This is a genomic window from Bradyrhizobium paxllaeri (genome assembly GCF_001693515.2).
In the GTDB taxonomy this organism is placed as follows: Bacteria; Pseudomonadota; Alphaproteobacteria; order Rhizobiales; family Xanthobacteraceae; genus Bradyrhizobium; species Bradyrhizobium paxllaeri.
Genome location: NZ_CP042968.1, coordinates 4,532,052 through 4,758,585, shown reverse-complemented (window position 1 = coordinate 4,758,585; position 226,534 = coordinate 4,532,052). Strand labels below are relative to the sequence as shown.

Annotated in this window: 207 protein-coding genes, 3 tRNA genes and 3 pseudogenes (2 of these 213 only partly in view); 133 read left to right on the top strand and 80 right to left on the bottom strand. The window is 63.4% G+C overall.

The window, feature by feature from the left end; translation table 11 throughout:
* Positions 1-345 carry the start of an FAD-dependent oxidoreductase gene (locus LMTR21_RS22720; RefSeq protein WP_065750721.1) on the bottom strand. 864 nt of this gene lie to the left of the window's left edge, so the window shows 345 of its 1,209 coding nt (coding positions 1-345); its start codon is at positions 343-345; the stop codon falls past the left edge of the window.
* 124 nt (positions 346-469) lie between these two features.
* On the opposite strand from LMTR21_RS22720, the gene LMTR21_RS22715 reads away from it, so the two are divergent.
* Positions 470-952, top strand: coding sequence for a MarR family winged helix-turn-helix transcriptional regulator (locus tag LMTR21_RS22715; protein WP_141688082.1), 483 nt, complete (start codon positions 470-472; stop codon positions 950-952).
* On the opposite strand, the gene LMTR21_RS22710 is transcribed toward LMTR21_RS22715, so the two are convergent.
* The 3 genes from LMTR21_RS22710 to LMTR21_RS22700 all read right to left on the bottom strand — a co-directional run bounded on the left by LMTR21_RS22710 (position 949) and on the right by LMTR21_RS22700 (position 5,137).
* Positions 949-2,217 (bottom strand): O-antigen ligase family protein, encoded by a 1,269-nt coding sequence (locus LMTR21_RS22710; protein ID WP_065750610.1) that lies wholly within the window; start codon positions 2,215-2,217, stop codon positions 949-951. The two genes, LMTR21_RS22715 and LMTR21_RS22710, sit on opposite strands and share 4 nt — an antisense overlap.
* Positions 2,218-2,349: 132 nt before the next feature.
* On the bottom strand, positions 2,350-3,864 hold the full coding sequence (locus tag LMTR21_RS22705) for an undecaprenyl-phosphate glucose phosphotransferase (protein WP_065750722.1): 1,515 nt from the start codon (positions 3,862-3,864) through the stop codon (positions 2,350-2,352).
* 139 nt (positions 3,865-4,003) lie between these two features.
* Entirely contained in the window at positions 4,004-5,137 is a 1,134-nt protein-coding gene (locus LMTR21_RS22700) for a glycosyltransferase family 4 protein (RefSeq protein ID WP_065750723.1), read from the bottom strand.
* 286 nt (positions 5,138-5,423) lie between these two features.
* Here LMTR21_RS22700 and LMTR21_RS22695 point away from each other — a divergent pair, with 286 nt between their 5' ends.
* Positions 5,424-7,688 carry a GumC family protein gene (locus tag LMTR21_RS22695; protein WP_065750611.1) on the top strand — a complete coding sequence of 755 codons (2,265 nt, stop codon included), beginning with the start codon at positions 5,424-5,426 and terminating at the stop codon, positions 7,686-7,688.
* A gap of 115 nt (positions 7,689-7,803) precedes the next feature.
* Here the strand turns inward: LMTR21_RS22695 and LMTR21_RS22690 are convergent, their stop codons facing one another.
* Positions 7,804-8,994 (bottom strand): GNAT family N-acetyltransferase, encoded by a 1,191-nt coding sequence (locus LMTR21_RS22690; protein ID WP_065750612.1) that lies wholly within the window; start codon positions 8,992-8,994, stop codon positions 7,804-7,806.
* Between the two features lie 129 nt (positions 8,995-9,123).
* Between LMTR21_RS22690 and LMTR21_RS22685 the strand changes: the two genes are divergently transcribed.
* Positions 9,124-10,176 (top strand): polysaccharide deacetylase family protein, encoded by a 1,053-nt coding sequence (locus tag LMTR21_RS22685; protein WP_187399406.1) that lies wholly within the window; start codon positions 9,124-9,126, stop codon positions 10,174-10,176.
* A gap of 101 nt (positions 10,177-10,277) precedes the next feature.
* Here the strand turns inward: LMTR21_RS22685 and LMTR21_RS22680 are convergent, their stop codons facing one another.
* Positions 10,278-10,490, bottom strand: coding sequence for a DUF2842 domain-containing protein (locus LMTR21_RS22680; RefSeq protein WP_065750614.1), 213 nt, complete (start codon positions 10,488-10,490; stop codon positions 10,278-10,280).
* A 117-nt stretch (positions 10,491-10,607) separates the two neighbouring features.
* Here LMTR21_RS22680 and LMTR21_RS22675 point away from each other — a divergent pair, with 117 nt between their 5' ends.
* On the top strand, positions 10,608-11,699 hold the full coding sequence (locus LMTR21_RS22675) for a COX15/CtaA family protein (RefSeq protein WP_065750724.1): 1,092 nt from the start codon (positions 10,608-10,610) through the stop codon (positions 11,697-11,699).
* A gap of 144 nt (positions 11,700-11,843) precedes the next feature.
* Positions 11,844-12,656, top strand: a complete 813-nt coding sequence (locus LMTR21_RS22670; protein ID WP_065750615.1) for an FTR1 family iron permease — start codon at positions 11,844-11,846, stop codon at positions 12,654-12,656.
* Positions 12,657-12,666: 10 nt separating this feature from the next.
* Here the strand turns inward: LMTR21_RS22670 and nadC are convergent, their stop codons facing one another.
* From nadC to LMTR21_RS22625, 8 genes are all read right to left on the bottom strand, one after another.
* On the bottom strand, positions 12,667-13,536 hold the full coding sequence (gene nadC, locus LMTR21_RS22665) for a carboxylating nicotinate-nucleotide diphosphorylase (RefSeq protein WP_065750616.1): 870 nt from the start codon (positions 13,534-13,536) through the stop codon (positions 12,667-12,669).
* Complete coding sequence (locus tag LMTR21_RS22660) at positions 13,533-15,086, bottom strand: L-aspartate oxidase (RefSeq protein WP_065750617.1); 1,554 nt, start codon at positions 15,084-15,086, stop codon at positions 13,533-13,535. The genes nadC and LMTR21_RS22660 overlap by 4 nt, the downstream gene beginning before the upstream one ends.
* Complete coding sequence (gene nadA / locus LMTR21_RS22655; RefSeq protein WP_065750618.1) at positions 15,083-16,069, bottom strand: quinolinate synthase NadA; 987 nt, start codon at positions 16,067-16,069, stop codon at positions 15,083-15,085. Before nadA ends, LMTR21_RS22660 begins: the two co-directional genes overlap by 4 nt.
* Positions 16,070-16,123: 54 nt before the next feature.
* Positions 16,124-17,080: an NUDIX hydrolase gene (locus LMTR21_RS22650; protein ID WP_065750619.1), complete on the bottom strand. Its 957-nt coding sequence runs from the start codon at positions 17,078-17,080 to the stop codon at positions 16,124-16,126.
* 37 nt (positions 17,081-17,117) lie between these two features.
* Complete coding sequence (locus LMTR21_RS41480; RefSeq protein WP_065750620.1) at positions 17,118-17,705, bottom strand: hypothetical protein; 588 nt, start codon at positions 17,703-17,705, stop codon at positions 17,118-17,120.
* Between the two features lie 214 nt (positions 17,706-17,919).
* Positions 17,920-19,200, bottom strand: coding sequence for an O-acetylhomoserine aminocarboxypropyltransferase (locus LMTR21_RS22635; protein ID WP_065750621.1), 1,281 nt, complete (start codon positions 19,198-19,200; stop codon positions 17,920-17,922).
* Positions 19,201-19,352: 152 nt separating this feature from the next.
* Positions 19,353-19,937: a CoA-binding protein gene (locus tag LMTR21_RS22630; protein ID WP_065750622.1), complete on the bottom strand. Its 585-nt coding sequence runs from the start codon at positions 19,935-19,937 to the stop codon at positions 19,353-19,355.
* 109 nt (positions 19,938-20,046) lie between these two features.
* Positions 20,047-20,871 (bottom strand): enoyl-CoA hydratase, encoded by an 825-nt coding sequence (locus LMTR21_RS22625; protein ID WP_065750623.1) that lies wholly within the window; start codon positions 20,869-20,871, stop codon positions 20,047-20,049.
* An 87-nt stretch (positions 20,872-20,958) separates the two neighbouring features.
* Here LMTR21_RS22625 and LMTR21_RS22620 point away from each other — a divergent pair, with 87 nt between their 5' ends.
* The 4 genes from LMTR21_RS22620 (at position 20,959) to LMTR21_RS22605 (ending at position 23,937) form a co-directional block, all read left to right on the top strand.
* Positions 20,959-21,387 carry a PaaI family thioesterase gene (locus LMTR21_RS22620; RefSeq protein ID WP_065750624.1) on the top strand — a complete coding sequence of 143 codons (429 nt, stop codon included), beginning with the start codon at positions 20,959-20,961 and terminating at the stop codon, positions 21,385-21,387.
* 155 nt (positions 21,388-21,542) lie between these two features.
* The gene (gene rplM, locus LMTR21_RS22615; protein WP_057839142.1) at positions 21,543-22,007 is read left to right on the top strand and encodes a 50S ribosomal protein L13; all 465 of its coding nucleotides are present in this window, start codon (positions 21,543-21,545) and stop codon (positions 22,005-22,007) included.
* A 1-nt stretch (position 22,008) separates the two neighbouring features.
* Entirely contained in the window at positions 22,009-22,485 is a 477-nt protein-coding gene (gene rpsI / locus LMTR21_RS22610; protein ID WP_065750625.1) for a 30S ribosomal protein S9, read from the top strand.
* Between the two features lie 234 nt (positions 22,486-22,719).
* Positions 22,720-23,937: a GGDEF domain-containing protein gene (locus LMTR21_RS22605; RefSeq protein ID WP_065750626.1), complete on the top strand. Its 1,218-nt coding sequence runs from the start codon at positions 22,720-22,722 to the stop codon at positions 23,935-23,937.
* A gap of 18 nt (positions 23,938-23,955) precedes the next feature.
* On the opposite strand, the gene LMTR21_RS22600 is transcribed toward LMTR21_RS22605, so the two are convergent.
* Positions 23,956-24,777 carry an IclR family transcriptional regulator gene (locus tag LMTR21_RS22600; RefSeq protein WP_065750627.1) on the bottom strand — a complete coding sequence of 274 codons (822 nt, stop codon included), beginning with the start codon at positions 24,775-24,777 and terminating at the stop codon, positions 23,956-23,958.
* A 135-nt stretch (positions 24,778-24,912) separates the two neighbouring features.
* Here LMTR21_RS22600 and LMTR21_RS22595 point away from each other — a divergent pair, with 135 nt between their 5' ends.
* The 7 genes from LMTR21_RS22595 to LMTR21_RS22565 all read left to right on the top strand — a co-directional run bounded on the left by LMTR21_RS22595 (position 24,913) and on the right by LMTR21_RS22565 (position 32,005).
* A complete protein-coding gene (locus LMTR21_RS22595; RefSeq protein ID WP_065750725.1) occupies positions 24,913-25,836 on the top strand; it encodes a dihydrodipicolinate synthase family protein in 924 nt (307 codons plus the stop codon).
* A gap of 26 nt (positions 25,837-25,862) precedes the next feature.
* Positions 25,863-27,311: an FAD-binding oxidoreductase gene (locus tag LMTR21_RS22590; RefSeq protein WP_065750628.1), complete on the top strand. Its 1,449-nt coding sequence runs from the start codon at positions 25,863-25,865 to the stop codon at positions 27,309-27,311.
* A 2-nt stretch (positions 27,312-27,313) separates the two neighbouring features.
* Positions 27,314-28,426, top strand: coding sequence for a four-carbon acid sugar kinase family protein (locus LMTR21_RS22585; protein ID WP_065750726.1), 1,113 nt, complete (start codon positions 27,314-27,316; stop codon positions 28,424-28,426).
* Positions 28,423-29,463 (top strand): 4-hydroxythreonine-4-phosphate dehydrogenase PdxA, encoded by a 1,041-nt coding sequence (pdxA, locus tag LMTR21_RS22580; protein WP_065750629.1) that lies wholly within the window; start codon positions 28,423-28,425, stop codon positions 29,461-29,463. Before LMTR21_RS22585 ends, pdxA begins: the two co-directional genes overlap by 4 nt.
* A gap of 11 nt (positions 29,464-29,474) precedes the next feature.
* Positions 29,475-30,605, top strand: coding sequence for an iron-containing alcohol dehydrogenase (locus tag LMTR21_RS22575; protein ID WP_065750630.1), 1,131 nt, complete (start codon positions 29,475-29,477; stop codon positions 30,603-30,605).
* Positions 30,606-30,660: 55 nt separating this feature from the next.
* Complete coding sequence (locus LMTR21_RS22570) at positions 30,661-31,629, top strand: Bug family tripartite tricarboxylate transporter substrate binding protein (protein WP_065750631.1); 969 nt, start codon at positions 30,661-30,663, stop codon at positions 31,627-31,629.
* Positions 31,630-31,768: 139 nt separating this feature from the next.
* The gene (locus LMTR21_RS22565; protein ID WP_065750632.1) at positions 31,769-32,005 is read left to right on the top strand and encodes a hypothetical protein; all 237 of its coding nucleotides are present in this window, start codon (positions 31,769-31,771) and stop codon (positions 32,003-32,005) included.
* A 6-nt stretch (positions 32,006-32,011) separates the two neighbouring features.
* Here the strand turns inward: LMTR21_RS22565 and LMTR21_RS22560 are convergent, their stop codons facing one another.
* On the bottom strand, positions 32,012-34,159 hold the full coding sequence (locus tag LMTR21_RS22560; protein ID WP_065750633.1) for a carboxypeptidase-like regulatory domain-containing protein: 2,148 nt from the start codon (positions 34,157-34,159) through the stop codon (positions 32,012-32,014).
* A 202-nt stretch (positions 34,160-34,361) separates the two neighbouring features.
* Here LMTR21_RS22560 and LMTR21_RS22555 point away from each other — a divergent pair, with 202 nt between their 5' ends.
* Positions 34,362-34,664: an antibiotic biosynthesis monooxygenase family protein gene (locus LMTR21_RS22555; RefSeq protein WP_065750634.1), complete on the top strand. Its 303-nt coding sequence runs from the start codon at positions 34,362-34,364 to the stop codon at positions 34,662-34,664.
* Positions 34,665-34,669: 5 nt separating this feature from the next.
* Here the strand turns inward: LMTR21_RS22555 and LMTR21_RS22550 are convergent, their stop codons facing one another.
* Positions 34,670-35,797: an AI-2E family transporter gene (locus tag LMTR21_RS22550; protein ID WP_065750635.1), complete on the bottom strand. Its 1,128-nt coding sequence runs from the start codon at positions 35,795-35,797 to the stop codon at positions 34,670-34,672.
* A gap of 146 nt (positions 35,798-35,943) precedes the next feature.
* On the opposite strand from LMTR21_RS22550, the gene LMTR21_RS22545 reads away from it, so the two are divergent.
* From LMTR21_RS22545 to LMTR21_RS22530, 4 genes are all read left to right on the top strand, one after another.
* The gene (locus LMTR21_RS22545; RefSeq protein WP_065750636.1) at positions 35,944-36,639 is read left to right on the top strand and encodes a hypothetical protein; all 696 of its coding nucleotides are present in this window, start codon (positions 35,944-35,946) and stop codon (positions 36,637-36,639) included.
* A gap of 123 nt (positions 36,640-36,762) precedes the next feature.
* Positions 36,763-37,530 (top strand): gamma-glutamyl-gamma-aminobutyrate hydrolase family protein, encoded by a 768-nt coding sequence (locus LMTR21_RS22540; protein WP_065750727.1) that lies wholly within the window; start codon positions 36,763-36,765, stop codon positions 37,528-37,530.
* A 111-nt stretch (positions 37,531-37,641) separates the two neighbouring features.
* The gene (locus LMTR21_RS22535; RefSeq protein WP_065750637.1) at positions 37,642-39,537 is read left to right on the top strand and encodes a hybrid sensor histidine kinase/response regulator; all 1,896 of its coding nucleotides are present in this window, start codon (positions 37,642-37,644) and stop codon (positions 39,535-39,537) included.
* Positions 39,538-40,614: 1,077 nt separating this feature from the next.
* The gene (locus tag LMTR21_RS22530; protein ID WP_065750638.1) at positions 40,615-41,544 is read left to right on the top strand and encodes a TAXI family TRAP transporter solute-binding subunit; all 930 of its coding nucleotides are present in this window, start codon (positions 40,615-40,617) and stop codon (positions 41,542-41,544) included.
* Between the two features lie 286 nt (positions 41,545-41,830).
* On the opposite strand, the gene LMTR21_RS22525 is transcribed toward LMTR21_RS22530, so the two are convergent.
* A complete protein-coding gene (locus LMTR21_RS22525) occupies positions 41,831-42,109 on the bottom strand; it encodes a hypothetical protein (RefSeq protein WP_065750639.1) in 279 nt (92 codons plus the stop codon).
* Between the two features lie 255 nt (positions 42,110-42,364).
* Here LMTR21_RS22525 and LMTR21_RS41590 point away from each other — a divergent pair.
* A pseudogene (locus tag LMTR21_RS41590) lies at positions 42,365-42,676 on the top strand (transposase family protein); the annotation flags it as partial.
* Positions 42,677-43,035: 359 nt separating this feature from the next.
* Here the strand turns inward: LMTR21_RS41590 and LMTR21_RS22515 are convergent.
* From LMTR21_RS22515 to LMTR21_RS22500, 4 genes are all read right to left on the bottom strand, one after another.
* The gene (locus tag LMTR21_RS22515; RefSeq protein ID WP_246173978.1) at positions 43,036-43,287 is read right to left on the bottom strand and encodes a hypothetical protein; all 252 of its coding nucleotides are present in this window, start codon (positions 43,285-43,287) and stop codon (positions 43,036-43,038) included.
* A gap of 102 nt (positions 43,288-43,389) precedes the next feature.
* On the bottom strand, positions 43,390-43,632 hold the full coding sequence (locus LMTR21_RS22510; protein WP_065750728.1) for a hypothetical protein: 243 nt from the start codon (positions 43,630-43,632) through the stop codon (positions 43,390-43,392).
* A gap of 53 nt (positions 43,633-43,685) precedes the next feature.
* Complete coding sequence (locus LMTR21_RS22505; protein WP_065750641.1) at positions 43,686-45,002, bottom strand: hypothetical protein; 1,317 nt, start codon at positions 45,000-45,002, stop codon at positions 43,686-43,688.
* Between the two features lie 300 nt (positions 45,003-45,302).
* On the bottom strand, positions 45,303-45,743 hold the full coding sequence (locus LMTR21_RS22500; protein ID WP_246173975.1) for a DUF992 domain-containing protein: 441 nt from the start codon (positions 45,741-45,743) through the stop codon (positions 45,303-45,305).
* Between the two features lie 245 nt (positions 45,744-45,988).
* Between LMTR21_RS22500 and LMTR21_RS22495 the strand changes: the two genes are divergently transcribed.
* Both LMTR21_RS22495 and LMTR21_RS22490 read left to right on the top strand, forming a co-directional pair.
* Positions 45,989-46,780: a C13 family peptidase gene (locus LMTR21_RS22495; RefSeq protein ID WP_246173967.1), complete on the top strand. Its 792-nt coding sequence runs from the start codon at positions 45,989-45,991 to the stop codon at positions 46,778-46,780.
* A 155-nt stretch (positions 46,781-46,935) separates the two neighbouring features.
* On the top strand, positions 46,936-48,054 hold the full coding sequence (locus tag LMTR21_RS22490) for a TRAP transporter substrate-binding protein (RefSeq protein ID WP_084030394.1): 1,119 nt from the start codon (positions 46,936-46,938) through the stop codon (positions 48,052-48,054).
* Between the two features lie 41 nt (positions 48,055-48,095).
* Here the strand turns inward: LMTR21_RS22490 and LMTR21_RS22485 are convergent, their stop codons facing one another.
* Together LMTR21_RS22485 and LMTR21_RS22480 are read right to left on the bottom strand one after the other, a co-directional pair.
* Complete coding sequence (locus LMTR21_RS22485) at positions 48,096-49,634, bottom strand: TRAP transporter large permease (protein ID WP_065750643.1); 1,539 nt, start codon at positions 49,632-49,634, stop codon at positions 48,096-48,098.
* Between the two features lie 2 nt (positions 49,635-49,636).
* Entirely contained in the window at positions 49,637-50,224 is a 588-nt protein-coding gene (locus LMTR21_RS22480; protein WP_084030395.1) for a TRAP transporter small permease subunit, read from the bottom strand.
* 527 nt (positions 50,225-50,751) lie between these two features.
* On the opposite strand from LMTR21_RS22480, the gene LMTR21_RS22475 reads away from it, so the two are divergent.
* Positions 50,752-52,836 (top strand): NHL repeat-containing protein, encoded by a 2,085-nt coding sequence (locus tag LMTR21_RS22475; protein WP_065750645.1) that lies wholly within the window; start codon positions 50,752-50,754, stop codon positions 52,834-52,836.
* Between the two features lie 245 nt (positions 52,837-53,081).
* Here LMTR21_RS22475 and glnA (LMTR21_RS22470) read toward each other — a convergent pair whose 3' ends face one another.
* Both glnA (LMTR21_RS22470) and LMTR21_RS22465 read right to left on the bottom strand, forming a co-directional pair.
* A complete protein-coding gene (gene glnA, locus LMTR21_RS22470; RefSeq protein WP_065750731.1) occupies positions 53,082-54,491 on the bottom strand; it encodes a type I glutamate--ammonia ligase in 1,410 nt (469 codons plus the stop codon).
* A 150-nt stretch (positions 54,492-54,641) separates the two neighbouring features.
* Positions 54,642-54,980 carry a P-II family nitrogen regulator gene (locus LMTR21_RS22465; protein ID WP_027537227.1) on the bottom strand — a complete coding sequence of 113 codons (339 nt, stop codon included), beginning with the start codon at positions 54,978-54,980 and terminating at the stop codon, positions 54,642-54,644.
* A 367-nt stretch (positions 54,981-55,347) separates the two neighbouring features.
* Between LMTR21_RS22465 and LMTR21_RS22460 the strand changes: the two genes are divergently transcribed.
* Positions 55,348-56,847 carry a bifunctional ADP-dependent NAD(P)H-hydrate dehydratase/NAD(P)H-hydrate epimerase gene (locus LMTR21_RS22460; protein WP_065750646.1) on the top strand — a complete coding sequence of 500 codons (1,500 nt, stop codon included), beginning with the start codon at positions 55,348-55,350 and terminating at the stop codon, positions 56,845-56,847.
* A 508-nt stretch (positions 56,848-57,355) separates the two neighbouring features.
* Here the strand turns inward: LMTR21_RS22460 and LMTR21_RS22455 are convergent.
* Together LMTR21_RS22455 and LMTR21_RS22450 are read right to left on the bottom strand one after the other, a co-directional pair.
* Complete coding sequence (locus tag LMTR21_RS22455) at positions 57,356-58,441, bottom strand: enolase C-terminal domain-like protein (RefSeq protein ID WP_065750647.1); 1,086 nt, start codon at positions 58,439-58,441, stop codon at positions 57,356-57,358.
* A 10-nt stretch (positions 58,442-58,451) separates the two neighbouring features.
* Positions 58,452-59,771: a multicopper oxidase family protein gene (locus LMTR21_RS22450; protein WP_246173963.1), complete on the bottom strand. Its 1,320-nt coding sequence runs from the start codon at positions 59,769-59,771 to the stop codon at positions 58,452-58,454.
* 136 nt (positions 59,772-59,907) lie between these two features.
* On the opposite strand from LMTR21_RS22450, the gene LMTR21_RS22445 reads away from it, so the two are divergent.
* From LMTR21_RS22445 to LMTR21_RS22420, 6 genes are all read left to right on the top strand, one after another.
* A tRNA-Leu gene (locus LMTR21_RS22445) sits at positions 59,908-59,992 on the top strand.
* A gap of 159 nt (positions 59,993-60,151) precedes the next feature.
* Positions 60,152-61,510 carry a trigger factor gene (tig, locus tag LMTR21_RS22440; protein WP_065750648.1) on the top strand — a complete coding sequence of 453 codons (1,359 nt, stop codon included), beginning with the start codon at positions 60,152-60,154 and terminating at the stop codon, positions 61,508-61,510.
* Between the two features lie 297 nt (positions 61,511-61,807).
* Positions 61,808-62,443 (top strand): ATP-dependent Clp protease proteolytic subunit, encoded by a 636-nt coding sequence (locus tag LMTR21_RS22435; RefSeq protein WP_065750649.1) that lies wholly within the window; start codon positions 61,808-61,810, stop codon positions 62,441-62,443.
* A 446-nt stretch (positions 62,444-62,889) separates the two neighbouring features.
* On the top strand, positions 62,890-64,164 hold the full coding sequence (clpX, locus tag LMTR21_RS22430; RefSeq protein WP_057840487.1) for an ATP-dependent Clp protease ATP-binding subunit ClpX: 1,275 nt from the start codon (positions 62,890-62,892) through the stop codon (positions 64,162-64,164).
* A 311-nt stretch (positions 64,165-64,475) separates the two neighbouring features.
* On the top strand, positions 64,476-66,902 hold the full coding sequence (gene lon / locus LMTR21_RS22425) for an endopeptidase La (RefSeq protein ID WP_065750650.1): 2,427 nt from the start codon (positions 64,476-64,478) through the stop codon (positions 66,900-66,902).
* 88 nt (positions 66,903-66,990) lie between these two features.
* Positions 66,991-67,392 carry a GFA family protein gene (locus LMTR21_RS22420; RefSeq protein ID WP_065750651.1) on the top strand — a complete coding sequence of 134 codons (402 nt, stop codon included), beginning with the start codon at positions 66,991-66,993 and terminating at the stop codon, positions 67,390-67,392.
* 2 nt (positions 67,393-67,394) lie between these two features.
* Here LMTR21_RS22420 and LMTR21_RS22415 read toward each other — a convergent pair whose 3' ends face one another.
* On the bottom strand, positions 67,395-67,949 hold the full coding sequence (locus LMTR21_RS22415) for a hypothetical protein (RefSeq protein WP_141688076.1): 555 nt from the start codon (positions 67,947-67,949) through the stop codon (positions 67,395-67,397).
* A gap of 61 nt (positions 67,950-68,010) precedes the next feature.
* Between LMTR21_RS22415 and LMTR21_RS22410 the strand changes: the two genes are divergently transcribed.
* Positions 68,011-68,087 (top strand) — tRNA-Val (locus LMTR21_RS22410).
* A 303-nt stretch (positions 68,088-68,390) separates the two neighbouring features.
* Here the strand turns inward: LMTR21_RS22410 and LMTR21_RS22405 are convergent.
* Positions 68,391-69,068: a hypothetical protein gene (locus tag LMTR21_RS22405; RefSeq protein WP_084030396.1), complete on the bottom strand. Its 678-nt coding sequence runs from the start codon at positions 69,066-69,068 to the stop codon at positions 68,391-68,393.
* A gap of 243 nt (positions 69,069-69,311) precedes the next feature.
* Here LMTR21_RS22405 and LMTR21_RS22400 point away from each other — a divergent pair, with 243 nt between their 5' ends.
* Entirely contained in the window at positions 69,312-70,172 is an 861-nt protein-coding gene (locus LMTR21_RS22400) for a class I SAM-dependent methyltransferase (RefSeq protein ID WP_065750653.1), read from the top strand.
* Positions 70,173-70,307: 135 nt separating this feature from the next.
* On the opposite strand, the gene pepT is transcribed toward LMTR21_RS22400, so the two are convergent.
* Both pepT and LMTR21_RS22390 read right to left on the bottom strand, forming a co-directional pair.
* Positions 70,308-71,567, bottom strand: a complete 1,260-nt coding sequence (pepT, locus tag LMTR21_RS22395; RefSeq protein WP_065750654.1) for a peptidase T — start codon at positions 71,565-71,567, stop codon at positions 70,308-70,310.
* Positions 71,568-71,672: 105 nt separating this feature from the next.
* The gene (locus LMTR21_RS22390) at positions 71,673-71,972 is read right to left on the bottom strand and encodes an HU family DNA-binding protein (protein WP_057840491.1); all 300 of its coding nucleotides are present in this window, start codon (positions 71,970-71,972) and stop codon (positions 71,673-71,675) included.
* Between the two features lie 322 nt (positions 71,973-72,294).
* On the opposite strand from LMTR21_RS22390, the gene LMTR21_RS22385 reads away from it, so the two are divergent.
* Positions 72,295-72,371, top strand: a tRNA-Asp gene (locus tag LMTR21_RS22385).
* A gap of 94 nt (positions 72,372-72,465) precedes the next feature.
* Here LMTR21_RS22385 and LMTR21_RS22380 read toward each other — a convergent pair.
* The 3 genes from LMTR21_RS22380 to LMTR21_RS22370 all read right to left on the bottom strand — a co-directional run bounded on the left by LMTR21_RS22380 (position 72,466) and on the right by LMTR21_RS22370 (position 75,431).
* On the bottom strand, positions 72,466-72,660 hold the full coding sequence (locus LMTR21_RS22380; RefSeq protein WP_057840492.1) for a hypothetical protein: 195 nt from the start codon (positions 72,658-72,660) through the stop codon (positions 72,466-72,468).
* A 247-nt stretch (positions 72,661-72,907) separates the two neighbouring features.
* A complete protein-coding gene (locus LMTR21_RS22375; protein ID WP_065750655.1) occupies positions 72,908-74,200 on the bottom strand; it encodes a spinster family MFS transporter in 1,293 nt (430 codons plus the stop codon).
* A gap of 40 nt (positions 74,201-74,240) precedes the next feature.
* On the bottom strand, positions 74,241-75,431 hold the full coding sequence (locus LMTR21_RS22370) for an aromatic ring-hydroxylating dioxygenase subunit alpha (protein ID WP_065750656.1): 1,191 nt from the start codon (positions 75,429-75,431) through the stop codon (positions 74,241-74,243).
* 200 nt (positions 75,432-75,631) lie between these two features.
* Between LMTR21_RS22370 and LMTR21_RS22365 the strand changes: the two genes are divergently transcribed.
* The 22 genes from LMTR21_RS22365 (at position 75,632) to LMTR21_RS22260 (ending at position 95,795) form a co-directional block, all read left to right on the top strand.
* Positions 75,632-76,147, top strand: coding sequence for a MarR family winged helix-turn-helix transcriptional regulator (locus LMTR21_RS22365; protein WP_065750657.1), 516 nt, complete (start codon positions 75,632-75,634; stop codon positions 76,145-76,147).
* Between the two features lie 202 nt (positions 76,148-76,349).
* Positions 76,350-76,715, top strand: a complete 366-nt coding sequence (locus LMTR21_RS22360; protein ID WP_065750658.1) for an NADH-quinone oxidoreductase subunit A — start codon at positions 76,350-76,352, stop codon at positions 76,713-76,715.
* Positions 76,706-77,299: a NuoB/complex I 20 kDa subunit family protein gene (locus LMTR21_RS22355; protein ID WP_065750659.1), complete on the top strand. Its 594-nt coding sequence runs from the start codon at positions 76,706-76,708 to the stop codon at positions 77,297-77,299. Before LMTR21_RS22360 ends, LMTR21_RS22355 begins: the two co-directional genes overlap by 10 nt.
* A gap of 11 nt (positions 77,300-77,310) precedes the next feature.
* Entirely contained in the window at positions 77,311-77,922 is a 612-nt protein-coding gene (locus LMTR21_RS22350; RefSeq protein ID WP_065750660.1) for an NADH-quinone oxidoreductase subunit C, read from the top strand.
* A 2-nt stretch (positions 77,923-77,924) separates the two neighbouring features.
* Positions 77,925-79,115 carry an NADH-quinone oxidoreductase subunit D gene (locus LMTR21_RS22345; protein WP_065750661.1) on the top strand — a complete coding sequence of 397 codons (1,191 nt, stop codon included), beginning with the start codon at positions 77,925-77,927 and terminating at the stop codon, positions 79,113-79,115.
* Positions 79,115-80,071: an FkbM family methyltransferase gene (locus tag LMTR21_RS22340; RefSeq protein ID WP_065750662.1), complete on the top strand. Its 957-nt coding sequence runs from the start codon at positions 79,115-79,117 to the stop codon at positions 80,069-80,071. The genes LMTR21_RS22345 and LMTR21_RS22340 overlap by 1 nt, the downstream gene beginning before the upstream one ends.
* Positions 80,072-80,082: 11 nt before the next feature.
* Positions 80,083-80,694 (top strand): NADH-quinone oxidoreductase subunit NuoE, encoded by a 612-nt coding sequence (nuoE, locus tag LMTR21_RS22335; RefSeq protein ID WP_065750663.1) that lies wholly within the window; start codon positions 80,083-80,085, stop codon positions 80,692-80,694.
* Positions 80,694-80,906, top strand: a complete 213-nt coding sequence (locus LMTR21_RS22330; protein WP_065750664.1) for a hypothetical protein — start codon at positions 80,694-80,696, stop codon at positions 80,904-80,906. The genes nuoE and LMTR21_RS22330 overlap by 1 nt, the downstream gene beginning before the upstream one ends.
* Positions 80,907-80,927: 21 nt before the next feature.
* A complete protein-coding gene (gene nuoF / locus LMTR21_RS22325) occupies positions 80,928-82,253 on the top strand; it encodes an NADH-quinone oxidoreductase subunit NuoF (protein WP_065750665.1) in 1,326 nt (441 codons plus the stop codon).
* A 5-nt stretch (positions 82,254-82,258) separates the two neighbouring features.
* Positions 82,259-82,747 carry a hypothetical protein gene (locus LMTR21_RS22320; protein WP_141688079.1) on the top strand — a complete coding sequence of 163 codons (489 nt, stop codon included), beginning with the start codon at positions 82,259-82,261 and terminating at the stop codon, positions 82,745-82,747.
* A gap of 7 nt (positions 82,748-82,754) precedes the next feature.
* On the top strand, positions 82,755-84,830 hold the full coding sequence (gene nuoG / locus LMTR21_RS22315; RefSeq protein WP_065750667.1) for an NADH-quinone oxidoreductase subunit NuoG: 2,076 nt from the start codon (positions 82,755-82,757) through the stop codon (positions 84,828-84,830).
* A gap of 10 nt (positions 84,831-84,840) precedes the next feature.
* A complete protein-coding gene (gene nuoH, locus LMTR21_RS22310) occupies positions 84,841-85,911 on the top strand; it encodes an NADH-quinone oxidoreductase subunit NuoH (RefSeq protein WP_065750668.1) in 1,071 nt (356 codons plus the stop codon).
* A 7-nt stretch (positions 85,912-85,918) separates the two neighbouring features.
* The gene (gene nuoI, locus LMTR21_RS22305) at positions 85,919-86,413 is read left to right on the top strand and encodes an NADH-quinone oxidoreductase subunit NuoI (protein WP_065750669.1); all 495 of its coding nucleotides are present in this window, start codon (positions 85,919-85,921) and stop codon (positions 86,411-86,413) included.
* A 119-nt stretch (positions 86,414-86,532) separates the two neighbouring features.
* Positions 86,533-87,171: an NADH-quinone oxidoreductase subunit J gene (locus LMTR21_RS22300; RefSeq protein ID WP_065750670.1), complete on the top strand. Its 639-nt coding sequence runs from the start codon at positions 86,533-86,535 to the stop codon at positions 87,169-87,171.
* Positions 87,168-87,476, top strand: a complete 309-nt coding sequence (gene nuoK, locus LMTR21_RS22295) for an NADH-quinone oxidoreductase subunit NuoK (RefSeq protein WP_057840508.1) — start codon at positions 87,168-87,170, stop codon at positions 87,474-87,476. Before LMTR21_RS22300 ends, nuoK begins: the two co-directional genes overlap by 4 nt.
* A 7-nt stretch (positions 87,477-87,483) precedes the next feature.
* Positions 87,484-89,556, top strand: coding sequence for an NADH-quinone oxidoreductase subunit L (gene nuoL, locus LMTR21_RS22290; protein WP_065750671.1), 2,073 nt, complete (start codon positions 87,484-87,486; stop codon positions 89,554-89,556).
* Positions 89,556-91,064, top strand: coding sequence for an NADH-quinone oxidoreductase subunit M (locus LMTR21_RS22285; RefSeq protein WP_065750672.1), 1,509 nt, complete (start codon positions 89,556-89,558; stop codon positions 91,062-91,064). Before nuoL ends, LMTR21_RS22285 begins: the two co-directional genes overlap by 1 nt.
* A 67-nt stretch (positions 91,065-91,131) precedes the next feature.
* Positions 91,132-92,568, top strand: a complete 1,437-nt coding sequence (gene nuoN / locus LMTR21_RS22280) for an NADH-quinone oxidoreductase subunit NuoN (protein ID WP_065750673.1) — start codon at positions 91,132-91,134, stop codon at positions 92,566-92,568.
* Between the two features lies 1 nt (position 92,569).
* On the top strand, positions 92,570-93,376 hold the full coding sequence (locus tag LMTR21_RS22275) for a biotin--[acetyl-CoA-carboxylase] ligase (RefSeq protein WP_065750674.1): 807 nt from the start codon (positions 92,570-92,572) through the stop codon (positions 93,374-93,376).
* Positions 93,376-95,046 carry a ribonuclease J gene (locus LMTR21_RS22270; RefSeq protein WP_065750675.1) on the top strand — a complete coding sequence of 557 codons (1,671 nt, stop codon included), beginning with the start codon at positions 93,376-93,378 and terminating at the stop codon, positions 95,044-95,046. The genes LMTR21_RS22275 and LMTR21_RS22270 overlap by 1 nt, the downstream gene beginning before the upstream one ends.
* 62 nt (positions 95,047-95,108) lie before the next feature.
* Positions 95,109-95,513: a methylmalonyl-CoA epimerase gene (gene mce / locus LMTR21_RS22265; protein WP_065750676.1), complete on the top strand. Its 405-nt coding sequence runs from the start codon at positions 95,109-95,111 to the stop codon at positions 95,511-95,513.
* Positions 95,514-95,519: 6 nt separating this feature from the next.
* Complete coding sequence (locus LMTR21_RS22260; protein WP_065750677.1) at positions 95,520-95,795, top strand: DUF1467 family protein; 276 nt, start codon at positions 95,520-95,522, stop codon at positions 95,793-95,795.
* Positions 95,796-95,841: 46 nt separating this feature from the next.
* On the opposite strand, the gene LMTR21_RS22255 is transcribed toward LMTR21_RS22260, so the two are convergent.
* Complete coding sequence (locus tag LMTR21_RS22255; RefSeq protein ID WP_065750734.1) at positions 95,842-96,081, bottom strand: PilZ domain-containing protein; 240 nt, start codon at positions 96,079-96,081, stop codon at positions 95,842-95,844.
* A gap of 526 nt (positions 96,082-96,607) precedes the next feature.
* Here LMTR21_RS22255 and LMTR21_RS22250 point away from each other — a divergent pair.
* The 3 genes from LMTR21_RS22250 to mtnK all read left to right on the top strand — a co-directional run bounded on the left by LMTR21_RS22250 (position 96,608) and on the right by mtnK (position 99,047).
* Positions 96,608-96,961, top strand: coding sequence for a hypothetical protein (locus tag LMTR21_RS22250; RefSeq protein ID WP_065750678.1), 354 nt, complete (start codon positions 96,608-96,610; stop codon positions 96,959-96,961).
* A gap of 27 nt (positions 96,962-96,988) precedes the next feature.
* Positions 96,989-97,594, top strand: coding sequence for a class I SAM-dependent methyltransferase (locus LMTR21_RS22245; RefSeq protein WP_065750679.1), 606 nt, complete (start codon positions 96,989-96,991; stop codon positions 97,592-97,594).
* A gap of 142 nt (positions 97,595-97,736) precedes the next feature.
* On the top strand, positions 97,737-99,047 hold the full coding sequence (gene mtnK, locus LMTR21_RS22240; protein WP_065750680.1) for an S-methyl-5-thioribose kinase: 1,311 nt from the start codon (positions 97,737-97,739) through the stop codon (positions 99,045-99,047).
* 12 nt (positions 99,048-99,059) lie between these two features.
* Here the strand turns inward: mtnK and LMTR21_RS22235 are convergent, their stop codons facing one another.
* Positions 99,060-99,608: a GrpB family protein gene (locus LMTR21_RS22235; protein WP_065750681.1), complete on the bottom strand. Its 549-nt coding sequence runs from the start codon at positions 99,606-99,608 to the stop codon at positions 99,060-99,062.
* Positions 99,609-99,900: 292 nt separating this feature from the next.
* On the opposite strand from LMTR21_RS22235, the gene LMTR21_RS22230 reads away from it, so the two are divergent.
* Positions 99,901-100,380, top strand: a complete 480-nt coding sequence (locus LMTR21_RS22230) for a hypothetical protein (RefSeq protein ID WP_246173959.1) — start codon at positions 99,901-99,903, stop codon at positions 100,378-100,380.
* Between the two features lie 398 nt (positions 100,381-100,778).
* Here the strand turns inward: LMTR21_RS22230 and LMTR21_RS22225 are convergent, their stop codons facing one another.
* The 4 genes from LMTR21_RS22225 to LMTR21_RS22210 form a co-directional block, all read right to left on the bottom strand.
* Positions 100,779-101,816 carry an ABC transporter permease gene (locus tag LMTR21_RS22225; protein ID WP_065750682.1) on the bottom strand — a complete coding sequence of 346 codons (1,038 nt, stop codon included), beginning with the start codon at positions 101,814-101,816 and terminating at the stop codon, positions 100,779-100,781.
* A gap of 10 nt (positions 101,817-101,826) precedes the next feature.
* Positions 101,827-103,320: a sugar ABC transporter ATP-binding protein gene (locus LMTR21_RS22220; protein WP_065750683.1), complete on the bottom strand. Its 1,494-nt coding sequence runs from the start codon at positions 103,318-103,320 to the stop codon at positions 101,827-101,829.
* Positions 103,321-103,330: 10 nt separating this feature from the next.
* Complete coding sequence (locus LMTR21_RS22215) at positions 103,331-104,350, bottom strand: sugar ABC transporter substrate-binding protein (RefSeq protein WP_065750736.1); 1,020 nt, start codon at positions 104,348-104,350, stop codon at positions 103,331-103,333.
* Positions 104,351-104,503: 153 nt separating this feature from the next.
* Entirely contained in the window at positions 104,504-104,905 is a 402-nt protein-coding gene (locus LMTR21_RS22210; protein WP_065750684.1) for a globin, read from the bottom strand.
* On the opposite strand from LMTR21_RS22210, the gene LMTR21_RS22205 reads away from it, so the two are divergent.
* The 9 genes from LMTR21_RS22205 (at position 104,896) to LMTR21_RS22165 (ending at position 114,223) form a co-directional block, all read left to right on the top strand.
* On the top strand, positions 104,896-105,102 hold the full coding sequence (locus LMTR21_RS22205; RefSeq protein ID WP_065750685.1) for a hypothetical protein: 207 nt from the start codon (positions 104,896-104,898) through the stop codon (positions 105,100-105,102). The two genes, LMTR21_RS22210 and LMTR21_RS22205, sit on opposite strands and share 10 nt — an antisense overlap.
* 266 nt (positions 105,103-105,368) lie before the next feature.
* Positions 105,369-105,743 (top strand): DUF2946 domain-containing protein, encoded by a 375-nt coding sequence (locus LMTR21_RS22200; protein ID WP_065750687.1) that lies wholly within the window; start codon positions 105,369-105,371, stop codon positions 105,741-105,743.
* Between the two features lie 92 nt (positions 105,744-105,835).
* On the top strand, positions 105,836-108,229 hold the full coding sequence (locus LMTR21_RS22195) for a TonB-dependent receptor family protein (protein WP_065750688.1): 2,394 nt from the start codon (positions 105,836-105,838) through the stop codon (positions 108,227-108,229).
* 14 nt (positions 108,230-108,243) lie between these two features.
* Positions 108,244-109,458, top strand: a complete 1,215-nt coding sequence (locus LMTR21_RS22190) for a sialidase family protein (RefSeq protein ID WP_065750689.1) — start codon at positions 108,244-108,246, stop codon at positions 109,456-109,458.
* The gene (locus LMTR21_RS22185; protein WP_065750690.1) at positions 109,455-109,955 is read left to right on the top strand and encodes a TlpA family protein disulfide reductase; all 501 of its coding nucleotides are present in this window, start codon (positions 109,455-109,457) and stop codon (positions 109,953-109,955) included. The genes LMTR21_RS22190 and LMTR21_RS22185 overlap by 4 nt, the downstream gene beginning before the upstream one ends.
* A 109-nt stretch (positions 109,956-110,064) precedes the next feature.
* Positions 110,065-110,571 (top strand): copper chaperone PCu(A)C, encoded by a 507-nt coding sequence (locus tag LMTR21_RS22180; RefSeq protein ID WP_065750691.1) that lies wholly within the window; start codon positions 110,065-110,067, stop codon positions 110,569-110,571.
* Between the two features lie 276 nt (positions 110,572-110,847).
* Positions 110,848-112,167 carry a proline--tRNA ligase gene (gene proS, locus LMTR21_RS22175; protein WP_065750692.1) on the top strand — a complete coding sequence of 440 codons (1,320 nt, stop codon included), beginning with the start codon at positions 110,848-110,850 and terminating at the stop codon, positions 112,165-112,167.
* A 69-nt stretch (positions 112,168-112,236) separates the two neighbouring features.
* On the top strand, positions 112,237-113,517 hold the full coding sequence (locus LMTR21_RS22170; protein ID WP_065750693.1) for a lipoprotein-releasing ABC transporter permease subunit: 1,281 nt from the start codon (positions 112,237-112,239) through the stop codon (positions 113,515-113,517).
* A gap of 7 nt (positions 113,518-113,524) precedes the next feature.
* Positions 113,525-114,223, top strand: a complete 699-nt coding sequence (locus tag LMTR21_RS22165; RefSeq protein ID WP_065750737.1) for an ABC transporter ATP-binding protein — start codon at positions 113,525-113,527, stop codon at positions 114,221-114,223.
* Between the two features lie 6 nt (positions 114,224-114,229).
* Here LMTR21_RS22165 and LMTR21_RS22160 read toward each other — a convergent pair whose 3' ends face one another.
* Together LMTR21_RS22160 and LMTR21_RS22155 are read right to left on the bottom strand one after the other, a co-directional pair.
* Positions 114,230-114,496 (bottom strand): DUF3551 domain-containing protein, encoded by a 267-nt coding sequence (locus LMTR21_RS22160; RefSeq protein ID WP_065750738.1) that lies wholly within the window; start codon positions 114,494-114,496, stop codon positions 114,230-114,232.
* A 150-nt stretch (positions 114,497-114,646) separates the two neighbouring features.
* Positions 114,647-114,937, bottom strand: a complete 291-nt coding sequence (locus LMTR21_RS22155; protein WP_065750694.1) for a DUF3551 domain-containing protein — start codon at positions 114,935-114,937, stop codon at positions 114,647-114,649.
* Positions 114,938-115,235: 298 nt separating this feature from the next.
* Here LMTR21_RS22155 and LMTR21_RS22150 point away from each other — a divergent pair, with 298 nt between their 5' ends.
* From LMTR21_RS22150 to LMTR21_RS22135, 4 genes are all read left to right on the top strand, one after another.
* Complete coding sequence (locus LMTR21_RS22150) at positions 115,236-115,982, top strand: outer membrane protein (protein ID WP_065750695.1); 747 nt, start codon at positions 115,236-115,238, stop codon at positions 115,980-115,982.
* A gap of 175 nt (positions 115,983-116,157) precedes the next feature.
* The gene (locus LMTR21_RS22145; RefSeq protein ID WP_057856040.1) at positions 116,158-116,409 is read left to right on the top strand and encodes a hypothetical protein; all 252 of its coding nucleotides are present in this window, start codon (positions 116,158-116,160) and stop codon (positions 116,407-116,409) included.
* 525 nt (positions 116,410-116,934) lie between these two features.
* A complete protein-coding gene (gene dnaE / locus LMTR21_RS22140; protein ID WP_065750696.1) occupies positions 116,935-120,444 on the top strand; it encodes a DNA polymerase III subunit alpha in 3,510 nt (1,169 codons plus the stop codon).
* A 204-nt stretch (positions 120,445-120,648) separates the two neighbouring features.
* Positions 120,649-121,386: a carbonic anhydrase gene (locus LMTR21_RS22135; RefSeq protein WP_065750697.1), complete on the top strand. Its 738-nt coding sequence runs from the start codon at positions 120,649-120,651 to the stop codon at positions 121,384-121,386.
* 254 nt (positions 121,387-121,640) lie between these two features.
* Here the strand turns inward: LMTR21_RS22135 and LMTR21_RS22130 are convergent, their stop codons facing one another.
* Positions 121,641-122,213 (bottom strand): sugar O-acetyltransferase, encoded by a 573-nt coding sequence (locus LMTR21_RS22130; RefSeq protein WP_065750698.1) that lies wholly within the window; start codon positions 122,211-122,213, stop codon positions 121,641-121,643.
* 267 nt (positions 122,214-122,480) lie between these two features.
* Here LMTR21_RS22130 and LMTR21_RS22125 point away from each other — a divergent pair, with 267 nt between their 5' ends.
* From LMTR21_RS22125 to LMTR21_RS22115, 3 genes are all read left to right on the top strand, one after another.
* Positions 122,481-123,446, top strand: coding sequence for a helix-turn-helix domain-containing protein (locus LMTR21_RS22125; protein WP_430642462.1), 966 nt, complete (start codon positions 122,481-122,483; stop codon positions 123,444-123,446).
* 137 nt (positions 123,447-123,583) lie between these two features.
* Complete coding sequence (gene adh / locus LMTR21_RS22120; RefSeq protein WP_065750700.1) at positions 123,584-125,101, top strand: aldehyde dehydrogenase; 1,518 nt, start codon at positions 123,584-123,586, stop codon at positions 125,099-125,101.
* Between the two features lie 194 nt (positions 125,102-125,295).
* The gene (locus LMTR21_RS22115) at positions 125,296-125,715 is read left to right on the top strand and encodes a CBS domain-containing protein (RefSeq protein ID WP_065750701.1); all 420 of its coding nucleotides are present in this window, start codon (positions 125,296-125,298) and stop codon (positions 125,713-125,715) included.
* A 79-nt stretch (positions 125,716-125,794) separates the two neighbouring features.
* Here LMTR21_RS22115 and LMTR21_RS22110 read toward each other — a convergent pair whose 3' ends face one another.
* Positions 125,795-126,262 carry an aminoacyl-tRNA deacylase gene (locus LMTR21_RS22110; protein WP_065750702.1) on the bottom strand — a complete coding sequence of 156 codons (468 nt, stop codon included), beginning with the start codon at positions 126,260-126,262 and terminating at the stop codon, positions 125,795-125,797.
* Positions 126,263-126,526: 264 nt separating this feature from the next.
* Here LMTR21_RS22110 and LMTR21_RS22105 point away from each other — a divergent pair, with 264 nt between their 5' ends.
* The 18 genes from LMTR21_RS22105 to LMTR21_RS22020 all read left to right on the top strand — a co-directional run bounded on the left by LMTR21_RS22105 (position 126,527) and on the right by LMTR21_RS22020 (position 146,361).
* Entirely contained in the window at positions 126,527-128,866 is a 2,340-nt protein-coding gene (locus LMTR21_RS22105; RefSeq protein ID WP_065750739.1) for a caspase family protein, read from the top strand.
* A 225-nt stretch (positions 128,867-129,091) separates the two neighbouring features.
* The gene (locus tag LMTR21_RS22100) at positions 129,092-130,090 is read left to right on the top strand and encodes a 30S ribosomal protein S2 (RefSeq protein WP_057843031.1); all 999 of its coding nucleotides are present in this window, start codon (positions 129,092-129,094) and stop codon (positions 130,088-130,090) included.
* 132 nt (positions 130,091-130,222) lie between these two features.
* On the top strand, positions 130,223-131,146 hold the full coding sequence (gene tsf / locus LMTR21_RS22095; protein WP_065750703.1) for a translation elongation factor Ts: 924 nt from the start codon (positions 130,223-130,225) through the stop codon (positions 131,144-131,146).
* A gap of 71 nt (positions 131,147-131,217) precedes the next feature.
* Positions 131,218-131,934: a UMP kinase gene (gene pyrH, locus LMTR21_RS22090; RefSeq protein ID WP_065750704.1), complete on the top strand. Its 717-nt coding sequence runs from the start codon at positions 131,218-131,220 to the stop codon at positions 131,932-131,934.
* A gap of 69 nt (positions 131,935-132,003) precedes the next feature.
* Complete coding sequence (gene frr / locus LMTR21_RS22085) at positions 132,004-132,567, top strand: ribosome recycling factor (protein WP_065750705.1); 564 nt, start codon at positions 132,004-132,006, stop codon at positions 132,565-132,567.
* Positions 132,568-132,609: 42 nt separating this feature from the next.
* Entirely contained in the window at positions 132,610-133,365 is a 756-nt protein-coding gene (locus LMTR21_RS22080; RefSeq protein WP_065750740.1) for an isoprenyl transferase, read from the top strand.
* Positions 133,362-134,210, top strand: a complete 849-nt coding sequence (locus LMTR21_RS22075) for a phosphatidate cytidylyltransferase (RefSeq protein WP_065750706.1) — start codon at positions 133,362-133,364, stop codon at positions 134,208-134,210. The genes LMTR21_RS22080 and LMTR21_RS22075 overlap by 4 nt, the downstream gene beginning before the upstream one ends.
* A gap of 4 nt (positions 134,211-134,214) precedes the next feature.
* The gene (gene dxr / locus LMTR21_RS22070; RefSeq protein WP_065750707.1) at positions 134,215-135,438 is read left to right on the top strand and encodes a 1-deoxy-D-xylulose-5-phosphate reductoisomerase; all 1,224 of its coding nucleotides are present in this window, start codon (positions 134,215-134,217) and stop codon (positions 135,436-135,438) included.
* Between the two features lie 43 nt (positions 135,439-135,481).
* Positions 135,482-136,657 (top strand): RIP metalloprotease RseP, encoded by a 1,176-nt coding sequence (gene rseP, locus LMTR21_RS22065; RefSeq protein WP_065750708.1) that lies wholly within the window; start codon positions 135,482-135,484, stop codon positions 136,655-136,657.
* Between the two features lie 172 nt (positions 136,658-136,829).
* Complete coding sequence (gene bamA / locus LMTR21_RS22060) at positions 136,830-139,373, top strand: outer membrane protein assembly factor BamA (RefSeq protein WP_065750709.1); 2,544 nt, start codon at positions 136,830-136,832, stop codon at positions 139,371-139,373.
* 130 nt (positions 139,374-139,503) lie between these two features.
* The gene (gene lpxD, locus LMTR21_RS22055) at positions 139,504-140,574 is read left to right on the top strand and encodes a UDP-3-O-(3-hydroxymyristoyl)glucosamine N-acyltransferase (protein WP_065750710.1); all 1,071 of its coding nucleotides are present in this window, start codon (positions 139,504-139,506) and stop codon (positions 140,572-140,574) included.
* Positions 140,574-141,032 (top strand): 3-hydroxyacyl-ACP dehydratase FabZ, encoded by a 459-nt coding sequence (fabZ, locus tag LMTR21_RS22050; protein ID WP_065750711.1) that lies wholly within the window; start codon positions 140,574-140,576, stop codon positions 141,030-141,032. The genes lpxD and fabZ overlap by 1 nt, the downstream gene beginning before the upstream one ends.
* 97 nt (positions 141,033-141,129) lie before the next feature.
* Positions 141,130-141,543, top strand: coding sequence for a histidine phosphatase family protein (locus LMTR21_RS22045; RefSeq protein ID WP_084030398.1), 414 nt, complete (start codon positions 141,130-141,132; stop codon positions 141,541-141,543).
* Between the two features lie 180 nt (positions 141,544-141,723).
* The gene (locus LMTR21_RS22040) at positions 141,724-142,077 is read left to right on the top strand and encodes a hypothetical protein (protein ID WP_065750713.1); all 354 of its coding nucleotides are present in this window, start codon (positions 141,724-141,726) and stop codon (positions 142,075-142,077) included.
* Positions 142,078-142,245: 168 nt separating this feature from the next.
* On the top strand, positions 142,246-143,049 hold the full coding sequence (gene lpxA / locus LMTR21_RS22035) for an acyl-ACP--UDP-N-acetylglucosamine O-acyltransferase (RefSeq protein ID WP_065750714.1): 804 nt from the start codon (positions 142,246-142,248) through the stop codon (positions 143,047-143,049).
* Positions 143,050-143,068: 19 nt separating this feature from the next.
* Entirely contained in the window at positions 143,069-143,926 is an 858-nt protein-coding gene (locus LMTR21_RS22030; RefSeq protein WP_065750715.1) for an LpxI family protein, read from the top strand.
* A 23-nt stretch (positions 143,927-143,949) separates the two neighbouring features.
* The gene (gene lpxB / locus LMTR21_RS22025; RefSeq protein ID WP_065750716.1) at positions 143,950-145,119 is read left to right on the top strand and encodes a lipid-A-disaccharide synthase; all 1,170 of its coding nucleotides are present in this window, start codon (positions 143,950-143,952) and stop codon (positions 145,117-145,119) included.
* An 81-nt stretch (positions 145,120-145,200) separates the two neighbouring features.
* Positions 145,201-146,361 (top strand): IS110 family RNA-guided transposase, encoded by a 1,161-nt coding sequence (locus LMTR21_RS22020; RefSeq protein WP_148635996.1) that lies wholly within the window; start codon positions 145,201-145,203, stop codon positions 146,359-146,361.
* Positions 146,362-146,850: 489 nt separating this feature from the next.
* On the opposite strand, the gene gltA is transcribed toward LMTR21_RS22020, so the two are convergent.
* Positions 146,851-148,155: a citrate synthase gene (gltA, locus tag LMTR21_RS22015; RefSeq protein ID WP_065756791.1), complete on the bottom strand. Its 1,305-nt coding sequence runs from the start codon at positions 148,153-148,155 to the stop codon at positions 146,851-146,853.
* A 159-nt stretch (positions 148,156-148,314) separates the two neighbouring features.
* A complete protein-coding gene (gene gltX / locus LMTR21_RS22010; RefSeq protein WP_065756792.1) occupies positions 148,315-149,739 on the bottom strand; it encodes a glutamate--tRNA ligase in 1,425 nt (474 codons plus the stop codon).
* Positions 149,740-149,883: 144 nt separating this feature from the next.
* Here gltX and LMTR21_RS22005 point away from each other — a divergent pair, with 144 nt between their 5' ends.
* Positions 149,884-151,566, top strand: coding sequence for a glutamine--tRNA ligase/YqeY domain fusion protein (locus LMTR21_RS22005; RefSeq protein ID WP_065756793.1), 1,683 nt, complete (start codon positions 149,884-149,886; stop codon positions 151,564-151,566).
* Between the two features lie 436 nt (positions 151,567-152,002).
* Here the strand turns inward: LMTR21_RS22005 and LMTR21_RS22000 are convergent, their stop codons facing one another.
* Positions 152,003-153,163 (bottom strand): IS110 family RNA-guided transposase, encoded by a 1,161-nt coding sequence (locus LMTR21_RS22000; protein ID WP_148635995.1) that lies wholly within the window; start codon positions 153,161-153,163, stop codon positions 152,003-152,005.
* A 94-nt stretch (positions 153,164-153,257) separates the two neighbouring features.
* On the opposite strand from LMTR21_RS22000, the gene LMTR21_RS21995 reads away from it, so the two are divergent.
* A complete protein-coding gene (locus LMTR21_RS21995) occupies positions 153,258-153,665 on the top strand; it encodes a YybH family protein (protein WP_065754717.1) in 408 nt (135 codons plus the stop codon).
* Positions 153,666-153,731: 66 nt separating this feature from the next.
* On the opposite strand, the gene LMTR21_RS21990 is transcribed toward LMTR21_RS21995, so the two are convergent.
* The 4 genes from LMTR21_RS21990 to LMTR21_RS21975 all read right to left on the bottom strand — a co-directional run bounded on the left by LMTR21_RS21990 (position 153,732) and on the right by LMTR21_RS21975 (position 156,753).
* Positions 153,732-154,085 carry a hypothetical protein gene (locus LMTR21_RS21990; RefSeq protein WP_065754718.1) on the bottom strand — a complete coding sequence of 118 codons (354 nt, stop codon included), beginning with the start codon at positions 154,083-154,085 and terminating at the stop codon, positions 153,732-153,734.
* Between the two features lie 286 nt (positions 154,086-154,371).
* Entirely contained in the window at positions 154,372-154,695 is a 324-nt protein-coding gene (locus LMTR21_RS21985; protein WP_246173950.1) for a hypothetical protein, read from the bottom strand.
* 334 nt (positions 154,696-155,029) lie between these two features.
* Complete coding sequence (glnA, locus tag LMTR21_RS21980) at positions 155,030-156,460, bottom strand: type I glutamate--ammonia ligase (protein WP_065754719.1); 1,431 nt, start codon at positions 156,458-156,460, stop codon at positions 155,030-155,032.
* A gap of 110 nt (positions 156,461-156,570) precedes the next feature.
* Positions 156,571-156,753, bottom strand: a complete 183-nt coding sequence (locus tag LMTR21_RS21975) for a hypothetical protein (RefSeq protein WP_065754720.1) — start codon at positions 156,751-156,753, stop codon at positions 156,571-156,573.
* Positions 156,754-157,295: 542 nt separating this feature from the next.
* Here LMTR21_RS21975 and LMTR21_RS21970 point away from each other — a divergent pair.
* The gene (locus tag LMTR21_RS21970) at positions 157,296-159,590 is read left to right on the top strand and encodes a ComEC/Rec2 family competence protein (RefSeq protein ID WP_065754721.1); all 2,295 of its coding nucleotides are present in this window, start codon (positions 157,296-157,298) and stop codon (positions 159,588-159,590) included.
* A 6-nt stretch (positions 159,591-159,596) separates the two neighbouring features.
* Here LMTR21_RS21970 and LMTR21_RS21965 read toward each other — a convergent pair whose 3' ends face one another.
* From LMTR21_RS21965 to LMTR21_RS21945, 5 genes are all read right to left on the bottom strand, one after another.
* Positions 159,597-159,776 carry a hypothetical protein gene (locus LMTR21_RS21965; protein ID WP_430642590.1) on the bottom strand — a complete coding sequence of 60 codons (180 nt, stop codon included), beginning with the start codon at positions 159,774-159,776 and terminating at the stop codon, positions 159,597-159,599.
* Between the two features lie 141 nt (positions 159,777-159,917).
* The gene (locus tag LMTR21_RS21960; RefSeq protein ID WP_057838114.1) at positions 159,918-160,340 is read right to left on the bottom strand and encodes a hypothetical protein; all 423 of its coding nucleotides are present in this window, start codon (positions 160,338-160,340) and stop codon (positions 159,918-159,920) included.
* Positions 160,341-160,571: 231 nt separating this feature from the next.
* Positions 160,572-161,273, bottom strand: coding sequence for a transcriptional repressor LexA (gene lexA / locus LMTR21_RS21955; RefSeq protein WP_065754723.1), 702 nt, complete (start codon positions 161,271-161,273; stop codon positions 160,572-160,574).
* 196 nt (positions 161,274-161,469) lie between these two features.
* Positions 161,470-162,681 (bottom strand): molybdopterin molybdotransferase MoeA, encoded by a 1,212-nt coding sequence (locus LMTR21_RS21950; protein ID WP_065754724.1) that lies wholly within the window; start codon positions 162,679-162,681, stop codon positions 161,470-161,472.
* Between the two features lie 26 nt (positions 162,682-162,707).
* Positions 162,708-163,334 carry an HAD family hydrolase gene (locus tag LMTR21_RS21945; protein ID WP_065754725.1) on the bottom strand — a complete coding sequence of 209 codons (627 nt, stop codon included), beginning with the start codon at positions 163,332-163,334 and terminating at the stop codon, positions 162,708-162,710.
* A gap of 125 nt (positions 163,335-163,459) precedes the next feature.
* Between LMTR21_RS21945 and LMTR21_RS21940 the strand changes: the two genes are divergently transcribed.
* From LMTR21_RS21940 to LMTR21_RS21915, 5 genes are all read left to right on the top strand, one after another.
* Entirely contained in the window at positions 163,460-163,771 is a 312-nt protein-coding gene (locus LMTR21_RS21940) for a hypothetical protein (protein WP_065754726.1), read from the top strand.
* A 54-nt stretch (positions 163,772-163,825) separates the two neighbouring features.
* Complete coding sequence (locus LMTR21_RS21935) at positions 163,826-165,007, top strand: NADH:flavin oxidoreductase/NADH oxidase (protein WP_065754727.1); 1,182 nt, start codon at positions 163,826-163,828, stop codon at positions 165,005-165,007.
* 178 nt (positions 165,008-165,185) lie between these two features.
* Positions 165,186-166,520, top strand: a complete 1,335-nt coding sequence (locus tag LMTR21_RS21930; protein ID WP_065754728.1) for a S41 family peptidase — start codon at positions 165,186-165,188, stop codon at positions 166,518-166,520.
* A gap of 253 nt (positions 166,521-166,773) precedes the next feature.
* A complete protein-coding gene (locus tag LMTR21_RS40945; RefSeq protein WP_065754729.1) occupies positions 166,774-167,961 on the top strand; it encodes a hypothetical protein in 1,188 nt (395 codons plus the stop codon).
* Positions 167,962-168,193: 232 nt separating this feature from the next.
* Positions 168,194-169,282: a mandelate racemase/muconate lactonizing enzyme family protein gene (locus tag LMTR21_RS21915; RefSeq protein WP_065754730.1), complete on the top strand. Its 1,089-nt coding sequence runs from the start codon at positions 168,194-168,196 to the stop codon at positions 169,280-169,282.
* A 956-nt stretch (positions 169,283-170,238) separates the two neighbouring features.
* Here LMTR21_RS21915 and LMTR21_RS21910 read toward each other — a convergent pair.
* The 6 genes from LMTR21_RS21910 to LMTR21_RS21885 form a co-directional block, all read right to left on the bottom strand.
* The gene (locus LMTR21_RS21910) at positions 170,239-172,971 is read right to left on the bottom strand and encodes a bifunctional diguanylate cyclase/phosphodiesterase (protein WP_065754731.1); all 2,733 of its coding nucleotides are present in this window, start codon (positions 172,969-172,971) and stop codon (positions 170,239-170,241) included.
* A 258-nt stretch (positions 172,972-173,229) separates the two neighbouring features.
* The gene (locus tag LMTR21_RS21905; RefSeq protein WP_141688454.1) at positions 173,230-173,496 is read right to left on the bottom strand and encodes a hypothetical protein; all 267 of its coding nucleotides are present in this window, start codon (positions 173,494-173,496) and stop codon (positions 173,230-173,232) included.
* 107 nt (positions 173,497-173,603) lie between these two features.
* Positions 173,604-174,104: a cyclic pyranopterin monophosphate synthase MoaC gene (gene moaC / locus LMTR21_RS21900; RefSeq protein WP_065754733.1), complete on the bottom strand. Its 501-nt coding sequence runs from the start codon at positions 174,102-174,104 to the stop codon at positions 173,604-173,606.
* 3 nt (positions 174,105-174,107) lie between these two features.
* A complete protein-coding gene (trpC, locus tag LMTR21_RS21895; RefSeq protein WP_065754734.1) occupies positions 174,108-174,929 on the bottom strand; it encodes an indole-3-glycerol phosphate synthase TrpC in 822 nt (273 codons plus the stop codon).
* Positions 174,930-174,946: 17 nt separating this feature from the next.
* Positions 174,947-175,960, bottom strand: coding sequence for an anthranilate phosphoribosyltransferase (gene trpD / locus LMTR21_RS21890; protein ID WP_065754735.1), 1,014 nt, complete (start codon positions 175,958-175,960; stop codon positions 174,947-174,949).
* Between the two features lie 63 nt (positions 175,961-176,023).
* Complete coding sequence (locus LMTR21_RS21885; RefSeq protein WP_065754736.1) at positions 176,024-177,925, bottom strand: peptidylprolyl isomerase; 1,902 nt, start codon at positions 177,923-177,925, stop codon at positions 176,024-176,026.
* A 260-nt stretch (positions 177,926-178,185) separates the two neighbouring features.
* Here LMTR21_RS21885 and tpiA point away from each other — a divergent pair, with 260 nt between their 5' ends.
* Positions 178,186-178,938, top strand: a complete 753-nt coding sequence (tpiA, locus tag LMTR21_RS21880; RefSeq protein ID WP_065754737.1) for a triose-phosphate isomerase — start codon at positions 178,186-178,188, stop codon at positions 178,936-178,938.
* Positions 178,939-178,942: 4 nt separating this feature from the next.
* Here the strand turns inward: tpiA and LMTR21_RS21875 are convergent, their stop codons facing one another.
* Genes LMTR21_RS21875 through LMTR21_RS21865 form a run of 3 tightly spaced genes read right to left on the bottom strand, consistent with a single transcriptional unit; the run spans position 178,943 to position 180,407 of the window.
* Positions 178,943-179,476, bottom strand: coding sequence for a GNAT family N-acetyltransferase (locus LMTR21_RS21875; RefSeq protein WP_065754738.1), 534 nt, complete (start codon positions 179,474-179,476; stop codon positions 178,943-178,945).
* Between the two features lie 21 nt (positions 179,477-179,497).
* On the bottom strand, positions 179,498-179,833 hold the full coding sequence (locus tag LMTR21_RS21870) for a hypothetical protein (RefSeq protein WP_065754739.1): 336 nt from the start codon (positions 179,831-179,833) through the stop codon (positions 179,498-179,500).
* Between the two features lie 7 nt (positions 179,834-179,840).
* The gene (locus LMTR21_RS21865) at positions 179,841-180,407 is read right to left on the bottom strand and encodes a helix-turn-helix domain-containing protein (protein ID WP_065754740.1); all 567 of its coding nucleotides are present in this window, start codon (positions 180,405-180,407) and stop codon (positions 179,841-179,843) included.
* Positions 180,408-180,632: 225 nt separating this feature from the next.
* Here LMTR21_RS21865 and secG point away from each other — a divergent pair, with 225 nt between their 5' ends.
* The 6 genes from secG (at position 180,633) to LMTR21_RS21835 (ending at position 186,415) form a co-directional block, all read left to right on the top strand.
* Positions 180,633-181,013, top strand: a complete 381-nt coding sequence (secG, locus tag LMTR21_RS21860) for a preprotein translocase subunit SecG (RefSeq protein ID WP_065754741.1) — start codon at positions 180,633-180,635, stop codon at positions 181,011-181,013.
* A 166-nt stretch (positions 181,014-181,179) separates the two neighbouring features.
* The gene (gene pyrG / locus LMTR21_RS21855) at positions 181,180-182,811 is read left to right on the top strand and encodes a CTP synthase (RefSeq protein ID WP_065754742.1); all 1,632 of its coding nucleotides are present in this window, start codon (positions 181,180-181,182) and stop codon (positions 182,809-182,811) included.
* 242 nt (positions 182,812-183,053) lie between these two features.
* Positions 183,054-183,380, top strand: coding sequence for an NIPSNAP family protein (locus tag LMTR21_RS21850; protein WP_057834587.1), 327 nt, complete (start codon positions 183,054-183,056; stop codon positions 183,378-183,380).
* Between the two features lie 93 nt (positions 183,381-183,473).
* On the top strand, positions 183,474-184,325 hold the full coding sequence (gene kdsA / locus LMTR21_RS21845) for a 3-deoxy-8-phosphooctulonate synthase (protein ID WP_065754743.1): 852 nt from the start codon (positions 183,474-183,476) through the stop codon (positions 184,323-184,325).
* A 14-nt stretch (positions 184,326-184,339) separates the two neighbouring features.
* Positions 184,340-185,515, top strand: a complete 1,176-nt coding sequence (locus tag LMTR21_RS21840) for an MFS transporter (protein WP_065754760.1) — start codon at positions 184,340-184,342, stop codon at positions 185,513-185,515.
* 222 nt (positions 185,516-185,737) lie between these two features.
* Positions 185,738-186,415 carry an HAD family hydrolase gene (locus LMTR21_RS21835; RefSeq protein WP_084030808.1) on the top strand — a complete coding sequence of 226 codons (678 nt, stop codon included), beginning with the start codon at positions 185,738-185,740 and terminating at the stop codon, positions 186,413-186,415.
* Between the two features lie 31 nt (positions 186,416-186,446).
* Here the strand turns inward: LMTR21_RS21835 and queF are convergent, their stop codons facing one another.
* Genes queF through LMTR21_RS21820 form a run of 3 tightly spaced genes read right to left on the bottom strand, consistent with a single transcriptional unit; the run spans position 186,447 to position 188,340 of the window.
* Positions 186,447-186,923, bottom strand: a complete 477-nt coding sequence (gene queF / locus LMTR21_RS21830) for a preQ(1) synthase (RefSeq protein ID WP_065754745.1) — start codon at positions 186,921-186,923, stop codon at positions 186,447-186,449.
* 56 nt (positions 186,924-186,979) lie between these two features.
* Positions 186,980-187,351 (bottom strand): c-type cytochrome, encoded by a 372-nt coding sequence (locus LMTR21_RS21825; RefSeq protein WP_065754746.1) that lies wholly within the window; start codon positions 187,349-187,351, stop codon positions 186,980-186,982.
* On the bottom strand, positions 187,348-188,340 hold the full coding sequence (locus LMTR21_RS21820) for a Vgb family protein (protein ID WP_065754747.1): 993 nt from the start codon (positions 188,338-188,340) through the stop codon (positions 187,348-187,350). Before LMTR21_RS21820 ends, LMTR21_RS21825 begins: the two co-directional genes overlap by 4 nt.
* A 177-nt stretch (positions 188,341-188,517) precedes the next feature.
* On the opposite strand from LMTR21_RS21820, the gene eno reads away from it, so the two are divergent.
* The 12 genes from eno to LMTR21_RS40170 all read left to right on the top strand — a co-directional run bounded on the left by eno (position 188,518) and on the right by LMTR21_RS40170 (position 201,095).
* Complete coding sequence (gene eno, locus LMTR21_RS21815) at positions 188,518-189,801, top strand: phosphopyruvate hydratase (RefSeq protein WP_065754748.1); 1,284 nt, start codon at positions 188,518-188,520, stop codon at positions 189,799-189,801.
* A 46-nt stretch (positions 189,802-189,847) separates the two neighbouring features.
* Positions 189,848-190,984 (top strand): zinc-binding dehydrogenase, encoded by a 1,137-nt coding sequence (locus LMTR21_RS21810; protein WP_065754749.1) that lies wholly within the window; start codon positions 189,848-189,850, stop codon positions 190,982-190,984.
* Positions 190,985-191,523: 539 nt separating this feature from the next.
* The gene (locus LMTR21_RS21805; RefSeq protein WP_065754750.1) at positions 191,524-192,078 is read left to right on the top strand and encodes an NADPH-dependent FMN reductase; all 555 of its coding nucleotides are present in this window, start codon (positions 191,524-191,526) and stop codon (positions 192,076-192,078) included.
* Positions 192,079-192,268: 190 nt separating this feature from the next.
* A complete protein-coding gene (locus LMTR21_RS21800; protein WP_065754751.1) occupies positions 192,269-192,586 on the top strand; it encodes an FtsB family cell division protein in 318 nt (105 codons plus the stop codon).
* Positions 192,587-192,802: 216 nt separating this feature from the next.
* The gene (pdhA, locus tag LMTR21_RS21795; protein WP_065754752.1) at positions 192,803-193,828 is read left to right on the top strand and encodes a pyruvate dehydrogenase (acetyl-transferring) E1 component subunit alpha; all 1,026 of its coding nucleotides are present in this window, start codon (positions 192,803-192,805) and stop codon (positions 193,826-193,828) included.
* 30 nt (positions 193,829-193,858) lie between these two features.
* Positions 193,859-195,250: a pyruvate dehydrogenase complex E1 component subunit beta gene (locus LMTR21_RS21790; protein WP_065754753.1), complete on the top strand. Its 1,392-nt coding sequence runs from the start codon at positions 193,859-193,861 to the stop codon at positions 195,248-195,250.
* A 6-nt stretch (positions 195,251-195,256) separates the two neighbouring features.
* A complete protein-coding gene (locus LMTR21_RS21785) occupies positions 195,257-195,562 on the top strand; it encodes a DUF5076 domain-containing protein (RefSeq protein ID WP_065754754.1) in 306 nt (101 codons plus the stop codon).
* Between the two features lie 2 nt (positions 195,563-195,564).
* Positions 195,565-196,905 carry a pyruvate dehydrogenase complex dihydrolipoamide acetyltransferase gene (locus LMTR21_RS21780; RefSeq protein ID WP_065754755.1) on the top strand — a complete coding sequence of 447 codons (1,341 nt, stop codon included), beginning with the start codon at positions 195,565-195,567 and terminating at the stop codon, positions 196,903-196,905.
* Positions 196,906-197,051: 146 nt separating this feature from the next.
* On the top strand, positions 197,052-198,470 hold the full coding sequence (lpdA, locus tag LMTR21_RS21775; RefSeq protein ID WP_065754756.1) for a dihydrolipoyl dehydrogenase: 1,419 nt from the start codon (positions 197,052-197,054) through the stop codon (positions 198,468-198,470).
* A 120-nt stretch (positions 198,471-198,590) separates the two neighbouring features.
* A complete protein-coding gene (locus LMTR21_RS21770) occupies positions 198,591-199,832 on the top strand; it encodes a threonine synthase (RefSeq protein WP_065754757.1) in 1,242 nt (413 codons plus the stop codon).
* Between the two features lie 33 nt (positions 199,833-199,865).
* Entirely contained in the window at positions 199,866-200,834 is a 969-nt protein-coding gene (locus tag LMTR21_RS21765; RefSeq protein ID WP_065754758.1) for a tripartite tricarboxylate transporter substrate binding protein BugD, read from the top strand.
* A 96-nt stretch (positions 200,835-200,930) separates the two neighbouring features.
* Positions 200,931-201,095: a hypothetical protein gene (locus tag LMTR21_RS40170; RefSeq protein WP_187399161.1), complete on the top strand. Its 165-nt coding sequence runs from the start codon at positions 200,931-200,933 to the stop codon at positions 201,093-201,095.
* A gap of 128 nt (positions 201,096-201,223) precedes the next feature.
* On the opposite strand, the gene LMTR21_RS21760 is transcribed toward LMTR21_RS40170, so the two are convergent.
* Together LMTR21_RS21760 and LMTR21_RS21755 are read right to left on the bottom strand one after the other, a co-directional pair.
* Positions 201,224-202,120: an SDR family NAD(P)-dependent oxidoreductase gene (locus LMTR21_RS21760; protein ID WP_210250528.1), complete on the bottom strand. Its 897-nt coding sequence runs from the start codon at positions 202,118-202,120 to the stop codon at positions 201,224-201,226.
* Positions 202,121-202,146: 26 nt separating this feature from the next.
* Positions 202,147-202,237 (bottom strand): annotated as a pseudogene (locus tag LMTR21_RS21755) (ISAzo13-like element transposase-related protein); the annotation flags it as partial.
* A gap of 53 nt (positions 202,238-202,290) precedes the next feature.
* Between LMTR21_RS21755 and LMTR21_RS41855 the strand changes: the two are divergent.
* Positions 202,291-202,403 (top strand): annotated as a pseudogene (locus tag LMTR21_RS41855) (ISAzo13-like element transposase-related protein); the annotation flags it as partial.
* Here LMTR21_RS41855 and LMTR21_RS21750 read toward each other — a convergent pair.
* The gene (locus LMTR21_RS21750) at positions 202,402-204,615 is read right to left on the bottom strand and encodes a transglycosylase SLT domain-containing protein (protein WP_065756461.1); all 2,214 of its coding nucleotides are present in this window, start codon (positions 204,613-204,615) and stop codon (positions 202,402-202,404) included. The pseudogene LMTR21_RS41855 and the gene LMTR21_RS21750 sit on opposite strands and share 2 nt — an antisense overlap.
* A 416-nt stretch (positions 204,616-205,031) precedes the next feature.
* Positions 205,032-205,991 carry a calcium-binding protein gene (locus tag LMTR21_RS21745; protein WP_065756462.1) on the bottom strand — a complete coding sequence of 320 codons (960 nt, stop codon included), beginning with the start codon at positions 205,989-205,991 and terminating at the stop codon, positions 205,032-205,034.
* An 871-nt stretch (positions 205,992-206,862) separates the two neighbouring features.
* Here LMTR21_RS21745 and ilvD point away from each other — a divergent pair.
* Together ilvD and LMTR21_RS21735 are read left to right on the top strand one after the other, a co-directional pair.
* Positions 206,863-208,587, top strand: a complete 1,725-nt coding sequence (gene ilvD / locus LMTR21_RS21740) for a dihydroxy-acid dehydratase (protein ID WP_065756463.1) — start codon at positions 206,863-206,865, stop codon at positions 208,585-208,587.
* The gene (locus LMTR21_RS21735; protein WP_065756464.1) at positions 208,574-209,419 is read left to right on the top strand and encodes a tetratricopeptide repeat protein; all 846 of its coding nucleotides are present in this window, start codon (positions 208,574-208,576) and stop codon (positions 209,417-209,419) included. The genes ilvD and LMTR21_RS21735 overlap by 14 nt, the downstream gene beginning before the upstream one ends.
* Before the next feature lie 105 nt (positions 209,420-209,524).
* On the opposite strand, the gene LMTR21_RS21730 is transcribed toward LMTR21_RS21735, so the two are convergent.
* Entirely contained in the window at positions 209,525-210,025 is a 501-nt protein-coding gene (locus tag LMTR21_RS21730) for a GNAT family N-acetyltransferase (RefSeq protein WP_347339116.1), read from the bottom strand.
* Positions 210,022-210,813: an exodeoxyribonuclease III gene (gene xth, locus LMTR21_RS21725; RefSeq protein WP_065756465.1), complete on the bottom strand. Its 792-nt coding sequence runs from the start codon at positions 210,811-210,813 to the stop codon at positions 210,022-210,024. Before xth ends, LMTR21_RS21730 begins: the two co-directional genes overlap by 4 nt.
* Positions 210,814-210,976: 163 nt before the next feature.
* On the opposite strand from xth, the gene LMTR21_RS21720 reads away from it, so the two are divergent.
* The 4 genes from LMTR21_RS21720 to LMTR21_RS21705 all read left to right on the top strand — a co-directional run bounded on the left by LMTR21_RS21720 (position 210,977) and on the right by LMTR21_RS21705 (position 216,797).
* The gene (locus LMTR21_RS21720; protein WP_065756466.1) at positions 210,977-212,107 is read left to right on the top strand and encodes an efflux RND transporter periplasmic adaptor subunit; all 1,131 of its coding nucleotides are present in this window, start codon (positions 210,977-210,979) and stop codon (positions 212,105-212,107) included.
* A gap of 3 nt (positions 212,108-212,110) precedes the next feature.
* Positions 212,111-215,236, top strand: a complete 3,126-nt coding sequence (locus tag LMTR21_RS21715; RefSeq protein ID WP_065756467.1) for an efflux RND transporter permease subunit — start codon at positions 212,111-212,113, stop codon at positions 215,234-215,236.
* A 71-nt stretch (positions 215,237-215,307) separates the two neighbouring features.
* Entirely contained in the window at positions 215,308-216,096 is a 789-nt protein-coding gene (locus LMTR21_RS21710; protein WP_141688647.1) for an amidohydrolase family protein, read from the top strand.
* Between the two features lie 146 nt (positions 216,097-216,242).
* Positions 216,243-216,797: a hypothetical protein gene (locus LMTR21_RS21705; protein WP_246173948.1), complete on the top strand. Its 555-nt coding sequence runs from the start codon at positions 216,243-216,245 to the stop codon at positions 216,795-216,797.
* A 166-nt stretch (positions 216,798-216,963) separates the two neighbouring features.
* On the opposite strand, the gene LMTR21_RS21700 is transcribed toward LMTR21_RS21705, so the two are convergent.
* The 3 genes from LMTR21_RS21700 to LMTR21_RS21690 form a co-directional block, all read right to left on the bottom strand.
* Entirely contained in the window at positions 216,964-217,179 is a 216-nt protein-coding gene (locus LMTR21_RS21700) for a hypothetical protein (protein ID WP_065756469.1), read from the bottom strand.
* 181 nt (positions 217,180-217,360) lie between these two features.
* Complete coding sequence (locus LMTR21_RS21695; protein WP_430642458.1) at positions 217,361-218,335, bottom strand: tripartite tricarboxylate transporter substrate-binding protein; 975 nt, start codon at positions 218,333-218,335, stop codon at positions 217,361-217,363.
* An 83-nt stretch (positions 218,336-218,418) separates the two neighbouring features.
* Entirely contained in the window at positions 218,419-219,492 is a 1,074-nt protein-coding gene (locus LMTR21_RS21690) for a tartrate dehydrogenase (RefSeq protein WP_065756474.1), read from the bottom strand.
* A gap of 122 nt (positions 219,493-219,614) precedes the next feature.
* On the opposite strand from LMTR21_RS21690, the gene LMTR21_RS21685 reads away from it, so the two are divergent.
* Positions 219,615-220,520, top strand: coding sequence for a LysR family transcriptional regulator (locus tag LMTR21_RS21685; protein WP_065756471.1), 906 nt, complete (start codon positions 219,615-219,617; stop codon positions 220,518-220,520).
* A gap of 475 nt (positions 220,521-220,995) precedes the next feature.
* On the opposite strand, the gene LMTR21_RS21680 is transcribed toward LMTR21_RS21685, so the two are convergent.
* On the bottom strand, positions 220,996-222,156 hold the full coding sequence (locus LMTR21_RS21680; RefSeq protein WP_148635994.1) for an IS110 family RNA-guided transposase: 1,161 nt from the start codon (positions 222,154-222,156) through the stop codon (positions 220,996-220,998).
* Positions 222,157-222,593: 437 nt separating this feature from the next.
* Between LMTR21_RS21680 and LMTR21_RS21675 the strand changes: the two genes are divergently transcribed.
* Positions 222,594-223,229 carry a response regulator transcription factor gene (locus tag LMTR21_RS21675; protein ID WP_065756504.1) on the top strand — a complete coding sequence of 212 codons (636 nt, stop codon included), beginning with the start codon at positions 222,594-222,596 and terminating at the stop codon, positions 223,227-223,229.
* A 111-nt stretch (positions 223,230-223,340) separates the two neighbouring features.
* On the opposite strand, the gene erpA is transcribed toward LMTR21_RS21675, so the two are convergent.
* Positions 223,341-223,670 (bottom strand): iron-sulfur cluster insertion protein ErpA, encoded by a 330-nt coding sequence (erpA, locus tag LMTR21_RS21670; RefSeq protein WP_065756491.1) that lies wholly within the window; start codon positions 223,668-223,670, stop codon positions 223,341-223,343.
* A gap of 104 nt (positions 223,671-223,774) precedes the next feature.
* On the opposite strand from erpA, the gene LMTR21_RS21665 reads away from it, so the two are divergent.
* Together LMTR21_RS21665 and argS are read left to right on the top strand one after the other, a co-directional pair.
* On the top strand, positions 223,775-224,971 hold the full coding sequence (locus LMTR21_RS21665) for a deoxyguanosinetriphosphate triphosphohydrolase (protein WP_065756492.1): 1,197 nt from the start codon (positions 223,775-223,777) through the stop codon (positions 224,969-224,971).
* A gap of 9 nt (positions 224,972-224,980) precedes the next feature.
* A protein-coding gene (gene argS / locus LMTR21_RS21660; RefSeq protein WP_065756493.1) for an arginine--tRNA ligase crosses the window boundary here: on the top strand, positions 224,981-226,534 show its 5' portion. The gene runs 240 nt beyond the window's last position; only the first 1,554 of its 1,794 coding nucleotides appear in the window; its start codon is at positions 224,981-224,983; its stop codon lies off the right edge, out of view.

Here is a 226,534-nt window from a genome sequence, read left to right as displayed (position 1 = left end):
CATTTCGTTCAGCGTGGCGCGGCACATGTTCACTGCCGGCTGGCCGAAGCGCTGCCGCATGTTCTGGTTGACCGAACAGAGGCGGGCGCCGGATTGGGAATGGAAATCGAAGGATTCCGCGATCGATCCGCGACGGATCATCTCATCGGCCAAGCCGATCTCGGCCAGCACATGCATGCCGTTCGGCGCGATCTGCAGGCCACCTCCGATGCCGGTCGAATAGGGCCACGCCTCGAACAGCTCGGCGCCGATGCCGGCCTTCTTCAGGAAGATCGCCGTCACTGGCCCTGCGATGCCGCCGCCGATGACTAGCGCCTTGGGTCGTCCTGTGGGGCGTCCGCTCATGCCTTGCTCCATGCGTGCGTGAAGTGATAGGAACGTACAGTCGCTAATTATCTTAGTTACTAAGATACATATCGACTAAGAGAGAGGGTTGGCTTTGTCAAGGGCGAAGGCGCGGGCTGCGCTGATGCAGGAACTCGAACACGCGCTGCGGCGCTCGTCGGCGCAGGGCGTCATTTTCGGGCAAACGGTGGCCAATACGGTCGGAATTTCAGGCTCCGACCTCGAATGTCTCGACTTCCTCAACCTGGAAGGCCGGGTGACGGCCGGGCGGCTCGCCGAGGTGACCGGGTTGACCACCGGCGCCATTACCGGCGTCGTCGACCGGCTGGAGAAAGCGGGCCTTGTCCGCCGCGAGCGTGATCCTGCCGATCGCCGCAAGGTGTTCATCGCCATCGTGCCGGAGAACCTCGCCAGGATCGGGCGGTTCTACGAACACATGCATCGCGGCATGGTCAAACTCTGGGAGTCCTATTCGGACGCCGAGTTGAAATTGCTGCTGGAGTTCGCGACCAGGGGCTATGAGACGATGCTTGCGGCGACCGAAGAACTGAAGTCGATGGTCGAGGCGCCGAAGCCAAAGCCCGCAAAGAAGGGCAAGCGGTCCTAGGACGGTTTCGCGGCCGCCATGAGTACCGGATCGTTGTCGGCATTCCAGCGTTCGGCCGCGACGAACATGCCCCACATCGTGCCCAGCATCAGCCAGAAATGCCGCCAGTGGTCGGTATCGATGATGAAGCTCTCGCCGACCGTGCCGAGGAAGGCCGCGAAGATGGCCAGATAGATCGGCTGCCAGGGCACGCGGACGAAGACGTAGCGGAAGCTCGTCAGCACCGTGACGAAGACCAGCGCCGGATAGCAGACGCCGGAGAGCCAGCCGCCCGACATGAACGCGTTCAGGTAGGAATTGTGGGTGTCTTCGGGAAAGAAGCGGTTGAACTGCAGCGGGCCGATGCCGAATGGCAGCCCAAGCGCCATCTCGGCGCCGAGGACATGCCGGCCGAAACGGCCGAAGCGGCCTCCGTCGTAGCTCTGATCGAAGCTGGCGCGCTGCTTGAATAGCTGCGCGACCGAATCGAGCGATAGCAGCACTGCGACCAGCGCCGCCGCGATGACGGCGGCGACGAGCGCGATTACGATGATCCGGGAGCGCTGCGCCTGCGAACGGCTGGTCAGCACCATCAGCGCGAGCATAACGGCGGCCGTAACAATCAGTTGGCCCCAGGCGGCGCGCGAAAACGAAAGCAGGATAGCCAGCGATATGATGCCGAACGCCATCGCGCTGCGGAGCGCCTTACCGATCTTGTCCGTGACGACGCTTTGCAGCGCGAGCAGCGCCGGCAGGATCAGGAACGCGCCGTACACGTTGGGATCCTTGAACGTGCCGCGGGCGCGGTCATACAGCGTCAGCAGGTCGCGCCCGCCGGGGACGAGATTGAAGTAGCCGGCGATGCCCGCGAGCGACGCAATCACAGCGCCGACGACCAGGCCGCGACGGAGCATGTCGAGCCGCACTGTCGTGTCCTCCGAGATGACCATCGCGAAGAGGATGACCGTGATCGCCATGTACCAGGAGGTCGCGATCCAGTTTGGGACATTGGGACGGTCCATGACGGCGACCGCGCTGATGCTGTAGCCGATATTGACCAGGAACAGGAGCAGCAGCAGCGGCACGAACACCAGCCGCATCCGCAAGCCGGTTGCGAAGAAGACCACGGTGGCGGCAAGCGTCGCCAGCTCATAGGGCGAAGGTTCAATGAAGACGATGGCGCCGGATGCCCCGACCAGCCACACCAGCGCGCGCTGCAGCGCCAGCACGCCGGGCGCGGCCGTCGTCGATGATAGGGAATCCCCGGCTGTCGCCGCATACGCCATTACGCACTCACGCAACTCAACTAACTACAGCGTCACCACCGCGCGTCATTGCGAGGAGCGAAGCGACGAAGCAATCCATCTATCCCGGTGCCGCGCGATGGATTGCTTCGCTGCGCTCGCAATGACGCGGGCTCAATACGCGTTCTCGCTCTTGGTCATCAGCGCGATCGGCGTCTTCAAGAGAATGTAGAGATCGAACAGCACCGACCAGTTCTCGATGTAATAGAGATCGAACTCGACGCGCTTCTGGATCTTCTCGTCGGTGTCGACCTCGCCGCGCCAGCCGTTGATCTGCGCCCAGCCGGTGATGCCCGGCTTGACGCGGTGGCGGGCGAAATAGCCGTCGACGGCCTCGTCGAACAGTCGGCTCTGCAGCTTGCCCTGCACGGCGTGCGGCCGGGGGCCGACCAGCGACAAATTGCTCTTGAACACGACGTTGAAGAGCTGCGGCAGCTCGTCGAGGCTGGTCTTGCGGATGAATCGCCCGACGCGGGTGACGCGCGGATCGTTCTTGGTCACGACCTTCGAAGCGGTTGGGTCGGCCTGATGGTGATACATCGAACGGAACTTGAAGACGTCGATGCGCTCATTGTTGAAACCGAACCGCTTCTGGCGGAACAGCACCGGGCCGGGGCTGTCGAGCTTGACGGCGAGCGCGACCAGGCCCATCACCGGCAGCGCCAGCACCAGGATGACGAAGCCAACGACGTGGTCGAACAGCCACTTCATCACCAGATCCCAGTCGGTGATCGGCGCCTCGAACACGTCCAGCGTCGGCACCTCGCCGAGATAGGAATAGGAGCGGGGACGGAAGCGCAGCTTGTTGGTATGCGCTGAAAGGCGGATATCCACCGGCAGCACCCAGAGCTTCTTCAGCATGTCGAGAATGCGCGTCTCGGCCGAGATCGGCAGCGCGAACAGCACGAGATCGATCCGGGTGCGACGGGCGAATTCGACGATGTCGTCGACTTTGCCGAGCTTCGGACTGCCGGCGCAGGTGTCCATCGCGCGGTCGTCGTTGCGGTCGTCGAACACGCCGAGCACTTCGATATCGGAATCGTCCTGGGTCTTGAGCGCCTGGACAAGCTCTTCGCCGTTCTGGTCCGCGCCCACGATGATGGTGCGGCGATCGAGCCGGCCCTGACGCGCCCAGCTGCGCACCAGCGAGCGCAGGACCAGGCGCTGGGCCAGCAGCGCGGTGAGACCTGTGAGGAAAAACGCCGTGAGCCAGAGCCGCGAAATCTCGCTGCCGAGCTTGACGATGAAGGAGGCGCCGATGAACAGCAGGAACACGAACGCCCAGGATGAAATCATCCGGGTCATCTGGCGAAGGTGGCCGCGGAATAGCTGCACCTGGTAGATGTCGGCGGCCTGGAAGCAGATCACCGCCGTTGCCGCCACGCCGAAGATCGCCGCGAGAAACTCCCAGTAGAAACCGCTGAGCGGGACGGCATATCCGAAATAGAGCGCGATGCCGATCGCGCCGAGCATCGCGAAGTCGATGGCGCGAACCACGCCTGCGATCACGATCGGCGAATAGGCGCGGCCGACTTTCTGATTGGCGACGGCGAGCGCCGCCGGCGACAACCTCCGGCGCCGTTCGACCGGCGGCCGATCGGCGCTGGCGGTCGCCGCGGCATCGAGCATCGAGCGTGCGTTGATCGGTTCCACTGTCCTCATCCCGTTCTTGAGCAGGCACATAAGAACGTGCCCGCCGGTGCGGAATTCCCCCACACCACGGCTTACGGGACAAATCGGAAGAAACAGTTACGTTGGTAAAAAACGGTTAACGATTGGCAAACGCGTCACGGTAGCCGGCAAAAACTCCCTCGACCATCGCCTTCTGCGAAAAATGCATGAAGATTCGTTCGCGCAGCGATTGGGCCCGCGCCTCGGTCGCAGACGGATCCTCCAGCGCGGCTTTAATGGCATCGGCCATCGCCGCAGCGTTGCTGGGCGCGAACAGGGCGTCGCCATGCTCGCCGAAAATCTCGGGAATGCCGCCGATCTTGGCGGCGACCATCGGAATGCCGGCAGCCGCCGCCTCGATCACGACATAGGGCATCGAATCGCCGCGGGAGGGAACCACCAGCAGCGAGCCCTTGGAGAATCCGTAGCGCGCCTTGACGTGGCCGATGAACCGCACGGCGTCGCCGAGGCCGAGTTCCTGCACCCGGGCTTTCAGGCTTTCGCTTTCCTCGCCGTCACCGGCGAGCGTGAGCGTCACCTGCCGACCGCCGGCGCGCAGCCGCGCCACCGCGTCGATCAGGAGGTCGGCGCCCTTGATGTGCCGGAACTCGCCGACATAGATCAGGTCGGTGGCGTCCTCGGCTTTGGTGACGGGATCGAATTCACTGGCAGTGACGCCGTTGAACACGCATCGCACCAGTCCCTTCGGTGTGCCGATGGTGCGTTGATAGGTGTTCCGCGCGAACGCGCTTTCGAACAGGAACAGGTCGGTATCGTTCATCAGCGCGCGCTCGACGCGGGCGTAGATGTTGCCCTTCAGCGTCGACAGCGGATAGTGCAGCGAACCGCCATGCGGGGTGTAGACCCGGATCCTGTCGCGGGACGCGGTCCTCAAGCGCATGAAGGTCCCCGCCTTGGCGCCGTGACCATGCAGCACGTCCGGTTTCAGTTCGCGGATCATGCGCTGGAACCGGGCCCATACCACAACATCGGTCGGAAGCGGTTCGCGGCGAATGGCGGTGCGGTGAACGCCGAGCTTGAGACGCGGGGCGATTTCCGCCAGCGCCTGTTCGGCGCGTTCGCCGCCGGTGAGGCTGTCGGCGATGATGCCGACGTGATGACCGCGGTCCGCCTGGCCGTTGGCGAGGTCGAGGATGTGGCGAAAAATGCCGCCAACCGGCGCACGCGTGGCGTGCAGAATACGAAGCGGCTGACCGTCAACGACAGGCATCGAGACCGCCTTCAGATGCGACCGATACCTGCGTGGTCCGAGCGATGCAGCCCGCATACGCCAGCGAAGCAACCAGACATGGCATTGGGGCGAGCACGCCTCGCATTACGGGAATCCTGGAAAACTATTCCGCGATTAAGGGTGTGGATGGTTAACAAAAAATGACCTGATGCGCGAGGGGCGGCGTTTGGGCGCGCGTGCAGGGCGAATTAACCCAGCGGCAACCATAATGAAGTGTAATCGCGCCGGTCGAGCGGACCGATCGTTGTGTCCGCGGGAGTGTGCGATGCGTTTGGCGTTCTGGCGTGCAGGCAAGGATAAGCCGGTGGTGCAGCGGGCGGTAACAAAGCCTGTGCCGGCGGCTCGAAAGCCTGTCGCCGCATCCTATTCCGGCGATCTCGATCTGCATGCGCTTGGTCAGGCGCTGCTGCGCAAGCGAGGCTGGATCATTATCCCGACGGTGCTGGCGCTCGTATTGTCGCTTGTCGCCGTCAATATGATTACCCCTCGGTTCAAGTCGGAAGTGCGCATCCTGGTCGACGGCCGCGAGAACGTGTTCCTGCGGCCGACCGGAGAACGCAACGAGGAGCGCAGCGCGCTCGACGCTGAAGCGGTGACCAGCCAGGTGCAACTCGTGCAGTCGCGCGACCTTGCCCGCGAGATCATCAGGAAGAACAAGCTTGCCGAACTCCCCGAATTCGATCCGGTGTTGCGCGGTTTTTCGCCGATCAAGTCGCTGCTGACTCTGGTCGGCATCGGCCGCGACCCGTTCTCGCTGACGCCGGAAGAGCGGGTGCTGGAAGCCTATTACGAGCGCTTCACGGCCTATGTGGTCGACAAATCCCGCGTCATCGTCGTCGAATTCCAGTCGCGCGATCCCGAACTCGCAGCACGCGTCGCCAATTCGATCGCGGAAGGGTATCTGGTGTTGCAGCAGGACGCGCGGCAGCAGCAGGCGAAGTCGGCCGGGCAGTGGCTGTCGGGTGAAATCGAACAGCTGCGCAAGAAGGTGGCCGAATCCGAATCCCGCGTCGAGGACTTCCGCTCCAAGTCCAGTCTCTTTGTCGGCACCAACAACACCACGCTGTCCAATCAGCAGATGGGCGAGATCAATACGCAGTTGAACAACGCCCGCGCATTGAAGTCGGACGCGGAGTCCAAGGCCCGGCTGATCCGGGAGATGCTGCAAAGCGGCCAGCCGATCGAGGCGTCCGAGGTGCTCAATTCCGAACTGATCCGCAGGCTCTCCGAGCAGCGGGTAACGCTGCGCGCCCAGCTTGCCGAGCAATCGTCGACGCTGCTTGGCGGCCATCCGCGCATCAAGGAGTTGAAGGCGCAGCTCGCCGATCTCGATCGCCAACTGCGCGAGGAGGCGGGCAAGGTGTCGCGCTCGCTGGACAATGATGCGCGCATTGCCGGGGGCCGGGTCGAGGGCCTGATGAACAGTCTCGACCAATTGAAGAAGCAAGCCTCCTCCAACAACGGCCAGGACGTGCAGCTCCGCGCGCTCGAGCGCGAGGCCAAGGCGCAGCGCGACCTCCTGGAAACCTATCTCGCCAAATACCGCGAAGCCGCCGCCCGCGAGAATATCGAGGCGGCCCCGGCCGATGGCCGCATCATCTCCCGCGCCACCGTTTCCAACACGCCGGCCTATCCGAAGAAGCTGCCGATCGTGCTGATCGCGACGCTGGCGACCTTGCTGCTGACGTCAGGTGCGATTGCGACCGGCGAATTGCTGCGCATGACCGCGCCGCGGCCGCGCGATGCGGTCGTGCCGGAGGTTGCGCGCGAGATTGCGCCCGACATCGTCATGGCTCCAACGCCGGAACCGGTGCGTGCGCCGGCCATCGCGCCGGAGCTTCCCATCGAGGGAGACCACCTTCTCGAGCCTGTGTTGCACGAGCCTCGCGTAGACGCTCCCCGCATGAATGTTGCGGCGGCGGCAGCGGACGGCGAGATCGAGCAGCTGGCCGATGCGCTGGTTGACGCCGGCGCCGCGACGCGGAAGGTGACCGTGCTCGGCAGCGCATCGAGCGAGAGCATCACGCTGACTGCGTTGACGCTGGCGCGGCTGATGGCGCAGCAGGCGAAAGTCGTGGTCGTCGATCTCGTCGCGTTGTCGCCGGCAATCGTGGCAGCGTCGGCCGATCCGGTCGCGCCCGGGCTCGCCGAACTGATGCAGGGCGAAGCCTCGTTCACGCAGATCATCACCAAGGACCGGCAGTCGCGCGCGCATCTCGTCAGCGCCGGACGCCCGGGCTTCGACCGCGCGCAGCTCCAGTCGCCGCGGCTGACGCTGGCGATCGACGCGCTGCTGCGGGTTTATGACCATGTCGTTCTGGATGCAGGCACCGCCTCCGATCTGCCGGCCGAATTGCTGACGTCGCGGGCGCGGGCGATCGTGGTGCCCGACGCATCGATGGCGCAGGACGCGCGCGCGTCGATGTGCGATCAGCTCAGGGCGGTCGGCTTCTCCGAGGTGACGATGCTGAGCAAGCCGTGCCAGCCGTCGGACGCCGTCGAGCCGAGCCCGCGCGTGGTCGCGGCATAAGAGGTTTCGTAGGGTGGGCAAAGCGTAAGCGTGCCCACCATCAACAGCATGGAATCTGATAGAGGGTGGGCACGGCGCTATGCGCCTTTGCCCACCCTACAATCGCAACAACTATCTAACTGAACGCATTGCGCAGCTTCTGCGCCATCTCCAGCAGCGCCGGATTGTGCTTCACCAGCCGCTTGGTGCGGTTCACGCCCGACATCACGCCGGCAGCAAGCTTGCCGCGCTGGCTCAGCGGAATGAAGCTGTCGAAGATCGGCTCGTCGCTCTTGCAGAACAGTCGTTTGTAGTCGTCCGATCCGATTCCGAGATCGAGGGCACGATAGCCCTGTCCGGCGTAGTGATCGATGATGTCGCGCATCAGGATCAGGCCGGGGCTGTATTTCGAATTCGCCGACATCGTGTAGGTATTGAACATCATCGAGAAGCGATGGCCGTCGGCGACGCCGGCGAAGATCGCGATCACTTCCTCGTCGCATTCCAGCGCGTGGATATCGATGGCGTGCCTGCCGCCGGGAAGCGGCGCCGTGCAGGCGCTGCGAATGAAATCTTCAATGCCGGGATCGGCGAACACGTTCGGCAGCTTCTGTTCGGCCATCCGCTGCGGCTTGACGCGGAAGAACCAGTCGAGCAGCCGGATGATGTCGGCTTCCGACGAAGCAATATGACTGCGGTAGCCAGGCAGGGACTGCAGCTTGCGTTCCTTACCCTTGAGGCGGCGGCGGAACGAGTTGCTGACCAGCGCCGCAGGCGCGGCGCCAGGCTCCATCACCAGCAGCGGGCAATCATTGGCGGACGGCTGGTGCGGCAGCAAGGCGAGCGGATTGGGCAGATCGCGCCAACTTACCGGTTGCTGATGCAGCGCGAGGACGTCGGCTTCGGATCGCTGCGATATCGCCGACATCAGGCCTTCCAGATCAACTTGCGTTGCGCTTGCGGCGAAATCGCGATCGAACAGCGCCATGTTGAAGGTCGAATGCTTGCCGCCCATGAAACTGGCGCAGCGCGCGCCATAGGCCTGCCTCATCGTGAGCGGCAGCAGCAGCAGCGGACGACGCTCGGCGTCGTAGGCAATCACGATGAAGGGAACGAGACCTTCACGCGCGCCAACCTGCCGCTGCCAGGAACTGAGGAAATCGAAGCGCTGATATGGCGTGAACGAGGTTTGCGCGGCTTCCAGGTTGCGCCAGATAGTTTCCGCCGCGGTCAGGTCGCGAACGATATCTATGCTGGCAATGCGGCCTGCCTTCGACCACGCATCTCGATCCGCCGTGCGGTCTTCAATCGCGGCAGCCATGGTCATCGCAAAGCCCGTGCTATATGAAATTGTTTACAATTTTGGCGTTGGCCGACCTTCGCAGGGAAATGTCAACAAAGGGTAATACAATCGGGGCGCGGCGGGGCAGCGCGACCCGTGAGTGAGGGCGGGACGTTGGCGTCGGATATCGGAATTTTGCAGAGGGCCCGAATGGAGCTCGGCTATTTCAGCGGCTATTTCAGGCTGAAGCAGCGGCAGAACGGGGGCGCCGGCGCCATTTTGCGGTTCGAGCGCGTGCGTCCGCGCGATTCCCGGCCGTTCCAACCCAACCGGTGGCGCGAAATCACGCCGCAATTTCTTGACCGGACAATCGTCGCGCTGAAGCGCTGGAACTTCGATCTGCTCACGATGGACGAGGTGTGCCGGCGGGCGGTCACGCTGCCAAGAGCCAATCGCTTTGCCTGCCTGACCTTCGACGGCGGCTGCAAGGATGTCATCACGCAGGCCTATCCGGTGCTCGCGAAGCACCATGTGCCTTTCACCGTCTACCTGCCGACCGCGTTTCCGGACGGGCTCGGCGAAGCCTGGTGGCTCGCGCTGGAAGATATGATCGCGCGCGAGGAGCGCATCAGCCTGGTGATCGACCGCAAGGAGCGGCGTTTCGCAACCGGCAGCACGGTAGAGAAGCATGACACTTTCGAATTTCTGGCGAGCTGGCTGCGCACGCTGCCGCCGGCCGATCTTGCGTTCGCGATCCATGATCTCTGCACGCGCTACTCCGTCGATCTCGCGGCGCTGTCGCGCGCTCAGTCGATGGACTGGGACGATCTGGCGAAACTCGCCGCCGATCCGCTGGTGACGATCGGCAGCGCGACGGTGAATTATGCCGCGCTGTCGAACCTGAAAGGGACGGACGCGCAGCGCGAAATGACGATGGGCAAGGCGGTCGCCGAGACCGCCTTGCGCCGCCCCATCAAGCATTTCGCCTATCCCTTCGGCGACCGGCAGTCATGGCGGCGGGAGCACGTGGTCATGGGGCAGGAGGCCGGCTTCGCCAGCGCGGTATCGACGATCCCCGGTATCGTCGAGGCCAGAGGATATACCAATCTGCACGCGCTGCCGCGGATCGCCTGGGATGGACGGCAGGGCTCGCTGCGCATGATGCGGGTGATGCTGTCGGGGATGATGTTTCCCGCCGTCCGGCCGACCCGCGACAATTGGGTTTAAAGCGTTTTCAAGCGAGGTGGATACCGGTTCGCATAGCAATCAAGCTTGCGCAGATTGCGTAGACTTATCTGCGGTAGAAAACGCGTCAAAACAAGAATCTTCTAGGTGGCGCGATCGGGCCGCGACATCCAGCTTACGATCGGCATGGCCGGCAACACCCACCCAAGGCCGGCCACGACATAGAAGATCGCCTGCAGCAGGCCGGAACGGGCCAGCCACGGCGTCTGGGCGATGGTCATACCCAATAGCGACCACACCACGACCAGCACCAGCAAGGCGAGGGTTCCGAAGAATTTACGGGTGCGTATCGTCATGGCGGATATGTCAGGCTCGTGGCGGGTTGCACGCGGGAAGGGGCGGACTATAAGGGGCGCGCCAATTCAATCAAGCGTGCCTTCGGGGCGAGCCAGGACGGCTTCAAGACGGGTTTTATGACCGCTAGTTCCACATCGCAGGCCGCGCATGCCACCGCCGTCAGATGGTGGTTGATCGTGGTCGCCGCGCTGATCGCAATCATGGTGCTGGTCGGCGGCGCCACGCGGCTGACCGAATCCGGATTGTCGATCGTGGAGTGGAAGCCGGTTACCGGCACGCTGCCGCCACTCAACGAGGCCCAATGGACGCAGGCGTTCGAGGGCTACAAGGCGATCCCGCAATACCGCGAACTCAATGCCGGCATGAGCTTTGCCGAGTTCAAGACCATCTTCTGGTGGGAATGGAGCCACCGCCTGCTCGGGCGCGTGATCGGCGCGGTCTACCTGCTGCCGTTCCTGTACTTCCTGTGGCGTGGCGCGTTCAGCGCCGAATTGAAAAAGCGGCTGTGGCTGATCTTCGGCCTCGGCGCGCTGCAGGGCGCGGTCGGCTGGTGGATGGTGGCGTCGGGCCTCTCGCAGCGGACCGAGGTGTCGCAATATCGTCTGGCGACGCATCTGGTGCTGGCGCTGATCATCTTCGCGTCGATCGTCTGGACGCTGCGGCGCATGACTTCGCGTCCGCAACCCGCTTTCCCCCTGCGGCTCAAGATCTCCGGGATGGCCTTGCTCGTCGTGACGTTCGTTCAGCTCTATTTTGGCGCACTCGTCGCCGGCCTGCGGGCGGGCAGGGTCTACAACACCTGGCCGGAGATCGACGGCGCCTTCATTCCGTCGGCGGCGCGGCTGTGGTTCGAGGAGCCGTGGTGGCGCAATCTGTTCGACAACACGCTCACCGTGCAGTTCGAACATCGCATGACAGCCTATGCGCTGCTGGCGCTGGCGCTGTGGCATGCGGTCGACGCGGTTCGCTCGCGCGCCGGAGCGGCCATCGTCGGCGGTGCGTGGTCGCTGGTCGCGGCGATCATGCTGCAGGCCGTGCTCGGCATCCTCACGCTGCTGCATCAGGTGCCGATCGATCTGGCGCTGGCGCATCAGGCGGTCGCGATCGTGGTGCTGACGCTCGTCGTCCTGCAGACCGAGCGTCTGGTTGCGCGCCGCACCGAGTCCGACCAGCGGAAACTGGTGCTGCCGCTTGGGCAGCCCGGCTGAAATGGAGCGATTCTAATCTGCCGCATTTTTCGTAACTGCCCAATTTGCGGGGCTTTTCTCGCGCGCTGACGCATTTGTGTGGGGCCGGACCGCTTTACTTGGATGGTCTGGGCGATAAAACGAAACAAAAACAGGTCCCGTTTCATGTCATCAGCATTCGTCCAGGCCGCCGTCATCCTGCTCCGCGAGGGGCTTGAAGCCATGCTGGTGATCGCAGCGCTGGCGGGGTATCTGACCAAGGCCGGCGCGGGTCACCGCATCAAGGCGCTGTATGGCGGCGCCCTCGTCGCCGTGGCGGCCAGCTTTGTTGCGGCCTGGCTGTTCGCGGTGCTGAACTCGGGCGATCACAGCGACGTCCTGGAAGGCATCATCATTTTGCTTGCCGCCGCCCTGATGCTCTACGTCAGCGGTTGGCTGATGGTGAAGCAGGATCCCCGTGGATGGCAGGATTACCTCGCGCACAAGGCTGATCAGGCGCTGTCGCAGGATACGATCTGGGCGGTCGGCGCGCTGGCCTTCTTTGCGGTGTTTCGCGAGGGCGCGGAGACCGTTCTGTTCATCAACGCGCTCGCCAAGACCGAGGGCGGCTGGAGCGCGGGCCTGTTCGCCGGTCTGGCCGCGGCAGCGGTAGCTCTCGGCGTGCTGTTCTATTTCATCAACCTGATTGCGCGGAAGCTGCCGCTGCGGCCGCTATTCATCATCACCTCGGCATTCCTGTTCGTGATGGCGATCAAGTTCATCGGTGAGGCCGTGCAGGAGTTCCAGGAGCGGGCGATCATCACGGTCACCGAAGTGAAGGGCTCGGCATTCCTGACCGCGATCGGCCTCAATCCGTCCATGGAAGCGCTATCGATCCAGGGACTGGTGATCCTGTTTGCGCTCGCGACCTATTCGGTGGTCCAGCGCAACAACCGCCTGATGCGCGAGGACAAGGCCGCCATACGCGCGGCCGAATAGTCCGTCTCCGCTAGGCTGCCTGCCGATTGAGTCCGAGATAGTCGAGCCCGATGTCGAGCGCGGCGGAGCTGTGCGTCAGCCAGCCGGCCGAAATCAGGTCGACGCCGGTCGCGGCGATTGCCTTTGCGGTCTCGGCCGTGATGCGGCCGGAAGCTTCGGTGATGGCCCGGCCGCCGGTCATCGCTACCGCCTGTCGCAATTGCTCGACGGTCATGTTGTCGAGCAGTACGGCGTCCACGCCGATCGCAAGGGCCTGTTCGAGCTGCGGCAGCGTATCGACCTCGACCTCGATCTTGACGAGGTGGCCGGCATGCACCTTTGCGCGCTCGATCGCGGTTCTGACGTCGCCGGCCAGCGCGATGTGGTTGTCCTTGATCAGGATGGCGTCGTCCAGCCCGAAGCGGTGATTGCTGCCGCCACCGGCGCGGACGGCGTATTTTTCCAGCGTGCGCAATCCGGGCGTGGTCTTGCGGGTGCAGACGATGCGCGCCTTGGTGCCTTGCGCGGCCGATACCAGCGAGGCTGTTGCGGTCGCGACGCCGCTGAGATGGCAGAGAAAATTCAACGCCGTCCGCTCGCCGGTCAACAGCCCGCGTGCCGGGCCTTCGATGGCGGCGATCACATCGCCCGGCGCCACCACGCTGCCGTCAGGTCGCTCGGCGGCGAGCTGGATCGCGGGATCAACGAACTGAAACGCAGAGCGTGCGATGTCGAGTCCGGCCACGACGCCGGGCTGGCGTGCGCGCAACACCAGTGAGGCGCGCCGGTCGGCCGGAACGATCGCATCGGCGGTGATGTCGCCGGCGCGCCCCAAGTCTTCGAGCAGGGCAGTCCGAACCAGCGGCTCGTACATGAGCGGCAGAAGCGGCGTAAGGGTCACGGCTGGGCACTCCCGACAGACAGGGATCCGGTTTCAACGATGTCGCGCGCGGCGTCGAGCGCTTCCGCAAGCGAGATGGATGACGGCACGGCCGAAGGCCGGGTATCGGGGAAGTCGCTGCGAAAATGCCCACCGCGGCTTTCCTCGCGCCGCCAGGCAGCGACTGCGATCATCAGTCCCACCAAAGCGGGATCGGAAGCTGCACTGCTGCCATTGGCGAGTGGATAGAGGCCGCGGATCGCGCGTTCGATACCGTGTCGCTCGCGGAGCACGCCGAGGCCCTGCGACAGGATCGGCCGCACGGCCGAAGGATCGGACGCGGTCGGAAGCGCATTGGCGGTGCGTGCCTTCAGCGGGGCGCAGCTTGCAGCCCGGACGCTCTCGGCGACCCATTGCGCGCAGACAATCGCTTCCATCAGCGAATTGCTGGCAAGGCGGTTGGCGCCGTGCAGCCCGGTGCGGCTAGCTTCGCCGCAGGCCCAGAGACCGTTCACGGTGCTGCGGCCTTCGATGTCAACGGCGATACCGCCCATGTGGTAGTGCACCGCCGGCCGCACCGGAATCGGATCAGTCACGGGATCGATCCCGGCCATTTTGCAGAATGCGGAGATCACAGGATAACGTTTTGCAAATTCTGCTCCCGGATGTTTGCGCGCGTCGAGGAAGACGCGATGGCCCTCGGCGCGGCGACGCCAGACCGCGCGGGCGACGATGTCACGGGACGCGAGTTCGGCGCCCAGCTGGTCCGCCATGAAGCGCTGGCCGGTGTCGTCGATCAGGATTGCGCCGTCGCCGCGGACGGCCTCGGTGACCAGCGGCATCGGGCGCGACGGCCCGTCGAAGGCGGTCGGGTGAAACTGGACGAATTCGAGATCGGAGAGTTTTGCGCCCGCGCGTGCCGCCAGCGCCAGCCCCTGGCCGAAGCAGCCGGCCGGGTTGGTGCTTTCTAAAAACAGTCCGCCGATTCCGCCCGTCGCGATCACGACGCGGCCAGTGACGATCGTCAGCGGACCCTGCGTGTTCACCGCAACGACGGCCTTGATGGCATTGTCGTCGACGATCAGGCTCCGCGCCTCGACGCCTTCAAGGAGGGTGATCGAGGGGCAGCGGCGCACGGCTGCAATCAGCGCCCGCATGATCTCGCGCCCGGTGCCGTCGCCGGTAGCGTGCACGATCCGGTTGCGGCTGTGTGCCGCTTCGAGGCCGAGCCGCCAGCCGCCATCGGGTTTTCGGTCGAAGGCGACGCCGAGCCTAGAGAGGTGCTCGACCGCCGCGGGTGCCGCGTGGACGATCCGGCTTGCGACGGCTTCGTCGCAAAGGCCTGCGCCTGCCGCGAGTGTGTCGGCGAGATGCAGGGCAGGGGCATCGTCTTCGCCCATCGCAGCGGCCAATCCGCCCTGCGCCCACAGGCTGGAGGCTTCCGCACCCAGCGGTGCCTTTGACAACAGCACCACAGGTTCGGGCGCCATTTGCAGCGCCGTCATCAATCCCGCGGCGCCGCCGCCGATGATGACGGGACGGTTGGCGAGCGCTGAGATATCCGTGCTCATATCGTCAGCATCCTTTCGACGGCGCGCCGGGCAGGTGCGGCGATCGCAGGATCGATCGTCACTTCGTGTCGACCGGTTTCCAACGCATCGCGGATGTTCTTCAGCGTGATCCGCTTCATGTGCGGGCAGAGATTGCAGGGCCGGATGAACTCCACGTCAGGGTGGAGCACGGCGACATTGTCGCTCATCGAGCATTCCGTCAGCAGGACGACGCGGGGCGGGCGCTGCTTGCCGACGAAGTCAGACATCGCGGCCGTCGAGCCGGAGAAATCGGCCTCCGCAACCACTTCGGGCGGACACTCCGGATGCGCCAGGATGGTCACGTCAGGGTGGTTTTCGCGCAGTTGCCGGACGTCGGACGCCGTGAACAACTCGTGCACCTCGCAATGGCCTTTCCATGCGATGATCTTCACGTTTGTCTGCGCGGCGATGTTCTGCGCCAGATATTCATCCGGCAGCATGATCACGCGTTCGACGCCAAGCGACTCCACGATCTTGAGCGCGTTGCCCGAGGTGCAGCAGATGTCGGATTCCGCCTTAACCGCAACCGACGTATTGACATAGGTGACGACGGGCACGCCGGGATAGCGCTGCCGCATCAGCCGCACGTCCTGCGCAGTGATGGAATCCGCCAGCGAACAACCCGCCGAAAGATCGGGGATCAGCACGGTCTTTTCCGGGTTCAGCAGCTTGGCCGTCTCGGCCATGAAGTGCACGCCGGCCAGCACGATGATGTCGGCATCGACCTTGGTGGCTTCGCGCGCCAGCAGCAGGCTGTCGCCGACGATGTCGGCGACGCCGTGGAAGATTTCCGGCGTCTGGTAATTATGCGCGAGGATGACCGCATTGCGGCTTCGCTTCAGGTCGAGGATGGCGTCGACATCCTCGGCGAAAACCGCCCATTCAGGCGGCGGGATGACCCGTTTGACACGGTCGTAAAGCGAGGAGGTGCGGGCGAGGGCAGTGGAACTGACGTTGGCCATTTATACTCTCCGTGAGTATATATTGGCTTATACTTATCCTGAGCATAATCGAAGTCAAGTGCGCGATAGCGGGAGCTTGGTTCCGGCGACGGCCCGTTCCGCCAGCACGCCGTGGCGGAACCTGAACAATTTGGCGGGGCGGCCGACGGCCTCAGTGGCGATTGCGCCAGTTTCCTCAACGAGTTGCTGCTGCTCGATCAAGCGGCGAAAGTTCTGCTTGTGCACCAGGCGGCCTGCAAGCGCCTCAACGCTGCGTTGCAGTTGCAGCAGGGTGAATTCCGCTGGCATCAGTTCGAACACCACGGGGCGGTATTTGATCTTGGCGCGCAGCCGCGCGATCCCGGTGGCGAGAATGCGGCGATGATCGCCCGTCATGGGACGGCCGGGAATGACCGCCGTAGCGCTGCGGCGGTCGCGCGCCGCTTCCGGAATCAGGCCGGCTTCGTAGAGCAGCTCATAGCGCTGCAGCACCAGTTCCTCGTTCCAGTCGCGCTCGTCGAGGCCGAAGGTGATCGCGGCGCGCTGCCAGCGTTCGCGCTGCAGGCCGGTGGTCTCGGCGGATTTTGCCCACGCCCGCAGCCGCGATGCCAATGTCTTTGCCAGCGAGGCGGGGAGGCCGGCCCGCTGGTCCTCCCACGGAAAATATTCGTACCAGCCGGACCAATGCGCCTGAAAACCCTGGCCGACCTTGTCTTCGCGCGTCAGTCCCAGATAGCTGATCGAGATCGAGTGCAGCGACTTCGTATCGCCGCCTCGCCCGCGATCGGCGAAGGTGTAGAGCTGCTCGACATAGCCGAGTGGGTGGCCGGTCTGCGCCTCGACCCACGCCCGCAATCCTGTCTGCAGCGAGCGGTGCGCGAATTCGAACGGTCCGCTCGGCAGCGCGCCGTCGTTGGCGATGGTCATGATCTTCGGCTCGCCGTCGGTGACGGCGACGAGAACGGCGACCAGGTCCGCCGTGATCGCATTGGCCGCGCCCGTCTTGCTTGCTTTCCGCGTTGCCCCTGCCACGTCGGTCGTCCGTCTCTGTTTATAGGTTGGTGCGCGTTTAGCAGTATCCGTACACGCCGCAAGCATATGGCAAGCGGTTCCAGTACGGCTCATAGGGGCCGCCATAATAGGGGCCGTCATAACTGTAGGAATGATTGGTGCCGTAATAACCGGGCAGCGTCGATGATCCCGGCAAAAGCGGAGTGCCGAAGATGCGCGGCGCATAGGCCTTGATGCCGGTTGGCGCGAACAGCATGTCGGGATCCTCCTCCTCGACCACCAAGGCGCGACCGCGCCGCACGTAGAGAGGAGCTGCGGCCGGGGCGACGGTGGTCCGGTAATTGTAATGGGCGCGGGGCAGGCCGGGCGGTAATTGGCCGGCGGCGCGGACTGTGGCGCGCTTGGCGGCGGCAGATTTGTCGACGCGCTTTGTCGCGGCTTGATTGGCGGGCGCAGGACTGTCGGCGGGCTTGGCGGTTGCCGGGTTGTCGGCGGGCTTGGCGGCGGCAGGGCTGTCGGCAGGGCTGTCGGCAGGCTTTGTTGCGGCGGGGCCATCGGCGGCCTTCGGGGCTCCGGGGTCTTCGGCGGCGGCAGCGGTTCCGGCTGCGAAAATCGCGACCAGAAATAGCATCATCCAGCGCAGCATCGTTGGCTCCGAATCATCAAGGGCAGTTCAGCGCCACTTTATGCCGGAATGGGCGTTAGCGAGAGGCCTGTGATTGCGGGCGATGGCTTTGGGAGTTGAAGCACTCGTCATTCCGGGATGGTCCGAAGGACCAGACCCGGAATCTCGAGATTCTCGGGTGCGCAAGGGGCGCACCCTAGTTCGATGCTGCGCATCGCCCCGGAATGACGATGGACTACACGCTCAGCGCCTGCTCCAGATCCGCGATCAGATCCTCCTTGTCCTCGATGCCGATCGACAGGCGCACGACATCGGGCGCGGCGCCGGATCGCACCTTGGCTTCGTCGTCGAGCTGGCTGTGCGTGGTCGATGCCGGGTGAATCACCAGCGAGCGGGTGTCACCGACATTGGCCAGATGCGAGAACAGTTTCAGGTTCGACACCAGGTTGACGCCGGCGTCGTAGCCGCCCCTCAGGCTGAAGGTGAACACCGCACCGGCGCCCTTCGGCGCGTATTTGCGCGCGAGCTTGTTGTACTTGTCGCTGGCGAGGCCCGAATAGTTCACCGACGCCACCGCCGGATGGCCGGCCAGAAATTCCGCGACCGCCTTGGCGTTCTCGCAATGCTTCTGCATGCGCAGCGGCAGGGTCTCGATGCCGGTCAGGATCATGAAGGCGTTGAACGGCGACAGCGCCGGGCCGAGGTCGCGCAAGCCCAGCACGCGGCAGGCAATCGCGAAGGCAAAGTTGCCAAACGTCTCTTGGATGCGGATGCCGTGATATTCCGGGCGCGGCTCGTTCAGCATCGGATATTTGTTGTCCTTCGACCAGTCGAAGGTGCCGGCATCGACGATGATGCCGCCGAGCGAGTTGCCGTGGCCGCCCAGGAATTTCGTCAGCGAGTGCACGACGATGTCGGCGCCGTGGTCGATCGGGCGGATGAGATACGGCGTCGCCAGCGTGTTATCGACGATCAGCGGCACGCCGGCCTTGCGCGCCACTTCCGCAATCGCCTCGATGTCGGTGATGCTGCCGGCGGGGTTGGCGATCGATTCGATGAAGATCGCCTTGGTGCGTGGCGTCACCGCGCGTTCGAAACTGGCGATGTCATCCGGGTCGGCCCACGCCACGTTCCAGCCAAAGCTCTTGAACGCATGCGTGAACTGGTTGATCGACCCGCCGTAGAGTTTTCGCGCGGCGATGAACTCGTCGCCCGGCATCAGCAATTGTTGCAGCACGACGACCTGCGCGGCGTGTCCCGAGGCGACCGCCAGCGCCGCAGTGCCGCCTTCCAGCGCCGCAATGCGCTCTTCCAGCACCGCGGTCGTGGGATTGCCGATACGGGTATAGATATTGCCGAATGCCTGCAGCCCGAACAGCGATGCGGCATGGTCGGCATCGTTGAACACGAAGGACGTGGTTTGATAGATCGGCGTCACCCGCGCGCCGGTGGTGGGATCGGGCTGCGCGCCGGCGTGCACGGCAAGGGTCGAAAATCCCGGGAGACGATCGGTCATTCTGTGCGTCCTGTTCTGTGGCTTGCTCGAAATGCGTTGACGATGCTGATCGTGGCCGCGTCCGTCGTCAAGGCGAGGCGTTGATAGGCGGGGAATTGAAAACGGGTCTGCTTAGTTAGATCGTATCCTCGAAATAATCGTCTCGCATTGCCTCACGTCGGCTCGCTTTTGTTCTTCGCGGCGCGATCCGATGCAGCCGTCGTCCCGCCGCTGACGCTCATCCGGTTCAGCGACAGGCGCATGCCTTGCGTCGGGATCGGCGCACGCTTCGAGCTCAGCGTGCGCGAATTCACACCCATCCATGAAATCTCCGACGACAGCCGCCCGTACTCGATCTTGGGGCAGCGGTTCATCACCACCTTGAGGCCGGCAGCTTCGGCCTTCTCGGCAGCCGCGTCGTCACGTGCGCCGAGCTGCATCCAGATCACTTTCGGCGGCGGTGACAATGTCAGCGCTTCGTCGACAACAGGCATGATGTGGCTGGAGTTGCGGAAGATGTCGATCATGTCGATGGGACGACCTATATCCGTCAGCGAGGCGACGAAGGGTTTTCCGAGCAGGTGCTTTCCGACATGGCCGGGATTGACCGGAATCATGTCGTAACCGCGCTGCGCCAGATATTTGAAGGCGAAATAGCTCGGCCGCACGTTGACCGGCGAGGCGCCGACCATCGCGATCGACTTCACGCCGTTGAGGATGCCGCGGATGTAATTGTCGTCGTAATTGTCGTGGTTCATTTGTTTTCCGGTTGTCATTCCGGGGCGATGCGAAGCATCGAACCCGGAATCTCGAGATTCCGGGTTATCGCTTCGCGAGCCCCGGAATGACGACGCAGAAATTGCGTCGTCACTTATCCTGCCACTTCGGCTCGCGCTTCTCGATGAAGGCGCCGATGCCTTCCTCGGCGTCGCGCGCCATCATGTTCTCGGTCATCACCTCCGCCGCGTAGCGGTAGGCGTCGGCGAGGCTCATTTCGGCCTGGCGATAGAACGCCTCCTTGCCGAGCTTGACGGTATAGGCGGACTTGAGCGCGACCTTCTGCGCCAGCGCGATCGCCGCATCGCGTTCGGTGCCGGCGGCCACCACGCGGTTGACGAGTCCGATATTCTTCGCTGTCGCCGCCGAAATCGGCTCGCCCGTGAGCAGCATCTCCATCGCCTGCTTGCGCGGGATGTTGCGCGACAGCGCCACCATCGGGGTCGAGCAGAACAGGCCGATATCGACGCCGGGGGTGGCAAAGCCCGCGGCCTCGGAAGCAACAGCGAGATCGCAACTCGCCACGAGCTGGCAGCCGGCGGCGGTTGCAATGCCCTGCACGGCAGCGACGACGGGCTTCGGCAGATGCACGACGGCCTGCATCATCGCGCTGCAGGCGTTCATGATCTGCCCGAAATAGGCACGGCCACGATCGGCGTCGCTGCGCCGCGCAGTCAGTTCCTTCATGTCGTGGCCCGCTGAGAAGGCCGGGCCGTTGGCCGCGATGACGACGGCGCGGACGCTATTGTCGTCGTGAATGTCCTTCAGTGCGCCGTGCAACTCGGCGATCAGGCCCTCCGACAGGCTATTGCGCGCGGCCGGCCGGTTGAGGGTGAGCAGGCGGATGCTGCCGACATTTTCCTGCAGCAGGATCGGAGGTTGCGGCGTGGGCGCGCGGGCAGTGTGGGCGGGCATTTCCGGGGTTTCCACTCCGACTATTTTCCTTTGGGCTTTGCTGACAACCTAATGTAACAGGCGGTCTTAATCGAGGGCAGGGGTAGCATGGCGGCAGCGAAAATGAGCGTGGCTGAGCTGGAGAAGTTCCTCCGCGAGGAATTTCCGCAAGCCTTCAGCGACGGCGATATCACCATTGAAAGCGCCGACGGCGAGACTTGCCTGCTGCGGCGGCGCTTTGACGAGCGCATGCTGCGTCCGGGCGGCACGGTGTCGGGGCCGACGCTGATGGCGATGGCTGACTTTGCAATGTATGTGGTGCTGCTCTCGGCGATCGGCCCGGTGGGGCTGGCGGTAACGACCAACCTCAACATCAATTTCCTGCGCAAGGGGCTGCCGGGGCAGGACGTGCTGGCCGCGGCGAAGCTGTTGAAGCTCGGCAAGCGACTGGCGGTCGGCGAGGTCAACCTACTCTCGGGCTCGTCACCCGACCCGATTGCCCATGTGACGGCGACCTACTCCATTCCAAACACGTGAGGTTTTTAGCGGTAGTATTGCACCATATTTATAAGCGATTGTTTTTGCTGGTATAATTTGTGAACATTGGCGTTGACGGACAACATCCCATTCTCTAGAAACCCCGCCAGTTCGGCGCATCTGGCGCCGATTTCCATTTTCACGGATTTCCTCACATGAAAACCTATTCGGCAAAGCCCGCCGAGGTGACGAAGAAGTGGGTCCTGATCGACGCCAAGGGTCTGGTGGTCGGCCGGCTCGCCACCCTCGTCGCCATGCGCCTGCGCGGCAAACACCTGCCCACCTACACGCCCCATGTCGATTGCGGTGACAACGTCATCATCATCAACGCGGCGCATGTCGTGCTGACCGGTCGCAAGCGCGACAACAAGGTCTACTACAAGCACACCGGCTTCATCGGCGGCATTAAGGAGCGCACTGCAAAGTCGATCCTCGAGGGTCGTTTCCCCGAGCGCGTGGTCGAGAAGGCCATCGAGCGCATGATTCCGCGGGGTCCGCTCGGCCGCGTGCAGATGGGCAATCTGCGTGTCTACCCCGGCGCCGAACATCCGCATGAAGCCCAGCAGCCCGAGAAGGTTGATATCGCTTCGATGAACCGCAAGAACATGAGGGCCGCATAAGATGTCGGATACCATGCAGTCGCTCGACCAGTTGGCGTCGCTGAAGACGGCGTCTCCGGAAGCGCCGAAATACGTCAAGAAGGTCGACAAGTACGGCCGCGCCTATGCCACCGGCAAGCGCAAGGACGCGGTCGCCCGTGTCTGGATCAAGCCGGGCGCCGGCAAGATCACGGTCAACACCCGCGAGGTTGAAGTCTATTTCGCCCGCCCGGTTCTGCGCATGCTGATCCAGCAGCCGCTGGTCGCCGCCTCGCGCTCCGGCCAGTACGACGTCATCTGCACGGTCGCCGGCGGCGGTCTGTCGGGCCAGGCGGGTGCCGTGCGTCACGGCATCTCGAAGGCGTTGACCAACTTCGAGCCGGATCTGCGCGGCGTGCTGAAGAAGGGCGGCTTCCTGACCCGCGACTCCCGCACCGTGGAGCGCAAGAAGTACGGCCGGGCGAAAGCGCGCAAGTCGTTCCAGTTCTCGAAGCGCTAATTGCTTCGCTAAAATTTGCAGCGGATTGCTGCATTCACCAGACGAAAAAGGGCGCCGATCGGCGCCCTTTTTGCTTACTATTTAGTGATGGGTTACCACGGATTTTCGTGAAAACTTGCTTACCCGCACTCACGAAAATGGAACACGGCCCGCCTAGTGTCGATGATGCGATGGCGCGAAATTGCATTCCAGTGTGCGCCGAACAAGTAGCATCACACGCGTTCGGGTGAGCCCATGTCATTCGATACTTCCACGCTATATCTGTTTGCCACGATGGTCGCGGGCATGCTCGGGGCCATGCTGGTGCTGTTCGGCAAGCAGGACAACATTCCGGCCTTGAAGTGGTGGGGGTCGGCCTATCTGCTTGGCGCGGCCTCGGTCGCGATCTGGACCATCGGCGGTGCTGCGCTCGGCGAGCCGTTGTTGCTGGCGCTGCACGCGGTTGGCTTCATCGCCTGCGGCATGGTTTGGAACGCCTCGCGCGTATTCCACGGCCGCAAGCCCAATCTGTTGGGACTGGTGCTCGGCGCGGTCGTCTGGGTTGGCACGATGCTGGCCTTGCCGTCGCTGAACCCGGCCATGCGGTTGATCGTCGGCGCGTCGATCGTCGCGATCTACGCCGCGCTGACAGCATCCGAATTGTGGAACGAGCGGCGCCGGACGATGCAGACGCGCTGGCCGTCGATTGCCGTGCCGGTGATGCATGGTTGCGTGCTGATGCTGCCGCTCCTGCTCGGCAGCCTGCTGCGCCCGCATGACGAGACTTTTGTCAGCAGCATCTGGGTGACGGCATTCTCGATCGAACTGATCCTGTATGCGATCGGCACTGTTTTCGTCATCTTCATGCTGGTATCGGACCGCGCCGTGACGGTGCACAAGACTGCGGCCTCGGTCGATCCCCTGAGCGGCATGTTGAACCGCCGCGGCTTTACGGAAGCCTGCAACCGCGTGATCGAACGCGAGGCCGCCGCGGGGCGGCCGGTGACCGTACTGATTTTCGACATCGACCATTTCAAGAGCATCAATGACCGCTTCGGCCATCCTGCCGGCGACGAAATTCTCAAACTGTTCTCCACCGTCGTGGTCAGCAGTTTGCGCATCAGCGACCTGTCGGGGCGCATCGGCGGCGAGGAGTTTGCGGCGCTGCTGGCGTGTCCGCTGGAGGAGGGCGTGATCGTGGCCGAGCGGGTGCGCGAGGCGTTCGAGGCGTCCAACATCGTCTGCGAGGAAGGCCCGGTCGTCACCACGGTCAGCATCGGCGTTGCCGGCGGTCCGGCGGGCACGGAGCTCGAGGTGCTGCTGGCGGCCGCCGACACCGCGCTCTATCAGGCCAAGCGCACTGGCCGTAACCGGGTCGAGGCCGCCGAAGAATTGCCGCTGTCGCTGGAGAAGTGGCGGCGCAAGAGCGCCGGGCGCGCGGCTTCCGCACGGCAGGCGACGGCAACGAGCTAGCGGAACGCGGACGCGCCGCTAGTTCGACAGGCCGGCCTTGATCGCGAGATCCTGCACGACGGCTGCGACACGCGTCAGTGGGGGCAGGGCCTGGTCGCGGAACGCCGCCATCTCCATGCGCGTCGCATCGACCGTCACGCTCAAACCGGCCGTCACCGAGCCTTGCGCATCGAAGATCGGCGCTGCCAGCGTGCGCAGGCCGTAAGCGTTTTCGCCGTCGGAGATCGCGTGGCCGTGCCGCTTCACCAGATCGAGCCGCTCGAGCAGGGCATCGAGATCCGTCAGCGTTCGCTCCGACAATTTGATGCGTGGCCGCAATTCCAGCCGGCGTACTTGCTCGTCCCGCGGCAGGTGCGCCAGCAGGATATGGCCGAGGGCGGCGCTATAAGCCGGAATGCGGGCGCCGGGCCGGCGATCCATCTTGTGCCGGTCGAGCCCGGTGCCGACGCGGGCGAGGTAGATCACGTCGCCTCCGTCGAGTGCGCCGAGCGAGGCTGCGTCGCTCACCGCCGGCACGAGGTCGCGCAGCAACGGTTCGGCCAGGGCGCGCAGCGTTCCGCCTGACAACACCGTGTAGCCGAGATCGAGACAGGCGACGCCGAGCCGGAACCGGCGGCTCTGCGGAACGGGCTGGAGATAGCCGAGTTCGATCAGCGTCTGAATCAGCCGAAACGCCGTTCCGCGATCGAGATCGGCGCGCGCGGCAATCTCGCTGAGCGTCAGTTCGAAGGCGTCGCTGGAAAAGCTCTGCAGCACCGCAAAGGCCTTGCCGACGGATGCGACGTAGTTCTTCGGATTTTTCGGCGCGGCGGTCGGCGCGCGCTTCGAGGTCTTTGCCATCTCGTCAATGCCCGCTTGCAAGAACGCCGGGCTGGCGGCCCTTGACGGCAGCGCCGGTCCGGCTCTAGGAGAGTGCAGCAAATATAACAAATGTTCGCATTCCGAACAATGGGATTCGGGCGATCGGAGGAACTTTTGTCGACATCATCCCTGCATCCTCATGGCGTGTTCTGTGCCGCACTGACGCCGCTTGACGCCGAGCTCGCCCCCGATCACGCGCGCTTCGTCGCGCATTGCCGCTATCTCCTGAGCGAGGGATGCGACGGCATCGCGATGCTCGGCACCACCGGCGAGGCCAACTCCTTTTCGGTCAGCGAACGTACGGCGCTGCTCGAGGCCGTCGTACGGGACGGCATCGTGCCGAACAAGCTGCTGCCCGGAACAGGCGTCGCGGCGCTCAGCGATACCATCGCGCTGACGCGTCATGCGCTTTCGGTCGGCGTCGATACCGTGGTGATGCTGCCGCCATTCTACTACAAGGGCGTCACCGACGATGGCGTCTACGCCTCCTACAGCGAAGTCGTGCAGCGGCTTGGCGATGCGCGGCTCAAGATCGTGCTCTACCATATTCCGCAGATGTCGATGCAGCCGATCTCGCATGCACTGATCGAGCGGCTGCGCGCGGCCTATCCGGCGACCTTCGTCGGCATCAAGGATTCCTCCGGCGATTTCGCCAACATGACCGCGATGGTCGAGCGCTTTCCGGGCTTTTCGGTGCTGACCGGTGCGGATCCGCTGCTCCTGCCGCTGTTGCGCAAGGGCGGTGCGGGGTGCATCACCGCGACATCCAATTTGGTCGCGCGCGACCTTGCCCATGTCTATCGGCATTTCGGCAAGGGCGACGATGAAGCCGACCTCGCGGCGGCACAGGCGCGCATCGTGAAGGCGCGCGAGCTTGTCTCACGCTTTTCGCAGATGGCATCGCTGAAGGCGCTGGTCGCGGAGCGCACCGGCCATCCCGGATGGCAGCGCCTGCGGCCGCCGCTGGAATCCCTGCCGGCTTCGTATTTGAAAGAGCTGCTTGCGAACGCCGGCGCGAATGCCGCGGCGGTCGCCTAGCGCGGCGCCGGCGACGAGGCGATCCGATGTCCGAATCCTTCCAGGAAGTGCTTGCTGGCCTGGCTGATATCGTCGGCGACAATTACGTCATCGATTCCTCCGGCGATCAGGAGCCCTATGTGGTGGACTGGCGCGGACGCTATCGCGGCCGTGCTGTTGCGGTCGTCAAGCCCGGCTCGACCGCCGAGGCGGCGGCCGTCGTCCGCTATTGTGCCGACAATCGACTCTCGATCGTGCCGCAGGGCGGCAACACCGGTATGTGCGGCGCCGCGACGCCGGACGACGGCGCCTTCAATGTCGTGATCCGGCTCGACCGCATGCGGCGCGTGCGCGACGTCAGCCCGCTCGCCAACACCATTACAGTTGAGGCCGGCTGCATCCTCGCCGAGGTGCAGGCTGCGGCCATGGCGGCGGATCGCTATTTTCCGTTGAGTCTCGGTGCCGAGGGCTCCTGCCAGATCGGCGGCAATATCTCCACCAATGCCGGCGGCACGGCGGTGCTGCGCTACGGGCCGATGCGCGATCTGGTGCTCGGGCTGGAAGTGGTGCTGCCGGACGGGCGCATCTTCAACGGCCTGCGCGCGCTGCGCAAGGACAACACGGGCTACGCGCTCAAGCAGCTTTTCATCGGTGCGGAAGGCACGCTCGGTATCGTCACCGCAGCGGTGCTGAAACTGTTCGCGCCACCGCGCAGTTCGGCTTTGGCGCTGCTCAAGCTGCAGAGCGTCGAGCAGGCCCTGCAGATCATGCAGCATTTGCGCGGCGCGGTCGGCGACCGGCTCGGTAGTCTCGAAATCATGTCGCGCAGCCAGATCGAGGCGATCGCCGAGACCGTGCCGCATGTCACCATTCCCTTCGAACTTACCACGCCGTGGTACCTGATCGTCGAACTGACCGACACGCTGGCCGGGATCGATCTCAACGAGCCGCTGGCCACCGTGCTGTCGGACGCGATGGATGCGGGGTTGGCTGAAGATGCCGTGCTCGCATCGAGCCTCGCGCAGGCGAAGGCGATCTGGGCGGTGCGGCACAGCGTCTCCGAAGGCAACAAGCGCAGCGGCCATGTGGTGTCGCACGACAGCGTGGTTCCGCTGGAGCGGCAGGCAGCGTTCGTCACCAATGTCGAGGCCAGGATCAACGCGGCCGTTCCCCATGCCCGCGTGGTGATGCATGGCCATATCGGCGACGGCAATATTCATGTGATCGCCCTGATCGACCGCGATCGCTGCCGTGACCCCGCCGCGACGGCGGCACTGGTGGCTGAGATCAACGAGATCGTCGACGACGAGACCGCAGCGCAGGGTGGCGCCATCAGCGCCGAGCACGGCATCGGCATCACCAATCGCGGCCGGCTCGCGCGCGTCGCCGATCCGCTCGATATAGACCTGATGCGCCGCATCAAGCAATTGCTCGATCCGAACGGCCTGATGAATCCGGACAAGATCTTCGCGAATAAGCGCGCGGGAGCGGCATGACGATGACGAGCGTCCGCCTTCTCGCCGACGACCTCACCGGTGCGCTCGACACCGCGGCCGAGTTCGTCGGGCTGTGCGGACCGTTCGACGTGACCTGGCCGGAGGCGCTCTCGACGAATGCGCCGCGAAGTCTTGCGATCGATAGCGGAACGCGCGAGCTCGCCAAGGCTGAGAGCGTCGAGATCGTCGGACGGCTGGCTCCACTGCTTGGTGAAGGCACGATCGCCTACAAAAAGGTCGATAGCCTGTTGCGTGGAGCGTGGGCCGCCGAACTCGGCGCCTGCCTGCGCAGCGGTCATTGGGCAGCTTGCGTTGTTGCGCCAGCCTTCGAGTACCAGGGACGCCGCACCTGCGACGGTCAGCAGTTCGCGCGCACGCAGGAAGGCGACTGGCATCCGGTCGGCGCCAACCTTCTGGCCCAACTCCACGCGGAACGCATCGACGCCCGGCAAGGCCGGCTCGATACGTTGTCACATGGCGGCGTTCAGATTTTCGACGCGGAGAGCGACCGCGATCTCGACCGCGTGGTTGAGATGGGGCGAAGCCTGGCCACGCCCGTGCTGTGGTGCGGGAGCGGCGGATTGGCCGGCGCCCTGGCGCGCGGCCGCGACGCCAGTGTGTCACGTCGTTTGAAGAAGCCGGTGCTCGGACTGTTTGGCTCCGATCAGGTCGTCACCGCATCCCAGCTTGAGGCGTGCGGCGAGGCTGTCGTCACCATTGCCGAAGGCGAGGTTGGAGGCGCGGCGCGGGTGCAGCGCAAGCTTGCCGATGACGGCGTGGTGCTGGTCAAGTTTTCGCTTGCCGAGGGCCTGTCGCGCGCCGAGGCGGCACGCCGGATCGCGCGGGAAATGACGACGCTGATGGCAGCGCTTGATCCTCCCGGCACGCTGATCGTTGCCGGGGGCGAGACGTTGAAGGCGGTCTGTGTCGCGCTCGATGCGCAGGCGTTGCAGGTCGCCGGGCGCCTCGTGCCGGGGCTGCCGCGCTCGTCCCTGCAGGGCGGCCGTTGGGCTGGCGTTGACGTGATCTCCAAATCCGGAGCGTTTGGTACAAGGGAGCTATGGCGCGATCTGCTCCATGACAATCAATTGCTCAGCACAGGGAAACTGACATGACCTCTCGCCATCTTGCGATCACCATGGGCGATCCCGCCGGGATCGGTCCCGAGATCATCGTCAAGGCCTGCATTGGATTGCAGGAGCGGATCGCGAAGGGCGACCTGCGTCTCCTGATCATCGGCAGCGGTGCTGCGCTGGAGGGCGCCAAGGCCGCGCTCGGCGCAAGTGTCGCGATTCCGCAAGTTACCGCCGATGGCCGCGACTGGCCCAATCTCTGCTTTCTGCAAGCCGACGCCGAAGGCACGCCGATCCACCCGGGCGTGCTCAGCGCCGACGGCGGGCGCTTTGCGTACAAGGCGGTCGAGCAGGGCGTGCGGCTGACGCAGGCCGGCCGGACCGCGGCCATCGTAACCGCGCCGTTGAACAAGGAAGCGCTCAACAAGGCAGGCTTTCACTATCCCGGGCACACCGAGATGCTGGCGCATCTCACCGGCGTGCGCGGCTCGGTGATGCTGCTCGCTCATGGCAACATGCGTGTCAGCCATGTCTCGACCCATGTGGCGCTGGAGGACGTGCCGAAGCGGTTGACCCCGGAGCGGCTGCGCCAGGTGATCGATCTCACCAACGACGCGTTGTTGCGGCTCGGCATCGCGCGCCCGAAGATCGCCATTGCGGCGCTCAATCCGCATGCCGGCGAGGGCGGGTTGTTCGGCCGGCAGGATATCGACGTCTCGGCGCCGACCATCGCCAAGGCGGTGGCCGACGGTCTCGACGTCGTCGGCCCGGTGCCCGGCGATACCATTTTCGTCAAGCTTCGTGCCGGCCAGTTCGATGCCGCGGTCGCGATGTATCACGACCAAGGGCACATCCCGGTAAAGCTGCTCGGCTTCCAGGTCGATCCCGCGACCGGCCGCTGGCAGGAACTGTCCGGCGTCAACATCACGCTGGGCTTGCCGATCATCCGCACCTCCGTCGATCACGGCACCGCCTTCGACATCGCGGGCAAAGGCATCGCCAACGAACACAGCCTGATCGAGGCCATCGACTACGCCGAGCGCCTGGCCGGCGGCATTTCCTCATCTTCCAAGCAATAGCCGGACGCCCAATGACCAATTCCTTCACGCCGATCGAGATCCTTCGTCCCACCACCGTCGAGTTCGGATGTGGGACCATCGCCGCTGCGGCGCGCTTTGCGGAGCGGATCGGCGCGCGACGGCCATTGGTGATCTCGGATTCCTTCAACGCGCGTCGCGTCGATCAACTGGCGCTGCCCGGCGCGGTCAAGGTGTTCGGCGATGTGAAGCCCGAGCCGGATCTGCCCAATCTCGAAAAGGCGGTCGCGATGGCGCGCGAGGCCGCGCCCGATCTCGTCGTCGGTTTCGGCGGCGGCAGCGCGATGGATCTCGCCAAGCTGGTGGCCGTGCTCTGCACCGGTGAAGCGGCTTTTGCCGACATCGTGGGTGCCGAGAAGGTTGCTGGCCGTAGCGTCGCGCTGATGCAGATTCCGACCACCTCCGGGACGGGCAGCGAAGCCGGCACCCGCGCGCTCGTCACCGATCCGGCCAGCCGCAACAAGCTCGCCGTGCAGAGCCGCTTCATGCTCGCCGATATCGCCATCGTCGATCCCGACCTGACGATGACCGTGCCGCGGGATGTCACGGCGGCAACCGGTGTCGACGCGCTGGCACATTGCGTCGAGGCCTACACCAGCCGCAAGGCACATCCCGCGATCGACCTCTACGCGATCGATGGTGCGCGGCTGGTCGGACGCTACCTGCGGCGCGCCGTTGCCGACGGCAGCGATCGCGAGGCCCGTGCGGGCCTGGCGCTGGCCTCGCTCTATGGCGGCTATTGCCTCGGCCCGGTGAACACGACAGCCGGCCACGCGGTGGCCTATCCGCTCGGCACGCGGCACCATGTGGCGCATGGCCTCGCCTGCGCGGTGATCTTTCCGCATACGCTGGCGTTCAACATGCCGGAGATATCGGTAAAGACCGTCGCGGTGCTGCATGCGCTCGGCCTGCCGGAACGCAACGTTCCCGCGGCTGCGTTCGACGCCACCTATCAATTCTGCGCCGATCTCGGCATCGAGATGCGCCTGTCCGCGCTCGGCGTTCCCAAGGACGATCTCGGCACCATGGCGGACGAGGCCCATGCCATTCGCCGCCTGCTCGACAACAACCCGCGCGATCTCTCCCGCGACGAAATTTTGAAGATGTACGAGACGGCGTTTTAGCCAACTCGCTACGGGCGCGGCGGCAGTAAACCAATAACAAGCAGAGGAAACTTCGATGAGATCTATGTGGCTTATTCTTGCGTCGGCAATGCTGCTGGCGGCTCCTGCGAAGGCGGAGGACGCGTATCCTTCCAGGCAGGTGAGCGTGATCGTTCCCTTCGCCGCCGGCGGCACCGCCGATATCTTCGCGCGCATGGTCGCCAATCATCTTCAGGCCAAGCTCGGCAAGCCGTTCGTGGTCGAGAATGTCGGCGGCGCCGGCAGCATCGTCGGTGTCACGCGGCTGGCGCGTTCGGCGCCTGATGGCCTGACCCTGGGCCTCGCCAGCACATCCGCGCTTGCGATCAATCCGTCGCTGTACGGTCCGAAGCTCAGCTACCAGCCCGACAAGGATTTGCAGCCGATCGTCCAGATCAGCATGGTTCCCAACGTTCTGGTCGTGAACCCCGACAAGATCAAGGCGCGGACGCTGCCGGACCTGATCGCCTACCTGAAGGCCAATCCAGAAAAGGTCTCGTTCGGTTCGGCCGGCGTCGGCACCTCGCAGCATCTGGCGGCCGAATTGTTCCAGCAGATGACGGGGACCAAGATGGTGCATGTGCCCTACAAGGGCTCGAGCACGATGCTGACGGATCTCATCAGCGGACAGATCGATCTTGCCTTCGACAACGTGCCGCTGCTTCTGCCGCAGGCCAAGGACGGCAAGCTCGCGCTGATCGCGGCCGCGACGCCCAAGCGCGCGTCGTTCGATCCGAACCTTCCCACCGTCGCCGAGTTCCTGCCCGGCTTCGAGGCGGTCGCCTGGCACGGCTTCTTCGTCCCGGCTGCGACGCCGAAGCCGATCGTCGAAAAACTGTCGGCGGAGATCCGGGCCTTCATGCAGCAGCCGGAGACGAAGCAGAAGATGGCCGAACTCGGCGCCGATGCCATGGCGCTCGATGCCCAGCCGTTCGCGGCCTACATCGCGTCCGAGACGACGCGGTGGAAGAAGGTCATCGAGGCTGCCAACATCAAGCTGGAGTAGGGCGCAATCAGCGCTTTCGCAAACATCGCGTACGAACAACACGATGCGTCCGGAGACTAATTCAAAACTTTTGAATTGATCTCCGGATGGAGACGGTGCGGTAACCTCCCGTTTACCATTCCGTCCATATCATTTGCTTATGGATTCACACCGCCGACCAAACCCACAGGCTGCCCTGATGTCGCTCGAAGCGGCGGCGGCCTCCGCCCGCGGCGGTTTCGGCTGCATGTTCTCGACCTCGGAAGAATACGAGATGGCGCTCATCACCGAGCGCCGTGCGCAGGGGCGCTATGATCAGCGCAGAATGCGCTGGCCTGCCATTCTGTTCATCGGCTGCGCGCTGATGGTGGCCGGCGCGGCCCTGCTGTTCAGCTAGAATCCTTTACTTTGCCAATGGATCGGGCCGCACCTGAATGTGCACCGCCCGCGGCTTTGAGCCTTTGCCTCCCTCCATCAGCCACGGCGTCCGATCGCCGCTCGAACTCCAGAGGCCGCGCCCCTTCCAGCCGGCGTTCGGATCGTCGATACGTCCGTCGAGGCCCTTGGCGAAGAAGCCGAGCGGGTAGGGAATGCGCAGCATCACCATCTGCCCGTCCTTGAAGGCGACGAAGCCGTCGTTGAGGTTGGCGGTGGAAATCGGGATGTTTTCGCCAAGGCCGACCGTGTTGTGGTGATCGACCCAGGTGTAGTAGCTCGCCTCGGCGCTGGAGTTTTCGAAACCCTCGAAGCCCGGGCCCGGATATTTGAAGTAGGCGAAACCCTCCGGGCAGTGGTTGCCGGTGGCCTCCGGCCCGTTCAGCGGCGCCTTGCATTTGCTGCGATCGAAGCGGATCAGGCTGCCGTTCGAGCCCGAGCCCCACAGCACGCCGTTCTTGTCGATGTCGCCGCCGCGAACGCCGATGCCTTCCTTCGGGATGGCGTAGAATTCGGACAGCTTGGTCTTGGGATCGAAGCGCATGAAACCGGGCTGGCCGACGAAGACGTTGACGGTGTACCAGACCGAGCCGTCGGTCGGATGCGGCATCACCGCGTAGGGGCCGGAGCCTGCGACCCGCATGTCCTTGCCGGCCTCCGCCGGCTTGCCCGGCTCGGTGTATTCGTCGACCTTGCCGTTGCCGTTGGTATCGAGCACGAATGGCGCCCAGCCCTGTGCTTTGATGGCATCGCCGGTCTCGTCCCATAGCTTGGTATTGACCCAGCCGGCAACGGGGCCGGTGCCCGATACCCAAAGCGTATCGTCCGCATCATAGCCGAACTGCGGGTGATGGGTGCCGAAGCAGGTATCGACGAAGGCGTACTTCTGGGTCTTGGGATCGAACACCGTCACTTGCCGTCCCGAACGTTCGAGCGGAAAGGCCTTCGCCGACGGATGGTCGGATCCCTTGCGGCAGTACGCCGGATTTTCAATGCCGCGTACGGCCGCCGCGAGCCACACGCGGCCCTTCTTGTCGAACATGCTGTTGTGATTGTTGGTCCGCTGGCTCCAGATCTTCTCGTCACCCCAATAGGCCGAAGGACTGACCGGATTGAGCAGGGCGGTGCCATGGAGCGGCGGGCCGAACGATTCCGGCGCGTTGGGATCGGCAACCGGCATCTTTGAGAACGTCACCTTGTGCGTTTTCGGATCGAGGATCGGCATGTCGTCGGACGAATATTCATTCGCGCCGAACAGCGGGCCGTAAGCGTTGACGGTCGGATAGCGCCGGTCCGAGGAAATCAGGTCGTGGACGAAGTGTTTTTCGGTCGCCCATTCCCAGGATGTGACGACGACGTTGCGCTCGAAGCCGGCCGGCCGCGGCGGCTTGGATTTCGGCAGTTCGCCCTTGGCGACCCGATCGGTCCAGTCACCGAAATATTTAAACGGCACGCCGCCCATTTGGCCCGCAAGCCGGTTCACCATCCATTCGCCGGTCTGCCCTGAGGAGACGCGCCGCATCCAGGCTTCCTCGCCCGATTTGAACTCGCCGAACGCGCCCGGGATCGTGCGCGTGGATTCCTGGCCGAGTTGATGGCAGCCGATGCAGTCGACATTGTTCATGCGCTGGCGCCAGATGTCCTGCGTGATCTCCTTCGGGATTTCGGTGGAGCCGCCGAAATCCTTGGCCGGTGGGATCTTCATCATCGTGTACCAGTAGATCGCCGAATAGTAGTGCGCCGCAGCCGCCTCGTTCGGCGCCGGGACCGCCGTGAGATTGAGCTGCTGGCCGGGCTTGGCACGCAGCTTCGGCGAATCCACCAGCCCATAGCCGCGGACCCAGATCGTGTAGTTCACGTTCAGTGGCAGGTCGGGGATCACGTAGCGTCCCTGATCGTCGGTGACGACGGTCCTGGCGAACTTCGTCGGCAACTCGTTGGTCTCGGCGATGACCCAGACGCCGGCCTCTGGCCCGTTGGGTCCGGCCACCACGCCGCCGATATCGTCATTGTCGATCGCGACCGCCGGCTGCTGTGCGCGCGATGGTGCCGCCATGAAGCCGAGCACGCCTGCTGATGCCAAGGTGAATGCAAATAGGGTCCGACCGAGATTCATCGTTTCTCTCCCCGTGACCACGAGCTTGCCGCTCCTTGTTTGGCGATAGCGTACATCAAACGAGGGTTGCGGCGGGAGCATGTCACGCGCGCGATTTCCTCACGCTTGCGGTATCGTGCATCGCAGCAACGCCGATGCATCCGCCTTTTGCTTTTGGGGTAGCTGGGTTAGATACGGCCATTCCCATGAGAAGGCGTAACCGATGATCACTGAAATCGCACAAATCGACGTCAAGCCGGGCACCGAGAAGGATTTTGAAGCGGCCGTCGCCAAGGCGCGCCCGCTGTTCCTGCGCGCCAAGGGCGGCAAGGGGTTCGAGCTGCACAAATCGATCGAGAAGCCGCAGCGCTACCGGCTGGTGGCGAAGTGGGAGACGTTGGAAAACCACACGGTGGATTTCCGCGGCTCGGAGGATTTCACCGCCTGGCGCGCGCTGGTCGGGCTGTATTTCGCTTCGCCCCCCGAGGTCGAGCATACCGAGACGGTGCTGACCACGGCGGGCTGAGACCGTCACGCCGCCATCACTTGCGTTGGCGCGGCTTCCGCCTTGAAGTGGTCGATCATCACCTTGGCAATCGCCATCAGGGGCAGCGCGAGCGCCAGCCCCCAGATGCCGAAGACGACGCCGAGCAGGATCTGGAATGCGAACAGCGTGGCGGGTGGAATATCCAGCGCCTGGCGCTGGATGATCGGCGTCAGCACGTAGCTTTCCAGCGCATGCACGCCGAGGAACAGGATGAAGGCGGAGAGGGCGGCGACCCATCCCGAGGCGAGGCTCGCCAGCACCACGATCAGCCCGCCGAGGATGGCGCCGACCGTCGGAATGAAGGCAAGCAGGCCTGCCTGGATGCCCAGGATGAACGAACTCTGGATGCCGATGATCGATAGCCCGATCCAGGTCACCAGAAATACCGCGACCATGGTGATGATCTGCGCGATCAGCCAGCGCTCCAGCGTCTCGCCGATCCGGTCGACGATTGCCACCGCGCGTGTGCGATGCTTTGCGGGCGCCATGAACAACAGCCCGTCGCGGTAGACGCCGGGCTGGGTCGCGAATGCGATCCCCAGAAACAGCACGATGAAGAAGTTTCCGACGGCGCTGGCCGTGCCCAGAACCAGTTTCAGGCTCTGGCTGAAGATCGCGCCGCCGCTGGCTGCAATCGTGCCGGCGCTCGGAAGCGCGTGCGGCGTCGGCGGTGCGGCGGGTGCCGGCGAGCCGTCGTCCGACGTCGATGACAGCGTGCCGAAATCGAAGAAGCTGGTGTCGATACCGTTTTGGTCGAGAAAGCCCTTGACGCTGACGAGCTGCGACTTGAGCGTCTTGCTCAGCGCCGTCGTCTGCTGGGCGATCGTGGTGCCGCCGAGAAAGAGGATGCCGGACAGCATGCCCGCGACCACCAGGCAGACCGTCGTCAGTCGCAGCGCATGCGGCAGCCGCACCACGCGCCCGAGCAAATTGCTCATGGCGTTGAGCGCGACGCCGAGCAGCATGCCGGAAAAGATCAAAAACAGCGTTGCGGCGAAGTGCCAGGTGAACGCAAGCAGCGCGGCGAACAGCACGACGCCGATGCCCCCGACCGAGATCGCCCACGCCATGTCGCTGCGGGCCTGAAGGCGATTGTCAGCCGGACCTGTCACGTTGATTCCTTCTCGCGAGACATTGACCGGCCAGTCTTTCGACAAAACGCGGCCGGGATCAAGCGCCGGCGCACGCGCCGGTTTGACGCTGGCGCGTCAGGTATGCCAAGCGGTGCGCGAACTAATATGACGCCGGCGAGGACGAGATGAGTTTCAAATGGTTCGGTCCGCTGGCGCTGCTGGCGGCGCTGGTGATCGGCGACCAGATCAGGATCAACCGTCCCGCCCACAAATATCGCCTGACGGTCGAGGTCGAGACCCCGGAGGGGCGCAAATCGGCATCCGGCGTCGTCGCCGTCCATCCCGACCGCAGCTACACCCGCCGGGGCCAGACCCGCACCCTCGGCGACGCCGTTTTCGTCGATCTCGGGCAGGGCAAGAACCTCGTCGCGCTGCTCGCCCATGTCGACAACAAGCTCGTGCTCGATGACATTAACTATGTGGCCTTGCGTGCCTATGGCGCGGCCGCCGGCAAGCGCGTGCCGTTCAGCGAGATGAGCCGGCAGACCGGAATCGTGCCGGTGAAGGGCGAGCTGATTCCGGTGCTCGTCAGCTTTGCCGACCCGGCCACACCCGGCAGCGCGCGGCAGGTAGCCCCCGATGATGCCGAAGCGGTGCTCGGCAAGGGCTATCGCCTGCAGGAGATATCGACTGAGGTGGTGCCGAACGGATACTGGCCGCTCGATTTCGGTGGCGCGCTGGGCGAGCCGGTCACGCGCGGAATCCGGGCCAAATTGCCCTGGCTGGATGATGCCGGCAATCCGGCAGCCTCGGCGCTCCGGGCCGCCGGTCTGCCCGGGGTCGACGGGATCGAAGCCCGGGAGGCCTTCACGCGAAAATAGCAAGGCAGCTCCGCTGCCGCCCTGCGGATATTGATCCGCAGCCGTGCCGCAGGCATTATCTTCTCCAATCATGACCCAACCCAGAAGATCCTTGCACAGGACGATGACAGCGGAAAACTTGCGATGAGACGGCCCGTGGTCGGTGTGATCGGGAACGCCTATCGCGTCGAAAATCGTTTCCAGACCCAGATGGTCGGAGAACGCAATTTGCGCGCGGTCACCGACGTCGCAGGCGCATTGCCGCTGATGTTTGCGGGCTCGCCCGAGATTACCGATATCGGCGCGCTGCTCGACGTCGTCGACGGGGTGATTCTGACCGGCGCCCGCGCCAATGTGCATCCCACCCGCTTCAAGACCGAGCCGCATGAGAAGCACGAGCCCTACGACATCCACCGCGACGACGTCGCGCTGGCGCTGACGGAGGCCTGTGTCGCCCGCGGCGTGCCGATCTTCGGCATCTGCCGCGGCCTGCAGGAGATGAACGTCGCCTTCGGCGGCTCGCTGCATCCGGAAATCCGCGAGATCCCCGGCCGCATGAACCACCGCATGCCGCGGCTGGAGAATGGCGAGATCCATCCCGACCCGACGGTCGTGTTCGCCGACCGCCACGACGTCCACCTCACGCCCGGCGGCACCTTTGCAAGCCTGCTCGGCTGCGAAACCATCCGGGTCAATTCGTTGCACGGGCAGGGTATCCTCGAACCCGGCGAGCGCGTCGTCATCGAAGGCATTGCCGAGGACGGCACCATCGAAGCTATCAGGATCGCGGACGCCTCGAGCTTTGCGCTCGGCGTCCAGTGGCACGCCGAATACGACCCGCAGCGCAACCCGATCAATCGCACCTTGTTCGAAGCGTTCGGGGCGGCGCTCAAGGCGCACCGCGCGAATTGAACCGGGGACGCCGCCGCCGGTCCGATCCGTAATTTTACGGGGCGGAAAAGATGGGATCGGGTCCGGGAAGTCGGCTAAATTTTCGATCATCCACAGATTGGTAAGGCTGCCATGACGCAACCTGGACGTCTCGCGCTGGCGATGATTTTGCTGGTCGTCGTGACGTCCTGCGTCGTGGGCGCCGTGAGCTATTACTTGGCGACACGTGCCCCGCCGGTCAGCGCGCTGGTGACAATCGTCGGCGCCGCGCTGGCGGGCGCTGCAACGGCCGGTGTGCTTGCGGTTGTGGCCGGATTTGCCGGTTTTCGGCTCAAACGGCTCGACGCCGCTGCGAGCGCGGATATTCGCAGTGGTCCGGAGCAGGGACGTTCGCACCGGATAACGATCGACAGCGAAATGGCGCAAGCCATCATCGAAGGCGCGCTCGATGCCTTTGTCCAGACCGATGAACGCTGCGTCGTCCTCAACTGGTCCCCACACGCCGAGGCCTTGATGGGGTGGACGCGCGCCGAGGCCGTCGGCAGGAGCGTGGAAGAACTTCTGTTTCCGGAACCGCTGCGCGTATTGTACCGGCAATGGCTCGATCGGTTCCTGAGCGAGGCCGAAGGCAGCGGGGTCGGCGGACGATACGAAACGCCGCTGCTGCAAAAGGACGGCCGCGAATTCTTCGCCGAGGTTTCGTTTACCGCGCTGCGCCGCGGCGAGGGGCATATCATCAACGCCTTCGTCAGGGACATCACCGCCAAGCGCGCCGCGGAGGAGCAATTGTTCCAGGCACAGAAAATGGAATCGGTCGGGCAAATGACCGGCGGCATCGCCCACGACTTCAACAACATGCTGACCGTGATCACAGGCACGATCGAAATCCTGGCCGACGGCGTCAAGCACGATCCCGCGCTCGCTTCGATCGTTCGGATGATCGACGATGCCGCCGGTCGCGCCTCGCAGCTCACGGCCAACCTGCTGGCCTTTGCCCGCAAACAGCCCCTGCGGCCGCGCGAGACCGACGTCAACGGCCTGGTCGAGGACGTGGTGCAATTGCTGTCGTCGACGCTCGGACGACAGATCGAGATCGAGACCGCGCTGAGTGATCGGGCCTGGCCGGCGCTGGTCGATCGCGGCCAACTCTCTTCCGCGCTGGTCAATCTCGCGATCAATGCCCGCGACGCCATGCCCGAGGGCGGCAGGCTTTTGTTCAGGACCGCGAATTTCACGCGCGAGGATGGTGACGCTGAACTGGCCGGGCTCGGCCCCGGCGACTACGTCACTATCGAGGTCATCGACAGCGGCGCCGGCATTCCGGCTGGGATACGCGACCGGGTTTTCGAGCCGTTCTTTTCGACCAAGCAGTTCGGCACCGGCACGGGCCTTGGGCTGAGCATGGTGTTCGGATTTGCAAAACAGTCCGGCGGCGGCGTCGTGGTCGACGGCGAGGAGGGGAAGGGCGCCTGCTTCCGCATCTATCTGCCGAAGGCTAACGCCGAGCCCTTGGAAATGCCGCAAGCCGGCGCCGCGCCGCCGGCGTCGGATGGAGAGCTGCGCGGCGGAACGGAAACCATCCTCTGCGTGGAGGATGACGATGTCGTCCGTGCGCATGTCATCGGTCGGCTCGAAAGCCTCGGCTACAAGGTCATTGCCGCCGCCAACGCGGCGCAGGCGCTCGACCTGATCAATGCCGGCACGCCGTTCGATCTCCTGTTCACCGATATCGTCATGCCCGGCGCCATGAACGGCCGGCAGCTCGCGCAAAAGGCCGCCGAACTGCGCACGCCGCTGCGGGTGCTCTACACCTCCGGTAACACCTTCGGTGCGTTCGACGTCGACAGGCGGCCCGGCGAGGGCGTGCTGCTGCTCGCAAAGCCCTACCGCAAGGCCGAACTGGCGCGCATGGTGCGCCTCTGCCTCGACCGCGCGGTAGACCATCAGGGCGATCCAATCCCGCTGCCTTATTCGGTGCAGGACGGCGTGGAGCGGTTTCTGAGGGAGAATCCACCGGAGCGGGATTAGGAGGTTGCGGTCGGCCTCTCCGTCATTGCGAGCGCAGCGAAGCAATCCACCTTTCGGCGCATGAGGTGGCAATGGATTGCTTCGCTCCGCTCGCAATGACGTGAATACAGTTTCGCATTCTCGCGGCGCTGACGCCCGAGGTTTGCATCGTCGTTTGCCCTCATCGAGATCAGAGGGCGCAGGGAAGACCGGGTGCTTGCTGCACCCGAGGTCTCGTGTGCCGTTGCGCATAGCAAGAGACGCACACGAGCATACAGGTACAGCGGGAGCATCCCGGCCTTCCCTGCGCAATGGGTTTACGGCTTACTTCGTGCTCTTCCCGGAGAACGGCTCTTTTGCCTCCGTCGCCGCGCGGAAAACTTCCGCATGACTTAACGCCAGCACCGCGGCGTCCGAACCACACGACTTCGCCGTACGCCTCACGTCACGTCCGTCGTCGTGACATCAGCGTCCATCGCATCTCACCGCACGTTCGTGACGATCGCGAAGCGCCCCTCATCTTGCCGTGAGACGGGCGGAGTCATGCCGCTGGTTTGCCCGAAAAGGGAAGCGGAATATTTTTGATTCCCACGCTTGACATGATTTCTGAAAATCAGAAGTGATTTGCCCTCGTGTTGATTTGTCGCAGCGCTCGCCGCGAATTGCGTTTGCAAGGAAAGCAAATCGACACGCGCTGCTCCCGGCGTGGCTGCACGAAGCTCTCGGTGTGACCAACGGAACACTAGACATCCAGAGGTAGATCTTTCCTGCCTTCACGCCCTAGACTCGCCGTAATTATCTCACCAGATCCGCCACAACTGTCTCTCTGAAATCGCCGTACTCGCGTCACGCAGCCGTCCGTTCACAGGTTCCCTTATCCTGCCGACGTCACCGTCACGTCCTGAAACGCGTGATCGAGTTGATGAATGAAAAAAAACGCATAACAAAAGGCGGGAATATCCCCACGCCGCCCGGGGGGCATTGAGCCAGGCTCGCCGGCCAGGCGAGCAAAGTTCCACATCGGAAACCTGAACGTGCGCATGACGCGCCACCATACTACGCGATTTGTGACATGGTTATAACGCAAGGTTGTAAGTGATGAAGCTTCCCGTTTTGGCCGTTGTGCTTGCTATGTCCCTCTCGTCTGGGCCGCAGATGGGAATTGTCACCGGTGGTGCAACTGGCACCTACATCAAGATTGGCGAGGACATCAAGAAGATCGCCGAACCGAGCCGCATCTCCTTGCAGGTTTTTGAATCGGCCGGCTCTATTCAGAACGTATTCGATGTTCGCAGAAAGCGCGGCGTCCAACTCGGTATCGTGCAGTCGGACGTGCTCGACTATATCCGCGACATTTCCGACGACAATGAACTGAAAGCTATCGCCGCCAAGCTTGCCGCCGTTTATCCGCTTTACAAGGAGGAGGTCCATGTCCTCGGTGATCTCTCCTTGAAAACGCTGCACGACCTGCACGGCAAACGTGTTGCGATAGGTCCTCAACGAAGCGGCACGTACCTGACCGCAAAGACGATTTTCTTCCAGACGGGGATCACGCCCTCGAAAGAGGTATTCCTCGGGGGCAAGGAAGCGCTGGAGGCGCTGCGCAGGGGCGAAATTGACGCGATGTTCTATGTGGCCGGCGCGCCGGCAACGCTGTTTTCGGAGAACACAACGGTCGACGATAAATTCCAGCTCATCGGGTTGGACGACAAGGCCCTCGACAGCTATGTCACGACAGTCATCCCGGCGGGCACGTACAAATGGCAGGAATCCGAGGTGAGAACGGTAGCGGTCAAAGCCGTTCTGATAACGTTCAGCTACGCCGGCGAGCAGTGCCAAAACGTGGCCAAGGTGGCCCAGATTATCCGCGAGAACAAGGGTTGGCTGGATGTGAACGGCCATCCGAAATGGCGCGAAGTGAATCTCGATGAGCGGTTACCGAAGTGGCCGCAATATGAATGCGTGGCGGCAACGCAGGAGCAGCCGCAGCCCAAACCAAAGGGCCCGAATATCAAGATCGTGCGCTAATTGGACGGGGCGGCCCTCGCGCATCTTCAGCCTCTTTTGATGATCGGGCATCCCAGCGCCCAAGCCTCACGACATGCGTTCGCTACCCAGGGCGCGTACTCATAATCCGGCATAGTCAGCGCAACTCGCTGAATGTCGCTTCTTCCCGTTTGCGACTGAAATTTTGCGGCGATCTAACACGACGCATGGTGCCGAAAGCCGACATCGCTGATGCTTTACTCAATCATCTGCGATGCCCAGCGTGGAGGGTATCGTTACCCCCAGCGCCTTCGCGGTCTTGCGGATGTTAGCGCGCAAACTTGTAGTAAGAGAATGCCGCCGAAGTGACCGTAAGCAATGCCGAACCAATCCAGATCGGCCCCAGCATAAAGATGGCTAGCGCGCCCTGCCCACAGGCACCGCATGCAACCCAAAACAATATTGGAAAAAAACATAGCAGGATGACTACGGCAAATCCTGTACTGAGCCAAACTCCTCTCAACCCCCATCGCGCACCAAAGAACCATGGCACGGCGGGAAAGCCGAAAGACAGAATAACCAAGAGGGTTATCAGAATGTCGAACATGATCTCTGCCCGATTGGCATTTTCGATAGCGCTCCCAACCCACCTAAAATGCTGCTGGACATCGGGTCATTTGCTACCGTAGACGGCTTATTGCTCGACGGCGTATTTAGCGACCCGAGTGAATCTCATGCATGGTTCTTGGTCGTTATCACGAGGCAGACGGTTCAAACTCTTACGAAAACCGCGCAGCCGAGCCTTTGTCATCGCTGCCTATCCTGACTCCGGGCGCACAGGTCGAATACCAGCAATTGCCAACGCGACGGGCTGACCCGCAAGATACATGCGGTAGTCGATACCAACGGCCTGCCAATCCGGCTCGCGCTGACGGGCGGTGAGGCGCATGACAACCCGCTCGCGGACAAAATGCTGTCTCGGCTCAAATCAGGATCAATGCTTTGCTTGAACCCGTAGCTCTATCGAGCCTGCAATTTGGTTGAACGGTTCTTCAACAAGATCAAGCACTGTCGCCGAGTCGCAACGCGCTACGACAAGCTGGCGGCGAACTATCTTGCGTTCGTTCAGCTCGCGTCGATTAGGCTATGGCTGCGTGTTGAGTCCGCCTCCTAATCACTTTCTCCTCAATCATTCGCTCATCGCTTGACGCGGCGGTGGGCGGCGCGCGCATTTATCGCGGACGCCGCCGGCGCGCATGTCGCCGAAGTGATTTTCCGAGGGTGCGTCATTGCGGCCTACGATGCGAATTGTCGCACGGGTCAATCCTCCTGATGAGTTAACATCGGGAGGGTGGCTGACCTGACAGGGATCGGCGCTATGGGACACTTTGAAGCGTTCGCAGTAATCGTTGCATTTGTTCTGGTGGCATCGCTCGCGGTCGCGTTTGTACAAGCACGGCGACGATAGCAGCCCATCATTGTATCAACGTCTGAGGCGATGGGTATCGCTTCGCTCCACCCGTCCTACGGCAACTACTTGCGGCGGCGTATCTTTTTTGCCGTGCGGACCTTGCCTAGCCGTTTCGCGTTGGCGGCGACGCGCCTTCGGTATTGACCGATTATTTCCTCGGCCGAAGCGCCGCCGATCAGGCTCCTGGACGCCTTGAGCGCTGTATCGATCTTTTCATTCACCATCAGGCGGGCTTCGCGCCGCGCCGCGCGTTTTCCGCCGAGCATGAGCTTCATCATCCGTAGAGCGATGACGCTGTTCGCCTCGATCGCCAACCGCGTCAGGGAATTCAACATCGGTACGCTTCCGAGGTGATGGGGTTCTCGCGGGATAACGGCTTGCCGGTGGATGGGTTCCGGTGAGTGAGTAGCTGTCCCTCAGACCTTTCCTTTCCAGATCAGCCATCGGTAGACGCCGAATATGTTGATGAGTGTCACCACCACGTTTTGCACCATCAGCGCATATTCCGTGGTTAGATAGCCGACGACGATCCAGATTACCGATGCTCCGCTCAGCACGACGAAGGCCCAGCCGGTCGTGCGCGGCTTCGCGCGGGCGGCCAGGACCAGCCCGGCTCCGATCGTGCCGGCAGTCGCCATCCAGCGCAGGATTTCATCCATCGGGCTCGTGCTCCGCAGAAAACCGACATCGAAAACGCCGCTCTGCAATTTGCCTACACGGGCGCATTCACGGGCAAGCCGGCGGAGCGAAATCGTTCCCCCTCGTGTGCCGACCACCATTGCCCCACGGCTCGCGCGACTTCGTCCCACAGCGGCGTCGGAAGATCGGGCACCGCGATCCTGACCACGTGGCGATTGCGTGCGGTATCGAGGAACCATTCCGCTGCGCCGAAATCGAAGCCGAAGCTCCCCGCATGGCGCAGCGGCAAGCCGGCCTTTCTCAGATCGCCGCATAAATCCGCCGCCATCTGTTTCGTCTGCTGGTCGTCGAGCATTCGCTTGGGCGCCAGCGTGATATAGAGCCCGTGGACGAAATGCAGCTCCGCCGACGAGCCGGCGAGCGCAGACGCGAAATAGCGGGCCGTCCGTCTGCCGTTGCGCAAGATGGCCGCGACGCGCTTGTCAGTCAGAACCCGGTAGGCGTTCGTTCCGACGTAGGGCGGGAAATGTGCGGGCAGTGCTGCGCCGCCGAACAGTCGCACGGCATTGCGCATTTCCCGGGCGAGATCCTCCAGCCGTTGCTGCTTCGACGCGGCGTTGTGCTTTTCGCAGGCGACGAAAACCGCGGAGCCGAGCCGGCCGTACTCCACTCCAAGGGAATCGAGCTTGGTGTGGCTGCGCACGAGCACGACAGGGATTTCCCAACGGCGCGCCCAGCTCAAAACCCGACGAATTCGCCCCGATCCGGTCGAAAAACAGGTCGTGTCAAAAATTACGAGATCGAGGTGCGGCCTCGCGCAACGGAGAGTCGCTTCGAAGGCGGCGGCGGTCATGCAGGAATCGAACAGCAGAATTCGAGGTCGGCCGGCGCGAGAGGCGAGTTCGCTCGGTGTGCCTTTCACCGGGACTATGCGCAATTGCCGGACATGATTTTCGATCAGCTCCAGGGTTTCACCGTAGGATCCGGGCAAGACCAGGATATCCGCCTCGGACGCCAGGCGGGCGAAGGCCAGCAGCAGCGCGGATATCGCTGCCATTCCAGAGGACGTGTAGATGGTCTGCTTCGCCGCTACCGAATTGCCAAATTGGTAAAAAGATGGGCCGCGCACTTCGAGGTCGGCGCGCTGATAGTCGTAGCTGAACTCGAACGGCCCGGCGCGCAGCCGGCCCGGATGTGCCCATGCGGTCTCCGTGAGCGCCCAATCGTGCAGCGCATGCTCGGCCTTCAGCGCTGCGGCAATATGAAATTTTTGCTCAATTGCTTCGGTCACCGAGATTGGATGCCGCAGCGCCAAGGGCGTGCCGAGGAAACCGTTCAGCAACGCCAGTTCCGCGTATTTCCTGTGGAGATATGCCTCGATGGTTTCCATGGCCGGCCTTCGATCGACCTCGCCGCGCGATAACGTATCCGGAGGGGATTGGGTCCTAACCGGCAAATGCCGTTGCCTTGAACTATAGGAGTGCTTCGGTGTTCGGCTGAACTCGGGCGCGCGGCTCACGCCGGCGCGCCACCGACTCCGGCGACTGCAAGTAGCCCGCGATGATGGGTATCGCTTTGCTCCATCCATCCTACGGCGAAACAAAAGGCGCCCCGAATGGGGACGCCTTTTGCATCTTGCGGCAATGATCCCGCCGGCAAGCGGCCGACTAGTTCTGTAGCGATGATGTCATCACTGGGCGGTGCGACGGGCCGGCGCAGCGGCCGGCCGCAGCTCCAGTGTGGATACGCCCGCGGCAACATTCATGCCCGTCTGGCCCTGCACGGCTGCCGGCTGCATGATGATCCTGCGGTCCGGGCCTCCAACCAGAACGTTGGCGCTCGCTCCGGCACCGACTGTGCCGCCGGCGGTCGCACCCGTATGGGTTCCCGCCAATGCCCCCCGGGGCAGCGTGGCCGGCGCAAAAACCGCCCAGGCCATCTGGCCGCCGGTCGTGGCCCCGATATCGAGGCCAAGCGTGCTGACGGCGCCTTGATAGGCTTCGCGCGCCCTGCCTCTCGCAGATGCATAGATGCAATTCAATTGCCGCTGCCCCCCGACAACGAGGCCGACACCGGGCGATATGTTGCAGGTAAGCGTGCCGACCCTCGTCCGGCCGGCGTCCTGAGCCATGGCCGGAGCCGTGGCGAGGGCGAGCGCCAGGGCGGCGCATGTGGTTGCCAAGCTATTCAACGTTGTTCTAGTCAGGGTTGCTTTGCGCATGAGCGTTCCTCCATCGACGCATTCAGATGGACCCCCTCAACGCGCAGCGACGTTGCGATGTTCCGGTTCCGGGTCCCGTTCCGGGGCCTTAACGGCTTACAGGCGGTAGATTATGGATGCGCCAGTCGCGACTGGAACGCCCTTGAGAGAGGATGATGGCCGGTTGCGCCCTGGAGCAGGAGGCCGATTGTGGAGGTGAAGCCGTGTACCTACGCTGGATGAACCGTCTCAGCGCGCTGTTCGTCGCTTTTGTTGTGACCGTTGCGCCGTCGGTTTCGCCGGTGTACGCCGCGGGCCATGCGCGCAGGATGAGCGTGGTGTCCTTTGGCCTTTTCGGCGATCAGGGCGTGTTTAGACGCGAGGCGACCGGCGCAGCACAGATCGTAGCAGCCCGCTTCGGAGGCGACCCGATCCGCGTGCAATACAATTCGAGGAAAGGCGGAGCTGCAACGATTGAAGGCCTCGCCACGTCCCTGCAGGCGGCGGCCAATGGGATGGATGGCCAGAATGACATTCTGCTTTTGATCCTGACCTCGCATGGCTCTCGCGCAGGCCTCGCAGTCAAAGCGGGCCGGCTTGCGCAAACGCTCACTCCGTCCAATCTCGCCGACATGCTGGCGCGTACCGGCATGCGATACAAGGTGGTGATCATCTCGGCCTGCTATTCCGGGGTCTTTATTCCGCGTCTCGCGAATCCCAATACACTCGTCATCACGGCGGCCGATGCCGACCATCCGTCATTCGGCTGTCGGGACAAAGCCAAGTGGACCTATTTCGGAAATGCCTTTTTCAATGTCGCCCTCCGGAGGGCTGACACCCTGAAGGACGCTTTTGTTGTTGCGCGCGCGCTGGTCAGAAAGCGAGAACTGCGCGAGCGGTTCGAGCCGTCAAATCCCCTGATGTCAGGCGGCGAAAACGTACAGCCGTTGCTCATTGCGCGTCCCTGAGCGACCGGCCAACGAACTGTTGGAGCGCATTCACCAAGAATGTGCAGCCAAGCCACCCCATCTGCGATAGGATTGTTCGCCGGCAGAACGCCGACGGGCTCGCCGGCACACTGTTAGAGGGAGGTCGACACTTAAACGCGAGAGGGAGGTAGGCAATGAAAATCAGTTCGCTTACGGCGACGGCTCTGGCCGCTGCTGTCTCTGCCACATTGGCGCTCGCCGTCCCGGCGCACGCGCAGCAGGCTCGAACCCTAAAGGTCCAATCGGCAGTACCCCCGTCGTCCACGGCGCAGGATGCCTTGAAGTTCTTCGCTGACCGGGTGGACAAGTTGACGGCGGGCCAGCTCAAGATCGAGGCCCTGCCGGGCGGCGCGATCGTCCCGCCATTCGAAATTCTCGATGCAGCGCACAAGAAGGTTATCGACGGCGCCTGGGGCATCTCCTACTGGTGGTTCGGCAAGAACAAGGCTGCGACCCTGTTCGCCAATACCCCAGCCGGCATTGCCGGGATGGATCCTGTCGACTTCATTGGCTGGGTCTATGAGGGCGGGGGCCTCGATCTGTGGAACGAGTTCTACCAGAAGGAGCTCAAGCTCAACCTGGTCGCGTTCCCCAGCATGCCGCCGAGCCCGCAGGCGCTCGGCTGGTTCAAGCGTCCGATCAAGGACCTCAATGACTTCCGGGGCATGAAGTGCCGGCAGACGGGCATCGTTGCCGAACTCTACTCCAAGATGGGCATGGCCGTGGTCAACATGCCGGGCGGCGAGATCCTGCCGGCGGCCGAGCGCGGCACCATCGACTGTGCCGAGTGGGTCGGCGGCATCGAGGATCAGCGGCTGGGGCTGCATACTGTGTGGAAGTACCACTACACGCCCGGCATGCACGAGAGCGCGTCGGTGGCCGAGATCGCCTTCAACAAGGAAGTCTGGGACAGCCTGCCCGCCCAGAACAAGGAGGCCATCAAGTCGGCTGTTTCGGAGACGTTTCTGCGCTGGTGGGCGAGCTATCAGCGCCAGAACGCCGATGCGATTGCCGAATTTGCGGAGAAGCATGGCGTGAAGCTGCTGACCACGCCGCCCGAGGTGAACCAGGCTTTCCTCAAGACCTGGGATGAATTCGCAGCCGCCGAGTCGGCCAAGAATCCTTTCTTCAAGAAGGTCTACGACTCTCAGAAGGCCTATGCCGCCAAGGTGGTGCCGGCCAAGCGCTTCATGTTCCCGCCTTACGCGTTTCAGGCGGACCACTACTGGCCGGCGAAAGCAGCAGGGCAGTAATTGGTAAGCTGAGGGGCGGCCGCAAGCGCCGCCCCTTCTTGCTACCTCACCGCGTGCGGCAGCCACAGGGCGATCTGCGGCCACAGCAGCAGCAGGATGAGCGCGAGCACCTGAATCACCATGTAGTCGGCCATTCCCTTGTAGATCGTGGCGAGACTCCAGTTCGGCACGACGTTGCGCAGATAGTAGGCCGACATGGCAACGGGCGGACTGAGATACGCGGTCTGCATGTTGACCGCGGTGAGCGTGCCGAACCAGATCAGCAGGTCGAGCTTGCCGAGACCCAGCTGGAGCTTTTCGACCACCGGCAGGGCGATCGGCAGGAACACCAGGATGATCACGGGCCATTCGAACGGCCATCCCAGCACGAAGAAGATCGCCATGATGAGGGCGAGCTTCCACCAGTCGCCCAAGGGAACGGCGAGCAGGTAGTTGGTGATCAGATTGGCCGAGCCGAGCTTGGTGAAGACGGCGCCGAACACGGTTGAGGCCACTGCCAGGAACAGCACCATCGCGGAGGTCACCATCGTGCCGATGCCCGCATTGGTGAGCGACTGCACGCTGAGCCGGCCATAGACGAGCGCCAGGATGGTGGCGCCGAACGCTCCGCAGGAGGCGGCCTCGGTCGGCGTTGCCAGGCCGCCGACAATGGTGCCAAGCGTAAAGCCGATCAGGGCGCTGAGCGGTGCGATGCCCAGCACGACGGCGCGGAAATAGGCGTTGCGGACATAGGCCCACGCTGCCAGCAGCGCCGGCGCTAGTGCCGCAACGGACACGCTGATCCCGCCGATGATCGTCACCGGAAGAGTCGGCGCGCCTGTCGCCCCGAGCAGAAAGTAGACGAGCAGATAGACGATCGCCATGAGGCAGAGAAGCGCCAGGATCAGTACCGGCATTCCCACCTTCTCGGTGGTCATCTCCTTGTAGGCAGCTTCGCGCTCCTCCATCGTCATGGCCGGACCGAGCTTGGGGTTCAGGAAGCTCCGGGCCAACGTGTAGGCGATGTAGCAGCTGGCGAGCAGCAAGCCCGGGCCGAACGCGGCCGAGTACAGCAGGTTGACGGGAACGCCCATGACCGGGCCCATCACCACCAGCATAACGCTCGGCGGAACGAGAATTCCGAGCGTGCCGCCGGCAGCGATGGCGCCCGCGGACAGCCGGGCGTCGTAGCCAGTCTTGATCATCATCGGCGCGGCCATGATGCCGAGCACCGTGACGGCGGCGCCGACGATGCCTGTTGCCATGGCGAAGATCGTCGCCGTCAGGATCACCGCCAGATAGAGCGAGCCACGTACCGGTGCGAGCAGGCTGCGCATCGCGCCGAACAGGCGCTCCATCAGCCCGGCCTGTTCGGTCATGTAGCCCATGAAGATGAACAGCGGCACGGCCGGAAAGATCTCGTCCTTCATCGTGCCCCAGATCTGCAGGTAGCTCAGATTGAAGGTCTGCTCCCAGCCCAGTCCGAAGCCGCCGAAGATGATGGCGAGAAACAGCAGCGTGAAGGAGATCGGGAATCCGATGAAGATGACGGCGACCATGCAGACCAGCATGATGAGGCCAAGGAGCTCCGAATAGCCCATGTTCAGACCTCGATCTTCTCGTGCCTGGTCAGGAACTCACCGGTGCGCCAAGCCCACAGGCTCTTCATGAGCTCCGAGATGCCCTGCAGGGACAGCATGAAGGCTGTGAGCGGGATAACCCCGCGCAGTGGCCACAATATCGGCGTCCAGGCGCCGGAGCTCGAGCGCTCGTCGATCGAGATCGAGTAAAGGAAGTCATCGATCGAGATGTAGAACAGCACGGCCATCGTCGGCAGGAAGAACAGGATGAAGGCGAGGCTGTCGATCATGCCTTTGGTGCGGTCGGAGAAGCCTTCCCACAGCATGTCGGTGCGGACGTGCGCACCCTTCAGAAGCGCCAGCGCCGATCCCAGCATGAAGAGCGCCGCATACGACATGGTCGTTACGTCGAGCGCCCAGACGGTGGGACTCTTCAGGAAGTAGCGGGCGAAGACCTCGAAGACGTTGGCGAGCACCAGGGGGATGATGAAGAGCACGAAGAGGTGACCGGTCCACTCCGTGAACTTGTCGATGATGCGGATAACGGCCAGATAGCCCCGCGGAGGCGTCGGCCTTGGCGGAGAGGAGACGCTGGTCATTGCAGTGGCCATCAGCTGACCCTCAGAGGCAGCGCTGTCGTGGACCCCGAGAAAAATTCGCCGCACCGTCCAGTGCGACCGATCAGTCCCCGTCGAGCGGTCGGATGGAATGTTACTTTAGCGGCGATCTCGGCGCCAGCGGGTGGGTAGGCGTCACAGCCGCCCCCAAGGCGCATTTGCGCCATTGCGCTGCGGTGCAGGAACTGTGTCGCTTTAGGAGTAAGGCGGACATCAAATGCCAGGCAAAGACCAAAGGTCCGGTCGCGTTTTACCGATAGCGGACCGCAGCGGACTAGCGGGTGTCTCCCTGGTCCTGAGACAGTCGGGGTCCATCATGACTTCCGACTTTGAAAGATCATCCGGATGACCAACCTCAACGCGAGGCGGTTGAGCACCGTCCTGCGCAACCGTCCATATTCGGAGAACTCTTGCCGCTAGACGAAATTGGCATCCATCCAAGCCTTGACCTATCTCAAAGGAGTCGTCGTTCTGCGCTTGGACAATGCAAGATAGAATTGCAATTGTGCGAGGAGACGACGATGCGCCTGCCATTTCTTGCCTTCGCCTTTGTCGCACAGGGTTTTGGGCAGGTCGCCTCAGCCCAGCAACTTGTTGGCAACGTCAACGGCGGCGGTGGCCCCATCGCAAAATCGACAGTCACGCTATGGGCTGCGGGTGAGGCAGCGCCCATCAAGCTGTCGGAAGCAAGCACAGGTGACGACGGCGCCTTTCGCTTTCAGTTCGACACCCAGAGGGCTGGCGGCGGCGTGCTTTACCTGACTGCCAGGGGTGGGGAGCCCAAGATCGGCGGCTCCCGGGGAGCGAACCCGGCCATCGCACTGATGGCAACGTTGGGCACCACTGCGCCGAAAGAAGTGACCATCAACGAACTCACGACCGTGGCATCGGTATGGACGGGCGCGCAGTTCCTGAAAGGTGAAGCGCTTAGCGGTCATGCGCTCGGATTGAAGATCGCCTCGGGCAATGTGCCCAACCTGGTAGACCTCACGACTGGCGGATTGGGTCCTGTGATCCAGGATCCATTAAACAGCACGCAGACAACCTCTCTGGCTGTGTTGAACACCATTGGTGACTTGCTGGCAGGCTGTATCACTCGCGTGCAGACGGACGCCTGTGAAAGGTTGTTTGAGGCTTCCACACCGCCAGGAGGGCCCGCTCCGACCGACACGTTGACCGCGGCCGGGGCCATCGCCCTGCATCCTTGGAATCAGCCCGCGAAACTGTTTGCGTTGTTGGATCATTTCTATCCGGCACGGCAGGGGCCAGGCTCCCGCGCCGCCCCGTTCCGGCCCTACCTTCTGTTCGCTCCCGGCACATGGACTATCGCACTGCGTTACGCAGGGGGTGGTTTGAACGGCCTCGGCGGCATCGGTATCGACGGCGATGGCAATGCCTGGGCAGCAAACAATCAGATGGCAGGCTCGCAATCGACCATGTTCGGCGGGATCGGCGGCACGCTCTCCGAGCTCGCTCCGAATGGCCGCCCCATCTCGCCGATGACCACGGGCTATACCGGAGGCGGCGTGGACTTTCCGGGCTGGGGTCTCACCATCGCAGGCGACGGCAAGGTGTGGGTGACAAGCATCGAAGGCAAGACGATTTCGGTGTTTGATAAGACTGGAAAGCCGCTGTCCCCATCCACCGGTTACAACTTGAATGGGCAGCTCGGTGGAATGCAGGGCATCAATACGACCCCCGATGGGGATGTCTGGGCGCTGGATTCAAGCAAGAGCCAGATCGTCCACTTGCCGAAGGGCGATCCGGCTCAGGCGCGCATCCTGTGTCGTACCGTTGACGACAAGCCTGTCGATGGCACGTGCCAGGTGAAGGGACCTTTCCACGTCGCGTTCGACCTGCAAGGCCGAGTCCTAGTCTCCAACGCCAACTCCAACACGGTAACACGCTTCCCGGCGAATGATCCCGGCAAAGCCGAGCAATTGAAAGTCGGTTACAGTCCCCATGCCATCGCTATCGATAGCCAGGGCAATGCATGGGTCGCAAATACATTGGGCGAGCCAAGCATCAGGGAAAAGCTGGATTTGCTTCGGGCCAAGATGCGGAGCGCATTGGAAAGCAGACTGGTCCCGGGAGGCGGCGGTGACGAGACGGTGGAAAAGTTCATCGCTCTGGTCCGCATCATAGAGGAATTTCCCGGCGGCAGCGTCAGCATGATACGCCCGGACGGCACCCAGGCGCCCGGCTCGCCGTTTGACGGTGGAGCGAGCATCAGCGGGCCCTGGGGCATTACGATTGACGGCAATGACCACGTATGGGTTGCGAACGGTTTCGGCAAAACACTTACCGAGCTTTGCGGCGTGCGCACCGAGACATGCCCTCCTGGCTTCAAGACGGGCGACCCAATCTCTCCACCCAAAACCGGCTACGCGGGGAAAGGGATGCAGTTTCTGACTGGAGTCGTTGTCGATCCGGCCGGGAATGTGTGGGCCGCCAATAATATCGATCTTATGGATGAGGTTTGTCTGACGAAGACCCCTGACGAAACCCTTTCAACGCGCTGTGGCGGCAACGCCTTCGTAGTATTCTTCGGGTTGGCGAAACCCGTGAGGACACCGGTGGTCGGCAGCCAAGTACGACGCTGGTAAACGGCGATGTAGGAGGCGGCTGATCAGCTTGTGGCCGATCGCGTCTTTTCGCTGCTGCGCAGCTATTGTGTCGCTTCAGGAGCAAAGTGGATATCAACTTCGGTGCGCCACTACCGATTTCTTGAGTACACGAACCAGGCGGCCGAGTCGCCGAGGCTTCTCTTGCAAAAAAAAGGCGCCCCAAACGGAGCGCCTTTCGCATTTTTTCGTACCTGTGACACAGGCGGCGCAAACGCCGCGCGAGATCACAGCGAATAGTACATGTCGAACTCGACCGGGTGCGGGGTCATCTCGAAGCGCTCGACTTCGGTCATCTTCAGCTCGATGAAGCTGTCGATGAAATCGTCGTCGAACACGCCGCCGTTCTTCAGGAACGCGCGATCCTTGTCGAGATTTTCCAGCGCCTCGCGGAGCGAGCCGCAGACGGTCGGGATCTGCTTCAGCTCTTCCTTCGGCAGGTCGTAGAGATCCTTGTCCATCGCCGGGCCCGGATCGATCTTGTTCTTGATGCCGTCGAGACCGGCCATCAGCATCGCGGCGAAGCCGAGATAGGGGTTGGCCATCGGGTCGGGGAAGCGGACCTCGACGCGCTTGGCCTTCGGGTTCGCCGTATAGGGAATGCGGCAGGAGGCCGAGCGGTTGCGCGCGGAGTAGGCGAGCAGCACGGGAGCTTCATAGCCCGGGACCAGGCGCTTGTAGGAGTTGGTCGACGGGTTGGTGAAGGCGTTGATCGCCTTGGCGTGCCTGATGATGCCGCCGATGTAGTGGAGGCAGGTCTCTGACAGGTCGGCATACTTGTTGCCGGCGAACACCGGCTTGCCGCCCTTCCAGATCGACTGGTGGCAGTGCATGCCGGAGCCGTTGTCGCCATAGACCGGCTTCGGCATGAAGGTGGCGGTCTTGCCGTAGATGTGCGCGACCTGGTGGATGCAGTATTTGTAGATTTGCATCTGGTCGGCCATCAGCGTCATGGTGTCGAACTTCATGCCGAGCTCGTGCTGGGCGGAAGCCACTTCGTGGTGATGCTTCTCGACCTTGACGCCCATCTTGGCCATCGCTCCGAGCATTTCCGAGCGCATGTCCTGCACCGAATCCTGCGGCGGGACCGGGAAATAGCCGCCCTTGGTGCGGATGCGGTGACCGAGGTTGCCGCCCTCATATTCGGTGTCCGAATTGGTCGGCAGTTCCGACGAATCCAGCTTGAAGCCGGTGTTGTAGGGGGTGGTCTGGAAGCGAACGTCGTCGAATACGAAGAACTCGGCTTCGGGGCCGAAGAACACGGTGTCGCCGACGCCCATCGACTTCACCATCGCCTCGGCCTTCTTGGCCATGCCGCGCGGATCGCGGTTGTAGGGCTCGCCGGTGGTCGGCTCGAGCACGTCGCAGATGATGACCATGGTGGTCTCGGCGAAGAACGGGTCGATCGTCGCAGTGACGGGGTCGGGCATCAGGCACATGTCGGATTCGTTGATCGCCTTCCAGCCGGCGATCGAGGAGCCGTCGAACATCTGACCTTCGGCGAACGTATCCTCTTCGATCATGCTGACGTCGAAGGTGACGTGCTGCCACTTGCCGCGCGGATCGGTGAAGCGCAGGTCGACGTATTTGACGTCGTTGTCCTTGATCGATTTCAGGACGTCTTTGGCGGTCTTCATGAATACCCCTTTTGGCTGCGGGACGGTTTCCAGGAATTTGAGCGACACGAGACTTCGCAGGCGATCGGTGGAGCTATCGCGAACGAAATCAGGCCGCCGGAGCAGCCCTTTTCTTGGTTTTTAGTCGCAAAATTCGGGATAGCACCCGGCTCAGATAGCGTCCAGCCCGGATTCTCCGGTTCTGATCCGGATCGCTTCCTCGATGTTCGAGACGAAGATTTTGCCGTCGCCGATGCGACCCGTTTGGGCAGCGCGGCGGATCGCGTCGATCGCCTTCTCGACCAGCTCATCCGAAATCACGATCTCGATTTTCACCTTGGGCAGGAAGTCGACGATGTATTCCGCACCGCGATAGAGTTCGGCGTGTCCCTTCTGCCGGCCGAAGCCCTTGGCCTCGGTGACGGTGATACCCTGCAGTCCGACTTCCTGAAGCGCCTCTTTCACCTCGTCGAGCTTGAAAGGCTTAATGATGGCTTCAATCTTCTTCACAGAGCGCCTCCCGGCATTTCCAAATTGCAGATAGTTTCGATGTCGCGCGAGGCGGCCCGTCTGGTTTGATCCTTGCATCCGGCAACGCCGGAGTGCCCATGATTTGTCGCCGACTGCGACGATCCTGAGCTTGGTATCCTGACCGGCTTCCTCAAAAGCAGGGTCTATGCCAAGTTGTTAATGCGGCTGATTTCGGAATGTTATCAGACTATTAACAGGCAAATGGAAGAGGTTGCGCCGGACGCTGTATGATAGCGAAGCTTACAAAATAGGCAAACCGATCAATTCGTATGCAGATGGGGCGAAACGCGCCGCGGGGCGTTGCGGGATATGCCTCCAGAAAAGGCTGACGGATCGAGGATTCGGCATGGAAGTTCTGACCACCACGGAAATGGAGCGTGCGGACCGGCTGACGATCGCCGCCGGCACGCCCGGCTTCGCGCTGATGATGAGCGCAGGCCAAGCCGTGGCCGAGGCCGCCATGGATCTGGTCGAGGAGGGGCCGATCGTGGTGGTCGCCGGCCGCGGCAACAATGGCGGCGACGGTTTTGTCGCGGCGGCCGAACTCGCCGCGCGCGGCCGTGACGTCTCCGTCATCCTCTTGTGCGAGCGCGACAGCCTGCAGGGCGACGCCGCACTCGCTGCACGCGGTTGGAAGTATCCGGTGCTGCCGTTCAACCCGCAGGCGATCGGCAAGCCGGCGCTGATCATCGACGCGCTGTTCGGCGCCGGGCTCAACCGTCCCGTCAAGGGCGAACCGCTTGATGTGATCGAGGCGATCAACGCCAACGGCGCGCCGGTGCTCGCCGTCGACCTGCCGAGCGGCATCAACGGCACGAACGGTGCGGTGATGGGGGCTGCGATCAATGCCGTCGAAACCGTGACCTTCTTCCGCCGCAAGCCGGCGCATCTGTTGATGCCCGGGCGCAAGCATTGCGGCCGTGTCCGCGTCGCCGATATCGGCATCGATGCGCGCGTGCTCGAGGAGATTCGGCCGCGGACGTTTGAGAACGTTCCTGCGACCTGGCAGAAATCCTTCCCCGTGCTCGATATCGACGGCCACAAATATGCCCGCGGCCACGCGATCGTGCTCTCGGGCGAACTGGCGTCGACCGGCGCGGCGCGGCTCGCGGCCCGCGGTGCGCTGCGGGCAGGGGCGGGGCTCGTTACGGTGGCCTCGCCGCGCGATGCGCTGGCGGTGAATGCCGCGGCGCTGACCGCGGTGATGGTTCGCGCGGTCGACAACGTCGTCCAGTTTGCCGAACTGCTCGAGGACAGGCGGCTCAATGCCATTGTGATCGGGCCGGGCGCCGGCGTCGGCACGCGCACGCGCGATCTCGTCCACACCGCGCTGTCGGCGAAACGCGGCCTTGTCCTCGACGCCGACGCGCTGACCAGTTTTGCCGAGGCGCCTGAGCGGCTGTTTGAGCAGATCAAGGCGAGCCACGATCCGCAGGTCGTGCTGACCCCGCACGAAGGCGAGTTTCCGCGCCTGTTCAGCGACATCAGTAACAAGCATCCCGGCCGCTCCAAGCTGGAGCGGGTGCGCGACGCCGCCGAGCGTTGTGGGGCCGTGGTGCTGTTGAAGGGGCCGGACACGGTCGTTGCCTCACCCGACGGCCGCGCCATCATCGCCTCCAACGCGCCGCCCTGGCTCGCCACCGCAGGTGCGGGCGACGTACTGGCGGGGATGATCGCAGGCATGCTGGCGCAAGGCGTGCCGGCCTTCGAGGCCGCCAGCATCGGCGTCTGGATGCACGGCGAGGCCGCGAGCGAAGCGGGGCCGGGGCTGATTGCGGAAGACCTGCCGGAAGTGCTGCCCGCGGTGTTCCGAAGGCTCTATGACGAGTTCGGGATTGAGTATTAGTAAAGGGGCGCATCATGACGCTCGATTCATGTCTACGCGCGCTCAGCCTAGATCTGCGCGGCACGCGTGCGACGGATGGCGACATAGATTTCTTGAAATCTCAATTGCCCACCAGTTTGACACCTGACTGGCTCATGGCCCTCTTAAGAGGGCACCCGCTGGCGGGCGTTGGTTTCAGCTTGAACGAGGAGCACGACGAGTCCGGGGTCGGAGCATCGGTTCGCTGGCTAACGCCGGAACAGATTGTGTCCGAGAGTGTCGAATGTCAGCCCGGGACGTCAGTGCTACCCTACGGGTTTCTCCCAATAGGAGGGTGTGCGGAGGGATCCGGAGATCCATATTTTCTGGATCTCAGAAAATCTTCTGACGATCCGCCGCTTGCAAGAGTTCCTCACGATTACGCGAGTTCGAGTCCCTATCCATTCGAGAAAATTGAAATTGTAACTTCGAGCATGTCCGAGTTCTTTCGGAATTCCAGTCTCGACTAAAGGAGCGCGTTCGACCTATCCTACGCGACCAGGTATTTCGCCACCGCCCCCTCGTTCCATTCCAGCCCAAGCCCCGGCCCGCGCGCGGTCACCGTGCCATCGACGATCTCGGCCGGCTTGGCGAGGATGACACTGGCAAAATCCAGAAATTCGAGCCAGTGCGCGGTCGGTGTCACCGCCAGCATGTGGGCGCTGGCTTCGGCGAACAGGTGGCTCGACATCGGGATGTTGGCGGCTTCGGCTTGCGCTGCCACCTGCAGCCAGCCGGTGACGCCGCCGCATTTCATCAGGTCCGGCATGATGAAGTCGCTGGCCCCTAGCTCGATCGCCTCGGCAAAGCCGCGCGGAAACCACCAGTTCTCGCCGGCCTGAATCGGCGTCGGCGAGGTCTCGCGCACCTTGGCATGGCCGGACAGGTTTTCCTGCGGCACCGGTTCTTCGATCCAGTGCAGATCGTAAGGCGCGAGGCGGGCGATGCGGCGTGTGGCTTCCGCGGGATCGAGCGACTGGTTGAAGTCGATCATCAGCGCGACGTCGGGGCCGATGAGGGCGCGCACGCCCTTGACCACGCGCTCGTCATTGGCGGCGTCGCCGTCGCCGCCCTTGATCTTGATGCCGCGAAAACCCTGTTCGAGCGACTGGCGCAACGCGCGTTCGTCGGCGGCCGGATCGACGACGCCATAGCTGTCATAGACCTTGATGGGTTTTGCCGAGCCGCCAAGCAGCTCGGCCACCGGCCGACTGGCGATCTGGCCGAGTGCGTCCCAATAGGCCATGTCGAGGCCTGATACCGCCATGCCGACCAGGCCCTGCCAGCCGAGCAGGCGGAATTTGGCGTCCATCGCCTTCATCAGGTCGTAGGGTGCGATCGGCTTGCCCACGAGTTCGCGGCCGATCTCCTCGATCAGGTGAACCAGCGGCTTCAGCATCATCCTGGTGTAGGCGAAGATGTAGGCGCGGCCGGTAACGCCCTGATCGGTCTCCACATCGATCAGGACCAGCGGTCCAACATCGATCACGCCGAAGGCGTTCTTCACCGGACGCTTGAGCGGCACGACGAGCGCTCTCGCCTTGACGCTGCGGATGGCAGGAACTGGTTTGCTCATGGCGTGCTCCTCACTCGACAGCGTACCACCGCACCAGCCGCGGCGCCGCCCAATCGGTGGCGACGGATTCGATCAGGTAGCGACCGGCATGTTCGGCCAAGAATGCGATTCGCTGGGTCTGTCCGGGCTCGATCGCCAGCGTATCCAGCCAGAACGGCTTCCAGCCATCGTCGAGCTTGTCGAGCAGGCGAAAATGATGGCCGTGGAGATGGAAGACGGTAGCGATCGCGGCGCGGTTGGTCAGCGCCAGCACGACGGTGCGGCCACGCTTGGCGCGGAAGGCGGGTGGGGCATTTGCGTTGAACTTGGTCGGCGCCACCCATTCGCCTTGGGAATCGCCAAGCGCCAGATCGACCCGGGTCGCGCCCTTGAGCTCGATCCGCTCGGGCAGGTCGTTGGAGGGCAGCGGCGGGGCGGGCGGCAGCGGAGCGGGGCGGATGGGGGGATCACCGGAGACGACCAGCCCGCCGACCCGACGGGCTTCCTTGCCGTCGTGCAGGAGGATCGCAGCGGTAGTCCCTTCCGGGGCGATCAAATCGACGAAGACATCCGCGCGCCCGCCGGGCGCCAGGACCAAGGCTCCGTTGCGGGCCTGGAACGGCTCGGATGGCTGGCTGTCGATGGCCATCACCTTGACGTCGACCCCTTCCAATTTGATAGCAATAACAGAGCGTTGAGAGCCATTGATGAGGCGGAGCCTGACCCGGTCATGTCGTCGGGCTGAGAGATCGAACGAAGCCTTGCCGTTAATCGTATGGATTCTCATTGCATCCGCAGGATCGCTCCCGGGGGAGGCGCCCGTTCCGTCCGGCCGGATGCGCCAATCCTCGATCAAGAACATCTCGTCCCGATCGACCGCCACCGCCTCGCTTTCTTGGACCACCAGCGCGTATGAGCGCGATGGCCGCTGCCCGTCGCTGAGGAGCTCGAGGTCGCAGTGAAAGGTGCCTGCATGGCGCAGAGGCATCAGCTTGGTCACCTTGGACAATCCCGCCGGTAGCGGCTCGACGTCCGGAGCACCATCGACACCGCGCCAATTGGGCTTCGCCAGAGGGCTAACGCCGGTGATGCCTTTCCAGCCGACTTCGACAATATCGCCGCGCTTGAACTTCAGATCCGGCTCTCCCAGCCCCCAGACGGGAGTTGCGGGAGCTCCTGGCCGCAGTTGCAAGCTCTCGGCCTTACCCTCCAACTGCAGCACGGGGCGGCCTGCCTGGGCGAAACCTGTAGAGGGCCATGCCGTGGCCAGTCCAGCCGCCCCCAGCCCGGCCATCAAGTCGCGTCTGCTCAGGAGGAATTTGGGGCTTGTCATCGGACCGATGCGGGCCATTTCTGATGTATCCATAGTAGCTGTGACGCCTTGCCCCGGCGGTGTCAAAAAGGGCCATTTTTTTGCTGCGGAGGTGTAGGCTCATGTTATAAGCCCGCCGCCCGCGGCATCGCGGCCGGGTATGGATGCTTTTCACGCGGGCGTGGCGGAACTGGTAGACGCGCTGGATTTAGGTTCCAGTGACGAAAGTTGTGGGGGTTCGAGTCCCTCCGCCCGCACCAAGCGCTCTATCCAAGCGTTTGCATGACGATACTGGAGGACCTTCCCGCCGGGGAGCGAAGGTCCGCCGAACCACCGGCGCAGGCTGAAAGGCCACGCCTCTGACATTTGAACACTGCCGGGCCGCTCTGGCCCGGCGCAAGCGGAAGAAGATTGACACCATGCAGGTCACCGAAACCCTCGCCGAGGGATTGAAGCACGAGTTCAAGGTCAGCGTTCCCGCATCGGATCTCGATGCCAAGGCGGACGCCAAGCTGGTCGATCTGAAGGACAAGGTGCGCCTCAATGGATTCCGTCCCGGAAAGGTGCCGGTGGCCCACCTGAAGAAGGTGTATGGCCGCTCGGTCATGGCCGAGACCATCGACCAGACCATCCGTGACAGCAACACGCAGATCTTCACCGAGCGTGGTTTCCGTCTCGCGACCGAGCCGAAGATCACCATGCCGACCGAGACCAAAGAGGTCGAGGAGCTGCTCGCCGGCAAGACCGATCTGACCTACACGGTTGCGATCGAGGTGGTGCCGACGATCCAGCTCGCCGATTTCAAGACCTTCTCGGTGGAGAAGCCGGTGGTCGAAGTCACCGATGCCGAGGTCGATGAGGCGATCAAGCGCATTGCCGACAGCAACCGTCCCTATGCCGCGAAGGTCGACGGCGCCAAGGCCGAGAACGGCGATCGCGTCACCATCAGCTTCAAGGGCTCTATCAACGGCGAACTGTTCGACGGCGGCACCGGCGAGGGCATCCCGGTCGTGATCGGCGCAGGCCAGTTCATTCCGGGCTTCGAGGAACAGCTCGTCGGCATCGGCGCAGGTGAAACCCGCACGCTGAAAGTATCGTTCCCGAAGAACTATGCCAGCGAGAAGCTCGCCGGCCAGCCCGCCGAGTTCGAGACCACGGCAACCCTGATCGAAGCCCCCGGTGAGACCAAGATCGACGACGAATTCGCAAAGTCGCTCGGCCTGGAATCGCTCGACAAGCTAAAGGAGGCCGCGCGCGAGCGTCTGGTCGCCGAGTTCGCCGGCGCGACGCGCCAGCGCGTCAAGCGCGCGCTGCTCGATCGTCTCGACGACAGCCACAAATTCGAGGCGCCGCCGTCGCTGATCGAGGAAGAGTTCAACCTGATGTGGAACTCGATCAAGGCCGAGATGGAATCCTCCGGCAAGACCTTTGCCGACGAGGACACCACCGAGGATGCGGCCAAGGAAGAGTACAAGAAGATCGCCGACCGTCGCGTTCGGCTCGGCCTCGTGCTCTCGGAGATCGGCGAGAAGAACAAGATCACCGTAACCGACGATGAAGTCAGCCGCGCCGTGATCGAGCGGGCGCGTTCGATGCCCGGCCGCGAGAAGGAAGTCTGGGACTACTATCGCAACAATGCCAATGCGCTGGCCCAGCTTCGTGCGCCGATTTATGAAGACAAGGTGGTCGATTTCATCCTCGAACTCGCCAACGTGACCGAGAAAAAGGTCTCGCGCGAGGACCTGTTCAAGGACGAAGACGAGAAGAGCGCAGCCTGATCGATTTGATCAGGCTGACATTAATGATGAACGGCGAAAGCGGAGTGGCGGCGGCATCCGTCGCTATGAGATCGCCTGCGAATCAGCTTGAACTCGTTCCATTCGGCTCGCAATTGCCCGGCCTTGTGGCCGGGAAATTGGCTCATATCTGTGAACGGCTCGCTGACGCGAGTTGTGAGTTGAAGTCCTGCATCACGGGACGTTCGTCCGCGCGCGACAATCATGCCGATTGGCCTGCCGTGCCGATGGATGTACGGCCCCGCCGATCCAACCCTCTACGAACCCTTGGGGTACCCAATGCGCGATCCCGTTGAAACCTACATGAACCTCGTTCCGATGGTGGTCGAGCAGACCAACCGCGGCGAACGCGCCTACGACATTTTCTCGCGGCTTCTGAAAGAGCGCATCATCTTCGTCACCGGTCCGGTCGAAGACGGCATGTCGACGCTGACCGTCGCGCAGCTCCTGTTCCTCGAAGCGGAAAATCCGAAGAAGGAAATCTCGATGTACATCAACTCGCCCGGCGGCGTGGTGACATCGGGGCTTGCGATCTACGACACCATGCAATTCATCCGTCCGCCGGTATCGACGCTGTGCACCGGGCAGGCGGCCTCGATGGGCTCGCTGCTGCTCGCGGCCGGCGCAAAGGACATGCGCTTCTCGCTGCCGAATTCGCGGATCATGGTGCATCAGCCGTCCGGCGGCTTCCAGGGCCAGGCCACCGACATCATGCTGCACGCGCAGGAGATCTTGAATCTCAAGAAGCGCCTCAACGAAATCTACGTGAAGCACACCGGCCAGACCTACAAGGCGATCGAGGATGCGCTGGAGCGCGACAAATTCCTGACCGCCGACATGGCCCGCGACTTCGGCATCGTCGACAAGGTAATCGACACGCGTCCCGAAGAGGCGACGCCGACGAAAATCGGGTAAGGGGAAAACCCCGTAAGGTAACGGGTACCGACACCCCTTGTTGACCTTAACGGTTGGTAGAATCGGCAAATATGGCCGAAAGCCGCGCGCCTGTGCGCCGCACAGGCCGAAAGTTCCGCTTTCGTGCCGGTTTTACGGCGTGGCACAAGCGCAACGCTCGGTCGATTTTGTCAACTTCTCCCCGTGCGAATGCCACAAATCACGGTATTGTCACGGGTAGCCATTCCGGCCCCGATTAGCGAATTCTTGATAGTCGGGTGTCAGCATGGTTGGCTGTGTGAACTGGGTTAAGATCGCGGGGGATTCTAGAGCCGTGATTCGCAGCACGGTGCGTAATTGAGTTAGGGTCTTTTCTGGTACGGAATTTGCTCTATCTACCTTCAGGTCCGGTGACGTGCCGGAGTGGGTCGATCGGGTAACGGATCGAACGGCGGACGGAGACAGGAATGAGTAAGGTTGGCACGAGCGACTCCAAGAACACGCTGTATTGCTCGTTCTGTGGAAAGAGCCAGCACGAAGTCCGCAAACTCATCGCGGGCCCAACTGTATTCATCTGCGACGAGTGCGTCGAACTCTGCATGGACATCATCCGTGAGGAGAACAAGTCCTCGCTGGTGAAGTCGCGCGACGGGATTCCGACGCCGAAGGAAATCTGCAAGGTGCTGGACGATTACGTGATCGGCCAGAGCCATGCCAAGAAGGTGCTCTCGGTTGCCGTTCACAACCACTACAAGCGCCTCAATCACCAGACCAAGCACAACGACGTCGAACTGGCGAAGTCGAACATCCTCCTGATCGGTCCGACCGGTTCGGGCAAGACGCTGCTGGCGCAGACGCTGGCGCGCATTCTCGACGTGCCGTTCACGATGGCGGATGCGACGACGCTGACCGAAGCCGGCTATGTCGGCGAAGACGTCGAGAACATCATCCTGAAGCTGTTGCAGTCGGCCGACTACAATGTCGAGCGCGCGCAGCGCGGCATCGTCTATATCGACGAAATCGACAAGATCAGCCGCAAGTCGGACAACCCGTCGATCACCCGCGACGTGTCGGGCGAGGGCGTGCAGCAGGCGCTGTTGAAGATCATGGAAGGTACCGTTGCCTCCGTGCCTCCGCAGGGCGGCCGCAAGCATCCGCAGCAGGAGTTCCTGCAGGTCGACACCACCAACATCCTGTTCATCTGCGGCGGCGCCTTCTCAGGTCTTGAGAAGATCATCTCCGCGCGCGGTCGTTCGACTTCGATCGGCTTCGCCGCCCAGGTGCTGGCGCCCGAAGACCGCCGCACCGGCGAAATCTTCCGCCACGTCGAGCCGGAAGACCTCCTGAAATACGGCCTGATCCCGGAATTCGTCGGCCGCTTGCCGGTGGTCGCGACGCTCGAGGATCTCGACGAGAACTCGCTGAAGAAGATCCTGGTCGAACCGAAAAACGCGCTGGTGAAACAATACCAGCGGCTGTTCGAGATGGAGAACATCGAGCTCACCTTCGCCGACGAGGCGCTTGGCGCGGTCGCCCGCAAGGCGATCGAACGCAAGACCGGTGCGCGCGGACTGCGTTCCATCCTGGAGGCCATCCTGCTCGAGACCATGTTCGATCTGCCGGGTCTGGAAGGCGTCGAAGAGGTCGTGATCTCGCGCGAAGTGGTCGAAGGCACCGCCCGTCCGCTCTACATCTACGCGGATCGTTCGGACCGGGCCGTCGAAAGCAGCGCCAGCGCCTGATCGCGCTCGCCATACCTCGCTTGGACTACCCCGATAAGGACGGCTGCCGGACGTGCCGGCGGCCGCTGTTGCGTCAGCGTTTTGTGCGCGTTTAGCCCCAATTTGTGGGCATTTTTCCGTGACTTGACACCCCCATAGCCGATAGCCACCTAATGCGAATGGTGGCGGAAATCACGTTCGAGATTCGTCGCAAATTCATCCGGTGAGAGGGCAGCGAAAGCGGCCAGGCGACCCGGAACTCCCGGCACCTTGTGGCGGTTGCGCAAGCGATGCGGACTGCGTGCAAGGGGGCAAAACAAAAGGATAAGGCCATGACGACCCCAAAAACCCGGCCAACCATCGTTCTCGGCGAAAGCCACTCGTATCCGGTGCTGCCACTCCGCGACATCGTCGTTTTTCCGCACATGATCGTGCCGCTGTTCGTCGGCCGCGAGAAGTCGATCCGCGCCCTCGAAGAGGTCATGAAGAACGACGCGCTGATCCTGCTGGCGACGCAGAAGAACGCGTCCGACGATGATCCGAGCCCGGAATCGATCTATGAGGTCGGTACGCTTGCCAGCGTGCTGCAGCTCCTGAAACTGCCCGACGGCACCGTGAAGGTGCTGGTCGAGGGTCTCGAGCGCGCGCGCGTGCAGAAATATTCCGACCGCACTGAATATTATGAAGCGACCGCGATCGCGCTCGCCGACACCGACGCCAACTCGGTTGAAGCCGAGGCGCTGGCGCGCTCGGTCGTGTCCGACTTCGAAAGCTATGTGAAGCTGAACAAGAAGATCTCCGCCGAAGTCGTCGGCGTGGTTCAGGCGATAACCGACTTCGCCAAGCTGAGCGATCAGGTTGCGCAGCATCTTGCCGTCAAGATCGCCGATCGCCAGGGCATCCTGGAGACGTTGTCTGTCACGCAGCGCCTGGAGAAGGTGCTGGGCCTGATGGAGAGCGAAATCTCGGTGCTGCAGGTCGAGAAGCGCATCCGCTCGCGCGTCAAGCGCCAGATGGAGAAGACTCAGCGCGAGTATTACCTGAACGAGCAGATGAAGGCGATCCAGAAGGAACTCGGCGACGACGAAGGTCGCGACGAGCTTGCCGATCTGGAAGAGAAGATTGCCAAGACCAAGCTTTCCAAGGAAGCGCGGGAGAAGGCGCAGCACGAATTGAAGAAGCTGCGCCAGATGTCGCCGATGTCCGCGGAAGCGACCGTCGTGCGCAACTATCTCGACTGGCTGCTGTCGATCCCGTGGAACAAGAAGTCCAAGGTCAAGAAGGACCTCGAGCAGGCGCAGGCCGTGTTGGACTCCGATCACTACGGGCTCGAGAAGGTCAAGGACCGCATCGTCGAGTATCTCGCCGTGCAGTCGCGCGCCAACAAGCTGACCGGACCGATCCTGTGCCTGGTCGGACCTCCCGGCGTCGGCAAGACCTCGCTCGGCAAGTCGATCGCCAAGGCGACGGGCCGCGAATTCGTGCGCGTCTCGCTCGGCGGCGTGCGCGATGAAGCCGAAATCCGCGGTCACCGCCGCACCTATATCGGCTCGATGCCCGGCAAGATCATCCAGTCGATGCGCAAGGCGAAGACCTCGAATCCGCTGTTCCTGCTGGACGAGATCGACAAGATGGGCGCCGATTTCCGCGGCGATCCGTCGTCGGCGCTGCTTGAGGTTCTGGACCCCGAGCAGAATTCGACCTTCAACGACCACTACCTGGAGGTCGACTACGATCTGTCGAACGTCATGTTCATCACGACCGCGAATACGCTGAATATTCCCGGCCCGCTGATGGACCGCATGGAGATCATCCGGATCGCCGGCTACACCGAGAATGAGAAGGTCGAGATCGCGCGCAAGCACCTGATCCCGAACGCCATCTCCAAGCATGGCCTCGATTCAAAGGAATGGTCGATCGACGACGATGCCTTGCTGCTGATGATCCGCCGCTACACCCGCGAAGCGGGCGTGCGTAACCTGGAGCGTGAGCTCTCCACACTCGCCCGCAAGGCGGTGAAGGAGCTGATGATCTCCAAAAAGAAGTCGGTCAAGGTCACCGAGAAGACTCTGGAAGACTTCCTCGGCGTGCCGAAGTACCGCTTCGGCGAGATCGAGAGCGAGCCGCAGGTCGGTATCGTCACCGGACTTGCCTGGACCGATGTCGGCGGCGAACTGCTGACCATCGAAGGCGTCATGATGCCCGGCAAGGGCAAGATGACGGTCACGGGCAATCTGCGCGACGTGATGAAGGAGTCGATCTCGGCGGCGGCATCCTACGTCCGCTCGCGGGCGATCAACTACGGCGTCGAGCCGCCACTGTTCGACAAGCGCGACATCCACGTCCACGTGCCGGAGGGTGCAACCCCGAAGGACGGACCGTCGGCGGGCGTCGCGATGGCCACCGCGATCATCTCGGTCATGACCGGCATTCCGGTCCGCCACGATGTCGCGATGACCGGCGAAATCACGCTGCGCGGCCGCGTGCTGCCGATCGGTGGTCTGAAGGAGAAGCTGCTGGCGGCCGCTCGTGGCGGCATCAAGACGGTGCTGATCCCCGAGGACAACGCCAAGGATCTCACGGAGATTTCCGATGCGATCAAGGGCGGCATGGACATCATCCCGGTCGCAAGGCTGGATGAGGTGGTCGCCAAGGCGCTGGTCCGCACGCCCACGCCGATCGTGTGGGAAGAGGACGCCAAGGTGGTTGCCAAGCCCGATGCCGGCGAGGAAGCCGGCGGCGGCCTGACCGCCCACTAAGCCGATCCGTCACGATATGATAAAACGGCGCCTTCGGGCGCCGTTTTTGTTTGTGCGGAGCGGATCTGGGCAAGCGGAGTCGAAGGCAATGCAAATCGACGGGCAATGCCATTGTGGGCGGGTGACCTATCATGCCGAGATCGACCCGAACAAGGTCTCGATCTGTCACTGCACCGATTGCCAAAACCTGACGGGCTCGCCGTACCGGGTCACCGTGCTCTGTTCGGCCGAGCAGATCCGGATGACGGGCGCGCCGGCAAAGATCTATCCGAAGAGGGGCGACAACGGCCGGACGCGCTTTCAGCACTTCTGCAGCGAATGCGGCTCGCCGCTGTTCACCAGCGGCGAGGGCGGTCCTGACGACTGGGGCATCCGCTGGGGCAGTATCCGCCAGCGAGGCGAACTCAGGCCGGCGCGGCAAATCTGGTGCCGCTCGGCTGCGCCCTGGATCAACGATATCGCGGGATTGCCGGGGCGCGAGACCGACTAGACTCAGTCCATGGCGCGTGACACGCGCCGCATCAGTGACGGGTTGACGGTGGTCAGAACGACGTGAAAGCCCTCGGTCGCGCCGCCGATCGGCCAGACCGCCATGAGGATCGTCGCATCGCCAAGATATTGGTGAGGTCGGTAATAGGCCCTGAGGCCGGTTGGCGGCAGCAGGCGGCTTTCAGGCATTACCGGGTTGTCCGCGAGCACGCCGGTGCGGCCCCAGCCGCGCTGGTCCAGCAACCGGTCGAAATGGGCGTACGCGTCCTCGACGGACGTCCATCCTTGCGTGTGCGGATAGGCCGTTCCGACCCGCCGGTGAACATAGAAGGTACCCGGCGAATCCGCATAGGTAATTTGAGAATAATGCTGCTCCCACCAGAACGCGCCGCCGCCCTTGTGCTTGACGATGGGAACGTCGAGTTCGATGTACCCCGGCTTGAACCACCAGAACGCAACGGCGGCGATGGCAATGGCCAGCAGGCCGTTGCGCAGAAAAGGTTTCATGATCTCGCCGTATGGCAGGTATTTCGCGGCAATTGGCCGGTTTCGGGCCATTTGTCGTCGCCGGCCTCGCTTGCGTTCACACCACGCGGCACTGTAGATAGGAGCGGCTCAAGGGCGGCTAGCTCAGCTGGTTAGAGCATCTCGTTTACACCGAGAGGGTCGGGAGTTCGAATCTCTCGCCGCCTACCAGCCTTCGCCCTGCGGGCTACGGCTCGGCAAGCCAGCCTTCGCGGCGGTGGCGCCACAAATGCACCGCAGGGCGAAGGCTATCGCGCCGAAGCTCGGAGAGCGAAGGCGGACTGTTTCTGAACATCCAAACCGATAAGACGGAACGCGCGCTTCGGCGCGACGTTCACCGCATGGCAGTGCAGGTGCGGTTCTTCGCCAGGCCAGCAAAAAACCGGCGCTCATGTTTCGCCGGTTAACTGCGTCTGGACGTTTCCACAAGAACCAGGCGCGGGACCAAGGCCCCGCGCCTCGCTCTCTGGTTCTTTAGCCTTGAGGGGCTGGCGTGGTAGCCGGGGGACTCAGCGGGGCTCCTCCGAGCGAAACAGGTCCCACTGGTTTAGACTGCTGAACCATCTTTTTGCGCACTACCCGCGACATTCGGTTTTGAGCGCGCCTTGTCGAGATGGAGGAAGTGACTTCCGGGCTTATTGCATTCTGCAGCGAGTCGACCTTCGCAATGAGCGTGGAGATCTTGGCAGAGATCTTCTTCACGTCTTCATGCTCATCCGCTATCTGAGAAGATATTTTCTTCACAATGACCTGCTCATCCACGACGCTCTGTCGCAAGGAAGCAAGCGAAATCGAATCCTGCTGAAGCAGGGCTGCATTTTGCTGCAACAAGGAATTATTCTCTTGCAGCGAGGCAACGTGTTGCTGCTGGGCCGACTGAATATCCTTCAATGTGGCGACCGTCGGATCCTGCATTGGATCGGAAGCTTTCGGGTGCGGAAGCAGTTCGGCCCAACGACTGATATCCGGCAAGCTGCTGATATTCTGCAGATCAAGATCAGGCGCCAGTGTATGAACGGCCGCAGCGGTGTTTATTCCAAGAGCGAGGATCGCCAGCGCCACAACCGACTTCCGGCTCTTTTGCTTGATCGGTGTCATGGCTTCGGGTTGTTCGGTTTGGCCCTGTGTTTCCGTTGTGTTGGTCACGTGCATCAACCTCAAAAGAGTGAAACAAAAAAGGAGCCGTCGCTGGATCGTCCCATGCGAGGGCTCCTTTACGCGACAACCAACTAGAACTGCTGAGACTATAGGCTGACGAGATTAATTCCGCGTTACGGCCCACGCGTCTGACGTGAGTTGCAAGCTGCTGCCGCTTGCAATGCCTGTGGGGGCGTTCTTGTCCGGAAGGATCTTTGATCATATGATTTTGTCGAGATTTTCCTCCCGGGAGCACGAATGGATAACCTGAAAACGCACGATCAAAACGCGGATCAAGTCGCCTACTGGAACGGCCCCGCCGGACAGCGCTGGGCGGATCGGCAGGCGGCGCAGGATGTGCTGCTCAAGCCGGTGGCCGATCTTGTTGCGGATCGGGCGCAGCTGAAGCCGGGCGAACGCGTGATCGACGTCGGCTGCGGCAGCGGTGCGACCGCGATTGCGTTCGCGCAAAAGGTCGCGCCGTCGGGTCATGTGTTCGGCATCGACATATCGGGTCCGATGCTGGAGCGGGCGCGGCAGAGCGCGCCGAAGGACCTGCCGATCGATTTCGCGCTGGCCGATGCCACCGTCTATCCGTTCGATCCCGAAAGCTTCGATGTGCTGGCCTCGCGGTTCGGCGTGATGTTCTTCGCCGATCCGGCGCTGTCGTTTGCCAACATGCGAAAGGCGCTGAAGCCGTCGGGCCGGCTGGCGTTCGCGTGCTGGCGCGAGCCGCGCGAAAATCCGTTCTTCATGGCGCCGCTGATGGCCGCCTATAAGCACGTGCCGAAGCTGCCGCAGATTGGGCCGGAAGATCCCGGGCCGTTTGCGTTCGCCTCCGAGACGCGGGTTCGCCGAATCCTCGGCGAGGCTGGTTTTACAGGCGTCGAGATGGAAGCATGCCCGCTATTGCTGGACGCTGCGATCGGCCGCGGCCTCGACGGCGCGGTGCAGGGGGCGCTGGAGATTGGTCCGGTAAGCCGGGCGCTGGAGGGGCAGCCGGAAGAACTTCGCGTCGCCGCCGCTGCTTCCATTCGTGAAGCGCTGACGCCCTTTGCGAAGGGCGATGCGGTGCTGCTGCCGGCGTCGGTGTGGATCGTAACGGCGCGAGCGTCGTAGGGCGAATGAGCGCACTCATGGCGCCACATCGTCATTGCGAGGAGCGAAGCGACGAAGCAATCCATGCTTCCGCGTGCGCTGACAGATGGATTGCTTCGCTGCGCTCGCAATGACGGGGAGAGAGCGGAGCGACGATTACTTGGCCCGCTCTTCCCAGATCATCGCCAGATGCACGATGGTCTCGGCTGCCTTCTCCATGTCCTGGCGGCTCACCCATTCCAGCCGCGAGTGGAAGGCGTGTTCGCCGGCAAAGATGTTGGGGCAGGGCAGGCCCATGAAGGACAGTCGCGAGCCGTCGGTGCCGCCGCGGATCGAGCTGCGCACCGGATTTAGCCCGGCGCGTTTGATGGCCTCGATGGCGTAGTCGACGGTCTCCGGGTGGCGGTCGATCACCTGCTTCATGTTGCGGTATTGCTGCTTGACCTCCATCCGGTAAGTCGAGCGCGGATAGGCCTTCATCACGTCCTTGACGATGCCTTCGAGCAGGGCCTCCTTTTCCCTCAAGCCCTGATCGGTGAAATCGCGGACGATGAAGCCGATGGTGGCTTTCTCCAACTGCCCGGATATGCCGATCGGATGTAAAAAGCCTTCCTTGCCTTCAGTCGTTTCCGGCGAGCAGGTGTCCTTGGGCAGGCGGTCGATGATGGCGGCGGCGATCTTCATCGCGTGCTCCATTTTGCCCTTGGCAAAGCCTGGATGGGTCGAGACGCCCTCGATGGTGATGGTGGCGCCGTCGGCCGAAAAAGTTTCGTCCTCGATATTCCCGGCGTTTTCGCCATCCATCGTATAGGCGAAGTCGGCCCCGAGCTTTTTCAGGTCGACCTTGTCGACGCCGCGGCCGATCTCTTCATCCGGCGTGAACAGGATCTTGATGGTGCCGTGCTTGACGTGCGGATTCTCGATCAGGAAGCGCGCCGCATCCATGATCTCGGCGAGGCCGGCCTTGTTGTCGGCGCCCAACAAGGTGGTGCCGTCTGACGTGATGATGTCATGGCCGACCTGGTCGGCGAGCGCGGGATGGTCGGCGGTACGGATCACTTGCGTGGGATCGGCCGGCAGCACGATGTCGCCGCCGCGGTAACCCTTTACGATCTGCGGCTTGACGTTGGCGCCGGTGCAGTCCGGCGACGTGTCCATGTGCGAGCAGAAGCAGATCACCGGGACCTTCTTGTCGGTATTGGCCGGGATCGTCGCGTAGACATAGCCGTGCTCGTCGAGATGGGCATCCCTAAGCCCCAGCGCCTGCAGTTCCGACGCCAGCAGGCGGCCCAGATTCTTCTGCTTCTCGGTGGACGGGCAGGTTGGCGAAGTCGGATCGGACTGGGTGTCGATCACGACATAGCGCAGGAAGCGTTCGGTGACATCGTGGGTGAAGGTGAGGGGCGTGGGCAGCATGACGATCCCAGAAAGATGAGCAGGGAGAGCGCTCTATAACAGAAAAGCGCCGTTCCGGGTCCCCGCCGGAATGGCGCTTCTGGTCAGATCGGAGGGTGCGTCAGATCAGACGGCTTCCTTGAGTTCCTTGGCGGCGCGGAACGCGACCTTCTTGCTGGCCTTGATCTGGATCGGCTCGCCGGTGGCGGGGTTGCGCCCGGTGCGGGCGGCGCGCTTGCGGACCTGGAGGATGCCGAGCCCAACGATACGGATACGCTCGCCCTTCTTCAGGTGCTTTGTAATCTTGCCGACCATGTCGGTCAGGATCGCCTCGGCGGCCTTTTTCGACAGGTCATGTTCCTCGGCGAGCGCCGCCGCCAGATGCTTGAGTGTGATGGTGGCTGGAGACGCCGCTTTTTTTGCCATATATGGCCCTCCTCGATAGTTGAACGGCTTGAGCGTGGTTGAATGCCGGTCCGCGCCGAAAAAAATGCAGTGTGCGTGGTGACCTGTAACCCCGGGATTCCGCACGATCAGTGCGGGAAGGTTTCAGGAAACCCGGACGTCACTGGCCTTAGACGATTCGGCAGATCGCTGCCTATGCCGTTTTGCCCGGAAACAGGCGGCAATTTGCATCGAAATCGCGGAAACCCCTGTCTCACGCAGCTATTCGCAACGTCCTTGACTAAGCGGGAGCGGGCCTTTATGCCCTCGGTTCTGCGCGGATCAGGATCTGATTACGGCATCCGCGGGAGTAGCTCAGTTGGTTAGAGCGCCGCCCTGTCACGGCGGAGGCCGCGGGTTCGAGTCCCGTCTCTCGCGCCATTTTTCAATGGCTTGATGCTGGTCTCCTAAGACCGCTGCAAACAAAAAGGCCGCCCGAAGGCGGCCATTTTTATTCCAGTAACATCGATACCGCTTAACGGACCGTCGAGGTGCTCGAGCTGGTGACAACCACCGGCTTGCCGGCCTTCACGACCTGGGCGGTCTGGCTGTAATCCGCGCCGGTCCGGGCGGAAATGCCAAACGCCGCAACCGCGATGCCTGCGACCAAGGCGACGACCACGATCTTCAAATGGGTGGCGCGATCTGCCGAGTGAAATGAGTGGTTCATCTAATGCCTCCCGGACGCCTTTGGCATCCTGTGTTGGCGAGAGAAGTACGCCGCGTGTGTTTCAGGATCGTTTCGCGGTTTCGGCAAAATGGTTTCATTCAGCCGATTTTTCGCCGATTTTCTGCCAGATCATCCGTGATGTAGATCACATACAGGTCATGCCGGCGGCATCGATGCGCGCGCAGCGGCGACCAGTCACGACAAAAACAGTAATTAAAACAGTGGGAAGAGGGTGGGGCGAGCCGGATCAACTCGCCCGCTCGATGTCGCCCCGGATCGACCGCGCCGCCCAGATGAAGAGCAGCGCCCCGAGCACACTGGTGACGGCGGCGGAGAGCAGCGAATAGCGCACGGCGTGGGCGCCAAAGTCACCCCTGAGCGCGTCATTGAGCATGCCGACCGCGAGCGGGCCCACGCCCTGGCCGAATCCGGCCGCCATCAGCAGCATGATCGCCGAGGCTAGCGCCCGCATGCTCGGCTTGGCGACGGTCTGCGCGATCGCAAAGATCGGGCCGAGTTGGAAGCCGGCGAGGAAGGAGGTCGCCGCCAGCGTCACCACCATGGTGGCGAAGTCCGGCGTCAGCATGCAAACGGCAAACACCGGGCCGGCGAGGCCCGAGGTGATCGCGGGTGCCCACAATTTCCAGCGATCGTCGCGCCGGCCGATCTGGGCCACGATGATTCCGCCGAGCAGCGTGCCGGCGATGCCGCACAGTCCCTTGAAGGTGCCGGCATAGGTGCCGATCTCCGCGCTCGACAGATGATGCACCCGCGCCAGGAACGGCGGGATCCAGGCCGAGGTCGCGTAATTGGTGTAGGTGGTCAGGCAGAAGCCGACGAGCAGGATCACGAAAGTCCGCTGCGAGGCGAGGAAGCCGAGCGTCGGCCCGAGCGGCTCCGGCGTGAACGTTTCCGCCATCGCCCCGCGCTTCGGCTCGGAGACCGTCAGCCACAGCACTGCGGCGAGCGCGAGGCCGGGCAGGCCCGCGGTGTAAAACGCCATCCGCCAGCCGTAGTACTGGTTGACGTAGCCGCCGATGAAATAGCCAAGGAAGACGCCGAGATAGGTGCCGATGGCAAAGATGCCGAGCGCGCGCGGCCGCTCGTTCTTGCTGAAGAGATCGGCGATGATTGACTGCGAGGCCGGCGTGCCACCGGATTCGCCGATGCCGACGCCGATACGCGCCAGCGCCAGCAGCGCAACGCTCTGCGCCATGCCGCAAAACACCGTCATCGCGCTCCAGAACGCCAGCGCGATCGTCACGATGTTGCGGCGGTTATAGCGGTCGGCGATGCGCGCGATCGGGATGCCGAGCAGCGAATAGAATAGTACGAAGCCGAAGCCGGCGAGCAGCCCCATCGTGGTGTCGCTGAGCGCAAACTCCTTTTTGATCGGCTCGATCAGGACGTTGAAAATGGTGCGATCGAGGAAGTTCAGCGCATAGACGACGGTCAATAGCGCCAGCACATAATAGCGCCGGAGCGACGGCCTTGTAGCGGATTCGACCTGAGCGGCCGCCTGCGGTGCGACGTCGACCATGCTTCCCCCTGGATTTTTTATTGTTGCCGAGCCGGGCGGCTCAGGCGTCGCGAATGAAATTCCCTGCCTCGAATTCAATCGGCGGCGCGTTTTGCTCAAACGAGACGCCGATGGGATCGCGCCCCGCGGCCATCGCCGCGAGTTGATCACTCAGCATCCGCCGGATCATCAGGATGCCGCGGTCGCTCTGGCCGAAATGTTCTTCCGAATGCAGCGTCACCGGGCCCTGGCCGACCTGCGCCTCGTAATCGCCGGGGAATTGCTGGTGCTCCCGTTCGGTCATGTCCCACCAGAATTTTCCATTGAATTTGGAACGCATCCGCCCGATATCGCCTGATGTCTTCACGCGGCCGGCGACATAAATACGGAACGACGTATCGTCGATCGGCAGCGTCCAGCCGATCGATTCGACGCGCGCGAATTGCCCCACGCGCGGGTTGGGCACCACGCGCAGCGTGGGGAGGGCGGCTTCCGTCACGCGGTAAAACACTTTGCCGTCGTCCTGATGCCGGATCGAGCGCACGGTGACGCCGCGCGACGACATCTCGAACTTCACCTCCGGCATCGAGGCCATCATGTTGGTGAACTGCGGGCCCGAGAACGATCCGTGCAGCACCGGCACGTGGTAGGGATCGACCACGTTCTCGAAATGCTGCAGCCAGTTGCAGGGAATGATTGCGGGGCCGCCGCCGCCGATCGAGGAATCATCGGCCTCGACGAACTCACCGTCGTCCATCTTCTCCAGGCATTCGTAGCGCGGCAACGCCGGCCTTTTCTCTGATGGTCCGAGATAGGCGAAGATCAGGCCGTAGCGCTCCTGCAGGGGATACCAGGGCTGCCGCACCTTGTCCTTGAACAGGCCGCCCTCGGGCTCGCAGGGCTGTTCGAGGCAATGGCCCTCGGTGTCGAATTTCCAGCCGTGATAGCAGCAGCGGATGCCGTCTTCCTCGACCTTGCCGTAGTAGAGCGTGGTGCCGCGATGGCAGCAGCGGGCGTGGAGCAGGCCGGCGCGGGCGTGCTTGTCGCGAAACAGCACCAGGTCCTCGCCGAGCACGCGCACTTTTCTGGGGATATCGGTGGCGTCGGATACGAGGCCGACGGGGTGCCAGTAGCGCCGTAACAGTTCGCCCATCGGCGTGCCGCGGCCGACCGAGGTCAGCTCGGTCCGCGTGGTGGACGGCTTCATGGCGTAACCAGTCCCGAGATCGCGATCCCGCTGCGTGATGGTCATCCCGTTTCCTCCCGCCACGGCATTGGCGCCGCGGTCGTTGAACTATTCCAGGGAGTGAAAGCGTAATAGATGACAATGTCAACGATTTTTCGATTGGCTTATCCGATGACCCTATTCGATGGTCTTATCCGCGCGGGCCATGTGCGATGGTCTTGCTACACGGTCTTGGCACCAGGCCGCTTTGTTGGCAGAGGTTTGCAATGAGCCGGAAGCTGGGAAAGCAAACCGCGTCATTACCTGCGGCCGATGACGCCGCGGAGCTGGCGCCGATTACCGCGATGATGTCATCGCGGCTGATGGTGCTGGCGAACCTGCTCAAGCGCGGTGCGATCCTCCGTTACAAGCGGCTGACAGGGCTGTCCTCGGTGGAATTCGGCCTGGTGGCTTCGCTGGGCCGCCGGCCGCCGATGAGTGTTATCCGGCTCGCCGAAGCGGTCGGCATGGACAAGGGGCAGATCAGCCGGGCGCTGGCGGAACTGGTCGCGCGCAAGCTGGTCGCCAAGGAGGTCAATCCGCAGGACAACCGCGAGACGCTGGTTTGCCTGACCAAGGCGGGGCTGGCGGCCCATGACGCGATTGTGGCCGGCTCGCAGGAGCGCAACCGGCGCCTCCTGGAACAGCTCGGCAAGGACGAGCTGGCGGTGCTGCTCGACCAGATCGATCGGCTCACGGATACGGCCGCCCAGATGCTCGCCGATGAGAAGGATTTGAACTGAAAATGCGGGCACCATGCCGCCCGCCTTGCGTTGGTCGGGAGAGGCAGGAACGCAACACTTTTTGGTGTTCTGCCAACGCATCGGGGGCGGGCTTGGGCGTCAGGGCGGCTTGTCTTGCGCCCTCTGTTGCGCTGCGCTAAGGCAAGAATAATTCCAATCAACGAATCTGCGGCCCTCGAAACCGCAGGAAAAGGCACCGCCGATGACCGGCATCCTGCAAGATTACCTTCCACTTGTCGTGTTTATCGGAGTGGCGAGCCTGATCGGTCTGGCACTCCTGATCGCCCCGTTCCTGGTCGCGTTCCAGCAGCCGGATCCGGAAAAGCTCTCCGCCTATGAATGCGGATTCAACGCATTCGACGACGCCCGCATGAAGTTCGACGTGCGCTTCTACCTGGTCGCGATCCTCTTCATCATCTTCGACCTCGAAGTGGCGTTCCTGTTCCCGTGGGCGGTCGCGTTCGGCAAGCTGGGAGCCACCGGCTTCTGGTCGATGATGGTGTTTCTCGCCGTCCTCACGGTCGGCTTTGCTTATGAGTGGAAGAAAGGCGCGCTCGAATGGGATTGAGCCCGACAGCAACCCGCGGCTCTTCGCCTGATATTGCGCAGGCGCCGAAGGGCATTCTCGATCCCTCGACCGGCAAGCCGGTCGGGGCCAACGATCCGTTCTTCCTCGAGGTCAACCACGAGCTTTCGGACAAGGGCTTCTTCGTCGCCGCCGCCGACGACCTGATCACCTGGGCGCGCACCGGCTCGTTGATGTGGATGACGTTCGGCCTCGCGTGCTGCGCGGTCGAGATGATGCAGGTGTCGATGCCGCGCTACGACGTCGAGCGGTTCGGCTTTGCCCCGCGCGCTTCGCCGCGGCAGTCCGACGTCATGATCGTCGCAGGCACGCTGACCAACAAGATGGCGCCGGCGCTGCGTAAGGTCTACGACCAGATGCCCGAGCCGCGCTACGTGATCTCGATGGGATCATGCGCCAACGGCGGCGGCTACTATCACTATTCCTACTCGGTCGTGCGCGGCTGCGACCGCATCGTGCCGATCGACATTTACGTGCCCGGCTGCCCGCCGACGGCGGAAGCGCTGCTCTACGGCGTGCTGCTGCTGCAGAAGAAGATCCGGCGCATCGGGACCATCGAACGCTAAGGTTTTAGGTAATGGACGACGGCAAGCTCGAGGCCCTTGGGCAGACGATTGTTAGCGCGCTTGGCGGCGCGGCCAGCGCCCATGCGGTCGCGTTCAACCAGCTCACCATTACGGTTGATGCGACCAGGATCGTCGAGGTCGCAAAATACCTGCGCGATGATCCGGCGCTGCGCTTCGTCAACATCACCGACGTGACCGCGGTGGATTACCCCGGCCGCGAGAAGCGTTTCGATGTCGTCTATCACCTGCTGTCGCCGACGCTGAACGAGCGCATCCGCGTTCGCGCCGAGGCCGACGAGAACACGCAGGTGCCCTCGATCATCGACGTGTTTCCCGGCGCCGACTGGTTCGAGCGAGAAGCCTACGATCTCTATGGCGTGATCTTCACCGGCCATCCCGACATGCGGCGGCTCCTGACCGATTACGGCTTCGACGGTCATCCACTGCGCAAGGATTTCCCGCTGACCGGCTTCGTCGAGGTCCGCTACGACGACCAGGAGAAGCGGGTGCTCTACGAACCCGTCCGTCTCAACCAGGAATTCCGCAAATTCGATTTCCTCTCGCCATGGGAAGGCGCCGATTATCCGCTGCCGGGCGATGAGAAGGCGGAGCCGAAGGCCTGACCATGAACGAACAGAATCTTCGCAATTTCACCATCAACTTCGGGCCGCAGCATCCTGCGGCGCACGGCGTGTTGCGTCTCGTCCTTGAATTGGACGGCGAAGTCGTCGAGCGCGTCGATCCACATATCGGCCTGCTTCATCGCGGCACGGAAAAGCTGATCGAGCAGAAGACCTATTTGCAGGCGATCCCCTATTTCGACCGGCTCGACTACGTCGCGCCGATGAATCAGGAGCATGCCTTCTGTCTCGCGGCGGAAAAGCTGCTCGGCATCGCGGTGCCGCGCCGCGGGCAACTGATCCGCGTGCTGTACTGCGAAATCGGCCGCATCCTGTCGCATCTGCTCAACGTCACCACGCAGGCGATGGACGTCGGCGCGCTGACCCCGCCGCTGTGGGGCTTTGAAGAGCGCGAAAAGCTGATGGTGTTTTACGAGCGCGCCTCCGGCTCGCGCATGCACGCGGCCTATTTCCGCGTCGGCGGCGTGCATCAGGACCTGCCGCCGAAGCTGATCGACGACATCGAGGCCTGGTGCGACCCGTTCCTGCAGGTGGTCGCCGATCTCGAAACGCTCCTGACCGGCAACCGCATCTTCAAGCAGCGCAACGTCGATATCGGCGTGGTGTCGCTGAAGGAGGCCTGGGAGTGGGGTTTCTCCGGCGTGATGGTGCGCGGCTCGGGCGCGGCGTGGGACCTGCGCAAGGCGCAGCCCTATGAGTGCTACGACGAGATGGATTTCGACATCCCGATCGGCAAGAACGGCGACTGCTATGACCGCTATCTGATCCGCATGGAAGAGATGCGTCAGTCCGTGCGCATCATGAAGCAGTGCATCGCGAAGCTGCGCGCGCCGGACGGTCAGGGGCCGGTCGTCGTCGAGGACAACAAGATCGCGCCGCCCCGCCGCGGCGAGATGAAGCGTTCGATGGAAGCGCTCATCCACCACTTCAAGCTCTACACTGAGGGCATGCGCGTGCCGGCCGGCGAGGTCTATGCCGCGGTCGAGGCGCCGAAGGGCGAGTTCGGCGTCTATCTGGTCTCCGACGGCACCAACAAGCCCTACAAGTGCAAGATCCGCGCGCCGGGTTTTGCCCATCTGCAGGCGATGCATCACATCTGCAAGGGACATCTGCTCGCCGACGTCTCGGCGATCCTCGGCTCGCTCGACATCGTGTTCGGAGAGGTCGATCGGTGATGGCGCAGGCGCCCATCCAGTTTGACCGGGCTTCGGGCGTACTCGAGGGTGCGAACGCATGGGAGCGTTTGGCCGCGCTTGCGCTGGTGCTGGGGTCGAAGGTGGCGTCGAATTTCTCGCACCGCGGCTACAACATGTGCGCCAACCTGTTGCGCACGACACTGCCGGAGCGCGGCATCCAGATCAAACTCAATCCCGACGCCACCTTCGAGTTTCCCTATGGCGACGGCTACTGGAGCAAGCTGCTCAACCGCACCTACAGTTACGAGAACGAACTCGAACTGCTGTTTCAGGATTCCGCCGACGTCGACTACACGCTGCTCGATTGCGGCGCCAATTACGGCTACTGGTCGGTCTTGGTGTCGAGCAAGCCGTTCGGGTCGCACAAGGCGATTGCGATCGAGCCGTCGGGGCAGAATTTTCCGAAGCTTGCCAACAACGCCAAAATCAATGGCAACCGTTTCGAAGTCATGAAATGCGCGATCGGCGCTGCGCGCGGGACCGCGCGTCTATCAGGCACCAAGCACGAGGCCTTCAGCATCGCCGGCGACCAGTCGGCAGGCGAGGAGGTGCCCGTCATCGCGCTCGACAATCTGCTCGATGACGGCAAGGTCGCCCCCGGCGGCAAATACCTGATCAAGCTCGACGTCGAGGGCGTCGAGATCGAAGCCATGAAGGGCGGCGCGCGGCTGATGCAGGCCGACAGCGTGCTCTTGTGCGAAGAGCACGGCAACGACCCCAAGCATACCGTCTCGCGCTACATCCTCGATCAATCGCTGAAGCTGATCGTCTACGATCCGCGCAGCCATCGCCTTGAAACCGTGACCGACCTTTCGATTCTAGATCGGATCAAGGTTTCAACCCATGTCGGCTACAACGTGTTCGGCACCGCAAGTGCATTCTGGCTCGCCCGGATCGATGCGCTCAATGCGAAAGCCGCGCGCCGCGTGCAATGAGAGACTGAACGATGTCCGTCCGCCGCCTCGCACCGAAGGAATTGCAGCCCGCAAGCTTTGCGTTCACGGACGAGAATCTCGCCTGGGCCAAGGCGCAGATCACCAAGTATCCGCCGGGCCGTCAGGCGTCGGCCGTGATCGCGATCCTGTGGCGCGCGCAGGAGCAGAATGAGGGCTGGGTTTCGGAGGCCGCGATCCGTGTGGTCGCTGACATGCTCGATATGCCCTACATCCGCGTGCTGGAAGTGGCGACCTTCTACACCATGTTCCAGCTCCAGCCGGTCGGCAAGAAGGCCCATGTGCAGGTCTGCGGCGCCACGCCGTGCCGGCTGCGCGGCGCCGAAGACATCATCAAGGTGTGCCAGAGCCGCATCCATCACGATCCCTTCCATCTGTCGAAGGACGGCAATTTCAGCTGGGAAGAGGTCGAGTGCCTCGGCGCCTGCGTGAATGCGCCGATGGTGCAGATCTGGAAGGACACCTACGAAGATCTGACCAAGGAAACCTTCGGCAAGGTGCTGGACGGCTTCGCGTCGGGCAATCCGCCGAAGCCGGGACCGCAGATCGACCGTCAGTTTTCGGCGCCGGCAGGCGGGCCGACGACGCTGAAGGAGTCCACATGATGCGTAACGGCACTTTGCCCGTAAGCGGGCCGGGAAGGGGCAGCGCGATGAAGAACTGGCGCTATATCGGCATGCACGCCGTCGCGGCGGCGGCATTCATCTTTCTGCTGCAGCGTTACGGGCTGAACAACACGCTCGAATCCAGCCTGTTGTGGGCGCTGACCTTCGGCGGATGCGCCGCAGGGTTGGCCTACGCGCAGTCCAAACGTTGATCCCCTAGGAAGCTTCAAGTCATGCTCGACGACAAGGATCGCATCTTCAAGAACCTCTACGGCCTCCACGATTGGGGGCTGGAGGGCGCGCGCCGCCGCGGCGCGTGGGACGGCACCAAGGCGATCATCGACAAGGGCCGCGACTGGATCATCAACGAGATGAAGGCCTCCGGCCTGCGCGGGCGCGGCGGCGCGGGTTTCCCAACCGGGCTGAAATGGTCGTTCATGCCCAAGGAATCCACCGATGGGCGGCCGAGTTATCTGGTCGTCAACGCCGACGAGTCCGAGCCCGGCACCTGCAAGGACCGCGAGATCATGCGGCACGATCCGCATCTGCTCGTGGAAGGTTGCCTCTTGGCAAGCTTCGCGATGAACGCGCATGCCTGCTACATCTATGTGCGCGGCGAATTCATCCGCGAGCGCGAGCGCCTGCAGGCCGCGATCGACCAGGCCTATGATGCGAAGCTGGTCGGCAAGGATAACCTTAATGGCTGGCCGTTCGACATCTATGTCGCGCACGGCGCCGGCGCCTATATCTGCGGCGAAGAAACCGCGCTGCTGGAAAGCCTCGAAGGCAAGAAGGGCCAGCCGCGGCTGAAGCCGCCATTCCCGGCCAATGTCGGCCTCTATGGCTGCCCGACCACCGTCAACAACGTCGAATCCATCGCGGTCGCCCCCGACATCCTGCGCCGCGGCGCGGCGTGGTTCGCCGCGATCGGCCGGCCCAACAATGTCGGCACCAAACTGTTCTGCGTCTCCGGTCATGTCGAGCGGCCCTGCAACGTCGAAGAGGCGATGGGAATTCCGTTCCGCGAACTGATCGAGCGTCACTGCGGCGGCATTCGCGGCGGCTGGGGCAATCTGAAAGCCGTGATCCCCGGCGGCTCGTCGGTGCGCATGGTGCCGGCCGAGCAGATCATCGACACGCCGATGGATTTTGACAGCCTCAGCAAGCTGCGCTCCGGCCTCGGCACCGCCGCTGTCATCGTGATGGATAAATCGACCGATTTGATCCGGGCGATCGCGCGCATCTCCTATTTCTACAAGCATGAGAGCTGCGGCCAGTGCACGCCGTGCCGTGAGGGCACAGGCTGGATGTGGCGCGTGCTGTCGCGCATGGCCGAGGGCCGCGCCCACAAGCGCGAAATCGACATGCTGCTGGAGGTGACGAAGCAGGTCGAGGGACACACGATCTGCGCCCTCGGCGACGCCGCGGCGTGGCCGATCCAGGGCCTGATTGCGCATTTCCGGCATGAGATCGAGGAGCGGATCGCCCAGTACTCGCACAAGGCCGACATCGACGATATCGGTGTGCGCGATCCCGTGAACATGGTTGCAGCTGAGTGATCGCGATGTCGCAACCGAGCTTCTGGTGGCAGAGATACGGGACGCTTGCGCAGATGGCGCAGGCGACCGTGGCGCTGCTCGGCTTTGTTGCGATCCTGTTCCAGATCAACGAAATCCGCACCGGTAATCGCGCGTCCAGCGCGCGGCAAGCGTTCCTGGGCTACACCGATCTGGCGTTCAAGAATCCGAAATTCGCGCAGCCGGACTATGAGAAGATCAAGGCTAGCGGCCGCGACGAGCAGGTGCAGTATGAGAGCTTCGTCACCTACTTCCTTTACGCCTGCGAGGAAGCGATCGGTGCGTTCGCGGGAAAGCGCGAGTGGCTGGCCTCCTGCGATTACGACATGAAGCCGCATCTGCCGTTCCTGTGCGAGAAGAACGCGGCGCAGCCGGCCTATCTCGCCACCTATGGCGCCGAGACCCAGCAATGGATCAAGACGTCGCTGAAGACCGCCAGCGTTACACCGCCAGACTGCAAGCTGGGAAAGACCTGAGACCGCAATGACCAAACTCATCATCGACGGCAAAGAGATCGATGTACCCGCAGAATTCACGCTGCTGCAGGCGTGCGAGGCCGCGGGCGCCGAAATTCCGCGCTTCTGCTACCACGAGCGGCTGTCGATCGCCGGCAATTGCCGGATGTGCCTCGTCGAGGTGAAGGGCGGCCCGAAGCCGGTCGCAAGCTGCGCCTGGGGCGTGCGCGACTGCCGACCGGGTCCGAAGGGCGAGCCGCCGGAAATCTCGACGCGTTCGCCGATGGTGAAGAAGGCACGCGAAGGCGTGATGGAATTTCTGCTGATCAACCACCCGCTGGATTGCCCGATCTGCGACCAGGGTGGCGAGTGCGATCTGCAGGACCAGGCGATGGGCTATGGCGTCGACACCTCGCGCTTCGCCGAGAACAAGCGCGCGGTCGAGGACAAGTATCTTGGCGCGCTGGTCAAGACCTCGATGAACCGCTGCATCCAGTGCACGCGCTGCGTCCGCTTCTCCGCGGAAGTCGCCGGCGCCCCGGAAATGGGCGCGACCGGCCGCGGCGAGGACATGGAGATCACGACCTATCTGGAGCAGGCGCTGACATCCGAGCTGCAGGGCAATCTCGTCGATATCTGCCCGGTGGGCGCGCTGACCTCGAAGCCTTATGCCTTTGCCGCGCGTCCGTGGGAGCTTGGCAAGACGCAGTCGGTCGACGTCATGGATGGCGTGGGCTCTGCGATCCGTGTCGACACCCGCGGCCGCGAAGTGATGCGCATCCTGCCGCGCATCAACGAGGCCGTGAACGAGGAATGGATTTCCGACAAGACCCGCCACGTCGTCGACGGCCTGCGCACGCAGCGGCTCGACCGGCCCTATATCCGCGACAACGGCAAGCTCCGCCCCGCGTCGTGGCAGGAGGCCTTCGCGGCTGTTGCGGCCAAGGTGAAGATGAGCGACGGCAAGCGCATCGGCGCCATTGCCGGCGATCTCGCCGCGGTCGAAGAGATGTTCGCGTTCAAGGATCTGCTGGGACAATATGGTTCGACCAACCTGGCGGTGCAGGGCGGCGACGCCTTCGACCCGAAGCTCGGCCGCGCGACATACATCTTCAACCCGACCATTGCCGGGATCGAGCAGGCCGATGCGCTCTTGATCATCGGCGCCAATCCGCGCAAGGAAGCCGCCGTGCTCAACGCGCGCATCCGCAAGCGCTGGCGCACCGGCCAGCTCAAGGTCGCGCTGGTCGGCGCCAAGGCCGATCTCACCTATGATTACGACTATCTCGGCGCGGGCACCGATACGCTCAACGACCTCGCCAGCGGCAAGCATTCTTTCATCGAGGTGCTGAAGGGCGCCAAGCACCCGATCGTGCTGGTCGGCGCCGGCTCGCTGTCGCGGCATGACGGCGCCGAAGCGCTGGCGCTGGCAGCCAAGGTCGCGACGGGCGTCGGCGCGCTCAAGGACGGCTGGAACGGCTTTGCCGTGCTGCAGGACACCGCCTCGCGCGCGGGCGCGCTCGACATCGGCTTTTCGGCTGGCAAGGCCGGGCTGACCCTGGCGCAGATGACGACCTTCGGCACGCTCGACGTGCTGTTCCTGCTCGGCGCCGACGAGGTGAAGGTGCCGGACGGCACGTTCGTGGTGTATATTGGCACCCATGGGGATCGCGGCGCCCATCGCGCCGATGTCATCCTGCCGGGCGCGGCCTATACCGAGAAATCCGGCCTCTTCGTCAACACCGAGGGCAGGGCGCAGATCGCCGCCCGCGCGGCATTCCCGCCCGGGGAAGCACGCGAGGACTGGGCGATTGCGCGGGCGCTGTCGGATGTGATCGGCAAGAAGCTGCCCTATGACTCGCTCGGGGCATTGCGCCAGGCGCTGTTCAAGGCCGTGCCGCACCTGATGCGGATCGACCAGATCGAGCCCGGCAAGGCCGAGCAGGTCAAGGCGCTGGCGGGCAAGAGCGGCAAGGTCGACAAGAGCCCGCTGAAATCGTCCGTCGAGGATTTCTACCTGACCAACCCGATCGCACGGGCCTCGGCGGTGATGGCGGAATGTTCCCGGCTGGCGGCCGGGCGAATGCTGACGGCAGCGGAGTGAGCGTGATCTGATGGCTGATTTGTTCGCAAGCCCGTTCTGGACCGGTTTTCTCTGGCCGCTGATCGTGATGGTCGCGCAGAGCGTCCTGCTGCTCGTCGTGCTCCTGATCGCGATCGCCTACATCCTGCTCGCCGACCGCAAGATCTGGGCGGCGGTGCAGATCCGTCGCGGCCCCAACGTGGTCGGCCCCTGGGGCCTGCTGCAATCCTTCGCCGATCTTTTGAAGTTCGTCCTGAAGGAACCGGTCATTCCCTCCGGCTCCAACAAGGGCGTGTTCCTGCTGGCGCCGCTGGTGTCCTGCGTGCTGGCGCTGGCCGCCTGGGCCGTGATCCCGATGGATCTCGGCTGGGTGATCTCGGACATCAATGTTGGCGTGCTCTACATCTTCGCGATCTCGTCGCTGTCGATCTACGGCATCATCATGGCCGGCTGGTCGTCGAACTCGAAATACCCGTTCCTGGCTGCGCTTCGCTCGGCCGCGCAGATGGTGTCCTACGAAGTCTCGATAGGCTTTGTCATCATCACGGTGCTGCTGTGCGCCGGCTCGCTCAATCTCTCGGCCGTGGTGGAAGCGCAGAATACCCGCGGCTTCGCCAGCCTGATCGGCCTGCCGCAGCTTACTATCCTGAACTGGTATGTGTGGCCGCTGTTCCCGATGTTCGTGGTGTTCTACGTCTCGGCGCTGGCCGAGACCAACCGCCCGCCGTTCGACCTGGTGGAAGCGGAATCCGAGCTGGTCGCGGGTTTCATGACCGAATACGGCTCGACACCGTATCTGCTGTTCATGCTCGGCGAATATGTCGCGATCACCACGATGTGCGCGCTGGCGACGATCATGTTCCTCGGCGGCTGGCTGCCGCCGGTGGCGCTGCCGCCGTTCACCTGGATACCGGGGGTGGTCTGGTTCGCGCTAAAGCTGTTCTTCATGTTCTTCATGTTCGCGATGGCAAAGGCGATCGTGCCGCGCTACCGCTACGATCAACTGATGCGGCTCGGCTGGAAGGTGTTCTTGCCGCTGTCGCTGGCGGCGGTGGTGATCGTCGCCGGTGTGCTGCAATTCGCCGGCATCGCGCCGAAGTGAGGCCATCATGAGTGTCAACGTCAACGCAACGGCCCGCGGGCTTCTCTTGAGCGAATTCGTATCGGCGTTCTTTCTCGCCATGCGCTATTTCTTCAAGCCGAAGCCGACGCTGAACTATCCATTCGAGAAGGGACCGATCTCGCCGCGTTTCCGTGGCGAGCACGCGCTGCGCCGCTATCCGAACGGCGAGGAGCGCTGCATCGCCTGCAAGCTGTGCGAGGCGATCTGCCCGGCGCAGGCGATCACGATCGAGGCCGGCCCGCGCCGCAACGACGGCACCCGCCGCACGGTGCGCTACGACATCGACATGGTGAAATGCATCTATTGCGGGCTGTGCCAGGAAGCCTGCCCGGTGGACGCCATCGTCGAAGGGCCGAATTTCGAATTCGCGACCGAGACCCGCGAGGAACTCTACTATGACAAGGCCAAGCTGCTCGCCAATGGCGATCGCTGGGAACGCGAGATTGCGAAAGCAATCGAGCTCGACGCGCCGTACCGGTGAGGTGAGGGCATGATCCAGATTTCAACGTCATTCCGGGATGGTCCGAAGGACCAGATCCGGAATCTCGCGATTCCGGGTTCACGCTTCGCGTGCCCCGGAATGACGAGAGGGCCATTCGCATGATCCTTCCCGCGCTCTTCTTCTATCTCTTTGCCGGCGTCTGCGTGGCCTCGGCGGTCATGGTGATTGTGTCGCGCAATCCCGTGCACTCCGTGCTGTATCTGATCCTGGCCTTCGTCAACGCCTCGGGCTTGTTCGTGCTGATGGGCGCCGAATTCCTCGGCATGATGCTGATCGTGGTCTATGTCGGCGCGGTCGCCGTGCTGTTCCTGTTCGTGATCATGATGCTCGACGTCGATTTCACCGAGCTGCGCGAGGGCTTTATCGAGTATCTGCCGATCGGTCTGGTGATTGGCGGCATTTTCCTCGCCGAACTACTGCTGGTCGCGGGCGGATGGGTCATGAAGCCCGAGACCGCCAAGCAGATCTCGGCGGCGATCCCGATGAATGTCAGCAACACCGAGGCGCTCGGGCTGGTGCTCTATACGAAGTACATCCATTACTTCCAGATCGCCGGCATGGTGCTGCTGGTCGCCATGATCGGAGCGATCGTGCTGACGCTGCGCCACAAGGCCAAGGTCAAGCGGCAGGACATCAACGTGCAGAACGCGCGCACGCCGGAGCTGGCGATGGCCGTGCGCAAGGTGGCGTCCGGGCAGGGGCTGCAGGATTCGGATGCGGCGGAGTGGGTGAAATGACGATCGGTCTGGGGCACTATCTCGCGGTCGCCGCCATCCTGTTCACGATCGGGATCCTCGGCATCTTCCTGAACCGCAAGAACATCATCGTCATCCTGATGTCGATCGAGCTGATCCTGCTCGCCGTCAACATCAACCTGGTGGCGTTCTCGACCTTCCTCGGCGACATCGTCGGGCAGGTGTTCGCGCTCTTGGTGCTGACGGTCGCGGCCGCGGAGGCCGCGATCGGTCTTGCGGTGCTGGTGGTGTATTTCCGCAACCGCGGTTCGATCGCGGTTGAAGACGTTAATCTGATGAAGGGCTGAAGCGGCTATGGTTCAGGCAATCGTCTTTCTGCCGCTGCTGGGCGCTATTCTGGCCGGCCTGATCGCGCTGTTCGGCGCGCATGCGCGCAATCCGAGCGGCGATGAGGTCGAGCATCACGACCACGGGCATGGCGATCAAGGTCATGGCGACCACGCGCATGCGTCGGCTGCCCATGGCGACCACGGCCACGACGATCACCATGTCTCGGAGCCGCCGGCGCAGGGTTCGCGCGCGGCCGAGTTGATCACCACCGGCCTGCTGATGATTTCGGCGCTGCTGTCCTGGATCGTGCTGGTCGATGTCGGCTTCCAGCACCACGACGCCCGGATTGCGCTGTTCCCCTGGATCAATTCCGGCGATCTGCAGGTTTCCTGGGCGCTGCGCGTCGATACGCTGACCGCCGTGATGCTGGTGGTGGTCAACACCGTCTCCTCGCTCGTGCACCTCTATTCCATCGGCTACATGGACGAGGACCCGTACCGGCCGCGCTTCTTCGGCTACCTCAGCCTGTTCACCTTCGCGATGCTGATGCTGGTGACGGCGGACAATCTGGTCCAGCTTTTCTTCGGCTGGGAAGGCGTCGGTCTCGCCAGCTATCTCCTGATCGGCTTCTGGTATCAGAAGCCATCGGCGAACGCGGCGGCGATCAAGGCGTTCATCGTCAACCGCGTCGGCGATTTCGGCTTTGCGCTCGGCATCTTCGCCGTATTCATGCTGCTCAAGACCACCGACTTCGAGACCATCTTTGCCGGCGCGCAGGGGCTGACCGGCAAGACCATCAACTTCTTCGGCTGGAACGCCGATGCACTGACCCTGATCTGCCTGCTGCTGTTCATGGGCGCGATGGGCAAATCGGCGCAGTTCCTGCTGCACACCTGGTTGCCGGACGCGATGGAAGGCCCGACGCCGGTCTCCGCGCTGATCCACGCTGCGACCATGGTCACCGCCGGCGTGTTCATGGTGGCGCGGCTGTCGCCGCTGTTCGAACTGGCGCCCAACGCGCAGGCCGTCGTGATGTTCTTCGGCGCCACCACCGCGTTCTTTGCCGCGACCGTCGGCCTCGTCCAGAACGACATCAAGCGCATCGTCGCCTATTCGACCTGTTCGCAGCTCGGCTACATGTTCGTGGCGATGGGAGCAGGGGCCTATTCGGTCGGCATATTCCATCTGTTCACGCATGCCTTCTTCAAGGCGCTGCTGTTCCTGGGGTCCGGCTCGGTGATCTACGCGATGCATCACGAGCAGGACATCCGCAACATGGGCGGGCTGTGGCGCAAGATCCCTTACACCTATGCCGTGATGGTGATCGGCACGCTTGCGCTGACCGGATTCCCGCTGACTGCGGGCTATTTCTCCAAGGACGCGATCATCGAGTCGGCCTATGTCGCGCACAATCCGTTCGCGTATTACGGCTTCGCGATGACGGTAATCGCGGCCGGCCTGACCTCGTTCTATTCGTGGCGCTTGATCTTCAAGACGTTCCACGGCGAACCGCATGACCAGCATCATTATGAGGCCGCCCACGAGGCGCCGCTGTGGATACTGATTCCGATCGGCATCCTCGCCGCCGGATCGATCCTGGCCGGCTACCCGTTCAAGGAAGTGTTCGCAGGTCACGGCGTGGAAGAGTTCTTCCGCGAGTCGCTGAAGATGCACCCGCACATCATCGACGAGATGCACCACATTCCGAAGACCATCGCCTGGCTGCCGACGGTCATGATGGCGATCGGCCTTTACATCTCTTACGTCTTTTACATCCGCCGGCCGTACATTCCGGTCCAGCTCGCCCGCGAGCACCCGATGCTGTACCAGTTCCTGCTCAACAAATGGTACTTCGACGAGCTGTACGACCTCATCTTCGTCCGCCCGACGAAGTGGCTCGGCCGCTTCCTGTGGAAGAAGGGCGACGGCTTCGTCATCGACGGCTTCGGCCCGGATGGCGTCTCGGCGCGCGTGCTCGATGTCACCCGCAATGTGGTGAAGATCCAGACGGGCTACCTCTATCACTATGCCTTCGCGATGCTGATCGGTGTCGCCGGGCTGATCACCTGGTTCATGTTCGGCTTGGGAGGCCAGTAATGACAACCTGGCCTATCCTTTCGGTCGTCACCTTCCTGCCGGTCATCGGCGCGGTGGCGATCTACCTCACCCGCGGCGATGATGAAGCGGCGCGGCGCAATGCGCGCTGGATCGCGCTGTGGACCACGTTGGTCACCTTCGCAGTGTCGCTGATCCTGGTCTGGCGCTTCGATGCCGCCAGTGCAGATTTCCAGTTCGTCGAAAAGGCGAACTGGCTTGCCAGCGGCATCACCTATCACATGGGCGTCGACGGCATCTCGCTGCCGTTCGTGATCCTGACCACGGCGCTGATGCCGTTCTGCATCATCGCGAGCTGGAAGTCCGTCACCAGCCGCGTGCGCGAATACATGATGGCGTTCCTGTTCCTGGAAACGCTGATGGTCGGCACCTTCTCGGCGCTCGATCTCGTGCTGTTCTATCTGTTCTTTGAAGGCGGCCTGATCCCGATGTTCCTGATCATCGGCGTCTGGGGCGGCCCGCGCCGGGTCTATGCGTCGTTCAAGTTCTTCCTCTACACGCTGCTCGGCTCGGTCCTGATGCTGCTCGCGATCATGGCGCTGTACTGGAATGCCGGCACGACCGATATCCCGACGCTGATGCAAACCGCGGTGCCGCGGTCCTTGCAGACCTGGGCGTGGCTGGCGTTCTTTGCCTCCTTTGCGGTGAAGATGCCGATGTGGCCGGTGCATACCTGGCTCCCCGATGCGCACGTCGAGGCGCCGACCGCGGGCTCGGTGATCCTGGCCGCGATCCTGCTGAAGATGGGCGGCTACGGTTTCCTGCGCTTCTCGCTGCCGATGTTCCCGCTGGCGTCGCATGACTTCGCGCCGCTGATCTTCTCGCTGTCGGTGATTGCCATCGTCTACACCTCGCTGGTGGCCTTGATGCAGGAAGACATCAAGAAGCTGATCGCCTATTCATCGGTGGCCCATATGGGCTTCGTCACCATGGGTATCTTCGCGGCGACCACCCAGGGCGTTGCTGGCGGCGTGTTCCAGATGGTGTCGCACGGCATCGTCTCCGGCGCGCTCTTCCTCTGCGTCGGCATCGTCTACGACCGCATGCATACCCGCGAGATCGCCGCCTATGGCGGCCTCGTCAACCGGATGCCGCTCTATGCGATGGTGTTCATGGTCTTCACCATGGCCAATGTCGGTCTGCCCGGCACTTCCGGCTTCGTCGGCGAATTCATGACGCTGCTCGGCACCTTCAAGGTCTCGATCCCGACCGCGACCTTTGCCACCCTCGGCGTCATCCTGTCGGCTGCTTACGCGCTGTGGCTCTATCGCAAGGTGGTGTTCGGCGCGCTGACCAAGCCGTCGCTCGCCAGCATCAAGGATCTGACGCCCCGCGAATGCCTGACGCTGCTTCCGCTGGTGTTCCTCACCATCCTGTTCGGTGTCTATCCGAAGCCGGTGCTCGACATGTCGGCGGCCTCGGTTCAGCAACTCGTCAACAATTACAATGCCGCCGTGACTGCCGTGAAGGCAGCCGCGCTGGTCCAGTAACGTAGCGTTTTCAAGCGAAGTGGGAACCGGTTTGCGTGAAGAAAACGCGTCAAGGAAATAGAGTGCCATGAGCTTTTCCAGTGCAGGTTATCAGTTGCTGCCGGTGTTGCCGGAGCTGGTGCTCGCGGTCGGCGCCATGGCGCTGCTGATGCTCGGCGCCTATCGGGGCGAGGGAACGACCCGGCTCGTTACCACGCTCGCGGTGGTGCTGCTGGTCGTCACCGGCGCGCTGGTACTGATGCTGCCGGCCGGCAAGCTCACGACCTTCGGCGGCAGCTTCGTCGTCGACGACTTCGCCCGCTTCCTGAAGGTCCTTGCCATCATCGGCTCGGCGGCGACGCTGATCCTGTCGACGGAGTTCCTGTCCGACCCGTCGCGGCGCATCTTCGAATATTCGATCCTGGTCCTGCTCTCCACGCTCGGCATGATGGTGCTGATCTCGGCCGCCGACCTGATCATGCTCTATCTCGGGCTCGAGTTGATGTCGCTCGCGCTCTACGTGGTCGCCGCCTCGAACCGCGACAACGCCAAGTCCACCGAGGCCGGCCTGAAGTATTTCGTGCTCGGCGCGCTGTCCTCCGGCATGCTGCTCTACGGCGCTTCGCTGATTTACGGCTTCACTGGCACGGTCGATTTTGCCGGCATTGCGGCCGCCGTGAAGACCGGCAGCGTCGGCATCGTGTTTGGCCTCGTCTTCCTGCTGGCTGGCCTCTGCTTCAAGGTCTCCGCGGTGCCGTTCCACATGTGGACGCCCGACGTCTATGAAGGCGCGCCGACGCCGGTCACGGCGTTCTTTGCCTCGGCGCCGAAAGTGGCAGCCCTTGCGGTTTTCACCCGCGTGACGCTCACCGCGTTCCCCGGCATCGTTCCGCAATGGCAGCAGATCCTCGTCTTCGTCGCCATCGCTTCGATGGCGCTGGGCTCGTTCGCCGCGATCGGGCAGAAGAACATCAAGCGCCTGATGGCCTATTCGTCGATCGGCCATATGGGCTTTGCGCTGGTCGGGCTCGCGTCGGGCACGGTGGAGGGCGCGCAGGGCGTGCTGATCTACATCGCGATCTATGTCGCGATGACGCTGGGCTCCTTCGCCGTCATCCTGACCATGAAGCGGAACGGGCAGCCGGTCGAGCAGATCAGCGATTTCGCAGGCCTCTCGCGCACCAATCCGATGCTGGCGTTCTTCTTTGCGATGCTCTTGTTCTCGCTGGCCGGCATTCCGCCGCTCGCCGGCTTTTTCGCCAAATGGTACGTGTTCGTTGCCGCGATCAAGGCGGGGCTGTTCACGCTCGCCGTCATCGGCGTGCTGACCAGCGTGGTGGGCGCGTTCTACTATCTCACCATCGTCAAGCTGATGTATTTCGACGAGCCAGCCGGCCAGGTCGAGCCGATGCGCATCGAATTGCGCACGGTGCTGGCGGTCGCGGGCATCTTCAACATCTTCTTCTTCGTCTATCCGGGGCCGCTGGTCAGCGTCGCCACGGCGGCGGCGAAGTCGCTCTTTTAGGATGACCTTTACGCTCGGACCCCGAGCCATCTCGGCGGGCTACAGGCTCGCCGCTTTCGATCAGATCGGGTCGACCAACGCGGAGGCCTTGGCGCGCGCCCGCGACGGCGAGCAGGGGCCGACATGGTTCGTGACGACGGAACAGACCGCCGGCCGCGGTAGGCGCCAGCGCGCCTGGGTCGCGCCGCGCGGCAACCTCGCCAGCAGCATTCTGGAAGTCATGGACGTCTCGCCCGCGGTTGCGGCGACGCTCGGCTTTGCCGCCGGCCTTTCGCTGGAAAGCGCGCTGCAGAAACTGGCCGTCGAGGCCAATATGCGCCGGGCCGAGCCACTGAAATTCGCGTTGAAATGGCCGAATGACGTTCTGGCGGAGCGTCAGAAGCTTACCGGCATCTTGCTGGAAGCCGAAGCGGTGGCCGGAAACCGGCTCGCGGTGGTGGTTGGGATCGGCACCAATGTTGTCGCTGCGCCCGAGGGGACGCCGACGCCTGCGACTTCGCTCGCGGCCTTGGGGGTCCATGTCAGCGCCGAGGAACTGTTCAAGGCGCTGGCGGAGGCGTGGGTGGAGTTCCGCGGCATCTGGGACAATGGCCGCGGCTTTGGTGAGATCCGGAAAGCCTGGCTGGACCGCGCCTTCGGCGTCGGCGAGCCGGTCGCGATCCGGACCGGAACCGCGACGGTGGAAGGCACGTTCGATACGATCGATGAAACCGGCTGTCTGATCGTCCGCACGGCGGAGGGCAGGCGCATGCCGATCACGGCCGGCGAGGTCTATTTCGGCACCGCGGCATCGCTGGGAGCGACCTGATGGCGCGGCCGGATGAACTGACCTTTGCGCCGCTCGGCGGCGTCGGCGAGATCGGCATGAACCTGTCGATCTACGGGCTCGGCAACCGCCACCAGCGGTCCTGGCTCGCAGTCGATCTCGGCGTTTCCTTCGGCGACGAGGAGCACCTGCCGGGCATCGATCTGATCATGCCCGACATCAGCTTTCTGGAGAAAGAGCGCAACAACCTGATGGGCCTGGTGCTGACGCACGCCCATGAGGACCATTTCGGCGCCATCATCGATCTCTGGCCGAAACTGCAATGCAAGGTCTACGCGACCAAGTTCAGCGCCGCGCTCTTCGAGGCAAAATGCGCCGCCGAGCGCAATCCGCCGAAAATCCCGGTGACGGTGGTTCCCTCCGGCGGCCGGGTCAATCTCGGGCCGTTCACCGTCGAATTCATCCCGGTCGCGCATTCGATTCCGGAATCGCATGCGCTCGCGATCCACACCTCCGTCGGCACCGTGCTGCACACCGGCGACTGGAAGATCGATCCGACGCCGATCATCGGCCTTCCGACCGACGAGCGGCGGCTGCGTGAACTTGGCGATACCGGCGTGCTGGCGCTGGTCGGCGATTCCACCAACGCGGTGCGGGACGGGCGCTCGCCCTCGGAAACCGAGGTCGCTGCCACCATTGCCAAGCTGGTGAAGGGTGCCAAGGGCCGCGTCGCCGTCACCACCTTCGCCTCCAACGTCGCCCGCCTCAAGGCGGTTGCCGACGCCGCCAGGGCCGCCGATCGCGAGGTGGTCGTGGTCGGCCGCGCCATGGAGCGCGTGGTGCAGGTCGCCCGCGAGACGGGCTATCTCGAAGGCGTGCAGAATTTCCGCGGCGCCGATTATTACGGCCACTTTCCGCCGGACAAGGTGCTGGCGCTGTGCACCGGCAGCCAGGGCGAGCCGCGGGCGGCGCTGGCGCGCATCGCCAACAACGACCATCCGCAGGTGACGCTGAACAAGGGCGACAGCGTGATCTTTTCCTCGCGCACCATCCCCGGCAACGAGAAGGCGGTCGGAGCCATCATCAACGGGCTGGTGGCGCAGGGCATCGAGGTCATCACCGACCGCACCGATCTCGTCCACGTCTCCGGCCATCCGCGCCGCGACGAGCTGCGCGACATGATCACATGGGTGCGCCCGCAGATCCTGATCCCGGTCCATGGCGAGGCGCTGCATTTGGCGGAGCATGCCAAGCTGGCGCGCGCCGCCGCCGTGCCGAAGGTCCTGACCTGCCGCAATGGCGATCTGGTCAAGCTCGGTCCCGGCGATCCTGCCATTATCGACGAATTGCCGTCGGGCCGGCTCTACAAGGACGGCGCGATCCTGGAAGATTCCAAATCCCGCGCCGTGGTCGAGCGGCGGCGGATGGGGTTCGCCGGCTGCGCTTTCGTGGCGATCGCCATGACCGACAAGGGCGAACTCGTCGACGATCCCGAGGTTGATCTGGTCGGCGTCCCCGAGAAGAATGCGGCCGGCGAGATCATCGACGAGATCGTGTTCGATACGGTGGTATCGACCGTCGAAAGCCTGCCGCGGGCCCGGCGGCGCGATCCCGATGCGACCGCGGAATCGGTGCGCCGCGCGGTGCGGGCGGTGATCAACGAGCAATGGGGCAAGAAGCCGATTTGCCTCGTTCATGTTCTGGTGGTTTGAAGTAAAAAGCGCTCGGGCGGCTGGTCGCCGGGTAGAAGCATCAAAGCAGGGAGTGGAGTGTCATGCTGGGCCGGCTCAATCACGTGGCGATCGCGGTCAAGGATGCGGAAAAGGCCGCCAAGATCTATGGTGGCGCGTTCGGGGCTGAAATCTCCGGCGCGGTGCCGCTGCCGGAGCATGGCGTCATCACCGTGTTCGTGACGCTGCCCAACACCAAGATCGAGTTCATCCAGCCACTCGGCGACGCTTCGCCGATCGCCAAATTCGTCGAGCGCAACGCCGACGGCGGCATCCATCACATCTGCTACGAGGTATCAGACATCATCGCCTCGCGCGACAAGCTGATCGCAGAGGGCGCGCGCGTGCTCGGCGACGGCGTGCCGAAGATCGGCGCCCACGGCAAGCCGGTGCTGTTTTTCCACCCGAAGGATTTCTCCGGCGCGCTTGTCGAAATCGAACAGGCCTGAGCCCTCATGGCCTACAGCATCTCAACCGCGCTTGCGATCTACTTCGTGCTCTGGTGGGTCGTGCTGTTCGTGACGCTGCCGTTCGGTGTTCGCAGCCAGCATGAGGACGGCGAGGGTGCGCCCGGCACCGACCCCGGCGCGCCGGTCATGGCGCGGATGGGGTGGAAGCTGCTTTGGACCACGCTGATCTCGGGCGTGGTGTTCGGCATCGGGATGTGGGCCTATCATCAGGGTCTTCTGAACATTGAGCGGCTGTCGAAGCTGATGGGCCTGCCGTTCTGATTCCCAACCGAGAGTCCCGTTCCTATTCTTCGGAACGGGAAAAGCTCTAGTCGAATGCGACGCCGATCCGCTTGTCACTTCGCCAGGCAACGTGGCAGTGGCGAGGGGTCTGACTGCCGGAGATCTGCAACCAGAAAGTATCGGGAATGCCGAGCGGATTGGCGACCTCAATCGCGGCGCCCGTATCCGATATATTCCGGATGGTGCAGTCGATGACGCCGCCATTGAACTCGATCGATCCTGCCTTCAAGACCCGGTGCCGGGGCGCGGCGCGATGGTTGTCCATCACCTGAAGCGCTTCAGGCGCCTTGGGCTTTGCTTCCTTCGCCGCTTGTTGCTGCACCAGCTCTTCGGCGTGCCGCGCTGCGGCCTGGATGGTTTCCTCGGTCAGTGTGGGCCTGATTCTGGCCCAGGCGAGCCGGAAGCGGACCTGGCAGTCCTTGAAATTGATGGCGACCCCCCGGTCATTGGGGGTCGGGGGGAGCCCATAGGCCGTGCAGGCCCACCACCAGTGCGGGCCATCTGCCTGCTTCATGATCCGTCCGACCGGGAAGCCGCGCCAGACCACCTCAAAGTCGTCGTCCTGGCGGGCGCCGCCAATGACGGTGGGCCGCAATGCAATCGTTTCCAGATCGTCAGTCGTCATCGGATGTCCCTGATCCGATCTTGTGGGGCCGGATGATACCGTTAGTCACATCCCGGCGGTCGGGACAATAGCCGCCAGTCGACTTCAAAGAGTAAATTCCGGTTCTGACAAATGCGGCGGGATCGGCTAGTTATGCCGCCGGGTCGGTTCCGGCTGGGGGAAAGCGATGAATTTTCAGCGCATTTTATTATTGTTTGTGGTTCTGCTCGCCGCCGGCCTTGCCGGCTCGTTCTACATGAACTGGAAAACCCTGGGGCAGCTTCGAACCGTCAAGGCGTTCGTGGAAGGCTCGGTCTTTGCCGATGCAGTCGCGGCCTGCGAGCGGGCGCAAAGCACGACCCCGTTCAAATGGACCGACGGCAAGCAGACCGCCGTCATCGGCCTGACCTCCGTCAAGCTGAACAAGGACACGATCATCCCGAGCTACACGCTGGTCGCCGACAGCGTCTATTGCGACTATGACCCGATCAAGAAAAAGGCCGATATCGGATCGAACTTCCTGGAACGGGAAACATTTTAGGCGGGGGCGTGGCGCGCGGATTTGCAAGTGGCGTCGGAAGCATCGCGGATCATCGACCTGTACCAGCGCAAGGCGCGCGACTGGATCGAGAGCCGCGCACTCACCAAACTTATTGAAAAGCCCTGGCTCGACCGGTTCCGGGCGCTGTTGCCACCGGCGGGCGCGATCCTCGATCTCGGTTGCGGCTCCGCCCAGCCGATGGCCGCGTATCTGATCGGGCTTGGTCATCCCGTCACTGGCGTAGATTCCTCTCCGGCCATGATCGACGCCTGCCGCAAGCATTTTCCCAAGCAGGAATGGACGGTCGCCGATATGCGCAAGCTTGCCTTGCGGCGGCAGTTTTCCGGCATCCTGGCGTGGGACAGTTTCTTTCATCTCTCTTACGACGACCAGCGCCGGATGTTTCCGGTGTTTCGGGAGCACGCAGCGCCAGACGCGGTGCTGATGTTCACCAGCGGCCCCGTGCATGGCGAGGCGATCGGAAATTTCGGCGACGAGCCGCTGTATCATGCGAGCCTCGACCCCGCCGAATATCGTTTGCTCCTCGATCAGAACAGGTTTCGTGTGGTCTCGCATATCGTCGAGGACCCCGATTGCGGTGGTCATACCATCTGGCTCGCGCAGCTCATTTGAGACGCTCGGATAACTGCGGACGGTGAACGCGCTGGCCGCCGGCCGCGCCTTGCGGCTATGATCCGGTCAACAAAAGGCCGGCTCAAGCTTCGTGAAACGGGAGTGAACCGCAACTCCCGGCGCCGGTAACGGGGGGACCACGATGAGTTCACAGCGCCGATCGTCGGCCGATCCGCGGCAGGACGAATATCGAATTCTGCACGAAGCCGATCTGCGGGATTATCTCGCAGGCCTTCCCGAGGTCGCCACCCGCCTTGGCGGTGCTCCGGCATCATGGTCGATCAGCGAAGTCGGCGATGGCAACCTCAACCTCGTCTTTATCGTCAAGGGCGCGGCGGGCGGCGTCGCGGTCAAGCAGGCGCTGCCTTACGTGCGCCTCGTCGGCGAAAGCTGGCCGCTGCCGCTGTCGCGCTCGCACTACGAATATCTGGCGCTGACGCATCAGGCGCGGCTGGCGCCCGGGCTGGTGCCTGCGGTGCTGCACCACAACGAGGCGCTGGCGCTCGTCGTCATGGAGCTGCTCGAGCCGCATGTCATCATGCGCAAGGGGCTGGTGGCCGGTGCGCTCTATCCGCGCTTCGCCGGGGACATCACGACGTTTCTGGCACGCACGCTGTTCTTCTCTTCCGATCTGGCGGTGACCGCTGCGCACAAGAAGGAGGGGATCGCCGCCTTCGCCGGCAACCACGCGCTCTGCAAGATCACGGAAGACCTGATCTTCACCGATCCCTACCGCGTGGCCGAGCAGAACCGCTGGACCGAGCCGTGGCTCGATGCGACCGCCGCGGCTTTTCGCGAAGACCTCGACCTGCATGCTGCGATCTCGCGGCTGAAGCTCAAATTCATGGCCTCTCCGGAAGCGCTGATCCATGGCGACCTCCACACCGGCTCGATCATGGTGACGGACAGCGCGACCATGGTGATCGATCCTGAGTTCGCGTTCTACGGACCGATGGGGTTCGATATCGGCGCGGTCATCGCCAATCTCCTGATGGCGTATCTGGCGTCCGCCGGTCACGAGCGCTCGGTGGGCGAACGGCGGCTGTTCGAGGCCTGGGTGCTGGAAACGATCGAGGACGTCTGGACCGAGTTCGCCAGCGAATTCCTCGAGCTCTGGCGCACGGAAGGCCACGGCGACGCCTATCCGCGAATGCTGTTTCCCGGCGAGGCCGGCGCTGCGCGTCTGGAGGTCGAGCGGCAGGCCTATATGGCGCGGCTGTTCCGCGACACTGTCGGCTTCTCGGCCGCGAAAATCATCCGCCGCATTCTGGGGCTCGCCCACAACATCGATTTCGAGCTGATCGAAGACCCGAAGCGGCGAGCGGTGTGCGAGGCGCGAAGCCTGCGGCTGGCGCGGGCGATGATGGTGGATGCGGAATCGTTCCCGACGATTGGCGCCGTGACCAAAGCGGCAAGGGAAGTCCGCGCTTGGCAGCCGGATTTCGCCGAATGAGAGTAGGGCCGCCTAATCTCCCGCATGCGCGCGCCACGCATGGGCCTTGGCCGTCGTCTCTTCGACGAAAATCGTCTTGCCGTTTCGATAGGCCGCTATGTTGTCGTTCGATGAGGCTGCGAGCGCGCGCTTGATATTGGCGTAGGCCATGGCTGTCTCAGGGTGTGCTCGAAGATAATCGCGAAACACCAGAAATGCTTCCCAGCGAGGATTGGACGACTCCATTAAGTGGATATGATGTGTCCACGGTCCCGGAGGACCCTTGCGGAAGAACAACTCGCCAGGGAGCCACGACGCATATTCGGGCAGGTATTTGTAGCCGAGCGCCTCAATCGGCCCGACGCATTGTTTTCTCGCCTCTTCAAGGCTGGGCACGCCCACTAACAGGTCGATGATGGGTTTCGACGGGAGATTCGGGATCGCCGTGCTGCCGATGTGCTCAATGACCAAAGCAAACGAACCGAGAGCAGCCTTGATCCTAGTGCGTTCCTGCTCGAACTGCGTCGGCCAATTCGGATCATAGTCCGAGACGACAATTGGCCCGGCTCCGTATTTCTCCATGCGTAGCCTCGATTGTGTTTCGTAGAACTATATCACAGAGGTAGCGGTTGAGGCATCACTACCGGGTTATCACCCTCGTCGCCGAACCCTCCATTACCGCCGAATCGTGCATGGCCGCGATGACGGCAATCCCTCGTGGTTCCAGAATTAACCGCGAGCGCGGACATAAAGGTTAAGCAGCAAGCTTAACCAGGGGATTTGGTTTGCTCGGTTCCACGGGCAGGCTAACCGTCTAAGCCACATTTCGAGAGATTTTAGTGTCTGCTCGTATTTTCATTCAAGGAGCACCCCCGTGGTACGTCCAGCAAAACCGCCGATTTTAGATGCGATAGATCTTGAACGAGAGATTGAAAAAGAGTTTCGCAAACTGCCGCCTCACGAATCCGGGCCGACCGAATTTGCACCGCCCTCCGTGCGTGCTCCGGATCTGGGGATGCCGGATTATGTGGAGCATAGCGACGGGGCCACGGAGATCGGAAAGCTTTCGGCGGAAGCTGTCGTCCGCGAATATGAAGCGGCGGCGAAGGACATCGAGGCTCTGGGCGTTGAACTCGTTGAGCAAGCCAGGCTATGCGAGGCCATGACCCGCGAGGCGCTCGTGGTGACGGAAGAATTGAAGGAAACCGCAGCGCGCTACCGCGCCGAGGCCAAACGCGTCTTCCTGCAAATCGAGAACTGCTCGCTGGTAACGGCGGAAGTCCGCAAGATCTGCGAAGAAATGAAGGACAAGATCGCAGCGCCGGCCAAGATCGAAGCCAAGGCAGAGAGCTGAAGCCGACCGATCTCGGAGGCGCGCAGCCTCCGGCCGATGCGCGCGACGATGGCGGATGCGGCCGCATTCCGGAGCGTCAGCGTCGTGACGAAAGCGGCGGGCGAGGCCCTAGCTGCCGAAGCGGACCTTACTTGTTCTTGTCTGCTATAAATGTCGTCCATTCCTCCTCAATGGTGAGCCGAAAGCGGCCGGGTGGAACGGCGGTCAGGCCTTGTGTCATCGCTTGTCTAAGTGCGCGCTCGATGACTGCATTGCATCGACCCTGAAGAAAGTCTGTAGCTTCTCTTACCGATCGGATGCCGATGGGACGGTGGATCCCGGCTCTATGGCGTAGCATACCGGTCGATGCTTCGCATCGCCGGGGCGCGCTGCACCGCGTCCGGGACACGAGAGCGCTGCTATTCTGCGGTCCGCTCCCGCAATCGCTGTGCATAGACGTTGATGATCAGCGCCGCCAGCAGGATCAGGCCGCGGATCAATATCTTCAGAAAACTGTCGATGTTGACGTGGTCGAGGCCGTTGTTGAGGACGCCGAGCACGAACAGGCCGACGATGGTGTTGCCGATGCCGCCGCGGCCGCCGAACAGGCTGGTGCCGCCGACCACGACGGCGGCGATCGAGTCTAGTAAGTAAGTGTCGAACTCGTTCTGCTGCGCGCTGCCGAAATGCGCAACGCCGAGCATGCCGCCGATGCCGGCGCAGACGGCCGAAATCACCATGACGCTGCCGAGGATGAGCTTGACGTTGAGGCCGGAATATTCGGCGGCCTCGCGGTTGCCGCCGACCATGTAGACGTAGCGGCCGAAGCGGGTGTAGGTCAGCACCAGATGGCCGCCGAGCAGCATGAGAGCTGCCACGATCACGATCCAGGGAATGCCACCGATCGATGTTGACCCCAGCGTCGAGACCAGCGGCGGCACCTTGTATGCGATCTGCCCGCGCACGAGCAGCGCGGAGATGCCGGCCGCGATCTGCATCATCGCTAGTGTCATGATGAAGGAGGGGATGCCGATCACGGTCAGCCCGAACGCGTTGACGAGGCCGAGCAGGGCGCACAGCGCCAGCGCCAGCAGGATCGCGGCCCATCCGGGCATCGGGACGTTGGCGATGTTGACGTAGGATTCCTGCAGCGTGAAATAGGCGACCGCAATGCCGGTGACGTTGGCAATCGCCGCGATCGAGAGGTCGATCTCGGCGCAGAGGATCACGAAGGTGAGGCCGACCGCGATGATGCCGGTGACCGATATTTGCGTCAGGATGTTGCCGAAATTGTCGAGCGTCGCGAAGGAGGGGCTTGCGACCGCGAAGAAGGAAAACAGGCAGATCAGCGTCAGGAACGGCGCGATGTTGCGCATCTGCGAGCGCAGGATCGCGGCAAGCCGGTGCGGGCGTTTGCGGTCCGAAGCGGGGACTGTCACGCTTTCACCTGAAGTCATGTCGGTCTCCTCACGCCGCTTCGAGCAGGCGGTCCTTGCTGATCCGTTCGTTGGCAAATTCCCGCACCACCGCGCCGCGCTTGAGCACGATGACGCGGTCGGCGAGCGACAGCACCGTCTCCGGCTCGGTGGAGAGCACGATGACGGCGAGCCCCTTGGCGCGCAGATCCCTGACGATGTGGATGACGTCGTCCTTGGCGCCGACGTCCATGCCGCGGGTCGGCTCGCACAGCACGAGCAGCCGCGGCGGATAGCTCAGCCACTTCGCCAGCGCGACCTTCTGCTGGTTGCCGCCTGAGAGCATACCGAGATCGAGCTCCACCGCCGCCGGGCGGATCCGCAGCTGGTCGACCTGCCGCGCGGCGATCTCGCGCTCGCGCGACGGCTTGAGCAGCAGGGCTGAAATCCGGTCGAGGACGCTGATCGAGATGTTCTTGTAGACCGGCTCCTGGTGGAACAGCATGTCGCGCCGGCTCTCGGGCACGAAGGCGATCCCGGCGCGCCGCGCATCGGCCGTGCTGCGGAAGGTCTTTTGGTCGCCCGCCACCGTCAGCGAGCCCTGGTCGGGTCTCAGTTTGCCGAACAGGATCCGCGCCAGCTCGAGCTGGCCGCAGCCCATGAAACCGTAGATGCCGAGCACCTCGCCGGCGCGGACGTCGAACGAAACATCGCGCAGGCTGCGGGCGAGCGACAGCCCGTTCGCGTTCAGCACCACAGGCCTCTCGGCGGGCGGCGGCAGCATGATGTCGTGCGTATAGGTCTCCTCCAGCGCCTCGCGGCCCTTGCCGATCATCGCCTCGATCAGGGCGGGCTTGCTCGTCTCAGTGGCCCTGGTCTCCGCGACCTTCCTGCCGTTGCGGAACACCGTCACGACGTCGGAGACGCGCAGGATGTCCTCGATGAAATGCGAGATGAAAACGATGCTGGTGCCTTCGTCGCGCAGCCGTTTCAGCGTCGCGAACAGGCGCTCCACCTCGGGCGGCGACAGCGCCGAGGTCGGCTCATCCAGGATGATGATGCGGGCGCCCGAGAACAGCACGCGGGCGATCTCGATCAGTTGCTGCAACCCGATCGGCAGGTCGCCGAGCCGCGACACCGGGTCGACATCGATGCCGAAGCGCTTGAGCTGTTCACCGGCTTCCCGCGCCATGCGGCGCCATTGCACGAAGCCGAGGCGGTTGGTCGGCTGGTTGCCGAGAAACACGTTCTCGGCCACCGACAGATCGGGTGCCACGCTGAGCTCCTGATGGACCATCGCAATGCCCGCCGCATGCGCGTCGCGCACCGACCGGAAGCGGGTTTCCTTTCCATCCAGGATGAAGCGGCCTGAAAAGTCCGCGTGCACGCCGGCGATGATCTTCATCAGCGTGCTTTTCCCCGCGCCGTTCTCGCCGACGAGACCGTGGATCTCGCCGGGGGCAAGCGCGAAGTCGACACCACGAAGGGCTTCGACGCCGCCGAAGGCCTTCGTGATCTCTTGCAGTTCGAGGATGGGCGTTCCCACGGGATGGGGCTCAGATCAGGAAGTGGTCCTCCATCCATTGCATGCCGGCGGCGTTGGCCTTCGTCACCACCGGTCCGTCCGTGATGACGTGCTTGGGGATACCCTGGCCGCTCTTCTCGCCAGCGGTCACCGCGGCAACGCCGGCAACGATGGCGCCGCCATGGATGCGGCAGGAGGGGTTACGCACGGTCGCGAACATACGGCCTTCGCTCACTGCCTGGATCGCCGGCGGCATGGCGTCGACGCCGCCGATCAGGATGTTGGTGCGGTTGCGCGCCTTCATGATGTTGTAGGCGGCCAGCGCCATGTCGTCATTGTGGAAGAACGCCGCGTCGATCTGCGGATGCTTTGTCAGATAGGTCTCCCACAGGCGCGCCGTCTTGGAGACGTCCCAGTCGGCCGGCTGGGTGTCGAGCACTTCGATGTTCGGGAATTGTTTGACGACCGACTCGAAGCCTTTGGCGCGGCCCTGCGCGCCGGTATGGCCGAGCGCGCCCTGCGTCATGATGATCTTGCCCTTGCCGCCCATGGCGTTGCAGAGCGCCTGGGTTACGGACGCGCCCATGAATTCATTGTCGGGCGCCAGGAACGAATGAACCTTGATCTGGTCCAGCGGGGCGATCAGCGTGTCCATGTCGATTACCGGAATGCCAGCATCGATCATCTTGTTCACCGGCTGGGTCAGCGTGCCGATGCCGAACGCCTGGATGGCGACGAAATCCCATTTCTGCGAGGCCATGTTGTCGATCGCGGCGCGCTGCTTGACCGCGTCGAGCTGGCCGTCGAACCAGGTGACTTCGACATTGAATAGCTTGCCCCACCATTCGGCCGCCTGCTTGCCTTGGGCGCACCAGGTGGCCTGCAGGCCGGCGTTGGAGAACGCCGCCTTCAGCGGTTTCTCCGAGCGTGCGGCGGCCGCCAGCGCCGGGTTTATGCCCAGTCCCCCGAGCAGGGCGGTCGCTGCGCCAGCTACGCCCGCCGCCTGAAGAAGGTCGCGTCTGGTCGTTGCGGATTTGTCAGTTCCGGACATCGTTTGCTCCCTCGCTTTGTCTTTGTTATCGCCGTCGGTGTCGATTGCACGCACCGCGGATCGAGGCAGTCTTTCACACTCGGCGCGGTTCCGCCACCGGATGACTTGATCGTCCGTATCAATGAGATCAGGAAAACCTTGGTGCTCGTCGCTTCACTGCGCTGCAACGAGACTTTCGATATCGCCGAGCAATGTCCGCCACGCCGCGTCGATGTCATCAGACCAGTCCGCGCCGATGATCTCGCGCAGCGTCTGCGCAATGATCGCAAAGAACGCGACGAACAATTCGCGCGGCGTGCCGTAGGCGTCGTGCGAGGAAATTTCCGATGTGATCAGGCGGAAATGGCCGGTGCGTTCGCCGGCGAAGTCCAGGATGGCGTCGATGGTGAGCGCCAGCATCGAACCCTTGACGAGTTCGCTGCCCTCGGTGCGGAACATCGTCTGCGCTTCCGGGTGCGCTTCGAACAGGCGGCGATAGACCAGCGGCGTCAGATCCGCGCAGCGCTCGGCAGCGAGTTCAAAGCTTTGCTCGATTGGATTTGACGATGCCGTCATTGTTGTTTGCGATCGTCTCGAAAAAAAAAGAGCAGGGCTCGGAGCCCTGCTCAAAAATTGTGTCGACCCTTAATTTCCTCGAAAATTTAGATTTGATCTTGATTGTCGAGGCGACGCTGCTTGTGCGCGTCAGGGCTCCTCCCGAGACTTGGACCACCAAGCTTAACCTCTCGGCCAGCCTGAGCTTGAATTGGTAGACCATCTTTTTCGTCTTGTCATCATTTTCGGCAACGTTTGTTCAAAATTCCAGCACGCTGCGAAATGATTGAGAAGCTGCTACTGATGGTTGTGGATTTAGATGCAATACCCCCGAGGCTTGGTATCGGGGTAGGGCGCCCTGCCTGCGGCGTAAAATGCATTCCTTTTCGCCAAGGTTACTCCTTGAAGCTGCAACATAGTTCCGGGAACCTCTTCTCGACTTCGGACTCCATGGTGACTAAGGTCTGAAGCGGATGGGTTAGTGATGCGCCGGCGGCTGAAGAATTTCCTGCCAATAGTCCTGATTGCGCTGCTGGTGCAGATTTTTGCACCGATCGGCGCATGCTGGGCGGCCAGCATCGCGGCCTCCGATCCGCTGGCCGGCGCTGTGATCTGCCACGGCAATGGCGCACCCGGCGCCGGGCAGGCCGACCAGGCCAATCACCGCGCCCATGACGGATGCTGCTCGGTTTGCAGCGTGCTGCAGACCGGTACCCCGGTCGACACGCCCGAGATAGCCTACATCGTTACAATCGATCGCCAGCCCGAGCGCGTGGTCTGGATCGAATTCGTCCCCGACCGGTTCGCCTCCCGTGCCGGCTCGCACGCGCAGGCGCGCGCGCCCCCCTCCGTTTCCTGACCTGCATCCTTGTCGAAATTGGTGCGGCCTTCGGCCGTCCCGGTTGATTCACATGAGCTGGCCGGCAAAAGACCGGCGTCAGGATCGTTCCCATGTTTCGTTATCGTGCCCTTGCCGGGGTGAGCGCGCTCGCATTGTGCGGCGTCTCGTTGGCGTTTTCCTCGGCGACACAGGCGCAGACGGCCAGTCAAAGCTTGCCGGCCGTGACGGTCGACGCGCCGCGGCCCGCCGCGGCCCGGCCCGCGGCCCGCAAGCCGGCGGCGCGTTCCGCCGCCAGGACGCAGGTGCGGCAGCCTGTGCCCATTACGCCAACGGCTTCCTCCCTGACAGCCGGCATCACGCCGAGCGTGGCGCGGGCGCTGCTGTACCAGGCCCCGGCCGGCCAGACCCAGACCACGATCGATCGCAGCCAGTTCGACAACCGGCCGGCATTCTCCGTAGCCGACGTGCTGCGCGAGAGCCCTGGTATCTCGGTGAAGCAGGGCAATGGCCCCCGCGACATCGGCATCTCGATCCGCGGTTCAAATGCCCGCAACGGCTTTGGCATCCGCAATCTCGTGATCTTCGAGGACGGCTTTCCGGTCACCCAGCCCGATGGGCTTTCGCGGAGCGACCTGATCGATCCCAAGGCCTATAGCGCCATCGACGTCATCCGCGGTCCGTCGTCCGCGCTCTTCGGCAATTACGCGACCGGCGGCGCACTCAATTTCCGCACCCGCCCGGGCCGCACCATCGACGGGGTCGAATACGGCGTCGAGGGCGGCAGCTTCGGCTATCTCAACAACTATCTCGCCGCGGGCAAGAAGGTCGGCAATTTCGAATACTCGCTGTTCACGAGCGACGCGCGCGGCGACGGCTTTATCGGCAATAGCTGGTTCAACACCCAGACGGTGAATTTCCTCGGCACGCTGCACGCGACGCCCGACGACCGTTTCACCGTCAAGTTCATCAACAACAATCTCGATACAAGGCTGCCGCTCCGCCAGACGCTGACCCAATATTATCAGAACCCATACCAGCAGGGCTGCACGACGGCCACGCCGCTCACGCTCGGATGCCCGACGGTGGCATTGTTCAATAATGGCTTTAACGGCCCGACGACGCTTCAGACTGCTACTCAGGCAGGCCTTGGACGCGACGACAGGCGAACGATCGTCGGCGGCCGATGGGAGCATGATTTCGACAACACGACGACGTGGCGCAATCAGTTCGTTTTCGACGACAGAAATATCAGCCAACCGACCGGTTCTACCAGCGCGATCGGCGATTTTCCGTCCTACAACTACATGAGCGATATCACCAAGCGCGGCGAAATCTTCGGCTTGGAGTCCTCCACCTATTTCGGGGCCTTCTACAACACGCTCACCGCCTCGAGCGATTCGCGATTCGTCATGCCGGGCGGCAACGCGACGCTGGGCAGGCTGCAGAGCAATACCTGGAGCGAGACTACGAACTACGGCGTTCGTGCGCGCGAGGAATTGAAGCTGACGCCGCAACTGACTGCTGTTGCGGGGATCGGTTGGGAGACGACCACCCTGAAGGGACTGAACACGATATACAAGAATCAGACGACGGGTACTGAGAACGTTCCTCCTCTCGCGATTAACGCGGACAAGCAGTTCCGGAACACGGCACCCGAGCTTGCGCTGCTCTATCGACTGAATAGTGAATGGCTGTTCCGTGCCAGAGCCGCCACCGGCTACGGAACGCCGCAGATCGGCAATTTGTTTGTTGTTTCAACCGGCGAGAACGGCAACAACACGAACCTGAAGACGCAGAAGAACCTTGGTTACGATCTCGGCTTCGACTGGACGCCGAACAACACGCTCAAATTCAGCGCGACAGGTTTCTATGAATTCTTCAAGGACGAGCTGGTGACGCAGGCGACTCCGGCCGGAGCGCCCAATACGAGCTACTCTTTCAACGCGCCGCGCTCCGAGCATCGCGGGGTAGAGCTGGCTGCTGACTGGAAGTTCTATCCCGGCTGGCGCTTCACCGCGGCCTATACCTATCTCGATCAGTACTACACCGAATATACCGAAGACATCAGAAGCCAAGGCGCAGGCGGGACGGTCTTCAGCTTCAACCGCGCAGGCAACAAGATTCCAGGCATCTCGCCGCACGAACTCACAGCGCGGCTCGGCTACGAACAGATGTGGGGGCCGCTTGCAGGGCTCGGAGCATTCGTCGAGGTCCAGTGGAAGGATTCCTTCTACATGGACAACGCCAATTTGCAGAAAGCCCCCGGCTATGAGCTGGTCAATCTCAACGTCCACTACAAGACGGACCTCATCTCCGACTATTTCAAGTCGCTGAACCTCTTTGTGGAGGTCAGGAACGTGTTCGACCGGACCTATGTGGCTTCCGCGAACAATATCGGAAACACGGTTACAGCAGGCGGCCTCCAGGGCCTCAGCACCACCGGATCGATCTACGCCGGTTCGCCGCGCGCCTTCATCGCCGGCATGAAGCTGGCGTTCAAATGAGGAGGAGTAAAGCCATGCTGCGAATGAGCCTGCTCGCGACGCTCGCCTTCTCGCTTTGCCAGACGGCGGCGAATGCGCAGATGAGTCACCACCAGCATGCCTCGGAAGCGGCATGCGAGGAGACAGCCTTGCGCTGCGCCTCGAAAGTGGCGCCGACCTTCGCGTCGGATGGCACGCTGTGGCTCGCTTTCATGGCGGGCGGCCACATCTCGGTGGCGAGTTCGAAGGATCAAGGGCGCAGCTTTTCGACGCCGGTTCAGGTGACCCGCGAAAAGCTCACCCTCGACTGGGGGCCGGACGCGCGCCCGCAGATCGTCGTCGAGAAGAACGGCGGCATCGCGCTGGCGTTTTCGCGCTTCAGGGACAAGGCCTTCAACGGCCAGGTGCTGACCACACGGTCGGCCGATGGCGGCCAAAACTTTGCCGAGCCGCAGCCGATCACAGCAAGTAACGAGAGTCAGCGTTTTGTCGCGCTCGGTCTCGATGCTGATGGTTCGGTGTTTGCGGCCTGGATCGACAAGCGCAACCGGGTGCCCGCGCAACAGGAAGGCAAGAAGTACGAAGGGGCAGGGCTGTTCTTTGCCTCATCGAAGGACGGCGGCGCGACCTATTCCGAGACGCGGCTGGCCGCCGACAACACCTGCGAATGTTGCCGGATTGGTCTCGCGTTCGCTGGCCCCGGCCATCCCGTGGTGGTGTTCAGGAATATCTTCGAAGGCGGCGTGCGCGATCACGCGGTCATGACGTTCGCCGGTCCGGCGACGCCTGGTGAGGTTCGGCGCGTCAGCAACGACGACTGGCAGATCGCCGCATGCCCGCATCATGGGCCCAGTCTTTCGATCTCGTCCGCGGGGACTTACCACGCGACCTGGTACACCAACGGCAAGGCGCGCAAGGGGCTGTTCTATGCCCGGTCGCAGGACGAGGGGCGCACCTTCTCCGATCCGATTCCGCTCGGCCGCGCCGACCGCAATCCGACGCGGCCCTATGTTCTTGCCGGCCCGCACGGCACCACCATGGTCTGGAAGGAGTTCGACGGCGAGAAGACCGCGGTCAACGCGATGACCTCGCATGACGAGGGCAAGAGCTGGTCGAAGCCCGTCGCGATCGCCACGACGACTGACACTTCCGACCACCCGTTGCTGGTCAGCAACGGACAGAAGACGTTTCTTTCCTGGATGACCAAGGCCGACGGTTATCGCCTGCTGCCGATTGGAGACGGATCATGAAGCGCCTGCTGCTCGCCGTTATATTCCTCATTGCGTGTCTGGGCGCCGCGCCCGGAGCCGAGACGCCGCCCGAGCTCAAGCCGTTCGTGCGGGGAAGCTGGCAGGACATGCTGCGCGCGCATGCGGGCCGTCCGACGCTTGTGCATTTCTGGGGTGTCACCTGCGGCCCCTGTAAGGTCGAACTGCCGCTGCTCGGGCAATTCATGAAGGACCATTCCGAGGTCGATGTCGTGATGATCAGCGCCGATCTCGTTCCGAACCTGGATAGCGCAACCCGTGCGATGCTGCAGAAGGCCGGGCTCGCGTCGGCGGAAAACTGGATATTCAGCGACGGCTTTGTCGAACGGCTCCGGTTCGAGATCGATCCCGCCTGGCAGGGGGATATCCCGCGTACGCTGCTGATCGCGCGGGACGGCACCGTCACCACGATCGAGGGATCGGCGGAAATACCGGACCTCGAAAAATGGGTGGTTCAGCAAAAGACTGCGAGCAAATAAGGTCGTAATCCCATTATTGTGAACATCAACGTTGCGTTCTCACGTTAATGCAGCAGCGGTCTCGGTCGCCTGCTGTGACTGTCATACTTCATAAATCGAAAGGCTTAGGATGAAACCTCTCACGCAATTCTTCGCCCTCGCCACGCTGTTTGCTCTCCTGGGACCGGCCGCGCACGCCCAGGAGGTCAAGGCCGGTGATCTCGTCATTACGCAGGCCTGGAGTCGCGCGACGCCGAGCGGCGCGAAGGTTGCCGGCGGCTATCTCACCATCGAGAACAAGGGCTCGGCGCCGGATCGGTTGGTCGGCGGCTCCGGCGATATCGCCGGCAAGGTCGAGGTTCACGAGATGGCCATGAACAACGGCGTCATGACCATGCGATCGCTCGACAAGGGGCTTTCGATCGAACCCGGCAAGACCGTCAAGCTCGCGCCGGGCGGCCACCATTTGATGCTGATGGATCTCAAGCAGTCGTTCAAGGAAGGCGACAAGATCCCGGTCACGCTCGAATTCGAGAAGGCGGGCAAGGTGACGCTGTCGCTCGACGTCCAGAGCGTCGGTGCAAAGGGGCCGTCCGCCGGTGAAATGAAGCATGATCATTCCGGCATGAAGAAATAGGAGCGGTTCGCGTAGCCTGGGAAAGGCGCACGTGCGCCGTTCTCATCATTCATCGCCAGGTCGCGCTGGACAGGGCGGGCACGCTTCCGCCTTCGCTCTTCGAGCTACGGCGGACAAGCCGCTTTGCCACCCCTACAAACTAACGATTCACCGCCAAAACGGCCTACAAATCCTCGTTTTCAGAGGCTTTTTCGCGGCTTCCGGCCTTGTCTTTTCGCACCCGATCCGGTTTCACTGCACCTCTTCCGGTTACCCTCTGATTCCTCGAGTTGACCCATGCGATTGTCGCGGTTTTTTCTGCCCATCCTGAAAGAGAATCCGAAAGAGGCGGAGATCGTTTCGCATCGCCTGATGCTGCGCGCGGGCATGATGCGGCAGGAAGCGGCCGGCATTTACGCCTGGCTGCCGCTGGGTTTTCGGGTCCTGAAGAAGATCGAGCAGATCGTGCGCGAGGAACAGGACCGCGCGGGCGCACTCGAACTGTTGATGCCGACGCTGCAGCTTGCCGACCTCTGGCGCGAGAGCGGCCGCTATGACGCCTATGGCCCGGAGATGCTGCGCATCGCCGACCGCCACAAGCGCGAATTGCTGTACGGGCCGACGAACGAGGAAATGATCACCGAGATCTTTCGCGCTTACGTCAAATCCTACCGGAACCTGCCGCTCAATCTCTATCACATCCAGTGGAAGTTCCGTGACGAGCAGCGCCCGCGCTTCGGCGTGATGCGCGGCCGCGAGTTCCTGATGAAGGACGCTTATTCCTTCGACATCGACGAGGCGGCGGCGCGCCGTGCCTACAACAAGATGTTCGTTGCTTATTTGCGCACCTTCGCCCGGATGGGATTGAAGGCAATCCCGATGCGCGCCGAGACCGGCCCGATCGGCGGCGACCTCAGCCATGAATTCATCGTGCTGGCGGAAACCGGCGAATCCGGCGTGTTCTGCAACAGCGACGTGCTGAACCTGCCGATCCCGCCTGATGATGTCGATTATGACGGCGATCTGACGCCGATCATCAAGCAGTGGACGTCGGTCTATGCGGCGACCGAGGATGTCCACGATGCCGCGCGCTACGAGAGCGAAGTGCCGGCCGACAAGCGCGTCAATACCCGCGGCATCGAGGTCGGCCAGATCTTCTATTTCGGCACCAAATATTCCGACGCGATGAAGGCGCTGGTTGCCGGCCCCGACGGCGTCGACGTGCCGATCCATGGCGGTTCCTACGGCGTCGGCGTCTCGCGCCTGGTCGGCGCTATCATCGAGGCCTGCCATGACGATGCCGGCATCAAATGGCCGGAAGCCGTGGCGCCGTTCACGGCGGTGATCCTGAACCTCAAGCAGGGCGATGCCGCCGTCGACGGCGCCTGCGAGAAGCTCTATCGCGAGCTTCAGGCCAAGGGCGTCGACGTGCTCTATGACGATACCGACCAGCGCGCCGGCGCGAAATTCGCCGCCGCTGATCTGATCGGCATTCCCTGGCAAATTCTGGTAGGTCCCAAGGGCCTCGCCGAGGGCAAGCTCGAGATCAAGCGGCGCAGCGACGGCTCGCGCGAGAATCTCAGCCCGGCCGAAGTGGTGGCGAAGATCGCGGGATAAGATATCCACCGCGACCGTAATGTTGGTCATTAAGGCCACATTTGGCCCGAATCATGGGATTATCGAGTAATGGATGAGACCATGAGCGATACAGCCCGAACCCCGCCTTTTGCGCCCTTCGAATGGCTGTTGTCCGGGCGTTACCTGCGCGCGCGCCGCCGGGAAGGTTTCATTTCCGTCATCGCCGGCTTTTCGTTCCTCGGCATCATGCTCGGCGTCGCCACGCTGATCATCGTGATGGCCGTGATGAACGGTTTTCGCAAGGAACTCCTGGACAAGATCCTCGGGCTGAACGGCCATCTTCTGGTGCAGCCGCTGGAATCGCCGCTGACCGACTGGAAGGACGTCGCAGAGCGTATCAGCCAGCTCGACGGCATTCGCCTTGCCGCACCGGTCGTGGACGGGCAGGCGCTGGCGTCCTCCGCCTTCAACGCCGCCGGTGTGCTGGTGCGCGGCATGCGCTCGGCGGACCTCAACAAGCTCACCTCGATCGCCAAGAACATCAAGCAGGGCACGCTGGAGGGTTTTGACGAGGGGCAGGGCGTCACCATCGGGCGCCGGCTCGCCGATCAATTGTCGCTGCATGCCGGCGACACCATCACGCTGGTCGCGCCCAAGGGCGCGGTGACGCCGATGGGAACCACGCCGCGCATCAAGCCTTACAAGGTGGCGGCCGTGTTCGAGATCGGCATGTCGGAATATGACGCCAGCTTCGTGTTCATGCCGCTGCCGGAGTCGCAGGCCTATTTCAACCGCAAGGACGACGTGACCGCGATCGAGGTATTCACCACCAATCCCGACCGCATCGACGCCTTCCGCAAGAGCGTGACGGAGGCGGCGGGGCGGCCGGTGTTCCTGGTCGACTGGCGGCAGCGCAACTCGACTTTCTTCAACGCGTTGCAGGTCGAGCGCAACGTGATGTTCCTGATCCTGACCATGATCGTGCTGGTGGCCGCGCTCAACATCGTTTCCGGCCTGATCATGCTGGTCAAGGACAAGGGGCAGGACATCGCGATCCTGCGCACCATGGGCGCCTCGCAGGGCTCGATCATGCGGATATTCCTGATCACGGGTGCTGCGATCGGCGTGGTCGGCACGCTGACCGGGTTCTTCGTCGGCATGCTGATCTGCCTGAACATCGAATCCATCAGGCAGTTCCTGTCCTGGATGACCAACACCGAATTGTTCTCGCCGGAACTCTATTTCCTCTCGCGCCTGCCGGCCGAGATCGATTTCGGCGAGACCACCGCGGTCGTGATCATGGCGCTGACGCTGTCGTTCCTGGCGACGCTCTATCCGTCGTGGCGCGCCGCACGGCTCGATCCTGTCGACGCGCTCCGATATGAGTGAGGGCGCGATGGCCGAAGAGGCGGAAGACGTACCGGTTATCTATCTCCACGAGATAAAACGCGAGTACAGGCAGGGCGAGGCGACGCTGACGATCCTGAACGGCGCCAAGCTCGCGCTGTGGGCGGGACAGTCGGTGGCGCTGGTGGCGCCGTCGGGCTCGGGCAAGTCGACGCTGCTGCACATCGCGGGGCTGCTCGAAACTCCTGATGACGGCGAGGTCTATGTCGCGGGTACGCCCACCTCGCAATTGTCCGACATCGATCGCACCCAGATCCGGCGCTCCGACATCGGCTTCGTCTATCAGTCGCATCGGCTGCTGCCGGAATTCACCGCGCTCGAAAACGTCATGCTGCCGCAGATGATCCGCGGCCTCAAACGTTCCGAGACGATCAAGCGCTCGCAGGAGATTTTGGCCTATCTCGGCCTCGGCGACCGCATCACGCACCGCCCGGCCGAACTCTCCGGCGGCGAGCAGCAGCGCGTCGCCATCGCGCGCGCGGTCGCCAATGCGCCGCGGGTGCTCCTCGCGGACGAGCCGACCGGCAATCTCGATCCGACGACGGCCGACCGTGTCTTCAATGCGTTGATGCAGCTTGTGAAGGCGACGCAGGTCGCGATGCTGATCGCCACCCATAACATGGAACTGGCCGGCCGGATGGACCGGCGCGTGTCTCTGGTCGACGGCCAGGTCGTCGAAATGGACTAGCGGCGTTCAGTAGCCGTTGCGGTACCGCTTGTTGCGAGGTGCCGACGGTCCCTGGGAAGCATACGCGTAATAGGGATTGATCACGCACTGCGCCGAACGGCCCGATGCGGTCGCGTTGCATTGGGGCAGCGACGTGTAAGCACATTCGTAATAGCTGATCTTGCCATAAACATGCAGGCAAACCGGATAGCCGGGATCGTATGTCTGCGCTTGCGCCGGCGCAGCCGCCGAGGCCGCGCCGATCGCCAAAATTGCCAGAGCCAGATTGCGCATCAGAACCTCCATGAGAGCTGCGGCTGATCCGCGGGTGCTGACGGCCAGCAGATATTCGACGCAGCCGCGCGTCAAATCACGTTCACGCGTTGTAGGTGCCTGTGTGCGCAGGCTCGCGCGGAATGCCTCGCGGGATGGCCGCGCTGCTCGCTATCTGCCGTAAGCGGGGGCGGGCGGCAGCGCACGGCCGGGCAGCGGGCGATAGGCGGAGGGCGCCGGTTCGCGTTCGCCGATGTAATAGGGATTGGCGATGCAGTAGAGAAAGCGTCCCGACGCGGTCGCCTGGCACTGTTCGTAGCTCGTGAAGGTGCAGTAGCTCAGCCCCGGATATTCATCGCCCTGAAGGCAGAACGGATATCTTGTGCCGACCGCTTCGGCGGGCGCGGCGCCGATTGCTGCCAGTCCGCTCGCGGCCAGCACGGCCAGTATCGCTCTACGCATTTCGAATCTCCTTCATGGCGCATCGGCGTTTTGCGCCGTTCCATTTTCGTCGACAAGCGGCAGCTGCGCAATCCCGCCAACCGATTCACATCGTTACGTCGCTGAAAAATCAAATGTGAACTATTTGCGGCAAGCTATGATGCAATGTTTCAAAAAGTGCCTGCAAGACAACATTAATTTACGTTCACACTGCGGCCCTTTGGTGTGTGCTGTGGCCGTGAGGTTACAGCAATTCGAGCGAACGATGCTAAGAGCATGTCGCGGCCTTGGGGGCTGTCAAAAAGGAACGGGAATAAGAATGAAGAAGGTTTTGCTTGTTACAGCCAGTCTGATCGCACTCGGCGCAACTGCGCCGGCACTCGCTGCGGATCTCGCTGCGCGTCCCTACACCAAGGCGCCCCCGATGGTCGCTGCTGTGTATGACTGGACCGGGTTCTACATCGGTGCGAACGGTGGTTGGGGTTCGAGCCGCAACTCTTGGGATTCGGTTCCGCCTGCTTTTTTGGTTGGGCCGGAAGGCTCTCATGACGCGACCGGCGGCACGGTCGGTGGCCAGGTCGGCTATCGCTGGCAGGCCGGCACCTGGGTGTTCGGCCTTGAAGCTCAGGGCAACTGGGCCGACTTCTCGGGCAGCAACGTGAGCCAGGTGTTCGCCAATTCTCGCAATCACACGAACGTCGATGCGTTCGGCCTGTTCACCGGTCAGGTCGGTTATGCCGTCAACAACGTCCTGCTCTACGTCAAGGGCGGTGCTGCGGTGACCGCGAATAGCTACCGCATCAACAACTTTGCAGGCGCACTTGTTGGCGTCACCGGCGACGACACCCGCTGGGGCGGTACGATCGGTGCCGGCCTCGAATACGCCTTCGCCCCGAACTGGTCGGTCGGCGTCGAGTACAATCACCTGTTCATGCAGGATCGTACCTACACCTTCACCGCGCCGGGTGGCGGCTTCGTCGGCACCGACCGCATCCGTCAGGACGTCGATCTCGTCACCGCCCGCCTGAACTACAAGTTCGGCGGTCCGGCCGTCTCGCGGTACTGATCGCGCGCGAACTTGCTAACAACGAAAGCCCCGGGCGCCGTCCCGGGGCTTTTTTGTTGCGGCCGGGGCGGCCGCAACATCCTGTCGGAAGATCGCTTTGGAGTGCTGCGTCACTATTTGATGGTGGCAGGCTGACTGCCTAGGAATCGACCCGGTTAGGGATCATATTGGCGGGATGGAAACCTTTGACAAATGCATGTCGGTTTTGCGCCCGCTGATCGCGGAGGGCGACACCAACGGCATTGCGACGGCAGAACGAGCGGTCAACGAATACGTGGCTGCGACGCCGCCGCCGGACCAGAAAAATGCTCTTGCTAACGTCCAGCAGGCCGTCCAGGCGCACAAGGAAGAATGTTCCGGCGTGGATTTGAGTTTTGCTGATGCTGTGAACGACTACATCGAGCGACTTATGCAGCGCTTCGAGTAATCCCCAAAACGCCCTGGGTTGCCCACCGATTCGTCCACTGGATCATCGATATAGCGCAAACGGGGGAGCTGCTCGTCGATGCCGCCGCCTCGGTTGAAGGTGGTTGCAAAGCAGTTTCCTGACCTGCGAAATTAACCAAGCAATTTCTTCCGGAGGCATCACCCCGCTTCCGACCCTTGACTCCTAGAACAAAAAAGGAACAATGTTCCTCATATGTTCTCAACCCGTAGGGAGTCGGACCATGTTGCGGATGTTCGTGGAAGAAGCGGCGGCGCTGGCGTCGATTACGCTGTTCGTTGGGATGATCGCGGTGTGGGCGCAGGTGATTCCGCAGCTTTGAGGCGGGCGAAAACCTGACTCCGGCACGGAGAGCCGACGGTTGGGGAAAAGCCGGATGGCGGGGGCGGAGGCTACGTTCCGCGTAGACTCCGCGAAGCCCAGGTATCACCATTGCGGCGGCGAGTCGGCACGCGTGTAAGCGGCCGGCGATCGCTCCCCACCACGATGCAAGAGCCCATTTAGCGCATGTCCAGTGCCGGATTTGTTCACCTTCACGTTCATTCGGCCTATTCGCTGCTGAAGGGCTCGATCAAGATCGCCAAACTCGGCGAACTGGCGAAAGCCGACCGCCAGCCGGCGCTGGCGCTGACCGATACCGACAACATGTTCGGGGCGCTGGAATTCTCCGACAAGATGGCGGGCTACGGCATCCAGCCGATCGTCGGCTGCGAACTCGCCGTCGATTTCGGTGACCAGGACCCGAACGCGCGCAATGCGCTGGCCGCCACGCCGTCGCGAATCGTGCTGCTGGCTGCAAAGGAGCGCGGCTACCGCAGCCTGATGCGGCTGAACTCGCGCGCGTTTCTGGAAACGCCGGTCCATCAATCCCCGCATATCAAGCTCGAGTGGCTGGAAGGCGATTCCGAGGATCTGATCGCGCTGACCGGCGGCCCGGATGGGCCGATCTCGCTGGCGCTGCAGGCCGATCACGCGGCGCTTGCGGCAAGCCGTTGCGAGCGGTTGGCCAGCTTGTTCGGCGATCGCCTCTATATCGAATTGCAGCGCCACGGCATCGACAAGGAGCGTCGCGTCGAGGGCGGCCTGATCGATCTCGCCTATGCCAAGGGCCTGCCGCTGGTCGCGACCAATGAGCCGTATTTTGCCTCGAACGACGATTACGAGGCCCATGACGCCCTGTTGTGCATTGCCGGCGGCAAGCTGATCGCCGAGACCGACCGCGACCAGCTCACGCCGGACCACCGCTTCAAGACCCGCGCCGAGATGGCGCTGCTGTTCGCCGACATTCCGGAAGCGCTGGCCTCGACCGTCGAGATCGCGGAGCGCTGCTCGTTCCGGCCGAAGACGCGCAAGCCGATCCTGCCGTTCTTCACCGTCGGTGCCGCATCGAGTTCAGACGCCGCCGCGGTCGAAGCCGCCGAGCTGAAGCGTCAGGCGGAGGAGGGGCTCGCGAAGCGCCTGCGCGTGCATGGTCTTTCCCCGAACACGACGGAGGAGGACTACAACAAGCGGCTCGCCTTCGAACTCGATGTCATCACGCGCATGAAATATGCGGGCTACTTCCTGATCGTCTCCGACTTCATCAAATGGGGCAAGTCGCAGGGCATTCCGGTCGGACCGGGCCGCGGCTCCGGCGCGGGCTCGCTGGTGGCGTGGGCGCTGACCATCACCGACCTCGACCCGATCAAGTTCGGTCTGCTGTTCGAGCGCTTCCTCAATCCCGAGCGCGTGTCGATGCCGGACTTCGACATCGACTTCTGCCAGGATCGCCGCGGCGAGGTGATCCAGTACGTGCAGCAGCGCTACGGCCGCGATCAGGTGGCGCAGATCATCACCTTCGGTACCCTGCAGGCGCGTGGCGTGCTGCGCGACGTTGGCCGCGTGCTGCAGATGCCGTACGGCCAGGTAGACAAGCTGACAAAACTCGTGCCGCAAAATCCCGCCGCGCCGGTGACGCTGGCGCAGGCGATCGAGGGCGAGCCCAAGCTGCAGGCGTTCCGCGACGAGGATCCGGTGGTGGCGCGGGCCTTTGACATCGCCCAGCGCCTCGAAGGGTTGACGCGCCACGCCTCGACCCACGCAGCCGGCATCGTGATCGGCGATCGGCCCTTGAGCGAACTGGTGCCGCTCTATCGCGATCCGAAATCCGACATGCCGGTGACCCAGTTCAACATGAAATGGGTCGAGCCGGCGGGGCTCGTGAAGTTCGACTTCCTCGGCCTGAAAACGCTGACTGTGCTCGATGTTGCGGTGAAGCTGCTCAAGCCGCGTGGCATTGATGTCGACCTGGCAACGCTTCCGATCGACGACGCGCCGAGTTACCAGATGCTGGCGCGGGGCGATGTGGTCGGCGTGTTCCAGGTGGAAAGCCAGGGCATGCGGCGCGCGCTGATCGACATGCGTCCCGACCGTTTCGAGGACATCATCGCGCTGGTGGCGCTCTATCGCCCGGGCCCGATGGCCAACATCCCGACCTATTGCGCGCGCAAGCACGGCGACGAGGAGCCGGAATATCTGCACCCCGTGCTGGAGCCGATCCTCAAGGAGACGTTCGGCGTCATCATCTACCAGGAACAGGTGATGCAGATCGCGCAGGTGATGTCGGGTTATTCGCTCGGCGACGCCGACCTGCTACGCCGCGCGATGGGCAAGAAGATTCGCGCCGAGATGGACAAGCAGCGCGACATCTTCGTCGCCGGCGCGGTCAAGAACGGCGTGCCGAAAGGGCAGGCCGACACGATCTTCGAACTGCTGGCAAAATTCGCCGACTACGGCTTCAACAAGAGCCACGCCGCGGCCTACGCGCTGGTGTCCTACCACACCGCCTACATGAAGGCGCATTACCCGGTAGAGTTCCTGGCGGCGTCGATGACGCTCGAACTCAACAACACCGACAAGCTCTCGGAATTTCGCGCCGAGGCGCAGCGGCTCGGCATCAAGGTCGAGGCGCCAAACATCAACCGCTCGGGCGCCACCTTCGAGGTCGGCGAGAACACCATCTACTACGCGCTGGCCGCGCTGAAGGGCGTCGGGCAACAGGCGATCGATCAGATCGTGGAGGAACGCAAGAAGAGCGCGTTCACCTCGCTTGCGGACTTCGCTGCTCGGGTCAATCCGCGTGCGATCAACAAGCGCATCATCGAGAGTCTCGCCGCGGCCGGCGCCTTCGACACGCTCGAATCCAACCGCGCCCGCGTCTTTGCAGGCGCCGACGCCATTCTCGCCGCCTGCCAGCGCAGCCACGAGGCGGCAACGATCGGCCAGAACGACATGTTCGGCAATGCGGCGGACGCACCGACCATCATGCTGCCGCAGATCGAACCCTGGCTGCCGGCCGAAAAACTCCGCCGCGAATACGACGCCGTCGGCTTCTTCCTGTCAGGTCATCCGCTCGACGATTACGTGACCGTGCTGAAGCGGCTGCGCGTGCAGTCCTGGGCGGAATTCTCCCGCGCCGTCAAAACCGGTGCGACCGCGGGCAAGGTCGCGGCCACCGTGGTGTCGCGGATGGAACGCCGGACCAAGACCGGCAACAAGATGGGCATCATGGGCCTGTCGGACCCGACCGGGCATTTCGAAGCCGTGCTGTTTTCCGAAGGACTGGCGCAATATCGCGACGTGCTGGAGCCGGGCGCTGCCGTGCTGTTGCAACTCGGCGCCGAGTTGCAGGGTGAGGACGTCCGCGCGCGGGTGCTGCATGCCGAGCCGCTGGATGACGCCGCGGCCAAAACCCAAAAAGGCCTGCGGATTTTCGTTCGCGACACCAAGCCCCTGGATTCGATCGCGCGGCGGCTCAATATGCCCGAGGCATCGGCAACAAACGGTCCGGCCAAGGGCCTGCCGGCAAAGCCCGCACCTGCGCCATCGGGCGGAGCCGATGGCGACGTCTCGGTGGTCATGATGCTCGACCTGCAGACCGAGGTGGAAATGAAGCTGCCGGGCCGCTTCAAGGTCTCGCCGCAGATCGCCGGCGCGATCAAGGCGGTGGCCGGCGTGGTGGACGTGCAGACGCTATAATCGACGCCCGGACATGGCGCGTGCCAGCATGTTCGCGAATGATGCAGAGAATTCGTGTGAGAGGGAGATGCTCGCATCTTTTGCCTGTCCAGAACCAAAGCTTAACCATCCCGATTCCGCGAAGTCCCACCGCGCAACCAGGGGTGTTATTGTCGGGCGTTAGCGACTCGGACGCCGTGAGTCGCAAGGGCAAGGAAAATTGCAATGTGCGAAAAATGTTCATTAGATCAGCTTCATCCGACGGCGCCCTCGCGGCGTTCCGTAGTTCTCTTTGCGGCTTCGGCACTTGGTGGGCTGATGCTCGCCGGCACAGCTAACGCCAAGGACACGAAAACTCCTCCCAAGCCGCAGAACGTGTTGTCGCCGGATGCCGCCCTCAAGAAATTGATGGAAGGAAATGTGCGCTATGTTGGTGGCACAGCGCGGCGCCACGACTTCAAGCATGAAAGGGAAGCATTGGTCGGAGGTCAGAACCCTTACGCGGCCGTGCTGAGCTGCGCAGATTCGCGCATCGCGCCCGAATATGCCTTCGATAGCGGGCGTGGTGACCTGTTCGTCTGCCGCGTTGCTGGCAATTTCGCCAACGACGATACGGTTGCAAGCATGGAGTATGCCGTCGCCGTGCTCGGCACGCCGATGATCCTCGTGCTGGGTCACGACAGTTGCGGTGCCGTCGACGCGACGATCAAATCCCTGAAGGACGACAAGCCACCACCCGGACACATACCATCGCTGGTGGCCGCGATTGCTCCCGCGGTGAAGGCGTCAGCACAGCAGAGCGGAAACGCGCTCGACAACGCCATCCGCCAGAACGTGATTGATAACGTCGCCAAGCTGAAATCGGCCGCACCGATCCTCAACGCGGCCGTCGAGCAGAACAAGCTCAAAGTGGTCGGCGGCATCTACCGGCTTGCAACCGGCAAGGTCGAGCTGTTGAGTTGACCAAGCTGGATAGTGCGCGGCGCGCACGGCCGCGCCCAGCACAGGGTCGGGCGCGGTCACGCTAGAGCATGATCCGGAAAAGTGGGCACCGGTTTTCCCTCGCGACAAACGCGAACGCGTTTGCGCGGAGATCATGCTCAAACAAAAAGATAAAGCGGGATGACGATTCGAAGAAACGTCATCCCGCTTTAGGGAAGAAGCGGCAGATTCTCGCCGTCATCCGTTCCCTCGCGGTTCTCTCGTGCCGGTCCAATTCATCTGAGTTTCCAATCGTCGCCAATCGAACGAATGACGCGCGCCGGATTTCCTCCGACAAGGGTATTCGGGGGAATGTTTTTGGTAACTACCGAACCCGCAGCCACAACCGAGTTCTCGCCTACGGTCACCCCGCCGATAATCGTTGCGCCGGCCGCGATCCAGACGTTTCTCTCGATCACGATTGGTTTTCCGATCGTGACGGCGCGACGCTGCGAAGGTTCAAGGGGATGACCCGTTGTGATGATGCTCACGTTCGGTCCGATCATCACGTCGTCTGCGATGTCGAGTCCGCCAAGATCGTAGAAAGTGCAATTCTGATTGACGAAGACATTACGCCCAACGCGAATTTCGTCCCCACCCGCGGTATAGAATGGCGGGATCAGCAGGAAACTCTCATCTACCCTTTTGCCGATGAGTTCGCTGAACAAGGCCCGAATTTCGTCCGCATCATTGAATGTCAAACGGTTAAGTGACGCGGTGATTGCCATCGCCCTCCTCGTGTTTGCCACCATCGCCGCCGATTCCGGCGTCCTCCTGTAAATGATCCTGGCGCCATCCTCATTCGACATTCGTTATTTTCCCTGGGGCCTGCGGTTCAACGTGTGTTTCGGCGACGAGGGCGGCACCGAGATTCGCGAAATGTAGCCACAAAGCGGAAGGGCCGGAATCGGACCGATCCCGAAAATTCGAACTGAGACACTGCCCACAACGGGTCAGCATCGGTCAACCGTATTCGACTATGGCCCGACTTGAAGGCGTCACGATCGCGGAGTTTGATCTGGCTCAATTCGCCCGATTGTTCCAGGCAGCATATTTTACAGCACGGGAGGATGAGCGTGGCGCAGACCACCAAACACCATGCCGATCAGGTGCAGGCGACGGTCGCGCGTGGCGCGGCCGCGACATCGGCCATGGTGGCGTCCTGGCGCCGCTCATCCAATTTTCATCGTCTCGATCCGGCCGAACGCAGTCTGCCGCGCCGCCTGAGTCCGGCCGAATTCGAAAACGCACGGCAGCAGATCGAGCCGCTGGTCCGCGCGGCGCAATCCAACCTGGATCGCCTGTTCCTCGCAGTCGGCGGTGTCGGTTGTTGTGTGCTGCTGGCCGACCGCAATGGCGTGCCGGTCGACCGCCGCGGCGCAGCGTGTGACGACGAGACGTTCAAGGCGTGGGGATTGTGGACCGGGACGGTCTGGAGCGAGGACTGCGAGGGCACCAACGGCATCGGGACCTGCCTGGCCGAGCAACGCGCGCTCACCGTTCATCGCGACCAGCATTTTTATGCGCGCAACACGCTGCTGAGCTGCACCTCGGCCCCGATCTACGATCACGAGGGCCGGCTCGCCGCGGCGCTCGACGTTTCCTCCTGCCGCGCGGATCTCACGGAAGGTTTCGTCAATCTGATATCCGTCGCTGTCAGCGACGCGGCGCGGCGGATCGAGACGGAGAATTTCCGTCTGGCGTTTCCGAACGCCCGCTTTCTGTTCGCACCGGATATCAATCGCGGCGGGGGCGGGCTGATCGCGGTCGATGGCGACGATCTCGTTATCGGCGCGACACGGTCGGCGCGGCTGGTGCTCGGTGTGAACAGGGATTTTCTGAAGAAGCCGCTGCCTGCGGCGGACCTGCTCGGCGGCTCGTCAAGCCCGGTGCGCGATCTCGATCAGGCCGAGCGGGCAGCCGTGCAACGGGCTCTGGCGCGCAGCGACGGCAACGTGTCGGCCGCCGCCGAGGCGCTCGGCATCAGCCGCGCCACCTTGCACCGAAAGCTGCGGCGCCTGGAACTCAATCGCGCGCACTGACGGTTTGCCTCGTGTACTGTCGCAGTTCTGCGACACGCGCGCCGGCGATCAGGTTTGGACGGACTGACAATGTAATCCGCCTTCGCCATGGTTTTTCCAGAGCGCCGCATCCAGCGACGCCGTAGCGAGGAAGAGCCATGAACAAGGTCGAATTTTCACGGACTGCGAAGGCCCCGTTCGAAAGGCGTTACGGGAACTACATCAACGGAAAATGGGCCGAGCCGCGCTCGGGCCGCTACTTCGAAAACTTCTCGCCGGTGAACGGCCGGCTGCTCTGCGAGGTCGCGCGCTCCGGCGCCAAGGACGTCGAAGACGCGCTCGACGTGGCGCACGCCGCCAAGGAAGCGTGGGGCCGCACCAGCGTCGCCGAGCGCGCGCTGATCCTCAACCGCATCGCCGACCGCATGGAGCAGAACCTCGATCTGCTCGCGCTCGCCGAAACCTGGGACAACGGCAAGCCGATCCGCGAGACCACCGCAGCCGACGTGCCGCTCGCGATCGACCATTTCCGCTATTTCGCCGGCGCCATCCGTGCGCAAGAGGGCGGGCTTTCCGAAATCGACCACGACACCGTCGCCTATCATTTCCACGAGCCGCTCGGCGTCGTCGGGCAGATCATCCCGTGGAATTTCCCGTTGCTGATGGCGTGCTGGAAACTGGCGCCGGCGCTGGCCGCCGGAAACTGCGTCGTGCTGAAACCGGCCGAACAGACCCCGGCTGCGATCATGGTGTGGGCGGGGCTGATCGGCGACTTGTTGCCGCCGGGCGTGCTCAACATCGTCAACGGCTTCGGCCTCGAGGCCGGCAAGCCGCTGGCGTCATCGCCGCGCATTTCCAAGATCGCCTTCACCGGCGAGACCTCGACGGGCCGGCTGATCATGCAATATGCGAGTGCGAACCTCATTCCGGTCACGCTCGAGCTCGGCGGCAAGTCGCCCAACATCTTCTTCAAGGACGTCACGGCTGAGGATGACGAGTTCTTCGACAAGGCGATCGAGGGCTTCGTCATGTTCGCCTTCAACCAGGGCGAAGTCTGCACCTGTCCGAGCCGCGCGCTGATCCATGAATCGATTTTCGACCGCTTCATGGAAAGAGCCTTGAAGCGCGTCGAGGCGATCGTGCAGGGCGACCCGCTCGATCCGGCCACCATGATCGGTGCGCAGGCGTCGTCCGAACAGATGCAGAAGATCCTGTCCTATGTCGACATCGGCCGCGAGGAGGGCGCGCAGGTGCTGACGGGCGGGGCGCGCAACGAACTGCCGGGCGATCTGGCCGGCGGCTTCTACGTCAAGCCCACGGTGTTCAAGGGCAACAACAAGATGCGCATCTTCCAGGAGGAGATCTTCGGACCCGTGGTTTCGGTCACGACCTTCAAGGACGATGACGAGGCGCTCGCGATCGCCAACGACACGCTCTACGGTCTCGGCGCCGGCATCTGGAGCCGCGATGCGAGCCGGCTCTACCGTTTCGGCCGCGCCATCCAGGCGGGCCGGGTCTGGACCAATTGCTACCACGCCTATCCGGCGCATGCCGCGTTCGGCGGTTACAAGCAATCGGGCGTCGGCCGCGAGACCCACAAGATGATGCTCGACCACTACCAGCAGACCAAGAACCTGCTCGTCAGCTACAGCCCGAAGAAGCTCGGCTTCTTCTGACTCGCCCTGACATCGGTAACGGCGTAGCGCGCGGACCATTTCGGTCCAGCGCGCTACGTTGCGGTCGTCCTTTTCAAGAAGTTTTCATTGCCTTTGCGATTCCGCCCCGACCGAACCGGCGTATAATCGCATCGAGGGGGAACTGTACTGCATCACGGGATTATCACCTGAAATCGCAGTGACGGAGGTCCGCCATGAAAGTCAAAGACGCGATGCACAAGGGCGTCGACTGGGTAAACCCCGATACGCCCATCACCGAAATTGCCAAGCTGATGCGAGAACATGACATCGGCTGCATTCCGATCGGCGAGAACGATCAACTGGTCGGGATGGTGACCGATCGTGATATCGTCTGCAAAGGAATTGCGAACGGCAAGTTCGATCCCAGCCGCGCGCTGGCGCGCGATGTGATGACCGAAGGCATTCATTGCTGCCGGGAAGACGATGACCTTGCCAAGGCCGTCCATCACATGGAGGCGCTGCAGATCCGAAGGTTGCCTGTGATCAACAAGAGCAAGCGAATGGTCGGCATGATCAGCCTCGGCGATGTCGGCCGTTTTGCGCCCAATGAATTGCTGGCCGGGTGCGTGAAGACCGTCACCGCCCATCACTGATACGGCGGCGGCCCTTGCCGATCACGCGCGATGGCGCCCGCGTCGATATCGACGCGGGCGATCGGTGGATCGAGCGGCCTCAATCGTGCGTGCTGAAGTGGCCGCGCCAGGCCTTCGCCGTCAATCGTGCGTACTGCTCGCCATCCATGCGGATCAGCGTCGCGTGATCGCCTCCTTCCAAGTAGATTTCCCGTCGCGCGTCGATGCTGTCGTCGATGATGACGTCCAGCCCGTAGCATTCGCCGAGCGGCGGGATCGCGCCGCGTTCGCAGTCCTCGAACAGCTTTTCGATCTCGTCCTCGCTCGCCAGGTCGACCTTGTGGCCGAGCTGACTTTTCAGCGCCGACAGATGCAGGTGATGGGAGGCCGGAAGCACGGCCATCATGTAGCCGCCGTCGCGCCGCAGCACGACGGCCTTGGCCAGCGACTCGCCCGGCACGTGGCAAGCCTCGGCCGTACGGTTCGATGACATGGTTGGGGCATGCGGGATCACGTCGTAGGTGACGCTTTGATCCAGGTACTTTTGCAGGGTCGGGGAAACGGTCATGGCGGCTCCTCCATTGCATGGGCAATCCGCACACCGGGAGGAACTCGCGCAGTCGCCTCACGATGCGGGCGAACACGATTTGGAGGGAAGGATACGCCCGCCGGAAGGCCCCGACAATGCGAATTCGGGGCCGGAACCGGTGGAGCGAGGGCGCGTCTCGATCGGATTTTGCGCGAATTGCCTTGCTGCGAGCGCATTTGTTCAAGAAATGTTCAGCTCGAAGAGCCTTCGATGCGGCGCTCGGGCGGCGACAGGGTGGAAGCCATGCGGTTAGTAAGAAGTCTGTCGATCCTCTCGATGTGTCTCGTCACGGGGCTGGCGGGTCTGAGCCCCGCTGCAGCGCAGCAACCGGAAAAGCGCATTGCGTTGGTGGTCGGCAACGGCGCTTACGCGAAATCGCCGCTGGCGACCGCGGCCAACGACGCCGGCCTGATCGCGCAGACATTGCAGGCGGCGGGCTTTGACGTGATCGGCGCCCGCGATCTCGACGGCGACACGCTGCGGAAGAGTTTCCGTGACTTCATCCAGAAGGCCGAAAGCTCGGGGCCTGATACGGTCGCGATGGTCTATCTGGCCGGTTACGGGCTGCAACTGGCGGGCGACAACTATTTCGTGCCGGTCGATTCCGCGATCAACCGCGATACCGATGTTCCGACCGAGGCGCTGCGGACCGGCGACTATATCCGCCAGCTCGCTTCGCTGCCGCTGAAAGCCGGCATCGTCGTGCTGGACGCCGCGCGCCAGCAGCCTTTCGTCGACGGGCAGATCGCAAGCGGCCTCGCATTGGTCGAGGCCGATCCGCACATGCTGATCGCGTTCAATGCGGCGCCCGGAACCGTGGCGCCGGTCGAGCAGGGGCCGTATGGCATCTACGCCCAGTCGCTGGCCGAGATGATCCGGACCGGCGGATTGCCGCTGCCGGAGGTCTTCAATCGCCTGCGGCTTCGCGTCAACGAGGCCAGCAAGGGCGCGCAGATGCCCTGGGACAGCCAGAAGGTCGATGCCGGCTTCACGTTCTTCGAGCGTGAGCCCGACGCGCCGGCACAGCCTGCGGCGGATCAGGCCGCCGCCGTTCGCAACAAGCCGATCCGCGAACTCGGCGTGCAGGATGCCTATGCCATGGCGGTGGAGCGCGACACGCTGCAGGGCTACGAGGAGTTTCTCGGCGCCTATGCGAGCGATCCGCTGGCCAAGCGGGTGAGGGCGATCGCGGCAGCGCGGCGCGAGGCGATTACTTGGCGCCGCACCTATCGCACCGATACTCCCAACGCCTATTGGTCGTACCTGCAACGCTACCCGCGCGGGCCGCATGCGGCCGACGCGCGCCGGCGTCTCACCATTCTCACCGCGCCGCTGGAGCCGCCGCCGACTTTCGACGTGATCGATTACGACGTGCCGCCGCCGCCGCCGGACGAGCTCATCTATATCGACCGCCCCGTGCTGGCCTTCGGCGATCCCGAGTTCGATTTCGTCGCCCCGCCACCGGCGCCGGTGTATTACCTGCCGCCGCCGCCGGATGATTTCGTGGTGCTGGAGCCGCCGCCGCCGCCGATCGCGCTGTTCATCCTGCCGCAGCCGATCTTCGTGCCGATACCGGTCTATGTCAGGCCGCCGCGCTATGTGGCGCCGCCGCCGAACAACCTCATCTATGCCAACATCCACAACAGGGCCGTCATCAACAGCGTGATCAACCGGCCGCCGCAGCCGGGGTCGCCCGCGGGTGGGCCTGGTGCCGGAATGGGCGGCAGGCCGGGCGGACGTCCCGGCGCCCCGGATCGGGTGGTCGCGCCGGGGCAGGGGGGCGCCACGCCGGTGCTGCCGCCCGCGGTGGCGCAACGGGCGACGCTGATCCAGCAGGGCAAAGCGCCGGTACCGCCAAGCGCCACGATCAATCCCGCCGTGAGAACGGGTTTGCCCGGCGCAGGGCAGACCGGAAGGCCGAACGCGGTGCAGCCGGCAAACGCGCCAGCCGCGCTGCCGTCGACGCAGCCCGTGCCGAGGACCAATGCTCTGCCGGTTCCAGGCGCCAGGGGTACGCCGCCGGCATCCCCCAGTGCTGCGGTCAGTCCGAATGCGAGGCCTGCGCCGGGCGGCCCGCCACCGAGATCGGCGACGCCTTCGGCTGCCGGCGCCAAGCCCGCCATCGGTGCAACGATGCCGGCTGGCCAGCAGCCAAGAGAAGGGGCAAGGGTCGTCGCACCACCCCCAGGCGGCGCCGCGCCCTCAAGGCCCGCCGCTGGGGTTGCTCCAAGACCTCAATCGCCGCCTGAATTGCGGCGAACGCCGCCGCCGTCCGCGGTGCAGGCGGCCAGACCCTCACCGCCACCGGCAGCCCGCGTTGCGCCGGCGCCGCCGCCGAGAATGGCCGCACCACCGCCAGCGAGGATGAATGCGCCTCCACCGGCGAGGGTGGCCGCACCGTCGCCTCCACCCAGGATGGCCGCCCCACCGGCCCCGCCGCCGCGCATGGCTGCGCCGCCACCGAGGATGGCGCCGCCACCGCCGCCACCGCGTATGGCCGCGCCCCCGCCTCGGATGGCTGCACCACCGCCGGCAGCCCGCCCAGCTCCGGCCAGGAGCTGCCCGCCAGGGGCCCGGTGCTGATCGTTAACGGGCCAGATCCGCAGGGTCTGGCCCAAGACGGTCCTGAATCGCTGATCTGGACGACCGAAAATCCGGCCGTATTTCCTTGCTTCTGGCTGGAATCCGGCTATATAGCGCGCCATCTCACACGGAAACATGGCTCTCAAAGGCCGTCCGGTGGCAACCGGGCCAGTCAGGCTCGTTTGCTCACACGTTTCCGGAGGAACCAACCGGAGAACTATAACTATGGCGCTACCCGATTTCTCTATGCGTCAGCTCCTCGAAGCTGGCGTGCACTTTGGCCACCAATCGCACCGCTGGAATCCGAAGATGGCGGATTACATTTTCGGTGCCCGCAACAACATCCACATCATCGACCTCGCCCAGACCGTGCCGATGCTGCATCGTGCGCTGCAGGCGGTGTCCGACACCGTCGCCAAGGGCGGCCGCATCCTGTTCGTCGGCACCAAGCGCCAGGCGCAGGACGGCGTTGCCGAAGCCGCGAAGCGCTCGGCGCAGTACTTCGTCAATTCGCGCTGGCTCGGCGGCACGCTGACCAACTGGAAGACGATCTCGGGCTCGATCAAGCGCCTGCGTCACCTCGATGAGGTGCTCTCGTCGGGCGAAGCCAACTCCTACACCAAGAAGGAGCGGCTGACGCTGCAGCGCGAGCGCGACAAGCTCGACCGCTCGCTCGGCGGCATCAAGGACATGGGCGGGCTTCCCGACATGATCTTCGTGATCGACACCAACAAGGAAGACATCGCGATCCAGGAAGCACAGCGGCTCAACATTCCCGTTGCCGCGATTGTCGATACCAACTCCGACCCCAAGGGCATCACCTTCGTGGTGCCGGGCAATGACGACGCCGGCCGCGCCATTTCGCTGTACTGCGACCTGATCGCCCGCGCCGCCATCGACGGCATTTCGCGCGCGCAGGGCGATTCCGGCATCGACATCGGCGCCGCGGTTCAGCCGGTTCGCGAAGAAGTTCCGGCAGCTCCACAGCCGACCGGCTTCCAGGGGTTGGCCGGTCCGCGCGGCACCGCCGACAACCTCAAGAAGCTCACCGGCGTGTCTGGTACCATCGAGAAGAAGCTCAACGACCTCGGCATCTTCCACTACTGGCAGCTCGCCGAGCTCGATCACGACACCGCACACAAGATCGGTGAAGAGGTTGGTCTTCCGAGCCGCGCCGACGCCTGGGTCGCCCAGGCCAAGACGCTGACCGCGGAAGCCGAATAATTGCGACACCGCGTGGCCGGGTCTTCCGGCCACCGGTTCTGCTCCCCAGATTACGGCATTCCCTGTAGCTGACCGCGGTCCGGCGCAAAGCGCGTCGCGCCCGCAGCTCACAGGCAAGAAGGATATTCGACGATGGCAACGATCACTGCGGCGATGGTCAAGGAACTGCGCGAGTCGACCGGCGCAGGCATGATGGACTGTAAGGCAGCGCTCACCGAAACCAGCGGTGACATCACCGCGGCCCAGGACTGGCTGCGCAAGAAGGGTCTGTCGAAGGCTGCGAAGAAGGCCGGTCGTGTCGCGGCCGAGGGCCTGATCGGCGCCGTGACCTCGGGCCCCAAGGGCGTCGTGGTCGAGGTCAATTCCGAGACCGATTTCGTCGGCCGCAACGAGCAGTTCCAGGGCCTCGTCAAGATGATCGCGCAGGTCGCGCTCGACGTCGGTGCCGACGTCGAGAAGATCAAGGCGGCCAAGGTCGGCAGCGTCACCGTCGAGACCGCGATTTCGGACGCCATCGCCACCATCGGTGAGAACATGTCGCTGCGCCGCGCGGCTTCGCTCGAAGTCGGCAAGGGCGTGGTGTCGAGCTACGTCCATGGTGCCGTGATCGACGGCGCCGGCAAGATGGGCGTGCTGGTCGCGCTGGAGTCCACCGGCAAGACCGATGAACTCGCAACGCTCGGCCGCCAGCTCGCGATGCACGTCGCCGCGACCAATCCGCAGGCGCTGGATCCGTCCGGCCTCGACCCCGAGATCGTCAAGCGCGAAAAGGACGTGCTGGCCGACAAGTACCGCCAGCAGGGCAAGCCCGACAACGTGATCGAGAAGATCGTCGAGTCCGGCCTGAAGACCTATTACAAGGAAGTCTGTCTGCTGGAGCAGGCGTTCATCCACGACACCGGCAAGTCGGTCGCGCAGGCGGTCAAGGAATCTGAAGGCAAGGTCGGCGCGCCGGTGAAGATTGCCGGATTTGTGCGCTATGCTCTCGGCGAGGGAATCGAAAAGCAGGAATCCGATTTCGCAGCCGAAGTCGCAGCGGCCAGCGGCAAGAAGTAACCGCTGCAGTCTGTAGTCTTCCGGCGAGACATGCCGGAAGTCGCCTGCGCGGGAGAGGGAAGCGATAAGCAATGGCAGAGCCGGTCTATCGTCGCGTCGTGATCAAGCTCTCGGGCGAGTATCTCGCAGGCAGCCAGTCCTTCGGCATCGACCAGCCTACCGTTGACCGCATCGCCGACGACCTGATCGCGGCCAAGAAGCTCGGCGTCGAGGTGGCCGTCGTAATCGGCGGCGGCAATATCGTTCGCGGCGTGGAAGTCTCCTCGCGCGGCGTGTCGCGTCCGACCGGCGACACCATGGGCATGCTCGCCACCATGATGAACTGCCTGGCGCTGGAAGCCGCCATCGAGCGCAAGGGAGCGCCGGCGCGGACGCTCTCGGCGTTCGTGATGCCCGAGATTTCCGAGCTGTTCACCCGCAGTGCAGCGCACAAATACCTCGCCGAGGGACGAATCGTGCTGCTCGGCGGTGGAACCGGCAATCCGTTCTTCACCACCGACACCACGGCGGTGCTGCGGGCGGCCGAGATCGGGGCGCAGGCGGTGCTCAAAGCGACCAATGTCGACGGCGTTTACAGCGCCGACCCCAAAAAAGACCCTTCAGCCAAGCGTTTCGACCGTTTGACGCATTCGCAGGCGATTGCCGGCGACTACAAGGTGATGGATGCGACCGCATTCGCGCTTGCCCGCGAGACGTCACTGCCTATCATCGTATTCTCGATCGCCGAGCCGGGTTCGATCGGCGCGATCCTGCGCGGGACCGGCCAGGGCACGGTGGTTGCCGGCTGACAGGCCGGCGCTGCTTCGAACCGCCAGCTTTTGAGGCCGGCGGCTGGTTTCTAAGGAGGGGAGAGTGTTATGCCCACGCCCGGTTTTGACATCAACGAATTGAAGCGCCGCATGCAAGGCGCCACCCACTCGCTCAAGCACGAGCTGGGCGGTTTGCGGACCGGCCGCGCGGCGGCGTCCATGCTGGAGCCGGTGCAGGTCGAGGCTTACGGCTCACACATGCCGCTCAACCAGCTTGCGACCGTCAGCGTGCCTGAGCCGCGCCTGCTCTCGGTGCAGGTATGGGACAAGTCGATGGTGAAAGCCGTCGAAAAGGCCATTGTCGATTCCAATCTCGGCCTGTCGCCGGCGACCGAGGGGCAGGTGTTGCGCCTGCGGATTCCCGAGCTCAACGAGGAGCGGCGCAAGGAACTGGTGAAGGTCGCGCATAAATACGCCGAAGCCGCCAAGGTCGCGGTCCGCCATGTCCGCCGCGACGGGCTCGATATCGTCAAGAAGCTCGAGAAGAATCACGAGATTTCCGAGGACGATCAGGAGCGGCTCGCCAACGATGTGCAGAAGGCGACCGACGGAACAATTGCTGAAATCGATCAGTTGCTGGCGGCGAAGGAAAAGGAAATCCTCACCGTTTGAGGGCAACATTGAAGCGTTGAGACTGGTCCTGGAATTTTGATGATGCCGAACGCCGCCGCCCCCGCCACGGAAGGATCCGACCGATCCGTCCCGTTGCATGTGGCGATCATCATGGATGGAAATGGGCGCTGGGCGGCAGCGCGCGGCTTACCGCGTGCCGAAGGCCACCGCCGCGGCGTCGAGGCGCTGCGCCGCGTGGTTCGCGCCGCCCATGAACTCGGCGTGCTCTATCTGACGATCTTTTCGTTCAGCTCCGAAAACTGGTCGCGGCCGGCTACCGAAATCGGCGACCTGTTCGGATTGCTGCGTCGCTTCATCCGCAACGATCTGGCGACGCTGCACAGCGACGGCGTGCGCGTCCGCGTGATCGGCGAGCGGGAAGGACTCGAGCCCGACATCTGCACGCTGTTGAACGAGGCCGAGGAACTGACGCGGGCCAACACCAAGCTCAATCTCGTGGTCGCGTTCAACTACGGATCGCGCCAGGAAATCGCCGGCGCCGCGCAACGGCTGGCGCGCGAAGTGGCCGAGGGCAAGCGCGATCCGGCATCGATCGACGCCGATGCACTCGGGCAATATCTCGATGCGCCCGACATTCCCGATCCCGACCTGATCATTCGCACCAGCGGCGAGCAGCGGCTGTCGAACTTCCTGATGTGGCAGGCGGCCTATAGCGAACTCGTGTTCGTGCCGATCCACTGGCCGGATTTCGACAAGGCCGCGCTCGAAAGCGCCATTGCCGAATATGCCAGACGAGAACGCCGTTTCGGCGGTCTGGCCGCGAAAACCGGATCGTGACCGAGCCCGAGGCCGCGCCGGCGGCAGCAAGCCGACCCGACCAGCGCAACCTCGTGATGCGCATCGCCGCTGCGGCCGTGCTGATCCCGCTCGCGGTCGCCATCGCCTATGCGGGCGGCTTTCTGTGGGCCGCACTGGTGACGCTGGCGGCGATCGGCCTGTTCGTGGAATGGCTCGCGATCGTGGGTCTTGCCGGGGCGATGCGTGTGATCGTGCCGGGCGTGGCGGCGCTCGCGGTTGCCGGGCTTTGCTTTGCGTTTCACCGGCTGGATGCCGCATTGATTATGCTCGCGGTCGGTTTTGTCGCGGTCGTGGCGATCGCGCCGGAGCGGCGAAACTGGGCGGCGGCGGGATTTTTGTACGCGGCGGCGGCCGAAATTACCTCGCTGCTGGTGCGTCTCGATTCCATGAAGGGCTTTGCAGCCCTGATGTTCGTGCTGCTGATCGTGTGGGTCACCGACAGCGGCGGCTATTTTGCGGGCCGCGGCATTGGCGGGCCGAAACTCTGGCCGCGCGTCAGCCCGAAAAAGACCTGGGCGGGCGCTATCGGCGGTTTTGTTGCCAGTCTCGCCGTGGCAATCGGGTTTGCCGTGTTCGATCTGGGCAGAATGGGGCCGTTATTGATGCTGGCGGCGTTCCTTTCGGTCGTTTCGCAGCTTGGCGACCTCTTCGAGTCCGCCGTGAAGCGGCGTTTTGGCGTAAAGGACTCAAGTCACATTATTCCCGGCCACGGCGGACTAATGGATCGCCTGGATGGATTTGTCGCAGCCGTCGTCGTGGCGGCAGTTTTCGGCCTTCTGCGGGGCGGCGCCGATGGCGTCGGCCGCGGTCTTATGGTTTGGTGATAGGATGAGCGCAGTTCCATTGCGTAACAACAAGGCCGCGTTGGCCGCCGCGCGTACCGTCACGGTGTTGGGCGCCACCGGTTCGATCGGCGACAGCACCATGGATTTGCTGCGCGGCGCGCGCGACCGCTACCAGGTCGAGGCGCTGACCGCGAATTCCAATGTCGAAGCGCTGGCCAAGCTTGCCAAGGAATTCGGCGCACGATTCGCCGCAATCGCCGATCCGGCGCGCCTTGGCGAACTGAAGGCCGCCCTGGCCGGCATGAACATCGAATGCGGCGCCGGCGAAAGCGCCATCATCGAGGCCGCCGCGCGCCCCGCCGACTGGGTGATGGCGGCGGTAAGCGGCGCTGCCGGGCTGAAGCCGGCGCTCGCCGCAGTCGATCGCGGCGCTGCCGTCGCGTTGGCGAACAAGGAATGCCTGGTTTGTGCCGGCGATTTTTTCATGCAGCGCGCAGCAAAGGCCGGCGCCTGCATTCTGCCGGCGGATTCCGAGCATAACGCGCTGTTTCAGGCGCTCTCTTCCGGCAATCGCGAAGAGCTGGTGCGCGTGATCATCACCGCATCCGGCGGCCCGTTCCGAACCTGGGCGCCGGCCGACATCGAGCAGGCGACGCTGGAGCAGGCGTTGAAGCATCCGAACTGGAGCATGGGCCAGAAGATCACGATCGATTCGGCCTCGATGATGAACAAGGGCCTCGAAGTCATCGAAGCTTCCTATCTCTTCGCGCTCTCGGCCGACGAGATCGACGTGCTCGTGCATCCGCAATCGATCATCCACGGCATGGTTGAATTCTCCGATCGCTCAGTGGTTGCGCAACTCGGTGCGCCCGATATGCGCATCCCGATCGCGCATTGCCTTGGATGGCCGGAGCGAATCGTTGGCCCGTCGGCGAGGCTCGATCTCGCGAAAATCGGCCAGCTCACCTTCGAGACGCCGGATTTTGAGCGGTTCCCGGGCTTGCGGCTGGCCTACGAGGCGTTACGTACGGGGCGTGGCGCGACCACGGTATTCAATGCCGCCAATGAGGTGGCGGTGGCGGCGTTCATTGCCGGAAAGATCAAGTTCGGGTCGATCGCGCGCCTCGTCGAGGCCACCATTAATGACTGGATTCGCGCCGGGAACCTAGCGCCTCTGAGTTCGGCTGACGACGCGATCACCGTTGACCATAACGCGCGAAATAGAGCCGCCTCCCTATTGCCTCAAATTGCCTTAAAGGCATCCTAGAGGGTTGGGGACGGAGCCTTTGGCTCTTGTCGAGGGGAACCTGATGATTGAGTTTTTTCTAAACAGTTTCAATACGTTGAGCCATGGGCTCATCGGCTACATCATCCCCTTTTTGTTTGTCCTGACCATCGTCGTGTTCTTCCATGAACTCGGCCACTTCCTGGTCGCCCGGTGGGCGGGCGTGAAGGTGTTGACATTCTCGCTCGGCTTCGGGCCGGAACTCGCCGGTTTCAATGACCGCCACGGCACCCGCTGGAAGATCTCCGCGATCCCGCTCGGCGGCTATGTGAAGTTCTTCGGCGACGAATCGGAAGCCTCGACGCCGGCCTCGGCCGAATCGCTTGCCCGCATGAGCGATGAAGAGCGGGCCGGCAGCTTCCATCACAAGAAGGTCGGCGCCCGTGCAGCCATCGTGGCTGCCGGTCCGATCGCGAATTTCGTTCTCGCAATCGTCATCTTCACCTGTCTGTTCACCTTCTTCGGCAAGCCGAGCACGACGGCGCGCGTCGACAAGATCGAAGCCTCGAGCGCCGCCGAGCGGGCGGGTTTCCAGGTCGGCGACGTCGTCACCGCCATCGACGGCAAGAAGGTCGGCAGCTTCTCCGACATGCAGCGGCTGGTCAGCGTGCGCGCCGGCGACACCTTGACCTTCACCGTCAAGCGCGGTGATTCCACGCTGCAATTGAAGGGCACGCCGGAACTGCGTGAAGTGAAGGATCCGTTCGGTAACACCCAGCGGCTCGGGATCCTCGGAATCACCCGCGCGACCTCGCCGGGCGAAGTGACGACCGAGAAGGTCGATCCGGCGACCGCGCTCTGGCTCGGAATCAAGGAAACCTGGTTCGTTATCGAGCAGACGCTCTCCTATATCGGCAACATCTTCACCGGCCGGGCCAGCGCGGACCAGATCGGCGGACCGATTCGGATCGCGCAGATTTCAGGGCAGGTGGCCACGCTGGGACTGATTCCGCTGCTGCATCTGGCGGCGGTGCTGTCGATTTCGATCGGCTTGTTGAACCTGTTCCCGGTTCCCTTGCTCGATGGCGGTCACCTTATGTTCTACACGGCCGAGGTGCTGCGGGGACGCCCATTGTCGGAAAAGTCGCAGGAATACGGGTTCCGCGTCGGGCTTGTTCTGGTGCTGATGCTGATGGTGTTCGCCTTTTATAACGACTTCCATCAGGTGCCGTGGCTGAAGGGGCTATTCGGAAGATCCTAGTAGCGGCTTTTTTGTGACGTTGCCCATTGGCAACGCCTTGGAATGAAATTGGAATTGCCGCGTGAAGTCTGGTTTGCCCCCCTGTCGAAATTAGCTACAAGCAATGCAACTTGGGAATCTGCCGGTTCGTAGGGGTACGGACCGGCATAGGAATGACGAGGGCGCGTTGCGCATGATGTTGGGAATGCGAGTGCGGGGGGGCTTGCTGGCCGCTCTGATCATGGTTGCCGCGCCGATGGGGGGCGTGCTGGTGTCTGTGCCGGCTGCGGCCCAGACCGTGGCGTCGATCGCCGTTGAGGGGAACCGGCGTGTCGAAGTCGAGACCATCCGTTCCTACTTCAAGCCGGGTCCCGGTGGCCGCCTCGGGCAGGCCCAGATCGACGACGGCCTGAAAGCGCTGATCGAAACCGGTTTGTTCCAAGACGTGCGAATCAATCAGGTGGGCGGCCGGCTGGTCGTGACCGTGGTCGAAAACGCCGTGATCGGGCGCATCGCCTTCGAAGGCAACAAGAAGGTCAAGGACGAGCAGCTCTCGGCCGAAATCCAGTCCAAGCCGCGCGGCACGTTCTCGCGCCCGATGGTTCAGTCGGATGCCCAGCGAATCGCCGAAATCTATCGGCGCTCCGGTCGCTACGACGTGCGTGTGACCCCTGAAATCATCGAGCAGCCGAACAACCGCGTCGACCTGATCTTCACGATCACCGAGGGCACCAAGACCGGCGTGAGGTCGATCGAGTTCGTCGGCAACGTCGCCTATTCGTCCTATCGCCTGAAGGACGTCATCAAGACCCGCGAATCGAACCTGCTGAGCTTCCTCGGCGGCGCTGACGTCTACGATCCGGACCGGGTCGAGGCCGACCGCGACCTGATTCGCCGCTTCTATCTCAAGAACGGTTACGCCGACGTGCAGGTGGTTGCCGCGCTGACCGAATATGATCCCGACAAGAAGGGCTTCCTCGTCACTTTCAAGATCGAGGAAGGGCAGCAATATCGCGTTGCCTCTGTCGACTTCCAGACCTCGATTCCAACCCTCGATGCCGCTTCGATGCGCAGCTTCTCGCGCGTCAGCGTCGGGTCGGTCTACAATGCCGAGGCGCTGGAGAAATCCGTCGAGGAAATGCAGATCGAAGCCTCGCGGCGCGGCTACGCCTTCGCTGTGGTGCGCCCGCGCGGCGATCGCAATTTCGAAGCGCACACCGTTTCGATCGTGTTCGCTGTCGATGAAGGCCCGCGAACCTATATCGAGCGCATCAACGTCCGCGGCAACACCCGGACCCGCGACTACGTGATTCGCCGCGAGTTCGACCTGTCCGAGGGCGACGCCTACAACCGCGCGCTGGTCGACCGTGCCGAGCGCCGGCTGAAGAACCTCGACTTCTTCAAGTCCGTGAAGATCCTGACCGAGCCCGGCTCGTCGACCGATCGTGTGATCCTGGTCGTCGATCTCGAAGAGAAATCGACCGGCGACTTCTCGGTGTCGGGCGGCTACTCAACCACGGACGGTGCGCTGGCCGAAGTCAGCATTTCCGAGCGCAACTTCCTCGGCCGCGGCCTGTATGCGAAGGCAGCCGTGACCTATGGCCAGTACGCACGCGGCGGTTCGCTGTCGTTCGTCGACCCCTATCTGTTTGACTATCGCGTCGCGCTCGGCCTCGATCTGTTTTATCGCGAGCAGCTGGCCAACAGCTACATCGCCTACGGCACCAAGACCCTCGGCTTCAGCCCGCGGCTCGGCTTTACCCTGCGTGAAGACTTGGCGCTACAGTTGCGCTACTCGGTCTACCAGCAGGAAATCCAACTGCCGAACACGCTGGCCAACTGTAACAACAATCCGAACAACGGACTGCTGGCATTCAACCCGTCACCAGCATTTGTAAATTCGGTGGGCGGGCCAGGTGGCTTGCCAGCTCCCGCGACAGACGCCTCTGGCGTCGGCCTGTGGTGCTACAGCGATGGCGAAGCTTCGCTGCCGATTCGCCGGGAACTGCAGAGCGGCAAGGCGCTGACCTCGGCGGTCGGCTATTCGCTGAACTACAACACGCTGGACAACAACAAGAACCCGACCGACGGCTTGCTGATCGACTGGAAACAGGACTTCGCGGGCCTCGGCGGCGACGTGAGGTACATCAAGTCCGCGATCGATGCGAAGTACTACACCCCGCTGGTCGCCGATATCGTCGGCCTGATCCACCTCCAGGGCGGCATGCTGAACCAGTTCGGCGGCAGCGAGCTGCGCATGCTCGATCACTTCCAGATGGGTCCGAACCTCGTTCGCGGTTTTGCGCCGAACGGTATTGGTCCGCGCGATCTCAACCCATTCGGCACGCGTGACGCGCTGGGCGGCACCAAGTACTGGGGCGCTTCGTTCGAACTGCAGATGCCGTTCTGGTTCCTGCCGAAGGAAGTTGGGCTCAAGGGCTCGGTCTACGCCGACGCCGGCGGACTTTGGGACTACAAGGGACCGACGTCGTGGGCGCAGACGGGTGAGGTCAACGTGCCCGGTTGCGTCCCGCCGACGCAAGCCCCGAATGCAAATGCCGGAACCTGTACAGGACTGCAGTATGACGACGGCAACGTGGTCCGTAGCTCGGTGGGTGTCGGCATCATCTGGGCTTCGCCGTTCGGTCCGCTGCGCTTCGACTATGCGGTTCCGCTTACGAAGGGTCAGTTTGACCGCGTGCAGCAATTCAAGTTTGGCGGCGGCACATCGTTCTAAGGTGTCTTGAAGCGACCGGACGTACTAAGGTCCGGGAGACGAGAGCACTACGGAACAAGAGGAGGGGTCGGCTCTGTTTCTTCGGAGCCGGCACTCCGGTGTGAAGGGCGGCCGGACTGCGGCGGGTGGAATGGCGCAGCCGATATTCTTCAAGCAACCTCCTTCCTCGACGCTGGCCGAACTGGCCGCGTCGACGGGGGCGGCATTGGTCGACCCCGCGCGGGGCGGTCATGTGATCCGAGGCCTCGCTTCGCTTGACGAAGCCGGTCCGATGCATCTGGCGTTCTTCGACAACCTCAAATACGCCGATCAGCTCAAGGCGACCAAGGCCGGCGCCTGCCTGGTCAGCCCGCGTTTCGAAGCCCAGGTGCCGGCCCATGTGGCGGTGCTGCGGGCAGGCCAGCCGTTCCGCGCCTTCGTGAAGCTGGCACGCGAATGGCACGCCGACGCGCTTCGTCCACAATCCTGGTTCGATGTCGACGGCATCGCACCGTCGGCGATCATCGACCCGTCCGCCCATCTCGAGGACGGCGTCATCGTCGATCCGCTGGCGGTAATTGGCCCGCGAGTCGAGATCGGCGCTGGTACCGTGATCGGCGCCGGCGCGGTGATCGGCGCTGACGTCAAGATCGGCCGCGACTGCAATGTCGGCGCGCGAACTGCGATCCAATTCGCCCTGATAGGCAACAACGTCCTGATCCATCCCGGCTGCAGCATCGGCCAGGACGGCTATGGTTTCATCTTCTTCGGCCCCGAGGGGCGACACCTCAAGGTGCCTCAGACCGGCCGCGTCCTGATCCAGAACGATGTCGAGATCGGCGCCAGCACCACCATCGACCGCGGCAGCCTGCGGGATACGGTGATCGGCGAGGGGACCAAAATCGACAATCAGGTCCAGATCGGCCACAATGTGACCATCGGCAGGCACTGCCTGCTCGCGGCCCAGATCGGGCTCGCGGGCAGCCTGACGATCGGAGATAACGTGGCGATTGGCGCCAAAGCGGGGCTTAATAATCACATCAAGATCGGCGATGGAGCACAGATCGCGGCCATGAGTGCGGTGAAGGACGACATTCCTGCCAGCGAACGCTGGGGCGGTCATCTGGCTCGGCCGACCAGGCAATGGTTCCGGGAGACGCTGGCGCTTGAACGCCTGGCGCGCGATAGCGCAGCCCATCCAAAGGGCGAGGGGAAGGAGTGATGGAGGAAGCACCGGTCAGGTTCGAACTCGTGGATATCAACGAGATCCTCAAGACGCTCCCGCACCGCTATCCGATGCTGCTGATCGACCGCGTGGTCAAGATCCGCACCGATTACAGCGGCATCGGCATCAAGAACGTCACCTTCAACGAGCCGCCGTTTCTCGGCCATTTCCCCGAACGTCCGGTCTATCCCGGCGTGATGATGATCGAGGCCATGGCGCAGACCGCCGGCGTCATCGGCATCAAGTCGGTCGAAGGCACCGAGAAGCCGCGGGCGGTCTATTTCCTGACCATCGACAAGTGCAAGTTCCGAAAACCCGTGATGCCCGGCGACACTATCGAGTATCACATGCGCTCGATCGGCCGCCGCAAGGCGATGTGGTGGTTTCACGGCGACGCCAAGGTGAATGGCAGCGTCGTCGCCGAGGCCGACGTCGGCGCGATGCTGACGGATTGAATCGGGTTGAATTTACCCGTCACACAACCGACGTCTTCCTGATATCTTTGCTCAATCGCTGGTAGTGGAACCCACGCCGAGCGAGAAGGGCCGCGCCATGGCGCGCGAGCTTGGGGCGGCGCTCGCGAAACTGGGAGTGCCGGTCGGCGAAGTCTACACCAGCCGGCTCAACCGCGCGGTGGAGACCGGCAAGCTGATCGGCGGCAAGGACGTGGCTGCGGTGGACGAATTGACCGACAGTGGCGCCGGCAGTTCGTCGGCGATGGCCAACCCCGACGGCAAGAACGCCAAGGCGGGGCGCGCCGTGCGCGATCTCGTCAACCTGGCTCCGAAAACGGGCGTCAACAATCTGGCGGTGACGCACAAGACCAACGTTGCTGATGCCTTCGGCAAGGAATTTACCGATATCCGCGAAGGCGAGGCGCTGGTGTACAAGACCAGCGCCTCGGGCCCGGCCGTCCTCGTCACGCGGGCGCAGGCGAGCGAGTGGATCGCGCAGGCGGGCAGCTAGAAGGCATCATGTGCTGCGCAGTGGCCGGGCGCACGCGACAATGTCGGATCGTCGACAGAAGAGCGATGCTCGATTGCGCGGCACCGCGCGCTCGCGTCGTCGTCGCGCGAGGGTATGGAACTTACTTCGCGCGACGGATTTGTAATCTCCGGTGGCAGATCGCTTGTTCGAGATGGCCGCATGACATTTCTCCGGACTGCCGTAGTGCTGATCGGTGCAGCTGCCTTTTTCGCCGGAAGCGCCATGGCGCGCGATGACGGGCGTTATGCCAATTCTCCGCTGAAATCCTGGTTCGACAGCCTGAGGAGCGGCAAGGGACCGTGCTGCTCCGACGCCGACGGCTCGGCCGTCGCCGACGTCGATTGGGAATCGAAGGACGGGCACTATCGCGTGCGGCTGGAAGGCCAGTGGATCGACGTTCCCGACGACGCGCTCATCACCGTGCCGAATCGCGTGGGCCGAACGATGGTTTGGCCGATCAAGGGCACGCTCGGAATATCGATCCGCTGCTTCATGCCCGGCAGCATGACCTGACGCCGCAGCGTCGTTCTGACGTCCGGCGGGGACCGGCCGGCCGCTGATATGCGGACCCGACGATTCGCAACATGCCGTAACCATACGTCACTAGACAGCCTTGGGATGCCGCGCTAACCACCGGAAAACGCGAGATATTCGCGTGCAACGGATGGGCTGGGCTAGTTGATGGGTACGATCGATCCAACCGCGCGGGTTGAGGATGGCGCTGTGATCGGCGAGGGGACGACAATCGGGCCCTATTGCATCATCGGGCCCAACGTCGTCATCGGCGCGAACTGCAAGTTGATCGCGCATGTGCACGTCACCGCGCAGACCATGATCGGCGACGGCTGCACGATCTATCCGTTCGTCTCGCTCGGCACGCCGCCGCAATCGCTGAGTTACAAGGGCGAACTGACGAGACTCGAGATCGGTGCGGGCTGCACCATCCGCGAGTCCTCGACCATGAACGCCGGCACGGTTGCCGGCGGCGGCGTGACGCGGGTCGGCGAGCGCGGCTACTTCATGAACTGCAGCCATGTCGGGCACGATTGCCAGGTCGGCAATGACGTGATTTTCGCAACCTCGGCGACACTCGGCGGCCATTGCGAGATCGGCGATTTCGTCTTCATCGGCGGGTTGTCCGCCGTGCACCAGTTCACCCGGATCGGGCCGCAGGTGATGGTCGGCGGCGTCTGCGGCGTGCGTGGCGATGTCATTCCGTTCGGCCTCGTCAACGGCCAGTATGCCGCGCTGGAAGGCCTCAACATCATCGGCATGAAGCGCCGCAAGTTCACCAAGGAACGGCTGGCCAAGGTGCGCTCGTTCTACCAAAAGCTGTTTCACGGCCCCGGCATCTTTGCCGAGCGGCTCAATGCGGTGCAGCCGCTCGCCGGCGAGGACCCGGCGATCGCCGAAATCCTAGCCTTTATCGAGCAGGGCAAGCACCGCGCGTTGTGCCTTCCCACCGACGACGGCCACAAGCAGTGATGACGGGATCGCCGCAGCCATGATCTCAGCGGCAACAGACATTTCATCACCGGTCGGCGTCATCGCAGGCGGCGGCGCGATGCCGTTTGCGGTCGCGGATTCGCTTAAGGCACGGGGAATCGCGCCGGTGCTGTTCGCGCTGCGCGGCGCCTGCGATCCTGCCCGCGTCGAACGATTCCGCCATCACTGGATTTCGGTCGGACAGTTCGGTCGCGCCACAAAACTGTTCCGCAGCGAGGGCTGCCGCGACCTGATCTTCATCGGCACGCTGCTGCGTCCGGCGCTGTCGGAAATCAGGCTGGACTGGGGAACGCTACGCGTCATCGGCCATGTCCTGGCCGCGTTTCGCGGCGGCGACGATCATCTGCTGTCGGGGATCGGCCGCCTCCTCGAACAGGAGGGCTTTAGGATGGTCGGTATCAGGGATGTCGCGCCTGATATCCTGATGCCGGAAGGAAACATTGCCCGTGCCGCGCCTGATCCGGCGGCCATCGCCGATATCGCCAGGGGGCGCGAGGTGCTCGGCGCGCTCGGGCCGTTCGACATCGGCCAGGCTGTGGTCGTGATCGACGGGCACGTGGTCGCGGTCGAGGACATTGAGGGCACCGACGGGCTGCTGGCGCGTGTGGCGCGGCTGCGCGAGGCCGGGCGTATCAGGGCCAAATCCGGCCGCGGCGTGCTGGTGAAGGCGCCGAAGAGCGGCCAGGATTTGCGCTTCGACCTGCCGACCGTCGGGGCCAAAACCATCGACGGCGCGGCCAAGGCCGGGCTCGCCGGCATCGCCGTGATCGCCGGCCACACCATAGCAGCGGACTCGCAAGCCATGATCGAGGCCGCGGACAAGGCCGGCCTGTTCATCCAGGGGCTGGCAGCGTGACGCCGTCTCGCGCAACCGCCGGGATGGAGCGGAGGATTTTTCTGATCGCGACGGAAGAGTCCGGCGATCGCCTCGGCGCCAATCTGATGAAGGTGCTGCGCCAGCGTCTTGGCGACGGGGTGCAGTTCGAAGGCGTCGGCGGCCGCGCGATGGCGCGCGAAGGTCTGGAGTCGCTGTTTCCGATCGAGGAGCTCTCGATCATCGGGCTTGCCGCCGTCGTCAAGGAATTGCCGAAGATCCTCGGGCTGATCAAGGAAACCGCGATCGCGGTGGCGGAAGCCGCGCCCGATATTCTCGTGATCATCGACAGCCCCGACTTCACCCACCGCGTCGCCAGGCGCGTCCGCGCCAAGGATCCGACCTTGCCGATCGTCGACTATGTATCGCCCTCGGTCTGGGCGTGGCGGCCGGGCCGGGCGCGGGCGATGCTGAAATATGTCGATCACGTGCTGGCGCTGCTGCCGTTCGAGCCCGAGGCCTATCGACGGCTGCACGGGCCGCCCTGCAGTTATGTCGGCCATCCCCTGACCGAGCAACTGACCTCGCTGCGCCCGAACGCCGACGAGGCTGTGCGGCGGGCGGAGTCGCCGCCGGTGCTATTGGTGCTGCCGGGCAGCCGCCGCAGCGAAATCCGCCACCACATGTCGGTGTTCGGCCAGGCGGTGGCGCGGCTGCAGGAGCAGGGCACCGCGTTCGAGCTGGTGTTGCCGACCATGCCGCATCTGCAGGAGACGGTCGTGGAGGCCGTGAAGGGCTGGCCGGTGCAGCCCCAGGTCGTGATCGGCGAGCAGGAGAAGCGCGCGAAGTTTCGGATCGCGCACGCGGCACTGGCCAAGTCCGGCACCGTGACGCTCGAATTGGCGCTGGCGGGCGTACCGATGGTCACCGCCTATCGCACCGGCGCCATGGAGGCATGGATCCTGCGCCGCGCGATCAAGGTGAACTCGGTGATCCTTGCCAATCTCGTGATCGGCGAGAACGTCATTCCCGAATTCCTCCAGGAAGACTGCTCGCCGGAAAAACTCGCAGTCGCGCTGCGCGAGGTGATGAGCGACAGTGACGTGCGCCGCAAGCAGCTCGAGGGCTTCGCCAAGATCGACGGCATCATGTCGACCGGCAATCAGCCGCCCAGCGTGCACGCCGCCGATATCGTGCTGGCGACGATGTGGCAGGCCAGGCGAGGGCAGACGTAGCGCCGTAGATTCCATGAGGCGGTGAGCGTGGCCTTTCCGATAAGGTTTGGGTTTCCACACTCGAACCCCTCGGAGAGTCAGATGCAAGCATCCACCGTAGCCACGCCCACCGCCGGGCATATTGGCACAATTTTCGTTGCAATCGAACTGAGCCAGCGGAGCTGGCGGGTCGCGCTGCACAGCCCGGACAAGGACAAGATATCGCACCACAAGCTGGAGGGTGGCGATCATGCCGAGCTGTTGGCGTTGGTGGGTCGGGTTCGGGAGCGGGCGGCTCGAGCGCTGGGAGGCGTTCCGGCGGTGGCGAGCTGCTACGAGGCGGGCTACGACGGGTTCTGGCTGCACCGGCTGCTGCTGGCGGCCGGCATCACGAACTACGTGTTTGATCCCGCCAGCATTGCGGTGGACCAGCGGGCGCGGCGGGTGAAGACCGACCGGATCGATGGCGAGCGGATGCTGCGCACGCTGATGGCGTATCTGCGCGGCGAGCCGCGGGTGGTGCGGATCGTCCGGGTGCCTGCAGCCGAACAGGAGGACGCCCGCCGCGGCAGCCGCGAACGCGACCGGCTGATCAAGGAGCAAACCGCTCACACCAACCGGATCAAGGCACTGCTGCGGCTGCGGGGCATGGCGGTCGGGAACCCGCGGCGGCGCGACTGGCTGAGCTGGCTGGCAACGCAGCGGGATTGGCAAGGCCAGGCGGTCCCGCCGCGGATGCTGAGCGAGATCCGACACGAGCACGCGCGGCTGATGCTGGTGCGCGATCGGCTCGATGCGCTCGCGCAGGAGGCGGCCGCAGCGGAGCCAATGCCTGCGGAAGCCGAGATGACCCGGCGCAGCGAACTGCTGCGCCGGCTCAAATGTCTCGGCCCGGCGTTCGCGACGACGCTGACCAGCGAGGTGTTCTACAAGGACTTCCGCAATCGCCGCGAGGTCGGGAGTTATTTCGGACTGACGCCCAGTCCATGGCAGAGCGGCGGCATCGACCGCGACCAGGGCATCAGCAAGGCGGGCAATCCGCGCGCCCGCTGTGCCGCGATCGAACTGGCCTGGCTGTGGCTGCGGCATCAGCCGGACAGCAAGCTGACCCTGGAGTACCGCAAGCGCACGCTCGATGCCGGCAAGCGCATCAAGCGCGTCGCCATCGTCGCCCTGGCGCGCAAGCTGATGGTGGCGCTGTGGCGCTACCTCACGACCGGTCTCGTGCCGGAAGGCGCGGCGCTCAAGGCTGTAAAGATCTAAACACTTTCAACGAACGCGTCAGCGTCGCGGCATCTGCCGCGGTCAGCGCGGGATGGATGGTGACCGTGCCACCCTTGGGCCAGCAAACAGGCTGTTTCGTAGATGGGTCTCATCCTCGTGGCTTCCTCGCCGCATGCATGCGGAATGTGGGTACGGACAACGGTCCGACCGGATATGAGGTGATGCAGTGAGCAACTGCATAAATCGCCGGAAGCCAGTCCCTGAGCGCACCGACCGCGGCGGCACGCTGCGCTACGCATGGCTCCGCGCGCCGCCGCTCCACCGAACGTAAAAATCACATCCAAGCCCTGTCGGGATGCTTGACTCAAAACGCCTCATATGAGGGTGGGCAAAGCGAAGCGTGCCCACCATAGACGGCACCGCTTGCGGAGAAATGGTAGGCACGCCGCGCTTTACCCACCCTGCATGAGAAAAAGCCGGACGCGATGATCGCATCCGGCTTTCCAATCTGTCCTATGGCGACGGCGCTTACTTCCGCTTGTCCATCGCGACGTAGTCGCGGCGGGCGACGCCGGTGTAGAGCTGGCGCGGACGGCCGATCTTCTGCTGCGGATCCTCGATCATCTCGCTCCACTGGCTGATCCAGCCGACGGTGCGGGCGACCGCGAACAGCACGGTGAACATCGAGGTCGGGAAGCCCATCGCCTTCAGCGTGATGCCCGAGTAGAAGTCGACGTTCGGATAGAGCTTGCGGTCGATGAAGTACTGGTCGGAGAGCGCGATCTTTTCCAGTTCCAGCGCGACCTTCAGCATCGGGTCGTCGCCATGGCCGGTCTCGGCCAGCACGGCGTGACACATCTTCTGCATGATCTTGGCGCGCGGATCGTAGTTCTTGTAGACGCGGTGGCCGAAGCCCATCAGGCGGACTTCTGAGTTCTTGTCCTTCACCTGCTTGATGAAGTCCGGAATCTTGTCGACGGTGCCGATGTCGGCGAGCATCGCCAGCGCAGCTTCGTTGGCGCCGCCATGCGCCGGACCCCACAGGCAGGCGATGCCGGCGGCGATGCAGGCGAACGGGTTGGCGCCGGAAGAGCCGGCGATACGCACCGTCGAGGTCGAGGCGTTCTGCTCGTGGTCGGCGTGCAGGATGAAGATCTTGTCGAGCGCGTCAGCCAGCACCGGATTGATCTTGTAATCCTCGCAGGGCACTGCGAAGCACATGTGCAGGAAGTTCTCGGCAAAGGACAGAGAGTTCTTCGGATATATGAAGGGTTGGCCGACGGTGTATTTGTAGGCCATCGCTGCCAGCGTCGGGATCTTTGCGATCATCCGCATCGATGCGATCATGCGCTGCTGCGGGTCGTTGATGTCGGTGCTGTCGTGATAAAACGCCGCCAGCGCGCCGACGCAACCGACCATGACGGCCATCGGATGCGCGTCACGGCGGAAGCCCTGGAAGAAGCGGGCCATCTGCTCGTGCACCATGGTGTGGCGGGTGACGCGCTGGTCGAAATCCAGCTTCTGCGCCTTGGTCGGCAATTCACCGTACAGCAGGAGATAGCAGGTCTCCAGGAAGTCGCCGTGCTCGGCGAGCTGCTCGATCGGGTAGCCGCGGTATTCCAGCACGCCGGCGTCGCCGTCGATATAGGTGATCTTCGACTGGCAGCTGCCGGTGGAGGTGAAACCTGGGTCGTAGGTGAACATCCCGGCTTGGGCATAGAGCTTGGCGATGTCGATGACATCCGGCCCCACCGTGCCGCTGATGATCGGGAAATCGTAGGTCTTGTTGCCTACCGTGAGTGTTGCAGTCTTGTTGCTGGATTTTGCGTCCATCGCGGATCCCCGATGAAATCGTTACGAAAACCGCGCCTGACCCCGGTGCCTTTTTTCGGGGCACAGCAGGGAGGCCGGATTGTCTAGAGGCGGCGGCAAATGGGTTAGCTTATTGCCCTGTGCACCGCAAGATGGCCCGAAACCGGCATAAGGTAGGGGCTACCCGGCGGCCTGATCAGCGAGGCGGGCCAGGCATTCCTCCCGCCCCAGTACGGCCAAAACGTCGAAAATACCCGGTGAAGTCGTACGTCCGGTCAGCGCTACCCGCAGGGGCTGGGCGACCGCGCCAAGCTTGAGATTGTTCTGCTCCGCGAAATTCCGCATGGCGGTTTCCGTGGTCTCGGCATGCCAGTCCGTGACCGTCTCCAGCGCGGCCCGCAGTTTTCCGATCAAGGTTCGGGTCTCCGGCGTCAGCAGGGCGGCGGCCTTGGGTTCAACCTGCAGCGGACGGTCGGCAAAAATGAAGTAGGCGCCGGAAATCAGCTCGATCAAGGTCTTGGCACGCTCCTTCAGGCTCGGCATCGCCCGCAGCAATTGCTCGCGGGTGGTGTCGTTGAGTTTTGCCTTCAGCTCGGCCCCTTCGGGGATGTAGTCCAGCACGCTCTCGAACTGGGACACCAGCGCGCGGTCGTCCGCCTGGCGGATGTAATGCCCGTTGAGGTTTTCCAGTTTGGCGAAATCGAACCGCGCCGCGGAGCGCCCGATCGCCGGCAGATCGAAGGCGCAGATCATCTCCTGGGTTGAGAAGATTTCCTGGTCGCCATGGCTCCAGCCGAGCCGGACCAGATAATTGCGCAGCGCCGCCGGCAGATAGCCCATGGCGCGGTAGGCATCGACGCCGAGCGCGCCATGGCGCTTTGACAGCTTCGAACCGTCGGGGCCGTGGATCAGCGGGATATGGGACATGTTCGGAATGTCCCATCCGAGCGCGTCGTAAATCTGCTTCTGGCGGGCGGCGTTGATCAGATGGTCGTCGCCGCGGATGACGTGGGTGACGCCCATGTCATGGTCGTCGACCACGACCGCCAGCATGTAGGTCGGGTTGCCGTCGCCACGCAGCAGCACGAGATCGTCGAGGTTCTCGTTCTGCCAGACCACGCGGCCCTGCACCTGGTCCTCGATCACGGTCTCGCCGGTTTGCGGCGCCTTCAGACGGATGGTCGGCTTCGATCCGGCCGGCGCCTCGGCCGGATCGCGGTCCCGCCACATGCCGTCATAGAGGCGGGTTCGGCCTTCCGCGCGCGCCTTCTCGCGCATCGCGGTAAGCTCCTCCGCGGTGGCGTAGCAGCGGTAGGCCCTGCCGCTGGCCAGCAATTGCTCGGCGACCTCGCGATGGCGGGCGGCGCGGCTGAACTGGTAGATGACGTCGTCGTCCCAATCGAGCTCGAGCCATTTCAGCCCGTCCAGAATGGCGGCAATGGCGGGCTCGGTCGAGCGCTCGCGGTCGGTGTCCTCGATCCGCAGCAGCATCTTGCCGCCACGCTTCTTGGCATAGAGCCAGTTGAACAGCGCGGTGCGGGCGCCCCCGATGTGGAGGAAACCGGTGGGCGAGGGGGCGAAGCGTGTGACGACGGGTTCAGTCATTACCGGACAGGACAGGGGTGTGGAATTGGCGGTGGTGTATAGCAGGAACGGTGCATAACTAAAGCCTCCGCCACCGCAAAGTAGGCTTGGCTCACAGGGGCGAATTTGGCAGAAGGTTCGCCAATCCCTAACAGGAACTCGTCGATGACCACAGAACCGGTAGCGGCAGAGGCGGGGCGCGATTTCATCCGCGACATCGTCCAGGCCGATCTCACCTCGAACAAGCACAGCCGGATCGTGACCCGATTTCCGCCGGAGCCGAACGGCTACCTGCATATCGGCCACGCCAAGTCGATTGCCCTGAATTTCGGCATCGCGCAGGAATTCGCCGGCAAGTGCCATCTGCGCTTCGACGACACCAACCCGACCAAGGAAGAGCAGGAATATATCGATTCCATCCAGGCCGACGTGCACTGGCTCGGCTATGACTGGGGAACCGATCTCTATTACGCCTCCGACTATTTCGACCGGCTCTATGACTGGGCGGAGGGCCTGATCAAGGCGGGGGACGCCTATGTCGACGACCAGTCGCAGGAGGAAATCCGCGTCAACCGCGGCACGCTGACGGAACCTGGCAAGAACTCGCCGTTCCGCGACCGCCCGGTGGACGAAAACCTCGACCTCTTCCGTCGCATGAAGGCCGGCGAATTTCCGAACGGCACGCGCGTGCTGCGGGCCAAGATCGACATGGCTGCCGGCAACATCAACCTGCGCGACCCCGTGCTCTACCGCATCCTGCATGCCGAGCATCCGCGCACCGGGACCAAATGGTCGATCTATCCGAGCTACGACTACGCCCACGGCCAGTCGGACGCCATCGAAGGCATCACGCATTCGATCTGCACGCTGGAGTTCGAGGACCATCGGCCGCTCTATGAATGGCTCTTGGAAAAACTGCCGGTGCCGTCAAAGCCGCGCCAGTACGAATTCGCCCGGCTGAATCTGACCTATACGCTGCTGTCCAAGCGCGTGCTGACGCAGCTCGTCCGCGACGGTCACGTCTCAGGCTGGGATGATCCACGCATGCCGACCATTGCCGGCTTGAAGCGGCGCGGCGTGCCGCCGGCGGCGGTGCGCGAATTCGTCAAGCGCATTGGCGTCGCCAAAGCCAACAGCGTGGTCGATGTCGGCATGCTGGAATTCTGCATTCGCGAGCACCTCAACAAGTCGGCGCAGCGGCGGATGGCGGTGCTGCGGCCGTTGAAAGTCGTGATCGAGAATTATCCGGAAGGCCAGGTCGAGGAGCTCAAGGCCGTCAACCATCCTGACGATCCGGCCGCGGGTACGCGGAAAATTTCGTTCGGCCGCGAGCTCTATATCGAGCGCGACGACTTCATGGAGAATCCGCCCAAAAAGTTCTTCCGCCTGTCGCCGGGCAACGAGGTGCGGCTGCGCTATGCCTATTTCGTCAAATGCACCGGCGTCATCAAGAATGACGCAGGCGAGGTGGTTGAGCTGCGCTGCACCTATGATCCCGCGACCAAGGGCGGCAACGCCCCTGACGGCCGCAAGGTCAAGGCCACCATGCATTGGCTTTCCGCGAACGATTCCGTGCCGGCGGAAATCCGCGTCTACAACCAGCTGTTCTCGAACCCGAGCCCGAGCGCGGCGAACTTCGCCGCCGACCTCAATCCGGAGTCGCTGGAAGTGCTGCCCGACGCCCGCATCGAGCCGTCGGTCGCATCGGACAATTCCGGCGAGGTGATGCAGTTCGAGCGGCAGGGCTATTTCGTGCGCGACAAGGATTCCGCGCCGGGCCAGCCGGTGTTCAACCGCACCATCGGCCTGCGTGACACCTTTGCGAAGGAAGTCGGCGGGAAGGGGTGAGCGACGGAACGTAGGGTGGGCAAAGCGCAGCGTGCCCACCACCTCTCCTCAAGTCGTGTCGTCAATGGTGGGCAGGCTTCGCTTTGCCCACCCTCATATGAGGCGTTTTGAGTCAAGCATCCCGACAGGGCTTGGATGTGATTTTTACGTTCGGTGGAGCGGCGGCGCGCGGAGCCATGCGTAGCGCAGCGTGCCGCCGCGGTCGGTGCGCTCAGGGACTGGCTTCCGGCGATTTATGCAGTTGCTCACTGCATCACCTCATATCCGGTCGGACCGTTGTCCGTACCCACATTCCGCATGCATGCGGCGAGGAAGCCACGAGGATGAGACCCATCTACGAAACAGCCTGTTTGCTGGCCCAAGGGTGGCACGGTCACCATCCATCCCGCGCTGACCGCGGCAGATGCCGCGACGCTGACGCGTTCGTTGAAAGTGTTTAGATCTTTACGGCCTTGAGCACCGCGCCTTCCGGCACGAGACCGGTCGTGAGGTAGCGCCACAGCGCCACCATCAGCTTGCGCGCCAGGGCGACGATGGCGACGCGCTTGATGCGCTTGCCGGCATCGAGCGTGCGCTTGCGGTACTCCAGGGTCAGCTTGCTGTCCGGCTGATGCCGCAGCCACAGCCAGGCCAGTTCGATCGCGGCACAGCGGGCGCGCGGGTTGCCCGCCTTGCTGATGCCCTGGTCGCGGTCGATGCCGCCGCTCCGCCACGGACTGGGCGTCAGCCCGAAATAACTCCCGACCTCGCGGCGATTGCGGAAGTCCTTGTAGAACACCTCGCTGGTCAGCGTCGTCGCGAACGCCGGGCCGAGACATTTGAGCCGGCGCAGCAGTTCGCTGCGCCGGGTCATCTCGGCTTCCGCAGGCATTGGCTCCGCTGCGGCCGCCTCCTGCGCGAGCGCATCGAGCCGATCGCGCACCAGCATCAGCCGCGCGTGCTCGGACCTGATCTCGCTCAGCATCCGCGGCGGCACCGCCTGGCCTTGCCAATCCCGCTGCGTTGCCAGCCAGCTCAGCCAGTCGCGCCGCCGCGGGTTCCCGACCGCCATGCCCCGCAGCCGCAGCAGTGCCTTGATCCGGTTGGTGTGCGCGGTTTGCTCCTTGATCAGCCGGTCGCGCTCGCGGCTGCCGCGGCGCGCGTCCTCCTGTTCGGCGGCAGGCACCCGGACGATCCGCACCACCCGCGGCTCGCCGCGCAGATACGCCATCAGCGTGCGCAGCATCCGCTCGCCATCGATCCGGTCGGTCTTCACCCGCCGCGCCCGCTGATCCACCGCAATGCTGGCGGGATCAAACACGTAGTTCGTGATGCCGGCCGCCAGCAGAAGCCGGTGCAGCCAAAACCCATCGTAGCCCGCCTCGTAGCAGCTCGCCACCGCCGGAACGCCTCCCAGCGCTCGAGCCGCCCGCTCCCGAACCCGACCCACCAACGCCAACAGCTCGGCATGATCGCCACCCTCCAGCTTGTGGTGCGATATCTTGTCCTTGTCCGGGCTGTGCAGCGCGACCCGCCAGCTCCGCTGGCTCAGTTCGATTGCAACGAAAATTGTGCCAATATGGCCGGCGGTGGGCGTGGCTACGGTGGATGCTTGCATCTGACTCTCCGAGGGGTTCGAGTGTGGAAACCCAAACCTTATCGGAAAGGCCACGCTCACCGCCTCATGGAATCTACGATTTAGGATCGTATTCATGCAGCGTGCGACCGACGATATCGTCTCCGGCATCATGGGCCGATGGGCGGCGGCATTCACCCGGCTGGATGCCGAGGCACTCGCATCGCTCTATTCGAAGAACGCGTTCTTCTTTGGCTCGAACCCGAATTTCTATCGCGGTCGTGACGGCGTGCAGACCTATTTCGAGGGCCTGCCGCGGTGGCAGTCGCCATCCGTTCAATTCACCGATGTCCGAACCGCGCAGGCCGCTCCCGACCTGATCAATGTCGCCGGCACGGCGTCGTTTTTCGTGGAAGAGGGCGCCGAACCGCTGACGGTGAAGATCACCTGGGTGATCGTCCGCGAAGACGGCGATTGGAAGATCGTCAGCCACCACGTCTCGTCGAAGACGCCGCTGATCGAGGCGCGTGCGGACGCCATCTAGTTAGTGCCAAGCGTCACAAGCGGCTGAAAGGGCCGATCCTCGCTCGATCGGCCCTTTTAGTCAGATCTACAGCGCAGGCTTGAGCGGTGTCCAATTCCATTGCGAATGGTATGTGCCTTCAGGGGTGGTCGCTGCCGGGGTTTGGATCATCATGCCCCCATAGGGGGCGTGGTCCACATGCGCTGCCCTGGACAGGTGTATCGCGCATGAACGCATGTTGCCGCCGAGCATGGCATCCTGGGCCTGCGCGACTTCCCTTTCTGCCGTGAACTTGCCCGGACTATCGGCCATGGCTTCGGTCGCGGATTCGGTCTTCTCGAGGTTCGCGCTGCTGCAGCCTGTCGTTTGCGCGGCGTAGGCGGGAACGACGGCAAAGGCTACGGCGGCCATTGCGGCTGCTCCGAATAGCTTCTTGAGCATGTTCTTCCCTATCTGTTTTGAACAGACTCAGCGTCATTGCTGAATGCTGCGAGGGCATGATCGCCGATCCGCGAAATCGTTCGAATGAATTCCGCGCGATTCAGTTGTGATAAGCGCGCGGTGCAATCGTCTTATGCAAGGAGATGTTTTTTCATTACGGGTTCGTAATGAATTTCTCACGGTGGCGATTTACATGCTGATGCCGATTTGAACGCCGCGCGCGATCTCGCATTTGTTCGGCGCTGCGGCATCGTTGTCGTGATGGCACGTCGTCAGATTCTTCTCACTAGCAACCGCGGCAAATGTTCCGCAGCGATCTGGCAAGCTGGGCATCCTCTGACGTCATTGGTTCGTAGGGCTTTTGCTGTGCGGCCTGTTGTGCCTCTTGCGCCTTTTGCCGGGCCACCCGCGCCGCTTCCTGGCGCTGATAGCACGCTTCGCGCTCGGCACGCGTCTCGATGAAGCGGCATTGCTCGGCGGCCTCGGCGGTGGAAACCCAAGCGGTCATCACCGCAGCGAATGAAAGGCTGGCTGCAAATTTCATGTCCGCATTTTCCCTCAAGTCATGGCTCGATCGACTGTACAGGGAAACGATGCGCGCGCCGAGCATGCTCGGCCGAATGTCGGGGAATCTCTAACGCAGGTCGATCAATGCCGGCGGGATGGCTCCGGTGATATCAGATGTGTCATCGGAGAGGCGCCAAGCCGCTACTCCGAAGCATGCCGTGAGCATCAGAGCAGTCACAAGCAGAAGGGTGCACGAAAACTGGCTCACATCATACCCCGCAACCCGCCTCGATTTGCAGAGAGCACGTCCAGCCGAGTCGGAAAATGCAGGTGGGCTGACTTAACGGCGGTTTTCCACGACGGACGAAACGCCTTTTTTGTTGCGAGCCGATTGGAAAGGTCCCCGGGGGGCCACGGTTCGCGGATGAGTTCACACCCTAGATGTCATAATACAAATGGAACTCGTATGGATGAGGACGCAGCCGGATCGGATCGACCTCTTTCTTCCGCTTGTAGTCGAGCCAGGTCTCAATCACGTCGGCCGTGAACACGTCGCCGCGGAGCAGGAAGGCGTGATCGCGCTCGAGCGCGTCAAGCGCCTGATCCAGTGATCCCGGTGTCGACTTCACGTCCTTCGCCTCGGCGGGCGGCAGGTCATAAAGATTCTTGTCGATCGGACTGCCCGGATCGATCCGGCTGGTGATGCCGTCGAGACCCGCCATCAGCATCGCGGCAAAGGCCAGATAGGGATTACACGAGGGATCCGGCGAGCGAAACTCAACCCGCTTTGCCCGCGGGTTCGGCGAATACATCGGAATCCGGCAGCAGGCCGAGCGATTGCGCTGGGAATAGACCAGATTGATCGGAGCCTCATAGCCGGGCACCAGACGCCGGTAGGAGTTCGTGGTGGGCGCGCAAAGCCCGCACAACGCCCACGCGTGGGTCAACAGGCCGCCGATGTAGTAGCGGCCGAGCTGGCTCAACTCGGCATAGTCGCCCTTGTCGTAGAACAGATTGGTCTCGCCCTTCCACAGCGACTGGTGAACGTGCATCCCCGAGGCGTTGTCCTCGAACAGCGGCTTCGGCATGAACGTTGCGGTCATGCCGTGCTCGCGGGCGGTGTTCTTCACCACGTATTTGTAGATCATCAGATTGTCCGCCATGCGAGTGAGCGTCGTGAAGCGCATGTCGATCTCGTTCTGGCCGCCGGTCGCGACTTCATGGTGATGGGCCTCGATCTGTATGCCGAGCTGTTCCATCGTCAGCACCATGTCCGTGCGGAGAGCCTGCATGCTGTCCGTCGGCGGAACCGGAAAATATCCCTCCTTCGGGCGCGGCTTGTGGCCCAGATTCGGCTCTTCCTCCTTGCCGGTATTCCAACTGCCTTCGCTGGAATCGATTTCGTGGAAGGCGTAATTGATGCCTTGTCCGTAGCGCACATCGTTAAACACGAAGAATTCTGCCTCCGGGCCGAAGTAGCTGGTATCGGCGTGGCCGGTGCCCTTCAGGTTGGTTTCGGCCTTCTGGGCGATGTAACGGGCGTCACGGCTATAGGGCTGACCGGTCACGGGATCCCTGATGTTGCAGATCAGGACTAGGGTCGACACAGGGGAATACGGGTCGAGGAACGCCGTGGCCGGGTCCGGCACGACCAGCATGTCGCTTTCCTGAATTTCCTGGAAGCCTCGGATGGATGAGCCGTCGAATCCAATGCCTTCGCTGAGAGCATCGATACTTGCTGCACTGGGTGGGACGGAAAAATGCTGCCACACCCCAGGCAAATCGGTGAAGCGCAGATCGATCATCTGCACCTTCTCGTCCTTGATCGTCTTCACGAGATCTTCAGCTGTCGCACACTTCGGAAACATGGCTTCACTCCTGTGATGGAGAGGCGCATCTTGGACGTGCCGCCAATCAGCCGCGACGAAGCGGCTTGCGACCGGTCCTGTCCACGTTCTGCATTGCCGCGCAGATAGCCTCAGCTCTGGTGAGGCCCGCGCATGATCTTCATCGCGTCTTCGATATGCCGCCAGGTTTTGGCCAGCTCGACCTCGCCTTTTGCCTCGAGCTCGATGGCGTTCTGGGCGGCTTCCGCAATGGCCTTGGGGCCATGTGCTTCCAGCAACTGCCGCGCATAGTTGTGGATTTCGATTTCTCGCATGGCGTCATGCTCCTCTCGTTCCGAGCGCAACCGTGAATTCCAGTCGAGCCGAGAGCCGTAGACGTTGACACCTGTCGTGCGCGCACAATGTGCATCCTGCTGCGGCGCACTTGCAAGAGCGCTTTTCGGGCGATGGGCTGTCGGAATTGGACGGCGGCTCCGGGTCAAGAGTCAGCCGCGCCTAACAGCCCCGGCAAATGCCGCGCATGGATTCTGCGAACTGGGCATCTTCCGGCGCCATCGGCTCTTACGGCTTTGGCTGCTGCGCAACCTGCTGGGCTTCTTGCGTCATTTGCCGGGCGGCCCGCGCGACCTCCTGGCGTTGGTAGCATGCCCCGTTCTGCTCGCGCCTCGATGAAACGGCATTGCTCGGCTGCCGTCGCGGGGGGCATCGCGAAGGCAAATGAATCCGGATAGCCCTCGAAAACTGTAGCGCCAGTCGACGTGCGTTTCTTCAGGATTCTGCATCCGTTCTGCTAGCACCCTGGATGCAGCGTCCGGTAGTCTTGCGGCCCGCACGAGATCGTAGGGTGTAAGTACGCGTGACGGAGCAGGGCGAGACGTCTGGCCGGAAGCGCGGTTACGCCGGGACCTGGCCGCCGCGCGCCGCGGCGCCGGTCGGCGGCATTCTGCCATCGCGCCCCGCATTCTGGCCGCCGCTGATCGAGGCCCTGCACGCATGGGCGCGCGCGGAAGCCGGCGCTGGGCGGCTGCTGCCCTGGGTGCCGGTGGCGTTCGGAACCGGCATCGCGTTTTACTTCGCCGCCGATCACGAGCCGGTGCTGTCGGTCGCCGCCATCGTGGCGGTCGCGCTTGGCGCGGTGGCCGTGCTGTTGCGGCGGCAGAAATTCTTTCCGGTCGCAGTGATGATCGCCGCCGTCGCGGCGGGCTTTGCGATCGCAACGTGGAAGACCGCGCGGGTCGCGCATGGCGTGCTGGCGCGGCCGATGTTTTCGGTGTCGCTGACCGGGTTTGTCGAAACGCGTGACATCCGCGAGCGCACTGACCGTTTTGTGCTGCGCGTCGTCACCATGGAGAGCGCACGGGGAAGCACAAAACTCGAGCGGGTGCGGCTGTCGGTGAAGAAGGGGACGGCGCCGCCGGTCGGCAGCTTTGTCGAACTGAAGGCTCGGCTGTTGCCGCCGCTCTCGCCGGTGCGGCCGGGCAGCTACGATTTCAGCCGCGACATGTTTTTCGCCGGCATCGGCGCCTCCGGCTTCGTGATGGGCGCGATCAAGACCACCGAGCCGCCGGAAGCCGGCGGGCTGCGCCTGCGCTATTCGGCGTTCATGCAGGGCCTGCGCGACACCATCGACGCGCGGATCAGGACCACGCTGGAGGGCGACAAGCGCGCGATTGCGACGGCGCTGTTGACCGGGCGGCGCGATGCGATCTCGCCGCCGGTGAACGATGCGATGTTCATCTCCGGCCTCGGCCATGTGCTGTCGATATCGGGCTATCACATGGCCGTTGTTGCCGGCGTCGTGTTCTTTGCGGTGCGGGCGCTGCTCGCGCTGTTTCCCGTGCTCACGGTCGGCTATGCCATCAAGAAATGGTCGGCGGCGGCAGCCCTCGCCGCCGCCGCGTTTTATCTGTTGCTGTCCGGCGCCGAGGTCGCGACGCAACGTTCTTTCTTCATGACGGCCGTGGTGCTGATCGCGGTCATGGTCGACCGCCGCGCGATTACGTTTCGCACGCTGGCGGTCGCCGCGCTGATCGTGCTGATGGTTGCGCCGGAAGCGCTGGTGCATCCGAGTTTCCAGATGTCGTTTGCCGCCACGCTTGGGCTGGTGGCGCTGGTGCAGTTCGGCATGCCGCGCCTGTTCGCGACCGCCGATCACACCGCAACCGCCCGCGCGGCGCTGTGGGGTGGCCGCGAGATCACCATGCTGCTGCTGGCTTCGCTGGTCGCGGGACTTGCGACCACGCCCTACGCGGCCTTCCACTTCCACCGGGTCACGCCCTATGGCGTGCTCGCCAATCTCGCGGCGATGCCGGTGGTGTCGGCGCTGGTCATGCCGATGGGGCTGCTCGGCCTTGTCGCGATGCCGTTCGGCTTCGACCGCCCGTTCTGGGCGCTCATGGGCGTCGGCATCGACTGGATGATCGCGGTGACGCAATGGGTCGCGGCATTGCCCGGCGCGGTCGGCCGGGTGCCGGCGTTCGGCATCGGCCCGCTGATCGCAGCGAGCCTCGGCATCATCCTGCTTGGCCTGCTGCGCACGCCGCTGCGCTGGTCGGGCGCCGCGCTGGTGCTCGCGGCGGCTCTGTGGGCGGCGAGGGCGCCGCAGCCGGATATCCTGATCTCCGCCGACGGCCGCCATGTCGGCGTCCGCGGCCAGGATGGAAGGCTGCATCTGATGCACGCGGCCAAGGGCTCTCGGGACGTTTTCCTCTTGAAGGAGTGGCTGGCGGCGGATGCCGATGCGCGCACCGCAGCCGATGCCTCGCTCACGTCAGGCGTCTCCTGCGATGATTTCGGCTGCGTGATGCCGTCCGCCGGCGGCGGCCTGGTCGCGCAGGCGTTCAGGCCCGAGGCCCTGGCCGACGATTGCGAGCGCGCGGCGCTGATTGTAACGCTGCGGCAGGCGCCTGCTTCCTGCGCGGCTTCCGTGATCGATGCCGAGCGGCTGCGGCGGCAGGGCGCCATGACGCTGCGGCGAGGCCGCGACGGATTTGTCGTCGAGGCGGCGAAACCGCGAGGGATCGACCGCCCGTGGTCGCCCGCCGTTGCGGACGCTGGTGAGGCCGACGCCAACGTTCTGGCCCCGCGCGTCGTGCCGCCCCGCGCCGTCGATGCGACGCCGGCCGAGGCGGACCTTCAGGCCGAGGAGTAGGGAACGTCAGTGCTCGTCGATGGGGGGGCTGGACGGATGGGCCGGTATCTCGAACGCGCCGAGGTGGAATTCTTCCGGTGCGTCGGGAGGTGACGGCAGGTTGACCAGCGTGAACGATGCGTCGGGAAATTGCTGCCAGACCGCAAGATCTTCGGCCGTGATCGTGAGCCAGCCGTATCTGAACATGTAACGTCCGGGCTCGGTGACGCGTCCAGCCCTTTGCCATGTAACCTTGTTGACCACCGGTTGCCCCCTCGGTGTCGGATTTTGAAAAACACATCACCATGATCCGCCGGCCTGAACCGGCGGATCGCATGCGCGTCTCGTCTATCCAGTCACGATCGAAGCGGCTGGACGCGCTTCCGTCACCTTTGGTGCACGCTCGCCACCGGTCTGAACCACCGGCAATTGCAGCACGGTCGCGCGCTGGCCTTCGCAAAGTTGCGTCACCAGCACATGGCTTCCATCGGGAAATTCGATCGCGTCATGATGACGGTCGGCGACTTCGGGTTCGATCTGATTGAACTTGCCGACCCGCCAGTCGGTGGTTCGCGTCCAGATCCAGCGGTTGTCGTATTTGACGTCCTCGGCGAACGCCAGTTCGGTGCCGGGAAGCATGCAGACCGCCACTGCTGGCTCGCGTTCCGACGCAAAGCCGCGGGTCGATGTACCGCGGAACGTCGTGGTGATCAGCGTCTCGCCGACCTGGGCAGGCCGGGTAGCCACAGCATGCAGGCTATAGTCACACATCGGATGGCTCCCTCATTTGAGATAGCTGACCCGTGTCTTTCAAGGAGGCACAGGCCCCTATCAGAGTGGACATGGCGCAGAGTCTTTTCTTGTTTCTGGGCAATTCTGCGACTGACCCACTGCGCCAAATTCACAAACGCGATAACGCGCATTGGTTCCACGCCCGCAGCAAAAAACCCCGGCCGAGGAACGGCCGGGGTTCTTACGGATGTCTGCAGGACGGCACATTGTTCAGTACTTGCGGTAAAGGCCGATCAGCCTGCCCTGAATCCGGACCCGGTTCGGCGGCAGGATGCGGACTTCATAGGCGGCGTTGGCAGGCTCCAGCGCGATGGAGGCGCCGCGGCGGCGGAAGCGTTTCAGCGTAGCTTCCTCCTCGTCGATCAGCGCCACCACGATGTCGCCGGTGTCGGCGGTCTCGTTGCGCTGAATCAGCGCCATGTCGCCGTCGAGGATGCCGGCCTCGACCATGGAATCGCCGCGTACTTCGAGCGCGTAATGCTCGCCCGAGCCGAGCATATCGGGCGGCACGCTGATGGTGTGGCTGCGGGTCTGCAGCGCCTCGATCGGCGTGCCGGCGGCGATCCGGCCCATCACGGGCACCGCGACCGGGCGATTGCCGTCATCCTCGGCGGCGGGCAAGCTCACTGTACGCTTGCCGAGCGTGCCTTCGATCACACTCGGCGTGAAGCCGCGGCGGCCATTGCCGGCAGCGGCGAGCTCCGGCAGCTTGATGACTTCGATGGCGCGGGCGCGGTTGGGCAGGCGGCGGATGAAGCCGCGCTCCTCCAGCGCCGTAATGAGGCGGTGGATTCCGGATTTCGAGCGCAGGTCGAGCGCGTCCTTCATCTCGTCGAATGAAGGCGGCACGCCGGCCTCTTTCAGCCGTTCATTGATGAAACGCAGAAGTTCATACTGTTTGCGCGTAAGCATCGCGAGCAATTCCCCGGTTGGCGTCGTCGTTTCGAATCTTCAGCGCCCAGATGGCGGGAGCGCCCAAACTCCCAGGCAGAGACACCAGCAGTCGAAACAAATCATGAACGGACACTATATGTTCGATATGTGTTCCGCAACCACTTAATTTCAGGTGAACGCGTCAAGGTTTCTGTCCGAGACGCGCCCTGTGGCGTCATTCCGGCAGCCGCAACAGCTCGCACGACGAGCCCTTGGGCGCCGCCGGCGCGAATGGCGGACGTATCACTAATGCCTGTGCCGCAGCGAGATTCCCCAAGAGCGAGGAGTCCTGATGGTTCACCGGCACAGCGATCAGCGTGCCGTCTTCGCGCGCCTCGAGGCGCGCGCGCAGATAATCCTCGCGCTGGTCGTTGGCGGCGAGGTCGCGGCCGAGCAGGGCGCTTTCTCTGACGTGATGGACGTGGTCGCGGCCCGATAATGCGCGAATCAGCGGCACCAGAAACAGGAAGCCGCAGACATAGGAAGAGACGGGATTGCCGGGCAGGCCGATCACCCGCATCGCGCCGAGCCGCCCGTGCATCATCGGCTTGCCCGGCCGCATCGCGATCCGCCAGAACGCCATCGCGACGCCTTCGGCCTCCAGCGAGCGCTTGACCAGGTCGTGGTCGCCGACCGAGGCGCCCCCCATGGTGATCAGGATGTCCGCGTCGGCCTCGCTGGCGCGGCGGATGCCTTCGGTGGTCGCGGCAACGGTGTCGGCGGCGATGCCGAGATCGACGACGTCGGCGCCTTCGGCGCGGGCCAGCGCCCGCAGGCCATAGCCGTTGGAATAGACGATCTGGCCGGGGCCGGGGTTTTCGCCGGGCATCACTAACTCGTCGCCGGTCGCGAGAACAGCGACCTTCGGGCGGCGGTGCACCGCAAGCTCCGGGTAGTTCATGCCGGCGGCGAGCGACAGGTCGCGGTCGCTGAGGCAACGCCCGCGCGTGAGCAGCACGTCGCCCTCGCGGAAGTCGACGCCGGCGGCGCGGATGTGCCGTCCCCGAACCGCGGCTTCCGTGATGGTGATGTGATCGCCGTCGGCTGCCGTGTCTTCCTGGATGATGACGGCGTCGGCACCGTCGGGGATCACGCCACCGGTGAAGATCCGTACCGCCTCGCTTTGGCCGACCTTGCGCTCGAACGGGCGGCCGGCGGCGACCTCGCCGATCACCTTCAGCCGCGCGCCGGCGCCGGCGGCATCCGCCGTACGCACCGCATAGCCGTCCATCGCTGACATCGCCTGCGGTGGCTGCGTCCGTCGCGCGGCGACGTCGCGCGCGAGGATGCGGTGGTGGGCGGCATCGAGGGCCACCATTTCTTCGGGCAACGCGTCAGCGCCGGCAAGGATCGCGGCAAGCGCATCGGCGACAGGCATCAAGGCCACGGGCAGACCTCCGTCAAATTCCAGCGCTAGATTCCAAGCGCAGTCAGTGCCCTGGCCACGTCATCCGTCGATGTCACGTGGATGGCAGAAAGGCCGCGCGCCCGCGCACCTTCGATGTTGGCGGCTGAATCGTCGAAGAACAGAATCCGCGACGCCGGCACGCCGATCGCCTTTATCACGTGATCATAGGCCTCCGCGTCGGGTTTGCGCAAACCGATGCTGGAGGACAGGAAGATCTCGCGGAAATGGCCGAGCACACCGGCATAGGCCTGCGAAAAATGCGCGACATGGGCCGGATTGGTGTTGGAAAAGGCGTAGAGCGGCAGGCGCTTGGCCGCGCCGGCCAACAGCGGTGCAATGCCGGGCATCTCGCCGGTGAAGATCGCGTTCCAACCCTCCAGGAACTGCGCGTCGGTGATGCCGATGCCGAGCGACTGGCGCAGGTTTGCAAAGAACGCGGCGTCGTCGATCCGGCCGGTCTCGTGATGCTTGAAACTGTCGTTGACGACAAAGCGGCCGGCGAGGTCGGCAGGCGCGCAGCCCGCATGCCCCGCCCAGCAGGCCATCACCTGGTCGAAACTGATATTGAGCACGACACGGCCGAGGTCGAACAGCAAGGCATCGACGGAGTGGGGCGCGGGCGGCAAATTCATGGCAGTCGTTTACAAAACTCGACTGGCCTCGGCAACGGCCACGGCGATTTACGCCCCTGCCCAATCCGGCGCTTAAGCCGGTGCGCGAGCTGTGCTAAGCGTGGGGTCGAACAGGGAGTGGTGGCATGAAAATCCTGGGTAGAATTTTGGGCGCTGCGGCAGTGATCTCGTTGCTGGCCGGACCTGCCTTGGCCCAAAAAGGTCCCGCCAGATATGGCGAGGAGGACAAGCCCAAGACGCCGGCGGAAGTCGCGGCAGAGAGGGACGCCGAGCGTGCCTACAAGCGGTCGCTCGGCAATATTCCGGAACAACAGAAGAGCAGCGATCCCTGGGGAACCATGCGCGGCGACAACAGCGCGCCAAAGGCCGACAAGGCCGCGGCAGCGAAGCCGAAGGCCAAATCCGCGGATACCAAGACCGGCACAAACGCAAAATAGAAGACACATCCCGGCGCCGTGCCGGGACAATGATGTCCGCGAGGCGAGGCAAGCATGACGGAAACGCTGCTGTTTTCCCCGATGACGATCCGGGGCCTCACGCTGAAGAACCGCATCGTGGTGCCGCCGATGCATCAATATTCGGCCGAGAAGGGCTTTCCGACCGACTGGCACCTGATGAATGCCGGCAAGTTTGCCGCCGGCGGGGCCGGCCTCGTGGTGGTGGAATCGACCAAGGTCGAGCGGCGCGGCTGCGGCACCGTCGGCGATCTCGGCATCTGGGATGACAAGTTCATCGCGCCGCTGGGCCGCCTCGTCCAGTTCATCAAGCAGCAGAACGCGGTCGCCGGCATTCAGCTCGGCCATTCCGGTCGCAAGGCGCGCGCAAGCCGACCGTGGGAGGGCGACCGCCCGCTGCAGCGAACGCCTGATATCGAGGATTGGGACGCCTGGCAGCCGGTGGCGCCGAGCGCGATCGCCCATAGCGAGAAATGGCCGGTGCCGCGCGCGCTCGAAACCGGCGAAGTGAAGGACGTGGTGCAGGCCTGGGGGCAGGCGGCGCGGCGCGCGCATGAGGCGGGTTTTGACGTGCTGGAGCTGCACGGCGCCCATGGCTACCTCGTGCATGAGTTCCTGTCGGAGCGGTCCAACCAGCGCAGCGACGAATATGGCGGTTCGGAAGCGGGTCGCATGCGCTTCCTGATCGAGGTGACGGAGGCGGTGCGGACGCACTGGCCCGACCACAAGCCGCTATTCGTCCGCCTGTCGGTCGAGGACAATGCCGGCTGGGGGCCGGAGCTGAGCGCGCGGCTGGCCAAAATCCTGAAGGCAAAAGGCGTCGACGTCATCGACTGCTCCTCCGGCGGCATCTCCGAAATGGCGCCGATCCTGGGCAAGGAGATCAAATACAGCTATCAGGTGCCGCTGTCGGAATATGTCCGGCGGCAGGCCGAGATCATGACCATGGCGGTCGGCCTCATCATCCATGGCGACCAGGCCGAGCAGATCCTGCGGGACGGGCAGGCCGATCTGATCGCGGTCGGGCGGGAAATCCTCAACAATCCCAACTGGCCGATGGATGCCGCGCTCAAACTCGGCGTCGAGGGCCCGTTCCGCAACGTTCCGCCGCAATTCGGCTACTGGCTCGGCACCCGCGCCAAGCGCGGTTTTGGAACCCGGCCCTCCACCTGGCAAACCGGCCTGCAGGGGGCCGATCAAGCGGCTTCGAATTCGTAGCGATCTCAAATTCATAAGCCGGCCCGAGCGCAAACGACACACCTGAAAACGTCCGTATTGCCGCGGGCCGGCGTGCCTTGATCCGACCAAAAAGCCATTGTGAGTTGGTGGGGCTGGGACAGGGGCGCCGATTCACATGGGATGGTGGGCGTCCGTAGAGACAAAGGGACGCCCCACGATGCGCAGGAATATCGCCTTTCTTCTCGGCACCGTGACGGGCGCGTGTCTGACCGTTCTCGTGGCCGGACCGCAGGGGACGAATCTGGTGGCGGCGGCGAAGGCCGCGGCCCGTTCCGACACCTATAACCAGCTCAATCTGTTCGGCAGCGTGTTCGAGCGGATCAAGACCAGCTATGTCGAGAAGCCCGACGATTCCAAGCTGATGGAAGGCGCCATCAACGGCATGATCTCCGCGCTCGATCCTCATTCGCGTTACATGAATGAGAAGGGCTGGAGCGACATGCAGGAGACTACCCATGGTGAGTTCGGCGGGCTCGGCATCGAGGTCACGATGGAAGACGGTCTCGTCAAGGTAGTGACGCCGATCGACGAGACGCCCGCCGCGAAAGCCGGCATGCTGTCGGGCGACGTGATCACCCAAATCGACGACGAGCAGATTCAGGGCATGAGCCTCGAACAGGCGGTCGCCCGGATGAAGGGCCCCGCCAACAGCAAGATCCGGCTCAAGGTCATGCGCAAGGGCGCCGCCGCGCCGATCGATGTCGCCATCGTGCGCGAGATCATCCGGGTGCGGCCGGTTCGCTTCAAAGCCGATGGCGGCGATGTCGGCTACATCAGGATCACCCGCTTCAACGAGCAGACCACCGACGGCCTGAAGAAGGCGATCGCCAGCATCTCCAAGGAAATTCCGTCGGAGAAACTTGCGGGCTATGTCGTCGACCTCCGCAACAATCCCGGCGGGCTGCTCGACCAGGCCGTTTCGGTGTCGAGCGCCTTCATGAACCGGGGCGAGGTGGTCTCGACCCGCGGCCGCACCTCGGAGGAAACTCAGCGCTTCACCGCGCGCGGCGGCGACATCACCAAGGGCAAGCCGCTGGTGGTGCTGATCAACGGCGGTTCGGCTTCCGCCTCCGAGATCGTGGCCGGCGCGCTGCGTGACCACAAGCGCGCGACCCTGGTCGGCACGCGCACTTTCGGCAAGGGCTCGGTGCAGACCATCATTCCGCTGGGCGCCGGCAACGGTGCGCTGGCGCTGACCACGGCGCGCTACTTCACGCCGTCCGGCCGCTCGATCCAGGCCCAGGGCATCGCGCCCGACATCGAGGTGCTGCAGGACGTGCCGGACGAGCTCAAGGGCCGCACCGATCTGAAGGGCGAAGCCTCGATGCGCGGTCACCTCGCCGCTGATGGCGCCGAGCAGACCGGTTCGCAAGCCTACGTCCCGCCGAACGAAAAGGACGACAAGGCGCTCACTGCCGCCTTCAACCTCTTACGCGGCGGCAGCGTGAACGCGAACGCGGTGACGGCCGCGAAGCGGGCGGTTCCGAATTAAATTCGCGGCAATCGTAGCCCGGATGAGCGAAGCGATATCCGGGATCTTCGTCTGTCCCGCATATCGCTCCGCTCATGCGGGCTACCTGGCTTCTTGGCGCCGACAATTGATTCCGAATGTGGCGCGTTGCGGCTGCTGAAACGGCATCGTCGAGACGCAGGCACCAATTCGGAACACGACCACTTTTTTTGAAACCTCATCTCCATCCAACCGTAGCTCGCGCCAAACACCTGGCGCGTTGAATGGAGTGGTCATGTCGAAAAAATGGACCTTGCTGGCCCTGAGCCTGTCGCTTTGTTCGAGCGGAGCCCTGCAGGCCAATCCACTGGATTCGCCCGACATCGTTTACATCGACGGGAAGCCGTGCAACCGCGCCTGCCAGTCCTACATGGCCTGGTCTGATCGGGCCTTGTCCGCGCGCCACCGGGAGCAGCGCGAGCCTGTCGTCGTGGCGCCGGTTGAGGCGGAACCAGCGAGCATCGAACGCGCCACTCCGTCCCGCGTGACAAGGCAGGCCGCACCAGCGCCACGGTCGGCGCCGCGCAGCCACATGGCGGCAGCGAAGACCAGGCCGTCGAACGCCAAGAAGGCCGCCGCACCCAGCCTCGCTGCAGCCGGCAAGAACATTCCATCGGCTGCGCCGCCCGTGGCCCGCGACAAGGCCGTCGCCGGCGGCCAGACGCCAGAGCGCAAATTGGAAATCCCTCAGAAGCCGGCGCCGAGCCAGGCAGCCGCCATCGCCCCGTCGCAGCCCGCGGAGGCTCCCAAATCTGAAGCGAAGTCGGAGGTGAAGGCCGAGGCCAGTTCTGAAGCCAGCTCTGAAGCCAAGTCTGAGGCGAAGTCCGAAGCCAAGACCGAGTCGGAAGTGAAGTCCGAGGTCATCTTGCCGCCGCCGGCCACGCTCGAACTCGCTGCGGCTCCCGCTGCGCCAGAGACCGCCGCAACGCCTGCCGCGGCCGCCAGTGCTCCCGAGACACGAACCCTGCAGCAGCAACTGGTGGAAGCGACGGGCCTGGCCGATCTCGTCACGGCGATCGGAACAGGCCGAGAAGCGGCCAACAATCTGGACAATCCGGAAATCGAGCCGGCCCGCGACACCACGAAGACGGCATCGGCATCGCCGGACGAGTCGGACAATCTGGTCGCGCTGGTGCTGGCACGTCCGGAGATCGGTTCGCTATCCGATCTGAACAACAAGACCATCGCGATCGAGGAGAAGCAATCCGCTTCCAGCGGCCGCGTCAGCGCTGCGTTCATGGCGGCGGGCGCCGCGGAAGTTCAGTTCAGCGAAGGACAGCGAGGCGCGATCGACCGCCTGATCAGCGGCGAAGTCCCGGCCGCGGTCCTGACTCTGGCCTCGCGCGAAGCGGCTGAGGGGTTTCCCGATATCAAGGGCTTCAAGACGTTTCGGGTGCCGCTCGCACAGAAGGCGCGGCTGTAGCCGTCGCAGCAAGCGACGCACGGGTCGCGCGAATGCGCGCCCGATGACAGGCTGCGCGACATCCGGATTCGGTACGTCAAGCGGTCCCGCATACCGCATGCGCTCATGCGGGCTACGCCCGCAACCGATAGCCGGCCCGACCGCGTCGGTTCCAGATGAGGATGCGCTGCACGCAATTGCTTCGCGGCCAAGATCGACTTAACGTGAAATAAAAAGACCGAGTGGAAACGCAATGGCTCTTATTAAGACAACCGAGGCCGGACTCTACCGGATCCCGTTGGCCGTTACCCTGTCCGACAGCACGCACGGCGAACTCAAAGCGTTCGAGCTGGTGACGTGCCGTGTCCGCGACTCCGACGGGGCCGAAGGTGTCGGATATACATACACCGTCGGCCGCAATGGTGGCGCGATCGCAGACATTCTCCAACGGGAGATCCCCGAACTGATCGAGGGCCGCGACGCCGACGACACCGAAGCCATCTGGCATCACGTCTGGTGGGCCCTGCATTACGGCGGGCGGGGCGGGCCGCCGGTGCTTGCGCTTTCAGCGCTCGATATCGCACTGTGGGACCTGAAGGCTCGCCGCGCCGGTTTGCCGCTATTTCGCTTGCTCGGCGGCTTCGACGCCCGCGTGCCCTGCTACGCCGGCGGGATCGACCTCGATCTCTCCATCGAGAAGCTTTTGAAGCAGACCGACGACAATATTGCGAAAGGCTTTCGCGCCATCAAGATGAAGGTCGGCCGTCCCGATCTCGCATCAGACGTCGCGCGCGTGCAGGCGATGCGCCAACATCTCGGCAGTGGCTTTCCTCTGATGGCGGACGCCAACATGAAGTGGACGGTCGAGGAAGCCATCCGCGCGGCGCGCGCGTTGCAATCCTTCGATCTCACCTGGCTGGAAGAACCAATCATTCCCGACGATATTGCCGGACATGCCCGCATCATGGCTGTCGGCGGGGTTCCGATCGCGGCCGGAGAAAACCTGCGTTCGCTCTGGGAATTCAAGAATTACATCGCCGCTGGCGCAGTGTCTTATCCCGAGCCCGATGTCACCAATTGCGGCGGTGTTACGGCTTTCATGAAGATCGCGCGGCTGGCGGAAGCCTTCAATCTACCGGTTACCAGCCACGGCGCACATGACGTCACCGTGCATTTGCTCGCGGCCTGCCCGAACCGCTCCTATCTGGAAGCTCACGGATTTGGGCTCGATAGTTACATCGAGCACCCGCTTGTCCTGAACGAAGGCATGGCATTGGCGCCGACGCGGCCCGGCCACGGGATTACGTTCGACTGGAAGGGCTTGGCGCGACTGTCGAAGTAACAGAAGACACCGGCCGCGTCCTTCAAGCGCCCGTCTCGCCGCGCTGCAAACACGATGAATGTTTCGGTTGCAGTGACTTGGATTGAGAGTGACGTTGCACTTGTCACTTCGATGAAGGCGCTTATTTCCGGTCCGAGCTGCTGGATGGCTGGACCGCGTCCGCCCAATTTCTGTCCCCCCGGTCGTTGCGCATTCACGCGATTTTCTTCAGCAACTTCAAGCTGATTTGCGCCGTCCAGTCGTGCGCGTAAAAATAAATCGCTTCGCGCGAGACCCAAATCACGCCTACAAATCCCGCCATCCCGTTCCGAGAAGAGGGGCGTTGGCCATCGTCACGAACGTTGGGACGGGTTGCGGTGGACGCGGCAGCGTCGGGCGCGAGGAGTGTTCGCAGGGCGGTTAGCCGTGAGTGAACACAGCGCGCAGGACGTACGGCGCTTGAACGCCTCCGCCAGAGCTTCGACTGGCCAGCACTTGGCAGGTGATGTCTTTGGCGAAGGAAGCTGCGTACGGCAAAACCGTGTGGTCCTGACGCCCGTGGTTGGTGTCAAACCGGCGGAGGTTTTTTGAAGCCCGACCGGGTTTCAATGAACCGCCAATCTGTCGGCGACGGAGGCCAGAGGAATTCGGCTCCGGGGAGATCACGGCATAAGCCGTCAAACCATTGCGCAGGGAATGCCGGGCTGCTCCGGCTGTACCTGTATGCTCGTGTGCGCATTTCCTTAAGTGCAATTGCACACGAGACCGCGGGTGCGGCAAGCACCCGGCATTCCCTGCGCCCTCTCATTTCCGGGGCGAAACGAACAGTACAACTCGGGCAAATCATGCTGCGAGAATGCAGACGCGTATCTCGACGGCATGGCGAGCGAAGCGAAGCAATCTATGGTCAGCCCGCGTGCGGAACGATGGATTGCTTCGCTGCGCTCGCAATAACGGTGATAGGCAGCATCGCAACGCTACGCTGTCCGCGCCACCGGCTTGCGCCTGCGCGTTGGGTTCGGCTGCGCCTCGTCGGGACGCTCCCGCTCCGTCAGCAACAGCGGCCTCAATTCCGCGGCCGGTTTCGGCGCGCTGAACAGATAGCCCTGCATTTCCGAGCAGCCGAGTTCGCGCAGCAACTCGCGCTGCTGCTCGGTCTCGACGCCTTCGGCCGTCGTCGTCATGTGACGATCGGCGGCGATGTTCACCACCGCCTGAACGATGGAGATCGAGCCTTCCGGCTCGGCGATGTCGGTGATGAAGCAGCGGTCGATCTTGATCTTGTCGAACGGGAAACGCTGCAGGTAGCTCAGCGAGGAATAGCCGGTGCCGAAATCGTCAAGCGCGATGCGGACCCCGATGGCGCGCAGGTCGTGCAACACGGCGAGTGCCGCCTCGTCGTCCCGGATCAGCACGGCCTCGGTGATTTCGAGCTCCAGCCGGCTCGCAGGAAGGCCGGAGGCGGCGAGCGCGCCCATCACCTTCAGCGCCAGCGTGCCGCTCTTGAACTGGATCGGCGAGACGTTAACCGCGAGCCTGATACTGTCGGGCCAGGTCACCGCCTCCTTGCAGGCGGTGGTGAGCACCCATTCGCCGAGCTGGTTGATCAGGCCGGTATCCTCGGCGAGCGGCACGAACTCGGCCGGCGAAATCATGCCGCGGTGAGGATGGCGCCAGCGCACCAGCGCCTCGCAGCCGGTGATCGCGTTGGTCTGCAGGCCCAGACAAGGCTGGTAGTGGACCTCGAAACCACCGTCGACCAGCGCCCGGCGCAGGTCCATTTCCAGGCTGCGGCGGGCGCGGACCTCGGCTTCCATATCAGGTTCGAAGAAGCGGTAGGTGCGGCGGCCGGCGGCCTTGGCGGCGTACATCGCCAGATCCGCGTTCTTCAGAATCTGGTCGATATCGGTGCCGTCTTGCGGCGCCAGCGCAATGCCGATGCTGGCGTCGGTGGTCACCTGATGGCCGAGGCATTGATAGGGCGAACGGATTGCCTCGAAGATGCGGCTGACGAGCTTCATCACGTCGTCGGTATCCTCGATCCCGGACTGGATGATGGCGAACTCATCGCCGCCGAGCCGGGCGACGAAATCGGATTTCCGCGCGCAGGCAGCGAGGCTGGCGGCGACCGACTTCAGGAGCTCGTCGCCGATCATGTGGCCGAGCGAATCGTTGACGCTCTTGAATTCGTCGATGTCGATATAGAGCACCGCCAAGGGCCGGGTCGGCGCGACAAAGGACAGTTCGTGCTTGAGCCGTTCGTGGAACAGCGTGCGGTTCGGCAGGTCCGTCAGCGCATCGTAATGGGCGAGGTGGGTGATGCGCTCCTCGGCGCGTCGGCGCTCGGTGATATCTTCATGGGTCGCCAGCCATCCGCCGTCGGCGACCGGCTCGTTGACGACCTGGATCGAGCGCCCGTCGGGCGTCGAGATCACCATGGCGTTGCGGTTCGCGACGTCGCGCAGCACGACCTCGACGTAATGATCGATGTCGCCGACGAACGATCCGGTGTCCTTGCGGTGGGCGATCACCTCGCGGAAGCTGCAGCCCGGCTTCACGATTTCGGCCGACAGGCCGTACATTTCGAGATATCGCCTGTTGCAGATGACGAGATGCTGCTTCGAATCGAACAGCAGCAGACCTTGCGTCATGTTGTTGACGGCGGTGTCGAGACGCTGCTTTTCCAGTGTCAGCCGCTGCTTCGACGCGCGATGCTGATGGGAAAGCTTGCGCACGACAAGGAACAGCAGGGCGGCGATCGCCAGCACGGACAATCCGGTGACCGCAATCAGGATGCCGATCTGCTCGCGCCAGTCGGCGAGCGCGGCGGATATCGTGGTCGTCGCGGCAATCACGATCGGGAAATTCGTGAGCGCACGGGACGAGATCAGCCGGTCCTCGCCATCGATCGGGCTGGTGAGGCGCGAGGTGCTGCGGGGCAGTTCGAAGACCTGCCGCTGGGCGACCGGACCGGTCTTCAAGTTCTGGCCGATCATGTCAGCGACATGCGGGTAGCGGGCGAGCAGCGTGCCGTCGCTGTGGAGCATGGTGATGGAGGCGCCCGGTCCGAGCGTTATCGTCGCGAAGAATCTCTCGAAGTTGACGGGTTCGATGCCTCGGCCGATGACGCCGAGAAATTCACCCTTTGGCCCGGTGATCTTGCGGGCGATCACCGTGGTCCAGACGCCGGTAACGCGGCTGTAGACCGGTTCGATCAGCATTTCCGGCGATTGCGGGCTGGCCTTGAAGGTCCTGAAGAAAGCGCGGTCCGCCGAGTTGACCGACGGTGGCGGCCAGGCGACCGAGGCGTTGATCAAATTGCCGTCGGCGTCGAAGACGTTGATGCCACCGACATAAGACATCGCGTCGATCTTGGACTTCAACATCAGATGGATGTCGTGGCCGGACATCCGCCGCTTGTAGTTTTCAGGCGTGGCGATCTCGCTGGAGCGCATGAAGGCGATCAGGTCTTTCTGGACGACCTGAAAATCTTCGAGCTGCTGGTCGAAATGGCGGGCGAGGAGCAGCACGGTGTTTTCCAGCTCGCGCTCACTGTTGCGCAGCGCGCGCTCGCGGAAATTACCGGCCATGATGGTTGCGCCGATCGCGATTGTGGCGATCAGGAGCAGGCCGCCGAAGATCAGCCAGCGGATCGGGCCGCCGCGAAAGGCGGACGCGAACCTGAATCGTGTGGTGCCGGTTGGAGCCATGGAACACGATCGCTGCCGGGAATGAACAGCCGGAAGCGGTGTTCTCCCAATCCCGACCCATGACGTCGATATCGCGCCGAGATGGAATTGACGTTAGCAAGCCTGGTTAATGAAGGGTTATTCGGTGGCAAACTTGTCCGCCGGCAACCAGAGGGAACCATGGAACCGGCGAGGTGCGACCGCGAAAATTGGAGCGCTGGACGCTCACGGTCCGCCCGATCGGAAGGATGCGAGAGTGCCGGGCTAGAGCCGGAGCTCTCACTGCACGCGTGTTACGGATCTGCGCGCGCGGCTTCTCGCCACGCCGACCGTCTGGCCACTGTCCGGCAAGTAGTAGCCTTGAGAGTAGCCTTGGCCAAAGCGCCGCGGATCGGTGTAGGGATTGCCCGGACCTTTGTTCTGGCAATTGGCGTTCGGATAGAAGAACGCGCAATAGCCAGGTTCGCCCATGACCTGTTGTGCCGTGGAGGGGGCTGTCATCACGGCCAACGCAGCCGCAGCGCCCACAAGCCTGTATCTCGACATCGGATTCCTCCCCGTGAAGGTCCCGGAAGAAACAACCCCGCCACTGCGGGCTCATTCCTCGCGGCAGCGGTCACGCAAGCGTGAGCGCGGCGACGTCTCTTATCGGCTCAGCGATCCGCGCGATAATGGCCGGACTTGCCGCCGATCTTCTCGACGAGATGGATACCGTCGATGCGAACGCCGCGCTCGACCGCCTTGATCATGTCGTAGATCGTCAGACACGCGACCGACACCGCGGTCAGCGCCTCCATCTCGACGCCGGTAGGGCCGGTGACCTTGACGGTGGCGCGGACGATGCAGCCGGGTAGTTTTTTGTCGGGCGTGATGTCGAGCGTCACCTTGGACAGCGCCAGCGGATGGCACAGCGGGATCAGTTCCGACGTGCGCTTCGCTGCCATGATGCCGGCGATGCGCGCCGCGCCCAGCACGTCGCCCTTCTTGGCATTGCCGGAGATAATCAGATCAAGCGTCGCCTTGCTCATGACGACGCGGCCTTCGGCTACCGCCGTGCGTTCGGTCGCGGTCTTGTCCGAGACGTCGACCATCCGCGCTTCGCCGGAGGAATCGATATGGGTGAGGGCGTCGCCTTTGGAAGCCTTCCGCGCCATCTTCTAGCCGGTCCCGGTCGCACGCGGCGTGGCGACGCGCGTCAGCAGCGTGCGGGTCGCAGCCGTCACATCGGCCTGGCGCATCAGGCTTTCGCCGACCAGGAAGGTCGACATGCCGACGCGCTCAAGGCGGGCGAGATCGTCAGGCGTGAAGATGCCGCTCTCGCCGACCATCAGGCGGTCGCGCGGGATCAGCGGCGCGAGCGCCTCGCTGGTCGCCAGCGTCGTCTCGAAGGTGCGCAAATTGCGGTTGTTGACGCCGATCATCGGCGAGCGAAGTTTCAGCGCGCGATCGAGCTCGGCGCGGTCGTGGATTTCGATCAGCACGTCCATGCCGAGCGCAATCGCCGCGTCCTCGATATCCCTGGCGACGGCGTCGTCGAGCGCGGCCATGATAATCAGGATGCAGTCGGCGCCATGGGCGCGGGCTTCCACCACCTGGTAGGTGTCGAACAGGAAATCCTTGCGCAGCACCGGCAAGTTGGTTGCCGCGCGCGCCGCCACCATGAAATCGAGATGGCCCTGGAACGAGGGCGCATCCGTCAGCACGGAAAGACACGCCGCGCCTCCGGCCTCGTAGGCTTTTGCCAGCACCGGCGGATCGAAATCGGCGCGAATGAGCCCCTTGGACGGCGAGGCCTTCTTCACTTCGGCAATCAGCGCATAGTCGTCGCGGGCGAGCTTTTCCCGGATCGCGCGCACAAACCCACGCGGCGGCGGCGCCGTCCTGGCGCGGGCTTCGATCTCGGCAAGCGGATGCGTGCGCTTGGCTGCGGCGATCTCTTCGCGCTTGTAGGTCTCGATCTTGGTCAGGATATCGGACATCTTTCACCGCCCTCGGATCAGCCGCGCGAGACCGCGACCAGGTGCTTCAGCCGCGCCGCCGCCGCGCCACTGTCGAGCGACTTGACGCCGAGCGCCACGCCTTCTTTCAAATCCTTGGCGCGTCCGGCCACGATCAGTGCCGCTGCGGCGTTGAGCAGTGCGACGTCGCGATAGGGACTGGGCTTGCCGTTGAGCACGCCTTGCAGCGCCTCGGCATTGGCATCGGCGTCACCGCCCCTGAGCGCGTCGCTGTTGCAGCAGACGAGGCCGGCGTCTTCCGGCTTGATCTCGAAGGTGGTGATCTTGCCGTTGTCGAGGCTCGCCACAAAGCTCGGGCCGGTGAGGGTGATTTCGTCGAGCCCGTCGGAGCCGTGCACGACCCAGACGGATTCGGAGCCGAGGTTTTTCAGGACCTGCGCCAGGGGCTGCACCCATTGCCGCGAGAACACCCCGACCATCTGCCGCTTGACGCCGGCCGGATTGGAGAGCGGGCCGAGCAGGTTGAAGATCGTGCGGGTGGCGAGCTCGACCCGGGTCGGGCCGACATTCTTCATCGCCGGATGATGTGCGGGCGCGAACATGAAGCCGATCCCGGCCTCAGCCACGCAGCGGCCGACCTGGTCGGGCGTGAGGTCGATCTTGACGCCAAGCGAAGCCAGCACGTCGGCCGCGCCCGAGCGCGACGACAGCGCGCGGTTGCCGTGCTTGGCGACGGGCACGCCGGCGCCCGCGACGATGAAGGAAGCGCAGGTCGAGACGTTGACCGAACCGGAGCCGTCGCCGCCGGTGCCGACCACGTCGACAGCATCCGCGGGCGCCTTCACCCGCAGCATCTTGCCACGCATCGCCGACACCGCGCCGGTGATCTCGTCGACGGTTTCGCCGCGGACCCTGAGCGCCATCAACAGGCCACCCATCTGCGATGGCGTCGCCTCGCCGGACATCATGGCGTCGAAGGCGGACGCCGCTTCGTCACGCGACAGGGTCGCGCCGGTGGCGACTTTTCCGATGATAGATTTGAGGTCGTCCATCGCTTGGCTTTCAGGATTGGGTGTCATCGTGAAGCACGACCGGCCTTCGTGGGCCGATCATGCTCAGTTGTTAGCGCCCGTCACCTGCGCGAAGGCGGCCTGGTTGATGGAGGTGCCGATGATCGATTCGATCTTCGTGATGTATTGCGCAATCTGCTCGTCGTTCATCCCGCGCTGCAGCGTCTCCTTGAGCTTCTTCAGCTCCTCCGAGGCGACGTCGACCTGCGGCACGGTCACGTCGGTGACGCGGAAGACGATCCACTCGCTGCCGCCGACGCCCGGCGTCTGTCCGACACCGTCCTTGGGCGTCCGGAACGCGGCCGTGATGACGGCGGAAGGCACGGCGGAAAGCGAGGCGTCGCGGCGGAAGCCGGCAGCAGTCTCGACCTTCGATCCGACCGCAGCTGCGACCTCGGCAAATGTGCCGCCTTGTTCGATCTTCTGCACCATCTCGGTCGCCTTCGCGCGCAGCTTGTTGGAAATCTGGTCCTCGCGCCATTTCGCCTCGACCTGGCTGCGGACCTCGTCGAGCGGGCGCTCGCGTGAGGGCGTGATGCCCAACACGTCGTACCAGACATAGCCGCCGGCGAACTGGATCGGTTCGCTGTCGACGCCGATATCGCTGTTGAAGGCCTGCGAGACCACGTCGAGACCGCGCGGAATGTTGGCCACCGGCTGGCCGTCAGGCGTACGGCCGGAGCGGTCGACGGCCTCGATCGTGACCGGGGTCAGGCCGAGCTTCTGCGAAGCCTCGACGATGTTGGCGCCGCCGCTGCGCTCGTCTTCCATCTTGTTCTGGAGCTCGCTGACCTTGACGCGCGCGCGTTCGGTCGCGATCTCCTTCTTCACCTGCGCCGCCACGCTTTCAAACGTCGGCATTGTGCCCGCCTCGATCTTGCCGACCTTGACCAATGCCACGCCGAAACGGCCCTGCACCGGCTGGCTGACCTCGCCCGGTGCAAGCGAGAACGCCGCGTCCGCGATCGCCGGGTCGATGATCGCGGTCTTTGCGATCAGGCCGAGATCGACGTCGGTTAGATTGAGATTGCGCTCCTTGGCGACATCGTCGAACGACGTTCCCGACGTGATGCGGCTGCGCGCGGCCTGCGCCTCGCCTTCGTTCGGAAAGAACATCTGCGACACTTCGCGCTTTTCCGGCGTGCCGAGCTGGTCGCGGCGCTGCTCGAAGACCTTCTTCGCGTCCTCGTCGGAAACTTCGATCCACTTGCCGATCTCTTCCGGGCTGATCACGACAAACGACAGCTTGCGATATTCAGGTGCGCGGAATTGGGTCTTGCGGTCCTCGAAATAGGCGGCCAGCGCTTCGGGCGAGGGCGGGTCGATGGTGCCGGCCTGTGCGGCGTCGAGTTTGACGAATTCGATCGAGCGCTGTTCGTTCTGGAAGCGGGCGAGCGCCTCGATCAGGACCTTCGGCGGCTCGAGGCCAGCCGAGACGGTGCCGGCGATCTGGCGGCGCAGCCCGACGCGCCGCTGTTCGTTGAGATAGCGCTGCTCGGTGTATCCGAACTGGCGGATCGTGGCCTGGAATCGTGCCGGATCGAACTTGCCGCCCAATCCCTTGAAGTTCGGATCGTCGTAGATCAGCCGCATGGTCTCTTCCTGCGACTGGGCGAGGCCCATGCGCCGGGCTTCCTCATCCAGCGCGGCCTCGGCGATGGTCTGCTGCAGCACCTGCCGGTCGATCCCGAACGCGCGGGCCTGTTCAGAGGTTAGCGGACGGCCGAAAGTGCGGCCGAGCTGCTGCAGCTTTTCCGTGTAGATCTGGCGGAATTGGTCGGTCGAAATCTCGGTCCCGCCAACCTTGGCGAGCGACGACTGGCCAAACCCCTTGAAGATGTCGGCAATGCCCCAAACTGCGAAACTGACAATCAAAACGCCCATCACAACGGCCATGACGGCCTTGCCGAGCCAGTTTGATGAGGCTTTCCGAATTCCTCGAAGCATAGGTCCAACTTGTTTTTGCAGGAGAGGGGAACCGGGTCGTACCCAGGGGAATTCGATCCGGGACCGAATTCCGCAACAGGGCGTCACCGAGTTGATAACGCATCATAAAGTGGCCGCAGCCCCCTCGCAACCTCGGCCATATGGGCCAATTGAAGCGGTTAACGGCTGGGGGTTCGTCGGACCGGTATCTGGAACTGACGGCGCGCCTCTGCTAGCGCATCTGTAAGCCACAAAGTCTGACATTTTTGCGAGAAATTGACATGACCGAAGCCATCCGGCCGCTGATCGCCGGCAACTGGAAAATGAACGGCCTGAAATCCGCCTTGGGTGAATTCGAGGCAATGATTGCAGGTGCGGGTGCACTGGCCGGCAAGGTCGACCTGCTGGTCTGCCCCCCCGCGACCCTGATCGCGGGTTTCGCCGACAAGGCGCTCGGCTCAAAACTCGCCGTCGGAGCCCAGGATTGCCATGCCAAGGCCTCGGGCGCCCATACCGGCGACCTCTCGGCGGAAATACTGGCGGATGCCGGCGCGAGCGCCATCATCGTCGGACATTCGGAGCGCCGCGCCGACCATGGCGAGAGCGACGCGGTGGTCCGGCAGAAGGCGGAAGCGACTTGGCGGGCGGGCCTTGTGGCAATCGTCTGCATCGGGGAGACGCAGAAGCAGCGCGATGCCGGGCAGACACTGGATGTCTGCGGCGGGCAGCTCGCGGGCTCATTGCCTGATGGTGCGACGGCAGCCAATCTGGTGGTCGCCTATGAGCCGGTCTGGGCGATCGGCACCGGGCTGACGCCGACGCCCGGGGATGTCGAGCAAGTTCATCGCTTTATCCGCGGTGTTCTCACCAGCCGATTTAAGGCGGAAGGCGGCAAGATCCGGATCCTCTACGGCGGGTCGGTCAAGCCATCCAACGCGGCGGAACTGATGGCGGTCACTGATGTCAACGGCGCGCTTGTCGGCGGCGCCAGTTTGAAGGCGACGGATTTTCTGGCGATTGCGGAAGCGTGCTAACTCCTCAGGCCGGCACGCCTTTCCGCAATTTCTTCCAGTAGATCAGCGTCCCGGTGAGGCCGCCATGGGGCTTGAACGCGTAGTCGGGAATCACGCCGGTCAGCTTGAAGCCTACGCGCTCGTACAGTCCCGCCGCGCCTTCATCCTCGGCGGTGTCAAGCACCAGTAGCCAGCGCTGATGCGCGATCGCCAGCCGTTCGGCTTCACGCAACAGCGCCGTCGCGATCCCGCGATGCCGGTGACTGACGCGCGTCATCATCTTCGCGATCTCGGCGCGGTGCGGCTGGTTCGGCGGCAGATCGAGCAGCAGCGTGACGGTGCCGATCAGCTCGTCGCCGTCAAAGGCGCCGAGGACGATCCGCTCGCCACGGTCCGCAGCGCTGAGCGAGCTGGACCAGAACGCTTCGGCGGCTTCCCGTGACAGCGGATGCATGAAGCTGACCGAGCCGCCATTCGCCACTGTCTCGATCAGTATTTCACCAAGCACCGCGCAAATTTCGGGCGAAAGCTTCAAGGCTTTGATCTCAATGTTCGACATGAGGGTGAGTTTCCGCGAGGTTCAGCTTCGATGATTGGCGGTGCGCAAGACGCGCTTCCGCTTGATCTCTACAATCCGCTCGACATCCTCGACCTGCAGGTGACGGCCGCGTTCGAGAATTTCCAGCGTGTATTCTTCGTAAGTCAGCCCCAGGCGCTCGGCCTTCCTGATCCGAGAGGCGACGATGCCGGGTGAGGAGTTTTTCCAGGCCGCACGATGCGCAGCCTTCCAGTAGAAGTAATTGCCGATACCGCCGTTGCCCCATTCCGGGATGTGCTCGTCCTCAAGCGGCGGACCGCGATTGTGACCGGGAGCGGCAGAGTCGTCCGGAAAACTCCTGACACCGACCTCTGCCATCGCAGGTCTAGCTCCGCGCGAGCGCCACGACGTAGGTGCAGGGCGCGGTGCTCTCGTTGGCAAACGTCACTTCCGCCGGCGGGCCGAATCCGAGGCAGTCGCCGGCGCTGAGTTCGTGGCGTTCGCCGCCATCGATGAGGACGAGTGAGCCCGACAACACCCAGAGCACCTGGCGGATGTGGGCGTAGGACGAAGCGGGCAGCGTCACGCGCTGCTTCGCCGGCATCTCGACCTTGATGATCTCAACGGGATGATCGGGCCGGTTGAACACCTGGCGCCGCAAATAGCCGGTTTCGGGATCGCGCCATACCGGCTGCTCGGCGGCGCGTGAAAGGCGCCCGCCCTGGCCTTCGGCGCGCAGCATCAGGCCGGCGAGGGTGAGGTCGAAGGCGCTGGCGAGGCGCACCAGCACCACCGCGGTCGGGCTGACTTCCGCGCGCTCGATCTTGCTGATGGTCGCCTTGGAGACCCCGGAGCGTTCGGCGAGATCGGCCAGCGACCAGCCGCGGCTGTCGCGCTCAAGCCGCAGGCGCTGGGCGAGGCGGACGCTCAATTCGTCTACTATAGTATCCATTTGTCTATTATATGAGAAATTGCGACAACCACAAGCCTCGATGCGATGTCTGGCGAGAGGTGTGGGCAGCCTTGCCGCGGCGCCTGCGGCAATTATCTCCACAGCGGCTCTTGGGGGTGACAATGCCCCGTCCGATCGTGTAACACCGCGCAACTTCAGGAAAACCCGCAAGCTCTTGGTGCAGCCGAAGCCCGGCGCTCTTGGCTTGTGACGGAAGGTTTTAAGATGCAGACCGTCCTTATCGTCGTTCACCTCATGATCGTCGCCGTGCTGATCGGCGCCGTGTTGCTGCAGAAATCCGAAGGCGGCGGCCTCGGCATGGGCGGCGGCGCCGGCTTCATGTCGAGCCGCGGCACCGCCAATCTGTTGACGCGGACGACTGCGATTCTCGCAGGACTTTTCTTCCTGACCAGCATGGCGCTGGCCTGGCTTGCGGGCGTCGATCGCAAGCCGGCCTCGATCCTCGACACCGCGCCGGCTACGCAGTCGCAGCCGGGTGGCGCAACGCCGGTCGCTCCGCCGACCTCCGGTGGCGTGCTCGATACGCTCAAGAAGGTGGATGAACAGCAGGCTCCGTCGGGCCCGCAGGCGCCGCGTTCGCAATAAAGCAGAGTGGCCATGCAGGACGGGCTCTACCGTCCTGCATCAGAATTTCTCATCAATGCTCTGAAATCGCTTCAAATTTAACGTCACCCACAGCCCGGCAAAATGTTTGCCCGTGCACGCGATTCGCTTTGGAGAATCGGGGCAGTGGCCTTAAAGGTAGAATCCCATGGCGCGGTACATATTCATAACCGGCGGCGTGGTTTCTTCGCTCGGAAAGGGTCTGGCTTCAGCGGCACTCGGTGCCCTGCTGCAGGCTCGCGGGTACAAGGTCCGTCTCCGCAAACTCGACCCCTATCTCAACCTCGATCCCGGAACGATGTCGCCGTATCAGCACGGCGAAGTGTTCGTGACCGATGACGGCGCCGAGACCGATCTCGATCTTGGCCACTACGAGCGCTTCACCGGGCGTCCGGCCACCAAGGCCGACAACATCACCACCGGGCGCATCTATCAGGACATCATCAGCAAGGAACGCCGTGGCGATTATCTCGGCGCGACCATCCAGGTCGTCCCGCACGTCACCAACGCGATCAAGGAATTCGTGCTCTCCGGCAACGATGAATACGATTTCGTGCTGGTCGAAATCGGCGGCACTGTCGGCGACATCGAGGGCCTGCCGTTCTTCGAGGCGATCCGCCAGCTCAAGAACGAGCTGCCGCGCGATCACGCCGTCTACATTCACCTGACGCTGCTGCCCTACATTCCAAGCGCCGGAGAACTCAAGACCAAGCCGACCCAGCACTCGGTGAAGGAGCTGCGCTCGATCGGCATCCAGCCGGATATCCTGCTGTGCCGTACCGACCGCGAAATCCCGAAGGAAGAGCGCCGCAAGCTCGGCCTGTTCTGCAACGTGCGCGAAAGCGCCGTGATCGAGGCGAGGGACGTCGACAATATCTATGCTGTCCCCGAGGCCTATCACGCCGCCGGCCTCGACGACGAGGTGCTGGCCGCGTTCGGCATCAGTTCGAAGATTCCGCCGGCGCTGCAGAGCTGGAATGTGATCAACGAGCGCGTGCGCAACCCCGAAGGCGCGGTGACCATTGCCATCGTCGGCAAATACACCGGCATGAAGGATGCCTACAAATCGCTGATCGAGGCGCTGTCGCACGGCGGCATCGCCAACAAGGTGAAGGTCAATCTCGACTGGATCGAGAGCGAGGTGTTCGAGAACGAGGACCCGGCACCGTTCCTCGAACACGTCAACGGCATTCTGGTGCCGGGCGGCTTCGGCCAGCGTGGCGCCGAGGGCAAGATCCGCGCGGCGCAGTTCGCGCGCGTCCGCGACGTGCCGTATTTCGGCATCTGCTTCGGCATGCAGATGGCTGTCATCGAAGCCGCGCGCAATCTGGTCGGCATCGAGGAAGCGAACTCCACCGAGTTCGGCCCGACCAAGGAACCGCTGGTCGGCCTGATGACGGAATGGCTGCGCGGCAACGAATTGGAGAAGCGGTCGCAATCCGGCGACCTCGGCGGCACCATGCGGCTCGGCGCGTACCCTGCGACGCTCAAGCGCGGCAGCCGCGTCTCGGAAGTCTATGGCGGCGCCACCGAGATCTCGGAGCGCCACCGCCATCGCTACGAGGTCAACACCGCCTACAAGGACCGGCTCGAGCAGCACGGCCTGCGCTTCTCGGGCCTGTCGCCCGACGGCGTGCTGCCGGAGATCGTCGAATACGAGGACCATCCCTGGTTCATCGGCGTGCAATTCCATCCCGAGTTGAAGTCGCGTCCGTTCGAGCCGCACCCGCTGTTCGCGTCGTTTATTCAGGCGGCGGCGAAGCAGAGCCGACTGGTGTAGCTTCACCCGCCCCTTGAGGGGGCGGGTCGACGCGCGCAAAGCGCGCGGCGGGGCGGGGTGACGGTCTCTCACCGTCTGACAGTGCATGCGTTGATAGACTGTCACCCCGCCCCGTCACGCATCTGCGATGCGTGCCGACCCGCCCCCTCAAGGGGCGGGTGAAGTGAGGGCACCTTTGACGAACGCGTCGATTGTTGCGACAACTCCCGCCCGCAAGAACAACAACCTTGGGAGCAAAGCCGATGATCATGGAAATGCGCGTCTATCGCTGTCTGCCGGGCCGCCTGCCGGCGCTGATGAAGCGCTTCGATACGCTGACGCTGAAACTGTGGGACAAGCACGGCATCAAGCAGGCCGGCTTCTACACCACGCTGATCGGCACCTCCAATCAGGAACTGACCTACTTCGTCGCCTGGGACTCGCTTGCCGACCGCGAAAAGAAATGGACCGCATTCCAGTCCGATCCAGACTGGATCGCCGGCCGCGCCAAGAGCGAGGAAGACGGCCAGATCATCGACAACATCGTCAGCCAGTTGCTGGTGCCGACGGCGTTTTCCGCGGTAAAATAGCCGCGCGCGCAACCCTGATATTCGGGGGTTAAACGGGGTTGATCCTGGGGTCGCGGACCGGCATGGTCCGCGCCGAATGTAAAGGAAAATCCCTTGAACTCGAAACCCGAAGCAGCCCCGGTCGTCTCGGTCGGCCCGGTCAAATTCGGCAACGGCCTGCCGATTTCGATCATTGCAGGTCCTTGCCAGCTCGAGAGTCGGGCGCATGCGCTCGAAGTGGCGAGCGCGCTGAAGGAGATCGCCAGCCGCCTCGGGATTGGCCTCGTTTACAAGACCTCCTTCGACAAGGCCAACCGCACCTCAGGCTCGGCCGCGCGCGGCGTTGGTCTTGCGCAGGCGCTGCCGATCTTCGCCGAGATTCGCTCCTCGCTCGGTTTGCCCGTGCTGACCGACGTGCACGAGGCCGGCCAGTGCGCGGAAGCCGCGCAGGCGGTCGACGTGCTGCAGATCCCGGCGTTCCTGTGTCGCCAGACGGACCTGCTGCTGGCGGCTGCGGCGACCGGCAAGGTCGTCAACGTCAAGAAGGGCCAGTTTCTCGCGCCGTGGGAAATGACCAACGTCGTCACCAAGATCACCGGCGGCGGCAATCCGAACGTGATGGTGACCGAACGCGGCGCCTCGTTCGGCTACAACACGCTGGTCTCAGACATGCGCGCGCTGCCGATCATGGCGCAGACGACGGGCGCGCCTGTTATCTTCGACGCCACCCATTCGGTGCAGCAGCCGGGCGGGAAGGGCACCTCATCCGGCGGCCAGCGCGAATTCGTCCCCGTGCTGGCGCGCGCCGCGGTCGCGGTCGGCGTCGCCGGCGTGTTCATCGAGACCCATCCCGATCCCGATTGCGCGCCGTCTGACGGCCCCAACATGGTGCCGCTGCGCGAGTTCGAGGCGCTGGTGAAGCGGCTGATGGCATTCGACGCGCTTTCCAAGAACGCGTCGTCGTGACCGTCGCCAGCGGCATGCCGCCGGCGCTCAATATCATCGCGCTCGCAACCTTTTCGGCGGCCCTGTCCGCCCGCGCGCTCGATCCGGTGCTGCCGCACGTGGCCGAGGATTTTTCGGTCAGCATCGCCACCGCCGCCAGTTTCGCCGCCGCCTTCGCGTTCACCTTTGCCATCATCCAGCCGGTGCTGGGCGCCTTCGCCGACGTTTTCGGCAAGGCGAGGCTGATGATCGTGGCGCTTACGCTGCTCGGCTTCGCCAACATTCTCGGCGCGATGGCGACCTCGTTTCCGCTGTTGTTTGCCAGCCGCATTCTGGCCGGCATCGGTTCCGGCGGCGTGTTTCCGATCGCGCTGGGGCTGACCAGCGATCTCGTCGGCGCCGAAAAGCGTCAGGTCGCGATCGGGCGCACGCTGGCCGGCGCCATGACCGGCAATCTCCTGGGTGCCACGGTGTCCGGCCTGATCGGCGATTTCCTCGGCTGGCGCGGCGTGCTGGCCGTGCTCGGCGGGATCGTCGTCGTGGCTTCGATCGTGGTCGCGATCGGGTTTCGCGGCGCGGCGCTGACCCATCCGCCGCGCACCAGCCTGTCGGCTCTCAAGCAGGGCTATCGCACCATCTTCACCAACCCGAACGCGCGCATCTGCTATTCGGCCGTCTTCATCGAAGGCTGCTGCGTGCTCGGCCTGTTTCCGTTCATTGCCTCGTTCCTGTTCGACCTCGGACAAACCTCGTTGTCGATCGCAGGCGTCGTCATCGCCGGCTTTGCGGTCGGCGGCCTCATCTACACCATGACGGTGTCGCGGCTGCTGCCGAAGATCGGCGTCAACGGGATGATCATTGGCGGCGCGGCGCTGGTCGGTGTGCAGCTCATGGCGGTCGCATTGGGGCTGGAATGGAGATTGCAGCTCCTCAATCTGGTCTTCATGGGCTGGGGTTTCTACATGATCCACGGCAGCCTGCAGGTATTCGCCAGCGAATTGTCGGCGGAAGCACGCGCGACCGCGCTGTCGTTGCACGCGTTCTTTTTCTTCATGGGCCAGACCGTCGGACCCATCGCTTATGGTTTTGGAATCCAGCATGCCGGCAAGGTGCCGACCTTGCTCACCGCGGGGGCCATCATGATTGTACTGGGCTTTGTCTGCGCCAATCTGTTGCGCCAGACGCGGCCGGCGGATGCACCGTCGACGTAGGACCGCCTGCTTCGGTGGAGCGGTTGGTCGGCCTTCCGGTTCAAGCAGCGGAGGACGCAGGCGCTATCAGCAAAAATTTTGCTGCCCATCAGAATTTCAAAATCGCAATTCCGAGCCGCACGGGCCAATTTTACTTCGTGATCTCGAACGGGGCGTTGGCGCTCCGCCAAATGCCAGGCCGCAACTGGGAGCGAGGCCGAGTTGAACAGGTTCAGGGCCATCATGTTCGACGTCGACGGAACCATGGCGGAGACCGAGGAATTTCATCGACGCGCATTCAATGAAGCGTTCAGCCATTTCGATCTGCCGTGGAGCTGGGATGTCGCAACTTACGGCAAGCTGCTGCGGATCGCAGGCGGAAGAGAGCGCATCCGGTATTTTTGGGAGTCGCTCTCCGAGGATCGCTTCGATCTGTCAGACAGTCGCATCAACGAACTGCACCGCTTCAAGACGCGCCGATATGCAGAACTGGTTGGCAGCGGCGCCTGCGGACTGCGACCGGGAGTGGCGGACCTGATCGTTCGAGCCCGCGACGGACGGTTGCGGCTGGCGATTGTTACGACCACGTCGCGGGACAATATTGGCGCACTACTGAGCCAAAATCTGGGACCGGACTGGAATCGGAATTTCGACGTGATCGTTTCCGGGGAAGACGTGCCCAACAAGAAGCCGGCACCGGACGCCTATCACACGGCTCTCGACGTTCTCGGTCTTCCTGCCGTGTCCTGCCTGGCCATCGAGGACTCCCGCAATGGCCTGGTCGCCGCGGCCTCTGCCGGCGCCCCGGTCCTGATTACGCGCAGTCTGTACTTTCGAGACGAGGATTTCACAGGCGCATCCAGCGTCACGGATGATCTGACCGATTTGCCTGACAATTTCTGGTTCGATCCCGACCTTTGACCCGCTCCGAAGGGCGCGGGCATACGATGCGTCAGCCCCGCCCGCGATAGGGCGCGACGCCCTGGTCGGGGACCCACATGTCCTTCGGCAACTTTCCGGTCTGCCAGAACACGTCGATCGGGATGCCGCCGCGCGGATACCAGTAGCCGCCGATGCGCAGCCATTTCGGCTTGATCTCAGCCGCGATCCGCTTGCCGATCATGATCGTGCAATCCTCGTGAAACGCGCCGTGATTGCGAAAGCTCGCGACATAGAGTTTTAGCGATTTGGATTCCAGCAGCCATTGCCCGGGCGCATAGTCGATCACGAGATGCGCGAAATCCGGCTGGCCCGTCACCGGGCAGATCGAGGTGAATTCCGGCACGGTGAAGCGGACCAGATAATTGGTGCCGGCTTGCGGATTGGGCACGCGGTCGAGCTTTGCCTTCTCCGGGCTATCCGGCCATTCCACGGCGCGGCCGAGCTGCAATGATGTTGGCAATGATTCCTGCGATGATTTCTTGGCCATCATGATCGTCCTGTTGCGAGGGCTGGCATGGACGCAACAAGCGTGGCCGTCAACTGTCAGCGCGAGGCGGGGTCGGCGAGAAACTTCGCCAGCGCCTGCCGTTCGGCGGCGTTCTCGATGCCGCGCATCGACATCCATAATCCCGGAAACATCGCCGCGGGATCGGCAAGGAAGGTTTCCAGCCGCTTCGCATCCCAGCGCAAGCCGTCGTCGCGCGCCTTGCGTAGCACTGGCGAGTAGTCGAATCCGGCATCGCTACCGACCGCGCGTCCGATCACGCCTGAGAGATTGGGGCCGGGCAGGTTGCGCTCGGCCGGATCGAGGCTATGGCAGGCGCGGCAGGGGGTGAACGCCTGTGCGCCGTCTTCCGCCATCGCGGACGGCGGCAGCAGGATCGTGACAAGCAGCAGGACCGCAAGCAATCTCACGCAGGCGCGACCGTCTGGATCATCACAAGCCGGTCATTGCCGGATTCGCCGCCCCAGGTCTCGCCAGGCCGGCCGTCGAGCTGGCGCACATTCGCGCCCGCTTTGTCGCTGGGGAATGCGTTGAACTTTTCGGTCACGGGATCGAAGCGCACGATGGCATTGGCGCCGAAATCGGTGAGCCAGACCTTGTCCTTGTCGTCGACATAGACCGCATAGGTGCGGGGATTGCTGCCCGGCAGTTTCCACGCCTTCCAGGAGCCGTCGGCGGGATCGTGCACTGACACATTGCCGCTGTTCCACTCGCTGACCCAGATCCGGCCCTTCGAATCCGACCACACCCGCCGTGCGCCCTGGCTCGGCGTTGGCGGCTCCACCACGGTCGCGTTGCCGGTCGCCGGATCGATTTTGGCGATGTGATTGCCGGCGAGCGAGGCGTACCAGATGTCGCCTTTCGGCGTGATGGTCATGCCGTAGGTGCCGCGGCCGCGCGGCGACTTGAACACGGTCATGTCGCCCGATTTCGGATCGAGCCGGCCATAGATGCCGGACTGGCCGGTGAACCAGTAGATGCCGTTCTTGTCGAACACGGCCGTGTTGAGATTGGCGTATGCCTCCTTTTCAGGCAGGCGGAACAACGTCACCTTGTGGTCCGCTGGGTCGACACGCGCGATCGCATTCTGTCCGCCCTCGGTGACCCAGGGTGCGCCATCCGGGCCGATGATCACGCCATGGGGCGCAGCGCCCTTGCCGAGATCGACCAGTTTGTAGGAGCCGTCGCGCGGATCGAGCCGGCCCAGCGTGCCGTTGCGCTGGCCGCAGAACCAGATCGTGCCGTCGGGGGCCGGGGTGGTGTCGCGCGAGCCCATGCCCGCGGCGACCGGATAATATTTGACGCGGAACGGGCCTTCCTGGGCGGCGGCCCTTCGCAACAGGGCGGGCGCGGCGAGGATGCCAATGGCGGCGGTTCCAAGAAACTGGCGGCGATTCATTGCGTTACCCCGGCTTGTGAACGTGAAGGTTTGGACGCCGATATCGACCTTGGATCAGTCTATCCTGACGGGTTTTGGCCGTCCGGAAAAGCCCGGCGGTCAAGCGTTCACATTTGCTTGCTTGCCGTGTAAGACGCCCCCGAAACCGGACCACCCACTCCCAGGAAAGTTTTAGACATGACCGCCATCGTCGACATCATTGGCCGTGAAATTCTCGATAGCCGTGGCAACCCCACCGTTGAAGTCGATGTGGTGCTGGAAGACGGCTCGATCGGCCGCGCGGCGGTCCCGTCGGGCGCTTCGACCGGCGCGCATGAAGCGGTTGAACTCAGGGACGGCGACAAGAAGCGCTATCTCGGCAAGGGTGTGCAGAAGGCGGTTGAGGCCGTCAACGGCGAGATTTCCGAAGCGCTCAGCGATCACGCGGTCGAGGACCAGGTCCATCTCGACCAGATCATGATCGATCTTGACGGCACGCCGAACAAGAGCCGGTTAGGGGCCAACGCCATCCTCGGGGTCTCGCTGGCCTGCGCCAAGGCGGCCGCCGAATCCTTCGACATGCCACTCTATCGCTATGTCGGCGGCACCTCGGCGCGGACGCTGCCGGTGCCGATGATGAACATCATCAATGGCGGCGCGCACGCCGACAACCCGATCGACTTCCAGGAATTCATGATCCTGCCGGTCGGCGCGGCGAGCTTTGCCGAAGCACTGCGCTGCGGCTCGGAAATCTTCCACACGCTGCGTAGCGAATTGAAGAAGGCGGGACACAACACCAATGTCGGCGACGAGGGCGGCTTTGCGCCGAACCTGCCGTCGGCGGATGCAGCCCTCGAATTCGTTGTCAGCGCAATCGGCAAGGCCGGCTACAAGGCCGGCGGCGACGTGATGCTCGGGCTCGATTGCGCCGCGACCGAGTTCTTCAAAGACGGTGCTTACGTCTATGGCGGCGAGAACAAGACCCGCTCGCGCTCCGAGCAGGCGAAATACCTCGCCGATCTCGTCTCGCGCTATCCGATCGTCACCATCGAGGACGGCATGTCCGAAGACGACATGGAAGGCTGGAAGGAGCTGACCGACCTGATCGGCAAGAAGTGCCAGCTCGTCGGCGACGACCTGTTCGTCACCAACGTCACGCGGCTGGCCGACGGTATCAAGAATGGCCGCGCCAACTCTATCCTGATCAAGGTCAACCAGATCGGCACGCTGACCGAGACGCTCGCCGCCGTCGAGCTGGCCCACAAATACGGCTACACCTCCGTGATGTCGCATCGCTCCGGCGAGACCGAGGATTCCACCATCGCCGACCTCGCGGTCGCCACCAATTGCGGCCAGATCAAAACCGGCTCGCTGGCGCGCTCCGACCGCACCGCCAAATATAACCAGCTCCTGCGCATCGAGCAGCAGCTCGGCAAGCAGGCGATATATGCCGGCAAATCGGCGCTGAAGGCCTTGGCGTAACGCGCCGGCGCATCCAGATAGAACGAGCACCAGGGGAGGGATTACGATGAGTGACGGCAACAGCGGGCTTCAACTGCGTACGCTGCTCAAGAAGAGCGGCGAACTCGAACTGTCGCTGGCGAACGTCCCGACGCCTGACCCGGCCGACGACGAGGTCGTGGTCCGGGTCGAGGCGACGCCGATCAACCCGTCCGATCTCGGGCTTTTGATCGGCCCGGCCGACATGTCGACCGCCAAGGAATCCGGCAGCAAGGACGCGCCCGTCGTCACCGCGAAGATGCCTGACGCGGCGATGCGGATGATGGCGGCACGGCTCGATCAGTCGCTTCCTGCGGGCAATGAAGGCGCCGGCGTCGTGATCCGGACCGGCTCCTCGGACGGCGCCAAGGCGCTGATGGGGAAGACCGTCTCGATGATCGGCGGCGCCATGTACACGCAGTACCGCACCATCAGGGTGCGGGACGTGATGGAATTGCCTGAGGGCACCACGCCCGCCGACGGCGCATCATGGTTCGTCAATCCGCTGACCGCGCTCGGTATGACCGAAACGATGCGGCGCGAAAATCACAAGGCGCTGGTGCACACGGCCGCCGCCTCCAACCTCGGCCAGATGCTCAACAAGATCTGCATCAAGGACGGCATCGGCCTCGTCAACATCGTACGCAGCAAGGAGCAGGCCGATATCCTGCACCAGATCGGCGCCAAATATGTCGTCGATTCCACTGCGCCGAGCTTCATGGATGATCTCACCAATGCACTGGTCGAGACCGGCGCCACCATCGCCTTCGACGCCATCGGCGGCGGCAAGCTCGCAAGCCAGATCCTCACCGCCATGGAGATGGCAGCCAACAAGACCGCCAAGGAATACAGCCGCTACGGCTCGAACGTGTACAAGCAGGTCTATATTTACGGCAGCCTCGACAACCGCCCGACCGAATTGAGCCGTGCCTTCGGCCTGACCTGGGGTGTCGGCGGCTGGCTGTTGACGCCGTTCCTGCAGAAGATCGGCCCCGCCGAAATCGGCCGCCTGCGCCAGCGCGTGGCGTCCGAACTCAAGTCCACGTTTGCGAGCCATTACACGCAGGTGGTGTCGCTGCAGGAGGCGCTGCAGCTCTCCAATATCGCCGTCTACAACAAGCGCTCCACCGGCGAGAAATTCCTCATCAATCCGAACAAGGGCTGATGCTGCTGCGCTTTTCTACCCATCAACAGAGCAGGCCGCCCGAGAGGACGGCCTGTTCTGCATGATCTGAGATAGAAGATCGCGGAATTATCGTTGTGATTTCGATCCGGCGTCCGCTGGTTTTCTTTTCGGATGGAGCGTTCGCATGGCATGCGCTGCCGCTTCTTCGCGTTCGACGGCGCGCCTGATCTGTTGCAATTCCAGATAGGCCTTCGCAACGTCAAACCGTGACCTTGGCGTTGCCGCCGACATTCGATTTCGCATGATAGCCCCCTCCGTGGAGCGGCGCACGCTAACACTGTTGTCGGGGCGATCTAGACCGTAGAACTGCTGGTTCCATGCAGAGGATTTCTGTCCCAATGGCCGCGCGATGAAGGCGCTGGCTGACCCGAACCGCAGGCGGGCCGGAAAACGAAGTAGTCGGGAGCCTAGCCGAACGGGCGCCGCCGAACCCATAAAGGCTAATTCATGCACTTGCATCTTTCTGGTGATTTGGCGTAAGGGAAGGCAGGCGCTTCCGCTTCAACAGGGATATCGAAATGGCTACGCATACCATCGTCACGATCGTCGGCTCGCTCCGCAAGGAGAGCTTTTCGCTCAAGGTCGCCAACGCGCTCGCCAAGCTGGCGCCGGCGTCCCTCAAGCTTGACGTGACCACGCTCGAAAGCATTTCCTTTTTCAATCAGGACCTCGAAGCCAATCCCCCCGCCGACTGGCTGGCGTTCCGCGAAAAGCTGCAGAAGTCGAACGGCGTGCTGTTCGTGACGCCCGAATATAACCGCTCGATCCCCGGCGTCCTGAAGAACGCCATCGACGTCGCCTCGCGCCCCTACGGCAAGAGCTCGTTCCTCGGCAAGCCGACCGGCATCATCAGCAACTCGCCGGGCGCGCTGGGCGGCGTAAGCGCGGCCAAGCATCTGCAGAACATCCTGCCCGGCATTTCCGGCCCGATCCTCGGCCAGCCTGAAATCTATTTGAACGCCATCGGCGACGCCTTCGACGACAAGGGCCAGCTCACCAAGGAATCGGTGCAGAAGCTGCTGCAGCAATATCTCGACGCGTTTGCGGCGTTCATCGAGAAGCAGAACAGGTAAGCGGTCTCTCCTCCGTCATTGCGAGGTGCGCGAACTCTCTCGCCGTCATTGCGAGGAGCGACAGCGACGAAGCAATCCAGTCTTTCTTTCCGCGGTGAGATGGATTGCTTCGCTTCGCTCGCAATGACGGGGGGCCAATGAAGCCCCCGGCCTTAGCATTCCATTAACCGGACCGTCGCATCTTTGGCGCATGGTCTCCCGCACCCGATTGAAATCCATCCTGACCGGCCTCGCCCTCTACACGGTGGCGGCGTTGATGGTCAGCTATTTCGGCATCAACGCCTATACCGGCAAATACGGCCTGAACGCGCGCCAGGAGCTCGATCAGGAGATCATCGCGCTCACCTCGGAACTGGCGCGGTTGAAGCGGGAGCGGGCAGAGGGCGAGCAGCGGGTATCGCTCTTGCGCTCCGACCGGGTCGACCCCGACATGCTGGACGAGCGCGCGCGCTTCCAGCTCGACTACGCCAATCCGCGCGACCTGATCCGGACCATCAAGCCGAACTGATTTTCAAGCCGGTGTCATCAACAGCGCAATTGTCGGCACGATACTTCCGTCCCGGTCCGCAAATTTCAAAAAACTGCAAAATCAATTTCGAAAATGTCCCGCCACGTTGCAGTGCGGCATAGCAATATTTTCTCCAGCGCACGCAATCCTTTCACGGCGGTTTGAGTTGGGATAGAGAGGGCTGATCCCGTCTCTCTTCTCACCCCCGGAATTGCCATGGCTGCACCCAAGAAAAGCGTCGTCGCGAAGGAAGCTGGACAGGAGAAGGCAATCGAATCCCCACCGGAATTCACCAAGGCGCAGGAATTGGGTGCGCTGCGGGACATGCTGCTGATCCGCCGCTTCGAGGAGAAGGCCGGCCAGCTCTACGGCATGGGTGCGATCGGCGGTTTCTGCCACCTCTATATCGGCCAGGAAGCAGTCGTGGTCGGGATGCAGATGGCCCTGAAGCAGGGCGATCAGGTCATAACTGGATACCGTGATCACGGCCATATGTTGGCTTGCGGGATGTCCGCCAACGGCGTCATGGCCGAACTCACTGGCCGCCGCGGCGGCTACTCCAAGGGCAAGGGCGGCTCCATGCACATGTTCAGCATGGAGAAGAATTTCTACGGCGGCCACGGCATCGTCGGCGCCCAGGTTTCGCTCGGCACCGGCCTTGCTTTCGCCAACCGCTACCGCGGCAACGACAATGTCTCGCTCGCCTATTTCGGCGATGGCGCCGCCAACCAGGGCCAGGTCTACGAAAGCTTCAATATGGCGGAGCTGTGGAAGCTCCCGGTGATCTATGTGATCGAGAACAACCGCTACGCCATGGGCACCTCGGTGTCGCGCGCTTCCGCGCAGTCGGATTTCTCCAAGCGTGGCGCCTCCTTCAACATCCCCGGCAAGCAGGTCGACGGCATGGACGTCCGCGCGGTCAAGGCCGCCGCGGATGAGGCGGTCGCCTGGTGCCGCGCCGGCAACGGCCCCTTCATCCTGGAGATGCAGACCTATCGCTACCGCGGCCACTCGATGTCGGACCCCGCGAAATATCGCACCCGCGAGGAGGTGGAAAAAGTCCGGCACGACTCCGACCCCATCGAGCAGGTGCGCAGCCGCCTGCTGGCTGCCAAGGTCACCGAAGAGGAATTAAAGAAGATCGACGCCGAGGTCCGCGAGATCGTCAACGCCTCAGCCGATTTCGCCCAGCGCGATCCCGAGCCCGATGTGTCCGAACTCTGGACCGACATCTACCGCTAAGCGCAAGCCCCAAAAGTATCCGGAGCTACCATGCCGATTCAAGTTCTGATGCCTGCGCTGTCGCCCACGATGGAGAAGGGCAACCTCGCCAAATGGCTGAAAAAGGAAGGCGAGACCATCAAGTCGGGCGATGTCATCGCCGAGATCGAGACCGACAAGGCGACGATGGAAGTCGAGGCGACCGATGAGGGCACGCTCGGCAAGATTTTGATTCCGGAAGGCACCGCCGACGTCGCGGTGAACACGCCGATCGCGATGATCCTCGCTGATGGCGAGAACGCGGCCGAACTCGCGAAGGCGCCGGCGCCCGCTGCCAGGGCCGCGGAATCAGCGCCGCCGGTAGAAGCGAAGGCGGAAGCGCCCCAGCCCAAGGCCGCACATCATCCGACAGCGCCGGTGTCCGTCAGCGAGCCGGAGCCGGAAGTGCCCGCCGGAACCGAATTCATTACCCAGACCATCCGAGAGGCCCTGCGCGATGCGATGGCCGAAGAAATGCGACGCGACGGCGACGTCTTCATCATGGGCGAGGAAGTCGCAGAATATCAGGGCGCCTACAAGGTCACTCAGGGACTGCTGCAGGAGTTCGGCGCGCGGCGCGTGATCGATACGCCGATCACCGAGCACGGCTTTGCCGGCGTCGGCGTCGGTGCGGCGATGACGGGGCTGAAGCCGATCGTCGAGTTCATGACCTTCAACTTCGCCATGCAGGCGATCGACCAGATCATCAACTCCGCGGCCAAGACGCTGTACATGTCGGGCGGCCAGATGGGCTGCTCGATCGTGTTCCGCGGGCCGAACGGCGCCGCTGCCCGCGTCGCCGCCCAGCACAGCCAGGATTACTCGGCCTGGTACTCGCAGATCCCGGGCTTGAAGGTGATCGCGCCGTTCTCGGCCGCCGACTACAAGGGGCTGCTCAAGGCCGCGATCCGCGATCCCAACCCGGTGATCTTCCTCGAAAACGAGGTGCTCTACGGCCACACCGGTGAGGTGCCGAAGCTCGACGACTACGTCGTGCCGATCGGCAAGGCGCGCGTGGTGCGCAAGGGCAAGGACGTCACCATCGTCTCCTGGTCGATGGGCATGACCTATGCGCTGAAGGCCGCGGACGAACTCGCCAAGGAAGGCATCGAGGCCGAGGTGATCGATCTGCGCACGCTGCGCCCGATGGATACCGAAACGATCATCGCCTCCGTACAGAAGACCGGCCGCGCGGTGACGGTGGAGGAGGGCTGGCAGCAGTCCGGCGTCGGCGCCGAGATTGCCGCCCGCATCATGGAGCACGCCTTCGACTATCTCGATGCGCCGGTGGCGCGGGTGTCCGGCAAGGACGTGCCGATGCCCTATGCGGCCAACCTCGAAAAGCTGGCATTGCCGTCCGTCGCCGAGGTGGTCGCGGCCGCCAAGGCCGTTTCGTATCGGTAGGCCCAGATGGCCGGTCCCAGCGAACAGCCGTTGCCGCCCGACGTCATGGGCCGTGACGATGCCGTCGAGGTCCTGCGAGCGTTCGTCGTCGATGGCGGGCTCTCGATCGCGTTCCAGCGCGCTTTCGAGGAGCCTGACATGTGGGGCTTGATGCTGGTCGATATCGCCCGCCACGCTGCCCGCGCCTATGCGCGCGAGAGCGGCTACACCGAGGACGAGGCGCTCGCGCGCATCGTCGATATGTTCGAAGCCGAAATCAACCGGCCGACCGACACGGGCTCCACCACGCCGCGGTCGCAACAAGGTCACTGACAATGCCGATCAACATTTTGATGCCCGCGCTGTCGCCCACTATGGAAAAGGGCAACCTTGCCAAGTGGCTCAAGAAAGAGGGCGACAAGGTCAAGTCCGGCGACGTGATCGCGGAGATCGAGACCGACAAGGCGACGATGGAGGTCGAGGCGGTCGACGAGGGCACCATCGCCAAGATCCTGGTGCCCGAGGGCACGCAGGACGTTCCGGTCAACGACGTGATCGCGGTCATGGCTGGTGACGGCGAGGACGTGAAGGCGGCGAGTGCCGGTGCCGGCGCTGCGCCCGCAGCAAAACCCGCCGAGGCTCCCAAGGAGGCGCCGAAGCCTGCCGCTGCAGCACCTGCGCCTGCCCCGGCGGCAGCGCCCGCACCGGCGCCTCAAGCAGCGGCGGCGCCATCCAAGGGCAACGGTCACGCCCGCATCTTCTCATCGCCCTTGGCCCGCCGTCTCGCCAAGGACGCCGGCATCGATCTCTCGCGCATCACCGGCTCCGGCCCGCATGGCCGCGTCGTCGCGCGCGACGTCGAGGACGCGAAATCCGGCAAGGGCCTGAAGGCTCCGGGCGCCGCGCCTGCGGCGGGCCCGGCCCTCGCGCCGTCGATGTCGGATAAGCAGATCCTGGCGCTGTTCGAAGAAGGGGCCTACGAGATCGTGCCGCATGACGGCATGCGCCGCACGATTGCCCAGCGTCTCACCGCCTCGGTGCAGACCGTGCCGGTGTTCTACCTGACGATGGACTGCGACATCGGCAAGCTGCTTGTGGCGCGCGAGGAGATCAACGCGGCTGCACCGAAGGACAAGGAAAAGAAGCCCGCCTACAAGCTCTCGGTCAACGACTTCGTCATCAAGGCGATGGCGGTGGCGCTGCAAAGGATTCCGAATTGCAACGTGAGCTGGACCGAAGGCGGCATGCTCAAGCACAAGCATTCCGACATCGGTGTGGCCGTGGCGATGCCCGGCGGCCTGATCACGCCGATCATCCGCAAGGCGGAGACCAAGACGCTGTCGACCATCTCTTCCGAGATGAAGGATTTTGCGGCGCGCGCGCGGGCGCGCAAGCTGAAGCCGGAGGAATATCAGGGCGGCACCACCGCGGTGTCGAATCTGGGCATGTACGGCATCAACCACTTCACCGCCGTGATCAATCCGCCGCATGCGACGATCCTCGCCGTTGGCACCAGCGAGGAGCGCCCCGTGGTCCGCGACGGCAAGATCGAGATCGCGCAGATGATGAGCGTGACGCTGTCCTGCGATCACCGCGCCATCGACGGCGCGCTCGGCGCCGAGCTGATCGGCGCGTTCAAGCAGTTGATCGAAAATCCTGTCATGATGATGGTGTGAGGCGAGGTAACCCGCACCGTCATTGCGAGCGCAGCGAAGCAATCCATCTCACCACCGGCAGGCTGGATTGCTTCGTCGCAAGGGCTCCTCGCAATGACGACATAGGCAGCAAGTCCGGGCGCACGATGGGAACGAGCGAGTAGCCAATGGCCGACACATCCTTCGACGTCATCATCATCGGCTCCGGCCCCGGCGGCTACGTCACCGCGATCCGTGCGGCGCAACTCGGCTTCAAGACCGCGATCATCGAAAAATCCTATCTCGGCGGCATCTGCCTGAACTGGGGCTGCATCCCGACCAAGGCGCTTTTGCGCTCGGCGGAAATCTACCACTACATGCAGCACGCCAAGGATTACGGCCTTTCCGCCGAGAAGGTCTCGTTCGATCCGAAAGCCGTGGTGCAGCGCTCGCGCGGCGTCTCGAAGCGGCTGAACGACGGCGTCGGCTTCCTGATGAGGAAGAACAAGGTCACGGTGATCTGGGGCGACGCCTCGATCGATGCGCCCGGCAAGGTGACCGTGAAGAAGTCCGCCGTCGAAGCGCCGAAGGGGACGCTGGGCGAGGGCGCCTATCAGGCCAAGCACATCATCATCGCCACCGGCGCGCGGCCGCGCGTGCTGCCGGGGCTCGAGCCTGACAAGAAGCTGGTCTGGACCTATTTCGAGGCGATGGTGCCGGATCGGATGCCGAAGTCGCTGCTGGTGGTCGGCTCCGGCGCGATCGGCATCGAGTTTGCGTCGTTCTTTCACACCATGGGCGCCGACGTCACCGTGGTCGAGGTACTGCCGCAGATCCTGCCCGTCGAGGACGCGGAGATCGCGGGCCTTGCGCAAAAACGCTTCGAGAAGATGGGCATCAAGATCCTCTCCAACACCAAGGTGACGAAACTGGAGAAGAAGGCCGACAGCGTCGTCGCCACCATCGACGACGGCAAGAAGCCGCAGACGGTCGAATTCGAACGGGTGATTTCCGCGGTCGGCGTGGTCGGCAATGTCGAGGGCCTCGGGTTGGAGAAGGTCGGCGTCAAGACCGACCGCGGCGTTGTCGTGATCGACGGCTACGGCAAGACCAATGTCCCCGGCATCTACGCTATTGGCGATGTCGCCGGCCCTCCGATGCTCGCCCACAAGGCCGAGCACGAGGGCGTGGTCTGCATCGAGGCGATCAAGGGCCTGCATCCGCACGCCATGGACAAGAACCTCATTCCCGGCTGCACCTACTGCCACCCGCAGATCGCCTCTGTGGGCCTGACCGAAGCCAAGGCGAAAGAAGGCGGCCGCGAGATCCGCGTCGGCCGCTTCCCCTTCGTCGGCAACGGCAAGGCGATCGCGCTCGGCGAGGACCAGGGCCTGATCAAGGTGATCTTCGACAAGAAGACCGGGCAGTTGCTCGGCGCGCACATGATCGGTGCGGAAGTGACCGAACTGATCCAGGGCTATGTGGTCGCTATGAATCTGGAGACGACCGAGGAAGAACTGATGCACACCGTCTTCCCGCATCCGACGCTGTCGGAGATGATGAAGGAAGCCGTTCTCGATGCTTATGGCCGCGTGTTGAATATGTGACGCCGCCGTCATTGCGAGCGAAGCGAAGCAATCTACCTGTCCGCTTGCGGCACCATGGATTGCTTCGCTGCGCTCGCAATGACGAATACGAAGACCACGTAACAAGAAAGAAAACCAGGCGTGAAAGACAACGACAACCTCATCATCGAACGCCCGACCTTCGTGACCCATCTCGAATGCGCGATGGAAGGCGATCGCTACGAAGCCGACCAGATCCACAACCTCTCCAAGGCCGGCAAGCCGCTCTTGGTGCGCTACGACCTCGCCGGCGTGAAGAAGGCGTTGACGAAGGACGCGCTAGCACAGCGCCCCGCCGATATGTGGCGCTATCGCGAACTGCTGCCGGTGAGGAAGGTCAGCGACATCGTCAGCCTCGGCGAGGTCATGACGCCGCTGATCAGGCTGCCGAAGCTTGCGAAAAAACTCGGCGGTGGCGAGATCATTGTCAAGGACGAGGGCCGGCTGCCGACCGGCTCGTTCAAGGCCCGCGGCCTCGTGATGGCGGTGTCGATGGGTAAGGCGCTCGGCATCAGGCACATGGCGATGCCGACCAACGGCAACGCGGGCGCGGCGCTGGCCGCCTACGCCACCTCCTGCGGCATCAAGACCACGATCTTCTGCCCCGCCGATACGCCCGAGGTGAACGTCAGCGAGATCGAACTCCAGGGCGCCACCGTCTATCGCGTCAACGGCCTGATCGATGATTGCGGCAAGATCGTCGGGGAAGGCAAGGCCAAAGCCGGCTGGTTCGACACCTCGACGCTGAAGGAGCCGTACCGGATCGAAGGCAAGAAGACGATGGGCCTGGAGCTTGCCGAGCAGCTGGGCTGGGAGATGCCTGACGTCATCTTCTACCCGACCGGCGGCGGCACCGGCCTGATCGGCATGTGGAAGGCGTTCGCCGAACTGGAAGCGATCGGCTTCATCGGGTCGAAGCGCCCGCGGATGGTCGCGGTGCAGGCGTCCGGCTGTGCGCCGATGGTGCGTGCTTTTGAAGCAGGCACCGAGCACGCGCCGCGCTGGGAAGATGCGCACACCATTGCGTCGGGCATTCGCGTGCCGCAGGCGGTCGGAGATTTTCTGATCCTGCGCGCCGTTCGTGAGAGCAAGGGCTTCGCCATCGCGGTCCCGGATGAGAAGATTTCTGCTGCGCTCAACGAAGTCGCGCGCGAGGAAGGGCTGCTGTTGTGTCCGGAAGGGGCGGCGACGTATGCTGCCTATCAGCAGAGCCTCGCCGAGGGCCGCGTGACGAAAAACGATCGCGTCATGCTGTTCAATTGCGCCACGGGGCTTAAATATCCGCTACCGCCGGTCACGCGCACGCTCGATCGACACAAACCGATCGACTACGCGAAGCTCTGACTGTCACGCGGCTGAATGTGATGGGAGCACGAGATGCGAAAGATCATTCTGGCCGTGATTGCAGGGTTGGCGTTTGGCAGTGTCGCAACCGCCCAAAACTTCCCCTCGCGCCCCATCACCATCGTCGTGCCGTTCTCGGCCGGCGGGCCGTCGGATGCGATGGCGCGGATCCTCGCCGAACGCATGAAGGTCACGCTCGGCGAGCAGGTCCTGGTCGAGAACGTGACCGGGGCGGGCGGCTCGGTCGGCGTCGGCCGCGCGGTTCGCTCAGCGCCTGACGGTTACACGGTCAGCTTCGGCCATCTCGGCACCCACGTCGCCAATGGCGCGATCTACAAGCTCGGCTACGATCTCGTCACCGATCTCGAACCGGTCGCGCTGTTGCCGAGCAATCCGATGATCATCGTCAGCAAGAAGGCGGTTCCCGCAACGTCGCTGAAGGAATTTCTGGCGTGGCTGAAGGCGCAGCCGACGCCGGCGACTGCGGGCACGGCGGGGGCCGGCTCCGGCAGCCATATCGCCGGGCTCTATTTCGAGAACGTCTCCGGCATCAAGCTGCAATATGTGCCGTACCGCGGCACCGGTCCCGCGATGAACGATCTCGTCGCCGGCCAGATCGACATGATCGTCGACCAGACCTCGAATTCGATCGGGCAGGTGCGCGCCGGCAACATCCGTGCTTACGCCATCACGGATTCCAAGCGCGTCGAATCCGCCTCCGACATCCCGACCGTGGACGAAGCGGGGTTGCCGGGATTCCACATGACGCTGTGGTCAGGCCTTTGGGTGCCCAAGGGCACGCCAAAGGACGTCGTCGCAAAGCTGAATGCCGCGGCGGTTGACGCCCTGAATGATCCGGCCGTGCGCAAGCAGCTCGAAAACCTCGGTCTGCAGATGCCGCCGAAGGACAAGCTCACGCCCGAAGCCCTCGGCGCCTGGCAGAAGACCGAGATCGAAAAATGGTGGCCGATGATCAAGGCCGCCAACGTCAAGGTGGACTAGCTCCGGATGCGCGCGCGGACGAATGTGCAAGACCGGGGACGGGGAACCTACCGGTAGCGCGGACGTTAGCGCTCCGATACGTATACGGAGCGCACAATGGCTGACAATGACAACCGAGCCAAGGGCACAATCGGACTCATTCTCGGCGGAATCATCGCGGTGGCTGCCGCGGCATTCATTCTCACCGGCGGGGAATTGGGCGGGGTTAAAGAAGTGACTAGCGATTCTGACCTTGCGCCGGTCGCGCCCGGAAAGAAATAGCGTGGATCACCAGTTCGTCATGTGCGACTGGGTCCCACTGGACCCCCCAGTTTGAGCTGATGGGAGCGACATCATCTCCAGGACGTAACGTCGTTCCTCAAGACTTCGCCCTTGCAGGTATCTTGTATCTACGCGTCGCCAATACTGGGCTCGAACGCACCAGGTTCGAAGAAGCCCTTGATCGATTCGACCTTTGCGTAGTTCTCGGCGATGCTCTCGGGTGTCAGATGTGCGTCGTAGAAGCCAGGTCCCATAACGATCGCGATACGTTGGATTGCTCCGGCTCCCACGTTGTAGATGTTGTTCGTCTCCGAACAACTATCGCTTGCCAGCCAGACGATCGCTGGCGCAGCAGCCTCAACCGGCATGGTGGTTTTTCCATCTGCCTCAGACAAGCGGGATCCCGCAGCCGGGTGCATCCTCGTGTACCCGACTGGGGAAATGGTATTCACGAGAATCCCGTGCTCAGCACCTTCAATTGCAAGAATGCGCATCAGTCCAACTACTGCGCACTTCGCCGCCGCATAGGTGGCTTGGCCACGCAGTCCGAACAGGCCGCTGACTGACGTCGTGAGGACGATCTTCCCGTAGCGCTGAGCGACCATATGCGGCCAGGCCGCCTTCACCGTGTTAACCGGCCCGCCAAGGTGCACGCGCCAATAGTGATCGAAATCGTCAAGGGTGGCATCCTCGAATAGCTGGCTTCCGCAGATACCAGCGTTGTTCACGAGAAGGTCTATTCTCCCGAAATGCTCGATGGTCGTCGCGATCAGGTCACTGCCACCTTCAGGGGTGGAAACGTCGCTGTCATTCGCGATTGCCTCGCCTCCACGTGACCGAATGAGGTCGGCCACCTGTTCCGCTATCGTGGAGTCCTTCCCGGATCCCGATACGTCGGTGCCCAGGTCGTTCACCGCGACCCGGGCACCGCGTTCGGCGAGAAGTTCGATGTATGCCCGCCCCAGCCCGCGGCCTGCCCCAGTTACAACCGCGACCTTCCCCTCCAACGAAATTCGTTCAGTCATCTCGCTATCCTCTTCCGACAAGATTCAACTAAGGGCTTGCCGCGCCAGTTCTGGCTGATGAAGGCGAACATGCGATGCTCGATGCGGTTCCACTTGCTGGGTACCGGGCGGGTGGTGGACGATGCGGCTGGCCAGGCCAGTTTGATGCGATCGAACGCTTCCGACGGGGCGGCCAACCGGCGATCTCTGTCGACACCAAAAAAAGGAACTGGTCGGTGACTTCAAGAACAGCGGCCGGGAGCTGCGGCGCAAAGACCGGCCCCAAGCTGCCCGTCACAACTTCACCGGCCGGCGGCCGCCTCGGAGGTCGGCAGCGGCGCCGCATTCACTTCCTGCGTGTTGACGCGCTGGTCGGCCTTCGACGCCACCGCGGTGTCGCTGCCAAACCGCACGCGGTAGACCGCCAGATTCTCCATCACCCGCTGGACGTAGTTCCGCGTCTCCGAAAACGGAATGCGCTCCACCCAGTCGACCGGATCGACCGTAGGGTTGCGCGGATCGCCATAGGCCTTGACCCAGTCCCGCACCCGGCCCCTTCCGGCATTGTAGCCGGCAAAGGTCATGATGTGATTGCCCTTGTATTCGCTCAGTAGCGCGCTCAGTTCGGCGGCACCCATCTGCGTATTGTAGACCGGATCGGAAACCATCCGGTCCCAGTCGTAGCTGATCCCAAAGCGCTTCGCGGTATCGCGTCCTGCTTCCGGTGTCACCTGCATCAGGCCGACTGCATTTGCCGGAGACTTGTCGCGCTGGTCGAACGCGCTCTCGGTACGCGCCACCGAATAGATGATGCTGCGCTCGATCTCGGGAGCGACCTGGCGGTGCGGCGGAATCCCGATGATGGGAAACGCGTAATGGTCGAGCCGCAGTCCGCGGCCGAGCGAAGGCTTTCCGACCTGCAGCATCGCGCGGGCGTCGTTGCGGCGGCCGGTGAGCTCGCCGAGCGCTTCGAGCAGGACAACATCAGTGCTTTGCTCGCCGAGATCGGCAGCAAAATAGAGCACGACATCGCGCTCGCCGATCTCGTAGAGCATCTCGGCGGCGCGCACGCGTTCGTCCGTGGCGGAAGCATCGGCGGACGCGAGAACGGGTGAGGGCGCGCGTAGCTCGATCTGGTCACGGCCAATCCTGGCGCGCGCGAGCTGCCCGTAATAAGCGGTCGGATAGCGGGCGGCCGCTTCATAGCTCAAGCGCATCGCATCCGCCTGGCCAAGGGCTTCGGCCGCGCGTCCGCGCCAGTAGTTCGCACGCGACAGCACGGTCGGATTGACCTGCCCCTCATCGATGCGGGCGAAATGCCGGGCCGCCGTGGCGGGGTCGTCGAGGTAGCGCAGGGCTATCCAGCCGCACATGAAGTGGTAGTCGGACCGGTAGTATTCATTGGCCGGCAGCGCGGCGGGGCGGATCACATCGTAGGCCGTCTGGAACTTGCCGTCATCGAGCAGCTTGCGGGCGAGCATGCGCCGTTCGCGCCACCATTGATCGGTGTCCTGCAGCGCCATGGTCTCGGGCGCCGCGGCCAGCATCAGGCGGACCGCATCGTCAATGCGCTTTTCGGCGAGCATCCACTGGATGCGGCAAAGGGTGTAGCCGAGATCCTGCCGTGCCTCGACGGCGACATCGTCGAGTGCATCCTTCGCCTTGTCTGATTTTCCCCTGACCGCGGCACAAGCCTTCACGATTGCAAGCTCGTCGTCGCCAAGCCGCCGCGCGGCGCGCTTCGCGCCGTCGAGATCCTTGGCGCCGATGCGCCTGTCCATGCGCGCGCGGTGGTCATCGCGATTGAGAAAGTCACGGAACGTCTCGAGCACATCCGTCTCCAGGCGCTCCGACAGTTCGTCCGATCGCCATGCGTCGCGTACCAGCCTGGCCGCGCCGTCTCGATCGTTCTCTGCCAGCAGCACGCGCGCCAGCGCCAACTTGCCCTTGGCATAGGTGGGCCGATCGCTGGTGAAGCCGCGGACCGTTGCCGCATCGCTGCGCTGCTCCCACAACCGGGCCTCGGCGCGCCGGCGCAGCAACGCCGCACTCGGCCATTCCGGATTAGCGGCGAGGAATGCCGCGTAACGGCCGAAATTCGCTATCGTGGCCGGGTGGCGCAGGATGAACCACTCGACGAGCTTTTGCGCCCCCGGATCCGCGATCCTGTTCCTGACGTCGGTCGCCTCTTCGGTCTTTGCCTTGCGCGCGAGCTCGATGGCTTCCTTCACCAGCGCGAGATCGCCCGTCAGGGGAGCGATAGCCTCCTTGGGAGCAGGCGGAGCCTTCGACGGCTTCGCCTTGCGTTGTGCGGAAGCGTGCTTGGCGTGCCGGCGTTTTCCGGACGCCGCGCTGCGATGGGGGCGAGCCTCTTTCGCCACGGGCGACTTCTTGGTCGCTTCGTGCGCTTTCTGGGCATGTGGCTTATGGCTGGCCCGCGCGGTCGCATCCGTCGAGAAGAGAGTGAGTCCAGCTAGCGTGAAAAAACAAGACAGCGAGCGCAAGCATCGGTTCATTCCATGGCCCCCCTGCGAAACCCACGTCACAAACACTGTCGAAAACCAAGAGATCGCGTGATGCGTGTGGCCCGAACTGTTCGAAAGATTGCCACAACTCACAAGATGCAATTGTCGCGTCTACACAACAAACACGCGCAAAATGAGGCAGATGGAACCCGACGAGTTCCAGCGTAGCGGCGCGCACGTGCTCACCCGATAGGCGACTTGTCCGCCGTAGTTCAGCGACATCCGGGATGGTAGCCCCGCATGTCGCTCATGTCGCTTCACCCATGCGGGCTACTTGCCGGATGGCTTAAAGAGAACGCTTCGACGCAGTCCAGCGCCCGGCGACGCTGCAATCGACACCGGACGCTGGAGAACAAGGGCGGCCGGGAGGCGGCCCTCGTCCGTGATTGTGTCTTGTTGTTTTCGGCTTAGCCGTACATGGCCATGTTGGCCATCGCGGTGGCTTCGTTGTGGTGGCCGCCGTCGGTGCCGCCATTGGCCAGGATGCCGTCGTCCTCCAGATCGAAGTGCACGCCGTCGGCGAGTTCGCCGACCTTCTCGTAGGCGCCATACACCGTCTGGGTCACGGCGATATCGTTTTTGTTCACGAGGTTGCCGTAGACGGTGATAGTGCCGAGCAGATCCTCGTCATGCGCGCCGGCATTGCCCTGCTGGCTGATGACGGTGATCACGCTGTAGTCGTTCCTGCCGTCGCCATTGCTGTCCTTGTGCTGGATCGACTTGACTTCGGCGGTGTGGCCGGAGATTTCGATCTTGTCGCCCTGGGCGCGGTTGAAGTCGCGGATCACGTCGTTGCCGATGCCGTCGACCCAGTGGTCGTGGGTGGCGTTGTTCTCGCCGGTCACGCCAACCCAGTCGATGGTGCCGTCGGCATTGACATGCTTGGCGACGATCTCCTCCTTGGCGTTCACGTTCATCTCGAAGCGGAAGGTGTCAGACCCGCTGCCGCCGGTGATGGTGTCGTTGACCGCCTTGAACGCCGCCGATTCGGCCGCGAAGATCCGCGTCGTGCCGTCCTGGGCCGCGACCATTTCGCCGGAGTCCGAGCGGCTGAGCAGGACGTCATTGCCGGTGCCGCCATCCATCCGATCTGCGCCGAAGCCGCCGACGAGAAGGTCGCCGCCGGAGCCGCCCGTGAGGGTGTCGTTACCCGAGCCGCCCCACACCTTGTCGTCGCCGGAGCCGCCGTTGAGCGTGTCGCTACCGGCCATGCCGGCGAGGGTGTCTGCCTTGGCTCCGCCGAACAAGGTGTTGTTGGCCGTTGTCCCGTTCAGATGATCATGGTCGGCGCTGCCGCCGCCGAACCTGGCGAAAATATCTTCGAAGCGGCCGTCATCGAAGAATCTGTTCAGATTGAAGCGTGCCATTATTCAAACCTCTTACTCAGAGGCCTCACGAACTAGAAACGATCACGGACTTTGGGAAAGCCTCGCGTGATGCGCGGGAAGGACGTGAGGCAGGATCCTTCACTCGCATCGAAGGAAGAACAGGAAAACGGGCCGGTGGCTGGACGTGCGCGCGGCAGATTTGCGTTTCGCAGGGGCAATATGGTGACGCGAAAGGCATCACTGCGACCGATCTTCCGCGCGTCCGTCGAATTGTGTCGGCGATCAAAACCGCTGCGACAAGTTACGTACGGCGTTGTTTCATCTCGGCTATCAACAGATCAATTCGTTGATGCGCATCTATCGCGACAAGGATCACGCGTGACGAAAAACTGACGCAAAAAGTGCCGACCGCACAATGTTGACGCGATCGCTTCGAACGCAAGCGCGCGAACTTTCAGCGCGCTGCAATTGCCGAAGACGCGCGTTCGAAACGATTCGATGCTGCAGCGCTTGTCGTTCGAATGGCGTTTGCGCCCGCATGTCGAACGTCGAAATTCGATGGGGTGGGAGGAGGCGGGGGCGACGGCAACGGCGGAGAGACATTCCTGTCGATCGCTCCGAGGTTGTATGCGGCGAGGGCCCCAGGCTCTCGAATCAAGGGGCGCCTACCCGGAACCGGGCGATACGGTGGCATTGATAAGTCCGAATAATGGTTGCCGCCAAGCCACGATTGTTGCGAGGTCGCAACAGTAAGGGAAGATTTGGTTAACCACCCCGGCCGCCTCTTGCTTGCGCCGCTATTTAGCCACACCCCTTCATGAAACCATTTCTTTCAAAGCTGATTGGCCCGAAGGCGACGGGAAATTGCTCCCGAGACCGATAAGGAGATGGCTGGAAACAGGTTCCGCGGATGGACGCCAAGACCGACATCAAGAAGAGGTTGCCGAGCCGTCACGTGACGGAGGGGCCGGAGCGCGCTCCCCATCGGTCCTATCTCTACGCGATGGGTCTGACCACCCAGCAGATCCACCAGCCTTTCGTCGGCGTCGCGTCCTGCTGGAATGAGGCCGCGCCCTGCAACATCTCGCTGATGCGCCAGGCCCAGGCGGTCAAGAAGGGCGTCGCGGCCGCCGGCGGCACCCCGCGCGAATTCTGCACCATCACCGTGACCGACGGCATCGCCATGGGCCATGACGGCATGCGCTCATCACTACCGTCGCGCGAATGCATCGCCGATTCGGTCGAACTGACCGTCCGTGGCCACGCCTACGACGCCCTGGTCGGGCTGGCCGGCTGCGACAAGTCGCTGCCGGGCATGATGATGGCAATGGTCCGACTCAACGTGCCCTCGATCTTCATCTATGGCGGCTCGATCCTGCCGGGCAATTTCCGCGGCCAGCAGGTCACGGTGCAGGACATGTTCGAGGCGGTCGGCAAGCATTCGGTCGGCGAAATGTCGGATGCCGACCTCGACGAAATCGAGCGGGTGGCCTGCCCCTCAGCCGGTGCGTGCGGTGCACAATTCACCGCCAACACCATGGCGACGGTATCCGAGGCGATCGGCCTGGCGCTGCCGTATTCGGCTGGTGCACCAGCGCCTTACGAGATTCGCGATGCGTTTTGCGCCGCCGCCGGCGAGAAGGTTCTGGAGCTGATCGCAGCCAACATCCGGCCGCGCGACATCGTCACCCGCCGCTCGCTGGAGAACGCGGCGGCCGTGGTTGCCGCCTCCGGCGGCTCGACCAATGCTGCGCTGCACCTGCCGGCCATCGCGCATGAATGCGGCATCAAGTTTGACTTATTTGACGTCGCCGAAATCTTCAAAAAGACTCCTTATGTCGCGGATTTGAAGCCAGGGGGCCGTTATGTTGCCAAAGACATGTTCGAGGTTGGCGGCATACCGCTTCTGATGAAGACGCTGCTCGACAATGGCCACCTGCACGGAGATTGCCTAACCGTCACGGGCCGTACGATCGCCGAAAACCTCAAGAGCGTGAAATGGAATCCGCACCAGGATGTGGTGCGGCCCGCCGACAACCCGATCACTGTTACGGGAGGCGTTGTTGGGCTGAAGGGAAATCTCGCTCCGGAGGGTGCGATCGTGAAGGTCGCGGGAATGTCGAAGTTGAAATTTACCGGTCCTGCCCGCTGCTTTGATCGGGAAGAGGACGCCTTCGATTCCGTCCAGAAGCGAACCTACAAGGAAGGCGAAGTCATCGTGATCCGGTACGAGGGGCCGCGCGGCGGTCCCGGCATGCGGGAGATGCTCTCGACCACGGCGGCGCTGACCGGGCAGGGGATGGGTGGCAAGGTCGCCCTGATCACCGATGGCCGGTTCTCCGGCGCCACCCGCGGCTTCTGCATCGGCCATGTCGGACCGGAAGCTGCCGTGGGCGGTCCGATCGCCCTGTTGCAGAATGGTGACATTATCGAGATCGACGCCGAGGTCGGGACCCTTAACGTAAAATTGACCGACGCCGAACTCGCCGAACGTAAAACCAAATGGGTGCCTCGACAGACTAACCACACGTCGGGTGCGCTGTGGAAATATGCCCAACAAGTTGGGCCGGCGGTGGACGGGGCTGTGACCCATCCGGGTGGTGCGCACGAGAAACAGTGTTATGCGGACATCTAGGCGTATCATTCTTGCGTTGATGCTGGGGGCCACGCCGGTGGCCGCTCCCGGATTCGCATTTGATGGCGCGCCGGTGAAGCCGGACGCCACGCTGCCCATGATGAACCAGCCGGCTGCCGCGCAGGCTGTCACGGCCCAGGCTCTGAAGAAGGCCCCTGCCTCCGCGCCGACGGCGACAGCGGTCGCCGCGCCCTCCCTCAACTCGCTGCAGTACGCTGCCGAGGGCGGCCATCCCGTGGCGCAGTGGAAGCTCGGCCGGATGTATGCCGATGGCAATGGCGTCGTGCAGGATGACCTGCGCGCCTTCGAATATTTCAGCCGCATCGCCAACGCGCATGCCGAGGACAGCCCGTCGGCGCCGCAGGCGACGATCGTCGCCAACGCCTTCGTGGCGCTGGGGCGCTACTACCTCAACGGCATCCCGAACTCGAAGATCAAGCCGGACACCGATCGCGCCCGGGAGATGTTCTCCTATGCTGCGTCCTATTTCGGCAACGCCGACGCGCAATACGATCTGGCGCGTCTCTATCTGAAGACGCCGGACGCCTCGCGGGACGACTTCCGCTACGGCGCGCGCTGGCTCGGCCTTGCTGCCCAGAAGGGCCAGCATCAGGCGCAGGCCATGCTCGGCCAGATGCTGTTCAACGGCGACCGGCTGCCGCGACAGGCCGCCCGCGGCCTGATGTGGCTGACACTGGCGCGCGACAACGCCGCGCCCGAAGAGACCTGGATCCGCGAAAGCTACAACCGCGCTTTCGCCAAGGCCTCCGACGACGACCGCGCCACCGCGCTGCAGATGCTCGAGCACTGGGTGCAGGGCAAGCGGGACTGACGGCTCGAACACTGCCGTAGGGTGGGCAAAGCGCAGCGTGCCCACCGTTCACACCAACGATTTCCGAGAGATGGTGGGCACGGCGCGAGGGCGCCTTTGCCCACCCTACGATTCCGCAACAATCTCCTTCGACATCGGATAGCCGCCAGCCGTGCCGAACTTTCCGGTCGGGGCGCCGTCGTCGATGTACCCCGCCGACTGATAGAAGCGATGCGCGGTCTCGGTGCTGGTCAGCATGCAGCGGCGATTGCCTCGCCCGGCGGCTCTGGCTTCGAGTGCCCTCAGCAACGCACGGCTGACGCCGCGAAACCGCGCATTGGGTGCGACATAGTTCAGCCTGATCTCGCCGCCGTCGGTTACGGCCCCGACAGCTAGGACGGCATCGCCCTCGACCGCAAGAAGGAGCGAGTTTCCCTTCTGCCTTGTCCATCCCGCCACGATTTCCGGCGTCTTGTTGGCCAGCCACGCATTCAGGATCACCGGATCATTGCCGTGGTCGGCAACGCATAATTGCGAAATCGATTCCCTGAGGACGTGGCAGGCGGCAGCGGCATCTTCGGGCGCGGCATCCCGAATCTCCAGCTTCGCTGCGCCTGACCCACTCAAGCCGTCTCCAGATCGAAATCCGCCCACACCGGCACGTGGTCGGACGGCTTCTCCCAGGCGCGCACATAGCTGTCGATCCCGACATTGGTCAGCCGGTCGCTTGCCTGCGGCGACAGCAGGAGGTGATCGATTCGCAGGCCCCAGTTCTTCTGCCATGCGCCCGCCTGATAGTCCCAGAAAGTGTAGAGGCCGGGCTCGTCGGTCACCGCGCGCAGCGCATCCGTGAGACCAAGGCCGAGCAGGGACTGGAAGGCCTCGCGGGTTTGCGGGCGGAACAGCGCGTCGTTGCCCCAAGCGGCGGGATTATAGACGTCGGCTGCCGCGGGAATGACGTTAAAGTCGCCTGCGAGCACCAGCGGTTCTTCCGCCTTAAGCCGCTCCTTCGAATACTCAAGAAGCCGCGACATCCATTTGAGTTTATAGGGATATTTATCGGTGTCCGGCGGGTTGCCGTTGGGCAGATAAAGGCAGGCGATCCGCATGACCCCCGTCTTGAGCGTCACCACGCCTTCGAGAAATCTGGCGTGGGCGTCGTCGTCATCGCCGGCCAGGCCGGATTTGGTCTCGTCGAACGGCAGTTTCGACAGTAGCGCGACACCGTTGAAGGTCTTCTGGCCGTGGGTGACGACGTTGTAGCCGAGCGCCTCGATCTCAAGCCGCGGGAACGCATCGTCCACGCATTTGATTTCCTGAAGGCAGACGATGTCGGGCGAGCATTCCCTGAGCCAGGTCAGAAGGTGCTCGAGCCGCTGGCGGATCGAATTAACGTTCCAGGTTGCAACGCGCATAAAATGGCTCGGGATTGTAACTACACATTGTTCCGGCAGTGGCATACCATGTGCAGCGAGGCTGTGATAACCGTTTAGAAATAAGGCGCGAAGATCGCCGTCAAGGGGCTAGGAGAAGACCTTCCCGTCCTTTCTTTTGAGGACGGGCGGGCGTGAAAAAAATATGAAAAAGCGTTCCGTAATCCTTCTTGTCGGCGCTATCGCCATTGCCACGGCAGCCGGCTTTATCACGCGCTCCTCGTGGATGGGCGGCAGCAGCAACGCCCAGGGCCCGCAGCGTCCGCGCATGGTCTCCGTCGAGCTCGCCAAGGCCGAGCGCAAATCGATGCCGGTCGATGTCGACGCCATCGGGATGGTGACGCCGATCTCCAGCGTGGCGCTGAAGTCGCGGCTGGAGACCACCATCCTCGCGGTTCATTTCGAGGACGGCGCCAAGGTTAACGAGGGCGATCTGCTATTCACGTTGGACAGCCGCCAGATCGACGCGCAGATCGAACAGGCCGAGGGCGTGCTCGCCAAGGACCAGGCGCAGCTCGAGGGCGCGCAGCGCGACCTCCGCCGCTTCAACGACCTCGTCGGCAAGGGGGCCACCACGCAGGTCAATGTCGACAATGCCAGGACCCAGTCCGACATCCTGACCGGCACCATCAAGGCCGACCAGGCGGCGCTCGACAATCTGAAGGTCCAGAAGAGCTACACAACGATCCGCGCGCCGTTCTCGGGGCGCATCGGCGTCGCCAATGTGAAGGTCGGCAATTTCGTCCGTCCGGCCGACACCACCCCGCTGGCGGTCATCAACCAGATGGCGCCGGTCTACGTGACCTTCTCGGTTCCGCAGCGCGTGCTGGTCGATTTGCGCGATGCGATGGCCAAGGGCGGCTCCGGCGTCACCGCCACCATCCCGGGCCGTCAGCATTCCGAGAGCGGCAAGGTCGCGATGGTCGAGAACACGGTCGATCAGACCACCGGCATGGTCACCGTGCGCGGCGTCATGGCCAACGAGAACGAGGCGTTGTGGCCGGGCACGCTGGTTGCGACCAAACTAATCATCCGATCCGAAGATTCGGTCGTGGTGCCGACGGTCGCCGTGCAGCGCAGTCAGAGCGGCAATTTCGTGTTCGTGGTCATGGACGGCGCGGCCAAGGTGCAGCCGGTCAAGGTCGACCGCACCGCGCAGGGCATGTCGGTGATCTCGGAAGGGCTCGAGGGCGGCGAGGACGTGGTGGTCGATGGGCAATTGCTGCTGTCGGACGGAACGCGGGTCGAGCCGCGGGCCAAGAAGGCCGGGGCCTGACCGATGACCCTCTCCGAACTCTGCATCCGCCGGCCGGTCATGACGACGCTGATCACGGCGTCGATCATCGCGTTCGGCATCTTCGGTTTCCGCCTGCTGCCGGTCTCGGCGCTGCCGCGGGTGGATTTCCCGACGATTGCGGTGACCGCGACATTGCCGGGTGCGAGCGCGGATACCATGGCAGCGTCGGTTGCCGGCGTCATTGAGCGCCAGCTCTCGACGATTGCCGGCATCTCCTCGATGTCCTCGAACTCCTCGCAGGGCACCAGCGTCATCACCATCCAGTTCGACCTCAACCGCAACATCGACGCGGCAGCGCTCGACGTGCAGACCGCGCTGACGATCGCGCAACGGCGCCTGCCGATCGAGATGAAAATTCCGCCGAGCTTCCGCAAGGTGAACCCGGCCGAGTTTCCGGTGCTGTTCGTAGTGCTCGGCTCGTCCACGCTGCCGCTGTCTACCGTCAACGAATATGCCGAGATCACCCTCGGCCAGACCATTTCACAAATTCCTGGTGTCGCCCAGGTCAGCGTCTACGGCGCGCAGAGGTTCGCCATTCGCGTCCAGGCCGATCCGGAAGCCGCCGCGGCGCGCGGGCTGTCGCTGGACGACATCCGTAATGCGGTGTCGGCCGCCAACTCGTCGACCCCGGTGGGAACGTTGAACGGGCCGAAGCAGGACGTGGCGCTGCAGGCCTCGGGCCAGATGGACAAGGCGATGGACTATCGCCAGATCGTGGTGGCCTGGCGCAATGGCTCCCCGGTCAAGCTCGACGAGGTGGCGCGGATCTACGACAGCGTCGAGAACGACAAGATCGCCAGCTGGCTGAACGGCGATCGCTCCATCGTGCTCGGTATCCAGAAGCAGCCCGACGCCAACACGGTGGCGGTGGTCGATTCGATCCTGGCGAAACTGCCGACGCTGCGGGCGCAGATCCCGCCATCGGTGTCGATCAACGTCCTGATGGACCGCTCGGTATCCATTCGCCAGGCGGTGGCCGACGTCGAGGAAACGCTGCTGATCGCGGTTGGACTCGTCATCCTCGTGATCTTCCTGTTCCTGCGCTCGGCGTCCGCAACCTTCATCCCGGCGCTGGCGGTTCCGATCTCCCTGATCGGCACCTGCGCCGTGATGTACGCGCTCGATTATTCCATCAACAACATGACGCTCTTGGCGCTGACGCTCTCGGTCGGCTTCGTGGTCGACGACGCCATCGTCATGCTGGAGAACATCGTCCGCCACATCGAGCACGGCATGCGGCCGTTCGAGGCCGCGCTGAAGGGCGCGCGCGAGATCGGATTCACCATCATCTCGATCACCTTCTCGCTGATCGCCGTGTTCATCCCGGTGCTCTTGATGGGCGGCATCGTCGGCCGCGTGTTCCGCGAATTCGCCGTCACGGTGTCGGTCGCGATCATCGTGTCCGGCTTCGTCTCGCTGACGCTGACGCCGATGCTGTGCGCGCGTGTGCTGCGAGCCCACGACGCGACCAAGCGCCCGAACATCGTGCTTCGTGCCTTCGAGGCGATGTTCGATTCCTGGCTGCGCGCCTATGAATGGACCCTCGATTGGGTGCTGGCCCGGAAATTCCTGATGCTGATGGTGACCTTCGCCACGCTGTTCGGCACCGTCTATCTCTACATGATCGTGCCGAAGGGTTTCTTTCCGCAGGAGGATACCGGCTTCCTGATCGGCGTCACCGAAGCCGCTACCGACACCTCTTTCGCGGCAATGACGGAGCGTCAGCAGGCGCTGGTCGAGGTGCTGAAATCCGATCCCGCGATCGAGTACATCAACTCCACCGTGGGCGCCGGCGGGCCGAACACGACGGCGAATTACGGCCGCCTGTTCGTGGCGCTGAAGCCGAAGAAGGAGCGCGATCACCTCAACGCGATCATCGCCCGGCTGCGCGCCAACGCGCGGAAGATTCCCGGCATCCAGGCCTTCTTCCAGCCGATCCAGAACCTCAACATCGGCGGCCGGATTTCCAAGAGTCAGTATCAATACGTGATGCAGAGCGGCGACACCGACTCGCTGTACCGCCTGGCGCCCGAGATGCGCGACAAGATCGAGAAGCTGCCGGGCCTGTTCGACGTCACCACCGACCTCTACATTAAGAACCCGCAAATGACGGTCGATATCGACCGCGAGAAGGCGGCCGTCTACGGCGTCACCGTCGATCAGGTGCGCAACCAGCTCTACAACGCCTACGGCTCGCGCCAGGTCGGCACCATCTACATGCCGTCGAACGACTACCAGATCATTCTGGAAGTGCAGCCGCAGTTCAAAGTCGACCCGTCGGATCTCTCCAAGCTCTACATGAAGACGCAGAACGGCCAGACCATTCCGTTGTCGGCGGTGGCGAAACTGGTTCCGAGCGTCGGTCCGTTGCAGATCAACCATCAGGCCCAGCAGCCGGCGGTGACGATCTCCTTCAACCTCGCGCCCGGCTATTCGCTGGGCTATGCGGTCGACAAGATCACCGAGCTCGAGCAGGCCTCGAACCTGCCGGCGACGATTGCGACCGGATTCTCCGGCACCGCGCAGGTGTTCCAGGATTCGCTGCGCGGGCAGGGCGTCCTGATCCTCGCCGCGGTGTTCGCCGCCTTCGTCATCCTCGGCATTCTCTACGAGAGCTTCATCCACCCGATCACGATCATCTCGGGCCTGCCGTCGGCCGGCATCGGCGCGATCCTGACGTTGATGCTGTTCGGGATGGAGATGTCGGTCATCGCCATGATCGGCATCGTGATGCTGGTCGGCATCGTCAAGAAGAACGCGATCATGATGGTGGACTTTGCGCTGGAGCGCCGCCGCGTCGGCCTGAGCGCCGAGCACGCGATCCGCGAGGCGGCGCTGCTGCGCTTCCGCCCGATCATGATGACGACGTTTGCCGCGATCTTCGGTACGCTGCCGATTGCGCTCGGTGCGGGCGCCGGCGCCGAGCTGCGCCAGCCGCTCGGCATCGCGGTGGTCGGCGGCCTCTGCCTGTCGCAACTGCTGACGCTGTACATCACGCCCGTGATCTACATCTATCTCGACCGCGTCGACCGCCGCCTGCGGCGCAAGCTCGAACCGCAACTGGAAGAACCGGGCGAGGAGCGGCCGCACGTGGTCGCCGCCGAATGAGCGCCATCGGGCAACTGGCTCGATCCGCATTGCGATGCGCTGCCATCCTGGTGCTCGCATGGACGGCGGGTATGGCAGGGCAGGCGCGGGCGGACGAACCAATCGAGATCTTCGACGCGCACCTGCACTACAATTGGGAGCCAAAGCCCCATTTTGGCATCGACGAGGTGCTGGCGCTGTTCAGAAAGCACCGCGTTACCGGCATCCTCGCCACCAGCCGCCCCAACACCGGCACGCATGCCCTGATGGACGCGAAGCCGCAGGGCCTGCAGATCGTCCCCTTCATCCGGCCGTATCGGGTGCGCGCCGATATCCAGACCTGGTTCGGCGATCCCTTCATCTTCGACCTCGTGCAGGACGAATTCAAACGCGGCTATTACCGCGGCATCGGCGAATTCCACATCTCGGGCAAGGCCGCCGATACCGAGTGGGTGAGGAAGACCGTCGATTTCGCGGTCGAGCACGACCTCTATCTGCACGCCCATGCCGACGACGTCGCCGTCGAAATCCTGATGCGCCACAACCCGCGTGCCCGCATCATCTGGGCTCACACCGGCTTTGGTCTCTCGACCGATCGCGTCGCCGAGATGCTGACGAAATATCCGAAGCTGTGGGGTGAACTATCCTACCGCGGCGGCATCACCGACGGCGGCAGTAAGCTGACGGCTGAGTGGCGCGCGCTGTTCGAGCGTTTCCCGGACCGCTTCCTGCTCGGCTCCGACACCTGGATCAACGAGCGTTGGGACAGCTACGGCCAGATCATGGCGGGCTATCGCGCGTGGCTCGCGCAGTTGCCGCCGAAGGTCGCAGCGCAGATTGCGCACGGCAATGCACGCGCACTGTTCGGTGGGGAGCGGTGAGCGGCATCGCGGAAAATGGCGGAGCGTGAGACGTTCAGGGGAGGCTTCCTGGGCGATTGACGGCATCATGTTACGGTTTCTGAGCACGGGACCGAGCGCTGAACCTTTCTTCCCTCGCTAAGACCTATAGTTGTGTCCGAGCCTGCATGCTGGGCAATCCCGGAAACGTCAGCCGCTGGCGAGGCACGGCAAGCATTCCAGATCAGCAAACGCAGGAGGAGCACATGCGCAAGTCACTCGCCGTTTTCCTTTCCGGCGTGGCTCTGGCCATTGCGGCGTCGCCCGCTTCAGCCGGAGAGCAGGTACTCGAATTCAAACTCGTCACCAAGCCGATCGACTTCAAAATAACAGAGGTTGCAAACATCGAGGGACAGACGGTCGCGTCCGGCAAACTGTTCGGTGTCGCCGTCTTCAAGGATGGCCGTATGGGGGTGAAAGAGTTCGTCAATTCCTCAGACACGCTCAAAGGCACCGGCTCCTTCTTCGGCTACAGCACCTACACGTTCGAGGAGGGCTCGATCACGGCGCGTTACGCCGGCTCGGTCAAAGACGGCCGGTCAAACGGCGAATATACGATCCTCTCGGGCACGGGCGCCTATGCGAACGCTACGGGCACGGGCACCATCGAAAGCGCGCCGAACCCGTTCAAGGGCGTCAACCTCTTGAACATAAAACTGGTCGTCAGAACGCCTGGGACGTAGCAGGCCTTACGCACAGCCGCGCCTCCGCCACTCTGGTGCCGTGAGGCGCGGGCTCTCCTCATGCGCATGAGTTCGCGCTACGCAGCCGCAACGCCGGTGCAGATCGCGCACGGCAATGCACGCGCGCTGTTCGGTGGCGAACGCTGAATTTTTTAGAAGCGCGACTTCAGCCCGGATACCGCGTCTCGGCAATCCCTTGCAGACCGGCTTCCCGATGATGGAAATTTCTCCCGATCCCCTCCCGGTCGAGGCGGCGCAGCCCCATGGCAAGTTGCCTCAGGTCATTGCGATGCGGGCCCACAGGTAGTTTTCGGGCGCGCCGCAGTGCGTCGACGGCATGTTGCTTGAGGGGCGTCATCGCCTCGTCTGACGAATTCTTCATCAGCCTGCCCTCGGTCGGAATGAAAATGGTGAGGCTCGATGATATTGGCAGCCAAAACCGCGCGTCTGTCCGGAAGTGAACCTACCGAAAAGTTTTTTTGGCGAATGCATTTGGCAGTGTGGTTGCCCGATTATCACCGCCACAAGTTTTAAGGCCGCGCGCACTCCAATCAACGGTTTACTCAATCCGCGAATTGTCCCGCCGCCTTGATGATCGGTGCCCACCGATCGACCTCGCTGATCAGTTTTGCCTTCAAGGCCTCGGGCGTCGCTTCGTTCTGCGGCACAGGCTCGGTGTTGATGTCGTTGAACCGCTTTACGAGATCGGGATCGCGCAGCGCATCCTGCAGCGTCTTGGCGAGTTTCTGAACGATGTCGTCGGGCGTGCCCTTCGGCGCATAGATGCCGTGCCAGGCGCCGAGCTCAAAGCCTTTCAGGCCGGACTCATCGGCAGCGAGAAGATCGGGCATCGACGCGAGCCGGGTCTTTGTGGTGATGGCGTAGGCCTTGATCAGCTTCGAGGCGATCGGGCCCGTGGTGTTGGTGGTCTGGTCGCAGGAGAGGTCGATCTGCTTGGCGATCAGATCGTTCATGATGGGGGCATTGCCCTTGTATGGCACGGTCAGGATTTCCTTGCCGATCGCGTTCATGAACAGCAAGCCGCAGAGATGTGAGGCAGCTCCCAAGCCGGCGTTGCCAAACGTCATCTTGTCGCCATTGGCCTTGATATAGGTGACGAGCTCGGCGAGCGTGTTCGGCGGCAGATCGGGACGGCCGATGATCGTCATCGGCGCGTTGGTGACGAGGCCGATCGGCGCGAACGCCGTCTTGGTGTCGTAGGCGAGCTTGCGGTAGAGCGTCGCCGCCGTGGAGATGCCGATGTGGTGGATCAGGATTGTGTAGCCGTCCGGTTCGGCGCGCGAGGCCCGCGTCGCCGCGATGGTGCCGCCGGCGCCTGTGGCGTTCTCGACGACAATCGTCTGTCCGAGCAGTTTCGACATCGACTGCGCGGTCACCCGCGCCACCGTGTCGGTGGCGCCGCCTGCGGCGAAGGGCACCAGCAGGGTGATCGGCCGGCTCGGGTAATTCTGCGCCTGGCTTGCAGAACTGACCATGGCGAACGCAAGCGCGATAGCGGCCGTCTTTCCCATTTGCATCTGCACCTCCCAAAATTCTTGTTTTGATTTGTTGCGCGGGCATTTTTGCCTCGCGCGCAGTTCGCTACGCCGGTGACAGGCCGTCACACGTTGGAGCTATGGATGGCGTCCACAACGGCCTGGGTGACATCCTTTGTCGTCGCGGTGCCGCCGACATCCGGCGTGGTGATGCCGTCGCCCGTGACCTTTTCCACGGCACGCATCAGCCGCGCCGAGGCTTCGGATTCGCCGAGATGGTCGAGCATCTGCGACGCCGTCCAGAAGCTCGCCACCGGATTGGCGATGCCCTTGCCGGTGATGTCGAACGCCGAGCCGTGGATCGGCTCGAACATCGAAGGGAAGCGCCGCTCGGGATCGATGTTCGCGGTCGGCGCCACGCCGAGGCTGCCGGCCAGCGCGCCGGCGAGGTCGGACAGGATGTCGGCGTGGAGGTTGGTGGCGACGATGGTATCGAGGCTCTGCGGTTTCAGCGTCATCCTGACTGTCATTGCATCGACCAGCATCTTGTCCCAGGTGACGTCGGGAAATTCTTTCGAGACTTCGTCGGCGATCTCGTCCCACATCACCATGCCGTGCCGCTGCGCGTTCGACTTGGTGACGACGGTGAGCAGTTTTCGCGGGCGCGACTGTGCCAGCTTGAACGCGTAGCGCATGATGCGCTGGACGCCGACGCGGGTGAACACCGCCACTTCGGTGCCGACTTCCTCCGGCAGCCCGCGATGCACCCGGCCGCCACAGCCGGCATATTCGCCTTCGGAATTTTCGCGCACGATCACCCAGTCGAGGTCGCCGGGACCGGCATGGCGCAGCGGCGAGGTGATGCCGGGCAGGATCCGGGTCGGCCGCACATTGGCGTATTGGTCAAAGCCCTGGCAGATTGGCAGGCGCAGGCCCCACAGCGTGATGTGGTCGGGAACGTCGGGTGCGCCGACCGCACCGAAATAGATCGCGTCGAATTTTTTCAGCGTCGCGAGGCCGTCGGTCGGCATCATCACGCCGTGCTTGCGGTAGTAGTCGGAACCCCAATCGAAGGTCTCGACATTGAACTTCACGTCGCCGAGGCGCTTCTGCAGGCTCTCGAGCGCCTGCACGCCGGCGGCGATCACTTCCGGGCCGATACCATCGGCGGGGATCGCCGCGATCGAATATTCACGCATGTCCATTTCCTGTGGTTTTTCGCGCCTTTGACGACCGAATGCAGCTTGCGGCCGTGGCTGGGGAGAGGCAATTGCCTCGCATTTATACAAAAAATTGATATAATCCGGTCCCGGGAGGACCGATGGACCTGCATCACTTGCGCTGCTTCGTGGCCGCCGCAGAGGAACTGCATTTTGGCCGCGCCGCGCAGCGGCTCGACATGCTGCCGTCGGCGCTCGGCCGCTTCATCCGGCTGCTCGAAGAGGACCTCGGCACGCGGCTGATGACGCGCACGACGCGCAGCGTCGCGCTGACCGACGATGGCGCGGTGCTACTCAGGGAGGCGAGGGCATTGTTGGCGCAGGCCGATACGCTCGCCGAAAAATTCCGCACGCGCGGTCGCAAGCGCGCCGCGATCATCCGCGTTGGCGCGATCGATAGCGCCGCCGCGGGATTGTTGCCGCCGCTCCTGCACGACTTCCGCAAGCGCCGGCCCGACGTCACCGTGCAACTGGTCGAGGACAAGACCGTGCGCCTGCTGCCGCGCCTGTTGTCCGGCCGGCTCGATCTCGCCTTCGTGCGTCCGCCTGATAGACCCGACAAACGGCTGGAGTTTCTCTTCCTGCTGCACGAGACGGCGGTCGTCGCGGTAGCGGAGCGTCATCCGCTTGCGACGCGTAAGCGCCTGAGCATCGCCGATCTCGAAGATGAACCGCTGATCGTACCCGAACGCCGGTCGCGCCCGCACAGCCATGACCTTACCATGAAACTGTTCGCCGAGGCCGGGCACGAGGCGCGCGTCGCGCAAATCGCCGACGAGAAGCAGACCATCGTCAACCTGGTCTCCACAGGCCTTGGCGTTGCCATCGTCCCGCGCTGGACATCGCGCATGGCAACGCGTGGCGTTCGCTTCATCCGCCTTGCCGCCTCCGACATGAACAAGCTGCCGCTCGCGGCCGCCTTCACCCGCGGCACGCGCGATCCCGTGAGGGACGACGTCCTGGAAATGCTGAAAGCCGATCTGCCGCGCTACGCGCGAGAGGCGTAGTCCTGCGCCGAATTGACGATTGGCGTGCGCTGACGTCGCGTAGGGTGGGCAAAGCGAAGCGTGCCCACCATCGAGCAGCTCGATTGATGATGGATGGTGGGCACGTCGCTACCGCGCCTTTGCCCACCCTCATATGAGGCGTTTTGAGTCAAGCATCCCGACAGGGCTTGGATGTGATTTTTACGTTCGGTGGAGCGGCGGCGCGCGGAGCCATGCGTAGCGCAGCGTGCCGCCGCGGTCGGTGCGCTCAGGGACTGGCTTCCGGCGATTTATGCAGTTGCTCACTGCATCACCTCATATCCGGTCGGACCGCTGTGATCCGCACCCACATTCCGCATGCATGCGGCGAGGAAGCCACGAGGATGAGACCCATCTACGAAACAGCCTGTTTGCTGGCCCAAGGGTGGCACGGTCACCATCCATCCCGCGCTGACCGCGGCAGATGCCGCGACGCTGACGCGTTCGTTGAAAGTGTTTAGATCTTTACGGCCTTGAGCACCGCGCCTTCCGGCACGAGACCGGTCGTGAGGTAGCGCCACAGCGCCACCATCAGCTTGCGCGCCAGGGCGACGATGGCGACGCGCTTGATGCGCTTGCCGGCATCGAGCGTGCGTTTGCGGTACTCCAAGGTCAGCTTGCTGTCCGGCTGATGCCGCAGCCACAGCCAGGCCAGTTCGATCGCGGCACAGCGGGCGCGCGGGTTGCCCGCCTTGCTGATGCCCTGGTCGCGGTCGATGCCGCCGCTCCGCCACGGACTGGGCGTCAGCCCGAAATAACTCCCGACCTCGCGGCGATTGCGGAAGTCCTTGTAGAACACCTCGCTGGTCAGCGTCGTCGCGAACGCCGGGCCGAGACATTTGAGCCGGCGCAGCAGTTCGCTGCGCCGGGTCATCTCGGCTTCCGCAGGCATTGGCTCCGCTGCGGCCGCCTCCTGCGCGAGCGCATCGAGCCGATCGCGCACCAGCATCAGCCGCGCGTGCTCGGACCTGATCTCGCTCAGCATCCGCGGCGGCACCGCCTGGCCTTGCCAATCCCGCTGCGTTGCCAGCCAGCTCAGCCAGTCGCGCCGCCGCGGGTTCCCGACCGCCATGCCCCGCAGCCGCAGCAGTGCCTTGATCCGGTTGGTGTGAGCGGTTTGCTCCTTGATCAGCCGGTCGCGTTCGCGGCTGCCGCGGCGGGCGTCCTCCTGTTCGGCGGCAGGCACCCGGACGATCCGCACCACCCGCGGCTCGCCGCGCAGATACGCCATCAGCGTGCGCAGCATCCGCTCGCCATCGATCCGGTCGGTCTTCACCCGCCGCGCCCGCTGGTCCACCGCAATGCTGGCGGGATCAAACACGTAGTTCGTGATGCCGGCCGCCAGCAGCAGCCGGTGCAGCCAGAACCCGTCGTAGCCCGCCTCGTAGCAGCTCGCCACCGCCGGAACGCCTCCCAGCGTTCGAGCCGCCCGCTCCCGAACCCGACCCACCAACGCCAACAGCTCGGCATGATCGCCACCCTCCAGCTTGTGGTGCGATATCTTGTCCTTGTCCGGGCTGTGCAGCGCGACCCGCCAGCTCCGCTGGCTCAGTTCGATTGCAACGAAAATTGTGCCAATATGGCCGGCGGTGGGCGTGGCTACGGTGGATGCTTGCATCTGACTCTCCGAGGGGTTCGAGTGTGGAAACCCAAACCTTATCGGAAAGGCCACGCTCACCGCCTCATGGAATCTACGAACTTCGCTTTCACGCGGTCGTCGGCACCACATCATTTGCTAGAGACCGAGGAGCGGCGAGCGCACATGCTTCGGAAGGCGCGGCGGTCACGTAATCTCCATAAGCAAACTTAATGGCTCGAGAACGTGCCTGATGCAGTTCCGCAACCCCGACCCGCACTTGCGAGGCACTTGCAATCAAAAGGGCACACCTCGGCTTTCGGTGCGGCAAGCTGCGTTGAATTTAATTTGCCCTTCCAATCCCAAATCGATAGTTGCCCTCCAAGAGCGACGCGACTGGCGATGGCCGGGCGAGAAGGCGCTGCAACAACAAGCAAGAAAAGCAAGCACAGCGCTACTTTTCGTCCCTGGAGAACATTTTGCCCGGCATCGTCCATGTCGTGGATGACGACGCGTCGTTTCGAACAGCCATCCAGCGTCTGCTGGAAATCGCCGGCTACGGAGTCATCACTTATCCATCGGCTCAGCAATTGCTGGATCAGCGGCCAGACGAAAATGCGAGAGGTTGCATTCTTCTGGATGTCCGACTGCCCGGCTTGAGCGGGCCTGAGTTGCAGGGCCGTTTGACTGAACTCGGCTCGGCCCTGCCGATCATCTTCCTGACGGGTTACCAGGACATCAGTACCACGGTGAAGGCAATCAAGGCGGGGGCAGATAACTTCCTGATCAAGCCTGTAAGTGCGGATGAGCTACTGAGAGCAATTGAAAAGGCGATAGCGCGGCACGACACAGAGCGCGCGCTAAACAGCGAACTGGAAGCGCTACGGGCCCGGCTATCGACCCTGACGCCACGCCAGCGCCAGGTCTTCGAAATGGTCGTGCGGGGCAAGACAAGCAAGCATGCCGCGCGCGAACTTGGGTGCACCGAGCGAACGATCAAGGCTCATCGGCAAGTGATCATGAGAAAAATGAAGGTTCAAAGGTTGCCTCAACTCGTCACGATTGCCGAGCGGCTTGGCGTATCAGGCCCGAGGAACGCGCCCCGAGACGACTAGGCGCCATGCTGGCGGCAGCTGGGGATAGCAGCGGCGGTGTTGTTCGCGGTCGCTCTCTCGGCGTCACTGCAGGCTTCGCGGAGCCAGACGGGATAGGCCGCGGCGTACGCCTCAGACCGAAAAACTGGTCCCGCAGCCGCACGAGGCCGTGGCATTCGGATTGACCACGCGGAACGAGGCGCCGATCAGATCGTCGACGAAGTCGACTTCGGAGCCTGCGAGGAACGGCACCGAGGCCGGATCGACCAGCACCACCGCGTCCTCGCGTGCGATCACCAGGTCGTCCTCGGCCTTCGCATGGTCGACGTCGAACTTGTACTGGAAGCCGGAGCAGCCGCCGCCCTCGACGGAGATGCGCAGCATGGCGCCGTCGCCTTCGCCCTTGAGGATTTCGCCGATGCGGCGGGCAGCCCGCTCGCTGACGGTGATAGCAGTGGTCATGACATGGTCTCCAGCGGCGTCATACCCAATTCATTTGGTATGGCGCCTCAGACATAGTTAAGTGCGTAATCTCGCGGAATCAAATGGATAAGGACTAAAAAATCGTGTCGGTCGGAATGGCTGCCCCCCGCGCGCCTTATGGCTGCGACCCCGATTCCAGCCGCGGGCGGCTGTTCGCGGCGCCGCCGAGCCGGACCCGGAGCCCGTTCCGGCGCGATTGCGACCGGGTGATCCATTCCACCGCGTTCCGCCGGCTGAAGCACAAGACACAAGTTTTCGTGTTTCATGAGGGCGATCATTACCGCACCCGGCTGACCCATTCGCTGGAAGTGGCGCAGATCGCCCGTGCGCTGGCCCGCCAGCTCGGTCTTGACGAAGATCTCACCGAAACACTGGCGCTGGCCCATGACCTCGGCCATCCCCCCTTCGGCCACGCCGGCGAGCGGGCGCTCGACAAATGCCTCGCGGCGCATGGTGGCTTCGACCACAACGCGCAGGCGCTGCGGGTCGTAACTTCGCTGGAGCACCGTTATCCCGAGTTCGACGGGCTGAACCTGACCTGGGAATCGCTGGAAGGCATCGTCAAGCACAACGGTCCGCTCACGGCGCGGGACGGCGCGGCGGCCGAAGGCGGGATTCCCATCGGCATTGCCGAGTTCAACCGGAAATTCGATCTTGAGCTGTGGAGCTACGCCTCGCTGGAAGCGCAGGTCGCAGCCTTCGCCGACGACATTGCCTACGACGCGCACGACATCGATGACGGCCTGCGCGCGGGCCTGTTTGCTGTCGACGACCTCAAGGTGATGCCTCTCACCGAAACCATCATCGCGGAGATCGACCGGCACTATCCCAATCTCGACGACGCCAGGCGCGGCGCGGAACTGGTGCGTGAGCTGATTTCCTACATGATCGGGGCTGTGATGTCGGAGGCAGGCAGGCGCCTTGCGGCGGCGAAACCGCAATCGGCCCATGACGTCCGCCATTACCATCAGCCGCTGGTCGCCTTTCCGCCCGATGTCGCGGAGGAGGAGGCTGCCATCAAGGCGTTCCTGAAGCTGCATATGTACAGGCATCGCCGGGTGATGCGGGTGATGGGTGAGGCCGAAGGCATCCTGTTCGATCTGTTCGCGCGCTACCAGAGTTCGCCCGGCGACCTGCCGGCCGAATGGGTTGAGGGCACCGAGCGCGAAACAGAGGGTGAGAGGGCCCGGCGGATCGGCAATTTCATCGCCGGAATGACCGATCGTTTTGCCTTAATCGAGCACCAAAGGCTTTTTGACTCGACCCCGGATTTGCGTTAGGCGGCGCCCATGTCCGACAAGCCAGCTTCACAACACCTGTTTGCCGACGCGCTGGCGCGCGTGCAGGCGATCTGCGCCTCGCTCGCAGCCGAGGGCCAATGGCCCGCCGGCATCGATTTCTCCCGCGTCGTGGTCGAGCCGCCGCGCGACGCCAGCCATGGCGACATGGCGACCAACGCCGCAATGGTGCTGGCAAAGGACGCGAAGGTAAAACCGCGCGATCTCGCCGACAAAATCGCGGAAAAGTTGCGCGCTGACGATCTGGTCGCTTCCGTCGAGGTCGCCGGCCCCGGGTTCATCAATCTCACTTTGAAGCCTCAGGTCTGGACAGCCGAACTCCTGACGATGCTGCGAGAGGGTGCGTCCTACGGCCAAAGTGCGATCGGGCACGGCGAAAAGGTCAATGTCGAATACGTCTCGGCCAACCCGACCGGGCCGATGCATGTCGGCCACTGCCGGGGTGCAGTGTTCGGCGACGCGTTGTGTGGCCTGCTCGACTTTGCCGGTTATGACGTCACGCGCGAATACTACATCAACGACGCCGGCACGCAGGTCGACGTGCTCGCGCGTTCCGCGTTCCTGCGCTACCGGGAAGCGCTTGGCGAAAACATCGGCGAGATTCCGGAAGGGCTGTACCCCGGCGACTATCTCGTGCCGGTCGGTCAGGCACTTGCAGCCGAACATGGAGACAAGCTGCAGGCGATGCCGGAGGCCGCCTGGCTGCCGATCGTGCGCGCCAAGGCGATCGCCATGATGATGGACATGATCAAGGGCGATCTCGCCGCGCTCAACATCAAGCATGACGTGTTCTTCTCGGAGCGCTCGCTGGTCGAGACCGGCAACAACAAGGTCACCGAGACCATCGATTTCCTGCGCGCGAAAGGCGACATCTACGAGGGCAGCTTGCCGCCGCCAAAGGGCAAGCCGGTCGAGGATTACGAAGATCGTATCCAGACGCTGTTCCGCGCCACCGCCTATGGCGACGACGTCGATCGTCCGCTGATCAAGTCGGACGGCGCCTACACCTATTTCGCGTCTGACATCGCCTACCACAAGAACAAGGTCGATCGTGGCTTCCTCGACATGATCAACGTGTTCGGCGCCGATCACGGTGGTTACATCAAGCGCATGCAGGCGGCGGTGAAGGCTATCAGCGCCGGCAAGGCCGCGCTCGACATCAAGATCGTGCAGCTCGTTCGCCTGCTGCGCGCTGGCGAGCAGGTGCGGATGTCGAAACGCTCCGGTGATTTCGTCACGCTGCGCGAGGTGGTCGACGAGGTCGGTTCCGATGCGGTGCGGTTCATGATGCTGTTCCGCAAGAACGATGCCGTGCTCGATTTCGATCTTGCCAAGGTGCTCGAACAGTCGAAGGACAATCCCGTCTTCTACGTTCAGTACGGCCACGCCCGTGGACATTCGATTTTCAAGAATGCCCGCGAGGTGGTTCCCGAGCTGCCCACGGATGCCGCCGCGCGGGGCGCCTGGCTGGGCTCCGCTCCGGTCGAGCGGCTGACAGATCCGGCCGAAATGGACCTTTTGAAGCGGTTGGCGCTCTATCCCCGA

What these genes read in the sequence shown, in the direction of transcription:
- secG (WP_065754741.1), top strand. Translation starts at nt 180,633, where the DNA reads ATGCAGACCGTCCTTATCGTCGTTCACCTCATGATCGTCGCCGTGCTG.
- LMTR21_RS22565 (WP_065750632.1), top strand. Translation starts at nt 31,769, where the DNA reads ATGGATTCACACCGCCGACCAAACCCACAGGCTGCCCTGATGTCGCTC.
- LMTR21_RS22575 (WP_065750630.1), top strand. Translation starts at nt 29,475, where the DNA reads ATGACCAATTCCTTCACGCCGATCGAGATCCTTCGTCCCACCACCGTC.
- LMTR21_RS22680 (WP_065750614.1), bottom strand. Translation starts at nt 10,490, where the DNA reads ATGACGATACGCACCCGTAAATTCTTCGGAACCCTCGCCTTGCTGGTG.
- nuoL (WP_065750671.1), top strand. Translation starts at nt 87,484, where the DNA reads ATGGTTCAGGCAATCGTCTTTCTGCCGCTGCTGGGCGCTATTCTGGCC.
- ilvD (WP_065756463.1), top strand. Translation starts at nt 206,863, where the DNA reads ATGGACGCCAAGACCGACATCAAGAAGAGGTTGCCGAGCCGTCACGTG.
- LMTR21_RS21715 (WP_065756467.1), top strand. Translation starts at nt 212,111, where the DNA reads ATGACCCTCTCCGAACTCTGCATCCGCCGGCCGGTCATGACGACGCTG.
- LMTR21_RS21765 (WP_065754758.1), top strand. Translation starts at nt 199,866, where the DNA reads ATGCGAAAGATCATTCTGGCCGTGATTGCAGGGTTGGCGTTTGGCAGT.
- LMTR21_RS22485 (WP_065750643.1), bottom strand. Translation starts at nt 49,634, where the DNA reads ATGGGCTATTCGGAGCTCCTTGGCCTCATCATGCTGGTCTGCATGGTC.
- LMTR21_RS22080 (WP_065750740.1), top strand. Translation starts at nt 132,610, where the DNA reads ATGCCGAACGCCGCCGCCCCCGCCACGGAAGGATCCGACCGATCCGTC.
- LMTR21_RS22345 (WP_065750661.1), top strand. Translation starts at nt 77,925, where the DNA reads ATGAACGAACAGAATCTTCGCAATTTCACCATCAACTTCGGGCCGCAG.
- xth (WP_065756465.1), bottom strand. Translation starts at nt 210,813, where the DNA reads ATGCGCGTTGCAACCTGGAACGTTAATTCGATCCGCCAGCGGCTCGAG.
- pyrH (WP_065750704.1), top strand. Translation starts at nt 131,218, where the DNA reads ATGGCAGAGCCGGTCTATCGTCGCGTCGTGATCAAGCTCTCGGGCGAG.
- trpC (WP_065754734.1), bottom strand. Translation starts at nt 174,929, where the DNA reads ATGTCCGATATCCTGACCAAGATCGAGACCTACAAGCGCGAAGAGATC.
- LMTR21_RS22115 (WP_065750701.1), top strand. Translation starts at nt 125,296, where the DNA reads ATGAAAGTCAAAGACGCGATGCACAAGGGCGTCGACTGGGTAAACCCC.
- LMTR21_RS21750 (WP_065756461.1), bottom strand. Translation starts at nt 204,615, where the DNA reads ATGAACCGATGCTTGCGCTCGCTGTCTTGTTTTTTCACGCTAGCTGGA.
- LMTR21_RS22270 (WP_065750675.1), top strand. Translation starts at nt 93,376, where the DNA reads ATGGCGCGGCCGGATGAACTGACCTTTGCGCCGCTCGGCGGCGTCGGC.
- LMTR21_RS22390 (WP_057840491.1), bottom strand. Translation starts at nt 71,972, where the DNA reads ATGGCAAAAAAAGCGGCGTCTCCAGCCACCATCACACTCAAGCATCTG.
- LMTR21_RS22030 (WP_065750715.1), top strand. Translation starts at nt 143,069, where the DNA reads ATGATCTCAGCGGCAACAGACATTTCATCACCGGTCGGCGTCATCGCA.
- LMTR21_RS22670 (WP_065750615.1), top strand. Translation starts at nt 11,844, where the DNA reads ATGTCATCAGCATTCGTCCAGGCCGCCGTCATCCTGCTCCGCGAGGGG.
- LMTR21_RS22405 (WP_084030396.1), bottom strand. Translation starts at nt 69,068, where the DNA reads ATGCACGTGACCAACACAACGGAAACACAGGGCCAAACCGAACAACCC.
- LMTR21_RS22480 (WP_084030395.1), bottom strand. Translation starts at nt 50,224, where the DNA reads ATGGCCACTGCAATGACCAGCGTCTCCTCTCCGCCAAGGCCGACGCCT.
- LMTR21_RS22300 (WP_065750670.1), top strand. Translation starts at nt 86,533, where the DNA reads ATGATCCTTCCCGCGCTCTTCTTCTATCTCTTTGCCGGCGTCTGCGTG.
- LMTR21_RS22340 (WP_065750662.1), top strand. Translation starts at nt 79,115, where the DNA reads ATGGCGCAGGCGCCCATCCAGTTTGACCGGGCTTCGGGCGTACTCGAG.
- LMTR21_RS22530 (WP_065750638.1), top strand. Translation starts at nt 40,615, where the DNA reads ATGAAGCTTCCCGTTTTGGCCGTTGTGCTTGCTATGTCCCTCTCGTCT.
- LMTR21_RS22510 (WP_065750728.1), bottom strand. Translation starts at nt 43,632, where the DNA reads ATGGATGAAATCCTGCGCTGGATGGCGACTGCCGGCACGATCGGAGCC.
- erpA (WP_065756491.1), bottom strand. Translation starts at nt 223,670, where the DNA reads ATGACCACTGCTATCACCGTCAGCGAGCGGGCTGCCCGCCGCATCGGC.
- LMTR21_RS22625 (WP_065750623.1), bottom strand. Translation starts at nt 20,871, where the DNA reads ATGCCCGCCCACACTGCCCGCGCGCCCACGCCGCAACCTCCGATCCTG.
- LMTR21_RS22560 (WP_065750633.1), bottom strand. Translation starts at nt 34,159, where the DNA reads ATGAATCTCGGTCGGACCCTATTTGCATTCACCTTGGCATCAGCAGGC.
- eno (WP_065754748.1), top strand. Translation starts at nt 188,518, where the DNA reads ATGACCGCCATCGTCGACATCATTGGCCGTGAAATTCTCGATAGCCGT.
- lpdA (WP_065754756.1), top strand. Translation starts at nt 197,052, where the DNA reads ATGGCCGACACATCCTTCGACGTCATCATCATCGGCTCCGGCCCCGGC.
- LMTR21_RS21705 (WP_246173948.1), top strand. Translation starts at nt 216,243, where the DNA reads ATGCTGGGCAATCCCGGAAACGTCAGCCGCTGGCGAGGCACGGCAAGC.
- LMTR21_RS21810 (WP_065754749.1), top strand. Translation starts at nt 189,848, where the DNA reads ATGAGTGACGGCAACAGCGGGCTTCAACTGCGTACGCTGCTCAAGAAG.
- LMTR21_RS22545 (WP_065750636.1), top strand. Translation starts at nt 35,944, where the DNA reads ATGAGTTTCAAATGGTTCGGTCCGCTGGCGCTGCTGGCGGCGCTGGTG.
- mce (WP_065750676.1), top strand. Translation starts at nt 95,109, where the DNA reads ATGCTGGGCCGGCTCAATCACGTGGCGATCGCGGTCAAGGATGCGGAA.
- lexA (WP_065754723.1), bottom strand. Translation starts at nt 161,273, where the DNA reads ATGCTTACGCGCAAACAGTATGAACTTCTGCGTTTCATCAATGAACGG.
- pepT (WP_065750654.1), bottom strand. Translation starts at nt 71,567, where the DNA reads ATGCTGCCCACGCCCCTCACCTTCACCCACGATGTCACCGAACGCTTC.
- LMTR21_RS21735 (WP_065756464.1), top strand. Translation starts at nt 208,574, where the DNA reads ATGCGGACATCTAGGCGTATCATTCTTGCGTTGATGCTGGGGGCCACG.
- LMTR21_RS22205 (WP_065750685.1), top strand. Translation starts at nt 104,896, where the DNA reads ATGCCGTCATTGTTGTTTGCGATCGTCTCGAAAAAAAAAGAGCAGGGC.
- lon (WP_065750650.1), top strand. Translation starts at nt 64,476, where the DNA reads ATGACGACCCCAAAAACCCGGCCAACCATCGTTCTCGGCGAAAGCCAC.
- LMTR21_RS21940 (WP_065754726.1), top strand. Translation starts at nt 163,460, where the DNA reads ATGAAAATCCTGGGTAGAATTTTGGGCGCTGCGGCAGTGATCTCGTTG.
- LMTR21_RS21875 (WP_065754738.1), bottom strand. Translation starts at nt 179,476, where the DNA reads ATGTCGAACATTGAGATCAAAGCCTTGAAGCTTTCGCCCGAAATTTGC.
- LMTR21_RS21700 (WP_065756469.1), bottom strand. Translation starts at nt 217,179, where the DNA reads ATGAAGAATTCGTCAGACGAGGCGATGACGCCCCTCAAGCAACATGCC.
- LMTR21_RS22415 (WP_141688076.1), bottom strand. Translation starts at nt 67,949, where the DNA reads ATGGCCCGAAACCGGCCAATTGCCGCGAAATACCTGCCATACGGCGAG.
- LMTR21_RS22020 (WP_148635996.1), top strand. Translation starts at nt 145,201, where the DNA reads ATGCAAGCATCCACCGTAGCCACGCCCACCGCCGGGCATATTGGCACA.
- proS (WP_065750692.1), top strand. Translation starts at nt 110,848, where the DNA reads ATGCGATTGTCGCGGTTTTTTCTGCCCATCCTGAAAGAGAATCCGAAA.
- LMTR21_RS22000 (WP_148635995.1), bottom strand. Translation starts at nt 153,163, where the DNA reads ATGCAAGCATCCACCGTAGCCACGCCCACCGCCGGCCATATTGGCACA.
- LMTR21_RS21840 (WP_065754760.1), top strand. Translation starts at nt 184,340, where the DNA reads ATGCCGCCGGCGCTCAATATCATCGCGCTCGCAACCTTTTCGGCGGCC.
- dxr (WP_065750707.1), top strand. Translation starts at nt 134,215, where the DNA reads ATGAGCGCAGTTCCATTGCGTAACAACAAGGCCGCGTTGGCCGCCGCG.
- LMTR21_RS22635 (WP_065750621.1), bottom strand. Translation starts at nt 19,200, where the DNA reads ATGACCGATCGTCTCCCGGGATTTTCGACCCTTGCCGTGCACGCCGGC.
- LMTR21_RS22235 (WP_065750681.1), bottom strand. Translation starts at nt 99,608, where the DNA reads ATGGAGAAATACGGAGCCGGGCCAATTGTCGTCTCGGACTATGATCCG.
- LMTR21_RS22620 (WP_065750624.1), top strand. Translation starts at nt 20,959, where the DNA reads ATGGCGGCAGCGAAAATGAGCGTGGCTGAGCTGGAGAAGTTCCTCCGC.
- LMTR21_RS22460 (WP_065750646.1), top strand. Translation starts at nt 55,348, where the DNA reads ATGGAAGTTCTGACCACCACGGAAATGGAGCGTGCGGACCGGCTGACG.
- LMTR21_RS21915 (WP_065754730.1), top strand. Translation starts at nt 168,194, where the DNA reads ATGGCTCTTATTAAGACAACCGAGGCCGGACTCTACCGGATCCCGTTG.
- LMTR21_RS22215 (WP_065750736.1), bottom strand. Translation starts at nt 104,350, where the DNA reads ATGTCCGGAACTGACAAATCCGCAACGACCAGACGCGACCTTCTTCAG.
- LMTR21_RS22505 (WP_065750641.1), bottom strand. Translation starts at nt 45,002, where the DNA reads ATGGAAACCATCGAGGCATATCTCCACAGGAAATACGCGGAACTGGCG.
- LMTR21_RS22180 (WP_065750691.1), top strand. Translation starts at nt 110,065, where the DNA reads ATGAAACCTCTCACGCAATTCTTCGCCCTCGCCACGCTGTTTGCTCTC.
- LMTR21_RS21685 (WP_065756471.1), top strand. Translation starts at nt 219,615, where the DNA reads ATGGACCTGCATCACTTGCGCTGCTTCGTGGCCGCCGCAGAGGAACTG.
- dnaE (WP_065750696.1), top strand. Translation starts at nt 116,935, where the DNA reads ATGTCCAGTGCCGGATTTGTTCACCTTCACGTTCATTCGGCCTATTCG.
- LMTR21_RS21905 (WP_141688454.1), bottom strand. Translation starts at nt 173,496, where the DNA reads ATGTCGAGATACAGGCTTGTGGGCGCTGCGGCTGCGTTGGCCGTGATG.
- lpxB (WP_065750716.1), top strand. Translation starts at nt 143,950, where the DNA reads ATGGAGCGGAGGATTTTTCTGATCGCGACGGAAGAGTCCGGCGATCGC.
- LMTR21_RS22715 (WP_141688082.1), top strand. Translation starts at nt 470, where the DNA reads ATGCAGGAACTCGAACACGCGCTGCGGCGCTCGTCGGCGCAGGGCGTC.
- LMTR21_RS22400 (WP_065750653.1), top strand. Translation starts at nt 69,312, where the DNA reads ATGGATAACCTGAAAACGCACGATCAAAACGCGGATCAAGTCGCCTAC.
- LMTR21_RS21790 (WP_065754753.1), top strand. Translation starts at nt 193,859, where the DNA reads ATGCCGATTCAAGTTCTGATGCCTGCGCTGTCGCCCACGATGGAGAAG.
- LMTR21_RS22450 (WP_246173963.1), bottom strand. Translation starts at nt 59,771, where the DNA reads ATGGCCCGCATCGGTCCGATGACAAGCCCCAAATTCCTCCTGAGCAGA.
- LMTR21_RS22210 (WP_065750684.1), bottom strand. Translation starts at nt 104,905, where the DNA reads ATGACGGCATCGTCAAATCCAATCGAGCAAAGCTTTGAACTCGCTGCC.
- bamA (WP_065750709.1), top strand. Translation starts at nt 136,830, where the DNA reads ATGATGTTGGGAATGCGAGTGCGGGGGGGCTTGCTGGCCGCTCTGATC.
- glnA (WP_065754719.1), bottom strand. Translation starts at nt 156,460, where the DNA reads ATGTTTCCGAAGTGTGCGACAGCTGAAGATCTCGTGAAGACGATCAAG.
- LMTR21_RS22375 (WP_065750655.1), bottom strand. Translation starts at nt 74,200, where the DNA reads ATGGTCGACGTCGCACCGCAGGCGGCCGCTCAGGTCGAATCCGCTACA.
- trpD (WP_065754735.1), bottom strand. Translation starts at nt 175,960, where the DNA reads ATGGACGACCTCAAATCTATCATCGGAAAAGTCGCCACCGGCGCGACC.
- nuoG (WP_065750667.1), top strand. Translation starts at nt 82,755, where the DNA reads ATGACCAAACTCATCATCGACGGCAAAGAGATCGATGTACCCGCAGAA.
- nuoK (WP_057840508.1), top strand. Translation starts at nt 87,168, where the DNA reads ATGACGATCGGTCTGGGGCACTATCTCGCGGTCGCCGCCATCCTGTTC.
- LMTR21_RS22135 (WP_065750697.1), top strand. Translation starts at nt 120,649, where the DNA reads ATGTGCGAAAAATGTTCATTAGATCAGCTTCATCCGACGGCGCCCTCG.
- LMTR21_RS21760 (WP_210250528.1), bottom strand. Translation starts at nt 202,120, where the DNA reads ATGACTGAACGAATTTCGTTGGAGGGGAAGGTCGCGGTTGTAACTGGG.
- LMTR21_RS21985 (WP_246173950.1), bottom strand. Translation starts at nt 154,695, where the DNA reads ATGCTCGGCGCGCGCATCGTTTCCCTGTACAGTCGATCGAGCCATGAC.
- LMTR21_RS22100 (WP_057843031.1), top strand. Translation starts at nt 129,092, where the DNA reads ATGGCGCTACCCGATTTCTCTATGCGTCAGCTCCTCGAAGCTGGCGTG.
- LMTR21_RS22695 (WP_065750611.1), top strand. Translation starts at nt 5,424, where the DNA reads ATGCGTTTGGCGTTCTGGCGTGCAGGCAAGGATAAGCCGGTGGTGCAG.
- adh (WP_065750700.1), top strand. Translation starts at nt 123,584, where the DNA reads ATGAACAAGGTCGAATTTTCACGGACTGCGAAGGCCCCGTTCGAAAGG.
- rseP (WP_065750708.1), top strand. Translation starts at nt 135,482, where the DNA reads ATGATTGAGTTTTTTCTAAACAGTTTCAATACGTTGAGCCATGGGCTC.
- LMTR21_RS40170 (WP_187399161.1), top strand. Translation starts at nt 200,931, where the DNA reads ATGGCTGACAATGACAACCGAGCCAAGGGCACAATCGGACTCATTCTC.
- LMTR21_RS21680 (WP_148635994.1), bottom strand. Translation starts at nt 222,156, where the DNA reads ATGCAAGCATCCACCGTAGCCACGCCCACCGCCGGCCATATTGGCACA.
- tig (WP_065750648.1), top strand. Translation starts at nt 60,152, where the DNA reads ATGCAGGTCACCGAAACCCTCGCCGAGGGATTGAAGCACGAGTTCAAG.
- LMTR21_RS40945 (WP_065754729.1), top strand. Translation starts at nt 166,774, where the DNA reads ATGTCGAAAAAATGGACCTTGCTGGCCCTGAGCCTGTCGCTTTGTTCG.
- nuoN (WP_065750673.1), top strand. Translation starts at nt 91,132, where the DNA reads ATGAGCTTTTCCAGTGCAGGTTATCAGTTGCTGCCGGTGTTGCCGGAG.
- LMTR21_RS22110 (WP_065750702.1), bottom strand. Translation starts at nt 126,262, where the DNA reads ATGACCGTTTCCCCGACCCTGCAAAAGTACCTGGATCAAAGCGTCACC.
- LMTR21_RS22585 (WP_065750726.1), top strand. Translation starts at nt 27,314, where the DNA reads ATGACGAGCGTCCGCCTTCTCGCCGACGACCTCACCGGTGCGCTCGAC.
- LMTR21_RS22525 (WP_065750639.1), bottom strand. Translation starts at nt 42,109, where the DNA reads ATGTTCGACATTCTGATAACCCTCTTGGTTATTCTGTCTTTCGGCTTT.
- LMTR21_RS22005 (WP_065756793.1), top strand. Translation starts at nt 149,884, where the DNA reads ATGACCACAGAACCGGTAGCGGCAGAGGCGGGGCGCGATTTCATCCGC.
- LMTR21_RS22150 (WP_065750695.1), top strand. Translation starts at nt 115,236, where the DNA reads ATGAAGAAGGTTTTGCTTGTTACAGCCAGTCTGATCGCACTCGGCGCA.
- LMTR21_RS21720 (WP_065756466.1), top strand. Translation starts at nt 210,977, where the DNA reads ATGAAAAAGCGTTCCGTAATCCTTCTTGTCGGCGCTATCGCCATTGCC.
- LMTR21_RS22225 (WP_065750682.1), bottom strand. Translation starts at nt 101,816, where the DNA reads ATGACTTCAGGTGAAAGCGTGACAGTCCCCGCTTCGGACCGCAAACGC.
- LMTR21_RS22690 (WP_065750612.1), bottom strand. Translation starts at nt 8,994, where the DNA reads ATGACCATGGCTGCCGCGATTGAAGACCGCACGGCGGATCGAGATGCG.
- LMTR21_RS22045 (WP_084030398.1), top strand. Translation starts at nt 141,130, where the DNA reads ATGGCGCGCGAGCTTGGGGCGGCGCTCGCGAAACTGGGAGTGCCGGTC.
- LMTR21_RS21835 (WP_084030808.1), top strand. Translation starts at nt 185,738, where the DNA reads ATGTTCGACGTCGACGGAACCATGGCGGAGACCGAGGAATTTCATCGA.
- LMTR21_RS22105 (WP_065750739.1), top strand. Translation starts at nt 126,527, where the DNA reads ATGCGGTTAGTAAGAAGTCTGTCGATCCTCTCGATGTGTCTCGTCACG.
- LMTR21_RS22705 (WP_065750722.1), bottom strand. Translation starts at nt 3,864, where the DNA reads ATGCTCGATGCCGCGGCGACCGCCAGCGCCGATCGGCCGCCGGTCGAA.
- LMTR21_RS21780 (WP_065754755.1), top strand. Translation starts at nt 195,565, where the DNA reads ATGCCGATCAACATTTTGATGCCCGCGCTGTCGCCCACTATGGAAAAG.
- LMTR21_RS22535 (WP_065750637.1), top strand. Translation starts at nt 37,642, where the DNA reads ATGACGCAACCTGGACGTCTCGCGCTGGCGATGATTTTGCTGGTCGTC.
- LMTR21_RS22495 (WP_246173967.1), top strand. Translation starts at nt 45,989, where the DNA reads ATGGCCGGTTGCGCCCTGGAGCAGGAGGCCGATTGTGGAGGTGAAGCC.
- LMTR21_RS22490 (WP_084030394.1), top strand. Translation starts at nt 46,936, where the DNA reads ATGAAAATCAGTTCGCTTACGGCGACGGCTCTGGCCGCTGCTGTCTCT.
- LMTR21_RS22350 (WP_065750660.1), top strand. Translation starts at nt 77,311, where the DNA reads ATGGACGACGGCAAGCTCGAGGCCCTTGGGCAGACGATTGTTAGCGCG.
- LMTR21_RS22330 (WP_065750664.1), top strand. Translation starts at nt 80,694, where the DNA reads ATGCGTAACGGCACTTTGCCCGTAAGCGGGCCGGGAAGGGGCAGCGCG.
- LMTR21_RS21800 (WP_065754751.1), top strand. Translation starts at nt 192,269, where the DNA reads ATGGTCTCCCGCACCCGATTGAAATCCATCCTGACCGGCCTCGCCCTC.
- lpxD (WP_065750710.1), top strand. Translation starts at nt 139,504, where the DNA reads ATGGCGCAGCCGATATTCTTCAAGCAACCTCCTTCCTCGACGCTGGCC.
- LMTR21_RS22170 (WP_065750693.1), top strand. Translation starts at nt 112,237, where the DNA reads ATGGATGAGACCATGAGCGATACAGCCCGAACCCCGCCTTTTGCGCCC.
- LMTR21_RS22355 (WP_065750659.1), top strand. Translation starts at nt 76,706, where the DNA reads ATGGGATTGAGCCCGACAGCAACCCGCGGCTCTTCGCCTGATATTGCG.
- LMTR21_RS22155 (WP_065750694.1), bottom strand. Translation starts at nt 114,937, where the DNA reads ATGCGTAGAGCGATACTGGCCGTGCTGGCCGCGAGCGGACTGGCAGCA.
- LMTR21_RS22185 (WP_065750690.1), top strand. Translation starts at nt 109,455, where the DNA reads ATGAAGCGCCTGCTGCTCGCCGTTATATTCCTCATTGCGTGTCTGGGC.
- LMTR21_RS21690 (WP_065756474.1), bottom strand. Translation starts at nt 219,492, where the DNA reads ATGCGTGAATATTCGATCGCGGCGATCCCCGCCGATGGTATCGGCCCG.
- LMTR21_RS22145 (WP_057856040.1), top strand. Translation starts at nt 116,158, where the DNA reads ATGGAAACCTTTGACAAATGCATGTCGGTTTTGCGCCCGCTGATCGCG.
- nuoH (WP_065750668.1), top strand. Translation starts at nt 84,841, where the DNA reads ATGGCTGATTTGTTCGCAAGCCCGTTCTGGACCGGTTTTCTCTGGCCG.
- LMTR21_RS22190 (WP_065750689.1), top strand. Translation starts at nt 108,244, where the DNA reads ATGCTGCGAATGAGCCTGCTCGCGACGCTCGCCTTCTCGCTTTGCCAG.
- gltX (WP_065756792.1), bottom strand. Translation starts at nt 149,739, where the DNA reads ATGACTGAACCCGTCGTCACACGCTTCGCCCCCTCGCCCACCGGTTTC.
- LMTR21_RS21990 (WP_065754718.1), bottom strand. Translation starts at nt 154,085, where the DNA reads ATGCTCAAGAAGCTATTCGGAGCAGCCGCAATGGCCGCCGTAGCCTTT.
- LMTR21_RS21870 (WP_065754739.1), bottom strand. Translation starts at nt 179,833, where the DNA reads ATGGCAGAGGTCGGTGTCAGGAGTTTTCCGGACGACTCTGCCGCTCCC.
- LMTR21_RS21850 (WP_057834587.1), top strand. Translation starts at nt 183,054, where the DNA reads ATGATCATGGAAATGCGCGTCTATCGCTGTCTGCCGGGCCGCCTGCCG.
- LMTR21_RS21695 (WP_430642458.1), bottom strand. Translation starts at nt 218,335, where the DNA reads ATGCAAATGGGAAAGACGGCCGCTATCGCGCTTGCGTTCGCCATGGTC.
- pdxA (WP_065750629.1), top strand. Translation starts at nt 28,423, where the DNA reads ATGACCTCTCGCCATCTTGCGATCACCATGGGCGATCCCGCCGGGATC.
- lpxA (WP_065750714.1), top strand. Translation starts at nt 142,246, where the DNA reads ATGGGTACGATCGATCCAACCGCGCGGGTTGAGGATGGCGCTGTGATC.
- LMTR21_RS21865 (WP_065754740.1), bottom strand. Translation starts at nt 180,407, where the DNA reads ATGGATACTATAGTAGACGAATTGAGCGTCCGCCTCGCCCAGCGCCTG.
- LMTR21_RS22600 (WP_065750627.1), bottom strand. Translation starts at nt 24,777, where the DNA reads ATGGCAAAGACCTCGAAGCGCGCGCCGACCGCCGCGCCGAAAAATCCG.
- LMTR21_RS21745 (WP_065756462.1), bottom strand. Translation starts at nt 205,991, where the DNA reads ATGGCACGCTTCAATCTGAACAGATTCTTCGATGACGGCCGCTTCGAA.
- LMTR21_RS21930 (WP_065754728.1), top strand. Translation starts at nt 165,186, where the DNA reads ATGCGCAGGAATATCGCCTTTCTTCTCGGCACCGTGACGGGCGCGTGT.
- LMTR21_RS21945 (WP_065754725.1), bottom strand. Translation starts at nt 163,334, where the DNA reads ATGAATTTGCCGCCCGCGCCCCACTCCGTCGATGCCTTGCTGTTCGAC.
- LMTR21_RS21935 (WP_065754727.1), top strand. Translation starts at nt 163,826, where the DNA reads ATGACGGAAACGCTGCTGTTTTCCCCGATGACGATCCGGGGCCTCACG.
- glnA (WP_065750731.1), bottom strand. Translation starts at nt 54,491, where the DNA reads ATGAAGACCGCCAAAGACGTCCTGAAATCGATCAAGGACAACGACGTC.
- LMTR21_RS21710 (WP_141688647.1), top strand. Translation starts at nt 215,308, where the DNA reads ATGGCAGGGCAGGCGCGGGCGGACGAACCAATCGAGATCTTCGACGCG.
- frr (WP_065750705.1), top strand. Translation starts at nt 132,004, where the DNA reads ATGCCCACGCCCGGTTTTGACATCAACGAATTGAAGCGCCGCATGCAA.
- LMTR21_RS22435 (WP_065750649.1), top strand. Translation starts at nt 61,808, where the DNA reads ATGCGCGATCCCGTTGAAACCTACATGAACCTCGTTCCGATGGTGGTC.
- LMTR21_RS22540 (WP_065750727.1), top strand. Translation starts at nt 36,763, where the DNA reads ATGAGACGGCCCGTGGTCGGTGTGATCGGGAACGCCTATCGCGTCGAA.
- LMTR21_RS21805 (WP_065754750.1), top strand. Translation starts at nt 191,524, where the DNA reads ATGGCTACGCATACCATCGTCACGATCGTCGGCTCGCTCCGCAAGGAG.
- LMTR21_RS22195 (WP_065750688.1), top strand. Translation starts at nt 105,836, where the DNA reads ATGTTTCGTTATCGTGCCCTTGCCGGGGTGAGCGCGCTCGCATTGTGC.
- LMTR21_RS22660 (WP_065750617.1), bottom strand. Translation starts at nt 15,086, where the DNA reads ATGAGCACGGATATCTCAGCGCTCGCCAACCGTCCCGTCATCATCGGC.
- moaC (WP_065754733.1), bottom strand. Translation starts at nt 174,104, where the DNA reads ATGGCGCGGAAGGCTTCCAAAGGCGACGCCCTCACCCATATCGATTCC.
- LMTR21_RS22700 (WP_065750723.1), bottom strand. Translation starts at nt 5,137, where the DNA reads ATGCCTGTCGTTGACGGTCAGCCGCTTCGTATTCTGCACGCCACGCGT.
- LMTR21_RS22130 (WP_065750698.1), bottom strand. Translation starts at nt 122,213, where the DNA reads ATGTCGAATGAGGATGGCGCCAGGATCATTTACAGGAGGACGCCGGAA.
- LMTR21_RS22590 (WP_065750628.1), top strand. Translation starts at nt 25,863, where the DNA reads ATGTCCGAATCCTTCCAGGAAGTGCTTGCTGGCCTGGCTGATATCGTC.
- LMTR21_RS22555 (WP_065750634.1), top strand. Translation starts at nt 34,362, where the DNA reads ATGATCACTGAAATCGCACAAATCGACGTCAAGCCGGGCACCGAGAAG.
- pyrG (WP_065754742.1), top strand. Translation starts at nt 181,180, where the DNA reads ATGGCGCGGTACATATTCATAACCGGCGGCGTGGTTTCTTCGCTCGGA.
- nuoF (WP_065750665.1), top strand. Translation starts at nt 80,928, where the DNA reads ATGCTCGACGACAAGGATCGCATCTTCAAGAACCTCTACGGCCTCCAC.
- gltA (WP_065756791.1), bottom strand. Translation starts at nt 148,155, where the DNA reads ATGGACGCAAAATCCAGCAACAAGACTGCAACACTCACGGTAGGCAAC.
- clpX (WP_057840487.1), top strand. Translation starts at nt 62,890, where the DNA reads ATGAGTAAGGTTGGCACGAGCGACTCCAAGAACACGCTGTATTGCTCG.
- LMTR21_RS22675 (WP_065750724.1), top strand. Translation starts at nt 10,608, where the DNA reads ATGACCGCTAGTTCCACATCGCAGGCCGCGCATGCCACCGCCGTCAGA.
- LMTR21_RS22320 (WP_141688079.1), top strand. Translation starts at nt 82,259, where the DNA reads ATGTCGCAACCGAGCTTCTGGTGGCAGAGATACGGGACGCTTGCGCAG.
- LMTR21_RS22500 (WP_246173975.1), bottom strand. Translation starts at nt 45,743, where the DNA reads ATGGCTCAGGACGCCGGCCGGACGAGGGTCGGCACGCTTACCTGCAAC.
- nuoE (WP_065750663.1), top strand. Translation starts at nt 80,083, where the DNA reads ATGTCCGTCCGCCGCCTCGCACCGAAGGAATTGCAGCCCGCAAGCTTT.
- LMTR21_RS22360 (WP_065750658.1), top strand. Translation starts at nt 76,350, where the DNA reads ATGACCGGCATCCTGCAAGATTACCTTCCACTTGTCGTGTTTATCGGA.
- LMTR21_RS22250 (WP_065750678.1), top strand. Translation starts at nt 96,608, where the DNA reads ATGAATTTTCAGCGCATTTTATTATTGTTTGTGGTTCTGCTCGCCGCC.
- LMTR21_RS22260 (WP_065750677.1), top strand. Translation starts at nt 95,520, where the DNA reads ATGGCCTACAGCATCTCAACCGCGCTTGCGATCTACTTCGTGCTCTGG.
- LMTR21_RS22455 (WP_065750647.1), bottom strand. Translation starts at nt 58,441, where the DNA reads ATGAGCAAACCAGTTCCTGCCATCCGCAGCGTCAAGGCGAGAGCGCTC.
- LMTR21_RS21910 (WP_065754731.1), bottom strand. Translation starts at nt 172,971, where the DNA reads ATGGCTCCAACCGGCACCACACGATTCAGGTTCGCGTCCGCCTTTCGC.
- LMTR21_RS22200 (WP_065750687.1), top strand. Translation starts at nt 105,369, where the DNA reads ATGCGCCGGCGGCTGAAGAATTTCCTGCCAATAGTCCTGATTGCGCTG.
- LMTR21_RS22570 (WP_065750631.1), top strand. Translation starts at nt 30,661, where the DNA reads ATGAGATCTATGTGGCTTATTCTTGCGTCGGCAATGCTGCTGGCGGCT.
- nadA (WP_065750618.1), bottom strand. Translation starts at nt 16,069, where the DNA reads ATGGCCAACGTCAGTTCCACTGCCCTCGCCCGCACCTCCTCGCTTTAC.
- LMTR21_RS22365 (WP_065750657.1), top strand. Translation starts at nt 75,632, where the DNA reads ATGAGCCGGAAGCTGGGAAAGCAAACCGCGTCATTACCTGCGGCCGAT.
- LMTR21_RS21960 (WP_057838114.1), bottom strand. Translation starts at nt 160,340, where the DNA reads ATGTGTGACTATAGCCTGCATGCTGTGGCTACCCGGCCTGCCCAGGTC.
- rpsI (WP_065750625.1), top strand. Translation starts at nt 22,009, where the DNA reads ATGTCGGATACCATGCAGTCGCTCGACCAGTTGGCGTCGCTGAAGACG.
- pdhA (WP_065754752.1), top strand. Translation starts at nt 192,803, where the DNA reads ATGGCTGCACCCAAGAAAAGCGTCGTCGCGAAGGAAGCTGGACAGGAG.
- LMTR21_RS21995 (WP_065754717.1), top strand. Translation starts at nt 153,258, where the DNA reads ATGCAGCGTGCGACCGACGATATCGTCTCCGGCATCATGGGCCGATGG.
- LMTR21_RS22710 (WP_065750610.1), bottom strand. Translation starts at nt 2,217, where the DNA reads ATGGCGTATGCGGCGACAGCCGGGGATTCCCTATCATCGACGACGGCC.
- LMTR21_RS22275 (WP_065750674.1), top strand. Translation starts at nt 92,570, where the DNA reads ATGACCTTTACGCTCGGACCCCGAGCCATCTCGGCGGGCTACAGGCTC.
- LMTR21_RS22040 (WP_065750713.1), top strand. Translation starts at nt 141,724, where the DNA reads ATGACATTTCTCCGGACTGCCGTAGTGCTGATCGGTGCAGCTGCCTTT.
- queF (WP_065754745.1), bottom strand. Translation starts at nt 186,923, where the DNA reads ATGGCCAAGAAATCATCGCAGGAATCATTGCCAACATCATTGCAGCTC.
- LMTR21_RS22255 (WP_065750734.1), bottom strand. Translation starts at nt 96,081, where the DNA reads ATGGACAACCATCGCGCCGCGCCCCGGCACCGGGTCTTGAAGGCAGGA.
- LMTR21_RS21820 (WP_065754747.1), bottom strand. Translation starts at nt 188,340, where the DNA reads ATGAATCGCCGCCAGTTTCTTGGAACCGCCGCCATTGGCATCCTCGCC.
- LMTR21_RS22420 (WP_065750651.1), top strand. Translation starts at nt 66,991, where the DNA reads ATGCAAATCGACGGGCAATGCCATTGTGGGCGGGTGACCTATCATGCC.
- fabZ (WP_065750711.1), top strand. Translation starts at nt 140,574, where the DNA reads ATGGAGGAAGCACCGGTCAGGTTCGAACTCGTGGATATCAACGAGATC.
- LMTR21_RS22285 (WP_065750672.1), top strand. Translation starts at nt 89,556, where the DNA reads ATGACAACCTGGCCTATCCTTTCGGTCGTCACCTTCCTGCCGGTCATC.
- nuoI (WP_065750669.1), top strand. Translation starts at nt 85,919, where the DNA reads ATGAGTGTCAACGTCAACGCAACGGCCCGCGGGCTTCTCTTGAGCGAA.
- tsf (WP_065750703.1), top strand. Translation starts at nt 130,223, where the DNA reads ATGGCAACGATCACTGCGGCGATGGTCAAGGAACTGCGCGAGTCGACC.
- LMTR21_RS22160 (WP_065750738.1), bottom strand. Translation starts at nt 114,496, where the DNA reads ATGCGCAATCTGGCTCTGGCAATTTTGGCGATCGGCGCGGCCTCGGCG.
- LMTR21_RS21785 (WP_065754754.1), top strand. Translation starts at nt 195,257, where the DNA reads ATGGCCGGTCCCAGCGAACAGCCGTTGCCGCCCGACGTCATGGGCCGT.
- LMTR21_RS22475 (WP_065750645.1), top strand. Translation starts at nt 50,752, where the DNA reads ATGCGCCTGCCATTTCTTGCCTTCGCCTTTGTCGCACAGGGTTTTGGG.
- rplM (WP_057839142.1), top strand. Translation starts at nt 21,543, where the DNA reads ATGAAAACCTATTCGGCAAAGCCCGCCGAGGTGACGAAGAAGTGGGTC.
- LMTR21_RS22605 (WP_065750626.1), top strand. Translation starts at nt 22,720, where the DNA reads ATGTCATTCGATACTTCCACGCTATATCTGTTTGCCACGATGGTCGCG.
- tpiA (WP_065754737.1), top strand. Translation starts at nt 178,186, where the DNA reads ATGACCGAAGCCATCCGGCCGCTGATCGCCGGCAACTGGAAAATGAAC.
- LMTR21_RS22165 (WP_065750737.1), top strand. Translation starts at nt 113,525, where the DNA reads ATGGCCGAAGAGGCGGAAGACGTACCGGTTATCTATCTCCACGAGATA.
- LMTR21_RS21965 (WP_430642590.1), bottom strand. Translation starts at nt 159,776, where the DNA reads ATGTTCAGATACGGCTGGCTCACGATCACGGCCGAAGATCTTGCGGTC.
- mtnK (WP_065750680.1), top strand. Translation starts at nt 97,737, where the DNA reads ATGAGTTCACAGCGCCGATCGTCGGCCGATCCGCGGCAGGACGAATAT.
- LMTR21_RS21975 (WP_065754720.1), bottom strand. Translation starts at nt 156,753, where the DNA reads ATGCGAGAAATCGAAATCCACAACTATGCGCGGCAGTTGCTGGAAGCA.
- LMTR21_RS21885 (WP_065754736.1), bottom strand. Translation starts at nt 177,925, where the DNA reads ATGCTTCGAGGAATTCGGAAAGCCTCATCAAACTGGCTCGGCAAGGCC.
- LMTR21_RS22630 (WP_065750622.1), bottom strand. Translation starts at nt 19,937, where the DNA reads ATGAACCACGACAATTACGACGACAATTACATCCGCGGCATCCTCAAC.
- LMTR21_RS22380 (WP_057840492.1), bottom strand. Translation starts at nt 72,660, where the DNA reads ATGAACCACTCATTTCACTCGGCAGATCGCGCCACCCATTTGAAGATC.
- LMTR21_RS22370 (WP_065750656.1), bottom strand. Translation starts at nt 75,431, where the DNA reads ATGACCATCACGCAGCGGGATCGCGATCTCGGGACTGGTTACGCCATG.
- LMTR21_RS41480 (WP_065750620.1), bottom strand. Translation starts at nt 17,705, where the DNA reads ATGCTGCGCTGGATGATGCTATTTCTGGTCGCGATTTTCGCAGCCGGA.